At 63.0% G+C, this 182,572-nt stretch carries 170 protein-coding genes, 2 rRNA genes, 1 other RNA gene and 2 pseudogenes (1 of these 175 cut by a window edge); 71 read left to right on the forward strand and 104 right to left on the reverse strand.

Going from position 1 to position 182,572, the window contains the following annotated elements; all coding sequences use genetic code 11:
• Position 1 precedes the first annotated feature (1 nt).
• Both argJ and secA read right to left on the reverse strand, forming a co-directional pair.
• A complete protein-coding gene (gene argJ / locus LOY26_RS21900) occupies positions 2-1,219 on the reverse strand; it encodes a bifunctional glutamate N-acetyltransferase/amino-acid acetyltransferase ArgJ (RefSeq protein ID WP_033702824.1) in 1,218 nt (405 codons plus the stop codon).
• A gap of 184 nt (positions 1,220-1,403) precedes the next feature.
• Positions 1,404-4,139, reverse strand: a complete 2,736-nt coding sequence (secA, locus tag LOY26_RS21905) for a preprotein translocase subunit SecA (protein ID WP_186659692.1) — start codon at positions 4,137-4,139, stop codon at positions 1,404-1,406.
• 313 nt (positions 4,140-4,452) lie between these two features.
• On the opposite strand from secA, the gene LOY26_RS21910 reads away from it, so the two are divergent.
• From LOY26_RS21910 to LOY26_RS21920, 3 genes are all read left to right on the forward strand, one after another.
• Positions 4,453-4,920 (forward strand): DUF721 domain-containing protein, encoded by a 468-nt coding sequence (locus LOY26_RS21910; protein ID WP_186659695.1) that lies wholly within the window; start codon positions 4,453-4,455, stop codon positions 4,918-4,920.
• A gap of 70 nt (positions 4,921-4,990) precedes the next feature.
• The gene (locus LOY26_RS21915; protein WP_258714083.1) at positions 4,991-5,485 is read left to right on the forward strand and encodes a hypothetical protein; all 495 of its coding nucleotides are present in this window, start codon (positions 4,991-4,993) and stop codon (positions 5,483-5,485) included.
• 17 nt (positions 5,486-5,502) lie between these two features.
• Positions 5,503-5,892 carry a hypothetical protein gene (locus LOY26_RS21920; protein ID WP_258714084.1) on the forward strand — a complete coding sequence of 130 codons (390 nt, stop codon included), beginning with the start codon at positions 5,503-5,505 and terminating at the stop codon, positions 5,890-5,892.
• Between the two features lie 58 nt (positions 5,893-5,950).
• On the opposite strand, the gene lpxC is transcribed toward LOY26_RS21920, so the two are convergent.
• The 18 genes from lpxC to rsmI form a co-directional block, all read right to left on the reverse strand.
• Positions 5,951-6,862 (reverse strand): UDP-3-O-acyl-N-acetylglucosamine deacetylase, encoded by a 912-nt coding sequence (lpxC, locus tag LOY26_RS21925; protein WP_033702829.1) that lies wholly within the window; start codon positions 6,860-6,862, stop codon positions 5,951-5,953.
• A gap of 112 nt (positions 6,863-6,974) precedes the next feature.
• Positions 6,975-8,171 carry a cell division protein FtsZ gene (ftsZ, locus tag LOY26_RS21930; protein ID WP_016488958.1) on the reverse strand — a complete coding sequence of 399 codons (1,197 nt, stop codon included), beginning with the start codon at positions 8,169-8,171 and terminating at the stop codon, positions 6,975-6,977.
• A gap of 55 nt (positions 8,172-8,226) precedes the next feature.
• On the reverse strand, positions 8,227-9,489 hold the full coding sequence (gene ftsA / locus LOY26_RS21935; RefSeq protein ID WP_033702830.1) for a cell division protein FtsA: 1,263 nt from the start codon (positions 9,487-9,489) through the stop codon (positions 8,227-8,229).
• 14 nt (positions 9,490-9,503) lie between these two features.
• Positions 9,504-10,373, reverse strand: coding sequence for a cell division protein FtsQ/DivIB (locus tag LOY26_RS21940; RefSeq protein ID WP_033702831.1), 870 nt, complete (start codon positions 10,371-10,373; stop codon positions 9,504-9,506).
• A 5-nt stretch (positions 10,374-10,378) separates the two neighbouring features.
• Entirely contained in the window at positions 10,379-11,335 is a 957-nt protein-coding gene (locus LOY26_RS21945) for a D-alanine--D-alanine ligase (protein ID WP_047582683.1), read from the reverse strand.
• The gene (gene murC, locus LOY26_RS21950) at positions 11,332-12,780 is read right to left on the reverse strand and encodes a UDP-N-acetylmuramate--L-alanine ligase (protein ID WP_033702833.1); all 1,449 of its coding nucleotides are present in this window, start codon (positions 12,778-12,780) and stop codon (positions 11,332-11,334) included. Before murC ends, LOY26_RS21945 begins: the two co-directional genes overlap by 4 nt.
• Entirely contained in the window at positions 12,773-13,852 is a 1,080-nt protein-coding gene (gene murG / locus LOY26_RS21955; protein ID WP_258714085.1) for an undecaprenyldiphospho-muramoylpentapeptide beta-N-acetylglucosaminyltransferase, read from the reverse strand. The genes murC and murG overlap by 8 nt, the downstream gene beginning before the upstream one ends.
• Positions 13,842-15,056, reverse strand: coding sequence for a putative lipid II flippase FtsW (ftsW, locus tag LOY26_RS21960; protein ID WP_033702835.1), 1,215 nt, complete (start codon positions 15,054-15,056; stop codon positions 13,842-13,844). Before ftsW ends, murG begins: the two co-directional genes overlap by 11 nt.
• Positions 15,053-16,399: a UDP-N-acetylmuramoyl-L-alanine--D-glutamate ligase gene (gene murD, locus LOY26_RS21965; RefSeq protein ID WP_186659701.1), complete on the reverse strand. Its 1,347-nt coding sequence runs from the start codon at positions 16,397-16,399 to the stop codon at positions 15,053-15,055. The genes ftsW and murD overlap by 4 nt, the downstream gene beginning before the upstream one ends.
• A 6-nt stretch (positions 16,400-16,405) precedes the next feature.
• On the reverse strand, positions 16,406-17,488 hold the full coding sequence (mraY, locus tag LOY26_RS21970) for a phospho-N-acetylmuramoyl-pentapeptide-transferase (RefSeq protein ID WP_033702836.1): 1,083 nt from the start codon (positions 17,486-17,488) through the stop codon (positions 16,406-16,408).
• Positions 17,488-18,855 carry a UDP-N-acetylmuramoyl-tripeptide--D-alanyl-D-alanine ligase gene (murF, locus tag LOY26_RS21975; RefSeq protein ID WP_258714086.1) on the reverse strand — a complete coding sequence of 456 codons (1,368 nt, stop codon included), beginning with the start codon at positions 18,853-18,855 and terminating at the stop codon, positions 17,488-17,490. The genes mraY and murF overlap by 1 nt, the downstream gene beginning before the upstream one ends.
• On the reverse strand, positions 18,848-20,338 hold the full coding sequence (locus LOY26_RS21980) for a UDP-N-acetylmuramoyl-L-alanyl-D-glutamate--2,6-diaminopimelate ligase (protein WP_258714087.1): 1,491 nt from the start codon (positions 20,336-20,338) through the stop codon (positions 18,848-18,850). The genes murF and LOY26_RS21980 overlap by 8 nt, the downstream gene beginning before the upstream one ends.
• Complete coding sequence (locus LOY26_RS21985) at positions 20,335-22,071, reverse strand: penicillin-binding protein 2 (protein ID WP_162181164.1); 1,737 nt, start codon at positions 22,069-22,071, stop codon at positions 20,335-20,337. Before LOY26_RS21985 ends, LOY26_RS21980 begins: the two co-directional genes overlap by 4 nt.
• The gene (gene ftsL, locus LOY26_RS21990) at positions 22,071-22,364 is read right to left on the reverse strand and encodes a cell division protein FtsL (protein WP_033702839.1); all 294 of its coding nucleotides are present in this window, start codon (positions 22,362-22,364) and stop codon (positions 22,071-22,073) included. Before ftsL ends, LOY26_RS21985 begins: the two co-directional genes overlap by 1 nt.
• Positions 22,361-23,308, reverse strand: a complete 948-nt coding sequence (gene rsmH / locus LOY26_RS21995; RefSeq protein ID WP_408980747.1) for a 16S rRNA (cytosine(1402)-N(4))-methyltransferase RsmH — start codon at positions 23,306-23,308, stop codon at positions 22,361-22,363. Before rsmH ends, ftsL begins: the two co-directional genes overlap by 4 nt.
• Positions 23,305-23,760, reverse strand: a complete 456-nt coding sequence (mraZ, locus tag LOY26_RS22000; RefSeq protein ID WP_019439042.1) for a division/cell wall cluster transcriptional repressor MraZ — start codon at positions 23,758-23,760, stop codon at positions 23,305-23,307. The genes rsmH and mraZ overlap by 4 nt, the downstream gene beginning before the upstream one ends.
• Before the next feature lie 308 nt (positions 23,761-24,068).
• Positions 24,069-24,442, reverse strand: an RNA gene (gene rnpB, locus LOY26_RS22005) — RNase P RNA component class A.
• A gap of 67 nt (positions 24,443-24,509) precedes the next feature.
• Positions 24,510-25,385 carry a 16S rRNA (cytidine(1402)-2'-O)-methyltransferase gene (gene rsmI / locus LOY26_RS22010; protein WP_186663371.1) on the reverse strand — a complete coding sequence of 292 codons (876 nt, stop codon included), beginning with the start codon at positions 25,383-25,385 and terminating at the stop codon, positions 24,510-24,512.
• Between the two features lie 187 nt (positions 25,386-25,572).
• On the opposite strand from rsmI, the gene LOY26_RS22015 reads away from it, so the two are divergent.
• The 5 genes from LOY26_RS22015 (at position 25,573) to LOY26_RS22035 (ending at position 29,336) form a co-directional block, all read left to right on the forward strand.
• Positions 25,573-27,390: a penicillin-binding protein activator gene (locus LOY26_RS22015; RefSeq protein WP_186659708.1), complete on the forward strand. Its 1,818-nt coding sequence runs from the start codon at positions 25,573-25,575 to the stop codon at positions 27,388-27,390.
• Positions 27,390-27,761, forward strand: a complete 372-nt coding sequence (locus LOY26_RS22020) for a YraN family protein (protein WP_033702843.1) — start codon at positions 27,390-27,392, stop codon at positions 27,759-27,761. Before LOY26_RS22015 ends, LOY26_RS22020 begins: the two co-directional genes overlap by 1 nt.
• An 86-nt stretch (positions 27,762-27,847) precedes the next feature.
• A complete protein-coding gene (locus LOY26_RS22025; RefSeq protein WP_012274070.1) occupies positions 27,848-28,441 on the forward strand; it encodes a phosphoheptose isomerase in 594 nt (197 codons plus the stop codon).
• Positions 28,438-29,016 (forward strand): BON domain-containing protein, encoded by a 579-nt coding sequence (locus LOY26_RS22030; protein WP_186659710.1) that lies wholly within the window; start codon positions 28,438-28,440, stop codon positions 29,014-29,016. The genes LOY26_RS22025 and LOY26_RS22030 overlap by 4 nt, the downstream gene beginning before the upstream one ends.
• A gap of 101 nt (positions 29,017-29,117) precedes the next feature.
• Positions 29,118-29,336 carry a YgdI/YgdR family lipoprotein gene (locus tag LOY26_RS22035; RefSeq protein ID WP_047582670.1) on the forward strand — a complete coding sequence of 73 codons (219 nt, stop codon included), beginning with the start codon at positions 29,118-29,120 and terminating at the stop codon, positions 29,334-29,336.
• A gap of 51 nt (positions 29,337-29,387) precedes the next feature.
• Here the strand turns inward: LOY26_RS22035 and LOY26_RS22040 are convergent, their stop codons facing one another.
• The 7 genes from LOY26_RS22040 to rplM all read right to left on the reverse strand — a co-directional run bounded on the left by LOY26_RS22040 (position 29,388) and on the right by rplM (position 34,252).
• A complete protein-coding gene (locus tag LOY26_RS22040) occupies positions 29,388-29,819 on the reverse strand; it encodes a ClpXP protease specificity-enhancing factor (RefSeq protein ID WP_033702846.1) in 432 nt (143 codons plus the stop codon).
• Positions 29,820-29,829: 10 nt separating this feature from the next.
• Positions 29,830-30,453, reverse strand: a complete 624-nt coding sequence (locus LOY26_RS22045) for a glutathione S-transferase N-terminal domain-containing protein (protein ID WP_047582668.1) — start codon at positions 30,451-30,453, stop codon at positions 29,830-29,832.
• 117 nt (positions 30,454-30,570) lie between these two features.
• Positions 30,571-31,350: a cytochrome c1 gene (locus LOY26_RS22050; protein WP_186663369.1), complete on the reverse strand. Its 780-nt coding sequence runs from the start codon at positions 31,348-31,350 to the stop codon at positions 30,571-30,573.
• Positions 31,350-32,561, reverse strand: a complete 1,212-nt coding sequence (locus tag LOY26_RS22055; protein ID WP_033702849.1) for a cytochrome bc complex cytochrome b subunit — start codon at positions 32,559-32,561, stop codon at positions 31,350-31,352. Before LOY26_RS22055 ends, LOY26_RS22050 begins: the two co-directional genes overlap by 1 nt.
• On the reverse strand, positions 32,561-33,154 hold the full coding sequence (gene petA / locus LOY26_RS22060; RefSeq protein ID WP_027593998.1) for a ubiquinol-cytochrome c reductase iron-sulfur subunit: 594 nt from the start codon (positions 33,152-33,154) through the stop codon (positions 32,561-32,563). Before petA ends, LOY26_RS22055 begins: the two co-directional genes overlap by 1 nt.
• Positions 33,155-33,416: 262 nt before the next feature.
• A complete protein-coding gene (rpsI, locus tag LOY26_RS22065) occupies positions 33,417-33,809 on the reverse strand; it encodes a 30S ribosomal protein S9 (RefSeq protein ID WP_033702850.1) in 393 nt (130 codons plus the stop codon).
• Positions 33,810-33,823: 14 nt separating this feature from the next.
• Positions 33,824-34,252 carry a 50S ribosomal protein L13 gene (gene rplM / locus LOY26_RS22070; RefSeq protein WP_008097538.1) on the reverse strand — a complete coding sequence of 143 codons (429 nt, stop codon included), beginning with the start codon at positions 34,250-34,252 and terminating at the stop codon, positions 33,824-33,826.
• A 257-nt stretch (positions 34,253-34,509) separates the two neighbouring features.
• Here rplM and LOY26_RS22075 point away from each other — a divergent pair, with 257 nt between their 5' ends.
• Both LOY26_RS22075 and LOY26_RS22080 read left to right on the forward strand, forming a co-directional pair.
• The gene (locus LOY26_RS22075; RefSeq protein ID WP_186661751.1) at positions 34,510-35,550 is read left to right on the forward strand and encodes an NADP(H)-dependent aldo-keto reductase; all 1,041 of its coding nucleotides are present in this window, start codon (positions 34,510-34,512) and stop codon (positions 35,548-35,550) included.
• Between the two features lie 235 nt (positions 35,551-35,785).
• A complete protein-coding gene (locus LOY26_RS22080; RefSeq protein ID WP_077068765.1) occupies positions 35,786-36,706 on the forward strand; it encodes a GlxA family transcriptional regulator in 921 nt (306 codons plus the stop codon).
• A gap of 113 nt (positions 36,707-36,819) precedes the next feature.
• Here LOY26_RS22080 and zapE read toward each other — a convergent pair whose 3' ends face one another.
• The 3 genes from zapE to LOY26_RS22095 form a co-directional block, all read right to left on the reverse strand.
• Positions 36,820-37,914 carry a cell division protein ZapE gene (gene zapE / locus LOY26_RS22085; protein WP_033702852.1) on the reverse strand — a complete coding sequence of 365 codons (1,095 nt, stop codon included), beginning with the start codon at positions 37,912-37,914 and terminating at the stop codon, positions 36,820-36,822.
• A gap of 124 nt (positions 37,915-38,038) precedes the next feature.
• Entirely contained in the window at positions 38,039-39,388 is a 1,350-nt protein-coding gene (locus LOY26_RS22090; protein ID WP_033702853.1) for a tryptophan--tRNA ligase, read from the reverse strand.
• A gap of 25 nt (positions 39,389-39,413) precedes the next feature.
• On the reverse strand, positions 39,414-40,049 hold the full coding sequence (locus tag LOY26_RS22095) for an alpha/beta hydrolase (RefSeq protein ID WP_186661741.1): 636 nt from the start codon (positions 40,047-40,049) through the stop codon (positions 39,414-39,416).
• A gap of 135 nt (positions 40,050-40,184) precedes the next feature.
• On the opposite strand from LOY26_RS22095, the gene LOY26_RS22100 reads away from it, so the two are divergent.
• A complete protein-coding gene (locus LOY26_RS22100; RefSeq protein WP_027593992.1) occupies positions 40,185-40,622 on the forward strand; it encodes a YhcB family protein in 438 nt (145 codons plus the stop codon).
• A gap of 288 nt (positions 40,623-40,910) precedes the next feature.
• Here the strand turns inward: LOY26_RS22100 and LOY26_RS22105 are convergent, their stop codons facing one another.
• A complete protein-coding gene (locus LOY26_RS22105) occupies positions 40,911-42,116 on the reverse strand; it encodes a methionine gamma-lyase (protein ID WP_033702855.1) in 1,206 nt (401 codons plus the stop codon).
• Positions 42,117-42,243: 127 nt separating this feature from the next.
• On the opposite strand from LOY26_RS22105, the gene LOY26_RS22110 reads away from it, so the two are divergent.
• On the forward strand, positions 42,244-42,723 hold the full coding sequence (locus LOY26_RS22110) for an Lrp/AsnC family transcriptional regulator (RefSeq protein WP_027595326.1): 480 nt from the start codon (positions 42,244-42,246) through the stop codon (positions 42,721-42,723).
• Positions 42,724-44,654: 1,931 nt separating this feature from the next.
• Here LOY26_RS22110 and LOY26_RS22115 read toward each other — a convergent pair.
• The 5 genes from LOY26_RS22115 to LOY26_RS22135 form a co-directional block, all read right to left on the reverse strand.
• The gene (locus LOY26_RS22115; RefSeq protein ID WP_258714088.1) at positions 44,655-45,287 is read right to left on the reverse strand and encodes a hypothetical protein; all 633 of its coding nucleotides are present in this window, start codon (positions 45,285-45,287) and stop codon (positions 44,655-44,657) included.
• Positions 45,288-45,463: 176 nt separating this feature from the next.
• A complete protein-coding gene (cysN, locus tag LOY26_RS22120; RefSeq protein WP_033702857.1) occupies positions 45,464-47,365 on the reverse strand; it encodes a sulfate adenylyltransferase subunit CysN in 1,902 nt (633 codons plus the stop codon).
• A gap of 53 nt (positions 47,366-47,418) precedes the next feature.
• Positions 47,419-47,760, reverse strand: coding sequence for a four helix bundle protein (locus tag LOY26_RS22125; RefSeq protein WP_258714089.1), 342 nt, complete (start codon positions 47,758-47,760; stop codon positions 47,419-47,421).
• 103 nt (positions 47,761-47,863) lie between these two features.
• On the reverse strand, positions 47,864-48,781 hold the full coding sequence (cysD, locus tag LOY26_RS22130) for a sulfate adenylyltransferase subunit CysD (RefSeq protein ID WP_095064192.1): 918 nt from the start codon (positions 48,779-48,781) through the stop codon (positions 47,864-47,866).
• Positions 48,782-48,955: 174 nt separating this feature from the next.
• Positions 48,956-49,714, reverse strand: a complete 759-nt coding sequence (locus LOY26_RS22135) for a Nif3-like dinuclear metal center hexameric protein (RefSeq protein ID WP_047582657.1) — start codon at positions 49,712-49,714, stop codon at positions 48,956-48,958.
• A gap of 214 nt (positions 49,715-49,928) precedes the next feature.
• Between LOY26_RS22135 and algW the strand changes: the two genes are divergently transcribed.
• Complete coding sequence (gene algW, locus LOY26_RS22140) at positions 49,929-51,089, forward strand: Do family serine endopeptidase AlgW (RefSeq protein WP_033702860.1); 1,161 nt, start codon at positions 49,929-49,931, stop codon at positions 51,087-51,089.
• Between the two features lie 41 nt (positions 51,090-51,130).
• Here algW and LOY26_RS22145 read toward each other — a convergent pair whose 3' ends face one another.
• From LOY26_RS22145 to LOY26_RS22160, 4 genes are all read right to left on the reverse strand, one after another.
• Positions 51,131-51,895, reverse strand: coding sequence for an amino acid ABC transporter ATP-binding protein (locus LOY26_RS22145; RefSeq protein ID WP_033702861.1), 765 nt, complete (start codon positions 51,893-51,895; stop codon positions 51,131-51,133).
• A 10-nt stretch (positions 51,896-51,905) separates the two neighbouring features.
• On the reverse strand, positions 51,906-53,003 hold the full coding sequence (locus LOY26_RS22150) for an amino acid ABC transporter permease (protein ID WP_033702862.1): 1,098 nt from the start codon (positions 53,001-53,003) through the stop codon (positions 51,906-51,908).
• 10 nt (positions 53,004-53,013) lie between these two features.
• Positions 53,014-54,192 (reverse strand): amino acid ABC transporter permease, encoded by a 1,179-nt coding sequence (locus tag LOY26_RS22155; RefSeq protein WP_186663363.1) that lies wholly within the window; start codon positions 54,190-54,192, stop codon positions 53,014-53,016.
• Between the two features lie 67 nt (positions 54,193-54,259).
• The gene (locus tag LOY26_RS22160) at positions 54,260-55,288 is read right to left on the reverse strand and encodes an amino acid ABC transporter substrate-binding protein (RefSeq protein WP_186658768.1); all 1,029 of its coding nucleotides are present in this window, start codon (positions 55,286-55,288) and stop codon (positions 54,260-54,262) included.
• Positions 55,289-55,620: 332 nt separating this feature from the next.
• On the opposite strand from LOY26_RS22160, the gene LOY26_RS22165 reads away from it, so the two are divergent.
• Together LOY26_RS22165 and rhlB are read left to right on the forward strand one after the other, a co-directional pair.
• A complete protein-coding gene (locus LOY26_RS22165) occupies positions 55,621-56,277 on the forward strand; it encodes an alpha/beta hydrolase (protein ID WP_186658771.1) in 657 nt (218 codons plus the stop codon).
• Between the two features lie 100 nt (positions 56,278-56,377).
• Entirely contained in the window at positions 56,378-57,847 is a 1,470-nt protein-coding gene (gene rhlB, locus LOY26_RS22170; protein ID WP_186658774.1) for an ATP-dependent RNA helicase RhlB, read from the forward strand.
• Positions 57,848-58,008: 161 nt separating this feature from the next.
• Here rhlB and moaE read toward each other — a convergent pair whose 3' ends face one another.
• The 5 genes from moaE to LOY26_RS22195 all read right to left on the reverse strand — a co-directional run bounded on the left by moaE (position 58,009) and on the right by LOY26_RS22195 (position 62,152).
• Positions 58,009-58,455: a molybdopterin synthase catalytic subunit MoaE gene (moaE, locus tag LOY26_RS22175; protein WP_033702867.1), complete on the reverse strand. Its 447-nt coding sequence runs from the start codon at positions 58,453-58,455 to the stop codon at positions 58,009-58,011.
• A 2-nt stretch (positions 58,456-58,457) separates the two neighbouring features.
• A complete protein-coding gene (gene moaD, locus LOY26_RS22180; protein WP_033703011.1) occupies positions 58,458-58,703 on the reverse strand; it encodes a molybdopterin converting factor subunit 1 in 246 nt (81 codons plus the stop codon).
• A complete protein-coding gene (moaC, locus tag LOY26_RS22185; RefSeq protein ID WP_033702868.1) occupies positions 58,703-59,173 on the reverse strand; it encodes a cyclic pyranopterin monophosphate synthase MoaC in 471 nt (156 codons plus the stop codon). Before moaC ends, moaD begins: the two co-directional genes overlap by 1 nt.
• A 181-nt stretch (positions 59,174-59,354) precedes the next feature.
• Positions 59,355-60,749, reverse strand: coding sequence for a PhoH family protein (locus LOY26_RS22190; protein WP_033702869.1), 1,395 nt, complete (start codon positions 60,747-60,749; stop codon positions 59,355-59,357).
• Between the two features lie 266 nt (positions 60,750-61,015).
• Complete coding sequence (locus LOY26_RS22195; protein ID WP_258714090.1) at positions 61,016-62,152, reverse strand: polysaccharide deacetylase family protein; 1,137 nt, start codon at positions 62,150-62,152, stop codon at positions 61,016-61,018.
• Positions 62,153-62,287: 135 nt separating this feature from the next.
• Here LOY26_RS22195 and yaaA point away from each other — a divergent pair, with 135 nt between their 5' ends.
• From yaaA to LOY26_RS22270, 15 genes are all read left to right on the forward strand, one after another.
• On the forward strand, positions 62,288-63,067 hold the full coding sequence (yaaA, locus tag LOY26_RS22200) for a peroxide stress protein YaaA (RefSeq protein WP_033702871.1): 780 nt from the start codon (positions 62,288-62,290) through the stop codon (positions 63,065-63,067).
• Between the two features lie 800 nt (positions 63,068-63,867).
• Complete coding sequence (locus LOY26_RS22205; protein WP_095064190.1) at positions 63,868-65,184, forward strand: nucleotide sugar dehydrogenase; 1,317 nt, start codon at positions 63,868-63,870, stop codon at positions 65,182-65,184.
• 81 nt (positions 65,185-65,265) lie between these two features.
• Positions 65,266-66,747 (forward strand): glycosyltransferase family 2 protein, encoded by a 1,482-nt coding sequence (locus tag LOY26_RS22210; protein ID WP_177326484.1) that lies wholly within the window; start codon positions 65,266-65,268, stop codon positions 66,745-66,747.
• Positions 66,748-66,783: 36 nt separating this feature from the next.
• Positions 66,784-67,950 carry an alginate biosynthesis protein Alg44 gene (locus LOY26_RS22215; RefSeq protein ID WP_033702874.1) on the forward strand — a complete coding sequence of 389 codons (1,167 nt, stop codon included), beginning with the start codon at positions 66,784-66,786 and terminating at the stop codon, positions 67,948-67,950.
• 12 nt (positions 67,951-67,962) lie between these two features.
• Positions 67,963-69,390, forward strand: a complete 1,428-nt coding sequence (algK, locus tag LOY26_RS22220) for an alginate biosynthesis TPR repeat lipoprotein AlgK (protein ID WP_258714091.1) — start codon at positions 67,963-67,965, stop codon at positions 69,388-69,390.
• Positions 69,387-70,865, forward strand: a complete 1,479-nt coding sequence (locus tag LOY26_RS22225) for an alginate export family protein (RefSeq protein WP_186663357.1) — start codon at positions 69,387-69,389, stop codon at positions 70,863-70,865. Before algK ends, LOY26_RS22225 begins: the two co-directional genes overlap by 4 nt.
• A gap of 22 nt (positions 70,866-70,887) precedes the next feature.
• The gene (algG, locus tag LOY26_RS22230; protein ID WP_033702877.1) at positions 70,888-72,447 is read left to right on the forward strand and encodes a mannuronan 5-epimerase AlgG; all 1,560 of its coding nucleotides are present in this window, start codon (positions 70,888-70,890) and stop codon (positions 72,445-72,447) included.
• 13 nt (positions 72,448-72,460) lie between these two features.
• Positions 72,461-73,900 carry an alginate O-acetyltransferase gene (locus LOY26_RS22235; RefSeq protein ID WP_258714092.1) on the forward strand — a complete coding sequence of 480 codons (1,440 nt, stop codon included), beginning with the start codon at positions 72,461-72,463 and terminating at the stop codon, positions 73,898-73,900.
• A 7-nt stretch (positions 73,901-73,907) separates the two neighbouring features.
• On the forward strand, positions 73,908-75,011 hold the full coding sequence (locus tag LOY26_RS22240; protein WP_186663355.1) for a mannuronate-specific alginate lyase: 1,104 nt from the start codon (positions 73,908-73,910) through the stop codon (positions 75,009-75,011).
• Between the two features lie 196 nt (positions 75,012-75,207).
• Positions 75,208-76,665: an MBOAT family protein gene (locus tag LOY26_RS22245; protein ID WP_258714093.1), complete on the forward strand. Its 1,458-nt coding sequence runs from the start codon at positions 75,208-75,210 to the stop codon at positions 76,663-76,665.
• 11 nt (positions 76,666-76,676) lie between these two features.
• A complete protein-coding gene (locus LOY26_RS22250) occupies positions 76,677-77,834 on the forward strand; it encodes an alginate O-acetyltransferase (protein WP_186658789.1) in 1,158 nt (385 codons plus the stop codon).
• Between the two features lie 21 nt (positions 77,835-77,855).
• Positions 77,856-78,503 (forward strand): alginate O-acetyltransferase AlgF, encoded by a 648-nt coding sequence (locus LOY26_RS22255; RefSeq protein ID WP_033702883.1) that lies wholly within the window; start codon positions 77,856-77,858, stop codon positions 78,501-78,503.
• A gap of 37 nt (positions 78,504-78,540) precedes the next feature.
• Positions 78,541-79,995, forward strand: a complete 1,455-nt coding sequence (locus LOY26_RS22260) for a mannose-1-phosphate guanylyltransferase/mannose-6-phosphate isomerase (protein ID WP_033702884.1) — start codon at positions 78,541-78,543, stop codon at positions 79,993-79,995.
• 152 nt (positions 79,996-80,147) lie between these two features.
• Positions 80,148-80,612 carry a hypothetical protein gene (locus LOY26_RS22265; protein ID WP_033702885.1) on the forward strand — a complete coding sequence of 155 codons (465 nt, stop codon included), beginning with the start codon at positions 80,148-80,150 and terminating at the stop codon, positions 80,610-80,612.
• A 67-nt stretch (positions 80,613-80,679) separates the two neighbouring features.
• A complete protein-coding gene (locus tag LOY26_RS22270; RefSeq protein ID WP_258714094.1) occupies positions 80,680-81,504 on the forward strand; it encodes an SDR family oxidoreductase in 825 nt (274 codons plus the stop codon).
• Between the two features lie 28 nt (positions 81,505-81,532).
• On the opposite strand, the gene LOY26_RS22275 is transcribed toward LOY26_RS22270, so the two are convergent.
• The 4 genes from LOY26_RS22275 to LOY26_RS22290 form a co-directional block, all read right to left on the reverse strand.
• A complete protein-coding gene (locus LOY26_RS22275) occupies positions 81,533-82,984 on the reverse strand; it encodes an efflux transporter outer membrane subunit (protein ID WP_186663352.1) in 1,452 nt (483 codons plus the stop codon).
• Positions 82,981-84,042 (reverse strand): HlyD family secretion protein, encoded by a 1,062-nt coding sequence (locus LOY26_RS22280; RefSeq protein ID WP_186658795.1) that lies wholly within the window; start codon positions 84,040-84,042, stop codon positions 82,981-82,983. Before LOY26_RS22280 ends, LOY26_RS22275 begins: the two co-directional genes overlap by 4 nt.
• A gap of 27 nt (positions 84,043-84,069) precedes the next feature.
• The gene (locus tag LOY26_RS22285; protein ID WP_258714095.1) at positions 84,070-85,611 is read right to left on the reverse strand and encodes an MFS transporter; all 1,542 of its coding nucleotides are present in this window, start codon (positions 85,609-85,611) and stop codon (positions 84,070-84,072) included.
• Between the two features lie 115 nt (positions 85,612-85,726).
• Entirely contained in the window at positions 85,727-86,632 is a 906-nt protein-coding gene (locus tag LOY26_RS22290; RefSeq protein WP_033702890.1) for a LysR family transcriptional regulator, read from the reverse strand.
• 169 nt (positions 86,633-86,801) lie between these two features.
• On the opposite strand from LOY26_RS22290, the gene LOY26_RS22295 reads away from it, so the two are divergent.
• A complete protein-coding gene (locus LOY26_RS22295; RefSeq protein ID WP_033702891.1) occupies positions 86,802-87,251 on the forward strand; it encodes a universal stress protein in 450 nt (149 codons plus the stop codon).
• A 126-nt stretch (positions 87,252-87,377) separates the two neighbouring features.
• Here the strand turns inward: LOY26_RS22295 and LOY26_RS22300 are convergent, their stop codons facing one another.
• The 4 genes from LOY26_RS22300 to LOY26_RS22315 are packed head-to-tail and all read right to left on the reverse strand — an operon-like array spanning position 87,378 to position 92,142.
• Positions 87,378-88,238, reverse strand: coding sequence for an HlyD family secretion protein (locus LOY26_RS22300; RefSeq protein ID WP_258714096.1), 861 nt, complete (start codon positions 88,236-88,238; stop codon positions 87,378-87,380).
• Positions 88,239-88,248: 10 nt separating this feature from the next.
• Complete coding sequence (locus LOY26_RS22305) at positions 88,249-88,449, reverse strand: DUF1656 domain-containing protein (protein ID WP_027595286.1); 201 nt, start codon at positions 88,447-88,449, stop codon at positions 88,249-88,251.
• Positions 88,439-90,616 carry an FUSC family protein gene (locus LOY26_RS22310; RefSeq protein ID WP_186663346.1) on the reverse strand — a complete coding sequence of 726 codons (2,178 nt, stop codon included), beginning with the start codon at positions 90,614-90,616 and terminating at the stop codon, positions 88,439-88,441. The genes LOY26_RS22305 and LOY26_RS22310 overlap by 11 nt, the downstream gene beginning before the upstream one ends.
• Positions 90,613-92,142 carry an efflux transporter outer membrane subunit gene (locus LOY26_RS22315; protein WP_258714097.1) on the reverse strand — a complete coding sequence of 510 codons (1,530 nt, stop codon included), beginning with the start codon at positions 92,140-92,142 and terminating at the stop codon, positions 90,613-90,615. Before LOY26_RS22315 ends, LOY26_RS22310 begins: the two co-directional genes overlap by 4 nt.
• Positions 92,143-92,333: 191 nt before the next feature.
• On the opposite strand from LOY26_RS22315, the gene LOY26_RS22320 reads away from it, so the two are divergent.
• Positions 92,334-93,281, forward strand: a complete 948-nt coding sequence (locus LOY26_RS22320; protein WP_258714098.1) for a LysR family transcriptional regulator — start codon at positions 92,334-92,336, stop codon at positions 93,279-93,281.
• 115 nt (positions 93,282-93,396) lie between these two features.
• Positions 93,397-94,371, forward strand: coding sequence for a D-glycerate dehydrogenase (locus LOY26_RS22325; protein WP_033702896.1), 975 nt, complete (start codon positions 93,397-93,399; stop codon positions 94,369-94,371).
• 9 nt (positions 94,372-94,380) lie between these two features.
• On the opposite strand, the gene LOY26_RS22330 is transcribed toward LOY26_RS22325, so the two are convergent.
• Positions 94,381-95,277 (reverse strand): DMT family transporter, encoded by an 897-nt coding sequence (locus LOY26_RS22330; RefSeq protein ID WP_095064184.1) that lies wholly within the window; start codon positions 95,275-95,277, stop codon positions 94,381-94,383.
• Between the two features lie 181 nt (positions 95,278-95,458).
• On the opposite strand from LOY26_RS22330, the gene LOY26_RS22335 reads away from it, so the two are divergent.
• Entirely contained in the window at positions 95,459-96,334 is an 876-nt protein-coding gene (locus tag LOY26_RS22335) for a helix-turn-helix domain-containing protein (protein WP_186658807.1), read from the forward strand.
• A 36-nt stretch (positions 96,335-96,370) separates the two neighbouring features.
• Here the strand turns inward: LOY26_RS22335 and LOY26_RS22340 are convergent, their stop codons facing one another.
• The 6 genes from LOY26_RS22340 to LOY26_RS22365 form a co-directional block, all read right to left on the reverse strand.
• A complete protein-coding gene (locus tag LOY26_RS22340) occupies positions 96,371-98,761 on the reverse strand; it encodes a TonB-dependent receptor (RefSeq protein WP_186658810.1) in 2,391 nt (796 codons plus the stop codon).
• A gap of 116 nt (positions 98,762-98,877) precedes the next feature.
• Positions 98,878-99,861, reverse strand: coding sequence for a FecR domain-containing protein (locus tag LOY26_RS22345; protein WP_186663340.1), 984 nt, complete (start codon positions 99,859-99,861; stop codon positions 98,878-98,880).
• Entirely contained in the window at positions 99,858-100,415 is a 558-nt protein-coding gene (locus LOY26_RS22350) for an RNA polymerase sigma factor (protein WP_371856414.1), read from the reverse strand. The genes LOY26_RS22345 and LOY26_RS22350 overlap by 4 nt, the downstream gene beginning before the upstream one ends.
• A gap of 22 nt (positions 100,416-100,437) precedes the next feature.
• Positions 100,438-100,764, reverse strand: a complete 327-nt coding sequence (locus tag LOY26_RS22355) for a DUF3325 domain-containing protein (protein WP_186658816.1) — start codon at positions 100,762-100,764, stop codon at positions 100,438-100,440.
• The gene (locus LOY26_RS22360; RefSeq protein ID WP_258714099.1) at positions 100,764-102,341 is read right to left on the reverse strand and encodes a PepSY domain-containing protein; all 1,578 of its coding nucleotides are present in this window, start codon (positions 102,339-102,341) and stop codon (positions 100,764-100,766) included. The genes LOY26_RS22355 and LOY26_RS22360 overlap by 1 nt, the downstream gene beginning before the upstream one ends.
• Positions 102,338-102,643, reverse strand: a complete 306-nt coding sequence (locus tag LOY26_RS22365) for a DUF3649 domain-containing protein (RefSeq protein WP_186658822.1) — start codon at positions 102,641-102,643, stop codon at positions 102,338-102,340. The genes LOY26_RS22360 and LOY26_RS22365 overlap by 4 nt, the downstream gene beginning before the upstream one ends.
• A gap of 246 nt (positions 102,644-102,889) precedes the next feature.
• Here LOY26_RS22365 and LOY26_RS22370 point away from each other — a divergent pair, with 246 nt between their 5' ends.
• Both LOY26_RS22370 and LOY26_RS22375 read left to right on the forward strand, forming a co-directional pair.
• The gene (locus LOY26_RS22370; protein ID WP_027595269.1) at positions 102,890-103,237 is read left to right on the forward strand and encodes an HPF/RaiA family ribosome-associated protein; all 348 of its coding nucleotides are present in this window, start codon (positions 102,890-102,892) and stop codon (positions 103,235-103,237) included.
• Between the two features lie 122 nt (positions 103,238-103,359).
• On the forward strand, positions 103,360-103,650 hold the full coding sequence (locus LOY26_RS22375; RefSeq protein WP_033702905.1) for a DUF3509 domain-containing protein: 291 nt from the start codon (positions 103,360-103,362) through the stop codon (positions 103,648-103,650).
• A gap of 16 nt (positions 103,651-103,666) precedes the next feature.
• On the opposite strand, the gene LOY26_RS22380 is transcribed toward LOY26_RS22375, so the two are convergent.
• The gene (locus LOY26_RS22380; RefSeq protein ID WP_012274137.1) at positions 103,667-104,137 is read right to left on the reverse strand and encodes a phosphate-starvation-inducible protein PsiE; all 471 of its coding nucleotides are present in this window, start codon (positions 104,135-104,137) and stop codon (positions 103,667-103,669) included.
• Positions 104,138-104,369: 232 nt separating this feature from the next.
• Here LOY26_RS22380 and LOY26_RS22385 point away from each other — a divergent pair, with 232 nt between their 5' ends.
• A complete protein-coding gene (locus tag LOY26_RS22385) occupies positions 104,370-104,633 on the forward strand; it encodes a YebG family protein (protein ID WP_033702906.1) in 264 nt (87 codons plus the stop codon).
• Between the two features lie 56 nt (positions 104,634-104,689).
• On the opposite strand, the gene LOY26_RS22390 is transcribed toward LOY26_RS22385, so the two are convergent.
• Positions 104,690-105,709, reverse strand: coding sequence for a Glu/Leu/Phe/Val dehydrogenase (locus LOY26_RS22390; protein ID WP_186658825.1), 1,020 nt, complete (start codon positions 105,707-105,709; stop codon positions 104,690-104,692).
• Positions 105,710-105,834: 125 nt separating this feature from the next.
• Between LOY26_RS22390 and LOY26_RS22395 the strand changes: the two genes are divergently transcribed.
• The gene (locus LOY26_RS22395; RefSeq protein ID WP_186658828.1) at positions 105,835-106,641 is read left to right on the forward strand and encodes a SirB1 family protein; all 807 of its coding nucleotides are present in this window, start codon (positions 105,835-105,837) and stop codon (positions 106,639-106,641) included.
• On the opposite strand, the gene maiA is transcribed toward LOY26_RS22395, so the two are convergent.
• Genes maiA through hmgA form a run of 3 tightly spaced genes read right to left on the reverse strand, consistent with a single transcriptional unit; the run spans position 106,635 to position 109,877 of the window.
• Positions 106,635-107,267 carry a maleylacetoacetate isomerase gene (maiA, locus tag LOY26_RS22400; protein WP_186658831.1) on the reverse strand — a complete coding sequence of 211 codons (633 nt, stop codon included), beginning with the start codon at positions 107,265-107,267 and terminating at the stop codon, positions 106,635-106,637. The two genes, LOY26_RS22395 and maiA, sit on opposite strands and share 7 nt — an antisense overlap.
• Before the next feature lie 12 nt (positions 107,268-107,279).
• Complete coding sequence (gene fahA / locus LOY26_RS22405; protein WP_258714100.1) at positions 107,280-108,572, reverse strand: fumarylacetoacetase; 1,293 nt, start codon at positions 108,570-108,572, stop codon at positions 107,280-107,282.
• A 3-nt stretch (positions 108,573-108,575) separates the two neighbouring features.
• Complete coding sequence (gene hmgA / locus LOY26_RS22410) at positions 108,576-109,877, reverse strand: homogentisate 1,2-dioxygenase (RefSeq protein ID WP_186658834.1); 1,302 nt, start codon at positions 109,875-109,877, stop codon at positions 108,576-108,578.
• Positions 109,878-110,074: 197 nt separating this feature from the next.
• On the opposite strand from hmgA, the gene LOY26_RS22415 reads away from it, so the two are divergent.
• Positions 110,075-110,857: an IclR family transcriptional regulator gene (locus tag LOY26_RS22415; protein ID WP_033702912.1), complete on the forward strand. Its 783-nt coding sequence runs from the start codon at positions 110,075-110,077 to the stop codon at positions 110,855-110,857.
• A gap of 250 nt (positions 110,858-111,107) precedes the next feature.
• On the opposite strand, the gene LOY26_RS22420 is transcribed toward LOY26_RS22415, so the two are convergent.
• The 3 genes from LOY26_RS22420 to LOY26_RS22430 form a co-directional block, all read right to left on the reverse strand.
• Positions 111,108-112,013, reverse strand: a complete 906-nt coding sequence (locus LOY26_RS22420; RefSeq protein WP_156311117.1) for an alpha/beta fold hydrolase — start codon at positions 112,011-112,013, stop codon at positions 111,108-111,110.
• Between the two features lie 176 nt (positions 112,014-112,189).
• Entirely contained in the window at positions 112,190-112,876 is a 687-nt protein-coding gene (locus tag LOY26_RS22425) for an LrgB family protein (RefSeq protein ID WP_258714101.1), read from the reverse strand.
• Positions 112,866-113,252, reverse strand: coding sequence for a CidA/LrgA family protein (locus tag LOY26_RS22430; RefSeq protein WP_033702915.1), 387 nt, complete (start codon positions 113,250-113,252; stop codon positions 112,866-112,868). The genes LOY26_RS22425 and LOY26_RS22430 overlap by 11 nt, the downstream gene beginning before the upstream one ends.
• A gap of 96 nt (positions 113,253-113,348) precedes the next feature.
• Between LOY26_RS22430 and LOY26_RS22435 the strand changes: the two genes are divergently transcribed.
• Positions 113,349-114,230: a LysR family transcriptional regulator gene (locus LOY26_RS22435; protein WP_258714102.1), complete on the forward strand. Its 882-nt coding sequence runs from the start codon at positions 113,349-113,351 to the stop codon at positions 114,228-114,230.
• Positions 114,231-114,248: 18 nt separating this feature from the next.
• Here the strand turns inward: LOY26_RS22435 and LOY26_RS22440 are convergent, their stop codons facing one another.
• Positions 114,249-114,704 carry a flavodoxin gene (locus LOY26_RS22440; protein WP_033702917.1) on the reverse strand — a complete coding sequence of 152 codons (456 nt, stop codon included), beginning with the start codon at positions 114,702-114,704 and terminating at the stop codon, positions 114,249-114,251.
• A 112-nt stretch (positions 114,705-114,816) separates the two neighbouring features.
• Here LOY26_RS22440 and LOY26_RS22445 point away from each other — a divergent pair, with 112 nt between their 5' ends.
• Together LOY26_RS22445 and LOY26_RS22450 are read left to right on the forward strand one after the other, a co-directional pair.
• Positions 114,817-115,245 carry a PAS domain S-box protein gene (locus LOY26_RS22445; RefSeq protein WP_258714103.1) on the forward strand — a complete coding sequence of 143 codons (429 nt, stop codon included), beginning with the start codon at positions 114,817-114,819 and terminating at the stop codon, positions 115,243-115,245.
• A gap of 59 nt (positions 115,246-115,304) precedes the next feature.
• Positions 115,305-115,922 (forward strand): hypothetical protein, encoded by a 618-nt coding sequence (locus tag LOY26_RS22450; RefSeq protein WP_033702918.1) that lies wholly within the window; start codon positions 115,305-115,307, stop codon positions 115,920-115,922.
• Here the strand turns inward: LOY26_RS22450 and LOY26_RS22455 are convergent.
• A complete protein-coding gene (locus LOY26_RS22455) occupies positions 115,907-116,857 on the reverse strand; it encodes a MerR family transcriptional regulator (RefSeq protein WP_186658848.1) in 951 nt (316 codons plus the stop codon). The two genes, LOY26_RS22450 and LOY26_RS22455, sit on opposite strands and share 16 nt — an antisense overlap.
• Positions 116,858-117,074: 217 nt before the next feature.
• On the opposite strand from LOY26_RS22455, the gene LOY26_RS22460 reads away from it, so the two are divergent.
• Genes LOY26_RS22460 through LOY26_RS22475 form a run of 4 tightly spaced genes read left to right on the forward strand, consistent with a single transcriptional unit; the run spans position 117,075 to position 119,054 of the window.
• Complete coding sequence (locus LOY26_RS22460) at positions 117,075-117,635, forward strand: antibiotic biosynthesis monooxygenase (protein ID WP_258714104.1); 561 nt, start codon at positions 117,075-117,077, stop codon at positions 117,633-117,635.
• A gap of 32 nt (positions 117,636-117,667) precedes the next feature.
• Positions 117,668-118,414, forward strand: a complete 747-nt coding sequence (folM, locus tag LOY26_RS22465) for a dihydromonapterin reductase (RefSeq protein ID WP_258714105.1) — start codon at positions 117,668-117,670, stop codon at positions 118,412-118,414.
• Positions 118,415-118,423: 9 nt separating this feature from the next.
• Complete coding sequence (locus LOY26_RS22470; RefSeq protein ID WP_033702921.1) at positions 118,424-118,720, forward strand: DUF1244 domain-containing protein; 297 nt, start codon at positions 118,424-118,426, stop codon at positions 118,718-118,720.
• Positions 118,713-119,054, forward strand: a complete 342-nt coding sequence (locus LOY26_RS22475; protein WP_258714106.1) for a HopJ type III effector protein — start codon at positions 118,713-118,715, stop codon at positions 119,052-119,054. Before LOY26_RS22470 ends, LOY26_RS22475 begins: the two co-directional genes overlap by 8 nt.
• 70 nt (positions 119,055-119,124) lie before the next feature.
• Here LOY26_RS22475 and LOY26_RS22480 read toward each other — a convergent pair whose 3' ends face one another.
• The 6 genes from LOY26_RS22480 to LOY26_RS22505 all read right to left on the reverse strand — a co-directional run bounded on the left by LOY26_RS22480 (position 119,125) and on the right by LOY26_RS22505 (position 123,632).
• Positions 119,125-120,033 (reverse strand): alpha/beta fold hydrolase, encoded by a 909-nt coding sequence (locus tag LOY26_RS22480; protein ID WP_258714107.1) that lies wholly within the window; start codon positions 120,031-120,033, stop codon positions 119,125-119,127.
• Positions 120,034-120,213: 180 nt separating this feature from the next.
• Entirely contained in the window at positions 120,214-121,425 is a 1,212-nt protein-coding gene (fabV, locus tag LOY26_RS22485) for an enoyl-ACP reductase FabV (protein WP_047582624.1), read from the reverse strand.
• Positions 121,426-121,701: 276 nt separating this feature from the next.
• Complete coding sequence (locus tag LOY26_RS22490) at positions 121,702-121,986, reverse strand: helix-turn-helix domain-containing protein (protein ID WP_033702926.1); 285 nt, start codon at positions 121,984-121,986, stop codon at positions 121,702-121,704.
• 158 nt (positions 121,987-122,144) lie between these two features.
• Positions 122,145-122,471, reverse strand: coding sequence for a type II toxin-antitoxin system RelE/ParE family toxin (locus LOY26_RS22495; protein ID WP_186658975.1), 327 nt, complete (start codon positions 122,469-122,471; stop codon positions 122,145-122,147).
• Positions 122,472-122,829: 358 nt separating this feature from the next.
• Positions 122,830-123,369, reverse strand: a complete 540-nt coding sequence (locus tag LOY26_RS22500; RefSeq protein WP_186658862.1) for a cytochrome b/b6 domain-containing protein — start codon at positions 123,367-123,369, stop codon at positions 122,830-122,832.
• Positions 123,366-123,632 (reverse strand): PepSY domain-containing protein, encoded by a 267-nt coding sequence (locus LOY26_RS22505; protein ID WP_047582639.1) that lies wholly within the window; start codon positions 123,630-123,632, stop codon positions 123,366-123,368. The genes LOY26_RS22500 and LOY26_RS22505 overlap by 4 nt, the downstream gene beginning before the upstream one ends.
• A gap of 203 nt (positions 123,633-123,835) precedes the next feature.
• Here LOY26_RS22505 and LOY26_RS22510 point away from each other — a divergent pair, with 203 nt between their 5' ends.
• The gene (locus LOY26_RS22510) at positions 123,836-125,014 is read left to right on the forward strand and encodes an acetyl-CoA C-acetyltransferase (RefSeq protein ID WP_258714108.1); all 1,179 of its coding nucleotides are present in this window, start codon (positions 123,836-123,838) and stop codon (positions 125,012-125,014) included.
• 68 nt (positions 125,015-125,082) lie between these two features.
• On the opposite strand, the gene LOY26_RS22515 is transcribed toward LOY26_RS22510, so the two are convergent.
• Both LOY26_RS22515 and LOY26_RS22520 read right to left on the reverse strand, forming a co-directional pair.
• Positions 125,083-125,802 (reverse strand): SDR family oxidoreductase, encoded by a 720-nt coding sequence (locus tag LOY26_RS22515; protein WP_258714109.1) that lies wholly within the window; start codon positions 125,800-125,802, stop codon positions 125,083-125,085.
• A 72-nt stretch (positions 125,803-125,874) separates the two neighbouring features.
• Positions 125,875-127,011, reverse strand: a pseudogene (locus LOY26_RS22520) (5-methyltetrahydropteroyltriglutamate--homocysteine S-methyltransferase); the annotation flags it as partial.
• Positions 127,012-127,225: 214 nt separating this feature from the next.
• On the opposite strand from LOY26_RS22520, the gene LOY26_RS22525 reads away from it, so the two are divergent.
• Positions 127,226-128,713, forward strand: coding sequence for a methylenetetrahydrofolate reductase C-terminal domain-containing protein (locus LOY26_RS22525; protein WP_033702932.1), 1,488 nt, complete (start codon positions 127,226-127,228; stop codon positions 128,711-128,713).
• Here the strand turns inward: LOY26_RS22525 and yjiA are convergent.
• The 3 genes from yjiA to LOY26_RS22540 all read right to left on the reverse strand — a co-directional run bounded on the left by yjiA (position 128,673) and on the right by LOY26_RS22540 (position 132,010).
• Positions 128,673-129,650, reverse strand: coding sequence for a GTPase (yjiA, locus tag LOY26_RS22530; RefSeq protein ID WP_033702933.1), 978 nt, complete (start codon positions 129,648-129,650; stop codon positions 128,673-128,675). The genes LOY26_RS22525 and yjiA overlap by 41 nt on opposite strands.
• Positions 129,651-129,728: 78 nt before the next feature.
• On the reverse strand, positions 129,729-129,926 hold the full coding sequence (locus tag LOY26_RS22535) for a YbdD/YjiX family protein (RefSeq protein WP_027595234.1): 198 nt from the start codon (positions 129,924-129,926) through the stop codon (positions 129,729-129,731).
• A 17-nt stretch (positions 129,927-129,943) separates the two neighbouring features.
• Complete coding sequence (locus LOY26_RS22540; protein WP_033702935.1) at positions 129,944-132,010, reverse strand: carbon starvation CstA family protein; 2,067 nt, start codon at positions 132,008-132,010, stop codon at positions 129,944-129,946.
• A 309-nt stretch (positions 132,011-132,319) separates the two neighbouring features.
• On the opposite strand from LOY26_RS22540, the gene LOY26_RS22545 reads away from it, so the two are divergent.
• The 3 genes from LOY26_RS22545 to LOY26_RS22555 all read left to right on the forward strand — a co-directional run bounded on the left by LOY26_RS22545 (position 132,320) and on the right by LOY26_RS22555 (position 135,210).
• Positions 132,320-132,958: a lytic polysaccharide monooxygenase auxiliary activity family 9 protein gene (locus tag LOY26_RS22545; protein ID WP_258714110.1), complete on the forward strand. Its 639-nt coding sequence runs from the start codon at positions 132,320-132,322 to the stop codon at positions 132,956-132,958.
• A gap of 103 nt (positions 132,959-133,061) precedes the next feature.
• On the forward strand, positions 133,062-133,427 hold the full coding sequence (locus LOY26_RS22550) for a PilZ domain-containing protein (RefSeq protein ID WP_033702937.1): 366 nt from the start codon (positions 133,062-133,064) through the stop codon (positions 133,425-133,427).
• A gap of 265 nt (positions 133,428-133,692) precedes the next feature.
• On the forward strand, positions 133,693-135,210 hold the full coding sequence (locus LOY26_RS22555) for a nucleobase:cation symporter-2 family protein (RefSeq protein ID WP_033702938.1): 1,518 nt from the start codon (positions 133,693-133,695) through the stop codon (positions 135,208-135,210).
• A 79-nt stretch (positions 135,211-135,289) separates the two neighbouring features.
• Here the strand turns inward: LOY26_RS22555 and radA are convergent, their stop codons facing one another.
• A complete protein-coding gene (radA, locus tag LOY26_RS22560) occupies positions 135,290-136,660 on the reverse strand; it encodes a DNA repair protein RadA (RefSeq protein WP_033702939.1) in 1,371 nt (456 codons plus the stop codon).
• A 177-nt stretch (positions 136,661-136,837) separates the two neighbouring features.
• On the opposite strand from radA, the gene mscL reads away from it, so the two are divergent.
• The gene (mscL, locus tag LOY26_RS22565) at positions 136,838-137,257 is read left to right on the forward strand and encodes a large-conductance mechanosensitive channel protein MscL (RefSeq protein ID WP_033702940.1); all 420 of its coding nucleotides are present in this window, start codon (positions 136,838-136,840) and stop codon (positions 137,255-137,257) included.
• A gap of 30 nt (positions 137,258-137,287) precedes the next feature.
• On the opposite strand, the gene LOY26_RS22570 is transcribed toward mscL, so the two are convergent.
• Entirely contained in the window at positions 137,288-138,064 is a 777-nt protein-coding gene (locus LOY26_RS22570) for a ferredoxin--NADP reductase (protein ID WP_033703015.1), read from the reverse strand.
• Between the two features lie 217 nt (positions 138,065-138,281).
• On the opposite strand from LOY26_RS22570, the gene LOY26_RS22575 reads away from it, so the two are divergent.
• Together LOY26_RS22575 and LOY26_RS22580 are read left to right on the forward strand one after the other, a co-directional pair.
• On the forward strand, positions 138,282-138,989 hold the full coding sequence (locus tag LOY26_RS22575) for an autoinducer binding domain-containing protein (protein WP_033702941.1): 708 nt from the start codon (positions 138,282-138,284) through the stop codon (positions 138,987-138,989).
• A 96-nt stretch (positions 138,990-139,085) separates the two neighbouring features.
• Positions 139,086-140,210 carry a methyltransferase gene (locus LOY26_RS22580; RefSeq protein ID WP_047582611.1) on the forward strand — a complete coding sequence of 375 codons (1,125 nt, stop codon included), beginning with the start codon at positions 139,086-139,088 and terminating at the stop codon, positions 140,208-140,210.
• Between the two features lie 32 nt (positions 140,211-140,242).
• Here LOY26_RS22580 and LOY26_RS22585 read toward each other — a convergent pair whose 3' ends face one another.
• Genes LOY26_RS22585 through LOY26_RS22595 form a run of 3 tightly spaced genes read right to left on the reverse strand, consistent with a single transcriptional unit; the run spans position 140,243 to position 142,855 of the window.
• Complete coding sequence (locus LOY26_RS22585) at positions 140,243-140,398, reverse strand: DUF2474 domain-containing protein (protein WP_033702943.1); 156 nt, start codon at positions 140,396-140,398, stop codon at positions 140,243-140,245.
• A gap of 9 nt (positions 140,399-140,407) precedes the next feature.
• Positions 140,408-141,415: a cytochrome d ubiquinol oxidase subunit II gene (cydB, locus tag LOY26_RS22590; RefSeq protein ID WP_033702944.1), complete on the reverse strand. Its 1,008-nt coding sequence runs from the start codon at positions 141,413-141,415 to the stop codon at positions 140,408-140,410.
• A gap of 3 nt (positions 141,416-141,418) precedes the next feature.
• Complete coding sequence (locus LOY26_RS22595; RefSeq protein ID WP_258714111.1) at positions 141,419-142,855, reverse strand: cytochrome ubiquinol oxidase subunit I; 1,437 nt, start codon at positions 142,853-142,855, stop codon at positions 141,419-141,421.
• 354 nt (positions 142,856-143,209) lie between these two features.
• Between LOY26_RS22595 and LOY26_RS22600 the strand changes: the two genes are divergently transcribed.
• The 5 genes from LOY26_RS22600 (at position 143,210) to LOY26_RS22620 (ending at position 148,523) form a co-directional block, all read left to right on the forward strand.
• A complete protein-coding gene (locus LOY26_RS22600) occupies positions 143,210-144,430 on the forward strand; it encodes an MFS transporter (RefSeq protein WP_033702946.1) in 1,221 nt (406 codons plus the stop codon).
• 213 nt (positions 144,431-144,643) lie between these two features.
• Positions 144,644-145,939: an NCS2 family permease gene (locus tag LOY26_RS22605; RefSeq protein ID WP_033702948.1), complete on the forward strand. Its 1,296-nt coding sequence runs from the start codon at positions 144,644-144,646 to the stop codon at positions 145,937-145,939.
• A complete protein-coding gene (gene trmA / locus LOY26_RS22610; RefSeq protein ID WP_033702949.1) occupies positions 145,936-147,021 on the forward strand; it encodes a tRNA (uridine(54)-C5)-methyltransferase TrmA in 1,086 nt (361 codons plus the stop codon). Before LOY26_RS22605 ends, trmA begins: the two co-directional genes overlap by 4 nt.
• Before the next feature lie 58 nt (positions 147,022-147,079).
• Positions 147,080-147,985: a LysR family transcriptional regulator gene (locus LOY26_RS22615; RefSeq protein ID WP_258714112.1), complete on the forward strand. Its 906-nt coding sequence runs from the start codon at positions 147,080-147,082 to the stop codon at positions 147,983-147,985.
• Between the two features lie 103 nt (positions 147,986-148,088).
• The gene (locus LOY26_RS22620) at positions 148,089-148,523 is read left to right on the forward strand and encodes a cupin domain-containing protein (protein WP_258714113.1); all 435 of its coding nucleotides are present in this window, start codon (positions 148,089-148,091) and stop codon (positions 148,521-148,523) included.
• Between the two features lie 34 nt (positions 148,524-148,557).
• Here LOY26_RS22620 and pcaG read toward each other — a convergent pair whose 3' ends face one another.
• Both pcaG and pcaH read right to left on the reverse strand, forming a co-directional pair.
• Positions 148,558-149,163 (reverse strand): protocatechuate 3,4-dioxygenase subunit alpha, encoded by a 606-nt coding sequence (gene pcaG, locus LOY26_RS22625; protein WP_033702952.1) that lies wholly within the window; start codon positions 149,161-149,163, stop codon positions 148,558-148,560.
• Positions 149,164-149,173: 10 nt separating this feature from the next.
• Positions 149,174-149,893 (reverse strand): protocatechuate 3,4-dioxygenase subunit beta, encoded by a 720-nt coding sequence (gene pcaH / locus LOY26_RS22630; RefSeq protein WP_033702953.1) that lies wholly within the window; start codon positions 149,891-149,893, stop codon positions 149,174-149,176.
• A 200-nt stretch (positions 149,894-150,093) separates the two neighbouring features.
• On the opposite strand from pcaH, the gene LOY26_RS22635 reads away from it, so the two are divergent.
• Positions 150,094-150,981 (forward strand): neutral zinc metallopeptidase, encoded by an 888-nt coding sequence (locus LOY26_RS22635; RefSeq protein ID WP_095064169.1) that lies wholly within the window; start codon positions 150,094-150,096, stop codon positions 150,979-150,981.
• A 183-nt stretch (positions 150,982-151,164) separates the two neighbouring features.
• Complete coding sequence (locus LOY26_RS22640) at positions 151,165-153,084, forward strand: methyl-accepting chemotaxis protein (RefSeq protein ID WP_186663323.1); 1,920 nt, start codon at positions 151,165-151,167, stop codon at positions 153,082-153,084.
• 99 nt (positions 153,085-153,183) lie between these two features.
• Here the strand turns inward: LOY26_RS22640 and ggt are convergent, their stop codons facing one another.
• The 3 genes from ggt to LOY26_RS22655 form a co-directional block, all read right to left on the reverse strand.
• Entirely contained in the window at positions 153,184-154,851 is a 1,668-nt protein-coding gene (gene ggt / locus LOY26_RS22645; protein WP_186658906.1) for a gamma-glutamyltransferase, read from the reverse strand.
• A 117-nt stretch (positions 154,852-154,968) separates the two neighbouring features.
• The gene (locus LOY26_RS22650; RefSeq protein ID WP_033702958.1) at positions 154,969-155,865 is read right to left on the reverse strand and encodes a LysR family transcriptional regulator; all 897 of its coding nucleotides are present in this window, start codon (positions 155,863-155,865) and stop codon (positions 154,969-154,971) included.
• Positions 155,866-155,956: 91 nt separating this feature from the next.
• A complete protein-coding gene (locus tag LOY26_RS22655; RefSeq protein WP_033702959.1) occupies positions 155,957-156,547 on the reverse strand; it encodes an NAD(P)H-dependent oxidoreductase in 591 nt (196 codons plus the stop codon).
• Positions 156,548-156,742: 195 nt separating this feature from the next.
• Between LOY26_RS22655 and LOY26_RS22660 the strand changes: the two genes are divergently transcribed.
• Positions 156,743-157,057 (forward strand): putative quinol monooxygenase, encoded by a 315-nt coding sequence (locus LOY26_RS22660; RefSeq protein ID WP_156311107.1) that lies wholly within the window; start codon positions 156,743-156,745, stop codon positions 157,055-157,057.
• Here the strand turns inward: LOY26_RS22660 and LOY26_RS22665 are convergent.
• Positions 157,047-157,811, reverse strand: coding sequence for a sulfite exporter TauE/SafE family protein (locus LOY26_RS22665; protein ID WP_258714114.1), 765 nt, complete (start codon positions 157,809-157,811; stop codon positions 157,047-157,049). The two genes, LOY26_RS22660 and LOY26_RS22665, sit on opposite strands and share 11 nt — an antisense overlap.
• Before the next feature lie 77 nt (positions 157,812-157,888).
• Here LOY26_RS22665 and LOY26_RS22670 point away from each other — a divergent pair, with 77 nt between their 5' ends.
• From LOY26_RS22670 to LOY26_RS22705, 8 genes are all read left to right on the forward strand, one after another.
• Positions 157,889-158,788, forward strand: a complete 900-nt coding sequence (locus LOY26_RS22670) for a LysR family transcriptional regulator (RefSeq protein WP_258714115.1) — start codon at positions 157,889-157,891, stop codon at positions 158,786-158,788.
• An 81-nt stretch (positions 158,789-158,869) separates the two neighbouring features.
• On the forward strand, positions 158,870-159,475 hold the full coding sequence (locus LOY26_RS22675) for a CDP-alcohol phosphatidyltransferase family protein (protein WP_095064164.1): 606 nt from the start codon (positions 158,870-158,872) through the stop codon (positions 159,473-159,475).
• Between the two features lie 29 nt (positions 159,476-159,504).
• Entirely contained in the window at positions 159,505-161,262 is a 1,758-nt protein-coding gene (locus LOY26_RS22680) for a bifunctional alpha/beta hydrolase/class I SAM-dependent methyltransferase (RefSeq protein WP_258714116.1), read from the forward strand.
• Positions 161,259-162,587, forward strand: a complete 1,329-nt coding sequence (locus LOY26_RS22685) for a phosphatase PAP2/dual specificity phosphatase family protein (protein ID WP_258714117.1) — start codon at positions 161,259-161,261, stop codon at positions 162,585-162,587. Before LOY26_RS22680 ends, LOY26_RS22685 begins: the two co-directional genes overlap by 4 nt.
• Positions 162,584-163,015 (forward strand): hypothetical protein, encoded by a 432-nt coding sequence (locus LOY26_RS22690; RefSeq protein WP_033702966.1) that lies wholly within the window; start codon positions 162,584-162,586, stop codon positions 163,013-163,015. Before LOY26_RS22685 ends, LOY26_RS22690 begins: the two co-directional genes overlap by 4 nt.
• A gap of 10 nt (positions 163,016-163,025) precedes the next feature.
• On the forward strand, positions 163,026-163,649 hold the full coding sequence (locus tag LOY26_RS22695; protein ID WP_258714118.1) for a lysophospholipid acyltransferase family protein: 624 nt from the start codon (positions 163,026-163,028) through the stop codon (positions 163,647-163,649).
• 1 nt (position 163,650) lies between these two features.
• Positions 163,651-164,583 carry a phosphatidate cytidylyltransferase gene (locus tag LOY26_RS22700; protein ID WP_033702976.1) on the forward strand — a complete coding sequence of 311 codons (933 nt, stop codon included), beginning with the start codon at positions 163,651-163,653 and terminating at the stop codon, positions 164,581-164,583.
• 163 nt (positions 164,584-164,746) lie between these two features.
• Positions 164,747-165,091 carry a cupin domain-containing protein gene (locus LOY26_RS22705; RefSeq protein ID WP_003251579.1) on the forward strand — a complete coding sequence of 115 codons (345 nt, stop codon included), beginning with the start codon at positions 164,747-164,749 and terminating at the stop codon, positions 165,089-165,091.
• Positions 165,092-165,231: 140 nt separating this feature from the next.
• Here LOY26_RS22705 and mmsB read toward each other — a convergent pair whose 3' ends face one another.
• Complete coding sequence (gene mmsB, locus LOY26_RS22710) at positions 165,232-166,119, reverse strand: 3-hydroxyisobutyrate dehydrogenase (RefSeq protein WP_033702977.1); 888 nt, start codon at positions 166,117-166,119, stop codon at positions 165,232-165,234.
• 10 nt (positions 166,120-166,129) lie between these two features.
• The gene (locus LOY26_RS22715) at positions 166,130-167,656 is read right to left on the reverse strand and encodes a CoA-acylating methylmalonate-semialdehyde dehydrogenase (RefSeq protein ID WP_033702978.1); all 1,527 of its coding nucleotides are present in this window, start codon (positions 167,654-167,656) and stop codon (positions 166,130-166,132) included.
• A 132-nt stretch (positions 167,657-167,788) separates the two neighbouring features.
• Here LOY26_RS22715 and LOY26_RS22720 point away from each other — a divergent pair, with 132 nt between their 5' ends.
• Positions 167,789-168,739 carry a LysR family transcriptional regulator gene (locus tag LOY26_RS22720; protein ID WP_033702979.1) on the forward strand — a complete coding sequence of 317 codons (951 nt, stop codon included), beginning with the start codon at positions 167,789-167,791 and terminating at the stop codon, positions 168,737-168,739.
• An 86-nt stretch (positions 168,740-168,825) separates the two neighbouring features.
• Here the strand turns inward: LOY26_RS22720 and LOY26_RS22725 are convergent.
• From LOY26_RS22725 to LOY26_RS22770, 10 genes and pseudogenes are all read right to left on the reverse strand, one after another.
• A pseudogene (locus tag LOY26_RS22725) lies at positions 168,826-169,074 on the reverse strand (DUF3077 domain-containing protein); the annotation flags it as partial.
• The gene (locus tag LOY26_RS22730) at positions 169,071-169,346 is read right to left on the reverse strand and encodes a hypothetical protein (RefSeq protein WP_258714119.1); all 276 of its coding nucleotides are present in this window, start codon (positions 169,344-169,346) and stop codon (positions 169,071-169,073) included. The pseudogene LOY26_RS22725 and the gene LOY26_RS22730, both read right to left, overlap by 4 nt.
• A 399-nt stretch (positions 169,347-169,745) precedes the next feature.
• Positions 169,746-170,237 (reverse strand): OmpA family protein, encoded by a 492-nt coding sequence (locus tag LOY26_RS22735; RefSeq protein WP_186658952.1) that lies wholly within the window; start codon positions 170,235-170,237, stop codon positions 169,746-169,748.
• 4 nt (positions 170,238-170,241) lie between these two features.
• Entirely contained in the window at positions 170,242-171,510 is a 1,269-nt protein-coding gene (locus LOY26_RS22740) for a diguanylate cyclase domain-containing protein (RefSeq protein ID WP_258714120.1), read from the reverse strand.
• A complete protein-coding gene (locus LOY26_RS22745; RefSeq protein WP_258714121.1) occupies positions 171,507-172,073 on the reverse strand; it encodes a YfiR family protein in 567 nt (188 codons plus the stop codon). Before LOY26_RS22745 ends, LOY26_RS22740 begins: the two co-directional genes overlap by 4 nt.
• Before the next feature lie 319 nt (positions 172,074-172,392).
• Positions 172,393-174,468 (reverse strand): exodeoxyribonuclease V subunit alpha, encoded by a 2,076-nt coding sequence (gene recD, locus LOY26_RS22750; RefSeq protein ID WP_033702984.1) that lies wholly within the window; start codon positions 174,466-174,468, stop codon positions 172,393-172,395.
• Entirely contained in the window at positions 174,465-178,142 is a 3,678-nt protein-coding gene (recB, locus tag LOY26_RS22755) for an exodeoxyribonuclease V subunit beta (protein WP_258714122.1), read from the reverse strand. Before recB ends, recD begins: the two co-directional genes overlap by 4 nt.
• Positions 178,139-181,621 (reverse strand): exodeoxyribonuclease V subunit gamma, encoded by a 3,483-nt coding sequence (gene recC, locus LOY26_RS22760; RefSeq protein WP_258714123.1) that lies wholly within the window; start codon positions 181,619-181,621, stop codon positions 178,139-178,141. The genes recB and recC overlap by 4 nt, the downstream gene beginning before the upstream one ends.
• Before the next feature lie 148 nt (positions 181,622-181,769).
• A 5S ribosomal RNA gene (rrf, locus tag LOY26_RS22765) occupies positions 181,770-181,885 on the reverse strand.
• Positions 181,886-182,018: 133 nt separating this feature from the next.
• Positions 182,019-182,572 (reverse strand): 23S ribosomal RNA (locus LOY26_RS22770) (it continues 2,339 nt past the right edge of the window).

Raw genomic sequence — 182,572 nt, forward strand, 5'->3', positions numbered from 1 at the left:
ATCAGGTGCGGTATTCGGCGTTGATCTTCACGTACTCGTGGGACAGGTCGGTGGTCCAGATGGTTTCGCTGCACGCACCGCGGCCCAGCTCGATGCGGATGGTGATCTCTTCCTGGGCCATTACCGCCGAACCCTGTGCCTCGGTATAGCTAGGGCTACGGCCGCCCTGGCTGGCGATGCAGACGTTGTCCAGGTAGACATCGATCAGGCTGACATCCAGCGCCGGCACGCCGGCACGGCCAACGGCCGCCAGGATGCGGCCCCAGTTGGGGTCGGAGGCGAACAGCGCGGTCTTGATCAGCGGCGAGTGAGCCACGGCGTAACCGACGTCCAGGCATTCCTGATGGTTACCCCCGCCGTTGACCTGCACGGTGACGAACTTGGTGGCGCCTTCGCCGTCACGGACGATGGCCTGGGCCACGTCCATGCACACTTCGAATACGGCCTTTTTCAGGGCTTCGAACAGCGCACCGCTGGCTTCGGTGACTTCCGGCAGGTTGGCCTTGCCGGTGGCGATCAGCATGCAGCAGTCGTTGGTCGAGGTGTCGCCATCGATGGTGATGCGGTTGAACGACTTGTTGGCGCCATCGAGCATCAGGTCCTTGAGCACTTGGGGTGCGACCTTGGCGTCGGTGGCGATGTAGCCGAGCATGGTGGCCATGTTCGGGCGGATCATGCCGGCGCCTTTGCTGATGCCGGTAACGGTGACGGTCACGCCATCGTGCTGGAACTGGCGGCTGGCACCCTTGGGCAGGGTGTCGGTGGTCATGATGCCGGTGGCGGCTTCAGCCCAGTTGTTTTCCGACAGGTCGTCCAGGGCGGCCTGCAGGGCGCCTTCGATCTTCTCGACTGGCAGCGGCTCGCCGATCACACCGGTGGAAAATGGCAGTACCGACTCGGCCGGCACGCCGGTCAGCTCGGCGAGCTTGGCGCAGGTGCGCTCGGCAGCGGCCAGGCCAGGTGCACCGGTACCGGCGTTGGCGTTGCCGGTGTTGGTCAGCAGGTAACGCACAGTGCCCTGAACGCGCTGCTTGGAGAGGATAACCGGAGCGGCGCAAAAGGCGTTGAGGGTGAACACGCCAGCGACGCTGGAGCCTTCGGCACAGCGCATGACCACCACATCCTTGCGCCCAGGGCGCTTGATGCCGGCAGAAGCGATGCCGAGTTCAAAACCCGGAACCGGGTGCAGGGTGGGCAAAGGACCAAGACCAACAGCCATTAGAGCGCTCCTAGATAAAACGATTAATGTCGAAAAACGGGGGCGCTTTGCGCCCCATCGCGACACAAGGCCGCTCCTACAGGGGCCGCGCCAATCAGTAGACGAGCGCGGTACCTGTAGGAGCGGCCTTGTGTCGCGAAAGGGCCGCAAAGCGGCCCCAGGCTTTTACAAGAGTCAGATCAGATCACTCGATCTGCCCATGGCAATGCTTGAACTTCTTGCCCGAACCGCACCAGCATGGCTCGTTGCGGCCCAGCTTCTGGTCGTTGCGCACCGGAGCCGTGGCCACGGCCACTTCGGCGCCCTCTTCACTCAGTTGCTCGCTTTCAAGGCCTGGCGCAGGGGCATGCTGGAACTGCATGCGGCTGGCCAGTTCTTCGGCCTCGCGGCGCAGGCGGGCTTCTTCTTCGATCGGGTCTTCGCGGCGCACCTGAACGTGCGACAGCACGCGGATGGTGTCGCGCTTGATCGACTCGAGCAGCTCCTGGAACAGCGTGAACGACTCGCGCTTGTACTCCTGCTTCGGGTTCTTCTGCGCATAACCGCGCAGGTGAATGCCGTGGCGCAGGTGGTCCATGGTCGACAGGTGGTCTTTCCACAGGTCGTCCAGCACACGCAGCAGAATCTGCTTCTCGAAGGTACGCAGGGCGTCGATGCCGGCCTGGTCTTCCTTCTCGGTGTAGGCGCTGGTGATCTCGCTCAGCAGCTTCTCGCGCAGGGTCTCTTCGTAGAGGTGGTCGTCTTCGTCGAGCCATTGCTGGATCGGCAGCTTCATGGCGAAATCGCTCGCCAGCGAGGCTTCCAGGCCGGCCACGTCCCACTGCTCGGGCAGCGATTGCGGCGGGATGTGCTGGCTGATGGTAGCGTCCAGCACTTCCTTGCGGAATTCGGCGATGGTATCGCCAATGTTCTCGGCCGCCAGCAAGCTGTTGCGCATGTGGTAGATCACCTTGCGCTGCTCGTTGGCCACGTCGTCGTATTCGAGCAGTTGTTTGCGGATGTCGAAGTTGCGGCCTTCGACCTTGCGCTGGGCTTTCTCGATGGCGTTGGTGACCATGCGGTGCTCGATCGCCTCGCCGGACTGCATGCCCAGTGCCTTCATGAAGTTCTTCACCCGATCGGAGGCGAAGATACGCATCAGGCTGTCTTCGAGCGACAGGTAGAAGCGGCTGGAACCCGGGTCACCCTGACGGCCGGAACGGCCACGCAGCTGGTTGTCGATACGGCGCGACTCGTGACGCTCGGAGGCAATCACATGCAGGCCACCCGACTCGATCACCTGCTGGTGGCGCTTCTGCCAGTCGGCCTTGATCTGCGCGATCTGTTCGGCGGTCGGGCTGTCCAAGGCAGCCACTTCGGCTTCCCAGTTACCGCCCAGCAGGATGTCGGTACCACGGCCAGCCATGTTGGTGGCGATGGTCAACGCGCCCGGAGCACCCGCCTGGGCGATGATCTCGGCTTCCTTCTCGTGGTACTTGGCGTTCAGTACCTTGTGCTCGATACCTTCCTTTTGCAGCAGGTTCGACATGTGCTCGGAAGTTTCAATGGTCGCGGTACCCACCAGCACCGGGCGACCCAGGGTCATGCTTTCTTTGATGTCGGCGATGATCGCGGCGTATTTCTCGTCGGCGGTCAGGTACACCAGGTCGTTGAAGTCCTTGCGCGCCAGCGGCTTGTTCGGCGGGATCACCATCACGTTGAGGCCGTAGATCGACTGGAACTCGAACGCTTCGGTGTCGGCGGTACCGGTCATGCCGGACAGCTTGGTGTAAAGGCGGAAGTAGTTCTGGAAGGTGGTCGAAGCCAGGGTCTGGCTCTCGGCCTGAATGTTCAGGTTCTCTTTCGCTTCGATGGCCTGGTGCAGGCCTTCGGACAGACGACGACCAGGCATGGTACGGCCGGTGTGCTCGTCGATCAGCAGGACCTGGCCGTCCTGGACGATGTATTCGACGTTGCGGTGGAACAGCTTGTGCGCACGCAGGCCAGCGTAGACGTGGGTCAGCAGGCCCAGGTTGTGTGCCGAGTAGAGGCTCTCGCCCTCGGCCAGCAGGCCGGCCTGGGTGAGCATCTCTTCGATGAACTGGTGACCCGCTTCGTTGAGCTCGACCTGGCGGCTCTTCTCGTCGATGGAGAAGTGGCCTTCCTGGGTGACCTGGCCCTCGACTTCCTCGATGTGCTGGGTCAGACGCGGGATCAGGCGGTTGATCTCGATGTACAGCTTGGAGCTGTCTTCGGCCTGCCCGGAAATGATCAGCGGGGTACGGGCTTCGTCGATGAGGATCGAGTCGACTTCATCGATGACCGAGAAGTTGAGTTCACGCTGGAACTTCTCTTCCTGGCTGAACGCCATGTTGTCGCGCAGGTAGTCGAAACCGAATTCGTTGTTGGTGCCGTAGGTGATGTCGGAGGCGTAGGCAGCGCGCTTTTCTTCCGGCGGCTGGAACGCCGAGACGATGCCCACGGACAGACCGAGGAACTCGTACAAGGGGCGCATCCAGTTGGCGTCACGGCGGGCCAGGTAGTCGTTGACGGTCACCACGTGCACGCCCTTGCCGGACAATGCGTTGAGGTAGACGGCCAAGGTACCGACCAAGGTCTTGCCTTCACCGGTGCGCATTTCTGCGATCATGCCCTCGTGCAGGGTCATGCCGCCGATCAGCTGCACGTCGAAGTGGCGCATGCCCATCACACGCTTGCCGGCCTCACGGGCCACGGCGAAGGCTTCGGGCAGCAGTTGGTCCAGTGTCTCGCCTTTGGCCAAGCGTTCCTTGAACTCTGCGGTCTTGCCCCGCAGTTGCTCATCGGAGAGGGCCACCATCTTCTCTTCGAAGGCATTGACGATAGTCACCGTCTTGAGCATGCGTTTGACTTCACGCTCATTCTTGCTTCCAAAAAGTTTCTTTAACAAAGGCGCAAACATATCGGCAGGATCTTCCACACGTAGGGATGGAGGGCGGCCCCATGAGTCGCCCGTGCAGCCCTAAGGCCGCATGCGAACGAGCATTCTACCCGGAAACGATGGTGAGGAAAGTGGTGGATTCCACGATGCTGGTACAGCGTTTTGGCAGGGGCGTTTCTTAGATAGGGGCATTTTCCCTGAGTTCAAGGCTGAGAAAGATGAAACGTATCGAGAATAGCTCGTATCCAGTGTTTATCGGCGGAGCGGCCAGTGCAGGCAATCGATAACCCCGCATCTGTTAGACTGCCGATCTTGTAACTTCATACGTACCCGCATGGCCTATAAACCCTCCCCCGCCCAGCTTCCTTCGGCACTGCTGCGCCAGGTCCGTCCGCTGCGCCTGCTGTTGAACCAGGCCGAACGCCTGGAACACCTGCAGCGCCTGCTGGAAAGCCAGCTGCAGCCGGCCGCCCGCGAGCATTGCCACGTTGCCTCCTGGCGTGACGGTACCTTGTTGCTGGTGGTGACCGACGGCCATTGGGCCACCCGCCTGCGCTATCAGCAGAAACGCCTGATGCGGGAGTTGCAAGCCATGGAAGCGTTCGGCAACCTGCGGCGCATCCTGTACAAGGTGCAACCGCCGCTGGTGCCCGCCAAGCGTGGCGGGCATGCCACCGAGCTTTCGAGCAATGCCGCCGAAAGCCTTCGCGATACCGCCGAGGGGATTACCGACCCCAAGCTGCGCGCCGCGCTAGAGCGCCTGGCGTCGCATGGACCTAACAAAGCACCTTCGCGCACCTGATATTTTTGCCAGTTTGCCTTCTCCACGGGGTGCAATACGCTCGCCTGATCACCCCCCAGGAGAGACCAGCATGAATGCAGACTATTTTCACCTTGCCACGTTCGAGTCACCCTCAACCGACCCCTGGGGTGACTGGAAAGCGGACTCCAACGGCGCCACCCTCGGTATTTACCAAGAAGAAGATGGCAACCACTTCGTAGCCTTTGCCCCCGCTATTTCTTTTCCACACGGCCCCGTCCTATTCAAAGAACTGCAAGGGCTGGAGCCCGACCGTGAGTATTGCCTCTCCCTGCGCACGCGGCAGCAATGGGCAAACCAGGCTGTGCCTGTGCTCACCTGGAAACTGGGTGATGAGCAGATCGCTGCCCCCATCGAAGTCACTACTTCCGAGTGGATTACGCTGCACTGGCGTTTCAAGGCGTCCCAAGCCGTCGAGACGCTGAAGCTTGAAGTAAGGGAGCGAATTGGCGACCTTCGCATGCCAGGGGCAACCTGGCCATCGATGACATTCGCATCTACCCCTCCCGGTTCGAGGAAGACTTCAACGACCTGCCTCAACAATTGATTCAACCCGGCGGGCAGTTGGCACTCAACACCATGCTCGTCACATTGCTGCCCACCAGTTCAGGGCCGGCGGGCATCCACAGATACGATTCCGACGAGCCTGGCATGCGCGAAAAACAAGCGCTGGGCTTGAGCATCGGGAAAGACATGCGCCAGTACCTAAGCATTGATCTGCCAGGTGAGTTCACCTCAATCCGTTTCGCCTGGACCTGGCTTCAAAAAGACGCAACGGTCCAGTACCTGGACCAGTCGGGCGCCACGCTGGACAGCAGAACAATTCATGCAAGCGCAGGGCGCGATCAATGGGTTGAATACCAAGCGGAGAACGAAAGCCAAGCGGTTTCCCGTATCGAACTAACGTACAGCGATTACTCTTTCCTCGACTTTTTCACGCTGCAGCGCCTGTAAAGCAGGTATAAAAAAGGCCACCCGAAGGTGGCCTTAATGAACTAGAGAGTGTTCGAACTTACACGGCCGCAACAGGGCGCATGTACGAGATCGGTGCCGTGCTGGCATCTTCGAAAGTGACCACTTCCCAGGCATCGGTTTCAGCAATGAGCTTGCGCAGCAGCTGGTTGTTCAGCGCGTGCCCGGACTTGTAGCCCTTGAACTCGCCAATCAGGCTGTTGCCCAGCAGGTAGAGGTCGCCAATGGCGTCGAGAATCTTGTGCTTGACGAATTCGTCTTCATAACGAAGGCCGTCTTCGTTCAGCACGCCAGTCTCATCTACCACGATGGCGTTTTCGACACTGCCGCCCAACGCAAGGTTATGCTTGCGCAGGTACTCGATGTCCCGCATGAAACCGAAGGTGCGGGCACGGCTGACTTCTTTCACGAACGACGTGCTGGAGAAATCCACACTGGCGCTCTGGGTCCGGCCGCTGACGACCGGGTGATCGAAGTCGATCTCGAAGCTCACCTTGAACCCTTCGAAAGGCAGGAAGGTGGCGCGCTTGTCGCCCTCCTCCACTGTCACTTCGCGCAGGATGCGGATGAACTGTTTGGGTGCGTCCTGTTCTTCCAGGCCGGCAGACTGAATCAGGAATACAAAGGGTCCGGCGCTGCCATCCATGATCGGCACTTCCGAGGCGGAGAGCTCGACGTAGGCGTTATCGATGCCCAGGCCCGCCATGGCGGAGAGCAGGTGCTCGACCGTATCGACCTTGACGTCACCGTTGACCAGCGTCGTCGACATGGTTGTCTCGCCGACGTTGGCCGCGCGCGCCGGGATTTCGACCACGGGGTCGAGATCGGCGCGGCGGAAGACGATGCCGGTGTCAACAGGTGCAGGCTTCAGGGTCAGGTATACCTTCTCCCCGGAGTGCAGGCCGACACCTGTGGCACGGATGGTATTCTTCAGGGTGCGTTGTTTAATCATGGCATTGGCCGCTTCAGCGCAAATTGCGAACAGGTATCAACAAAGGCTGAGGATGATAACAGACCCAACCTTTGCTGAATACCAATCACCTTTATACCCCTGATAAATTCCATTAATCAGCCTGACGACGCAGGAAAGCCGGGATATCGAGGTAGTCCAGGTCATCCTGAGGGTTCAGTTTAGCTGCCGCAGCGGCACCCGCATGGGCCTGGTTGCGCATGACAGTCGGGCGCTCCAGGTCACGGTAGTTGACCGCAGGCTGCTCCTGGCGAACCGGTGCCGGGTTGGACGCTTCGTACGCCTGCTGAGCGGTCTGCAGGGTGTTGTCCACCACCTTGACCGGCTTCTCGATGCGCGCGCCCAGGCCAGTGGCGACCACGGTGACGTGCAGCTCATCGCGCATATCCGGGTCGATCACGGTGCCAACCTTGACCATCGCGTGGTCGGAGGCGAAGGCTTCGATGATGCTACCCACGTCGGAGTACTCACCCAGCGACAGGTCAGGGCCGGCGGTGATGTTCACCAGGATGCCACGGGCGCCCTGCAGGTTGACGTCTTCCAGCAACGGGTTGCGGATCGCCGCCTCGGTCGCTTCACGCGCACGGTTCGGGCCGCTGGCGCAGCCAGTACCCATCATGGCCATGCCCATCTCGCCCATCACGGTGCGCACGTCGGCGAAGTCGACGTTGATCATGCCAGGGCGCTTGATGATGTCGGAAATACCGCGCACGGCACCGGCCAGTACGTCGTCAGCCTTGGCGAAGGCGGACAGCAGGCTGGCATCCTTGCCCAGGATGGTCAGCAGCTTCTCGTTGGGGATGGTGATCAGCGAGTCGACGCTCTCGGCCAGCATGCGGATGCCTTCATCGGCGATCTGCATACGTTTGCGGCCTTCGAACGGGAACGGACGGGTCACCACGGCAACGGTGAGGATGCCCATTTCCTTCGCCACTTCGGCGATGATCGGGGCTGCACCGGTACCGGTACCGCCACCCATGCCGGTGGTGATGAACACCATGTTGGTGCCCTGCAGCACCTCGGCAATGCGCTCACGGTCTTCCAGCGCGGCCTGACGGCCGACTTCCGGATTGGCACCCGCACCCAGGCCTTTGGTCACGCCAGTGCCCAATTGCAGGATGGTGCGCGCGCCAATGCTTTTCAGCGCCTGGGCATCGGTGTTGGCGCAGATGAATTCCACGCCTTCGATGCTGCTCTTGACCATGTGGTTGACGGCGTTGCCACCACCACCACCTACGCCGATCACCTTGATGACCGGACTTTGCGGGACGTTGTCTACGAGCTCGAACATTTTCCCTCTCCTTACAGTTCTCTAGTTGTCGCGCCTACCACTACTGCTTTGAAACTTAGAAATTGCCCTGGACCCAGCGCTTGAATCGCTCAAGCACTGGAGCCTTCGGTTCATCGCCATAGCTGTTGCTGCTGCTGTTGCTGTTACCGGTCAGGATCAAGTCCTCGGACTGCTTGAGCAGGCCGTAGGTGAGCAGGCCCACGCCGGTGGAATAGATCGGGTTGCGCACCACGTCGCTCAGCCCCCGAACGCTGTGCGGTACGCCCAGGCGTACCGGCATGTGGAAGATTTCTTCGGCCAGTTCCACGGCGCCTTCCATTTTCGCGGTGCCGCCGGTGAGGACGATGCCGGCCGGCACCAAATCCTCGTAGCCGCTGCGGCGCAGTTCGGCCTGGATCAGGGTGAAGAGCTCGTCGTAACGCGGCTCCACCACCTCGGCCAGGGCCTGGCGCGACAGCTCGCGCGGTGGCCGGTCACCCACGCTCGGCACCTTGATGGTTTCGCCGGCGCCGGCCAGCTTGGCCAGGGCGCAGGCGTAGCGGATCTTGATTTCCTCGGCGTACTGGGTCGGTGTACGCAGGGCCATGGCGATGTCGTTGGTGACCTGGTCGCCGGCAATCGGGATGACTGCGGTGTGACGGATCGCACCTTCGGTGAAGATGGCGATATCGGTGGTGCCACCGCCGATGTCCACCAGGCACACGCCGAGCTCTTTTTCGTCGTCGGTCAGCACCGAGTAGGCCGACGCCAGTTGCTCGAGGATGATGTCGTCGATTTCCAGGCCGCAACGGCGCACACACTTCTCGATGTTCTGCGCCGCGTTGACCGCACAGGTGACCACGTGGACCTTGGCTTCCAGGCGCACGCCGGACATGCCCAGTGGCTCGCGCACGCCTTCCTGGTTGTCGATGACGTAGTCCTGCGGCAGGGTGTGCAGTACGCGCTGGTCAGCTGGAATGGCCACGGCCTGGGCGGCGTCGAGCACGCGCTCGAGGTCGGCAACACTGACCTCACGGTCGCGGATGGCGACAATGCCGTGGGAGTTCAGGCTGCGAATGTGGTTGCCTGCCACGCCGACGAACGCCGAGTGGATACGGCAGCCGGCCATCAGCTGCGCTTCTTCCACCGCGCGCTGGATCGACTGCACGGTCGACTCGATGTTCACCACCACGCCTTTTTTCAGGCCGCGGGACGGATGGGTGCCGATCCCGACAATCTCCAGGGTGCCGTCTTCGCCCACTTCGCCCACCAGCGCCACCACCTTGGAGGTGCCAATGTCCAGCCCGACGATCATTTTGCCGCTATGCGCGTTTGCCATGGTCCTGCCTCTCTCTAATTCTTCGCAACGGCGGGTTGGGCCGTCGTCGGTGCAATCGGTTCCCGCCAACCAACGGCAAGTCCGTTGGCGTATCGCAGATCGATGCGGGCGATGTTGGTGATCTGCTCTTTAAGCGTCTTGTCGTAAATGGCAATGAAACGGCGCATCTTCTCCACCAGATGGTCGCGCCCCAGTAGCAGTTCGATGCCTGGGCCGGTGCTGCCCGCACCGGTAGTCAGGAACCAGCTGCCGCGCTCGCGAAGCTCCAGGCGAGCGATGGAAAAGCCCATGGGGCGCAGCATCTGGCTCAAAACCTGATACTGCTGCATGACTTGCTGCTGAGCACGCTGCGGCCCGAACAGCTGCGGCAGGTGCTCATAGTTGGCCAGCTCGCGCGGGGTGAAGGCCTGGCCCTGGTTGTTGAGCAAGGCCTCGTCACCCCAGCGTGCCACTGGCAGCTGTTCTTCCAGGCGGATCACCACCTCGTCCGGCCACACGCGCCGGACCTCGGCATGGGCGATCCACGGCATCTGCTCGAGCTCCGCACGCATCGCCGGCAGGTCGACGCTGAAGAAGCTCGCCGCCATGAACGGGGCGATCCGCTGCTGCACCGCCTGCTGGCTGATGTAGCTGAGGTCGCCCTGCACGGCGATCCGGGTGATCGGCCGGTCGGCATAAGGCATCAGGCGAATGGCGCCTTCATAGGCGCCGAAGCCTGCCGCGACCAGCAGCACCGGCCAGAGCAGGCGCTTGAGTCCACTGAAGTTGGCCTTGGGCAGGCGCGCCGACATGGGCTCGTTGGCCACCATTCGGCTGGCACCGCGCGGCACCGGCTTGCTACGGCCGGTGGCGGGTTGCTGATGACGTAACATCGCGCCTTGCATGGCTGTTAACCTCGCGTCTCGACGCTGGCAGCCAGGATCGCCAGCACCAGTTGCTGGAAGTCCAGGCCGGCCGCGCGGGCCGCCATGGGCACCAGGCTATGATCAGTCATGCCGGGTGCGGTGTTGACTTCGAGCAGCCAGAACCGGCCCTGCTCGTCCTGCATCACGTCCAACCGCCCCCAGCCTTCGATGCCGATGGCATCGCAGGCGCGCGCGGTCAGGTCGATCAGTTCCTGTTCCTTGACGCTGTCCAGGCCGCACGGAATGCGGTACTGGGTGTCGTTGGCGATGTACTTGGCGTCGTAGTCGTAGAACACGTGCGGCGTACCCAGGGCGATCGGCGGCAGCACCTGGCCACGCAGCACCGCAATGGTGAACTCCGGGCCGTGGATCCACTGCTCGACCAGAACCTGGGAATCGTATTTGGCGGCGTCCTGCCAGGCGGCGATCAATTCCTGCTCGCTGTTCACCTTGGCCATGCCGATGCTAGAGCCTTCATGGGCAGGTTTGACGATAAGCGGGAAGCCCAGTTCCGTACTGGCCACCACACAATCGCTTTCGCTGGCCAAAACCGCGTGGCGCGGGGTCGGAATACCCAGGCTCTGCCACACCTGCTTGGTGCGCAGCTTGTCCATGGCCAGGGCCGAAGCGAGGATACCGCTGCCGGTGTAAGGGATGCCCAGGCACTCGAGCAGGCCCTGCATGCTGCCGTCCTCACCGCCACGGCCGTGGAGGATGATGAACGCGCGGTCGATCTTCTCGCGTTGCAGGCGGTCGAGCAGGTCGTCGCCCACATCGATGGCGACCACGTCGACACCGGCGCTGGTCAAGGCCTCGATCACGGCGGCGCCGGACTTGAGCGAGACTTCACGCTCGGCACTCTTGCCGCCGTAGAGCACGGCGACGCGGCCGAACGCCTTGACGTCCAGGGTCGAGTGCAGTGTGTCGTAGGCGCTGGTCATTTCGACTTCTCCTGCTTGGCGCCAGCGAACAGCGGGCTTTTCATCAATTGCGGGGCAAGGCCACCGACATCACCGGCGCCCTGGCAAAGCAGGATGTCGCCCGCGCGCAGCAGTGGCTGCACCAGCGGGGCGAGCTCGGCGCCACGCTCGATGTAGATCGGGTCCAGCTTGCCGCGCTGACGGATGCTGTGGCACAGCTGACGGCTGTCCGCCCCGGGGATCGGCTCTTCGCCGGCCGGGTAGACTTCCATCAACAGCAACACGTTGGCGTCGCCCAGTACCTGCACGAAGTCGTCGTACAGGTCGCGGGTGCGGCTGTAACGGTGCGGCTGGTAGACGATGACCAGGCGACGGCTCGGCCAGCCACCGCGCACGGCCTTGATGACTGCAGCGACTTCAGTCGGGTGGTGGCCATAGTCGTCGACCAGCATCACGCTGCCACCGTCGACCGGCAGCTCGCCGTAGACCTGGAAGCGTCGGCCGACACCCTGGAAGCCGGACAGCCCCTGGACGATGGCCTCGTCGCTGATGCCTTCGTCCGTGGCGATGGCAATGGTTGCCAGGGCATTGAGCACGTTGTGGTTGCCGGGCATGTTCACCGACACCTCCAGCGGCTCGCAGTCACGGCGCAGCACGGTGAAGTGCGTCTGCATGCCCTGCTGGCGCACGTTGATGGCGCGGATATCCGCCTCTTCGCTGAAGCCGTAGGTGACCGTCGGGCGTTTGACCTGCGGCAGGATCTCGCGCACCACCGGGTCGTCCAGGCACATCACCGCCAAACCGTAGAACGGCAGGTTGTGCAGGAACTCGACGAAGGTTTTCTTCAGTTTGTTGAAGTCACCTTCGTAGGTCGCCATGTGGTCGGCATCGATGTTGGTGACCACGGCGACCATCGGCTGCAGGTGCAGGAAGCTGGCGTCGCTCTCGTCCGCTTCGGCGATCAGGTAGCGGCTGGTGCCGAGCTGGGCATTGGTGCCGGCCGCGGTCAGGCGCCCACCGATGACGAAGGTCGGGTCCAGGCCACCGGCGGCGAACACCGAGGCCAGCAGGCTGGTGGTGGTGGTCTTGCCGTGGGTACCGGCGACCGCAACGCCGTGGCGGTAGCGCATCAGCTCGGCAAGCATCTCGGCACGCGGCACCACCGGAATACGCCGCTCGAGGGCGGTGGCGACTTCCGGGTTGGCCGGGTTGATCGCGCTGGACACTACCAGCACATCGGCGGCGACTGCGTTCTCGGCACGGTGGCCGACGAAGATCTCGGCGCCAAACGACTCCAGGCGCTCGGTGACCGGCGACGCCTTGAGGTCGGAGCCGGACACTTCATAGCCCAGGTTCAGCAGCACTTCGGCGATGCCGCACATACCGACGCCGCCGATACCGACGAAGTGAATACGGCGGATACGGCCCATCTTCGGCTGGGGAATGGCTTTCTGGCTTTCAACCATGGGCCACCTCCAGGCAGATATCGACCACGGTGCTGGTTGCAGCAGGTTTGGCCAGGCGCCGTGCGGTGCCAGCCATGGTATTGAGTTTCTCGGGTTGCATCAGCACCTCGTTCAGGCGTTCAGCGAGCTGCGCTGCGCCAGTTGTCGCTTGTGGCATCAGGAAGGCCGCGCCCTCCCGAGCCAGATATTGGGCGTTGTAGGTCTGGTGGTCGTCGATCGCATGGGGCAACGGCACCAGCATCGAAGGCAGGCCCGCCGCCGCGAGTTCGCTGACGGTCAGGGCACCGGCCCGGCATACCACCATGTCGGCCCAGCCATAGGCTTGGGCCATGTCCGTGATGAAAGGCTCTACCTGAGCCTCGACGCCGACCTCGTGATAACGCTCGGCGGTGATCGGCGCGTGTTGCTTGCCAGCCTGGTGGAACACCTCTGGCCGCAGCGCCGCAGACACTTCGGACAGGGCCTTAGGCAACAATTTGTTCAATGGTTCCGCACCCAGGCTGCCGCCCATTACCAACAGGCGAGCACGGCGCTCGGAAAGGGGCGCACGTTGTGCATCCATGAACAACTCTGTGCGTACCGGATTGCCGGTGGTACGCAGCTTGTCATTGGCCTGGAACGTGCCCGGGAAAGCTTCGCAGACCCGCGCCGAGAGTGGCACCAGCAGCCGATTGGCGGTACCCGCACGGGCGTTCTGCTCGTGGATCACCAGCGGCACACCGCACAGCCGCGCGGCCACACCGCCGGGCCCGGTCACATAGCCGCCGAAGCCCAGCACACACACCGGCTTGAGCTGACGAATGATGCGCCGCGCCTGCAGCACGGCCTTGACCAGGGTGAACGGCGCCTTGAGCAACGACAGCTTGCCCTTGCCGCGCATGCCGCTGACCTGGATCAGGTGCAACGGCAGGCCGGCCTGGGGCACCAGTTCGTTCTCGATGCCTTTCGGCGTGCCCAGCCAGTGCACGCTGTAACCGCGTGCCTGGAACTCGCGAGCGCAGGCCAGGGCCGGGAACACGTGGCCCCCGGTGCCGCCTGCCATGATCAGTACGTTCTTGCCATCAGCGGCCATGACTGGTCTCCTCGGCAAAATCGCTTTCGTTGAATTCGTGTTCCTCACTGCCCAGGTGCGTGCGGCTCTCCCACTCGATACGCAGCAGCAACCCCACGCAGGCACAGCAGATCACCAGCGAGCTGCCCCCGTAGCTGAGGAACGGCAAGGTCAGGCCCTTGGTCGGCAGCAGGCCGACGTTCACCCCGATGTTGATCAGGAACTGGCCGATCCACAGGAAGGCCAGGCCGAACGCCATGTAGGCGGCAAAGAACTGCTTGGCTTTTTCGGCCCACAAGCCGATGTAAAGAGCACGCACGGTGACGAAGACGAACAGCGCGATGGTGACCAGCGAGCCGACCACGCCGAGCTCTTCGGCCAGCACCGAGAACACGAAGTCGGTGTGCGCCTCGGGCAGGTAGAACTGCTTCTGCACGCTGTTGCCCAAGCCAACGCCCAGCCACTCACCGCGACCAAAGGCAATCAGCGCCTGGGTCAGCTGGTAGCCCGAACCGAACTGGTCGGACCAGGGGTCGGTAAAGGTGATCAGGCGCGCCATTCGATACGGCTGCGCCTGCACCAGGACAAACACCGCGACCACCGCCAGCACCACCATCAGGCTGAAGCGGAACAACCCCACACCGCCGAGAAACAGCATGGCCGCCGCAGCGCCCATCATCACCACGGTGGCGCCGAAGTCTGGCTCCATCAGCAGCAGGCCGGCCATTGGCAGCAGCACGATGAACGGTTTGAAGAAACCCATCCAGCTCTCGCGCACCTCGGTCTGCCGGCGCACCAGGTAGCCGGCCAGGTAGATGACCACGAAGACCTTGGCAATTTCCGAAGGCTGGACGTTGAAGAAGCTGAAGCCGATCCAGCGCATGGAACCGTTCACTTCGCGGCCGATGCCGGGCACCAGCACCAGCACCAGCAAGCCGAAGGCGCCCAGCAGCATCATGAAGCCCATGCGCTGCCAGGTGGCGATCGGTACCAGCATGGTGGCGCCGCAGGCGAACAGGCCGATGGCCACGTACACCAGGTGGCGGAACATGTGGTAAAGCGGGTTGCCCGACTGCACCGCAGCCACTTCCGAAGAGGCCGAGGTGATCATCACCAGGCCCAGGCCCAGCAATGCCAGGCAACCGGCGAGCATCGCGAAGTCGAGGTCGATGCCACGGCCGCTGATCAGCGGCGACGGGTACGGCTTGAAGATGCCCAGGATCATGCCAGCCCTCCCGCCGCTTGGGCGAACAGCCGCCCGCGTTCTTCAAAGTTCTTGAACATGTCGAGGCTGGCGCAGGCTGGCGACAACAGCACCGCATCGCCCGGCTGAGCCAAGGCGGCGCACTGCTCGACGGCCTCATCCAGGGTCTTGACCCGGACCTGCTGCACACCCTCACCCAGTGCTTCGGCCAGGCGCTCGGCATCACGGCCCAGCAGCACCACTGCACGGCAGAAGCGCGCCACCGGTGCACGCAGCGCTGCGAAATCGGCACCTTTGCCGTCGCCGCCGGCAATCAGCACCAGCTTGCCGGTGATGTCCGCGCCCAGGCCTTCGATGGCGGCCAGCGCGGCCCCCACGTTGGTGGCCTTGGAATCGTCGTACCAGTTGACGCCATTGCGCTCGCGAACCCACTGGCAACGATGGGCCAGGCCGCCAAATTCACGCAGGGCTTCGATCATCGGCGCAAACGGCAAGCCGGCCGCATGGCCGAGGGCCAGGGCCGCGAGGGCGTTGCTCTGGTTGTGCGCGCCACGCACTTTCAGTTCGCGAACCGGCATCAGGTTCTGGAATTCGAAGGCCAGGTACTTCTCGCCATCGACCTCGCGCAGGCCAAAGGCCTTGAAGTCGGGCGGGTTCAGACCAAAGCTCCAGCACGGCCGGCCTTCCACCGGCAATGGCCGGCTCAGGGCGTCCTGGCGGTTCACCACCACCTGGTGGGCGCCCCGGAAGATCCGATGCTTGGCCAGGTGATAGGCCGGCAGGCCGCTGTAGCGGTCCATGTGGTCTTCGCTGACGTTCAGCACGGTGGCCACTTCGGCATTGAGCTGGTCAGTGGTTTCCAGCTGGAAGCTGGACAACTCCAGCACATACAGCTCCACCTCATCCCCGAGCAAGTCGAGGGCCGGCGTACCGAGGTTGCCGCCCACGGCCACACGCTTGCCCGCCTTGGCAGCCATTTCCCCGACCAGGGTGGTAACGGTGCTTTTGGCGTTGGAGCCGCTGATGGCGATGATCGGCGCCTTGGCATGGCGGGCGAACAGCTCGATGTCACCCGACAGGGCCACACCGCGCGCCGCAGCCTGCTGCAGCGCCGGGGTGGACAATGCCAGGCCCGGGCTCACGTACAGTTCGTTGGCGCGGCAGAGGAAGTCCACGTCCAGCTCGCCACAGCGCACTTCCACCTGCGGGTAATCACGGCGCAGGGTGTCCAGTTCCGGCGGTTGCTCGCGGGTGTCGGCGACCGCAAAGGCAATGCCCCGGCTCGCCAGGAAGCGAACCAGGGACATGCCGCTCTTGCCGAGGCCGACAACGATGCGGAATTGGTCGGAAGCGATCAGTGACACGCTCATCTACCTCAGTTTCAGGGTTGCAAGGCCGACCAGCACCAGAATCACGGTGATGATCCAGAAACGGACGATCACCCGTGGCTCAGGCCAGCCCTTGAGTTCAAAGTGGTGGTGAATCGGCGCCATGCGGAACACGCGCTTGCCGGTCAACTTGAAGGAGGCGACCTGGATCACCACCGACAGGGTTTCCATGACGAATACGCCACCCATGATGAACAGTACGATTTCCTGGCGGACGATCACCGCGATGGTGCCCAGTGCGGCGCCCAGCGCCAGGGCACCGACGTCGCCCATGAAGACCTGGGCCGGGTAAGTGTTGAACCACAGGAAGCCCAGGCCCGCACCGATCAGCGCGCCGCAGAACACGATCAGCTCGCCCGAACCCGGCACATACGGGATCAGCAGGTATTCGGCGAACTTCACGTTGCCCGACAGGTAGCAGAAGATGCCCAAGGCACCGCCCACCATGACCGTTGGCATGATGGCCAGGCCGTCGAGGCCGTCGGTGAGGTTGACCGCGTTGCTCGAACCGACGATCACGAAGTAGGTCAGGACGACGAAGCCGATGCCCAGCGGAATGGTGACATCCTTGATGAACGGCACGATCAGCGTGGTCTCGACGCTGGTCGGGGCGGTCTTGTAAAGGAAGATCGCCGCAGCCAGGCCGAACACCGACTGCCAGAAGTACTTCCAGCGGCTAGGCAAGCCACGGGAGTTCTTCTCGATCACCTTGCGGTAGTCGTCGACCCAACCGATGGCGCCAAACGCCAGGGTGACGATCAGCACGACCCACACGTAGCGGTTGGACAGGTCGGCCCACAGCAGGGTGCTGATCGCGATGGCCGACAGGATCAGCGCGCCGCCCATGGTCGGGGTGCCGGATTTGGACAAGTGCGATTGCGGGCCGTCATTACGGACGGCCTGACCGATCTGGCGAATCTGCAGGGTACGGATCATCCACGGGCCCAGCCACAGCGCCAGCGACAACGCAGTCAGTACACCGAGAATCCCGCGCAGGGACAGGTACTGGAAGACCGCGAAGCCTTTATGGAACTGTTGCAGATACTCAGCCAACAGCAGCAGCATTAATGTTTCTCCCCGCTGGCACCGCACAATGCCGCCACGACGTTTTCCATCGCAGCGCTGCGCGAGCCCTTGATCAAGATAGTGGTGTCACTGGCATTTTCGGCGCGAACCGCGTCGATCAGCTCAGCTTGAGTAGCGAAATGACGGCCATTGGCGCCGAACGCCTTGACCGCGTATGTCATGTTGGAACCCACAGCGTACAGGGCATCGACCTTGCCACGCGCATAGTCACCCACCTGACGGTGGCCTTCCTCCGCCCATTGACCCAATTCGCCGATATCCCCAAGCACCAGGACGGTGCGTCCGGAAAAGCCGGCGAGTATATCAATGGCCGCGCACATCGAGGTGGGATTTGCGTTGTAACTGTCGTCGATTACCCGCACACCGTTCGGCGCGATCTGCGCCACGGTGCGGCCCTTGACCGGTTGCACGGCATTCAGGCCAGCGGCAATGCCGCTCAGGCTCAGACCGACGGCGTGGGCAGCCGCCGCCGCGGCCAATGCGTTGCTGACGTTGTGCTCGCCCAGGACGTTGAGTTGCACCGCAACCGAGTCCCCGGCGCCATGCAGCGTGAAGGACGGACAGCCACGCGCATCGCGGTCGATGCCAGTGGCGTAGAAGTCGGCGCGGCCATCGTTGCGGGCGAAACTGATGACCCTGTGCGCACCGGCACGCGCCTTCCAGATGGCAAAAGCCTTGTCGTCCAGATTGAGGATGGCCGTGCCGCCCTCGCCCAGGCCTTCGAGGATCTCGCCCTTGGCCTCGACGATTTTCTCCGGGCCGCCGAACTCGCCGACATGGGCAGTACCGGCGTTATTGATGACCACCACGTGCGGCTGGGTCAGGCCGACGGTGTAGCGGATCTCGCCAATGCGCGAAGCGCCCAGCTCGATCACCGCAGCGCTGTGCTCCGGGGCGATTTCCAGCAGGGTCAGCGGGGCACCGAGGTCGTTGTTCAGGTTGCCACGGGTGGCATGCACCAGGCCACGGGTACGCAGGATGCTGGCCAGCATCTCCTTGACCGTGGTCTTGCCGCTGGAACCGGTGATGGCCACGACCGGCTTGTCGAACGCGGCGCGATTCAAGGCCCCCAGTTGCCCCAGCGCGACACGGCAGTCCTTGACCAGCAGCTGTGGCAGGTCGACATCGGCCACTTCACGCTCGACCAGCGCCGCTACGGCACCTTTTTCCTTTACATCGGCCAGGTAATCGTGGCCATCGAAACGCGGGCCTGCCAGGGCGACGAACAGTTGCCCGGCACTGACGCTGCGGCTGTCGATGCTGACGCCGCCGAAGCTGGCGTCGGCACCCACCACGCGAGCACTCAGTGCCGCGGTCAGCTGACTGAGTGTCATGGGCTTAAGCATGTGGAGCCTCCCAGGCTGCAAGTGCCTTCTCGGCTTCGACCAGATCGGAGAAATCGTGGCGCTCGCCACGGATCTCCTGGTAATCCTCATGGCCCTTGCCGGCCAGGACGATAACGTCATCGGCGGCGGCAGTGGCGATCAAGTGGGCAATGGCTTCGCCGCGGCCAGCGACGAACTCGACGTGCTCCGGCTTGGCAAAGCCAGGGCGGATATCGTCGAAGATCCGCAGCGGGTCTTCGCTGCGCGGGTTGTCATCGGTGACCAGCACGCGGTCAGCCAGGCGCTCGGCCACTTCGGCCATCAGCGGGCGCTTGCCACGGTCACGGTCGCCACCGCAGCCGAACAGGCACAGCAACTTGCCGTGTGCGTGCGGGCACAGGGCCTCGAGTACTTTTTCCAAGGCATCCGGCGTGTGGGCGTAGTCGACCACCACCAGCGGTTTGTCGCCGCCGCCCAGGCGCTGCATGCGGCCAACCGGCCCTTGCAACTGGGGGGTGACCTTGAGGATTTCGTCCAGCGAATAATCCAGTGCCAGCAGCGTTGCCACTGCCGCGAGCATGTTGCTCAGGTTGAAACGGCCAAGCAGTTGGCTGCGCAAGGTGCGCTCACCCTGGGCGCTCACGAGGATTGCGCGCACGCCATCGTCATCGAACGTGGCTTCACGGCAATACAACGAAGCCTCCGGATTCTCCAGGCTATAACTGAGCAGCCGGGTCTCGATATGATCGGTACTCGGACGACGGGCATAGGCCGCCGCCAGGCGGCGACCAAAGTCGTCATCTAGGTTGACCACCTGGCAACGCAGGCTGCGCCAGGCGAAAAGCTTGGCCTTGGCGGCCTCATAGGCCTCCATGCTGCCGTGGTAATCCAGGTGATCGCGGGACAGGTTGGTCATTACCGCGATATCGAACTCCAGCGCAGCGACACGCCCCTGCTCCAAGGCATGCGAGGACACCTCCATCGCCACGGCCTTGGCGCCGCCCTTTTTCAGGTCGTACAGCGTCGACTGCACCGCGATCGGGTCTGGCGTGGTCAGGCGGCCGCTCTGCAGCTCACCATAGAAACCGGTACCCAACGTGCCGATCAGGCCGCAACGCTGGCCCAGCACATCAAGCGCCTGGGCCACCAGCTGCGTGACACTGGTCTTGCCGTTGGTGCCGGTCACCCCGACCAGGTTCAACTGACGGCTTGGCTCGCCATAAAAGCGACCGGCGATATCCGACAGCTGGGCGATCAGCCCCTTGACCGGAATCAGCGGCATCTCGGTGATCGGCAACACGGTCGCGCCCTGCTCTTCATAGGCTACCGCGGCGGCGCCACGGGCCAGTGCGTCGGCGATATGGTCACGGCCATCGACCTTGGCACCCGGCACAGCCAGGAACAGATCACCCGGGCGCACGGCACGGCTATCCAGGGTCAGCTCGCGGATCAGCGGATCGCGGCTGGCGTGGGCGAAAAGCTTGCTCAGTGGCATTGTCATCATCCACGCCCTCCCTTGGCGTCTGCTGCATTGACTTGTGGTTGTGCGGTTGCTGGCGGCGGCAGGTTGTCTGGCGGCACGTTCATCAAACGCAAGGTGCCCGACATGACCTTGCTGAACACAGGCGCCGATACCAGGCCACCGAAGTAGCCGCCCTTGCTCGGTTCATCGATGACCACGACGATCGCGTAACGCGGGTCGCTCATCGGGCCGAAGCCTGCGAACAGCGAGCGGTAGGCGTTCTCGGTGTAGCCCTTGGAGCCAACGGTCGCCTTACGCGCCGTACCCGACTTGCCACCCACGTGATAGAACGGCACCTGGGCACGGAACACCCCGCGCGGCGCCTCGATCACTTGCTGCAGCATGCCCTGGACGGTTTCGGCAGTTTCTTTCGGAATCGCCTGAACGGCCTCGGGTGCCTTGTCCACCTTGAGGATCGACAGCGGCACCATCTTGCCGTCGTTGGCCAGCGCCGCGTAGGCATGCACCAATTGCAACGCAGTCACCGATACGCCATAGCCGTAGGACAGGGTCGCGGTCTCGGCCTTGCGCCACTCACGGTGGTTAGGCAGGTTGCCCACCCGCTCGCCCGGGAAGCCCAGGCCAGTGTATTGCCCCAGGCCGACCTGGGACATGACCCGGTAGATGGCCTCGCCGCCGATATCGAAGGCGATCTTGCTCATGCCGACGTTACTGGAGTTGATCAGGATGCCGGTCAGGTCGAGGATCGGGCCCTCGCTGCGGGAAACGTCCTTGATCGTGTAGCGACCGATCTGCAGGCTGCCCGGGTAGACCTCGACCTTGTCGGTGATCTTCCAGCGCCCGCTCTGCAGCGCCGCGCTCATGGAAATCGGCTTCACGGTCGAGCCGGGTTCGAACACGTCGATGATCGCCCGGTTGCGCATCGCGGCAGGGAACATGCTGCGGCGGTTGTTCGGGTTGTAGGTCGGCTGGTTGACCATGGCCAGCACTTCGCCAGTCTTGACGTCCATGATCACCAGGCTGCCGGCCTTGGCTTCCTGTTCGGCGATGGCGTTGCGCAGCTCACGGGTGGCCAGGTATTGCAGGCGCAGGTCTATCGACAACGCCAAGGTCTTACCGGCCTTGGCGTTTTTGGTTACCTGAATGTCCTTGATCAGCCGGCCACGCCGGTCCTTGATCACCTGTCGCTTGCCGGGCACGCCGGCCAGCCATTCGTCATAGGCCAGCTCTACCCCTTCACGCCCGTGGTCATCGAGGTCGGTGAAGCCGACCATGTGCGCGGTGACATCACCGGCGGGATAGAAGCGGCGGAACTCTTCCAGGCCATAGACACCCGGCACTTTCAGGTCGAGCACATGCTGGCCCTGCTCCGGGGTCAGGCCGCGGACCAGGTAGATGAATTCTTTGCTGGCCTGCTGGGTCAGGCGCTCGGTCAGTTGCTGGGGGTTCTGCCCAAGGGCGGCTGCCAGTTGCGGCCAGCGTTCTTTGGACGCCTGCATTTCCTTGGGGTTGGCCCACAAGGTGGTAACCGGGGTGCTGACCGCCAGCGGCTCACCGTTGCGGTCAGTGATCAGGCCACGGTGCGCCGGGATGGGAATATGGCGCAGGCTGCGCGCATCGCCCTGCCCCTTGAGGAAGTCACGGTCGACCACCTGCAGGTCGATGATGCGCCAGCAGATGGCACCGACCATCAACGCCAGCAAGCCGATCACCACCCGGAAGCGCCAGGGGTAGAGTGCGCCTTCGAGCTTCATCATGGCGCCACCATCCGCACTTCGTCGGCTGCGGGCACGCGCATTTTCAGCTGCTCGGACGCCAGGCTCTCGATGCGGCTGGACGCCGTCCAGGTGCTCTGTTCAAGGATCAGACGCCCCCACTCGGCCTGCGCCTTGTCGCGCTCGCTCAACTCGCCGTACAGGGTGTTGAGCAACTGACGGTTCCAGTGGGCGCTGTAAGACACGGCGATGGCCGAAACCAGAACACCGACGAACAGCAGAAGCATCAGGAAGCTTCCGCCTGGCAATGGCTTGGCAAACAGCCTGCTCACCGCAGCTTCTCCGCCACCCGCATCACGGCGCTGCGCGACCGCGGGTTGGCCTTGAGCTCGGCCTCGGAAGCGAACTGCGCCTTGCCGATGAGCTTGATCTTGGGTTCGAAGGCCTTGTGCTGTACCGGCAGGTTGCGCGGCAGGTTGTCTGCCTCGCCCTTGACCAGCTTGCGCATGAACAGCTTGACGATGCGGTCTTCGAGCGAGTGGAAGCTGATAACGACCAGGCGGCCGCCAACTTCCAGCGACTCGAGCGCCGCGTCAAGGCCGGTTTCGAGGTCACCCAGTTCGTTGTTGACGTGAATGCGCAGGCCCTGGAAGGCGCGGGTGGCGGGGTTCTTGCCCTTCTCCCAGGCCGGGTTGGCGACCTTGAGCACTTCGGCAAGGTCGGCGGTACGGGTGAACGGCTGCTTTTCGCGACGTTCCACCACGGCACGCGCCATACGCCCGGAAAAACGCTCCTCGCCGTATTCCTTGAACACGCGGGCGATTTCCTCGACCGGCGCGCTGGCGATGAACTCGGCGGCGCTGACCCCGATACTGGGGTTCATGCGCATGTCCAGCGGGCCGTCATTGAGGAAGCTGAAGCCACGCTCTGGGTCATCCAACTGCGGCGAAGATACCCCCAGGTCGAGCAGCACACCGCTGACCTTGCCGGCCATGCCGCGCTCAGCCACTTCCGCGCCGAGCTCGGCAAAGCTGCGCTGCACAATGACAAAGCGGCCGTCTTCGGCCGCCAGCGCTTGCCCTGTGGCAATCGCTTGTGGGTCTTTGTCGAAGCCCAGCAGCCGCCCTTGCGGCCCAAGCTTGCTGAGAATCAGACGGCTGTGTCCGCCCCGGCCGAAGGTACCGTCCAGATAGCAACCGTCGGCGCGCAGGGCCAATGCCTCGACAGCTTCGTCGAGCAGGACGGTAATGTGGTTGAAGCCGCTATCTATGGTCACAGGATCAGGTCACGCAATTCGTCGGGCATGGCGCCCGGTTGTTGAATAGCTGCAAGGTCGGCTGCCGAAACCGTGTTCCAGGCATCTTCATCCCACAGCTGGAATTTGTTCAGTTGCCCCACCAGCATCGCCTTCTTGTCGAGCTTGGCGTACTCACGCAAACGGGGCGGAACCAGGAAGCGCCCACTGCCATCGAGCTCCAGGTCAACCGCATTGCCGATCAGCAAACGCTGCAGGCGGCGGTTTTCCTCACGCAATGACGGCAAGGCACGCAACTTGGCTTCTATCTGTTCCCACTCATCGAGGGGGTAAACACACAAGCAGGGGTCTACAGCGTCGATGGTCACGATCAGCTGGCCATTGCAACGCGAATCGAGCTCGTCGCGGTACCGGCTCGGCATGGCGAGACGGCCTTTGGCATCGAGGCTGACGGCGTTGGCTCCGCGGAACACGGCTGCGATTCCCCACAATGGTAGCTTTTTTGTGCCAGAAAACCCACTTCATCCCACTTTCTGCCACTTGCGCACACTATAGGAATCCGCCCGCCGCACCGTCAAGGCACGTTCATAAGGAAAAGCCTTACAGGACCGAGATTTAGCGCGATAAAGGAATGTGGAAGGACTTCAGGGAGGAAAAAAACACGAGAAAAATCAAACCCACGCAAGCGAATGGAGTTCGAAGTTAAAGTGATTTATTAAGAGTAAGATTTTTTCGGTATTACCAGAGTGCGCCTGCTATCGATTCAAGCAGGGAGGGAGAGGTGGAGAGTCGATCTGTAAGCCGGGTTTTGTCGAGGACAGTCATTCCTCTACGACGGCCATCACTGGACGCCTCTAGCAACCTACCCGGTTCCGACGCGGGCCACGCCTAATGGAACCCTATTTGGTCTTGCTCCGAGTGGGGTTTACCTAGCCACGAACTGTTGCCAGCCGTGCGGTGCGCTCTTACCGCACCTTTTCACCCTTACCGGCACCGAAGTGCTTAGGCGGTTATTTTCTGTGGCACTTTCCGTAGGCTCGCGCCTCCCAGGCGTTACCTGGCACTCTGCCCTATGGAGCCCGGACTTTCCTCCCCCTGCTGTTTCGCAACAAAAGCTGCGGAACAAAAACAGGCAGCGACTGTCCGATCGACTCTCCGCCGACAAGATTAACGGTACACGCGGTCAAGAACAAGCGATACCGCAAACTATATCAAATGGCCACTACTCTGCTTTCTGTTTTTCCAGGGCAAGTTGATACAACAGGTTCTTGCGTACACCGGTAATTTCCGCCGCAAGTGCCGCCGCCCGTTTGAGCGGCAACTCCGCCAACAGCAAGTCCAGCACCCGCTGCGCTTCGGTACTGATCGCCTGCTCGCCCTCGGGCGCGCTCCAGCCACCGACCAGCACCACGCATTCCCCGCGCTGCTGATTGCTGTCGCCCGCGACAAACGCCCGCAGCTCGGCCAACGGCAAGCCCTTGAGGGTCTCGAAGGTTTTGGTCAGCTCGCGCGCCAGCAGCGCCGGGCGCTCGCCACCGAACACCGCCTCCATGTCCTCCAGGCACTCGAGGATACGGTGAGGGGCCTCGTAGAAGATCAGCGTGCGTGGCTCTTCCTTGACCTGCTCCAGCCGCGCACGGCGCCCCGCCATCTTGGCTGGCAAAAAGCCTTCGAAGATGAAACGGTCAGAGGGCAGGCCCGCCGCCGACAGCGCGGCAATCAGCGCGCATGCACCCGGTACCGGCACCACACTCACCCCCGCCGCCCGCGCCTGACGCACCAGGTGGTAGCCAGGGTCGGAAATCAACGGTGTGCCGGCGTCGGAAACCAGCGCGACATTGTCGCCGGCCAACAACCGGGTCAGGAACCGACCGCCCTCGTCGCGCTCGTTGTGCTCATGGCACGCCGCCAGCGGCGTGTCGATACCGAAATGCTGCAGCAGACGGATCGAGTGGCGCGTGTCCTCGGCCGCGATCAGGGCGACATCCGCCAGCACCTTCAGCGCCCTGGCGCTCATGTCGTCGAGGTTGCCGATGGGCGTTGCGACCACATACAGCGTACCCACGGTGGATTTCGAAGCCCCTGCCACATCAGTCACTGCGCACACCTGTCTTTCGGATCAAAGGCGCCATTGTAGCCCGACCGCCCGTAACAGGGCGCAAAGAACTTCGCAGGCGTTCATCGGCCAGCGACCTATAGTGAAGGATCAGCATCAGCAAGATCGCGCCCCGGCCAGTGCTTGGGTACAATTGCCGGCCAACTTGATCGAGTAACAGGACCTTTACATGATCGCTTGCCTGCGGCTGCTCTCAGCCCTCTGCCTCGCTACCCTGCTGGCAGCCTGCGCCAGCTCGCCCTCATCCAGCCTGGGCGAGCTGCCACGCACCCCGGACGCCAGCATCGAGCAACTGCTCGAAAAGGCCGCCTCCAGCAAGTCTGCGGAAGATGCCGCCCTGCTGCGCCTGAGCGCCGCAGACCTGGCGTACAAGCAGAAGGACTACCCGCGCGCCGCACGCATTCTCGAGCAGGTCCCGATGGACACGCTCAAGCCCGCACAGCAAGTGTTCGCCAGCACCCTTGGCGCCGAGCTGGCCATGAGCCGCAACCAGCCCAAGGCGGCCCTCACCGCCCTGTCGCACCCTAGCCTGCAGCGTGTCGCCGAGCTGCCGGCAGAACAGCAGGTACGCACCTACAGCGTCCACGCCGCCGCCCTCGAAGCCGACGGCCAGGCCCTGGCCGCAGCCCAGCAGCGCGTGCTGCTTGCCCCGCTGCTCAGCGGCCAGGCCGCCAGCGCCAACAACGACTCGATCTGGGCGCTGGTCGCCGCGCTGCCGTCAGAACAGCTGCAGCAGCCAGCCAACGACCCGGTACTCGCCGGCTGGACCAGCCTGGCCCTGGCCGTGAAAACCGCCGGCACCCTGGAGCAACAGCAAGCCGCCATCGACACCTGGCGCCAGCAGCACCCGGACCACCCTGCCGCCCAGCAACTGCCGGTGGCGCTGGCCAAGCTCAAGGAGCTGGCCAGCCAGCCATTGACCAAGATTGCCCTGCTGCTGCCCCAGGAAGGCCCATTGGCAGGCGTCGCACGCGCACTGCGTGATGGCTTCATGGCCGCCCACTTCCAGGCTCAGCAGTCTGGCCAGCCGGCCCCCGCCGTGCAGGTATACGACAGCTCCCGCATCACCTCGGTTGACGACTTCTACCGCCAGGCCCAGGCCGATGGCGTGCAACTGGTAGTCGGCCCACTGGAAAAACCCCTGGTGAAAAAGCTCGCTGCCAATGCGCAACTGCCAATCACCACGCTTGCCCTGAACTACGCAGACGCCGGCCAGACAGCCCCGCCGCAGCTCTTCCAGTTCGGCCTCGCTGCCGAGGATGAAGCCCGCGAAGTCTCACGTCGCGCCCGCGCCGACGGCATGGTCCGCGCCGTCGCGCTGGTACCGAGCGGCGAGTGGGGTGACCGTGTGCTCGCCGCCTTCCGCAAAGACTGGGAAAGCAACGGCGGCACCCTGCTCGCCGCCGAACGCATCGCGCAGCCCGTCGCCCTGGCCCAGCAGATTGCCGACCTGTTCCAGCTGCGCCAGAGCGAAGGCCGCGCCAAGAGCCTGCAGAGCACCGTGGGCGGCAACATCGCCGCGCAGCCATCGCGCCGTCAGGACATCGACTTCATCTTCCTCGCCTCGACGCCGCAACAGGCCCAGCAGATCAAGCCGACCCTGAACTTCCAGTACGCCGGCGACGTACCGGTCTATGCCACCTCGAACCTGTACAGCGCCAGCGGTGACGTCAACCAGTACAACGACATGAACGGCATCCGCTTCTGCGAAACACCGTGGCTGCTCGACACCAGCAACAGCCTGCGCCAGCAGGTGGTGCAGCAATGGCCGCAAGCCGCCGGCAGCCTCGGCCGCCTGTACGCCATGGGCGTGGATGCCTACAGCCTGGCACCGCGCCTGGGCCAACTGAAAGCCCTGCCGGACAACCGCGTACAAGGGCTTTCGGGCAGCCTCAGCATGAACGCCAACCAGCGTATCGAGCGCCAGCTGCCTTGGGCCGAGTTCTCTGGCGGCCAGGTCAAGCGCCTGCCAGACACCGCCCGTTGATGCCAGACGCATCGCCCTCCCAGGCCGGTCAGGCAGCCGAAAACCAAGCCCTTGAGTTCCTTCAAGGGCAAGGCCTCAGGCTGCTGACGCGCAATTGGCGATGCAAAGGCGGTGAGCTTGATCTGGTCATGCTCGACGCCGATACAGTAGTATTCGTCGAAGTCCGCTACCGGTTGCACGCGAGCTTCGGTGGCGCCCTCGGCAGCATCGACGGGCGCAAGCAGAAACGGCTGGTGCTGGCTGCCAGCCTTTTCCTGCAAAAGGAGCCGCGCTGGGCCGCACAACCCTGCCGCTTCGACGTTGTCGCCCTGCAGGGCAGCCACCATGCAGGCAGACCGCTTCAATGGCTGAAAAACGCCTTCGAATGCTGAACCCACTTCGTATTTTTTGCTCTATGTTTCGCGGGCTGGTCTTTGTTGCGCGCCGCGCCGGCCACCGCCCCACTTAAGGTCACCAGATGGACATGCAATCCCGAATTCGCCGGCTGTTCCAGGCCAGCATCGATACCAAGCAACAGGCAATGGACATCCTGGCACCGCACATCGAGCAGGCCAGCCTGGTCATGGTCAATGCGCTTCTCAACGAGGGCAAGATGCTCGCTTGCGGCAACGGCGGCTCGGCCGGCGATGCCCAGCACTTCTCGTCGGAGCTGCTCAACCGCTTCGAGCGCGAGCGCCCGAGCCTGCCGGCCATAGCACTGACCACCGACAGCTCGACGCTGACCTCGATCGCCAATGACTACAGCTACAACGAAGTCTTTTCCAAGCAGATCCGCGCCCTGGGCCAGCCCGGCGATGTGCTGCTGGCGATTTCCACCAGCGGCAACTCGGCCAACGTGATTCAAGCGATCCAGGCCGCACATGATCGCGAAATGATTGTCGTAGCATTGACCGGGCGTGACGGCGGCGGCATGGCTTCGCTGCTGCTGCCCGAGGACGTGGAAATCCGCGTGCCTTCGACGGTCACCGCACGTATCCAGGAAGTCCACCTGCTGGCGATCCACTGCCTGTGCGATCTGATCGACAGCCAATTGTTCGGGAGTGAAGAATGACCCCTATGCGCCTCGGCCTGATGGCCCTGACCCTGTGCCTGAGCGTCACCGGCTGCAGCTCGGTGCTGACCTCGACCCGTAACTCGCCGATCGAGGACGATCGCGGCACGCGCACCATCGGCAGCAAGATCGATGACTCGCTGATCGAAACCAAGGCTGCGGTCAATATTTCCAAAGCCAGCCCAGACCTCGACAAGGGCTCGCACATCGTTGTCAGCAGCTACAACGGCATCGTCCTGCTTGCCGGCCAGACCCCTCGCGCCGAGCTCAAGAGCCTGGCCGAGCAAACGGCTGGCCAGGTGCAGCGCGTGAAGAAGGTGCACAACGAACTGCAGGTGATGCAGCCCTCCTCCATCCTGGCGCGCAACAACGACGCCTGGCTGACCACCAAGATCAAGACGCAGATGCTGACTGACAACGCCGTGCCAAGCTCGCGCATCAAGGTGATTACCGAGAACGGTATCGTCTACCTGCTCGGCCTGGTGACCCAACAGGAGGCCAATGCTGCCACCGGCGTGGTACAGGGCGTGTCGGGCGTGCAGAAGATCGTCAAACTGTTCGAGTACATCGACTGATTGACGGGCTGCCTGAACCGACCTCTTCGCGGTTGACCCGCGAAGAGCCGGCACAGGCAGCAACGTTGCTCCAATCCTTCCAGATACCCAGGAAACACCGCATGAAAAAGCTTTTGCTGCCTGCCCTGCTGTTTGGCACCTTCGCCACCCTGGCTGGCTGCTCCACCCCAAGCCTGATCACCCTCAACGACGGCCGTGAAATGCAGGCTGTCGACGCTCCGAAGTTCGAAAAGGACTCCGGTTTCTACGAGTTCCAGCAACTCGACGGCAAACGCACCCGCATCAACAAAGACCAGGTACGCACCATCAGCGACCTGTAATCGCAGGCGCGCTGCAAATAAAAAGGCGATCCGGTTGGATCGCCTTTTTTGTTACTTGACCACTTTCAGGCTTGGCCGCCCCGTCGGGCGCGGCGGCTGGCCACCGCCTTCTGGCGGGCCATCATCATCCGGCTCGACATCGTCGTCTTCAAGCTCCTCGCCTTCCATCAGCGACGGCTCCAGCTCGAAGACCATGCCCTGGCCGTTCTCACGGGCGTAGATACCGAGGATCGCGCCAATCGGCACGTACAGCGTGTGGGCAACACCACCGAAGCGGCCTTCGAAGCTCACTGCCTCGTTATCCATGTGCAGGCTGCGCACGGCACTGGGCGAGATATTCAGGACAATCTGACCATCACTGGCAAAACCTTGAGGCACCTGGACTGCCGGATACTCGGCATTGACCAGCATATGGGGCGTGCAATCGTTGTCGACGATCCACTCATACAGTGCTCGAACCAGATAGGGGCGACTGGAGTTCATCAACAGCTCCTTAAAGCTTGCGCATTTCACGTTCAACGGAGGACAGGCTCGCCAGGAAAGGCTCGCGGGCGAACTGTCGCTCCATGTAATCCAGCAGCGGCTTGGCTTGCCGCGGCAATTCGATACCCATTACCGGCAAACGCCAGAGTATGGGCAATAGACAACAGTCGACCAGGCTTTGCTCATCACTCATGAAGCAGGCGAACTCACCGAACAGCGGCGAGACCCCCGTCAGACTCTCACGCAACGCCTTGCGCGCTTCGGCGCGGGCAGCATCGCTGTTGCGCACGTCGAGCACCGTATCGGCCAGGGCACACCAGTCACGCTGGATGCGATGCATGAGCAGGCGGCTGTTGCCACGCGCCACAGGGTACACCGGCATCAAGGGCGGATGCGGATAACGCTCTTCGAGGTACTCCATCACCACGGTCGACTCATACAACGCCAGGTCGCGGTCGACCAGGGTCGGCACGCTCGCATAGGGGTTAACCTCGACCAGCTTGGGCGGCAGGCGGCCAGGGTCGACGTCGATGATCTGCACACTGATGCCTTTCTCGGCAAGCACGAGGCGTACCCGATGAGAATAGTGATCAGTGGGGTCGGAATAGCAGGCTAACCTGTTGGTTGCGCCCATGTAGCGCCTCCTCGTACGGGATGCTCGTAACACTCAAAATGAAAACGCGCCCGGGGCACCCTGGCAAACCTGCCAGAGCCCCCCGGGCGCGTTCAACTACCAGAAATTACTGCGTGATCAGTGCACGTCCTTCCAGTATTCACGCTTGAGCAAATAGGCGAATACGAAGAAGAAAGCCAGGTACAGCAACACGTAGGTACCGATGCGCTGGCTTTCCAGTTTGACCGGGTTGGCCGAATAGGCCAGGAAGGTCACCAGGTTCTTGACCTTCTCGTCGAACTGCTCGGTCGTCAGGGTACCGGAATTCGGCGTGATGGTCAGCTGGTCACACGCTTCATGGGTCAGCGGGCTGCCCGTCAGCGGGTCAAACTGCTTCTTGCCATCGACTACGCTCTGTACCTGCTTGCAGCCAACCACCTGGTTGCCCTGTAGGCCAACCAGCACGTTGGGCATGCCAACGTTAGGGAACACCTTGTTGTTCACCCCATAAGGGCGCGACGGGTCCTCATAGAAGCTGCGCAGGTAAGTGTACAGCCAGTCTGTGCCACGCACCCGGGCAACCAGGGTCAGGTCGGGCGGCGCAGCGCCGAACCAGGTCTTGGCGTCGTTGGGGCGCATGCCGATCTGCATGTGGTCGCCGATCTTGGCACCGGTGAAGACCAGATTCTCGAGCATCAGCTCGTGCGGGATACCCAGGTCGTCGGCCACCCGCTCGTAGCGCTGGAACTTGGCACTGTGGCAACCCATGCAATAGTTGGCAAAGGTACGCGCGCCATCCTGCATGGCTGCCTTGTCGGTCAGGTCGATGTCGACCTTGTCCAGCTCCAGGCCTTGTTCTGCGGCGAAGGAAAAGGCAGGCATCACGGCCAGCAAAAATACTGCAATCAACTTTTTCATCAGCCAGTCACCCTTTCCGGAACCGGTTTGGTCTTCTCGAGCCTTGTGTAGAACGGCATCAGCAGGAAGTAGGCGAAGTACAACACCGTGCACACCTGCGACAGCAAGGTGCGGCCAGGCGTCGGCGCCAGCACGCCCAACACACCGAGGATGACGAAGGACACGCAGAACACCAGCAGGAAGAGCTTGCTGATCCAGCCCTTGTAGCGCATGGAGCGCACCGGGCTGCGGTCGAGCCAAGGCAGCACGAACAACACGGCGATCGCGGCCCCCATGGCGATTACGCCCATCAGTTTGTCAGGCACCGCACGCAAGATCGCGTAGAACGGCGTGAAGTACCACACCGGTGCGATGTGCTCCGGCGTCTTGAACGCGTTCGCCTGCTCGAAGTTCGGTTTTTCCAGGAAGTAACCGCCCATTTCCGGGAAGAAGAACACCACGGCACAGAACACGAAGAGGAACACCACCACGCCGACAATGTCCTTGACGGTGTAGTACGGGTGGAACGGGATACCGTCCAGCGGAATACCGTTTTCGTCCTTTTTCTTCTTGATGTCGACGCCATCGGGGTTGTTCGAACCCACTTCGTGCAAGGCCAGGATGTGCAGCACCACCAGGCCAAGGATGACGATAGGCAGGGCAACCACATGCAGGGCGAAGAAGCGGTTCAGGGTGATGCCGGAGATCAGGTAGTCACCGCGAATCCACTGGGTGAGGTCATCGCCGATCACCGGGATGGCGCCGAACAGCGAGATGATCACCTGGGCACCCCAGTACGACATCTGCCCCCACGGCAGCAGATAACCCATGAAGGCCTCTGCCATCAGCGCCAGGTAGATCAGCATGCCGAACAGCCAGACCAGCTCACGCGGCTTCTGATAGGAGCCATAGAGCAGGCCGCGGAACATGTGCAGGTAGACCACGATGAAGAACGCCGAAGCACCGGTGGAGTGCAGGTAGCGCAGGATCCAGCCATATTCGACGTCACGCATGATGTACTCGACCGAGGCGAAGGCCTCTTCCGCCGAGGGCGTGAAGCTCATGGTCAGCCACACACCGGTCACGATCTGATTGACCAGCACCAGCAACGCCAGGGAGCCGAAGAAATACAGGAAGTTGAAGTTCTTGGGCGCGTAATACTTGCTCAGGTGGTCTTCCCACATCTTGGTGGCGGGGAAGCGCGCATCAATCCAGTCCATGAACTTGCTCATCATGCGTTCTCCTGATCGACGCCGATGACAATGATGTCGTCCGACTCATAAGAGTGCGGGGGCACTGGCAGGTTGAGAGGCGCCGGCTGCGACTTGTAGACACGGCCAGCCAGGTCGTAGTGTGAACCGTGGCAAGGGCAGAAATAGCCACCCACCCATTTCGGACCGAGGTCGGCGGGCGCCACTTCCGGACGGAACGTCGGCGAGCAACCCAGGTGGGTACACAGGCCGACGAGAATGAGTATTTCCGGTTTGATCGAGCGAACCTGCGGGTCGACGTAGGTCGGCTGCACCGAGGCCTTCGACTCGGGGTCGGACAGGTCTGCGGTGATTTTCTTGAGGTTCCCGAGAATTTCTTCCGTTCGCCGTACGATGAACACAGGCTGGCCACGCCACTCGGCCACCATCTGCTGCCCGGCCTCGACCTTGGCAATATTGACCTTCACCGGTGCACCTGCGGCTTTCGCCTTGGCACTGGGAAACCATGACCCCACGAACGGTACCGCAGCCCCCACTGCCCCCGCTGCCCCGACCACAGAGGTCGCGGCTACGAGGAAGCGGCGCCGGCCTGCGTTGACGCCGTCATTACTCATTCAGTCCTCTCCCATCAGCTTGCTTGGCCTGTTGAATCAGGCCTGTACTTAGGTAATGTCTGTGGCACTAAAAATTGGCCGCCATGGTAAGAAACAAATCCACACACTGACAAGGTGATTACCCGCTTACGGGCTACAACCCTCGCTTTGCTTGATCTGCGTCTATGCGGTAAGCCGTCACGGACATGCTGACAGGTTAGTTCAAGACATAAAAAAAGCCCGGTTCCAAAGGAACCGGGCTTTTTCGACTGCCGAAGCGGTATTAACGCTTGGAGTACTGAGGACGCTTACGCGCTTTACGCAGACCCACTTTCTTACGCTCAACTTCACGAGCGTCGCGGGTGACGTAGCCAGCACGACGCAGAGCGGCACGCAGGGTTTCGTCGTATTGCATCAGAGCGCGGGTGATACCGTGACGGATCGCACCGGCTTGACCACTGACACCACCACCAGCAACGGTGACGTAGATGTCGAACTTCTCAACAGTCTCGGTCAGTTCCAGCGGCTGGCGAACAACCATGCGAGCGGTTTCGCGGCCGAAGAACACGTCCAGAGAACGGTTGTTGATGGAGATGTTACCAGTACCCGGACGCAGGAAAACGCGAGCGGTTGCGGTCTTGCGACGGCCAGTGCCGTAATTTTGAGTCGCCGACATAATGAACTATCCCGTTAGATCTTCAGTTCTTGAGGCTGCTGAGCAGTGTGTGGGTGAGCAGCACCCGCGTACACTTTCAGCTTACGGTACATGTCGCGACCCAGCGGGTTCTTCGGCAGCATGCCTTTGACCGCGGTTTCGATAACACGCTCAGGGGCCTTGGCGATCAACTTCTCGAAGTTGATTTCCTTGATACCGCCTGGGAAGCCGGAGTGGGAGTAGTACATTTTGTCGGAAGACTTGGCGCCAGTCACACGGATTTGCTCGGCGTTGATGACGACGATGTAGTCGCCGGTGTCAACGTGAGGGGTGTATTCTGGTTTGTGTTTGCCACGCAGACGGCTAGCGATTTCGGTAGCCAGACGACCCAGGGTCTGGCCAGCGGCGTCGACTACGAACCACTCGCGCTTTACTGTTTCCGGTTTAGCAGTAAAAGTTTTCATTCTCTAAAGCCTCAGAGGCCGCCCAGCGAAAAATAGACGGCGAATCTTACTGGATAGTGCACAGCTTGCCAAGGGCAAGCGCGCAGCCGAACACAGACGCTTTTGGGGGCTCGGGTCGGGCACGCCCATGTTCGACGGGGTTCTTCCTGCGTGGTGGTGCATCACTCCCTCCACACGGAGAGGGTCCGAATTATCCAGATTGCGCGAAAAATTTCAACCTGCTTTTATGGGCTTCTTTGCCAAGGAGAGACTTCCCGATGGAATACCGCCAGCTCGGTCGTACCGATCTCAACGTCAGCGCCCTGTGCCTGGGCACCATGACCTGGGGTGAGCAGAACGTTCAGGACCAGGCCTTTGAACAGATCGCCATGGCCAAGGCCGCCGGGGTCAACTTCATCGACACCGCCGAGATGTACCCGGTGCCGCCCCGCCCCGAGACCTACGCCGCCACCGAGCGCATCATCGGCAACTGGTTCCGCCAGCATGGCGATCGCGACGACTGGATCCTGGCCAGTAAGGTCGCCGGGCCCGGCAACGGCATCAGCCACATCCGCGATGGCCAACTCAAGCACAACCGCCAGCACATCGTTGCGGCACTGGACGAGAGTCTCAAGCGCCTGCAGACCGATCGCATCGACCTGTACCAGTTGCACTGGCCCGAGCGCAGCACCAACTTCTTCGGCAAGCTGGGCTACCAGCACCTGAGCACAGACCTGTTCACCCCACTGGAAGAAACCCTCGAAGTGCTCGACGAGCAGGTGCGCGCGGGCAAGATCCGCCACATCGGGCTGTCCAACGAAACGCCGTGGGGCACCATGAAGTTTCTGCACCTGGCAGAAACCCGCGGCTGGCCGCGCGCGGTGTCGATCCAGAACCCGTACAACCTGCTCAACCGCAGCTTCGAGGTCGGCCTTGCGGAAATCGCGATCCGCGAGCAGTGCGGGCTGCTGGCCTACTCGCCGCTGGCATTCGGCATGCTCTCGGGCAAGTACGAGAACGGCGCCAGGCCAGAGAACGGCCGCCTGACCCTGTTCAGCCGCTTCGCCCGCTACTCCAACCCACAGACCGTGGCGGCCTGCAGCCGCTATGTGCAACTGGCCCAGGCGCATGGCCTGGACCCGGCGCAGATGGCCTTGGCCTTCGTCACACGGCAACCCTTCGTGACCAGCAATATCATCGGCGCGACCGACCTGGCGCAGTTGCAGAGCAACCTCAAGAGCCTGGAACTGAACCTGGGCGATGAACTGCTGGCGGCGATCGAAGCGATTCATCAGGACCAGCCCAACCCGGCGCCTTGATCAAAGCGACAAGCAGCGAGCTTCAAGCTGCAAGACAGAGTGGGTGTGTACTGGCCTGTTTTTCTTGGAGCTTGTCGCTTGAAGCTTGCAGCTGGACAAAAAACATAAGACGATTCAGCCGGTGATTGACCACTCTACCCTATAAGAACAATGACAAATGATGTTTACCCAACCCACCGCTTCACTGCGGCGCGTCAGCATCCTGGCCATTGACAAGGTGTTCGCTTCGACCTTGATGCAAGCCAAGGACTTCTTCCACCTCGCCAGCCTGCGTTACAGCAAGCAGCTGGGCCTGGGCTTGCAGCCCATGTTCGAAATTGGCCTGGTGAGCCCGGACGGCCAGCCCGTGGACAGCTTCAGCAATGTCCAACTGCCGGTCGACGGCGGCCTGAACGATGCCGATATCATCATCCTCCCGGCGTTCTGGGACGATTTCGACAACCTCATGCAGCGTTATCCACAGGTACTGCCGTGGTTGCGCGAACAACATGCCCGCGGCGCCGTGCTGTGCGCCGAAGCCAGCGGTGTGTTCTGGTTGGCCGAGTCCGGCCTGCTCGATGGCAAGGAAGCGACAACCTACTGGCGCTTTTTCGCCAACTTCGCCGAGCGCTTTCCGAACATACGGCTTAACCAGGACAAGCACCTGACGGATGCCGACAACATCTACTGCGCCGGCGGTGCCACCTCGGCCTGCGACCTGTATATCTATCTGATCGAGCGCTTCTGCGGGGCCAACGTGGCCCGTGCCGTGGCCCGCGATATCCTCTACGAAGTGCAGCGCAACTACACCCCGGGGCGCATGGGCTTTGGTGGGCAGAAGCTGCACCAGGACCTGATCATCCTGCAGATCCAGCATTGGCTGGAAGAGCACTTCGCCGACAAGTTCCGCTTCGAAGACGTTGCCCGCAACCATGGCATGAGCATTCGCAACTTCATGCGCCGCTTCCAGGGTGCGACGGGCGACAAGCCGCTGCACTACCTGCAACGGTTACGGATCGAGACGGCCAAGGGGTTGTTGTCGAGCACGCGCAAGAGCATCAAGACCATCAGCTACGAGGTCGGCTACGACGATGCCAGCTTCTTTGCCCGCTTGTTCCGCCAGCATACCGAACTGTCGCCGAACCAGTACCGGCAGCAGTTCATGCAGGAAGCCTGAAAGGCTTCCTGAGCGGCAAGCTACAAGCTTCAAGCGGCAAGAAAAAGCCAGAGCAACATGCGGTTTGCCCTGGCTTTTTCTTGCCGCTTGAACCTCGAAGCTTGCCGCTGCCTTTAGGGCTTATGCGCGCGCGACAGGAACTCGTGTGACTGCATTTCCAGCAACCGGCTCAAGGTACGCTGGAACTCGAAGCTCAGCCGGCCACCGGTGTACAGGTCCTTCAGCTCCACCTCGGCCGAGATGATCAGCTTGACGTTACGGTCGTAGAATTCGTCGACCATGTTGATGAACCGACGGGCGATGTCATCGGTGGCAACGCCCATCTGCTCGACATTGCTCAGCAGAACGGCATGGAAGATCTTGCCCAGCTCGATGTAGTCGTTCTGGCTGCGCGGCCCGTCGCACAGGGCACGGAAGTCGAACCAGGCGACGTCGTCGCAGGTGCGCAGGGCATTGATCGGGCGGTTCTCGATCATCAGCACGTCGTTCTCGACGGCCTGGGTGCACTCCGGCGTCAACGCCTTGAAGCTTGCACGCATGCTCTGGTGCGCGGCGTCATCGAGCGGGAAGTGGAACAGTTCGGCCTGCTCCAGGTGACGCAGGCGGTAGTCGACGCCGCTGTCGACGTTCACCACGTCGGTGTACTGCTTGATCATGGCGATGGCCGGCAGGAAGCGCGCACGCTGCAGGCCGTCCTTGTACAGGCCGTCCGGCACGATGTTGGAGGTCGCCACCAAGGACACGCCGTTCTTGAACAGCTCTTCCATCAGAGTGCCGAGGATCATCGCATCGGTAATGTCGGAGACGAAGAATTCGTCGAAGCAGATCACCCTGGCTTCGTCGCTGAAGCGCTTGGCAATGAGGGTCAGCGGGTTCTTCTCGCCCTTGAGGGTTTTCATCTCCTCGTGCACACGCTTCATGAAGCGGTGGAAGTGCGTGCGCATCTTCTGCTTGAACGGCAGCGCCTCGTAGAAGGTGTCGACCAGGTAGGTCTTGCCACGGCCCACGCCGCCCCAGAAGTACAGGCCCTTGACCGGCGTCTGCTCCTTCTTGCCGAACAACTTGCCGAACATGCCCGGCTTGTTGTTCTGCGCCTGGACCAGGTCGTCGTAGAGGCGCTGCAGGTGACGCACCGCAGTCTCCTGCGCCGCATCATGGAAGAAGTCGGGACGTTTCAGATCTGCTTGATATCGTTCTAGGGGCGTCATGATTTCGTTAGCGAGGCAACAAAAAACGGGCCGTCACTGTAGCGACAGACCCGCTTGATGGCAATCATACATACAGCCATTGTCTCTCAGGCCGCACGCTCAACCGCTCCTTCAGTCGAATGCTTCAGTCCTGCTGCGGCGCCAGCGCCTCGTGCAGGCTTTGAACGGCAGCATCACGGGCTTCGGCGCTTGCGAACTGCGGCCCGTCGGCAACCTGCTCGCCGTTCAGCCACAGGCTGAAGCCCAGGCCTTCGACACGCACATCGGCCTCGCCGCCTTGCTGCAATTGCTTGCTCACAGCGCCCGCACTCTTGCCGTCGGCGAAGCTGCGCGACAGCAGCAGTTGCTCGCCATCGGCGGCCAGCAGGCGGAAACGGAAGCTGCCGTCCTCATCGCGGAAGCTGACGAAACGCGCGCTCTTGGCTGCCTTTTTCTTGACTTCGGTGCCGGCCTGCACGCTGCTGCGGAACGAGCGCAGGCCAACGGCCTCGCGCAGTTGCTCGAGGAACGGCGTGGCGGTCTTGCGGGCCTTGGCGGCGCCGGCCAGGAGGATGTCTTCCAGGTCCGAGGGGCGCGAAATCAGTTGGTGGTAGTGATCACGCTTCTCGGCCAGTTGCCCGTCCAGCAGCTGGAACAGGCGCTGCTTGGCTTCACCCCAACCCAGGCCCTGCAGCAGCGCTTCGCGGAACTCGGCGCATTGTGCCGGCGTCGAGAACGCCTGGAACAAGGTGAACAGGTGGGCGTTGTCCGGGTCTTTCGCTTCGCCAGGTGCACGCGAGTCGGTGACGATGCGCGAGATGGCGTCTTTCATGTCCTTGGCGCTGGTGAACAACGGGATGGTGTTGTCGTAGCTCTTGGACATCTTGCGACCATCCAGGCCCGGCAGGGTCGCCACGCTCTCCTCGATCACCGCCTCAGGCAGGGCGAAGAAGTCTTTGCCCTGGCCGAACAGGTGGTTGAAGCGCTGGCCGATGTCACGCGCCATTTCCACGTGCTGTATCTGGTCACGGCCAACCGGCACCTTGTGGGCGTTGAACATCAGGATGTCGGCGGCCATCAGCACCGGGTAGCTGTACAGGCCCATGGTCACGCCGGCATCCGGGTCTTCGCCGGTTTCCAGATTCTTGTCCACCGAGGCCTTGTAGGCATGCGCCCGGTTGAGCAGGCCCTTGGCCGCGACGCAGGTCAGCAGCCAGGTCAACTCAGGGATTTCGGGGATATCGGACTGGCGGTAGAAGGTCACCTTGTCCGGATCGAGGCCACCGGCCAGCCAGGTCGCGGCGATTTCCAGGCGCGAGCGCTGGATGCGCTGCGGGTCGTCGCACTTGATGAGGGCGTGGTAGTCGGCCAGGAAGTAGAACGAATCGGCACCGGGTTGCTGGCTGGCGCGGATCGCCGGGCGGATGGCGCCGGCGTAATTGCCCAGATGCGGGGTGCCGGTGGTGGTGATACCGGTAAGGATGCGCGTGGTCATGGGTGTTCGCTTATTCAGGCTTGGCTCAATTCGAAAGGCGCGGCAGCAGCAGATCCTTCAGATCGGTCAGCTTGCCATGGAAGAAGTGCCCGCATTCTGCCACTTTCAGCAGCTCGTGGGGGCGCGACAGGGCGTCAGACCATTCGTAAACCAACTGCGGATCGACGACTTCGTCGCTGTCAGGCTGTACCAGCGTGATCGGGCAGCGCTGCGGCAGCGGGAATTCACTCGTCAGGCGCATCACCGCCGGGGCGATCATGAACAAATGCTGCAGCACAACGCCTGCGCTTTCCAGGCGCCCTGCCAGGCTGGTGGCGACAAAGCCACCGAACGAGAAGCCCATCAGCACCACGGGCAGCCCTGGGTGCTTGGCCTGCAGCCAAGCCGCGGCGGCCTCGGCGTCGGCCACCTCGCCAGCGCCCATGTCGTGGCTGCCGGCACTCTGACCCACGCCACGGTAGTTGAAGCGCAGGGTCACGTAACCGGCGTCACGCGCCGTGCGTTGCAGGGTCGAAACCACCTTGTTGAGCATGGTGCCGCCCTGGACCGGGTTGGGGTGGCAGATCAGCACCGCGCCGCGGGCGTCGGCCACATCCAGGTACAAGGCTTCCAACTGGCCGCAAGGGCCGTCGATGAACAAAGGGGTTTCGCGGACAAGCAAGGCACTACTCCGTGACCTCGGGAAGGGTCGATTCGTCTAGGTGAGGAATTCTGTTCTGATTTGCGATCGCTCGCGGTATACAGCGCAGGTCTGAGCCGTTAACGTAAAGCAAAGCCGTTTATAGAGGAAGGACTCGTGGAACTCTCGCTCCTTGTTTGGTTGTTGCCGACCCTGGCCCTGGTCATCGGCGTGGTGGTTGGTTTCGTCGTGGCCCGCCTGCTGCCCAATGCCGCGCCTAGCAGCACGCAACGTCAGCTGGACGATATCCAGCAGCGTTTCGACAGCTACCAGAACGAAGTGGTCACCCACTTCAACAGCACCGCCGTACTGGTCAAGAAACTGACCCAAAGCTACCAGGATGTCCAGGATCACCTGGCCGATGGCGCCAACACCCTGGCCCTCGACGACGTGACCCGCCAACGCCTGCTGGCCGCCCTGCACTCCGAAGCGGCCCAGGGCCCTCGTGACCGGCTTACCCCGCCGAAGGACACGGCCGAAGTGCCACGCGACTACGCGCCAAAAACGCCGAACTCGCCGGGCATGCTCGATGAGAGCTACGGGCTCAAGCGTTGATGCGCTGAAATGAAACAAGGCCTCGCGAGAGGCCTTTTTCTTGCGTCCAATCTTTGACTGACAACGACGAAAAACCCTGCCGAGGCAGGTTTTTTCATTTCAGCTCAAGGCTTGCGCCACGGCTGACCGTCCTCATCGTCGTCACCACCGCCACGGCGAATGTCCAGCCTGTAGTTCACTGTTGTCTTCATGGAGATACTCCTTCAAAGATGCGCTGGCCAGATGACCAACGCAGTGAGGATGCTCTTGAGCTGAAGACCAAGGCACAGGGCACAGCTTCCGCCGCCCTCATGCCGCCTGGGTACAGACACGAAGCGCCTGCTCGACATCAGCGATCAGGTCTTCTATATCCTCCAACCCTACCGACAACCGCACCAACCCTTCCGAAATGCCATGGTGCGCACGCTCCTTCGGCGTATAGCTGGAATGGGTCATGCTCGCCGGGTGCTGTGCCAACGACTCGGCATCGCCCAGGCTCACCGCCCGCGCGAACAGCTGCAAGGCATTCATGAACCGCCGCCCCGCTTCGATCCCGCCCTTGAGCTCGAACGCAATCATGCCGCCCGGCAGGCGCATCTGGCGCTGGGCCAGCGCGTGCTGGGCAAACGATGGCAGCCCTGGGTAGTGAATAAGCTCGACCTGCGGCTGGCTCGCGATAAACTCCGCCACTTGCTGGGCGTTGGCGCAATGGCGGTCCATGCGCAGGGCCAGGGTCTTGATCCCGCGCATCAACAGCGACGCATCGTGCGGCGACAGCACTGCACCGGTCATGTCTTTCAGCCCTTCCAGGCGTATCCGGTCGATCAGTGCCTTGCGCCCGACCACCAGGCCGGCCGTGATATCCCCATGGCCGCTGAGGTACTTGGTCGCCGAATGCACCACCAGGTCGGCGCCCATTTCCAGCGGCCGCTGCAAATAAGGGGTGCAGTAAGTGTTGTCGACCACGATATGCAAGTCATGCCCGCGCGCAGCATCGGCCACCGCTGCGATATCGACCAGTTGCATGTTGGGGTTGGCCGGGGTTTCGAAGTAGATCATCCGTGTTTTGCTGGTAATTGCCGCCTTGAGTGCCTTGATATCGTTGAGGTCGACGTGATGGATCTTCACCCCGAACTCGCCGATGCCATGGTGCAGGAAGGCGAACGTACAGCCATACAGCGTACGCCCGACGATCAGCTCATCGCCCGGCCGTAGCAGGGTCCATATCGTCGAAGTGATGGCCCCCATGCCCGACGCCAACGCCAGCCCCGCCTCGCCCCCCTCCAGTGATGCCATGCGCTGTTCCAGCAAAGCCAGCGTCGGGTTGGAGATGCGGCTGTAGAAGTGCCCCGCCTCTTCCCCGGCAAAGCAGGCAGCGCCGTATTCGACGGTGGGGAAGGCATAGGTGGCGGTCTGGTACACCGGCGGCACCAATGCGCCACCGTGTGACTGCGGGTCATAGCCATGGTGGATGGCCCGCGTGGAAAAACCGGTGTTGTTATGGGAGTCGCGCATGGCAACAGCCTCTTGTGGTTTGTTATAAGCTTATGCCACCGAGCTGCCTGAATTTTTCCAAAATAGCCCACGCAAACGCGCACTTTTTGGAACAAAAACAACAATTATCCGATCAGGAGGGCAAAACATGCCTTCGAGCCTCGACCGCACCGACCGCGCCCTGCTTGCCGCCCTGCAGGACAACGCCCGCCTAACCGTTTCCGAACTTGCCGACCAGGTGGCGCTGACCACCTCGCCCTGTTGGCGGCGGGTCAAGCTGCTGGAAGATAACGGTTACATCACCGGGTATCAGGCCATTCTTTCCCCCAAGTCGCTGGGGTTTGGGGTGACCGCCTTTGTCAGCATCATGATGGATTCGCATACCAAGGACATGGCGCTGGCGTTTGAAAAACGGTTGATGGAGATACCGGAGATTGTGGCGTGCCATAACATTTCGGGACGGTATGACTTCCTGCTGGAAATACTGGCGCGGGACCTTGAGTCGTTTGGGGAATTTACCCGGGAAGTGCTGCAGCGGTTGCCGGGGGTGAAGGAGATTTATTCGAGTTTTTCTTATAAAGCGGTGAAGGAAAGGCGGGTAATTCCAGTCTCAGAAAAACACATATAAGTTGGACTAGCCCGTTGCTCATCCAAATAACAAGGATTGCGTATTGCTCGTAAGAAGATCGGGCGAAGGCGACAAAGTCCCTGCCTTCGGTTTTTAGGTAGCGCCTGCTTTACCGAACAACAAGCATCTTAGCCAGTGAACTTCCGTATCACCCCATTAAAAAATCGAGCTTATTTACCTCACCTCCAACCGCTGCGGTCGATTTGCAGACACACTCTATACCCTAAGATAAAAACGGCCACATCGTTCTCAGCACCACAAAATTATACCTCCAAGCTTATTGAGCTTGGAGGCCTAAATCCCTCGAAGCGCGACTATATATCATGGATAGTCATGTGGAATCTTGATGAGAGGTGAAGGGATGGGAGGATAAACCTCTGGGTATATTTTGACCCTTCGAGGCAGCCGTCCCGGTACATACCCATGGCGCGCCCATCTCACCTCCCCATTGCGGCCATCAAAAATCAAAATATTTCCCGTATCAGTCAACGCGAGATAGTTATTTTCCCAGTAGGATTTATCCAGTGTCTCTGTGGACTGAGCGGACCATATCCGCTCTCGGACAGGATCATATAAAAAACCGGAATTACTGACAACGAACTGGAGTGGCTCGCGCGCTCGCTGCCGGAATGTGGAGCTATACGGCTGACTCTCGTCTGCGATCCAGATTACGGTCCCCCCATCTTCCAAGACCAGATTTCCGTCACTTCTGAGACGAAGAATAAACCGTCCGTTCTCTGACTTTATAAACTGTCCCGCCTGCATGGCTTGATTAGGAGGGAGCAATACCCCACCCGAACCAAGGAACGGCTGATAGCTTATTTTTCGATACTTACCTCTTCCCATTACACACCTCAGGTCTATTGACACACATGGCCCGCTTATTAAGCGATCCACGACCATGATGGCTATATAACGAGCACAATAACACGTAGAACTGCTCCCCCACTAAAGCTGGAAAAAATCCCTACAAACTAAAGCGAAATCCCCTTCACCTATTAGCCCAGATTAATCTTGAAAAACCAGCCATAATTCAAGCTCAGAAAGACATCCACGAGGACCCAAAAAGACCAGCCCCTACTGAAACACTTAATTCCCTCACCAAAATAACAACTTTCGCGCACGCAAATATACGCCATGAAAAAGCTAGCCATCATGATTCTAATTGTTCTTAACGGATGCACCCACGAGATGCCTATATTATTCCCTGACAAACAAGACATCCATTTCAAATGCGATATGGACCCGTACAAGCAGGGTTGCGAGCGCCAGATGGATTACCAAGAGCACTTTCGATGGATGAATAACATAAAAAAGAAAAACAGTCAGGATGATGACTTGGAGCACGCACCATAAAAGAGTGGCGCGCAGCCAACGATAAACCAGGATTTAAAGCAGCGTGAATATAACACCCCACTCCTGCGGGATGTTACTTCTTATAACCCATTATAGACGAAGCTCAGCAGGTGGCCACGCACTGCCTATGTCGCCGACCAACAAGCATTCAGCCAGATTAACTTTGGCCTTCATCCTCTTGCCCCCCAAACGGCATATGAAGCGTATAAATGACCCCCAACATTTACGATTACAGAAATCTCCTACAGCTCAACAGAAAAGCGGCTAAAACACTCGCAGATCCCCAATGGAAAAAGTTGCGCTAGGATAAAAACCGAAAAAACAGCCAGGCATGCATGTACCAAAGCGGGGTTGATGGGCTGCTTTATCAGTCAGCGGTCTATATCGTCACCGGCTCCATGCAGGGGTGCAATCTCGTCTTGAACACAGGTCGCTCAACCCAGGTGGAAGCACTGAGCTATCAACCTCTCATGCAGGCGCTGCTGTCTAACGGTGAAACGGCCGTTGAATTCCTGGACAGCCTAGGTGTAGTGCTGGAGTAAACGTACAAGAAGCCTTGTAGACAGCCCCGGCTTTCACTGCCCCGCCGTCAAGGCATTCACATAGTCACGCGTGATGATCCTCAGGGCCACACTGTCATCCAACAATTCGAACCGTGGCACTTCATTGCTTGGCTCCCCTGGGTCTGAGTAATCCATTTTGCCGACCAGGTGCTGAACCAGAAAATTCATGGCTTCAAGGTCGGCAGGGTCTACCTCTAGCGCTTTGATCAGCCTTGCGACAACTGCCCGTGGCTTGTTATTGGCAAACTGAAACGATGGGTAGAATTTTCTGCGGTTACCGGAATTTGTGTACGCAAGCAGGTTTCCAGCTTTTGTCTTCTGGCTCAGTGCCTGCTTTGTAATGCCCAGTATTTCGCAGGCCGCCTTGGCGTCCAGTAACTCGCAACGACCGTCGACCCGCTCGAACGCACGCGCTTTCATCCTGGACACGGCTTCCTGGTTGCGCGTTACGATACTGCGTTTAGTCTCAACCTCTACCTTGGCAAGCGCCGCGAATGCTTTTTCGTCCGCAAGGGCCACAGCTTTCAGCACCACCGCTTCCGAAGCACGAGCAAGGTGCTCCTCAAAGCGCTCACGCAATGCGGCCTTCGCAGTTTCGATACGACCGATTTCCGGATGGAGTACTTCATGTGTGGTTGTAATCATAGGGCCTACTCAGGGCCTTAATCGCCCCTGTGCCAACAGACTAGACCGGCCCTTGAAGAGCTATCAACTTGTCAACTTGTCTATCCGTCAAGTCGCTAACTGATCGCCGTGCGTGTGCTTTAATCACAGCCATAAAAAAACCCGCCGAAGCGGGTTTTTTCATGCAGCTTCAGCGCTTAGATCGCGCCGCGCTGACGCAGCACATCCAGCACCTGCTTCACGCCTTCATCGACGCTGGTAGCCTGGGTATCAATCACCAGGTCTGCATCCAGCGGCACATCGAACGGGAAGCTCTCGCCCGGGATGTTGTCGCCACCGGCCGCATACAGGCCCTGCGGGTCGCGCTCGCGGCAGGCGATAGGCGAGGCCTGGACGTAAACGGTCACCAGGCGCTCCTTGCCGATCAGCGCCTTGGCCTGTTCGCGGCCTTCGGCATCCGGGGCAACGAACGCAGCCAGGGTCAGCATGCCGGCTTCGTTGAACTGGCGCGCCACATGGGCGGCACGGCGCCAGTTTTCGGTACGGCCGGCGCGGTCCTGTGGCAGGCCCTTGTTCAGGTCGTGGCGCAGGTTCTGGCCATCGAGCACGTAAACAGCACGGCCCATGTCGAACAGCTTGCGCTCCACGGCATAAGCCAAGGTGCTCTTGCCAGCGCCGGACAAGCCGCTGAACAGCACGGTGGCCGGCTGCTGGCCGAAGCGCAGGGCGCGCTCTTCGGTGGAAACGTGGGCCTGCTTGCCGTGCTGGCCGGTGCTGCCGTGTGGCAGTACTGGCGGCGCGATGATCATGCCGGCGCCGACGGTGCCATTGGTCAGGCGGTCGATGACGATGAACGCACCGGTGGTGCGGTTGCTGTCATAGCCGTCCAGCGCGATGGCGCTGTCCAGGGACACCTTGACCCGACCGATCTCGTTCAGTTGCAGCGCACTGGCAGCGTCTTTTTCGAGGGTATTTACATCGACCTTGTGGGTGATGCTGGCGATCGAGCCCGGCACATAGCTGGTGGCGCGCTTGATGTCGTATTTCTTGCCCGGGAGCATCGGCTCTTCAGCCATCCACACCAGCATCGCGTCAAACTGGTCGGTTACCGGCGGCACGTTGTCGGCATGCACCAGCAGGTCGCCACGGGAGATATCGATCTCGTCTTCCATGGTCAGGGTCACGGCCTGGCCTGGGCCGGCGTTTTCAAGCTCACCTTCGTAGGTGACGATGGACTTGACCCGGCTGCTCTTGCCCGACGGCAGCACGACGATTTCGTCACCCTTGTGCACCACGCCGCTGGCAAGGGTGCCGGCGAAGCCGCGGAAGTTCAGGTTAGGGCGGTTGACGTACTGCACCGGGAAGCGCAAGTCGGTGAAGTTGCGGTCGGCCGCGACTTCCACGGTCTCGAGGATTTCCATCAGCGCAGGGCCGGTGTACCACGGCGAACGCTCGCTGCGGTTGACCACGTTGTCGCCCTTGAGCGCCGACATCGGCACGAAGTGCAGGCTGCTCGGCGTCAGGTTGATGGCATCGGCAAACTTCAGGTAGTCGGCCTTGATTTCTTCGAAGACGCCCTCGTCGAAACCTTTGAGGTCCATCTTGTTGACCGCGACGACGATGTGCTTGATGCCCAGCAACGAGGCGATGTAGCTGTGGCGACGGGTCTGGGTCTGCACGCCATAGCGGGCATCGACCAGGATGATCGCCAGGTCACAGGTGGACGCACCGGTGGCCATGTTACGGGTGTACTGCTCGTGGCCCGGGGTGTCGGCAATGATGAACTTGCGCTTGGCGGTGGAGAAGTAGCGGTAGGCGACATCGATGGTGATGCCCTGCTCGCGCTCGGCCTGCAGGCCGTCGACCAGCAGCGCCAGGTCGACTTCTTCGCCGGTGGTGCCGGACTTCTTCGAATCACGGGTGATGGCTTCGAGGTGGTCCTCGTAGATCATCTTCGAGTCGTGCAGCAGGCGCCCGATCAGGGTGCTCTTGCCGTCGTCGACGTTGCCGCAGGTCAGGAAACGCAGCAGTTCCTTGCGCTCGTGCTGGGCCAGGTAGGCGAGGATGTCCTCGCTGATCAGATCAGATTGGTGACTCATTGCATTCAAGCTCCAAGCTGTAAGCTTCAAGCAGCAAGCTTGTCGGCGTACAGCTAGTTAGAAATTTTGTTGATCAACCCTGCAAGCATTCTGGAGAGCTCACGGGTTTCAGTAATCCAGTCGTTGGCCAATTCAGAAGGCAAGTAACCCATTTCACCGGCAATTATCAGTTGAGCCCGCAACTCTGCGCAGGACGCCTTCGCCACGCTTAGGAACCACGTCTTCTCCCGCGACCCTCTGCGCTCCATCCCTTCGGCAATGTTGGAAGGGACTGAAACCGCTGCACGGGTGATGTGAGATCTGAATCCAAAATCCCGGCAGTCGGCAAATGCCTGATACATCACAACGGCTAAGTTTTTACTTCTCTGCCAAACCAGCAACTTCTCAAAATCCACTGCAGACACTCCCTGTGCGCCCGCAGTGCAGGCGGCAGTCCACAAAAATCAGAAGCTACTCGTTCTGCTTCTGTCTTGCAGCTTGCCGCTTGTAACTTGAAGCTTAGAAATAGCCTTGGCGTTTCTTGTCTTCCATGGAGCCGGCGCCATCGTGGTCGATGACACGGCCCTGGCGCTCGGACGTACGGGTCAGGAGCATTTCCTGAATGATGTCCGTCAGGGTCTCGGCTTCCGACTCGACAGCGCCCGTCAACGGGTAGCAACCGAGGGTACGGAAACGCACCTTCTTCTTGACGATGCGGGCTTTCTCTTCCTCGGAGAGGTGCTCGAGAATGCGCGCGTCGTCGATCATGATCAGGGTGCCATTCTTCTCGATCACTTCACGCTCGGCGGCGAAGTACAGCGGCACGATCGGGATGCCTTCGAGGTAGATGTACTGCCAGATGTCCAGCTCGGTCCAGTTCGACAGCGGGAAGACGCGGATCGACTCGCCCTTGTTGACCTTGCCGTTGTACACGTTCCACAGCTCGGGGCGCTGGTTTTTCGGGTCCCAGCGGTGCTTGCTGTCACGGAACGAGTAGACGCGCTCCTTGGCCCGGGACTTTTCTTCGTCACGGCGGGCACCACCGAAGGCGGCGTCGAAACCATGCTTGTCCAGCGCCTGCTTGAGGCCCTGGGTTTTCATGATGTCGGTGTGCTTGGAGCTGCCATGGGTGAAGGGGTTGATGCCCTGCGCCACACCCTCGGGGTTGACGTGGGTGATCAGTTCCAGGCCCATTTCCTCGACCATCTTGTCGCGGAAGCTGTACATCTCCTGGAATTTCCACTGGGTGTCGACGTGCATCACCGGGAACGGCAGCTTGCCCGGGAAGAAGGCCTTGCGCGCCAGGTGCAGCATCACGGCGGAATCCTTGCCGATCGAGTACAGCATCACCGGGTTGTCGAACTCGGCGGCCACCTCGCGGATGATGTGGATGCTCTCCGCCTCCAGCTGTTTCAAGTGCGTCAGTTTGTCGACCATGGCTACTCACGAAAAACGATCTTATGGACGGCCTGCGGGCCGTGTTCGAGCGAGCCACTTTATCACAGCGGCTGCTTCTATTTAGGAGGCGGGCTAGATCGAAACAATCTAACGATATGACTGGGGGTTTGGGGGAAATGGGGCCGCTTTGCGGCCCTTCGCGGGCAAGACCGCTTAGATAGGGTTGGGGCAATCGATGAACAGGTGTTCTACGGCAAACCGCCGTGCCAGGTAATCGCCGAGTGCCTGTACGCCATAGCGCTCGGTGGCATGGTGCCCGGCGGCAATGAAGCTGATGCCGTTTTCGCGGGCACTGTGGTAGGTCTGCTCCGACGCTTCGCCACTGATGAACAGGTCGACACCGGCGGCAATCGCGGTATCGATATAGCCCTGCCCGCCCCCCGTGCACCAACCGACCCGGCGAATCATCTGCTCGCCTTCGACCAGCAACGGCTCGCGCCCCATCACCTCTTGCACCCGTCGGGCAAAATCGCGCGCCGTGATCGGTTCGGCCAGCGAACCGACCAACCCGACCACTTTTGGGTTTTCAGGGTCCAGTGGCCCCTCCACGGTAATGTCCAGCTGGCGCGCCAACTGCACGTTGTTGCCCACCTCCGGGTGCACGTCCAGCGGCAGGTGAAACGCCAGCAGGCTGATGTCGTGCTTGAGCAGGGTCTTCAGGCGCCGCTGCTTGATACCCGTGATGCAAGGGTTCTCGCCCTTCCAGAAGTAACCATGGTGAACCAGCACCAAGTCAGCCTCGGCCTCGACGGCGGCATCCAGCAACGCCTGGCTGGCTGTGACGCCGCTGACGATGCGGCTGACCTGCGGGCGGCCCTCGACCTGCAGCCCGTTGGGGCAATAATCCTGGATCTTCGCGCTGCCCAGGTAGCGCTCGGCTTCCTCGACCAGGGTGTTCAGAGCGACGGCCATGAAAATCTCCTCGAAATCTGCGTTTTTGCCGGGTTCAACACCCGTATACTGGCCGCCATTATGAGCCGTCGCCGGCCTTGGGGAAACCGGCGGCAGCCGCATGAGGGCAGGCCAGACAAGCCATCGCCGATCAGCGGTTTCAGGTGTATGATCGCGCGCGCTCGCGCCCCGTGGCGCGGCTACTTGGCTCCCGCCCTACTCCCAGGATTCGTTCATGTTCAAGGCTCTGCGTTACTTTGGCTGGCCCCTGCTCACCGGTGTGCTGATCGCCATGCTGATCATCCAGCGCTTCCCGCAATGGGTCGGCCTGCCAAGCCAGGACGTCAACCTGCAGCAGGCACCGCAGACCTCGCGGATCATGCAGGGCCCGGTGTCGTACGCCGACGCCGTGACCCTGGCCGCGCCGGCGGTGGTCAACCTGTACACCACCAAGGTAGTGAACAAGAGCGCCCACCCGCTGTTCGAAGACCCGCAGTTCCGCCGTTTCTTCGGCGACAACCTGCCCAAGCAGAAGCGCTGGGAATCGAGCCTGGGTTCGGCGGTGATCATGAGCCCCGAGGGCTACCTGCTGACCAACAACCACGTCACCAGTGGCGCCGACCAGATCGTGGTGGCGCTCAAGGATGGCCGCGAGACCTTGGCTCGGGTGATCGGCAGCGACCCGGAAACCGACCTTGCGGTACTGAAGATCGACCTCAAAAGCCTGCCGGCCATCACTATCGGCCGCTCCGACAACATCCACATCGGCGACGTGTCGCTGGCCATCGGCAACCCCTTCGGCGTCGGCCAGACCGTGACCATGGGCATCATCAGCGCCACCGGCCGCAACCAGCTGGGCCTGAACAACTACGAAGACTTCATCCAGACCGACGCGGCGATCAACCCCGGCAACTCCGGTGGCGCACTGGTCGATGCCAACGGGAACCTGATCGGCATCAACACGGCCATTTTCTCCAAGTCCGGTGGCTCCCAGGGCATCGGCTTCGCCATCCCGGTGAAACTGGCATTGGAGGTGATGAAGTCGATCGTCGAGCACGGCCAGGTGATTCGTGGCTGGCTGGGCATCGAAGTGCAGCCGCTGAGCCAGGAGCTGGCCGAATCGTTCGGCATGCAGGACCGCCCGGGCATCGTTGTGGCGGGGATCTTCCGCGAAGGGCCGGCGCAAAAAGCCGGGTTGCAGTTGGGTGACGTGATCATGAGCATCAACGGCGAGCCGGCCGGTGACGGGCGCAAGTCGATGAACCAGGTGGCGCGGATCAAGCCCAATGAGAAGATCACCATCGAGGTGATGCGCAACGGGCAGCAACTGAAGCTGATTGCCGAGGTGGGGCTGCGGCCGCCGCCTGCGCCGGCTGCCAATCCGGAAGAGAAGTAAAGCTGCATGGGGCCGCCCCGATGGGGCGGCCCCTGGTTACATCAATGCAGGATCTGGCTCAGGAACAACTTGGTCCGGTCACTGCGCGGCCGGTCGAAGAACTCATCCGGGGCCGCCTGCTCCACGATCTCCCCCTTGTCCATGAAGATCACCCGGTTCGCCACGGTGCGGGCAAAGCCCATCTCGTGGGTCACGCACAGCATGGTCATGCCATCCTCGGCCAGGCCCACCATGGTATCGAGCACCTCCTTGACCATCTCCGGGTCCAGCGCCGAAGTCGGCTCGTCGAACAGCATGATCTTCGGCTTCATGCACAGCGCCCGGGCAATCGCCACGCGCTGCTGCTGCCCGCCAGACAACTGCCCCGGGTACTTGTGCGCCTGCTCCGGAATACGCACCCGCTCCAGATAATGCATGGCGATTTCCTCGGCCTTGCGCCGTGGCATCTTGCGCACCCACATCGGCGCCAGCGTGCAGTTCTCCAGGATGCTCAGGTGCGGGAACAGGTTGAAGTGCTGGAACACCATGCCCACCTCACGGCGGATCGCCTCGATCTGCTTGAGGTCGTTGGTCAGCTCGACGCCATCGACGACGATGCGCCCCTGCTGATGTTCCTCCAGGCGGTTGAGGCAACGAATGGTCGTCGACTTGCCCGACCCGGACGGCCCGCACAGAACGATGCGCTCGCCTTGGCGCACATTCAGGTTGATGTCCTTGAGCACGTGGAACTGGCCGTACCATTTGTTCACACCCTGCATCTGGATGATGCCTTCGGGGCCAGCAGGCTGCTTGATCGCTTCACTCATTTCGAAACTCCTAACGCTTGTGGCCAGTGTCCAGCTTGCGCTCCAGATGCATGGAGTAGCGGGACATACCGAAACAGAAAATCCAGAACACCAGGGCGGCAAACACATAACCCTCGGTCGCCATGCCCAGCCAGGCCGGGTCGGCCGCGGCCTGCTTGACGCTGTTGAGCAGGTCGAACAGGCCGATGATGATCACCAGGCTGGTGTCCTTGAACAGGGCGATGAAGGTGTTGACGATGCCGGGGATCACCAGCTTCAGTGCCTGGGGCAAAATCACCAGCCCCATCGCACGCCAGTAGCCCAGGCCCATGGCCGCAGCCGCTTCGTATTGCCCCTTGGGGATGGCCTGCAGGCCGCCACGTACCACCTCGGCGATGTACGCCGACTGGAACAGGATCACGCCGATCATCGCCCGCAGCAGCTTGTCGAAGCTCATGCCCTCAGGCAGGAACAGCGGCAGCATCACCGACGACATGAACAGCACGGTGATCAACGGTACGCCGCGCCAGAACTCGATGAAGGTCACGCACACCACCTTCACCGCCGGCATCCTGGAGCGCCGCCCCAATGCCAGCAAAATGCCCAGCGGCAACGCACCGACGATACCCACCGTGGCGATCACCAGGGTCAGCATCAGCCCGCCCCACTGGCTGGTCGGCACGCTTTCCAGGCCCAGGTAGCCGCCATGCAGCAGCGTGTAGGCAAGGACCGGGTACAGCACCAGGAAGCCCAGGCCATACACGGCCTTGCGCGGGAAGCGCTTGATGAACAGCGGCGCGGCGCCAAGTACCGCCAGCCACACGGTCAGGTCTACGCGCCAGCGCAGTTCCGCCGGGTAGTAGCCGTACATGAACTGGCCGAAGCGCTGCTGGATGAACACCCAGCAGGCGCCCTCCTTGGTGCAATCGGCGCGGGTCGTGCCGACCCAGTTGGCGTCGATCAACGCCCACTGCACCAGCGGCGGCACAATCAGCCACACCAGGTAGACGGCGAACAAGGTCAGCAGGGTGTTGAGCCAGCTGGAGAACAGGTTGGCCCGCATCCATGCGAGCACGCCGACGGTTTTTACCGGTGGCGGCATGTCAGGTTTGAAAACATGAGCATTCACGGGCGTATCCTCACCGCTCGATCAGCGCAATGCGCTTGTTGTACCAGTTCATCAGCAGCGAAATGCTGATGCTGATGGCGAGATAGACACTCATGGTGATGGCAATCACCTCGATGGCCTGGCCGGTCTGATTAAGCACGGTACCGGCGAACAGCGAGACCATCTCCGGGTAGCCGATACCGGCCGCCAGCGACGAGTTCTTCGCCAGGTTCAGGTACTGGCTGGTCAGTGGCGGAATGATCACCCGCAGTGCCTGGGGGATGATCACCTTGCGCAGGGTCGGGCCCTCGCGCAGGCCAAGCGAACGCGCAGCTTCGGTCTGGCCATGGCTGACCGAACGGATGCCCGAGCGCACGATTTCGGCGATGAACGCCGCGGTATAGATGGTCAGCGCCAGGGTCAGGGCCAGCAGTTCGGGAATCAGCACCCAGCCGCCAACGAAGTTGAAACCCTTGAGCTGCGGCACTTCCCAGTGCACCGGGCTGCCAAACAGCAATACGCACAGACCGGGGATGACGACCAGCAGCGCCAGCCCTGCCCAGAACTTGTGGAACGGCTTGCCGGTCTCGTTGAAGCGTTTGTTGGCATAGCGCACCATCGCCACCGTGGCCACGATCGCCAGCCCCAGGGCAACGGCAAACGGCCAGAAGCCCTCGGCCATCGAGGCACCGGGCATGTTCAGCCCGCGGTTGCTGATGAAGAACATGTCGTCGAAGTTGATGCTGCCCCGCGGTCCTGGCAGGGTCAGAAACACCGCGAAGTACCAGAACAGGATCTGCAACAACGGCGGGATGTTGCGGAAGGTCTCCACATACACGGTCGCCAGCTTGTTGATCATCCAGTTGGGTGACAGCCGCGCCACGCCGATGATGAACCCCAGGATCGTCGCCAGGATGACGCCGATGAAGGTGACCAGCAGGGTGTTGAGCAGGCCGATGACGAACACCCGCGCGTAGCTGTCGGATTCCACATAAGGGATCAGGTGCTGGGCGATGCCGAAGCCGGCACTGCGGTCGAGGAAGTCAAAGCCGGAGGTAATGCCCCGGTGCTGCAGGTTGGTTTGCGTGTTGTGAAACAGGTACCAGCCCAGGCCCACCACGAACAGGATCGTGAGTACCTGGAACAGCCACGCGCGCACACGTGGATCACTCAGGGATAGCCCCTTTTGTGCGCCGATTCGATTTTGCATGAAGTGCCCCGGAAAGTAGGGATTCGAACAGCCTGCGACGGCGGAATGCCGCCGCAGGGTGCAACCATCAGCGCACAGGTGGCGCGTACTGGATGCCGCCGTTGTTCCACAGGGCGTTCATGCCACGGTCGATCTTCAGGTCGGTGCTCTGGCCCAGGTTCTTCTCGAACACTTCGCCATAGTTGCCGACTTGCTTGACGATCTGGACTACCCAGTCTTTGGGCAGCTTGAGGTCTTTGCCGTACTCGCCGTCAGCGCCGAGCAGGCGGGCGTTGTCCGGGTTCTTGGTGGACTTGGCCTCGGCTTCGACGGTTTTCGAAGTGATACCAGCCTCTTCGGCATTGATCATGGCGAACAGGGTCCACTTGACGATGCTGAACCACTCTTCGTCGCCCTTGCGCACCACCGGGCCCAGCGGTTCCTTGGAGATGGTTTCTGGCAGCACCACGTAGTCGGTCGGCGCGGCCAGCTTGGAGCGCTGGGCGAACAGCTGCGACTTGTCCGAGGTCAGCACGTCGCAACGGCCCGATTCCAGCGACTTGGCGCTTTCGTCGGAGGTGTCGAAGGTGATCGGGATGTACTTGAGGTTATTGGCGCGGAAGTAGTCGGACACGTTCAGTTCGGTGGTGGTACCGGCCTGGATGCAGATGGTCGCGCCGTCGAGCTCCTTGGCGCTGGATACACCCAGCTTCTTGTTGACCAGGAAACCGACGCCGTCATAGTAGGTGACACCGGCAAACACCAGGCCCATGCCGGCATCGCGCGAGCTGGTCCAGGTAGTGTTGCGCGACAGCACGTCGACTTCGCCGGACTGCAGTGCGGTGAAGCGTTCCTTGGCGTTGAGCTGGCTGAACTTGACCTTGGTCGCATCGCCGAACACAGCGGCGGCCACGGCGCGGCAGACATCGGCGTCGATACCGACGATCTTGCCTTGCGCATCAGGTACCGAGAAGCCTGGAAGACCGTCGCTCACGCCACACTGGACGAAGCCCTTCTTCTTTACCGCATCAAGCGTGGCGCCGGCCTGGGCGGTAGTCACGGCGCCCAGCGCAGCGGCAGCGGTCAGGACTGCCAGGGTGGTTTTCAACATCTTCATTCACAACCTCCAAATCGCTCTTGTTGTACCGAGCCGGAATTGCACCGCACCCTTTTGAGGCGTATCCGACCCGTGTTGGCTTGTTATTGGGTCAATTGGCGCAATGGGCTGTTCTATGACAGCCTTCGCTTGCAAAGGGTGTTACCGTCACGGCCTGACCCTTGCATCGTATGTTTCGTAGCAAAGGGCGTACCACAGTTGGCGGCTAAAGCGTTTAAGCGCACGTCAAGTAGGCAAAGTTGTATCGTTGCGACATTATTTTTCCGACAATCATTTGCAGCGCCTTCTTTTTAAGCACGCCATAACAAGACCCGCACATTTTCGGAGCAGTCATGACCAACCCGCTGATTCTCGAACCGCAGAAAACCGCCGACGCCTGTGTGATCTGGTTGCACGGCCTGGGCGCCGACCGTTACGACTTCCTACCGGTTGCCGAATTCATGCAGGAACGACTGCTCAGCACCCGCTTCATCATGCCCCAGGCCCCCACCCGCCCCGTGACCATCAACGGCGGCTATGCCATGCCCAGCTGGTACGACATCAAGGCCATGACCCCGGCACGTGCCATCGACGAGGCGCAGCTGGAGGAATCGGCCGAGCAGGTCATCGCCCTGATCAAGGCAGAACAGGCCAAGGGCATCAACCTGACGCGGATTTTCCTGGCCGGCTTCTCCCAAGGCGGCGCGGTGGTACTGCACACGGCTTATATAAAGTGGCAAGAAGCCCTGGGCGGCGTGATCGCCCTGTCCACCTATGCCCCGACCTTCTCCGACGCCCATGAACTGAGCGCCTGCCAGCAACGCACCCCGGCCCTGTGCCTGCATGGTGTGCATGACCCAGTGGTGATCCCCTCGATGGGCCGCACCGCGTTCGAGTACCTCAATACCTGGGGTGTCGCCGCCCGCTGGCACGAGTACCCGATGGAACACGAAGTGGTGGTCGAAGAGCTGGGCGACATCCATGACTGGTTGAGCAAGCAGCTGCAATAAGCCTGATCGCCTGTAGTTGTGGGTGTATTCCGCTACGCCGCGTCGGGATCTTGCTTTACACTGCCCGGCGTACATTCCTTAACCAGTTGATGAGACGATCGTGCTCAAGGCACTCAAAAAAATATTCGGCAAAGGAGACGCCGCGCCCCAGGCCGTCGATCCCGCTGCCAGCGTGAAAACGCCCGAGCCTGCGCCCGCTGCTGTGGCTCAGCCCCAGCCTCAGCCAGCGCCCCAGCCGGCCCCACAACGCGCCGACGCCAGCCAACAGGCCCAAGCGCCTGCCGCTGCCGACAACCCGGCCAAGGACAAACCGCGTCGCGAACGCAAGCCCAAGCCAAAGCCACAGGCCAGCCTGTGGAAGCTGGAAGACTTCGTGGTCGAGCCGCAGGAAGGTAAAACCCGCTTCCACGACTTCAAGCTGTCCAACGAAGTGATGCACGCGATCCACGACCTGGGCTTCCCCTACTGCACGCCGATCCAGGCGCAGGTATTGGGTTACACCCTGCGTGGCCAGGACGCGATCGGCCGCGCTCAGACCGGCACCGGCAAGACCGCAGCGTTTTTGATCTCGATCATTTCCCAGCTGCAGCAGACGCCGCCGCCCAAGGAGCGCTACATGGGCGAACCGCGCGCGCTGATCATCGCGCCGACCCGCGAACTGGTGGTGCAGATTGCCAAGGACGCCGCCGCCCTGACCAAATACACCGGCCTGAACGTCATGAGTTTTGTCGGCGGCATGGACTTCGACAAGCAGCTCAAGGCCCTGGAAGCACGCCATTGCGACATTCTGGTTGCCACCCCGGGCCGCCTGCTGGACTTCAATCAGCGCGGTGAAGTGCACCTGGACATGGTCGAGGTGATGGTGCTGGACGAAGCCGACCGCATGCTCGACATGGGCTTTATCCCCCAGGTGCGCCAGATCATTCGCCAGACCCCGCCGAAAAGCGAACGCCAGACCCTGCTGTTCTCCGCCACCTTCACCGAAGACGTGATGAACCTGGCCAAACAGTGGACCACCGACCCGGCCATCGTCGAGATCGAACCGGAAAACGTGGCCAGCGAAACCGTCGAGCAGCACGTGTACGCGGTGGCTGGCAGCGACAAGTACAAGCTGCTGTACAACCTGGTGACCCAGAACAAGTGGGAACGGGTGATGGTGTTTGCCAACCGCAAGGACGAGGTGCGGCGCATCGAAGAAAAGCTGGTGCGCGATGGCATCAACGCTGCGCAACTGTCGGGCGATGTGCCACAGCACAAGCGCATTCGCACCCTGGAAAGCTTCCGCGAAGGCCGGATTACCGTGCTGGTGGCCACTGACGTGGCGGGCCGTGGTATTCACATCGATGGCATCAGCCACGTGATCAACTTCACCCTGCCTGAAGATGCCGATGACTACGTGCACCGCATCGGCCGTACTGGCCGTGCCGGGACCAGTGGTGTGTCGATCAGCTTTGCCGGTGAGGACGATTCCTACCAGTTGCCGGCGATCGAAGAACTGCTGGGGCGCAAGATCAAGTGCGAGATGCCGCCAGATGAGCTGTTGACGCCGGTACCACGCAAGCACCACTGATTGCCCGAATGCTGACGCCGCCCTTGTAGGAGCGGCCTTGTGTCGCGATAGGGCAGCGCAGCGGCCCCAGCAATCTCTGCACCAAAGCTGAAATTTTGGGGCCGCTGCGCGGCCCTATCGCGACACAAGGCCGCTCCTACAGGGAATCGGCGCAACCTTGCCTACCAGCGCCCCGCCGCTTCCTGGTCACTCTGCTTGCCTTCCACCCAGCGCGGCCCTTCCTGGGTGTTTTCCTTCTTCCAGAACGGCGCCCGGGTCTTCAAGTAGTCCATGATGAAGTTGCAGGCATCGAACGCCGCCTGCCGATGGGCACTGGCCACGCCGACAAAAACGATCGGCTCACCGGGCTCGAGCGCACCAATGCGGTGCAACACGTCGACCTTGAGCAACGGCCAGCGCTGCTCGGCCTCGACCACGATCTTGGCCAAGGCCTTCTCGGTCATCCCCGGATAGTGTTCCAGGAACATCCCCGCTACGTCCCGACCATCGTTGAAGTCCCGCACATAGCCGACGAACCCCACCACCGCGCCCACGCCGACATTCGCGGCGTGCATGGCATTGACCTCGAAACCTGGGTCAAACGCTTCTGGCTGCACTCGCACCGTCATGTTCAGCCTCCGGTCACCGGCGGGAAGAACGCCACTTCATCGCCCTCCGCCAGCGGCTCATCAAGTTTGCACAGCTCTTCGTTGCGCGCGCACATCAGGTTCTGCTCAGCCAGCAACGCATACTGCTCGCCTTTGGCCACCAGCGCCTTGCGCACATCGTCGACTACCGCGAAGTCGCCTTCCAGGCGCTCGGCGTCGAGCCCGAGCAACTCCCGGTAACGGGCGAAATACATCACCTTGACCTTGATCATGCGCCCACCTTGTAGTGGCCGCTCTTGCCGCCGAGTTTTTCCAGCAGGCGCACCTGCTCGATCACCATGCCTTTGTCCACGGCCTTGCACATGTCGTAGATCGTCAGCGCGGCAACGCTGGCAGCGGTCAGTGCTTCCATCTCGACACCGGTCTGCCCGGCCAGCTTGCAGCGGGCTACGATACGCACCGCGTCCTGGCCTTCGGCGCTGAGCTCGACCTTGACGCTGGTCAGCATCAGCGGATGGCACAGCGGAATCAGGTCGCTGGTCTTCTTCGCCGCCTGGATGCCGGCGATGCGCGCCACGGCGAACACATCGCCCTTGGGGTGCTCGCCATCGACGATCATCTGCAAGGTCTGCGGCAACATGCGCACCCGCGCCTCGGCAATGGCCTCGCGCTCGGTCACGGCCTTTTCAGTGACGTCGACCATGTTGGCCCGCCCCTGGGAATCAAGATGTGTCAGCACTGCTCTGCTCCTGTGAAGGGAACAAAGAGTGTAAACCCGTGGGTCAGGTTTGAGCAGCGGAATGTACTGTCAGTGGTGGCCTCTTCGCGGGGCAAGCCCGCTTCCACGGGTTCACCACTCGATTCCAGATCAGTGAAGGCCCCGCTAAGAGGCCGGGCGGCACGCCGCCCGGCTCGAAGGGTTACAGATGCGACTCGGCGTACTCGGCCAGCACCGACCGCGGCACACCCTGCAGGGTGATGTGCACGCCATGGGGGAAGTCCTTGAAGCGCTCGGTCAGGTAGGTCAGGCCCGAGCTAGTCGCGGACAGGTAGGGGGTGTCGATCTGCGCCAGGTTGCCAAGGCAGACCACCTTGGAACCGGAGCCGGCACGGGTGATGATGGTTTTCATCTGGTGCGGCGTGAGGTTCTGGCATTCATCGATCAGGATCAGGCTCTGCTGGAAGCTGCGACCGCGAATGTAGTTCAGCGACTTGAACTGCAGTGGCACCCGTTCAAGGATGTACTCGACGCTGCCGTGGGTGCTCTCGTCATCCATGTGCAAGGCTTCGAGGTTGTCGGTGATGGCGCCCAGCCAAGGCTCCATCTTCTCCGCTTCGGTGCCCGGCAAGAAGCCGATCTCCTGGTCCAGCCCCTGCACGCTGCGGGTGGCGATGATGCGCCGGTAGCGCTTGCTGACCATGGTCTGTTCAATGGCCGCCGCCAGGGCCAGGATGGTTTTGCCGGAGCCGGCGGCGCCGGTCAGGTTGACCAGGTGGATATCCGGGTCGAGCAGGGCGAACAGCGCCAGGCTCTGATGGATGTCTCGCGGTTTCAGGCCCCAGGCTTCCTGGTGCAACAGGGGTTCCTGATGCAGGTCGAGCAGCAGCAGTTCATCGCTGCGAATGCCCTTGATCCAGCCGACGAAACCTTGCTCATCGATGATGAATTCGTTGACGTGCACGGCCGGCAGGTTGTCGATCAGCTGTACCCGATGCCAGGTGCGGCCCCGCTCCTGACGGGTGTCGACCTTGCTGACCCGGTCCCAGAACGAGCCGGTGACCGAGTGATAGCCCTTGGACAACAGCGACACGTCATCGACCAGCTGGTCGGTGCTGTAGTCCTCGGCCGCGATGCCACAGGCGCGCGCCTTCAGGCGCATGTTGATGTCTTTGGTGACCAGCACCACGTCAAGGTCGGTGCGCTTGGCCCGCAGTTCCAGCAACTGGTTGATGATGATGTTGTCGTTGAGGTTTTCCGGCAGCAGCCGGTTCGGTTCGTTGCGCGGGCTCATCAGGATCGACAAGAAGCCTTTGGGCCCACTCTTGCCACGCTGGATCGGTACCCCCTGTTCGACATCGCTGGGCGAGGCGTCACCCAGGGTCTGGTCGATCAGGCGGATGGCCTGGCGACATTCGGCGGCGATGGTCTGCTTGCCGGTCTTGAGCTTGTCGAGTTCCTCCAGCACCGTCATCGGCAGGGCGACGTGGTGCTCCTCGAAGTTGAGCAATGCGTTGGGGTCGTGAATCAGGACGTTGGTATCGAGCACATACAGGATTGGCTTGCTGGAGGAAGGGTTGCGTCCTTGGTCATCCATACTCGGTCACCTTATATCGAAGCCACACGGCGCGGTCTGCTGCGCCGCAGAGTGACTGCCGGTCTTCCCGTATCCGCGTTGCTACGGGCGGGAAGCGAACCTGACACGGTGGATGACGCCACCTGTGCTGCAGGGATCGGCTGTCTGGTTTCTTCATACCGCATAAACCATGACTAGAAAAAGTTTTTTTACGTGTCGGTGAAGTTTATTTTTCCGAATGGCAATCAGGGGTTGGCGAGGGGGCAAGGCGGGTCTACAGTCAAATATTAGTCCCCCTGTCGAGCCTGGCCGTAGGCGTGGCAATCCTCCCAACCGATGCCGCTCTGCGCGGTATTTTGCAGCAACCATTGCACCGCCGGCTGGGCCTTGGGCAGGCTGTCATGGAACTGGATCACGCCCTTGCGCCACAGCAGCATCAAGGTCAGCACCCGTTGCGCCGAGGCCTCCGCGCTCAGCGCGCCATCATCCTGGGCATCGATATCCCATAACGACACGCGCAACTGCTGGCTGGCCATGAAGGCTTCGCCATCGGCCCGACGCTGGCCATAAGGCGGGCGGAACAGCGGCACGTACTGCTCGGGCAGGTCAGCCTGCACCCGTGCCTGGCTGCGCCGCAGCGAGTCCTGCCAAGCCGTCCACTGCGCATGGGAGCGATATTCCCAGCCCTGGATACCTACGCATTGCCCACGATAGAGCTGGCGCAGTGCATTCGCCGCACCGGCATCGCGGCGCTGCTGCAGGCGGTTGCCAAGCACAAAGAACGTGCCCTCGAGCTTCTGCCTGCGCAGGTAGGCGGCGAGCGTGTCGGTATTACCCCCATCAGGGCCGGGGCCGCCGACGAAGGTCAGCAAGAACATGCGATCGTTGAGCTCATCGCCATTGCGTTCACGGCTGGACAGGCGCTCGACCTCGCTGCTGGTTTGCCCCAGCAGCGCTGCCTTGCGCAGCTGCTCGTCCAGGTAACGGACATGGAACTGGTGGCTAGGCTCGACCCAACCGGTGTAGAACGTGCCGACATCAGCGGCAAACGTGGCCGCCTGGGTGCGCAATTCTGCCATCGAAGTAACCGGGTAGCAGAACGAGGCATCTTGCGCGCAGCTGCGCTGGGCCTGTTGATAACCCTGCCACAAGCGCTGCCACATGCGCGCCCGCACCAGGCGCACCTTCTGCAGGTTGACCTGCCGCAGGCCCAACCGCGCCGCCAGTGCGCCATCATCGAGCAGCTCGCTCTCGTGCAGCACCTGGGCGAACGACAGGATCTCCGCGCGCGACGCGACATCGAACAGCGCCGGGCTGTCCAGCTGCTCGGGCCACAGGCTGCGGTCCAGGCTCACCTGGGGCGAAGGGGCGGCCTGCGCGGCCAGGCTCAACAGCGCGGCCAGCAGGGCCGATGCAATGCGCACGGTGGGAAGCTCCGCAACAGCAAAACGCGCACTATAGCGCCTGGCATGCCGATGGTCTTTGACTATCGTCGGCATAGTTTGGACTTGCCTGCCCCAGCCCGTAGAATCGCGCCAACGATTCCAGGAGCCGACCCGATGCTGACGGTGATTTCCCCCGCCAAGACCCTCGATTACGACACCCCGCCGGTGACCGAACGTTTCACCCTGCCCCAGTACCTGGACGACTCCCAGGAACTGATCGTGCAACTGCGCGAGCTGTCGCCCGCCCAGATCAGCGAACTGATGCACCTGTCCGACAAGCTCGCCGGCCTCAATGCCGCCCGCTTCGGCAGTTGGACCCCTGACTTCACCCCGGCCAACGCCAAGCAGGCGCTGCTGGCGTTCAAAGGCGATGTGTACACCGGCCTCGATGCGCAAAGCCTTGGCGAAGATGACTTCAGCTATGCCCAGGGCCACCTGCGCATGCTCTCTGGCCTGTATGGCCTGCTACGCCCGCTCGACCTGATGCAGCCTTATCGGCTGGAAATGGGCACCAAGCTGGCCAACGCCCGCGGCAAGGACCTGTATGCCTTCTGGGGCACGCGCATCAGCGAATGGCTGAACCAGGCCCTGGCCGACCAGGGTGACGACGTGTTGCTGAACCTGGCCAGCAACGAGTACTTCAGTGCGGTGAAACGCAGCGCTTTGAAGGCGCGGGTGATCAACGTCGACTTCAAGGACTTCAAGAACGGCCAGTACAAGATCATCAGTTTCTATGCCAAGAAAGCCCGGGGCATGATGAGCCGCTTCGTGATCGAGCAGCGCATCAACGACCCGGAGCAGCTCAAAGCGTTTGATGTGCAGGGCTACTACTACAGTGCCGAGCAGTCCAAGCCTGATCACCTGGTGTTCCTGCGCGACCACCCTGCCGAGTGATTTGATGAGGGCCTCTTCGCGGGCTTGTTCGCGATGAGGCCACCTGCAACACCCCTCCCCAGCCCTGCAACAGGGCAGGCTTCATATCGCCACCAAGCCATGTTTATGACGCCAAAAAACCAACGAACCCACCTTTATCGCCAAACGCCATAAGACCGTTCGTACCTTTTCTGACGAATTTTGAAAAATATTTCTCGATACTGGCATAAAAACATCCCCCCTCAGTCTCGCCCTTTATATACCGGGACGAAACTGCCCGGTGCTATCAGAATGAAACTATTTGCCACTGAAGAATTATTTAGAAATCTTTCATTGGTGCAGAATCCACCCAGGAACTTCTGCTACGCCCAATCGCTCATAGTGCCGTAACGATTTTCCTGCCTACGGGCTGTGAGAAATGACTTACAGATGACAACGGCAGGTATCCACTACCGGCCCCGGCAACTTCGACAGGAATAACGGGCTCCCCCCGACAGCCCTGTCCAAGCAGGAGAGACGCGCCCTTACAATTCGTCCTAGTGGTTGATTTCAAAGGATTTATCCACTTGAAAGAACAAGCACAGCAGTGCGCCAAGTAGCGCATTGCAATAAAGACGGCTGAAGACCAAGGCACGTTTTTTAATAATGGCTTTTGACTGCCAAGTTTGAGCGCATAACTTTTCGCGCTCCGGATTAATTTTGCCTGCGCTCGGCGAAGTGTGCATTCGCCATGGACCCGTGCGCCCGGAAACTGATGTTGATCAACCTGGCCCGGCTCTTCCTGAAGAGCTGGCGTGATAAACACACATGAGGTGATAGCGATGCGTATCAGCATCTTTGGTTTGGGTTATGTAGGTGCGGTCTGTGCAGGCTGCCTGACGGCGCGAGGCCATGAAGTGATTGGCGTGGACGTGTCCAGCACCAAGATCGACCTGATCAACCAGGGCAAGTCGCCCATCGTCGAACCTGGCCTGGAAGCACTGCTGCAACAAGGCATCGCCAATGGCCGCCTGCGCGGCACCACCGACTTCGCCGAGGCCATCCGCGCCAGCGATGTGTCGATGATCTGCGTCGGTACGCCGAGCAAGAAGAACGGCGACCTGGGCCTTGAGTACATCGAATCGGTGTGCCGCGAAATCGGCTACGTACTGCGCGACACAACCCGCCGCCACACCATCGTGGTACGCAGCACCGTGCTGCCAGGTACCGTCAAGAACGTGGTGATCCCGATTCTGGAAGATTGCTCGGGCAAAAAAGCCGGGGTCGACTTCGGCGTTGCGGTAAACCCTGAGTTCCTCCGCGAGAGCACCGCGATCAAAGACTACGACCAGCCACCGATGACCGTCATCGGCGAACTGGACAGCGCCAGCGGCGACGTACTGCAAAGCCTGTACGAAGAGCTCGACGCACCGATCATCCGCAAGCCGATCGAAGTGGCCGAGATGATCAAGTACACCTGCAACGTGTGGCACGCCACCAAGGTCACCTTCGCCAACGAAATCGGCAACATCGCCAAGGCCGTAGGTGTCGATGGCCGCGACGTGATGGACGTGGTCTGCCAGGACAAGGTGCTGAACCTGTCCCAGTACTACATGCGCCCAGGCTTTGCCTTCGGCGGCTCGTGCCTGCCCAAGGACGTACGCGCCCTCACCTACCGCGCCGCCAGCCTCGACGTGCGAGCGCCACTGCTCGATTCGCTGATGCTCAGCAACGAGTCGCAAGTGCAAAACGCCTTCGAGCTGATCGAAGCCCACGACAAGCGCAAGGTCGCCCTGCTCGGCCTGAGCTTCAAGGCCGGCACCGACGACCTGCGCGAAAGCCCGCTGGTGGAGCTGGCCGAGCGCCTGATCGGCAAGGGCTACCAGTTGGACATCTACGACGAGAACGTCCAGTACGCCCGTGTCCACGGCGCCAACAAAGACTACATCGAGTCGAAGATCCCCCACGTATCAAAGCTGCTCAACGCCGACTTCCAGCAGGTCATCGACAACGCCGACATCATCGTCCTGGGCAACCGTGACGAGCAGTTCCGCGCCCTGGCCCAGCAGGCACCCGCTGGCAAGCAGGTGATTGACCTGGTCGGCTTCATGAACAACGCCACCTGCAGCACCAGCCGTACCGAAGGCATCTGCTGGTAACACCCCTGGCCGGGCAGCGCGGGTACTCCTTACCCACCAAGCGCTGCCCTTCCTTCCCTGATTTCGCGACGGATGCTGAACATGCAAAGGCTCCAGACAGTGCTGTTGCAGTGCGCCGGATGGCTGCTCTACATGAGCCTGCTCATGCTGATCGCCCTGGCCCTGCCCGCCGATATCTTCGACTCGCAGTCGAAGCACTTCATCTTCCTGGTCGGCGCAGTCGGCATCTGGCGCTACTCCATGGGCGCCACCCATTTCATCCGCGGCATGATCTTCCTCTACGCCGTCTACCCGTACCTGCGCCGCAAGGTGCAGAAACTGGGCAAGGCCGCAGACCCGTCCCATGTGTACCTGATGGTCACCAGTTTTCGTATCGATGCGCTGACCACCGCACAGGTGTACAGCTCGGTGATCCGCGAAGCCATCAACTGCGGCTTCCCCACCACCGTGGTCTGCTCGCTGGTGGAGATGTCGGACGAACTGCTGGTGAAAAGCCTATGGGCCAAATACAACCCGCCAGAGCACGTCAAGCTGGACATCGTGCGCATCGCCGGCACCGGCAAGCGTGACGGCCTGGCCTATGGTTTTCGCGCCATCTCGCGGATGCTCCCGGACGAAAACGCCGTGGTGGCCGTGATCGATGGCGACACCGTGCTGGCCGATGGCGTGGTGTGCAAGACCGTGCCCTGGTTCAAGCTCTACCCCAATGTCGGTGGCCTGACCACCAACGAATTCTGCGAAGTGCGCGGCGGCTACATCATGAGCGAGTGGCACAAGCTGCGCTTCGCCCAGCGCCACATCAACATGTGCTCGATGGCCCTGTCCAAGCGCGTGCTGACCATGACCGGGCGCATGTCGATGTTCCGCGCAAGCGTGGTGACCAACCCCGAGTTCATCGCCGACGTCGAAAGCGACTCGCTGATGCACTGGCGCCTGGGCCGCTTCAAGTTCCTCACCGGTGATGACAAGTCCAGCTGGTTCAGCCTGATGCGCCTTGGCTACGACACCTTCTACGTACCGGATGCCGCGATCAACACGGTCGAGCACCCGCCGGAAAAAAGCTTCCTCAAGGCCAGCCGCAAGCTGATGTACCGCTGGTACGGCAACAACCTGCGGCAGAACTCGCGCGCGCTGGGCCTGGGCCTGCAGCGCCTGGGGCTGTTCACCAGCATCGTCCTGTTCGACCAGCGCGTGTCGATGTGGACCAGCCTCCTGGGCCTGACCGTGGCGGTGATCGCCAGCCTCAAGTTCGGCCTCGGCTTCTTGCTGGTGTACCTGCTGTGGATCGGCATCACCCGCCTGATCCTGACCGTGATGCTGCTGTGCTCGGGGCACAAGGTCGGGCCGGCCTATCCGCTGATTCTTTATTACAACCAGATCGTCGGCGCGATGATGAAGATCTACGTGTTCTTCCGCCTCGACAAGCAGTCCTGGACCCGCCAGCCCACTGCCCTCAAGCGTGACCTCGCCAGCTTTCAACAATGGTTCAACACCTGGTCCTCGCGGACCATGACCTTCTCGGCGGCCAGCATCTTCGTTGCTGTGCTGTTCATGGTCGTGTGAGCCCAACCGGATCGGATCTAACAGGAACAAACCACCATGAATACCGCCGTGAACGTCAACGTCGTGCATGAGTCCGAAGCCCAGCGCCAACACGCCCGGGTGCGCATTCCAGCCAAGCTGCGCTTCCTGGATACCCAGCGCCAAACCCACGAAGTGAAGGTCGATGACCTGTCCGCCGGTGGCCTGAGCTTCCACAGCAAACAGCCACTGTCGGTGGGCGATGTGCTGCGCGGGCGTCTGCAGTTCGTGGTCGACAACCTGGGCCTGTCGATCGACATCGAGTTCCAGGTGCGCTCCTTCAACCCGAGCAATGGCCGTACCGGCGCGCAGTTCCAGAACCTCGAACCGCGCGACATCGCCACCCTGCGCCACATCATCACCAGCCATCTGTCGGGCGAACTGATCAGCATCGGCGATGTGCTCAGCACGCTGCAGCGCGACAACTTCACCAAGGCGCGCAAACAGAAGGATGGCGGCAGCGGCCTGACCGCTTTCGGCCGCCTCAAGGCGGTCGGTGTGACCCTGGGTGTGTTCGTGGTCGGTGTGGCCGCCTTCGGCTTCGTGGCCAAGTCGCTGTACGGCATGTACTTCGTCAGCCACGCCGAAGCCGGCGTGGTCGCGGTGCCCACCACCAGCGTCACCATGCCCCGCGACGGCACCGTGAACAGCCTGGTCGAAAGCGGTGGCCTGGTGGTCAAGGGCGCGCCGCTGGCAAGCTTCAGCACCAGCATGCTGGACATGCTCAAGGGCCACCTGGACGACTCGCAACTGGAGCCGGCCAAGGTCGAGGAGCTGTTCGGCAAGCAACTCTCCGGCACCCTCACCAGCCCCTGCGATTGCGTGGTTGCCCGGCAACTGGTGGACGACGGCCAGTACGCCGCCAAGGGCCAGCCGATCTTCCAGTTGATCCCTCGCACCAGCAACCCGATGGTCGAGGCCCGCTTCAGCTACCGCCAGTTCGACGAGGTCAAGCCAGGTACCCGGGTCAACTTCCAGGTGGCCGGCGAAGACGAAGTGCGCACTGGCCAGATCGTCAGCAGCGCCAGCCTCGACAACGAGAACCTGGCCGCCGACATCCGCGTGCAAATCAAGCCTGACAGCGGCCTGCCGGCCGAACTGGCCGGGCGCCCGGCCTCGGTCAGCAGCGACCGTGGCCCGTCGCTCAACTGGCTGATCGACAAAGCCGCGGCCCGTGGGCTGTAAGAGGATCCAGCGATGATTCCCCATAAGAAAAGCGCAAGCCTGGGCCTCTGTGCCCTGGCCACGGCCATCGCCCTGGCCGGCTGTGCCGGCCTGCCCGACCAGCGTCTGGCCAACGAAGCCCTCAAGCGCGGCGACACCGCCCTGGCTGAACGCAACTACAAGGCCCTGGCCGACCTGGGCTACAGCGACGCGCAAGTGGGCCTGGCCGACATCAAGGTGGCCACCCGTGACCCGGCGCAAATCCAGCAAGCCGAGGCCACCTACCGCGCTGCGGCCGCCACCTCGCCACGGGCCCAGGCGCGCCTTGGCCGCCTGCTGGTGGCCAAGCCCGACAGCACCCAGGCAGAACGCGAAGAGGCCGAAAGCCTGCTCAAGCACGCCGCCCAACAGGGTGAAAGCAACACCCTGATCCCGCTGGCGATGCTTTACCTGCAATACCCGCAGAGCTTCCCCAACGTCAACGCGCAGCAGCAGATCGACCAGTGGCGCGCGGCCGGCAACCCCGAGGCGGGCCTGGCCCAGGTGCTGCTGTATCGCACCCAGGGCACCTACGACCAGCACCTGGGCGAGGTCGAGCGGATCTGCAAGGCCGCCCTGAACACCACCGACATCTGCTACGTCGAACTGGCCACCGTGTACCAGAAGCGCGGCCAGGCCGACCAGCAAGCCGCACTGCTGGGCCAGCTGAAGTCCGCCTATGCCCGTGGCGCCGTCCCGGCCACCCGGGTCGACAGCGTCGCCCGCGTGCTGGCCGACCGCAGCCTCGGCCAGACCGACGAAAAGACCGCCAAGGACCTGCTCGAACATGTGGCCCCGGCCAACCCGGCCTCGTGGGTCAGCCTGGCGCAACTGGTCTACGACTTCCCCGAACTGGGCGATACCGACCAGCTCATGGCCTACATCGACAAAGGCCGCGAAGCCGAACAGCCGCGCGCCGAACTGTTGCTGGGCCGCCTCTACTACGAAGGCAAGACACTGCCGGCCGATGCTGCAAAGGCCGAACAGCACCTGCAGGCCGCCGCCGACGCTGGCGAAATCAGCGCCCATTACTACCTGGGCCAGCTGTACCGCCGCGGCTACCTGGGCAATGTCGAGCCGCAGAAAGCCGTCGACCACCTGCTGACCGCCGCCCGTGGCGGCCAGAACAGCGCCGACTATGCCTTGGCCCAGCTGTTCAGCGAAGGCCATGGCATCCGCAGCGAGCCGACCAACGCCTGGGTATTCGCCCAGCTGTCGCAGCTAAACCCGACGCCACAGTCCAGCGAGCTGCTGCAGCAACTCGACCAGCAACTCTCGCCTGACCAGCGCAGCCAGGCCCAACGCCTGCTGGCGCAGGAGAAGCAGGCACGCGGCAGCATGAGCCAAGGCGCCAACAGCACCCTGGCCCTCGAAGCCTTGCAAGACGACGAAAAAGAAGTAGACGGTGAGGACTCGCTATGACGCTCAATCCCTTCGTGAAAGCCGGCATTGGCCTGAGCTTCGCCCTGCTGTGGTCCTGCCCGACCCTGGCCGACATGACCGCCGAGAAAAACTTCGGCCTGGACGTGAAAATCACCGGTCAATCGGAAGATGACCGCGACCTGGGCACCCGCCCTGGCGGCGACGTCAACGGCCTGGGCCTCGACCTGCGCCCATGGGTGTACGGCGAGCGTGGCAACTGGAGCGCCTATGCCATGGGCCAGGCGGTTGCCGCCACCGACACCATCGAAACCGACACCCTGCGCCAGAACGATGACGGCACCACCACCGACACCGGCGACGACAGCCGCAAGCCAGACAAAAACTACCTGGCCATGCGCGAGTTCTGGGTCGGCTACAGCGGCCTCACCGCCTACCCGGGCGAGCAGCTGCGCTTCGGCCGCCAGCGCCTGCGCAGCGACGACGGCATGTGGCGCGACACCAACATCGAAGCGCTGAACTGGTCCTTCGACACCACCTTGCTCAAGGCTGACCTGGGCGTGGCCCAGCGCTTCAGCGAGTACCGCACCGACCTCACCGAGCTGGCCCCGGAAGACAAGGACCGCACGCACATCTATGGCAACGTCGCCACGCAGTGGACGCCTGGCCATTGGGTTGGCGTACGCGCCCACCACACCCACGACAGCGGCAGCCTGAAAGACCCCGGCGAGACGGTCGATGCGCTGGACAAGACCCGCACCGGCGACCTCACCTGGCTGGGCCTGGAGGCCAACAGCGACGCCTACAACTGGCGCAACGATCACACCGTCAACTACTGGGGCAGCCTGACCTGGCTGACCGGTGATCGCGACACCCTGAGCAGCCAGGCCGTAGGCGACGAGCAGGTGGCTACCGGCAAGCAGAGCGGCGACGTCAACGCCTGGGCCACCGACCTCGGCATCCGCCTGCGCCTGGACCCCAACTGGCAAGTCGGCGCGGCCTATGCCCGTGGCAGCGGCGGCGGTGGCGACGACGGTTCGAACAACTTCGAGCAGACCGGCCTTGAGAGCAACCGCTCCAACTTCACCGGTACCCGCTCGCGCGTGCACCGCTTCGGCGAAGCCTTCCGCGGCGAGCTGGGCAACCTGCAGGCAGCCACTTTGTTTGCCTCCTGGCAGCTGCGCGATGACTACGACGCCAGCTTCATCTACCACAAGTTCTGGCGCGTAGATGGCCAGCAGAACATTGGCTCCAGCGGCATCAATGCTGCGGTCAACGACAACGGCGTCAGCCGCCCGCTGGTCAACGGCGAGAAAGACCTCGGCCAGGAAATGGACGTGGTCGTGACCAAGTACTTCAAGCAGGGCCTGCTGCCCGCTTCGATGAGCCAGGCCATCGACGAACCGTCCGCCCTGGTGCGCTTGCGTGCCGGTGTATTCAAGCCGGGCGATGCCTATGGCAAGGAAGCGGACTCGTACATGCACCGTGCCTTCGTCGACGTGATCTGGCGCTTCTGAGGCCGGTAGAGGATTTGTTGCCATGACCCTTCACCCGCACCTACGTCACAGCCTGTTGGCCAGCGCCTTGCTGCTGGCCTCAGGCCTTGCCGTCGCCGCAGAACCCACGGCAGTCGCCAAGGAACTGCAGCAGGCCAAGACCTACACCATCTCTGCCGCACCGGTCGAACCGCTGCACATGGACCCGCCCAAGCTGCCCGACCTCACCGGCTTCACCGCCGAGGCCGTGCAGAAAAAGATCGACCGCAGCCACAAAGGCAAGGTCAGCGTGCGCCGCATGCTGCAAGAAGTGTCGCTCAAGGAATTCATCGGCGGTGACAACAAGGCCGCCGAGTGGGTGCAGCGTCAGCATGGCATCCCGCAGGCGATTTTCGTCGACGACGGCCATGTCGACCTGGTCGAGTTGAGCAAGCAGGTACCCAAGCAGTACCTGCGCGAAGTCGAGCCGGGCGTGTACCTGTCGCGCCTGCCGATCGTGGTGGGGCACAAGGGCATCCTAGAGATCGACGGCAAGGTCAAGCAACTGCGCCTTTCCCAGGAAGGCGGCGCGTTCCTGGTCAACGACGGCAAGCTGTTCGTCACCGACACCCAGGTCACCGGCTGGCGCGAGAAGGACAACGGCCCGGCCACTTTCCGCTCGCCCAAGGAGTTCCGCCCGTTCCTGTTGTCGTGGGGCGGTACCGAGACCTACATCGTCAATACCAAAATGGCCAGCTTCGGCTACGCCAAGTCCAAGTCCTACGGTGTGAGCATCTCGCAGTACACGCCGAACATGTCCAAGCAGATGGGTCGCGCCGAACCTACCGGCTGGATCATCGGCTCGGAGTTCAGCGACATGTGGTACGGCTTCTACTGCTACGAGACCCAGGACTTCGTGGTCAAGGACAACACCTACCGCGACAACATCGTCTACGGCATCGACCCGCACGACCGTTCGCACCGCCTGATCATCGCCGGCAACACCGTGTACGGCACCAAGAAGAAGCACGGCATCATCGTCTCGCGTGAGGTCAACGACAGCTGGATCATCAACAACAAGAGCTACGACAACAAGCTCTCGGGCGTGGTGATCGACCGTAACAGCGTCAACAACCTGATCGCCTACAACGAGATCTACCGCAACCACACCGACGGCATCACCTTGTACGAAAGCGGCGACAACCTGATCTGGGGCAACAAGCTGATCAACAACCGCCGCCACGGCATCCGCGTGCGCAACAGCGTGAACATCCGCCTGTACGAAAACGTTGCCATGGCCAACGGCCTGGTCGGTGTCTACGGGCACATCAAGGACCTCTCCGACACCGACCGCGACATCGCCCTCGACCCGTTCGACACCAAGGTGTCGCTGATCGTGGTCGGCGGTGAGCTGGCGGCCAACGGCTCCGGGCCGCTGTCGATCGACTCGCCGCTGTCGGTCGAGCTGTACAAGGTTTCCATGCTCGCGCCGCGCAAGGCCAACGGCATCAGCCTCAACGGCATCCTCGGCGAGCGCCAGGACGAAATCCTCGACCTGCTGGTGCGCCAGCAAAAGGCTGTGCTGATCGACCCGGTCGAACGCCAGACCGAAATGATCGATTAAGGAAGCCCAGACCATGACTCCACACCTGATGAAACTGCTGGGCCTGTCCGCCGCCCTCCTGGCGATCAGCCAGGGCGTGCGCGCCGACGAGGTGAAAGCCCCGACGTTCAGCGCCGAACCCTGCTGCCAGCTGTGCCCCGAGGCGCACGACGCCAGCCGCTACACCACCCGCTACCAGCAGAACTTCACCACGCTGGTGCAGGCCCAGGGCGACTGGCTGTTCCGTACCCGCGAAGACCTGCGCACCGAGTTCACCACCACGCCCGCCGGCTACAAACGCCTGCAGCAGGTGCACGACGCGTTCAAGAAACGTGGCGTGGAACTGGTCGTGGTCTACCAGCCGACCCGTGGCCTGGTGAACCGCAACATGCTCAAGCCCGAAGAAAAGGCCGCCTTCGACTACCAGAAGGCCCTGAGCAACTACCAAGCCATGCTCAGGCGCTTCGCCGGCATGGGCTACAACGTCCCCGACCTGTCGCCGCTGACCAACGAGCAACTGGCCGCCGCCGACCAGGGCAAGGACTTCTACTTCCGCGGCGACCAGCACTGGACGCCATATGGCGCCGAGCGCGCCGCCAAGATCGTGGCCGATACCGTGCACCACATGCCGGCTTTCGAAGGCATCCCGCGCAAGGAATTCGAAACCCACAAATCTGGGCGCATGGGCAAGACCGGCACCCTGCACAACGTCGCCGGCCAGCTCTGCGGCACCAGCTACGCCGTGCAGTACATGGACCAGTTCGCCACCGAGCCGAAAGGCGCCAGCGGCGGCGACGACCTGTTCGGCGACGGCGGCAATGCGCAGATCACCCTGGTCGGTACCAGCCACAGCGGCAAGAACTACAACTTCTCGGGCTTCCTCGAGCAGTACATCGGCGCCGACGTGCTCAACGTCGCCTTCCCTGGCGGTGGCCTGGAAGGTTCGATGATCCAGTACCTGGGCAGCGAGGAATTCCAGAACAACCCACCGAAGATCCTCATCTGGGAATTCTCGCCGCTGTATCGCCTGGACCAGGAAACCATCTGGCGGCAGATCCTCGGCCTGCTCGACGACGGTTGCGACGCGCGCCCGGCCCTGATGAGCGCCAGCAGCACACTCAAGCCTGGCAAGAACGAGCTGATGGTCAACGGCAAGGGCGGCGTGATCAAAGACCTGATCAACCGCAACCTGCAGATGGACGTCAAGTTCGAAGACCCTTCGGTCAAGGTGCTGCAAGCGACCCTCTGGTACCTCAATGGCCGCCACGAGGACATCAAGCTGGAGAAGCCGGAAACCTCCGACACCGACGGCCGCTTCGTCTTCCAGATGCGCGAGGACGAGGACTGGGCCAACCAGAACCTGCTGGCCTTCGAGGTCCAGGGGCCGGAAAACGGCACCCAGAAGGTCGAGGCCAAACTCTGCAAACGCAACAACTTCGCCGTGCCTGCGCACACCGCGCAAGCCGGCCAGTGAGGCGACCATGACCACGTTCAAGCACATCTTCAGCCCCGCCCTGCTCGCCCTGGCCCTGGTCGGCGGCGCCGCGCATGCCGCGCTGGTGCCCCCTCAGGGCTACTACGAGGGGATCGAAAAGCTCAAGACCAGCGACGGTAAGTTCCGCTGTGAAGCGGCGCCCAAGCCTTACACCGGCGCGCTGCAGTTTCGCAGCAAGTACGAAGGCTCGGACAAGGCACGGGCGACCCTGAACCTGGACTCGGAACAGGCCTTCCGCGATTCCACCAAAGACATCACCACGCTTGAGCGTGGCGTCGCCAAGATGGTCAACCAGTACATGCGTGATGGCCGGCCGGCGCAGCTCGACTGCACCCTGACCTGGCTGGGGGCCTGGGCACGCGCCGATGCGCTGCTGTCCACCGACTACAACCACACCGGCAAGTCGATGCGCAAATGGGCGCTGGGCAGCATGAGCGGCTCATGGCTGCGCCTGAAGTTCTCCAATTCGCAGCCCCTGGCCGCGCACCAGGCCGAAGCCGAGCAGATCGAGCGCTGGTTCGCCCGCCTGGCCGAACAGACCGTGCGTGACTGGAGCGACCTGCCGCTGGAGAAGATCAACAACCACAGCTACTGGGCCGCCTGGTCGGTGATGGCCACCGCCGTGGCCACCGACCGCCGCGACCTGTTCGACTGGGCCGTGAAGGAATACAAGGTCGGCGCCAACCAGATCGACGACCAGGGCTTCTTGCCCAACGAAGTCAAGCGCAAGCAGCGCGCCCTGGCCTACCACAACTACGCCCTGCCGCCGCTGGCGATGATCGCAAGCTTCGCCAAGGCCAACGGTGTGGACCTGCGCAGCGAGAACAACTTCGCCCTGCAGCGCCTGGGCGAAGGCGTGCTGGCCGGCGCCCGCGACCCGCGCCATTTCGCAGAGCGCGCAGGTGAAAAACAGGACATGAAAGACCTCAAGGTCGACAGCAAGTACGCCTGGCTCGAGCCCTGGTGCGCGCTGTACCAGTGCGTGGGCGACACGCTTGAGCGCAAGCACGGCATGCAGCCATTCGACAGCTTCAGGCTGGGCGGCAACCTGACCCGGGTCTATGACCCGAGCGCGGCTTCGAAGAAGTAACACCCCTGTCGGGGGTGATCTGTGTGGGAGCGGGCTTGCCCCGCGAAGGCGTCAGCAGCGACAACGCCTTTGCCCTTTCGGGCCTCTTCGCGGGGCAAGCCCGCTCCCACAGGAAATGAGTTGCTCTCCAGTCATGAACTGGGGGGTTTGGGGGGCGCTTTGCCCTGGATGCTGTGAACAAATTAGGAGAACCGGGATGGTCTTCTCGTCCAACGTGTTCCTGTTCCTGTTCTTGCCGATCTTCCTCGGCCTGTACTACTTGAGCGGGCAACGCTATCGCAACCTGCTGTTGCTGGTCGCCAGCTACATCTTCTATGCCTGGTGGCGCGTGGACTTCCTCGCCCTGTTCGCCGGCGTGACCCTGTGGAACTACTGGATCGGCCTTAAAGTCGGCGCAGCAGGCGTACGCACCAAGCCGGCGCAGCGCTGGCTGCTGCTGGGCGTGGGCGTCGACCTGGCGATCCTCGGCTATTTCAAGTACGCCAACTTCGGCGTCGACAGCCTCAACGCGATCGTCAGCTCGTTTGGCCTGGAGCCGTTCATCCTCACCCACGTGCTGCTGCCGATCGGTATCTCGTTCTACATCTTCGAGTCGATCAGCTACATCATCGACGTGTACCGCGGCGACACCCCGGCCACCCGCAACCTGATCGACTTCGCAGCGTTCGTGGCGATCTTCCCGCACCTGATCGCCGGCCCCGTGCTGCGCTTCAAGGACCTGGTCGACCAATTCAACAACCGTACCCACACCCTGGACAAGTTCTCCGAAGGCTGCACCCGCTTCATGCAGGGCTTCATCAAGAAAGTGTTCATCGCCGACACCCTGGCAGTGGTCGCCGACCATTGCTTCGCCCTGCAGAACCCGACCACCGGCGACGCCTGGCTGGGCGCCCTGGCCTATACCGCGCAGCTGTACTTCGACTTCTCCGGCTACAGCGACATGGCCATCGGCCTGGGCCTGATGATGGGCTTCCGCTTCATGGAGAACTTCAAGCAGCCGTACATCAGCCAGTCGATCACCGAGTTCTGGCGCCGCTGGCACATCAGCCTGTCGACCTGGCTGCGCGACTACCTGTACATCACCCTGGGCGGCAACCGCAAAGGCACCTTCAATACCTACCGCAACCTGTTCCTGACCATGCTGCTGGGCGGGCTGTGGCACGGCGCCAACTTCACCTACATCATCTGGGGCGCCTGGCACGGCATGTGGCTGGCCATCGAGCGGGCGCTGGGCCTCGACACCAACCCGCAGCGCTTCAACCCGGTCAAGTGGGCGTTCACCTTCCTCCTGGTGGTGGTTGGCTGGGTGATCTTCCGGGCCGAGAACCTGCACGTGGCCGGCCGCATGTACGGCGCCATGTTCAGCTTTGGTGAATGGCAGCTGTCGGAGCTCAACCGCGCCCAGCTCACCGGGTTGCAAGTAGCCACCCTGATCATCGCCTACCTCACCTTGGCGTACTTCGGCCTGCGCGACTTCTACCGCAATGCCAAACCGACGCCGCAGGCGACCCCGGTGCATATCAACGCCGACGGCTCGATTGGCCTGGACTGGACCCGGGTGATGACCCGCGTCCTGATCCTGCTGCTGTTCGTGGCCTCGATCCTCAAGCTTTCGGCGCAGAGCTACTCGCCGTTCCTTTACTTCCAGTTCTGAGGTTGATGACCATGACCCGGACATTACGCATTACCTATTCGCTGTCGTTCCTCGGCCTGCTGGTCGGCATGGGCGCCTGGTCCACTGGCGGCCTGGACAGCTTCCAGCGCACCGCGCAGATGACCTTGCTCAACGGCAAGCTGGCCAAGGCCGCCGAGACCCACTACGACGAGCAGTTCCCGATCAAGCGCCTGGGCACCAACCTCTGGGCGGCACTGGACTTCAAGCTGTTCAACGAAGGGCGCCCAGGCGTGGTGCTGGGCCGCGACCAATGGCTGTTCAGCGATGAAGAGTTCAAACCCACCGCCGGTGCCGAGCAACTGATGCAGGAAAACCTGGCGCTGATCCGTGGCGTGCGCGACACCCTGCAGCAGCATGGCAGCCAGCTGGTGCTGGCGATCGTGCCGGCCAAGGCGCGGGTCTACTCGGAGTATGTGGGCAAGGAGCTGCCAGCCAGCCTGCATGACGACCTGTACAACCAGTTTCATGCCCAGGCCCGCCAGGCCAACGTGTTCGCCCCGGACCTGATGGCGCCCCTGGAGCAGGCCAAGGCCCGTGGCCAGGTATTCCTGCGCACCGACACCCACTGGACGCCGATGGGCGCCGAAGTCGCCGCACAGGCGCTGGCCGAAGCGGTCAGCCGCCAGAGCTTGCTCAATGGTGACCCCCAGGCCTTCATCACCGAAGCCGGCAATACCGCGCCGTACAAGGGCGACCTGACCAACTTCCTGCCACTCGACCCGCTGTTCAGCAACCTGTTACCGGCGCCGGACAACCTGCAGCAACGCACAACACGCCCAGCCGAAACCGAAGGCGAGGCAGGCGATGCGCTGTTCGCCGACAGCCAGATTCCGGTCGCACTGGTAGGCACCAGCTACAGCGCCAACCCGCACTGGAACTTCCTCGGTGCCCTGCAGCAAGCCCTGCACAGCGACGTCGCCAACTACGCCGAAGACGGCCATGGCCCGCTGCTGCCGATGCTCAAGTACCTGCAAAGCGATGCTTTCAAAAATGCCGCGCCACAAGTGGTGGTGTGGGAATTCCCCGAACGTTATCTGCCCATGAAAAACGACCTCAGCAGCTTTGATCCGCAGTGGATCGCGCAGCTGAAGAACACCCGTAAATCCGAAGAAAACCTGGCCCTGTCGTCCACCCGGACGAACCACTGATCGATAGAGAGGAACACGCACATGACTACCAAAACTTCCATTGCCAAAGCCCTCACCCTCGCGGCCGGCCTTTCCCTTGCTTCGATGCAGGCCTTCGCCGGCGCTGATGCCGCGCTGTATGGCCCGACCGCGCCGAAAGGCTCGACCTTCGTGCGCCTGTACAACGCTGCCAGCGCCCCGGCCGCCGCCTCGGTCGGCAACACCCAGATCAAACAAGTCGGCGCCCAGGCCAGCAGCGACTTCAGCTTCCTGCCCGGTGGCGACTACACCGCCCAGGTCGGCGGCAAGAGCGTCCCGGTCAAGCTGGCCTCGGACAAGTACTACACCCTGGTCAACAGCGGCAGCGGCAACCCGCAATTGATCGAAGAGCCACCGTTCAAGAACAAGCAGAAAGCCCTGGTACGCGTACAGAACCTCAGCGACCAGTCGCTGACCCTGAAGACCGCCGATGGCAAGACCGAAGTGGTCACCCCGGTAGCAGCCAAAGGCCGTGGCGAGCGTGAGATCAACCCGGTCAAGGTCAACCTCGCCCTGTATGCAGGTGACAAGAAAGTCAGCGACGTCAAACCCGTCGCCCTGGAACGCGGCGAAGCTGCCGTGCTGTACGTCACCGGCTCGGGCAGCAGCCTGTCGCCGGTCTGGGTCACCCGCCCAGTGTCCACCCACTGATCCCCTGCCTCGTTAACGACCTTATTGGAGAAACATCATGATCCCGGTAATTCTTTCTGGTGGTAGCGGTTCGCGTCTGTGGCCTCTGTCGCGCAAGCAGTTCCCCAAGCAGTTCCTGGCCCTGACCGGTGAACACACGCTGTTCCAGCAAACCATCCAGCGCCTGGTGTTCGAAGGCATGGATGCGCCGATCGTGGTCTGCAACAAGGACCACAAGTTCATCGTCCAGGAGCAGCTCGGCGCCCTGAAACTTGAAACCCAGGCCATCCTGATGGAGCCGTTCGGCCGCAACACGGCGCCCGCCGTGGCGATGACCGCGATGAAGCTGGTCAGCGAAGGCCGCGACGACTTGATGCTGGTGTTGCCTGCCGACCACGTGATCGACGATCAAAAAGCCCTGCAGCGCGCCCTGGCCCTGGCCACCGTGGCCGCCGAGCGTGGCGAGATGGTGCTGTTCGGCGTGCCGGCGACCAAGCCTGAGACCGGCTATGGCTACATCCGCTCCAGCCAGGACGCACTGCTGCCAGAAGGCGTGGCGCGGGTTGCGCAGTTCGTCGAAAAACCCGATGAAAAACGCGCCGCCGAGTTCGTCAAGGCCGGTGGCTACTTCTGGAACAGCGGCATGTTCCTGTTCCGCGCCAGCCGTTTCCTCGAAGAGCTGAAAAAGCACGACGCCGACATCTACGACACCTGTGTGCTGGCCTTGGAACGCAGCCAGGAAGAAGACGATGTGTTGAGCATCGACGAAGCCACCTTCGCCTGCTGCCCGGACAACTCCATCGACTATGCGGTGATGGAGAAGACCCAGCGTGCCTGCGTGGTGCCGATGTCGGCCGGCTGGAGCGACGTGGGCTGCTGGTCGTCGCTGTGGGAAGTGCACGACAAGGACGACAACGGCAACGTCACCAAAGGCGATGTGGTGGTGCAGGACAGCCGCAACTGCATGATCCATGGCAATGGCAAGCTGGTGTCGGTGATCGGCCTCGAGAACATCGTCGTGGTCGAGACCAAGGACGCCATGATGATTGCCCACAAGGACAAGGTCCAAGGCGTCAAGCAGATGGTCAAGACCCTGGACGAGCAGGGCCGCAGCGAGACCCAGAACCACCTGGAAGTGTACCGCCCGTGGGGCTCGTACGACTCGGTGGACATGGGCGGCCGCTTCCAGGTCAAGCACATCACCGTCAAGCCGGGCGCCAGCCTGTCGCTGCAGATGCACCACCACCGCGCCGAGCACTGGATCGTGGTGTCCGGCACTGCCGAAGTGACGTGCGACGAGAACGTGTTCCTGCTGACCGAGAACCAGTCGACCTACATCCCGATCGCCTCGATCCACCGCCTGCGCAACCCAGGCAAGATCCCACTGGAGATCATCGAAGTGCAGTCTGGCAGCTACCTGGGCGAGGATGATATCGAGCGCTTCGAGGACGTCTACGGGCGCACCTCGACGCCGGTCGAGCGTGGTGTTTCGGTGAAAACCATCGCGCAGTAAGTGAACCCCCGGGGCCGCACCTGCAAAGGTCACACGATCCGGCAGGAGCGGCCTTGTGTCGCGAAAGGAGGGCAAAGCCCTCCCGCTTTTGAGCCCTCCCCCATTTCAAGCTACGATGGTCAGACCCCGCGCAACCAAGGTCTGCAAGCCCCATGATCATCGGTGCCTTCCTCATCCTCACCTGGCTGGTGCTGCTGCTGCGCTACCCGGCCAAAGCCCTGCCGATATCCCTGGCCGCTGTCTGTGGCCTGGGCCTGGTCGCCCTGTTCGTCGCCTGGCAAGACACCCGCGAAGCCACGCAACTGGCACGCCTGGACCTGCGCCTGAGCTACGCCCCTGACAAGTGCCCCGCCGACCGCGCGCTGCACGTACACATGAAAAACGGCAACAAAGTCCCGCTCACCGAGCTGCGATGGCGCGTGGGCGCGTATGCGCCGGGTGATACCGTCAACCTTGCCGAAAACACCTACAGCGCGCCGCGTTACCGCGGGCCGGGTGAGCTGCAACCGGGTGCCGAATGGAACGATTGCCTGCCGGTACCGCCTCTGCGTTCCGGCTACCGGGCACAGACGCTGGAGTTTCGTGCCGAGCGGCTGCAAGGTACATTTGCCAATTGACGCATTGCCTGCCTCGCGAAGAGGCCGGTGCAGGCCACACACAATTCCCAGACCCAAGGCCCTCCCCATGCCCACCGTCCTGATCACCGGTTGTTCCAGCGGCATCGGCCGCGCCCTGGCCAACGCCTTCCGCGATGCCGGCCACGAGGTCTGGGCCACCGCCCGCAAGCCTGAGGACGTCGAGCAGTTGTCCGCTGCCGGCTTCACCGCCCGGCAACTGGACGTCAATGACAGCGATGCCCTGACGCAACTGGCCGATGAGCTGCAAGCGCGCCACGCCGGCCTCGACGTCCTGATCAACAACGCCGGCTACGGCGCCATGGGCCCGCTGCTCGACGGCGGCGTAGACGCTATGCGCCAGCAATTCGAAACCAACGTATTCGCCGTGGTCGGCGTGACCCGCGCGCTGTTCCCGCTGCTGTGTCGCGCACGCGGGCTGGTGGTGAACATCGGCAGCGTTTCCGGGGTGCTGGTCACGCCATTCGCCGGTGCCTATTGCGCTTCCAAGGCCGCGGTCAACGCCCTGAGCGATGCCCTGCGCCTGGAGCTGGCGCCGTTTGGCATTCGGGTGATGGAAGTGCAACCGGGGGCGATCGCCTCGCAGTTCGCCAGCAATGCCCAGCGCCAGGCCGAGCAGGTACTGGCGGCGGATTCTCCGTGGTGGCCGCTGCGCGAGTACGTCCAGGCACGCGCCCGGGCGTCGCAGGACCGGCCGACGCCGGCAGCCGTGTTTGCCCAAGGGGTGCTGGCGGCCACGCGCAAAACGGCGGTGCCTGCGGTGGTGAGGTTGGGCAATGGCAGCACAGCGTTGCCGCTGATCGCCAGGCTGTTGCCGCGGCGGCTGCTGGGCTGGGTGTTGCGCAAGCGGTTCGGCTTGCTGCGTCCGCTTTGATGTTTGGCCAGCACAGCGAGCGAAACCGTCACACCTTTTTCGACGGCTGAGTATCAAACGCCTGCCAGCCCCCGCCCAGCGCCTTGTACAACCCCACCAAGGCCTGGGAAACCGCTGCCGAGCTGTCAATCCACTGCTCTTCGCTGGCCAGCAACGCACCCTGAACCGTCAGCACATTGAGAAAGTCCACCGCCCCTTCCACATACTGGCGCTGGGCAGTCTCCAGGGCGATGCGGTTCTGCCGCACCGCCTCGGCCAGGTGGTCGCGGCGCAACTGGCTGGCGTTGTACAGGCGCAGCACATCGTCGATCTCATGCCAGGCGCCGAGCACCACCTTGCGGTAGTTGAGCGCCGCTTCCTGCTGCTGCGCCTCGCGCAACTCCAGCGTGCCTTTAAGCCGCCCCCCTTCGAAGATCGGCAACGACAGTTGCGGGCCGAAGGCGAAGCGGCGCGAGTCCCAGCCGCCGAAGTCGGACAGCTGCATGGCCTGGAACCCCATGCTGCCCGACAGCCGAATGCTCGGGTAGAAGTCGGCCTTGGCCACGCCGATGCTGGCGGTTGCCGCGTGCAACCGCGCCTCGGCCTGGCGAATGTCCGGGCGGCGCTCAGCCAACTCGGACGGCAAGCCGATGGCGAACTGTTGTTGCGGCGCGGGCAGTTCACCGCCTTCGAGCAGCTGCGCCTGCAGGCTGCGTGGCGGTTCGGCCGCGAGCAGGCTGAGGGCGTTGATCAGGTCGTCGCGGCGGGCCTCCAGGCTGGGCAGGCGGGCTTCGATCGAAGCGACCTGGGCACTGGCCTGGGCCACGTCGAGGCGGGTGGCGACACCTTCGGCCTGGCGGTTTTCAGACAGCTTCAAGCTGTGCTGCGCCACCTTCAGGTTGTCACGGGTGACATCGAGCGTGTGCTGTACCGCACGCAATTGAATGTAGTTGCCGGCGGTTTCCGACAGCAGCACCAGCAGCACGCCACGGCGGTCGTTCTCGGCCACTTCGACCGTCGCATCGGCAGCCTCGACCTGGCGCCGCACGCGGCCCCAGAGGTCCAGCTCCCAACCCGCGACCAGGTCACCCTGCCACAGGTTGAAGGCAGACTTACCGGCATGGCCAGAGGGGTCGCTCAGGCCTTCGGCGCTGTTGCGAGCACGGCTGTAGCCCGCGTTCACATCCACCGAAGGCACTTCGTCCGCCGCCACCGTACTGCGCAGGGCGCGGCTTTGCAGCAGGCGTGCACTGGCCATCTGCAGGTCCAGGTTGCGTTCGGTGACCTGCTGGATCAGCGCGCTGAGGCGGGCATCGTGAAAGGTTTCCCACCAGCGCAGCTCCAGCGGCTCGGCTTGCGGCTGGCTTGCTGCGGCCTCGCCTTGCAGCGCCGCCCACTGTTGCGGGGCCTGGCTGGCGGGGCGCTGGAAGTCCGGCCCCAGGGTGCAGCCGGCCATGAGCACAGCCAGCAACAACGGGCTCAAGCGTAATGCTGGCTTCATCGCGCGCTCACCTCTTTGCCCTCGAGCTTGTCGCCACGGGTATCGATGGTGGCTTCCACCGACATGCCCACGCGCAGCCGTGCAAGCAGCGCCTGGCCGTCATCGAAGACGATCTTCACCGGAATGCGCTGCACCACCTTGGTGAAGTTGCCGGTGGCATTGTCGGGTTTGACGGCGGCAAAGGTGACCCCGGTGGCCGGCGCAATACTCTCGACATGGCCCTTGAGTTGCTCGCCAGAGAAGGTGTCGACCGTGATGCTCACCGGTTGGCCAGGCTGCACGTGGGTCAGCTGGGTTTCCTGGAAGTTGCCGACCACATAGGCCTGCTGCAACGGCACCACCGACAACAGGCGAGCACCCGGGTTGACATAGGCGCCCACGCGCAAGGCACGCTCACCGACCATGCCGTCCACCGGTGCGGTGATGCGCGTGTAGGACAGGTCCAGCAGGGCCTTTTCCAGCCCGGCTTCAGCACGCTTGAGCTGGCCATCGGCACTGGCCACCTGGGCGGTGAGGATATCCACCTGTTTGCGTGTCGCCAGCAAGGCCGCCTGGGTATTGGCCAGGCGCGCACGGGCCTGGTCGACCCCACTGCGCGCTTGCTGCGCGTTCTGCACGGTGCCGGCGCCCTGCTCGGCCAGGCGGCTGTAGCGGTTGACTTCATGATCGGCGAAGGCGGTTTCGGCCTGGGCCGCTTTCACCGCGGCCTCGGCCTGGGCGATCAGTGCCGCCTGGCGCTCCAGCGTGGCGCGGGCGTCGGCGCTCTGCGCCTTGGCCACCAGCAATTGCGCCTGGGCAGCGTCGAGCGCGGCCTGGTAGTCGCGGGCATCGATGGTCGCCAGCAACTGGCCGGCCTTGACCTGCTGGTTGTCCTCGACCAGCACCTCCTTGATAAAGCCTGCGACTTTGGGCGCGACCACGGTGTAGTCGGCGATCACGTAGGCGTCGTTGGTGCGCTGGCGGTGGTCACTGCCAAACATCCAGGGGCCGACGATGCCGGCCAGCACGGCCACGGCGAGCACCGAGCCGATGATGATTGTCTTGCGGTTGTTGGTCATCTCAAGTTCTCGAATTCATTCACGGGCTCAAGCCACCGCACGCGGCGGGAAGATCCGGGTAGGCACGAAGGGGATCAGGCAGATCAAAGCGACGGCGATGCAGGCCATCACCAGGTACTGGTCGGCCGAGGTCAGTACCTGGGCCTGTTCATGAATGCGTCGGGCAAGGCCGGTGGCGCTGCCATCGATCAACGGCGCGTTGCCCAGGCTGTCGACCAGGTGGTTGGAATGAAAATGCCGGCGCACGGTGCCCAGGGCATCCAGCAGGCCACCGGCAATCACCGCCGACAGCCCTTTGACCGTGTTGAACCAGGCCGAGGCGAACGGGCCCTCCTGCGGGGTCATGCCATTGGTGGAAAGCATCAGCAACGGCAACACCGCCATCGGCTGGCCAAACACCTGCAGCAGGTAGAAGGGGTAGAAATCGCCGCGAATCCATTCGGAGGTCAACAGGCTGCAGCCCACGCACGACACCGCCAGCATGCCAAGCCCGATCGCCAGCACCCAGCGGCAATCCACCACGCGCAGGTTGCACAGCGCGGCCGTGAGCGGCAGGGCGATGAGTTGCGGCATGGCCACCAGCATCATCAGCGGGCTGGTCTGCGCCGGGCGGTAGCCCTGGATCTGCGCCAGGTAGGCTGACGGGATGGTGCCCACGCCAGACAACACGACCAACACGCCGGCCAGGGTCAACAAGGCAAAACTCAGGTTGCGCCGCGTCAGCATGCGCAGCTGGAAGAACGGCAGCGGCTCGGACCATTCGTTGTACATGAACAGCACCAGCAACAGCAGGCCGCCCCCCAGCAGCCAGCAGATCAGCGGCGAGTCGAACCAGCCCCAGCGGTCACCCAGCGACAAGCCGAGGACGATGCAACTGATGGCCGGCAGGCCAAGCAGCACGCCACGCCAGTCGAGCTGCTTGAAGCGTTCGAGGCGCAGTGGGTCTTGCGGCAGGCCCCAGCCGACACAAGCCATGGCCAGCAGCGACGGCAGGATGATCTGCCAGAACGCCCACTGCCAGCCGACATACTCGGTCCACAGGCCTGCCAGCGGCGTGCCGAGGTTCGGCCCGAAGGTGGCGGTCAGGGCATAGCAGGCCAGGCCATAGACCTTGATGCCCGGTGGCAGAAAGCGCAGTGCGACGCTCATCAGCATCGGCGGCAAGGCGCCAGAGGCGAAACCCTGCAGCACCCGCAGCAGCATCAGGCTGTGCAGGTTGGGGGCGAAGGGTTGCAGCAGGCCCAGCACGGCGAACAGGCCGACGGCAGACAGGGTGAAGCGACGCAGCGAAAAGGTCGTGGCGAGCCAGGGTGCGAAGGCCATCGCCGACACCGACGCCGCGCTGTACACGGCCAACAGCCAGGCGCCCTCGTCGGCACCGATGCCCATGGCGCCACGGATGTCGTTGAGGGAAATCTTGGTCACCGCCTCGTTGAGGCCGGCGCATAACACCGCCAGCAACACGCCGAACAGCCCCACCACCACCTGCAGGCCGAACGCCGACTGCGCAGGGGCGGCCGGCGCAGGGGCGGCGGCCAACGCAGCAGAAGGCGCGGTCAGGGAACTCATGGGATACATCTCCAGCAACAATTTTAGGGCTGGAGCAAGTCTAAGAAGATCGAATGCTGACGAAAACTGACTTGTTGGCAGCTTTATATTGCGTCAGACGCAATTGATGGTGCGCTCACGGGTCCAACCGGCCACACGCCCTCAAGGTCTGGCGCAGCCACCGATGCGCTGGGTCGTTGTCGAACCGCGGGTGCCAGGCCTGCATTACATTGACTTTTGCCAGCGGCACCGGGATCTCGAACGAGCGCAAGGGCAGCTTCAAGCGCTGCACGCTGTTGAGGATATTGGCCGGTATCGGCAGGATCAGGTCCGAATCCGGCAACGAGAACATCGCCGAGTGGAAGCTGGTGGTGATCAACGCCACGCGCCGCTCCACCTTGTGCTGGGCCAACGCCTCATCGATCGGCCCATTGGCCCGGCCGCGGCGCGACACACTGATCTGCGGGTAGGCGGCAAAACGCTCAGGAGTGATCGGGGCGTCGAAGATCGGGTGCCCCACACGCGCCAGGCCCACGAAGTAGGTGTTGAACAGGCTCTGCACCTTGATTTCCGGGCCCAGCTCAATGGCCGAGCTGATGATCAGGTCGATATGCCCGTTGCGCAGCACCGCATCATCGTCGCCACTGCCCTCCGGCACGAAACGCAGCACCGTGCGCGGCGCCTGGGCCAGCATCATGCGCAGCAACTGGGCACCGTACAGGGCAATGAACAGGTCGTTGGTGCGGATGTTGAAGGCACGGTCCAGGTTCACCAGGTCGACATCGTCGCGGCTGCGAAACACCTGCCCAGCCTGCTCCACCAGGCCATGCACCTGCTCGCGCAAGGCCAGCGCACGGGGGGTGGGCACCAGGCCACGGCCGGCGCGTACCAGAATCGGGTCACCCAGCGCATCGCGAATGCGCCCCAAGGTGCGGCTCATGGCCGCCGGGCTCAGGTTCATGCGCTGCGCCGCGCCCACCACGCTGCCCTCGTCGAGCAAGGCATCGAGGGCGACGAGCAGGTTCATGTCCGGGAGTTGCATGGCCGTTTTCCGTTACAGCTGTGGGAAAGGCGATGGTAGCAGGTTGGTTGATTGCGTCTGACGCAATAAGGTCGTGCGTGAGGGAGCATTTATTCGGGATGCGGGATGGGCCATAAGTGACGCAGTGGCTGTACAGCCAACCGACTAGCCAGCTTCGACAAGGATTCACATGCCCAGCACCGTCTTGATTGCCATCGATGCCTCCCCTGCTGCTGCCGCCCTGCTCACCCTCGCCCGCCGCTACTGCCGCCCTGACGAACATGAACTGCACGTGCTGCTGGCCATCGACACCACCTTTACCGTGCACGACCAACCGGCGCCCTATACCGCCGAGGAACTGGAGGAATACCCGGCTGCCTGCGAGGAGCAGCACTTGGGCGAAAGCGCCGTGGCGGATGCCGTGCGTGTGTTGCAAAAGGCGGGTTTTGCCAGCCAAGGGGCCATGGTGGCCGGGCAGCCGGTGGAGGTTATCGTTGGCCAGGCGCAGGAGCTGGGGTGCGAGTTGATCATCATGGGGCACCGGCATTTGTCGCGATTGGGGCGGTTGCTGGATCCGTCGATCAGCGCGAAGGTGATTGACCGGGTCGAGGTGCCGGTGTTGGTGGGGGTTGCGGGGTAGAGATTGGGGGTGCGCCTGCGAGGGTTCGCCTTGAGTTTTGCAGCGCCCATGAGATCGAGCGCCGCGCGGGCGGCGCTCGATCTCATGGGCGCCAGAAGGGTTGCGGCGAACACTGGGGCAAACACCTCACTCCTCACCCGGCTTCACCACCACCGTACAGGTCGTCCCCGCCGCCAGCAAAAACCCTTCTGGCACTTCATCAATGTGAATCCGCACAGGCACCCGCTGCGCCAGCCGCACCCAGTTGAAGGTGGGGTTCACGTCAGCAATCAGCTCGCGGCTCTGCGGGTTGTCGCGATCATAAATACCGCGGGCGATGCTCTCCACATGGCCGGTGATGCGCTCGCCGCTCATCATCTGCAACTCGGCCCGATCACCTACCTTTACATGCGGCAGCTTGGTCTCTTCGAAAAAGCCGTAGACCCAGAATGAGTGCTCATCGACCACCGCCATCACCGCCTCACCGGTGCGCGCATAGTCGCCCTTGTGAATGTTCAGGTTGGTCACGTAGCCATCCACCGTGGCCACGATATGCGTGCGCTTGAGGTTCAGCTCGGCCGCCGACAGCTCGGCCAGGGCCTGTTGATAATCCGCCTGGGCCGAGTTGGCGATGTTGCTGGCGTCGTCGCGGTTTTCCTTGGAGATCACCAAGTTGTCCATGTCGGCCCGGCGCTTGGCGTTGACCTTGCGCATCTCCCAGGTGGCCTTGCGCGAGGCGACCAGGGCCTTGGCCTGGTCGACGGCCAGCTGATAGTGCTCAGGGTCGATCTGGATCAGCAGGTCGCCCTTCTTCACCCGCTGGTTGTCCTTGACCGGCACACCCACCACATAGCCCGGCACGTCGGCGGCGACGTTGATGATGTCGGCACGCACACGGCCGTCGCGGGTCCACGGCGTGGTCATGTAGTGCAGCCACAACTGGCGGCCGATCGCCACGGCAGCCACCAGCACCAGCAGGGTGGCGATCAGGCTGAAGAACTTTTTCATCGAGGGTTTCTCACCAGTAGACAGACAGCGCCAGGGCGCCGAAAAGGCAGACGAACAGGCTCAGGCGCAGCAGCGCCGGGTGCCAGAAGAAGCGGTAGCCGTCATGGCTGGCGATGAAGCGGTCCAGGCCCCAGGCCAGGCCCAGGGCGAACAGGAACATCAGGGTCATGGTGGGCATGTACACGCCATGGAAGGCGATCTCACGGGGCATTGTGCAATCCTTTCGCCGGTGCCAGCGGCGACTGAGGGTCCAGCAGGGAAGAACGGATGAAGTGCAGGTAGCTTTGCGCGCGGCGCAGCACCGAGGTGTCGAAGTGCCGGGCGAACGGCTCATCGGTGGCCTGCACGCGGCTGATGGCGTGGTCCACCGCCACCAGGGCGCGCTCGTGGTTGCTGGCGCTGGGCTGCAGGAACAAGCGCGCCAGCGCCCGGCCCATGACGCGAATGGCCTGACGCCACGGCTGGGATTCGGCATACGCCGGATGGATCGGCGCGCGGGCCTGCTCCTTACGCAGTTCGATGATGGCGTGGCCGACCTCCAGCACGGTGAACATCCAGCCCATCAGCTCGCTCTGCACCTGCGGTTTGCCGGCCGCCAGGCCATAGGCCTGGTGCAGCAGGTCGCGGGTGCGGCTCTCGAAGGCCGAGCCCAGGCCTCGCAAGCGGCCGCTGATGGCGAACAGCACCTGCTCGCGCAGCTCCTGCTCCAGCCGGCTCCACAGCCAGCGGCTGTTGGGCGGCAGGATGATCGCCCCGGCTGCGGCGCAGACGAACATGCCGATGACCATGCCGATGTAATCGTTGATGAAGGTGTAGGGGTCGTAGACGGTCAGGTTGTTCGGCACCGAACCGATGGCGAAAAACACCAGCAAACCGATGCCATAACCGGCATAGGCAGGCCGCGACGAGAGGAACGCCCCAAGCACGAAGACCGGCGCCAGGACCATGCACAGCAGCGGGAAGCCGTCGATCCAGGGGAATACGAAGAACGTCTCGAAGAAGCCGACAAAGGCCCCGATCGCCGTGCCGCAGGCCATCTGGAACGACATGCGCTTGGGGTTCGGCGAAGCCGCCGACAGGCCCACGGTGACCGTGGCGATCAGCGTCATCATGCCGCCGCTGGGCCAGTCGCTGAGCAACCAGTAGCTGCCCAACAGCAACAGCACCGCCGAAGCGCGCACACCGGCCGCCAGTGACACCAGCCAGCTGGTCTGCGCCACATAGGGCTCGTCCCACTGCTCGCGCTGATGCGTGTGCGCGGCCAGCGAGGCATGGGTCTCGGCATAGCTGTACATCTCGTCGACGAAGCGGTAGAGCAGCTCGAAAGCGGTATGGAAGTCGAGCAGGTCGGACTCGCTGGGTGCGGTCTGCTGGTACTCGGTGCGCAGCCCACGCACCTGGGCTTGCAGGCCCTCTTTATAGGCGGCCAGCTCCAACGTCAGGCGCAGCGCGTCCGAGTCGGTCAAGGCGCGGCCCACGTAGGGTTCAAGCAACGCGACCAAGGTGTTCAGGCCGGGCTCGATGGCGCTGACGATCTGCAATGGGCCACGTGCGCGCAGGCGTTCGAGCAACCGGTGCAGGGCGTTGAAGCGCGTGGTGATGGCCATGAATTCGCTGTTCATGCGCACCAGCCGGCCAGAGCGCCTGCGCATGTGCGGGTCTTCGAAGGCGGTGACGTTACGCAGGCTCTCCAGGCCCACGGCCTCGGCAACGAAGCGCACGTTGCTGGTTTCGAAACGGTCACGCTGGCTGTCGCCACGCAAGGCTTCGACCACCACCCCGGCAAACACGCCGAAGCGCTGGTACAGGGCGTTGCGCATGGCCGCACTGGCCGACTGCGGCAAAATCGCGGCGCTGACAAAGGTTGAAACGAGAATTCCCAGGGCGATCTCCAGCACCCGCCACACAGCAGCCATGAAGGCCTGGTCGGGGTGTTGCAGCACCGGCAAGCCGATCATCGCTGCGGTGTAGCCGGCCAGCACGAAACCATAGGCACGGAAGGTGCGGTAGCGCATGGCGCCCGCCGAGCACAGGCCGACCCACAGGGCCAGGCTGGGCAGGAACAGCTCGGTGTTCTGCGGGAAGATGGCGATCAGCGCAACCATCATCGCCGAACCTGCCAGGGTGCCGAGCACCCGGTAGAAGCTCTTGGCGAACACGTGCCCGCTTTGCGGCTGCATGACGATGAACACGGTGATCATCGCCGTGCGCGGCTGCGGCAGTTCCAGGCGCATGGCCAGCCACAGGGTGATGAAGGCGGCAGCCAGCACCTTGAAGATGTAGACCCAGGTCACACCATCGGTGCGCGCCCAGGCAAAGAAGCCCCGGCGCCACTCCAGGCTCTGCAGCCAGCGCACGGGCAGACTGGAAGTGCTCATTCGGCGTTATCCGGCTGCTTGTCGAAAACGGCCAGGGTGGCCGGGGTTTTCGGCGCAGCCTGGCGCCCTGGCTGCGGCACGTCCTGGCCCGCTTGCAGGCCGCCACCCAGGGCTGTGACCAGCTCGGCATGGGCGATCAGGCGGGCGGCTTGCACCTGCTGCTGCACCTGCTGCTGACGGAACAGCAAGGTTTGCGCGTTGAGCACATTGAGGTAGTCGGTCAGGCCACGCTGGAAGGCGACCATGGCGATGTCGTAGGTCTTCTGCGCGGCGGCGACCGATTCGGCGGCGAAGTGCGACTGTTCTTTCATCGACTCACGGCGGATCAACTGGTCGGAAATGTTTTTCAGCGCTCCGATCACGGTCTGGTTGTAACGCGCCACGGCCATGTCATAGCCCGCCGAAGCGACGCCCAGCTGCGAGCGCAGGCGGCCACCGTCGAAGATCGGCAGGCTGATGGCCGGGCCGACGTTGTAGTTGAACTTGCGCCCGGTGAGAAACTCCAGCGGGCCGCCGCCGGTGGCCATGAAGCCCAGGCTGCCGACCAGGTCGACATTGGGGAAGAAGCCGGCATGCGCCACGTCGATGCCGCGGGCTTGCGCGGCCACCTGCCAACGGCTGGCCACCACATCCGGGCGCTGGCCCATCAGTTCGGCGGGCAGTGCCGAGGGCAGCTTCAGCGGGTCGCCGAGGGTCAGGCTCGGGCGCTCGATCTGCGCGCCGTCGCCCGGCCCTTTGCCGGCCAAGGCGGCCAGCTGGTTGCGGGTCAGGGCGATGTCTTCGTTGAGGCTGTCGAGCTGGCGATGGGTTTCCGGCAGCGGCGCTTGCGCCTGGCTGACTTCGAAATGGGTACCGATGCCCGCGTCCAGCCGGCGCTTGGCCAGGGCCAGAATCTGCTCTTGCTGCTCGAGCTCGGCCTTGACGATATCGCGCTGGGCAAAATGCAGGCTCAGTTGAATGTAGGCACGCACCACGTTGCTCTGCAGCTCGAGCTGCGCCTGACGGGCCTCGGCCACGCTCATGTGCGCCTGGTCCACGGCCTGTTCACTGGCATTGCGTTCGCGGCCCCAGAGGTCGAGGGCATAGCTGAAACCGAGGGCGGCATTGTTGTCCCAGGTATTGGCGCCCGACAGCGCGCCAGGGCCGTAGAACGGGTCCTCAGGCCAATTGTGGCGCTTGAGTGACGCCTGGCCGTTGGCCTGCAGTTTTTCCGCCGACTCGACCACACCGGCCATGGCCTTGGCCTCGCGCACCCGCGCCATGGCCATGGCCAGGTTCGGGCTGCCTTCGACGGCCAGTGCAACCCAGCGGTTCAGCTGCGGGTCGCGGTAGGCCTGCCACCACTGCTGGTCGGGCCAGTGCGCGTCAGTGGCGGCTTCGCGTATCGCCGCGTCGGTCGTCAGGGTGTTGGCGTGCAACGTCTTGCTTTGCGGGGCGATGCCCCAGGTTCCGATACAGCCGCTCAAGGTGAGGCTAAGGGCACAGGCACTGAACACTTGAAGCGTTCTGATGATGCGACGCGGCACAGCTGCGATTTCCCGAGGAAGAGGTGGAGGGGCCGAGCAATTCTAGGGGGCCGCAGGACTGGCGATAAGCGCATATTCCTGCGAATCTTTGTTACCAAACGCGCGATAATCAGCCTTTGGTCGAAGGTAACTTTTAATAACTTCGTCGTTACTTCGTGACACAATTTTGTCCTCTACCTTGAGAGCGACCCATGGACACCCTGCAAAATATGCGTGCTTTCAGTTGCGTAGCCCAACTTGGCAGCTTCACGGCTGCGGCGGCGCAGCTGGATACGACCACCGCGAACGTGTCGCGGGCGGTCTCCAATCTGGAAGCCCATCTGCAAACACGGCTGCTCAACCGCACCACCCGCCGCATCGCGTTGACCGAGGCTGGCAAGCGCTACCTGATGCGCTGCGAACAGATTCTTACCTACGTTGAAGAAGCCGAAGCCGAGGCCAGCGACGCCCATGCTCGCCCGGCCGGGCAGTTGAAGGTTCACTCGATGACCGGGGTCGGCCAGCACTTCGTGGTCGATGCCATCGCCCGCTATCGCGAATCGCACCCGGACGTGACCTTCGACCTGACCATGGCCAACCGCGTGCCGGACCTGCTCGACGAAGGCTACGACGTGTCCATCGTGCTGGCCACCGAGCTGCCGGACTCGGGCTTCGTGTCGCAGCGCCTGGGCATCACCTACAGCATCGTCTGTGCCTCGCCCACCTACATCGCGCGCAACGGCATCGCGCACAAGCCTGCCGACCTGCTCAAGCACGCCTGCCTGCGCATGGTCAGCCCGGTGATTCCGCTGGAAAAGTGGCTGTTCGACGGCCCGGAAGGCCAGGAAATGGTCAACATCAGCACCTCGCCGTTCCAGGTGAACACGGCAGACGCCATGAAAACCGCAATCCGCAGCGGCATGGGGGTGGGCGTGCTGCCGATCTATTCGGCCATCGAGGGCCTGCGTGATGGCAGCCTGGTGCGGGTGCTGCCCGAGTACCGGTTGCAGGAGCTGAACCTGTACGCCATCTACCCGTCGCGCCAGTACCTGGATGCCAAGATCAAGACCTGGGTCGAGTACCTGCGCAACTCGCTGCCGGAAATTCTTGCAGCCCATGAGGCAGACCTGAAAACCCATCAGGTGCTGATCGCCAACTGAAAACAGCTGCAAGCCATAAGCTTCAAGCCGCAAGAAAAAGCAGATCGTCGCAAGCGCGGCTTTTTCTTGTGGCTTGAAGCTTGTAGCTTGTAGCTTTTCTTGTGGAAGTTGCCCGATGAAAAAGACCGTCCTGGCCTTCAGCCGTATCACCCCGGCCATGGCCGAGCGCCTGCAGCAAGACTTCAACGTAATCCTGCCGAACCCCAAGCTCGGCGACATCAGCGCCCAGTTCAACGAAGCCCTGCCCGAGGCCCACGGGCTGATCGGCGTCGGCCGCAAGCTTGGCCGTGCGCAGCTTGAGGGCGCGGCCAAGCTTGAGGTGGTGTCCAGCGTCTCGGTCGGCTACGACAACTATGACGTCGACTACTTCAACGAACGCGGCATCGCCCTGACCAACACCCCCGACGTGCTGACCGAAAGCACCGCGGACCTCGGCTTCTCGCTGATCATGGGCTGCGCCCGGCGCACGGCCGAGCTCGATGCCTGGACCAAGGCCGGCCAGTGGCAGGCCACCGTCGGCCCAGCCCACTTCGGAAGCGATGTGCACGGCAAAACCCTGGGTATCGTCGGCATGGGCAACATCGGCGCCGCCATTGCCCGTCGCGGGCGGTTCGGTTTCAACATGCCGGTGATCTATGCCGGCAACAGCCGCAAGACCGCGCTGGAGCAAGAGCTGGGCGCGCAGTTGCGCAGCCTGGAACAACTGCTGGCCGAAGCCGATTTCGTCTGCATCGTGGTGCCGTTGTCCGAGGCAACCCGCAAGCTGATCGGGGCCCGTGAGCTGAAGCTGATGAAGCCAAGTGCCTTCCTGATCAACATTGCCCGCGGCCCGGTGGTCGATGAAGCGGCGCTGGTCGAGGCACTACAGAACGGCACTATTCGCGGCGCCGGCCTGGATGTGTACGAAAAAGAGCCGCTGAGCGAGTCGCCGCTGTTCAAGCTGCCCAATGCCCTGACCCTGCCGCACATCGGATCGGCCACCGCCGAAACCCGTGAGGCCATGGCCAACCGGGCAATGGACAACCTGCGTGCGGCGCTGCTGGGCGAGCGGCCGCGCGACCTGGTTAACCCGCAGGTGTGGAAGGGCTGAGGTTTCCACCTAGCGTGCCAACACGGCAGCCGGCTTGAGCGAAGGCTTGCGAAACACCAGCACGTTACCCGCCATGACCGCGACGAGCCCCAGCAACGCTGGGGCCGTCCATTGGTACCCTTCGGCAAACGCCGACACGTTCAACGCCACCAACGGGAACAGCACCGTGCAATAGGCTGCCCGCTCCGGCCCCATGCGCCCGACCAAGGTCAGGTAGGCGGTGAAGCCGATCACCGAACCCGGGATCACCAGGTACATCAACGAGCCGATGTAGCGGGTGTTCCATTCCATGGCGAAAGGGATGCCGTTGAACAGGCAATACACGGTCAGCATCGCCGCGCCATAGACCATGCCCCAGGCATTGGTGGTCATGGGTTTGAGCCCGGCCTTCTGCTGCATGCTCGACAGCATGTTGCCAGCCGAGAAGCACAGCGTGCCGAGCAGCGCCAGGCCGAGGCCGTACAAGGTTTCACGACTGGCCGCATGGTGGCCGAGTTCGGGCCAGAACAGCAGGCCCAGGCCCAGCAGCCCCAAAGCGCCGCCGCCCAGCACATTGGCGGCGATCTTCTGGCCGAAGAACACCCGCGCATTGAGTGCGTTCCACAACGTCGCGGTGGAGAACACCACGGCGATCAGGCCGCTGGCGATCCACTGGCTGGCGGTGAGAAAGCACATGAAGTTGACGCAGAACAGGCACAAGCCCTGCGCCAGGCAGATGAGGTGACCGCGGCGATTCATCGGTTGCAGGCGGCGGGTAAGCAGCAAAATGGCGAACAGGATCAGCCCGGCCAAGGCGAAGCGATAGACGATCGATACCGGGATGGCGACCACGCCCAGTTGCAGTTTCAGGGCGATCCAGGTGGTGCCCCAGATCAGGACGGTGAGCAAGTACAGGGACAGGTTCATGGCGGTGGTTCCTTGGGCCTTTCAAGATCGATGCCCCGCGAATCGAGGGCGCAGCCCTCGCCGAGGCCCTCAGTGTTCGCCCTGCTGGCCCCTTCGCGCTTGCACAAACTTGCGCTTTTGTATTGCAGCTAGCTGCCTGCACGGCGAACTCGCAGTACGATGGCGCTCAGAGGAATCGCCCATGACCCCACTGTCCCAGTTGCAAGTGTTCAACGCCATGCACGCCTCGCCCCATGCCCGCCTGGAGCTGAGCGCGCACCTGGGCGACGGCCTGGCTGCGGCACTGTGGCGAAACCGCGACGATGCCCGCGACTACCAGGCGCCAAGCCATCACACGCTGTCGTGCTACATCGCCGATGGCACCGGCACGTTTCGCCGCCAGCGCCCGGCCGACAAGGGCGCGCCGAACAAGCTGTGCGTCATGCCGGCCGGCCACGAGTCGAACTGGGTGGTCAATGGCGAGATCCGCCTGGCCCACCTGTACATCAGCGAGGCGCAGTTCGCCCTCGGCTGTGTGCGCCTGCTGGACCGCGAACCGCGCGAGCTGCAGTTGCAGGAGGCGACGTTTCTCGACGACCCGCAGCAGGCGCTGCGCTTTCACCAATTGATCAGCCTGGCCTGGGATGAACCCGGCGAGCGCTTGCTGGCCAGCAGCCTGGCGCACGAGATCGTCGACCACGCGGTGCTCAGCCAGGTTGGGCTACGTGAGGGCTTGCGGTTGAAAGGTGGGCTGGCGCCGAACCTGCGTCGACAGTTGGTCGAATACATCGAGGCGCACCTGGACCAGCCCATCACCCTCGGCGAGCTGGCGGTGCGCTGCAATTTGTCCGAGCACCACTTTGCGCGCATGTTCCGCAGCAGTTTCGGCTTGCCGCCGCACCAGTACCTGCTGGCTCGGCGGCTGCATCGGGCTTGCCAGTTGCTGCGCCTGGGCCAGTTGCCACTGGGCGAGGTTGCGTTGCTGTGCGGGTTTGCCAGTGCCAGCCATTTCAGCAACCGGTTTCGTCAGGCACTCGGGGCCACGCCCGGCGCCTATCGTGCAGCCTTCACCCTTTGATGGGGCCGCTTTGCGTCCCTTCGAGGGGCAAGCCATTCAGAATTCCAAGGTGCTGGAAAGGCTCACCTGCCGCGCATCCCCCACCGCCACGAAGTACTGGTTCACCGCCGAGCTGTAGTACACCTTGTCGAACAGGTTCTTCACATTCAGTTGCAGGCGCACGTTGTGTTCGTCGAGCTTGGTCTCATACGTGGCAAAGGCATCGGCCACGGTATAGCTCGGCAGGTCGAAGGTGTTGGTCGCATTCCCCGCACGCTCGCCCACATAACGGGCCCCGGCACCCAAGCGCAGGCGGTCAGCGCCGAACAGGCTGCCAAAGTCATACACCGCCGACAACGAGCCGCTGTGCCTGGCCACGTTCTGCAGGCGGTTGCCCTCAAGGTCAGGGTCTTTGGTCACCTTGGCATCGGTAAAGGCATAGCTGCCGATCAGGCTCCAGCGTTCGCTGAGCTGCCCGGTCAGGTCCAGCTCGACACCGCGTGAATTGACCTCACCGGCATTGCTGTAGACCGTCTCGCCGGTGCCGCTGTCGAAATTGGCCACCAGCACGTTGCGCTTGGTGATGTCGAACAGCGCCAGGGTACCGGTCAGGCTGCCCGGCATGTCGAGCTTGGCGCCCAGCTCCCACGACTTGCCCTCCTCCGGTGCCACCGAGGCGTCCAGCACCACGCCGCCGGTCAGCGGCGCAATGCTGGAGTTAGGCTTGAACGACTCGCTGTAACTGCCATAGAACGACAGCTGGTCATCGACCTTGTAGACGATACCGGCATGCGGCACCCAGGCCTGGCCGCTGGTGTCGGTATTGGCCTTGAACGGGCGGCCGCGCCCGGCGTACTGGTCGAACTGCTGGAAGCGCGCGCCGGCCACCACAATCCAGTGGTCGTCCAGGTGCACCGCGTCCTGCATGAACAGGGCATCGGTGCGCAGTTTGTCGGTCTGGTCGCTGTCGCTGGCGCGCACGCTGCTGCCCTCCACTTCCTGGCCATACACCGGGTTCACATAGCTGAAGCTGGACTGCGCGGTCTGGCGAATAAGGTCGCCACGAAACACCTTGCGGTCTTCGTGATCGATACCCAACAGCAGGTCATGCTGCAGGCCGCCCAGCTCGACGTTGCCCGCCAGGCTGACGGTGGCGAACTGGTCGCGGCTCATGGCGTTGTGGGTGCCATCGATGCTGCGCGTCAGCGTGCCCTTGGCCTCGTTGACCCCGGTCACACGGACCTGGCTGGCATCGTAGGTTTCGCGGTTGAAGCTGTAGCCGAAGTGCAGCTTCCAGTCATCGGCCAGTTGATGGTCGACCTCCAGGCGGTACAGGTCGGAGCGCCCTTGCATGTCGTTGAACGGCTCGTCCAGGCGACGCGTGGCCGGTATGTCCAACGGGTGGCCGTTGCTGCCGAATGCCGTGCCGCGGTCGAACGGGTAGCGAAACTCGCGGTGCTCGTAGGCCAGCACCACCTGGGTGTCCTCGCCCAGCCAGGCCAGCGACGGCGCCACCAGCGATTCACGGTGCACGCCGAAGTTGCGCCAGTAATCCTCATCCTCATGATCGACGATCAGCCGGTAGGCGAACGGGCTGTCGCCCAGTGCCCCGGTGCTGTCGAAGCCGCCGCCGCTGCCGTTCTTGCCGCTGCCATAGGTCGAGCCGCGCACGGTCAGGGCGTTGTACTGCTGCAGTTGCGGGCGCTTGCTGACCACGTTGATGACACCGCCCGGGTCCTGGATGCCATACAGCAACGAGGCCGGCCCCTTGAGCACCTCGACCCGCTCGGTACTGGCGTTGAGGCTGCGGCCCTGCACGATAGGCATGCCGTCACGCATGATCGAACCATCGCGGTTGTCACCGAAGCCGCGCTTCATCACGGTGTCGGAGGTGCCGCCGAAGTTATTGCCCTGGGTAATGCCGCTGACATGGGTCAAGGCGTCATCGAGGTTACGTGGGGCCTGGTCACGGATGACCTGGGCCGGGACTACGTTGATCGCCTGGGGGATGTCCTGGTTCGGGCCTTGGCCACGCATGATCGAGGCACTGGCCGGGGGCTGGTAGCTGTAAGCGTCCATTTGCGAGGTCACAGTGGTGGCCTGCAGGTTCAGTGCCCCATCGGTGCCCACGGCTTCGAGGGTCAGGGTGCGCGCATCGACGCGGCGCCAGGCCAGGCCGGAGGTGCCCAGCAATTGCTGCAGCGCCTGCTCGGCGCTGAACGTACCGTTGAGGGCGGGTGCTTGCACGCCTGGAAGCTCGAGGGTGTAGACCACGCTCTGGCCGGTGGCACGGCTGAAGGCATTGAGCGCCTGGGCCAAGGGCTGGCTCGGTTGGGCGAAGGTGTACGCCTGCATCTGCTCGGCGGCCCTGGCCAGCGGTGCGATGGCGATGACCGGGAACACTGCAAGACCGAGCCAGAGGGGGACGCAACGCGGGGTGAACTTCATGGACGCTGACCTGTAAGTGGGTATTGACTGCGAATGAATCGCACTTCCACTCATTACACGGATGCCACGTCCTGTTACCTCATCCGTTATCTGAAAAATTTTTGCGCGACCGGTGCCTAGCGGATAAGGGTCAAACGCCCCAATACGGTCTGCCGCGAAAAGCCCATCACCTTGCCGAGCGAGTCGAGCGCCGCCAAAGGCTCCTGCACCGGGAAACTGCCACTGACCTTGCGCTGCCCCAACGCTCCATCAAGCAACAGGATGCGCCCCGGGTAATAGCGCCCAAGGTCTTCGACCACCTGCGCCAGCGGCACCTGGTAGTAATTCAGCCAGCCCTGGCGCCAAGCCAGGCGGCTCTCGCTGTCCACGCTCAGGGTGCTGCCCGCTCGGCCGCCAACGTAGGCCAGTTGCTGATTGGCCGTCAGTTCACGGGCAACCTCGCCTTGCACCGGCGTCACCGCCACACGCCCACTGCGCACCGTGACTTGCGCGCCATCACCCTGCTCACGCACCTCGAACTGGGTACCCAGCACCCGCACCTCGCCGCCCGCGGCGGCTACCAGAAACGGCTCACCCGTGTGGGTGACCTGGAAGAACGCCGCCCCGCGCAGCAGCCGTACTCGCCGCTCGCCGTGCGCGAAGTCGACCGCAATGGCGCTGCCCGCGTCCAGTGTCACTTGCGATTTGTCGGCCAGGGTCAGCTGGCGGACGTGCCCTGTGCTGCTGTGGTCGGCCTGCAGGTCCTGCAACCAGAAGCCGGGGTGCCAACCACCCACAACGCCGACCGCCAGCACCAGGCAGGCTGCCGCCGCCAAGGCGGTGACACGTTGCCGCCAACGGCCTTGGGCAGGTGGCCGGGCGATGGCATCCAGATACTGCTGCAGGCCTTCGCGCTCTTCATCGGCCAACCGCGCCGCCGGCACCGCGCTCATCTGCCACAATGCCTTGGCCTGGGCATAGGCTTCGCGATGCCCCGGGTCGGCCAGTAACCAACGCTTGAACGCCGCGCCCTGGGCTTGCTCAGGCTGCTCGTTGATGCGGATCAGCCACTGCAGGGCGGCTTGTGACTGCGCGGCAGTGATCGAATTCGGACGGCTCATCGACGGGCGCTCCCTGGCCTGCGCATGGTGGACGCGGGCTCGGCGATACTCGCCTTGCACGCTTCGAGGGCGCGCATCATATGCTTTTCCACAGCGCTCTGGGACAGTTGCATGGCCGTGGCAATCTCGCTGTACGTGCAGCCGTGGATGCGGTTGAGCAGAAAGATCTGCCGCGTACGCGCGGGCAAGGCACGCAATGCGGCTTCGATGCGTTGCAGGTCGTGATCGACCTCCAAGGCTTGCTCAGGCTCCGCAGCGCTGGCTTGCTCATCCACGGCGTGGGTGGCTTCTGCCACGCGCTCGCGGCTGCTTTCACTGCGCAAGTGGTCGATGGCGAGGTTGCCGGCACAGCGCAGCAGGTAGGTGTCCAGTGCCTCGACCTTGACCTCGGGGCGGCGCCAGAAACGCAGGAACAACTCCTGCACCAGGTCCGATGCCGTGGCCCGGCAGCCGACGCGGCGGTTGACCAACGCTTCCATGCGCGCCCGCTGCGCCAGGAACACCTGGACGAAACGCGCGCGCCCGCTGGCGCTGTCGGCGTCAGGTTCGCGCATGTCTTGCGGCTGGCTCAAGCGCTCACCCCGCCAGCACAGCCAGCAGCGGGCCCAGCACCAGGCTCGCGGCGGCCAGGCCCAGCAACAGACGTGGCTGGTACGGCAGGACGAACACCCAGAGGGTCACCCCCGCCATCAACACCGCGCTCCACTCCACCAGGCCATGGCCCCAGCCCCGCAGGTGCACGCTGAGTACCAGCGACAGCATCAGCAGCAGCCAGCCAGCGACCCGCAGCAAGCGCACCTGTTGCGGGCGCGGCTTGCACCCAAGCAGGTCGCTGAAGTGTTTTTCCATGGCCAGGCACAGGGCAGCGAAGCCTGCGAAGCCGATCAGCGCAATACCTAGCATCAGCCCACCTCGACCACGTCAGCAGCCGGTTTTTTTGCCACGCGCGAGGCGCGCTTGGCCACGGGTTTGGGGGCGCGCAGCATCTTGCTGGCCGCCCAGGCCAGGAACAGGCCGACGGCCAATGCCGTGAGATCGAACCCGGCCATGGCCCAGTCGCCAACCTGCAGCGAATGATCAAGGCCCTGGCCGGTGGTCAGGCCATTGACCAGCGGCAGCAAGGCGAACGCCAGCGCGCCCAGCGCCAGTTGCTCACCCCAGGCGCGACGCCCGGGACGCAACATGGCATGCACCAGCGACAGCAGCCAGGCCAGGAAGAAAGCGTTGACCTCCCAGTCGGCGCGGCCTTCCAACGCCACAGGAACCAGCCGGTTGGCCCAGAAGAACCCCGCCACCGCCAGCAGCAGGCCGCTCATGCTGGCAATGTTGAGCACCTCGACCAGGCGCAACTCGCCTGGCATGTACGCGCTCTTGGCATGCTTGAGCTGACGCTTGCCCAGCCACATCACCAGGCCTGTGCCGATCACCGCCGTGCCGGCCACACCGAACACGAAGTACAGCCAGCGCAGCCAGGGGCCCGCGAAATTGCCCATGTGCAGGCCGGCGAAGCTGAAGGCCGTCGCCATCGCGCCGCTCTCCGGCGCACCTTGGCTCAGCAGCGCGCCGTTGGTGCCGTCGAAGGTCCACTTGGCGCTGCGCTTGTAGGCGATGTTGTCGGCGGAGGCCTGGGTGAAGGTGACCTGGGCATTGCTGTCGCCGGGGTTGTGCAGCTGGATGTAGCCGATGCGCGCACCTGGCACTTGTTCCTGAACCTTGGCGTACAGCGTCGGCAACGGCACCAGCGGCGTCGCGACGTTGGCCGCCTTGGGTGGATCGTCACGGCCGAACAGCTCGTTGAAGTAATCGCCGGTGTTGCCGCCGTAGCTGGCCAGGATCCCGGCAGGCATCACCATGTACATGAACAGCACCAGGCTGCTGTAGCTGATCATCAGGTGGAACGGCAGCACCAGCACACCGATTGCGTTGTGCCCGTCCAGCCACGAGCGCTGGCCCTTGCCAGGGCGGAAGGTGAAGAACTCCTTGAAGATTTTCTTGTGGGTGATGATCCCGGTGACCAGGCCTACCAGCATGATGAAGGCACAGAAGGTCGACAGCCAACGGCCAAACGGATACGGCATCTCGAGCTGGAAGTGGAAACGGTAGAAGAACTCGCCGCCGCGGCTGTCGCGGGCCTCGACCGGCTGGCCGGTCTGCGCGTCGAGGCTTTTGCTGACAAAGCCACGCCGCCCGGCCTCGGGGTCACGCCAGCTCACGCTCAGCGCAGCCTCGCGGGCATTGGGCAAACGGATCATCCAACTGCCGGCGTGCGCGGCGTTGGCCTCCAGGTAGCGCTGGGCCAGGCCTAGGCTGTTGACCGGGTCGAGCGCATGGCGGCGCACTTCGGGCTGGGACCAGTGGTTGATCTCTTCCTTGAAGTACGACAGCGTGCCGGTGAGGAAGATGGCAAACAGCAGCCAGCCGAAGATCAGGCCGGTCCAGGTGTGCAGCCAGGCCATGGCCTGGCGGAAGCCTTCTTTCATGGGGTTTTCATCCAGTAGGCAATCCCGCTGGCCATGGCCATCAGCAGGCTGGGCAACAGCACGCCCAGCCAGGCACGCCAGGCGCTGCGGCAAGCGAAGCACCAGATGAAGGCCAGCAGGTAGAAGACGAACGACAGCAGCAAGCCGATGAGCGTCGCGTCTACCCGTGACAGGGGCGCCAGCAACGCGATGCAGGCACTGGCCATGGACGCCAGCAGATAACCGCCCAACACCGCGGCCAGGCAACGTGAAGCCACGGCCAGGCGGTAGCTGAGTGGGAGGCCGGCGGCTTTGCTCTTCATGGCGGAGGTCCGGGCATTTTCGGGGCTGCAATAGTAATGATTTCAATTCTCATAAGCAAAGCATTGCCTGTAGCGCAGGAGGTTGCGCGGCCCTCAACGTGCATTTGCAACAAGAAATTTATTTTCAAGAAGGGCTTGAAATCATGCCTCGGTTGCCTGACCTTAGAGTCAAGAGGCGCAGAAATTCCAAAGGTCTCAAGGGCCTAGGCACGCCTCCATGCGAGCAAGCTGAATAAGGATTGAATCATGCAAATCCAGGTCAACAGCAGCAACCATATCGAAGGTAACGCCCGGCTCGACGAGTGGGTCCGCAGTACGCTGGAAAGCTCACTCGAACGTTACGAGGACGACCTCACCCGCATCGAGGTCCACCTGCGCGACGAGAACGGCGCCAAGCCCGGACCGCATGACAAACGTTGCCAAATGGAGGCTCGCCCGAAAGGCCACCAGCCGATTTCCGTGACCCACACCGCCACCTCGCTGGACCAGGCGGTCGATGGTGCCGCCACCAAGCTCAACCATGCGCTGGAACACTTCTACGGCAAGCTGCGCAGCAAGCGCGGTGTACTGGAACTGAGTGACCCAGACGCCTGATGGTTACAACAAAACGCCCGGCCTAGAGCCGGGCGTTTTCGTTTCTGCCGATCAACGGCGCTGAACCAACGAGGTTTTTGTCGGGTCAACCTGTGCAATCCATTTGCTGCAGAAGCATGACCATGAACAACCCATTCGAACTCATCAGCGCCGCCTTCGCCCCCGAGTACCGGGTCAACCTGAGCATCGCCAACCTCGATGGCAGCATCATGCTGACCCTGTCCGACGACGCCGGCGTGGTCGCCAAGCGCCTGATCAGCCAGGCCCAGCGCAACGACCCGGTGCGCCTGCAGCGGGTCATCGACAGCATCCGCCTGGGCCTGGCCATAGAACTCGGCCAGAACCCCATGCAGGTGCTTGCCGCGCTGACCCGTGATGCGCAACACGCGCCGCGTCACTTCGTGGCCAACTAGGGTTTGGCCTGGGGTTTTACTTGCCCTCCTCCACTTCCTTGCCGTTGGCATCCAGCACCTTGGTCGAGGGATAGCGGTACGAGGCGTAGCGCACCACCAGGATCGAGAACGCCAGCAGCAGGATGCCACCGCACAGATACAGCAGGCCCTCATCCGGCGCCTTGTGATGCGAGACATCGCCGATCAGCAGGCGCGTCAGCGCAGTGATCGCCACGTACAGCAGGAAGCGGATGGGCATGTGGTTGGTCTTGAAGTAGATCCCCACCATGGCCCCCAGCTCCAGGTAGATGAACAGCAGCAGGATGTCATCGACACTGACCCCGCCCTTGCCGAGCATGTCCAGAAACGTCACCACCGCCGCGTAGGCAGTGATGGCGCCAATGCCGAACAGCGCCAGATAATGGAATGCCTCGACGCACAGGTTGCCCAGTGAGTCGGCCGAGCCGTGCAGGCCCTTGCGCAGCTTTTCAGCCCATTTGATGTTCACGATTGTCCCATTCCCCGATACGCCATGAAGGATGATGCGCCACCTCTGTGACGCTTGTGCCTTGCAGTTAAAGGGCCAAGCCCCCCGCTTTGGAAGGCGACCGATTGCCGCAAGGCACCTGTGGGCTACGCTTTTGCGCAAGATTCTGGTTGCGCAACGATGCCCGATGCCATTACTGTATATAGATACAGTAAAACGCAACCCAACCAGCAAAAAGGCATAGAGGTGATGAATGGCCGTCGAAGTGGTGTACCGCAGCAGCCGCGACCCGGAGCGCTTGTTCATGGATAAGGCCGAAGCAGATCGTCACGACAAGATGCTCGAACTGGCCGAGCGCCTGGCCGAAGTGCTGCACAAGGCGGTGCCATCGCTGACCGAGCAGCAGGTCGAAGAAGCCGGTATCTACATGGCCAAGAACCGCGATGTGTTCGCCCGGGCGTTCAAGAGCCAGCCAGACGCCTTGGCCGAGCTGCTCGATGGCCAAGCAGCCGAATAGTATCGCGCGCATTTGGGGAGCAGGTTTAACCGCTCCCACAGGCAACAACGCCGCACTCAACCGTAGAGCAACCGCTCCGCCAGCATCTGCGCCACCCGCGCCGGCGAACGTTTCTCCGCCTGGGCATGGCCAAACACTTCGGTCAGCCGCGTGGGAATACGCGCCAGGTGCGCTGTGATGGTGCTCAGGTCCTCACCCCGATGGGTCAATGCCACATAGATCAGCCCACCGGCATTGATGACATAGTCAGGCGCATACAAGATGCCGCGCGACTCCAGTTGGTCGGCCACCTGCAGGGTGGTCAGCTGATTGTTCGCCGCCCCCGCCACCGCCGCGCAACGCAGTTGCATCACGCTCTGCCCGTTGAGCACCGGCCCCACGCCACAAGGGGCGAAGATATCGCAGGGGGTGCTGATCAAGGCATCGTTGGTCACCGGGTGCGCATTGAACTGCTCGACCGCCAGTCGCACACGCCCAGGGTCCAGGTCACTCACCAGCAGCTCCGCGCCCGCCGCGTGCAACTGCTCGGCCAAGGCATAGCCAACGTTGCCCAAGCCTTGCACCGCAACGCGCAAGCCTTCCAGGTTGTAGCTGCCCAGGCGGGCATAGGACGTGGCGCGAATACCCGCGAACACCCCCATGGCGGCATGCGGTGAAGGGTCACCCGAGGCTGTGGTGCTGGTCACATGCGGGGTACTCTGGGCGATGCAGTCCATGTCCACGGTCGAGGTACCGCTGTCTACGGCGGTAATGAAACGCCCCTGCAGGGTGTCGACGAAACGGCCGAACGCCTCGAACAGCGCAGCGCGGTTTTCGACATGGGGGTTGCGCATGATCACCGCCTTGCCACCCCCCAGCGGCAACCCCGCCAGCGCGGCCTTGTAGCTCATGCCTTGGGCCAGGCGGATCGCGTCGGTCATGGCGCTCTCGTCATCGGCGTAAGGCAGGTAGCGACAACCGCCCATGGCGGGGCCCAGTTGCTCGCTGTGGATAACCACCACGGCCTTGAGCCCCGTGGGCGGGTCGATGAACAAGTGCAACGAGTGGGTACGGGTACTTTGCATGAGTGCGAACATCGGCGGGCTCCCCAACGAGGTGCTCCTAGCAGTATAGGCACGCCCGCGAGGGTAGAGCCTTGGTCAGACCACTGGACGAAACAGCGCGCCACGGCTAATAGTTAAACGTGTGTGGAGATACCCCCATGAAGCCACGTCAAGCCTGCTTGGCCTGCCTGGAACGCGAGCCTGTCGCCCTGCTGGAAGCCGCATTGTGGATTGCCGCCGAGCACGACGCTGCTGTCGAGCCCGCGCACAGCCTTGCCCTGCTGCACGACCTGCACCGCGAGATCAACGCCCACCTGCCGATGCTGCCCCTGTGCGAACTGGCCCAGCCGCTGCTGCGCCAACTCAATGCACTGGGTTTTCAGCAAGACGAATATCACCCATTGCGGCCCCAGGCGGCGTTGCTGAACCACGTCCTGCAACGCCGCCGTGGCCAACCGTTGACCCTGGCCATTCTGGCGCTGGAGCTGGCGGGGCGCCTGTCCATCCCGCTGGAAGGCGTGGGCTTCCCCGGCCACTTCCTGCTGCGCGTGCCCGGGGCCGACCACCTGCTTGACCCCTGCGGTGGCAGGCGCCTGTACCCAAGCGATTGCCGTGACCTGCTTGCCCGCCAGTTCGGCCCGCACGTGCCGCTGAACGCAGAGCACATGCGCACGGCCAGCCCACGGCAGATGCTGCAACGCCTGTCACGCAACCTGCGCCAGTTGCACATCAGCAACGACAACCACCTGGCCGCGCTGATCGATGCCGAGCGGGTCATGCAGCTGGGCCCGGTGCAAGTCAGCGACTACACCACCCGCGCTTCGCTGTACCAGTCCCTGGATTGCCCGCAGGCCGAGCGCTTCGACCTGGAGCATGCCCTGCTACTGACGGACGACCCGGCGCAACGCCTGAAGCTGTCCGAACGTATCGGCAAACTCCCGGCGCCGACCCATTCCATTCACTGAACCGGGGTATCGGGCTGCTGCGAGGGGTGCGCCTTGGCGAACGCCGGGTGCTGGGCAGCCAGTGCCGCAACGCGACGCAGCCGCGGGTAGCCGCTGAGGTCAATGTTGAAGCGCTCGGCAGCGTACAGCTGCGGCAGCAGGTAGACATCCGCCAACCCCGGCTCATCGCCAAAGCAGAAGCCGTGCTCGCCGATCAGTTGCTCCACCGCCGACAGCCCTTGGCTGATCCAGTGCGCGATCCACTGATTGACCTGAGCCTCGTCCTGGCCGGCCTGGCGCAGCAGGTTGAGCACGCTGACGTTGTGCAGCGGGTGAATGTCGCAACCGATTATCGCCGCCACGGCGCGCACCTTGGCCCGCGCTTCGGCCGTGTCCGGCAGCAGCGCAGGCTGTGGATAAACCTCTTCCAGGTATTCGATGATCGCCGGTGACTGCACCAACAGCGCACCGCTGTCGGTGCGCAGGGCCGGCACTCGGCCCTGCGGGTTCACCGCGACATAGCCCGCATCGCGCTGCTCGCCCTTGAGCAGGTTGACCGGCAGTGACTGGTAACCCAGCCCCTTGAGCGCCAGCGCGATGCGTACCCGATAGGACGAGGTGGAACGGTAGTAGGTGTACAGCTCCATACCCCTGCCCCCTCAGTTGGCCGCGATGACGGTGCCGCGGCATTCGCCGAAGCCAATGCTGGCCACGCCATCACGCGTGCACCGGGCGCGCAGGATGATCTCGTCGCCGTCTTCGAGGAACTTGCGCACCTCGCCGCTGGCCAGTTCCACCGGCAGCTTGCCGCCCTCGGTGATCTCCAGCAGGCTGCCAAAGGAGCCCGGCGTTGCGCCCGACAGCGTGCCCGACCCGAACAGGTCGCCCGGTTGCAGCTGGCAACCGTTGACGCTGTGGTGGGCCACCATCTGCGCCACAGTCCAGTACATGCTGCGGGTGTTGCTCAGGGTCAGGCGGTGAGCGGCAAGGCCTTGCTCGCGCATGCGCTCGGTGAGCAACAGCACTTCAAGCTCGATATCAAATGCGCCATTAGCCTGGTCACGCGCGTCCATCAGGTAGGACAACGGCTGCGGATCGCCTTGCGGGCGCGCCGGTTGTGCCGTGCGGAACGGCTCCAGGGCTTCGGCGGTCACCACCCAGGGCGAAACGCTGGTAATGAAACTCTTGGACAGGAACGGCCCCAGTGGCTGGTATTCCCAGGCCTGGATATCACGCGCCGACCAGTCGTTGAGCAGGCAGAAGCCGGCCACATGCTCGGCGGCATCACCCACCGGGATCGACTGGCCCATGTCGTTGCCCTGGCCGACCCAGATACCCAGCTCCAGCTCGTAGTCCAGGCGTGCGCAGGGGCCGAAGCTCGGCTCGCTGTGCCCGGCCGGCAAGGTCTGGCCCTTGGGGCGGCGCACATCGGTACCGGACGGGCGAATGGTCGACGCACGGCCGTGATAACCGATTGGCACGTGCTTGTAGTTGGGCAGCAGCGGGTTGTCCGGGCGGAACAGCTTGCCGACGTTTTTGGCGTGTTCGATGCCGACATAGAAATCGGTGTAGTCGCCGATGCGGGCCGGTACATGCAGTTGGCAATCAGCGGCCGGGTACAGCGCGGCGTTAAGCGCCGACTGGTGTTCGCTGTGTTCGCCGAGCAGTACCAGCAAGCGCTCGCGCAGGGCCACACGGGCGCCACGGCCGAGGGCAAAGAAGGCGTTCAGCGCACCGCCGCGGGTGGCTTCTGCCGCCGCCTTGGCTTCACCTTCGAACAGCCCCGCGGCAAGTACTGCCTCCAGGTCAAGAATGGCATCGCCGATGGCCACGCCGCAGCGCAGCGCTTCACCCGGCCGGCTGAAGATGCCCAACGGCAGGTTCTGCAGCGGGAAATCGCTGTGCCCGTTGGCATGCTCGACCCAGCTACGGGTAATGGCGGTCTGGTTCATGGGTTATCTCCGGTTCGGGTTGAAGGTGCTCGGCAAGGTGGCCCAGCAACTATCGTAGTCGGCCTGCAATTGCGGGCATTCGAGTGCATGGCGGCTCGGACGCAGCACTTGGCTGGTCTCGAACATGAAGGCCATGGTGTTGTCGATCTTGTGCGGCGCAAGGTCGGCGGCGATGGCCTTGTCGCAGGTATCGGCGTCCGGGCCGTGGGCGCTCATGACCCCGTGCAGCGAGGCGCCGCCAGGCAGGAAGCCCTCGGCCTTGGCATCGTAGGCACCCTGGATCAGGCCCATGAACTCGTTCATCAGGTTGCGGTGGAACCAGGGTGGACGGAAGGTGTTCTCGGCCACCATCCAGCGCGGCGGGAAGATCACGAAGTCCATGTTGGCCAGGCCATGCACGCTGGTGGGCGATGTCAGCACCGTGAAGATGGACGGGTCGGGGTGGTCGAAGCTGACCGTGCCAATGGTGTTGAAGCGGCGCAGGTCGTATTTGTAGGGCACGTTGCTGCCGTGCCAGGCGACCACGTCCAGCGGCGAATGCTGCAGCTCGCAGGCCCAGTGTTCGCCAAGAAACTTCTGCACCAGTTGCACGGGGCCTTGGGCCTCTTCGTAGTGCGCCACCGGGGTGAGGAAGTCACGCGGGTTGGCCAGGCCATTGCTGCCGATCGGCCCGAGGTCCGGTATACGCAGCGGCGCGCCATGGTTTTCGGCAAGGTAGCCACGAGCCTGGCCATCGAGCAGTTCGATGCGAAACTTCATACCCCGCGGGATCACCGCGATTTCCAATGGCTCGACGTCCATCACCCCAAGCTCGGTGGCGATCCGCAGGCGGCCCTGTTCCGGCACCAGCAGCAGTTCGCCGTCGGCATTGAAGAACACACGCTCCATGGAGCGGTTGGCGCTGTAGATGTAAATGCTCACACCCGCCGGCTTGTCCGCTGGCGCATTGGCCACCATCGGCACCCAGCCTTCGATGAAGTCGGTGGGTTCGGCCGGGATCGGTTGCGGGTTCCAGCGCAGGCGGTTGGGCGTGACCGCACCCAGCGGCCCAGCCAGTGGCTGGCGCGCCAGGCGTTCGAAACGGGGGTGCAATGCAGACGGGCGGATGCGATACAGCCAGGTGCGACGCAACTCACTGCGGCTCATGGTGAAGGCCGTGCCCGAAAGCAGTTCGGCATACAACCCATAGGGGGCTTTTTGCGGCGAGTTCTGCCCGACCGGCAAGGCGCCAGGCAGTGCTTCGCTGGCAAACTCGTTGCCGAAGCCGCTCAGGTAGTGAAGGTCGGGGGACGTGTCGCGGTTCATCGATGCCTCCGGGCTCTGGCAGAGCCGTTGCTGGCAGCTGGCTGCTGACCTGGCCCGGCGGTTTCCGGGGTCAGGCACTGGGGTGGCAGCACGTCTGCATTGTTTTTATCGTAATCAGATTACGAATAACGTAATTTGCTACGGACAAGGCGTCAAGCTATAAAGGCGCCACTCGACGAATCCGGAAGCCCATGCCCATGGCCAAAGCCAGCTCACCCACTGATAACGGCAAGCAGAAGGTCCGCTCGGCGGAAGTCGGCACCGATATTCTCAAGGCACTCGCCGAACTCGCCCCCTCCACGTCGCTGTCACGCCTGGCAGAGCATGTGCAGATGCCGGCGAGCAAGGTGCACCGCTACCTGCAGGCGCTCATCGCCAGCGGCTTCGCCGAACAGGATGCGGCCACCAACCACTATGGCCTGGGGCGTGAAGCGTTGCGCGTGGGGTTGGCGGCGTTGGCCAGCATCGATGTGCTGAAGATCGCGGCGCTGCCGCTGTCGCAGTTGCGCGATGAGCTCAACGAAAGCTGCTTTATTGCCGTATGGGGCAACCAGGGCGCGACGGTGGTCAGCATTGAACCGGCGGTGCGCGCGATCACCGTGGTGACCCAGATTGGCTCTGTGCTGCCGCTGCTCAGCTCGTCCACCGGGCTGGTGTTCGCCGCCTACCTGCCAGAACGCGAAACCATCGACTTGCGCGACCGGGAACTGACTGCGCTGCAGCACCAAGCCTGCGACTACGCAGCCTTGTTGGAAGGCATTCGCGCGCGTGGCCTGCACCATGTGCATGGCCTGCTGATGCCGGGTGTGGATGCGCTGTCGGCACCGGTATTCAATGCCATGGGGCAGATCGCTGCGGTGATGACCGTGGTGGGGCCGACGTCGATATTCCATGCTGACGAACATGGCCCTGCGGCGCAGCGATTGTTGGCGGCTGCGCGGGATACCAGTTGGCGGATGGGGTATGCGCCTGCGGGTTGAGCGAAGTGGGCACTATTGCCCGAAACGTAAAGGTGAATGTCATAGGCGGCTATTTTTCCCACGGGATCAAGCGCTTATTCTTGACTCACTGGCCGGCATGAAGGGCACTACCCCCCCGCCTTTCAGGCCTGCGAGGTTCACCGACGTAGATTTTGAAGCTCCTTGATCTAACGTCTCGATTGGCCGCTGCGATTGCAGCGGCCTTTTTTTTTGGGTGATCGCCTGAGGGCTGGGAGGGGCAAGCCCCCCCTCAAGACCACGCCACCTTCTGCTGCAAGAAACTCAGCGGTTGCTCACGAAAGGCCAGGTAATGGCGCAGCACCTGCACCGGCGCTTCGGTATGCGGGTAATGCCCGATGCCCTGCAGCAGCACGGTATCCGGCTGCGGCACCAGTTGCCGGTAGCGCTCGACCATGCGCCCGCCAGACACCGGGTCGACCACACCGTTGATGAAACGCAGTGGCACCCCCTCGCGTTGCAACGCACCCACCCAACGCTCGCGATGCACGGTGCGCTCCGGCAAGTAGCCGACCAGCTTGTGCAAGATACGCGTGCCCCGGTTGGCGGCGATCAGGCTCCAGCAATCATCCAGCGCGCTTTCACTCGGGTGGGTGCAGGGGCCATAGACCTGCGACACATTGCGCACCAGGTCGTCCCGCCCGAACGAGCGCCCCACCAGCCAGCCCAGGCGGCTGAGCAACAGCTTCTGGATCAGCAGCATCCGGTAGCTCTCGGGGAACAGCCCGCTGTTGAGAAACACGCAACTGGCGATGTTCGCTCGCTGCTCGTGGTGCCGCGCCAGCAGCTCCTGGGCCACGCTGCCGCCATAGTCATGGGCCAGCAGGTGCACAGGCTGGTTGACCTTGAGATGGGCAAGCAACGCTTGTTGCAGGTCTGCCTGTTCCATCAGGCTGTAGGCATGGTTGACCGGCTTGGCCGAATCGCCAAAGCCGAGCATGTCGCAGGCAATCAGCCGAAAACGCTGCGCCAAAGGCGTCCATAGGTAGTGCCAGTCCCAGCTGGCGGTGGGGAAGCCATGTAACAGAAGCAGGGGCTCTCCTTGCCCTGCGGTCCAGTAGCGGATGCTCTGGCCCCGGAAGATGAAACTCTGTCCCCGGGTACGCCAGACGCACAATGGAATTTCGGCCAAAGGCATCAGATCGGTCCCGGTGGAGTTGTGTTGACGGAATAGGGCAAGGCTGCGGTCATTGCATGTTACCTCGGCACTTACATGTGCTCTCTATGTCGAGGCTGAGTCTAGCCAGCAGCCCATGGGCTGAAACTTGCGTTTCCAGCCAGCTTGATGACCTTGCGAGTCAGTGGCACGAACGGTCAGAGCAGCATGGCCAGCAGCGGTGCGGCGAACAGGTTCAGCAACCCGGTCAGGACCATGACCAGGCCGGCCACGGATCCTTCTTCGCGGCCCATTTCCTGCGCCCTGCTGACTCCGGCACCATGCGCGCCCACCCCGAACAACGCGCCCCGCGCCAGCGCGGTACGCAACGGCAACCAGCGCAGCAGCACACCGCCGAACAGGGCGCCCAGTACCCCAGTGAACATCACGAACACCGCAGTCAGTTCCGGCACGCCGCCCAAGTCGTGGGCCAGCGGCATGGCAAACGGCGTGGTGATCGAGCGCGGCACCAGCGACAGGCTGGTTGCATTGTCCAGCGCCAGCAGGTGGGCCAACCCCCACGAGCTGGCGATCGAGGCCGTGCTGCCAGCCAGCATGCCCATCATCAGCGCCGGCCAGTGACGCGCCAGCAGCGCCCGCTGTTGCCATATGGGCACGGCGAACGCCACGGTCACCGGGCCGAGCACGGCCATCAGCCAATGGGTGTTGCGGGCGTATTCGGCATAGGCGGTATGCAGCGGTACGGCCACCGCCAGCAGCAATGCGGGCACCAGGATCAGCGGAGACAGCATATAGCGCCCGCTGCGCCGGTACAGCCAGCGGCTGCCCAGGTACGCCAGCAAGGTCAGCGCCAGCCAGAACAACGGCATGGGTTCAAGGCTCATGGCGCAAGCTCCAGCGGCACACCAGTTCGACGGTGAGTGCGGTCACTACCATGACCATCAACGTGCTCACGGCAATCACCAACAGAATGCGCCAACCTTCTTCGCGCACCAGGGTGCCGTAATCGAGCAGGCTCATCAGCGCCGGAATGAAGAACAACAACATCTCGGCCATCAGCCAGCCGGCGCCCAGTTGCAGCGTGGCCGGCTTGACCACGCCGCTGGCGAACAGCAGCAGAAGCAATGCCAGCCCCATGACCCCGGCGGGGATCGGCCAGCCCAGCCAGGCAGCCAGCTGGCCGCCGAACAGGAACAAGGCATAGAGGGTCGCCAACTCGACAAGCAGGCGCAGGGCTTTTTTCACTAACGCGGGTTTCATGGGGGCTTCCTCGACAGGCCCTCATTTTAAGATTTGCCTGCCTAGGCCAGAAGCGAATTGTTAGACTGGCCTGCATTCCAGAATGGAATTGGAAACATGGAATTCAAACAACTGCGCAGCTTCATCGAAGTGGTCCACCGCGGGGGCTTTACCCAGGCGGCGCAGACCCTGCACATCAGCCAGTCGGCGGTGAGCAAGCAAGTGGCTCAGCTGGAGCAGGACGTGGGCCAGCCGCTGCTTGAACGGCAAGCCTCGCAACTGCACCTGACTGCGGCCGGGCGTATCGTGCTGGAGCGCGGCGAAGCACTGCTGCGCCAGCGCCAGGCATTGCTCAGCGAACTCGATGACCTCGGCCAGATGGCTCGCGGCGAACTGCGCCTGGGCTTGCCGATGCTGGGCAGCGATGCCCTGTTCGCCGGCCTGTTCGCCGAATACCGGCAACGCTACCCGAACATCACCATCCAGTTGCTTGAAGGCGGCAGCCGTAGCGTCGAGCAAGCGGTACGCAGCGGCGAGCTGGAACTCGGTGGTAGCCTCACGCCCAGTGACAGCGCCTTCGAGCACCAGCCTTTCTGCAACGAACCACTCGATGCCCTGCTGCCCGCCGGGCATGCGCTGGCGGGCGCGGATGGCGTGCATCTGCGGCAACTGGCCGAGACGCCGTTTCTGCTGTATCAACGCAGCTTCGTGCTCAATGACCGGTTGCTAAAGGCCTGCCAGCAACAGGGTTTCACCCCGAAAGAAGGCGGGCGCAGTGGCCAGGCGGATTTTCTGGTGGCGTTGGTGGCAGCGGGCCAGGGCGTGGTGTTGCTGCCCCGGGTGGTGGCCAAGGCCCTGGAACGCCCCGGGGTGGTGCGCTTGCCGCTGCAGGCGCCGCTGGACCTGCGCTGGGACATCGCGTTCATCTGGCGGCGGGGGGCGTACTTGTCACGGGCAGCGCAGGCGTGGTTGGCGTTGTTGCGTGAGCGCGCCCGTTGAATCGCAGGTTGGAGCGGGTCAGCCGTTGAGGGCCTGCGCAAACGAGGCCAACCACGGTTCGGCATCGGTTTCCGGGGTCACCGTCTCACTGGCATCCAGGCGCAACATGGGCTGCACTTCATGCACCCCCAGCTCAGCGAACAGCTCACGCATCTGCTCGCCACCGCCGCAGTACGTATCACCATAACTGGAGTCGCCCAATGCGATCACCGCCCCCGGCAGACCACGCCAGGCGGCGGGCAAAGTGTCGCGAATCATGCTGTACAGCGGCATGAGGTTGTCCGGCAGCTCGCCCATGCCGGTGGTCGAAGTCACCGCCAGCAATGCCTCGGGGGCAAAACCTTCTACGTCCTGCAGGGTGGCACGCGCGGCATGCCAAGCCTCATGGCCCGCAGCCTTGAGCAACGATTCTGCATGGCGGGCGACTTCTTCGGCGGTGCCGTACACCGACCCGGAAATAATGGCGACTTTCATCGGGAAGAGGATTCCGAAACTGAGTGAAAACGTAGGATACTAGCATTCAACGCTGGCAAAAGGCCGCCTCGCCCCAACTACCAGCCCCCTTTTCTCGCCCAATGGCCCGGACATGATCAACGCGCAACTGCTGCAATCGATGGTCGCTGCGTCCAACGACGGCATCGTGGTCGCCGAAAAGGAAGGTCAAGACACCATCCTGATCTACGTGAACGCCGCCTTCGAACGCCTCACCGGCTACTCCCGTGACGAGATCCTCTACCAGGATTGCCGCTTCCTGCAGGCCGACGACCGCACCCAGCTAGGCCGCGCGCGTATCCGCAAGGCCCTGGCCGAAGGCCGCCCGTGCCGCGAAGTGCTGCGCAATTACCGCAAGGATGGCAGCGCCTTCTGGAACGAACTGTCGATCACCCCGGTGAGACACGACGCCGAGCAGCGCACCTACTTCATCGGTATCCAGAAGGACGTCAGCCGCCAGGTCGAACTGGAGCGCGAACTGGCAGAAATGTACGCTCGTCAGAAATCTGACCTACGCTCCTGAACCAAGCGCGCCTCGCACGGTCAATCCCGTTGAAGAAATCGCCACCGCCGAGTTCGATCATGCAAGCAGATGCGCTCCTGACCCAGGACGAGCTGGATTTCATACAGAACATGCAGCACTCGCCCCAGTTCAACCTGGCTGACACGATGTCCAGCCTGCTGGTCAATGGCGACCGCCGGATTCAGACCTTGCTCACCCGCCTGGTGGCCAACGAGCAGGTGACCTTGCAGGCGCAGTTCAACAACCAGCAGATCAGCTTTCCGCTGCAACTGGTGGAAGACGAGTTCCATGCCCTGCACCTGCAGCTGGGCTCCCCGGAAATCTACGAAGACGGCCCGATGCGGCGCCCATGGCGCTTGTCCATGGACCAGCCAAGCGCACTGCTCGATGCACATGATCAGCAAAGCGGCCTGTGGGTTCGCGAAATCTCGTTCAAGGGCGCTTTGCTGGAGATCCGCGACCTGGCACAAGCCCCTGCGCGCTTCGAATTGTGCTTTGCACCTGCCGGCATTGCGCCTATCGAGCTGCACGGCGTGCTGCGTCGGCGCATTGGCCCCGACCTTGCGGCCTACGATTTGAGCTGCAGCCCCGCCGAAGAGATCGAGCGCCTGCGCGAATACATCCTGCAAGCCCATCGCCAGGCTCACCCGGAGCTGCACAGTCAGGTATCGAGCTGACCACCCAGAAACTGCCGCAGCCGTTGGCGCATCACGCTGCCTTGTGCCCCCAGGCACGCTACCGGGCTGCCTGCCAGGCTGTCCTGGGCGAGCTCGGCCACTTTACCGGCCAGCAGCAACGGGCACTCAAGGCCCACCACCAGCCGCCCAAGGCGCTTGCTCAACTCGGCGGTCGGCGCCTGATTGGAAAACAGCACCAAGGCATCAGGCCTGAGCCGCTCGCAAATCAGCGTCAGCTCTTGCAAAGGCTGCCCTGGCGCCAACACGCTTACCTCCACCTCGTCGCACCCCAGCAACAAGGCCGTCACCAGCAATTCCAACTCGTGACAAGGCCCCGCCAATGGCGCCAGCAAGACGCTGCGGCTGCGCGGCATGCGCGATAGCTGCAAGCGCACGAATACGCGGCTGCGCATGAACTGATCGAAGAACAGCCATTCACTGGCCTGGCCGAAGGCCCGCTGGCCGTAGCCGCTCTGGCCTGCCGCCAGATCGTGCCACACCGGCATGAAGATTTCGCCGAATACCTGATCCAGCGAATGGCTCGCGAACGCCTTGTCGAACAGACGGTGCAGGCGCGTGCCATCAAAGCGCAGAACCGCCTCGTGTATCTGCTGCCGCCATCTCAGCCGGGCACTTTGCTCATCGCCGTTATCCTCCACCAGCGCCTGGCTGCGGACAAGGATGCTAGCCACCTTGCTCACTGCAACGCCGCGCTCCAGCCAGCCGAGGATGTTGCGGATATCATCGATATCGGCTTGGGAGTACAGGCGATGGCCACTGTCGGTACGGGTGGGCTGAATAAGCCCATAACGGCGCTCCCAGGCGCGCAGGGTCACCGGGTTTACGCCCGTCAGGCGGGAAACTTCACGAATCGGGAACAATTCCTGGTGTTGCAGTCCCTCGTCGATCGGCGAGGTACGTCCCTGTTTGCTCATCTGCACTGAGTACCCGTGTGCGGAAGTTGAACGCGCATGTTACTACGAACAGCCTAGTGCGCATGTTAACAACTGTTCGCCCCTTGCTCTTGCGGTACGACGCCATATCGCGATAATTCGCGCCCGATTCTTGCATGCATGCCTGTGTCGCCCACCACCCCGGGCGACGCCGCCAAGGGGCCAGCTACCCGCCAGCCCCGTCGCCAGGAGATACACGATGTCTACCCCACCCGTCACCCTGCTGGTGTCGCGCCGCGCCGCCCATGGCCGTTACCAGGCCCTGCTGGCTTGGCTCCACGAAGGCGAGCAACTGGCCACCGACTTCCCCGGCTACCTCGGTTCGGGCATCTTCGCACCGCCTCGCGATAGCGATGAATTCCAGATCATCTTTCGCTTCAGTGACGAACCGACACTGCACGCCTGGGAGCATTCCGCCTCGCGCCGGGCCTGGCTGCAACGTGGCAACGGGCTGTTCGAACGCCCCAAAGAAGCGCGCGTGAGCGGTCTCGATGACTGGTTTGGCACCAATAGAGTGCAAAAACCGCCACGCTGGAAGCAGGCAGTCGCTATCTGGCTAGCCTTTTTCCCGGTCTCGTTGCTGTTCAACCTGTTGTTCGGGCATTGGCTGGCAGGCATGGACCTGGTGCCGCGTGTGATGCTCAGTACCCTGGCCCTGACGCCTGTGATGGTGTACCTGTTCATCCCCCTCTCCACACGCCTGCTGGCGGGCTGGCTGCATGCCACCCCAGCTACTGCTGCAGCCCTGCGCAGCCGCTGAGGGCTGGTCTACAAGAGGGAAACAGTTCGGGTATGCTGGGCGGCAACGAAAGGACAGACAAGTTGACCGCCCCGAACATGAACAGCCCAATTCTCGTTACCGGAGCCAGCCAGCGCGTCGGGTTGGCCCTGGCCCTCGAACTGGCGCAAGCCGGCCATACGGTGGTCAGTGCCAGCCGCAGCCTGCAGCCGCAGTCCGCACACCCCAACATCGTGCAGTTCCAGGCCGACCTGTGCCAGGCTGCCGACCGCCAGGCGCTGATCGACTACCTGCAAGGCCACTACGACGGCTTGCGCGCGATCATCCACAACGCGTCCCTGTGGCTCGACGATGGCCTGGCCAACCTCGACACTATGTTCCGCCTGCACGTCGAAGCGCCGTACCACCTCAACCTGGCCCTCGGCGACATGCTGGGCAAGGCAGGCCGCGTGGGCAAGGCCGACATTATCCACATTTGCGACGAAACCTCTTCGCGGGGCAGCAAGAGCCACATTGGCTACGCCGCCACCAAGGCCGCGCTGCAGAACATGGTGCTGTCGTTCGCCGAAAAGTACGCGCCCAAGGTGCACGTCAACGGTATCCTGCCCGGGCTGCTGATCCTCAAGGAAGGGGGTGACGAAGCCTACCGCCAGCAGACCCTGAAAAAGGCCCTGCTGGAATTCGAGCCCGGCGCCGGCCCGCTGATCGAGACAGTCAAATACCTGCTCGAAAGCCAGTACAGTACCGGTAGCCAGGTGGTCATCAACGGTGGCCGCCACCTGAAGAATCGCATGACCTGAGAGAAGCCCATGACCCCGCAACAACAGCTCGAACTCGAAGCCGCCGCGTTCCGGCGCCTGGTCGACCACCTGCAAAAACGCACCGACGTGCAGAACATCGACCTGATGAACCTGTCCGGCTTCTGCCGCAACTGCCTGTCCAAGTGGTACAAGGCCGCGGCCGACGAGCGCCAGGTCGATGTCAGCCTGGATGACGCCCGCGAAGCGGTGTACGGCATGCCCTACGCCGAGTGGAAAGCCCAATACCAGAAAGAAGCCAGCGCCGAACAACACGCGGCGTTCGAAAAAGGAAAACCTCGTGACTGATCTGAACACCCTGCGCGCCAGCCTGAAAAGCGGCGAACACGTCTTTGCCGCTACCTTGGCGTTCATCGCCGCCCACTACAGCTATCAGCCACAGGCCTTCAACAACGGCGGCGTGGAAAATGCCGCCGGGCAGAACGAAGGCTCGTGCAAGACCCTGGGGCTGGCGCTGCTGGAGGGCTTGAGCGATGAAGAGGCCCTGTTGGCCTTTGGTGAGCATTATCGCGATGTGGTGGCCACGCCTGAGGGCAGCGACCATGGCAATATCCGTGCGCTGATCGCGCATGGCCTGGCTGGGGTGAAGTTCACCGGGCAGCCACTTTCGCGTAAGGCTTGAGCGTGCTGGGGCCGCTTTGCGGCCCTCTTCGCGACGCGAGGCCGCGCCTACAAACGTTACCCGATCCCTGTTATTTGATGACCGTCCCCGGCACCTCTTCGGGCAAGCCGCCCTGCTGCAACCACGCCAAGGCAATCGGCCACAGGCTGCCCCGAAAGCGGTCATGGAAAAACGCAAAATGGCCAATTTCCTCGACCGAGATATCCACAGGTGCAATACGCAGGTGCTGACGCTCAGCCCCCTGCAGGTACCCTAGCAATCGCTCTGTAGCCGCCACGGTGCCAAACGGGTCATCGGTCAGGCTGATTGCCAGCGTCGCCCCCCGCACCTGTGCAAACGGCACCCCCTGCAACCGGCGCCCGCTTGGCCGGTGCTCATAGCGTGGCGTACGGGTCGTCCAGTCGTGCACCACCCCGGCCGGCGTGTCTTCCATCCAGCCCAGGCGCTTGCCGGGGAAGTAGCCGAACGCACGGGTCAGCAAAGGCATCACCAGATGCCATTTACCGAACAGCCGCCAACGCTGATCAGCCGCGTAGTCGCGCCAGTAGGCGAATTGCGCACCCACCATCACCACCCGCCTGACTTGCCCGGCAGACGGTGCCAACCCCACCGCGCAACCGCCGAAGCTATGCCCCACCACGTCCACCGGTTGCCCGGGAAACGCCTGCGCGGCGCGGGCCAGCATGGCTTCGAAGTCCAGCCGGCCCCAGTCGCTCCAGGACGCCTGGAAGCCACGCAGTGACGGCGGCCGTGATTCGCCGATGCCTCGGTAATCGTAGGTCAGCACATCGCAGCCATGGGCGAACAGGTAGTCGGCAAAGCGGGCGTAATAGCGGCAACGCACAGAGGTGGCGGCGTTGATGATCACCAGCGGGCGCAGGGGGTTGGCCTGGGCGTGGCGCCAGCAGAAGCCGCCGAGGCTGTAGCCGTCGGCTGCGGTGTGGCGAAAGGCGGTGGCCGGTTGGGTGAGGCTGCTCATGGCGCGCGTCCTGTTGTTGTGCGCCAACGCTAGCAAAAAAATCGGGGGCTGTACCGGCCTCTTCGCGGGCCAAGCCCGCTCCCACAGGATCCCCATTGAGCCAAAGCCTTGTGGAGCACCGGTGGGAGCGGGCTTGCCCCGCGAAGAGGGCGGTACAGCCCCCTCATGTTTCAGCCGTGTTTACAGCTCGATGCAGTCGAACTTCACATCGGTGGCCACGTCTTCGTCGTAGTTGACGTCAGCGCGCTCGAAGCCGAACAGGTTGAGGAACTGCTTCTTGTAACCGGCATAGTCGGTCAGCTCGAACAGGTTCTCGGTGGTGACTTGCGGCCACATGGCCTTGCAGGCGTCCTGCACGTCATCACGCAGCTCCCAGTCGTCCAGGCGCAGGCGGCTCTTCTCGTCGACTGCGGCCGGGGCACCGTCTGCACGGTACAGGCGATCACGGAACATGCGGTCCAACTGGTCCTGGGTACCCTCGTGAACACCCTTCTCCTGCATGATCTTGAAGACCATCGACAGGTACAACGGCATCACCGGAATGGCCGAGCTGGCCTGGGTGACCACCGACTTCAGCACGGCCACATTGGCGCCGCCCTTGATTTCGCCGGCCAGTTTCTGGTCAAGGCGCAGCGCGGTTTCGTCCAGGTCCTGCTTGGCCTTGCCCAGGGCACCGTGCCAGTAGATCGGCCAGGTGATCTCGGTACCGATGTAGCTGAAGGCCACGGTGCGGGCGCCTTCGGACAGCACGTCGGCACCGGCCAGGGCATCGATCCACAGCTGCCAGTCCTGGCCCCCCATGACGGTGACGGTGTCAGCGATTTCCTGCTCGGAAGCCGGCTCGATGCTGGCCTCGATGATGGTGTCCTTGTTGGTGTCGATGGCGGTCGACTTGTACGGCTGGCCGATAGGCTTGAGCGCCGAGCGAATCACTTCACCGGTTTGCGGCAGCTTGCGCACGGGGGAGGCCAGGGAGTAGATGACCAGGTCGACCTTGCCACCCATTTCGTTCTTGATCAGCTCGATGACCTTGGCACGGGCCTCGTCGGAGAACGCATCACCGTTGATCGACTTGCTGTACAGGCCTTCGGCCTTGGCAAACTTGTCGAAGGCGGCGGAGTTGTACCAGCCCGCAGTACCGGCCTTGGTCTCGGTACCTGCTTTTTCGAAGAACACGCCCAGGGTGTCGGCCTTGAAGCCGAACGCTGCGGTGATGCGGGCCGCCAGGCCGTAGCCGCTGGAAGCACCAATCACCAGGACCTTCTTCGGGCCATCCTCGCGCACGCCCAGCTTGCGGGTGGCTTCGATCTGGTCACGGACGTTGAGCTCGCAGCCCTTCGGATGGGTCGTGGTGCAGATGAAACCGCGGACCTTAGGATGAATGATGGCCAATGTCTGTACCTCGTCAGGTTTATGCCAGGGAAGCGCCACCACGGGCGATTCCGATTGATCAGAGGGTGAGACTACCCCCGCCGGTTATCCGACACATATTACGGGGTGATTGGGGGTATACAAAACCCAGGTTGCCGCCGAGTACCGCTTTCAGCCACTGCAGAAACGGCTGCGCCAGTGGATCGTCCTGTTGCACTAACACGCAACGCGCCATGCCTGGCGCACAACTAAAAAGGGCCAGCCAAATGGCCAGCCCTATTGCTTTCAACCGCCTGGTCAGGCCGCCTTGTGCTTCACAGTGATATCAATTTCCAGATTTGCGCTGGCCAGCATGTTCACCAGAGCATCCAGGGAAAATTTGTCGATTTTCCCATTCAGCAGCTCGCTCAAACGCGGCTGTGTTACGTGCAGCTGACGTGCTGCATCTTTCTGTGGGAGGTCCCAAGACTTAACTGTCTTGGTAAGGATACGCATTAGCTTTGCGCGTACCCGAAGGTTCTCGGCGTCTTCTGGCGAGTCAACCAACGCGTCCCACACGGAGGTAGTGCGTTCGTTTGCCATTTTATATGTCCCTCTGTTACGGATTAGGTTGTTTCTTGCACAAAGCAATTCGTAAGTTAATCGAGTGGGCCCTAGGTCTAGAACTTTACCCCTTGCCGTGAGGGAAGGGGTACCCAAGTCCTTTACCCCCAGCATTGGCAGGGGATAGCAGCAGTCCATCAGTCCAGCGACTTGTACCGAGCCTTACCCAGGTCGATATCGCGCTTTTCCGTCTTTTCAGTGGTCTTGCGAAACGCATGCAGGACGTATACCGCTTCCGGCCGGTTTACCACATAAAACACGCGAAAAGCCCCGTCTTTGCATTTGATACGGATTTCCCGCACCCCCTGCCCTACGCTTTCCATTGGTTTCCAGTCGTTAGGTTCATCACCGTACTGGATCAGCTCCAGCTGGTAACCAGCCCGCTGTTTCGCACCCTCCGGGAAATCCCGCAGGTCTTCCCTACTGCTGCCAACCCATTCGAGGGGCTTTTGCTCGTCTTGTATGGGACAAACTCCTCAATCGTTCGTGACAAAAATGTTGAGTGCTCATCATGAGATCCATCCTGGTATTGGTAAGGGAGGCTGAGTACCCGGCGTGCCTATCGTGGGGCTCAAATGCGCGGGGTTAGCGACATCAGCAAGGCGCTGATTATATCGGTTTCGAGATAACATCAAGCTCCCGTCACGATTTTTATATCGATATCGACATACGACAAAGACACCACCGCCCAGCCTACAGGCTCTACCGTGTGGGATTTTGAAGAGCGTCGGGGCATGGAGCGCCATTGCGGCAGGGGGTGACGGCATCTATTGCGCGACCCATCAGTGCTCGGCGGTGTAGGTGGCCGCGAGCGTAAAACGCTCACTGATCTTCCGGTAATCGTCTCCGGCCGGTGATCATCGACAAGGGCAGGTTCTCGCCCAGGCGCAGGCTTTCGACGATGGCTGCCAATACATGCACGCAGACCAACGCCAGCACCGCGTCGGCCAGAAAGCTGTGCAGGCTCATCGGCCAGTCGGCGCCCCACAGGGCGTCGACCTCTTGCGACGCCCAACCGGTCAGGCCCAGGCCCGCGATGCCGGTGAGCATCAGCAGCATCACCAGGGCGCCGATCGGCGAATGCCCCAGGCGATGGTAGGGCTGCCCGCTTATCAGCGCGCGGGCGTGGGCGGCCAGGCGCGCCGGGGTCGGCCAGAAGTCGGCCCAGCGCGCGCTTTGCGGCCCGACGAAGCCCCAGACCAGGCGCAACATCACGCACGCCAGCCCGTAATAGCCCAGCCACTGGTGCCAGTCGTCGCCCTCTTCATTGAAAAAATAATCCGCGAAGAACACCGTGGCCAACGACAGGTGGCACAGCCGCAGGAGCGGGTCCCACAGCTGTACCGTGGGGCGGGCCTTCAATCGTGGTACTCGGTCTTGACCGCCTTGCCGCTGACCGGGTCATGGTAGATCTCGATCTTGCGGCCATCCTTGTCGAAACCATAGATTTCGTAGCAGTTGCCTTTAGTGACCTTGAACTTGCTGATCTTGTAGCCCTGATCCTTGAGCTGGGCCTGGAACTTGCCCGGGTCTTGCCAGGTGCTTTTGTCTGCAGTGGTGCACTGGGTGGCGGCGAATGCTGTGCTGCTGCCGATCAGGAGGGTAAGAGCGATCAAGATGCGCATGGCCATGAGCTCCGTTGCGTTGAGTGAAACAGCACGACATCCAGCTTAGACCCAGGGTCAGCGCCTTGCCTGCAGGGCCGGCATCATTCATTTGCTTTCCAGAACAATCGCAAAGAAAAACAAACTTAACAAATGAACCAAACCCGCCGATGCTGACAACATCCTGCCCTCGCGGCGCCCACCCTTGCACGGAGAACAACAACATGAACGACGTGGTCATCGTCGCCGCCACCCGTACCGCCATCGGCAGCTTCCAGGGCGCCTTGGCCACAGTGCCCGCCGTCGACCTCGGCGCAGCCGTGATCAAGCGCCTGCTGGAACAGACCCAACTGGACCCTGCCCTGGTCGACGAAGTGATCCTCGGCCAGGTACTCACCGCCGGCGCCGGCCAGAACCCGGCCCGCCAGGCCGCGATCAAGGCCGGCCTGCCCTACAGCGTGCCCGCGCTGACGCTCAACAAGGTCTGCGGCTCGGGCCTCAAGGCCCTGCACCTGGCAGCCCAGGCTATTCGTTGCGGTGACGCCGAGGTGGTGATTGCCGGCGGCCAGGAAAACATGAGCCTGGCCCCCTACGTCATGCCTTCGGCCCGCACCGGCCAGCGCATGGGCCACGGTCAACTGGTCGACAGCATGATCACCGACGGCCTGTGGGACGCCTTCAACGACTACCACATGGGCATTACCGCCGAGAACCTGGTGGACAAGTACGGCCTCAGCCGTGAACAACAGGACGCCTTCGCCGCCGAGTCCCAGCGCAAAGCCGTGGCCGCGATCGAGGTCGGCCGATTCAAGGACGAGATCACGTCGATCGTGATGCCGCAGAAAAAGGGCGAGCCCACGGTCTTCGAGCGCGACGAACAACCCCGCCCAGGTACCACTGCCGAGTCCCTGGGCAAGTTGCGCGCAGCCTTCAAGAAAGAGGGCAGCGTGACGGCCGGCAATGCTTCCAGCCTCAATGATGGCGCCGCTGCCGTATTGCTGATGAGTGCAGCCAAGGCCAAGGCCCTGGGCTTGCCGGTGCTGGCGAAGATCGCGGCCTATGCAAGTGCGGGCGTGGACCCGGCGATCATGGGTATTGGCCCGGTTTCGGCTACCCAACGCTGCCTGGACAAGGCGGGCTGGCAGCTGGCGGACCTGGACCTGATCGAAGCCAACGAGGCCTTTGCCGCACAGGCGTTGGCGGTGGGCAAGGCCCTGGAATGGGATGCGGCGCGGGTCAATGTGAATGGCGGGGCGATTGCCCTGGGCCACCCCATCGGTGCGTCGGGGTGCCGGGTGCTGGTGACCCTGTTGCACGAGATGATCAAGCGAGATGCCAAGAAAGGGCTCGCCACGTTGTGCATTGGTGGTGGCCAGGGGGTAGCGCTGGCGATCGAGCGTTGATCCGTCATTGATGCCTGCAGGCCCGGCCTCTTCGCGAACAAACCCGCGAAGAGGCCGGGCCTGGTTACTCAGAAGCGCTCATCGGCAATCGCTGGCAGTGTCAGCTCACGCACATAACTGGCCGCCGACAGTTCCAGCATCGTGCGCACCATCAGCACCACATCGTGCAGCGGAATCAGCCCCCCTTCCCCGCGCGCCGCGGCTTCTGCCACTGGCACATCCAAGCCATCCTCGGTGTTCAGGTAGCCCAGGTTCAGGCACGTCACACCAAGCCCCTGCTCGCGATACCCTTCACGCAAGGCTTCAGCAATACCGCGCAGGGCAAACTTGGACGCGGCAAAGGTCACTTCAGGGCGCCCGCTTTGCGGCAGACCCGAGGTGGAACCGGTAAGCAGGATCCGTGGCTTTTCGCATTCGAGCAGCATCGGCAGCAAGCGCTTGATCAGCAGGATGGTGGCCGTGATGTTGCAGTCGACCATGCCTTGCAGTTCGGCATCGCGGTCGGCAAGAAAGCTGTAGTGCTCGGCAAACGCCTCGGCTTCCCACAGCCCGAGGTTGTAGATGAGGGTATCCACGCCACCGCCCGCCAGCGCCTGGGCAATGGCCTCGACGGCGGCGGCCGGCTGAGCGAGGTCGGCCGCGATCCACTGCACCTCGACATCCTTGCTGGCCACCACCCGCTCGGGGCGCGAGCGGGACACGCCGATCAGCGTATCGCCCGGTTTGCCCAGCCCTTCCATGAAGGCCTTGCCCAGCCCCTTGCTGGCGCCAACTACCAGAACTCTCATCGCATCATTCCCTGTCGATTACCTTTCGAGCCGGCATTATAAGCACCCGTAGCGGCCCGATGATCAAGCCGTGGCGCGCAACGCGCGGACAGCCTCTGGCGCGTTGACCGCTTTGCTCAGCGCGGCCACTTCCTGGCACTTCTGCACGGCGAAGGCCAACCCGCCTTTGCGCTCGGCGTCGAGCTGGTCTTCACAGGCCAGCCCCAATGGGTTGTGCAACAGCGAGCAGGACGGCGCGACCCACAGGCGGTCACCCAGGCGTTCGGCCGCGTGCTGCAACACCGCCAGGGCTTTTTCCAGGTCGCAGGCCGAGACACTACAGCCGTCGACCAGGCCCAACGACAGGATCTTGTAAGCCGGCAGGCGGTCGAGCAGGGTCGGGTACTGGTCTGGCGCACGCACCAGGTCGATGTGCAGGCCATCGACGGGCAGGTTCGCCGCCAGGCCCAGGTTTTCTTCCAGGCCACCAAAGTAGGTGGCGATCAGTTTTTTCAGCGGCGCACGTTGCAGGATGTTGTAAACGCGCTCGTAGGCATTTTTCCAGTCTTGCGGCAAATCCAGCACCAGGATCGGCTCGTCGATCTGCACCCATTCAACGCCCTGTGCGGCCAGGCGGTTGAAGATTTCGTCGTACAGCGGCAACAACCGGTCGACCAGCTCCAACTTGTCGACGTCGGCGCCTTGGGCCTTGCCCAGCCACAGATAGGTCAGCGGGCCGATCAGCACGGGTTTGACCGCATGGCCCAGGGCCTTGGCTTCTTCGACCTCTTCGAACAGTTGCTCCCAGCTCAGGGCAAACTGTTGGTCGGCGGTGAATTCCGGTACCCGGTAGTGATAGTTGCTGTCGAACCAGCGGGTCATTTCCTGGGCGTGGGCACCGCTGCTGTCGCTGCGCTCGGTCGTGCCTCGCGCCATGGCAACCACGGTTTGCAAAGTGGGCTTGGCACCGTCGTGGCTGCGAAAGCGCTGCGGGACGACACCGAAGGTCAGCGAATGGGTCAGCACCTGGTCGTGCCAGGCGAAATCGCCCACCGGCAGCAGCTCGATGCCGGCGTCCTTCTGCACCTGCCAATGGCTGGCACGCAGCGCGCGGCCCACAGCGCGCAGGCCGGCTTCGTCGAGTTCACCTTGCAAGAAGGCTTCCTGGGCTTTTTTCAGTTCGCGATCATGGCCGATGCGTTGAAAGCCCAGGGAATGTGCCAGTGCCATGTCTCGTGCCTCAGAATGTCTAAATGAATGTGGGCATTTTCGGGACCAACGAGCGCTGAGACAAACTCATTTAATTTGATATGAAATCAAGATTTACTCATGTTGATGTGTCCACCTGCATGTCTCGTTCAGAGCAGCACCCTACGCATCCGGACATGACCCCATCGGCCCTTTGCCGCACAATGCCACCCTGCCCCAACCCGGTGCCCGATCCATGAGCCTGCTGAAAACGGCGCTGCACGAAAAAACCTTCGTCTGCGTCATGGAGTTCGTCCCCAAGCCCTCGGCGGAACGTTTCGCCGCTATGGAAGCGATCATGGCCCGTGCGCACCTGTGTGGCTGGCCGATGACCCTGGCCATCGGTGATCGCGTCGGCAGCCCACTGGACCTGTCGCCCCTGGACGCCCTCGCCAGCTTCAGCTCACCCGTGCCTGCCCTGCCGCACTTTTCTGGCAAGGACCGCGAACGGCACCACTTGCTGGCGCAACTGCAACGCATGGATGCCGACGGGCTTGACCAACTGCTGCTGCTCACTGGCGACCGCCTGCCTGGGCATCAACCCGCAGAGCGTCCGGTGCGCTACCTGGAATCGGTGGCCGCCCTGCAGCTCGCGCGCCAGGCTTGCCCACACTGGTTGCTCGGTGCCGCGCTCAACCCATTCAAGTACTGCGAGGAAGAAGGCGGCGCGCAGTACTTCAAGGCCGAGAAAAAACTGGCTGCGGGCGCCGACTTCCTGACCCTGCAACTGGGCTTCGATGCCAGCAAGCACCAGGAAGCCCAAACCTGGATGAACCGCCAGCCGCACCCGAAACCCTTGCTGGCCTGCCTGATGAGCCTTACCCATGGCCGCGCCGCAATGCTTGATCACGTGGCTGGCGTGACGGTCACGCCGTCCATGCGCGACATGCTCGAAGCGGAAGCAGCCGTGTCCAAGGCCCACGCCCAGGCGCGCAGCGTCGACCGGCTGGCGCTGCAGGTGATTGGTGTAAAACTGATGGGCTACGCCGGGGTGCACGTGTCGGGCATTCACGAACTCAAGCAGCTGTTGGCCCTGGAACAACGCATCGAACACTGGCAAGCGCAGATCCACTCACTGGAACAGTGGGCGCCAGCCTGGGCGGCCAGTTGGCAGGTGCCCGGCCTGCCTGCCGTGGTCTTTCATCCACCGTCAGCGAGCTGGCGCCAGGGCGAGTCGAAGGTCAGCGCGTCGAACAAAGAGAAGGCGCGGTACCACCTGCTGCACGCGTCCCATGCCTTGCTGTTCAGCCGCAGCAACTGGCTGAGCCAGGCATTCGGCTGGGCCGTTCGCCAACCGTTGTGGGCAACAGCCCGCGGTGCGCGCGTGCTGCACGGGGTGGAGCGTGCGCTGAAGCGACCGCTGGTGGGCTGCGATACCTGCGGCCGCTGCCGCCTCGAAGACACCCTCTACATCTGCCCGGAAACCTGCCCCAAGGGCCTGGCCAACGGCCCCTGCGGCGGTACCTCGCTGAACCGCTGCGAATTCGGCGACCGCGAATGCATCCACAGCGTCAAGTACCGCACCGCCAAGGCCGTGCGGCAGACGGCTGTGCTCACCGAGCGGCTGATCCCGTGCATCGAAGTGCAAACCCGCCACCGCAGTTCATGGCCGGCCTGGTTCGCGGCCCAGGCACCTCACCGGCTCAAGCCCTGCTCAAAGCCTCGAACCCAGCCCGAATCGTAGCCTCGGGCAGGTCATCGGCAATGAACACCAGCACGCTTTCGCGGGCCTCGCCTGCTGCCCATTCGGCATCCCAGTCAAAGCCGTAGAGCTTGAGCACGCCCTGAAACACCAGGCGACGATCGTCCCCGGCAATGTTCAGCACGCCCTTGTAACGCAGCAATTGCTTGCCGTGGGTTTCCAGCAGCGCGTTCATGAAGTCGCTGAGGCGGTCGATATCCAGCGGGGTGTCGGTGCGCAACACCAAGGTCGAGATACGGTCCGGGGTGGCCGGCTTGAGCACTGGGCGCAGGGCCGGCTTGAGGCTGGCGCCCAGGTCGCTATTGAGGTTGAAACCGCGCACATCGAGTAGTTCGGCCAGGTCGATGCGCCCCTGTTCGACCACACGAATGGCGGCACGGCCGTTGATGCGCGACAGGCGCTCGCGCAGGGCATCCACCGCCGCAGGTTCGACCAGGTCGGTCTTGCTCAGCAGCAGGCGGTCGGCAAAACCGACCTGGGCCTGGGCAATGGCCTGGGTCAGGTGCAGCTCGGCATGGGCGGCGTCGACCAGGGTGATGATGCCGTCGAGGATGTAGCGATCACGCAGGTCCTCGTCGATGAAAAAGGTCTGCGCAACCGGTGCAGGGTCGGCAAGCCCGGTGCATTCGATCACCAGGCGGTCGAAGGCGATCTCGCCGGCGTCCAGGCGCTCCAGCAGCAGGTACAGGGCGCGGGTGAGGTCACCATGGATGCTGCAGCACACGCAGCCGTTGGCCAGGGTCATGACCTGTACCGGCTCGTCGCCCAGCAGCTGGCTGTCGATACCGGCCTCGCTGAACTCGTTCTCGATCACGGCGATCTTCAGGCCGTGCTCGGCCTTGAGCATGTGCTTGAGCAAGGTGGTCTTGCCGGCACCCAGAAAGCCGGTCAGTACGGTGACGGGAATAGGCGATTGCACGCAAAAAGCTCCTGAAGCTGAAAATGAATGTGGGAGCCCGGCTGCCCGGGCTCCCACAGGTTCACAGGTGTTGCAGGCTCAACAGCACTTGGGCCCGGACTTGCCACCGTAACGCGCTTCCTGGCGTTCACGGAAGAACGCCTCGTAGCTCATCACCGGTTTGTCCGGGTGCTTGTTCTGCATGTGTTCGACATAGTTGTCGTAGTCGGGCATGCCGACCATCAGGCGGGCTGCCTGCCCCAGGTACTTACCCAGTCGACCCAGGTCGTTGAACATAGCTGCAGTCCTCTCGTTTACGCGTCAGGCAGCGCCTGGAACGGGGTTTCCTTGTCGGTGCGTTCCTTGCGGCCCCAGGCGGCGTAGCCGACCTTGATGGCGAAGAACAGGATGCTGAACACCACCAGCAGGAACAGAATCGTCAGGCCCGCGTTGGTGTAGGCGTTGTAGATCACGTGCTGCATCTGCCCGATGTCCTTGGCCGGGGCCAGTACCTGGCCGGCGTCCAGCGCAGTGCTGTACTTCTTGGCCAGGGCCAGGAAGCCAACGGCCGGGTTCGGGTCGAACAGCTTGATCAGGCCTGCAGCAGTGGTACAGATCAGCAGCCACACGGCCGGCACCAGGGTGACCCAGATGTAGCGCTGACGCTTCATCTTGATCAGCACCACAGTACCGAGCATCAAGGCGATACCGGCCAGCATCTGGTTGGAGATGCCAAACAGCGGCCACAAGGTGTTGATGCCACCCAGCGGGTCGATCACGCCCTGGTACAGCAGATAACCCCACATTGCCACGCAGCCAGCGGTGGCGAGCAGGTTGGCACCCCACGATTCGGTGCGTTTGAGCGCCGGCACGAAGCTGCCCAGCAGGTCCTGCAGCATGAAGCGCCCGGCACGGGTACCGGCGTCCACGGCGGTGAGGATGAACAGGGCTTCGAACAGGATCGCGAAGTGATACCAGAAGGCCATGGTGTTCTCACCCGGCAGCACCTGGTGAAGGATCTGCGCGATACCCACCGCCAACGTTGGCGCACCACCGGCACGGGCCAGCACGGTGTGCTCGCCAATGTCGCGGGCAACCGCTTCGAGCTGCTCAGGGGTGATCAGGAAGCCCCAACTGCTGACCGTCTGCGCCACCGTAGCAACGTCGGCGCCAACCACCGCAGCCGGGCTGTTCATGGCGAAGTACACGCCAGGCTCGATCACCGAGGCGGCGACCATGGCCATGATGGCGACGAACGACTCCATCAGCATGCCGCCGTAGCCGATGTAACGGGCGTTGGTTTCGTTATCCAGCAGCTTGGGCGTGGTGCCCGAGGAGATCAGCGCGTGGAAGCCCGATACCGCACCGCAGGCGATGGTGATGAACAGGAACGGGAACAATGTGCCCTTCCAGACCGGCCCAGTACCGTCGGTGAACTGGGTCAGGGCCGGCATTTTCAGCTCTGGCGCGATGATCAGGATACCGATGGCCAGGCCAACGATGGTGCCGATCTTGAGGAAGGTCGACAGGTAGTCACGCGGTGCCAGCACCAGCCATACCGGCAGTACGGCAGCGACGAAGCCATAACCCACCAGCATCCAGGTGATCTGCACGCCGGTGAAGGTGAACGCCGGGCCCCAGACCGGGTCCGCAGCGATCACGCCGCCCAGCCAGATCGACGCCAGCAGCAGCACCACGCCGACCACCGAAATCTCGCCGATGCGGCCCGGGCGGATATAGCGCATGTAAATGCCCATGAACATCGCGATCGGGATGGTCGCCATCACCGTAAACATGCCCCATGGGCTCTCGGCCAGGGCCTTGACCACGATCAGCGCCAGCACCGCGAGGATGATGATCATGATCAGGAAGCAACCGAACAGGGCGATGGTGCCCGGGATCCGGCCCATTTCCTCGCGCACCATGTCGCCCAGCGAGCGACCGTTGCGGCGGGTAGACATGAACAGGACCATGAAGTCCTGCACTGCACCGGCCAGCACAACGCCGGCGATCAGCCAGAGCGTGCCGGGCAGGTAGCCCATCTGCGCGGCGAGTACCGGGCCCACCAGTGGGCCGGCGCCGGCAATAGCGGCGAAGTGGTGGCCGAACAGGATGTGCTTGTTGGTCGGGACGTAGTCCAGGCCATCGTTGTTGAGCACCGCCGGGGTGGCTCGGCGCGGGTCGAGTTGCATCACCTTGGTGGCGATGAACAGGCTGTAGTAGCGGTAGGCGACCAGGTAGATGGCCACTGCCGCGACCACGATCCACAAGGCGTTGATCGCCTCGCCGCGACGCAGGGCGACAACACCCAGCGCGCAGGCTCCTATGACCGCCAACGCCAGCCACGGGATGTGGCGTAGCAGGCTGTTATTGTTGTTCATGGCATGCTTCCAGCTAAGTGGTTGGAATAGACAGCCCCTTGAGTCTAGGGCCTGCTTGACGGCTTTACCATCCCGATTTGGCGCTCAGCCACTGACCAGCACGCGCTCTAGCACGCTGCTACCCGAACTACCCGCAGTCCGTGGCGACAACGTTACTTCGGCTGACCTGTCATTTCTGCCAGTTGCGCAGGGAGGCCCCCGCGCATTCAATGATCAGGCAAACCCGTTGTCACGACATGACGCACGGGTTCAAGTGCGCAAACGCTCGAACCGTGCGTCGAACATTTGATAACCAGCAAGCAGGGACCGATGATGACTCAGGATAAGAGCAGCTCCACGTGTGACTCAGACTCAATCGAACTCAAACATGGCTCGATCTCGACGCCCAAGTCCCGAGCGACTTTCGCTGAAGAGAGACGCCTCATTGAGGGAAATCTTCACAACGGCATCGAAAGCGGCAAATTCTTCCCTCAGACCACGGGCGGGCTGGCCGATCCCTACGCCAAGGACGACGTGAGAAGTATGGCGCCACCGGTCGATGGCAAGATTGCCAGCGGCGAGAGGCCGGGCGCTGCCTACCTGGACCGCACAGATGTCGACTGGGACAAGCATGACGTTACCAGCGACACACCGCTGGAGTTCGTCTGGAGCTTCAGCGCGCGCCACAAGTACCGCCGTTTCAACTACTTCATCACCAAAGCCGGATGGAACCCGACTCAGCCGCTTTCGCGTGCACAGTTCGAATCTGAACCCTTCGCCACTTTCCTCAATGAACGCCAACCCTATTGGAGTTACTCAGACGAAGAAATGTGGCCGGAGCAGCCGACCAGACACACCCTGACGTTGCCTGAGCGCGACGGTTATCAAGTTCTGCTTGGGGTATGGGAAATTGCCGAGACCGATAAAGCCTTCTATCAGGTGGTTGACCTGAATTTCGTCTCCAAGTAAGGGTGGCACCGGGCGACGCCCGCAGACGGTACCTTGTCGCTCGCCCTCAGGCAGAAAAGGCCATGGCTGGTCTATAGTCAGAACATCTGACGAGGGGCCCGCCATGACCACTTCTTCCAACAATCGCCGACGCTTCCAGCGCATAGACTTCGACGCCCCCACCGAACTGCGCCAGGGTGACCGCCGCTGGCCGGTCAAACTGCTTGACCTGTCGCTCAAGGGCCTGCTGGTCGAGCGCCCCCAGCCGTGGAATGCCGACCTCTCACAGGACTTCGATGCGGTCATCCACCTTGACCCGCATACCCACGTGCGGATGCAGGTGGAGCTTCGTCATGAAGAAGCACAGCGCCTGGGCTTCGTCTGCCTCTACATCGACCTCGATTCGATGAGCCATTTGCACCGTCTTGTAGAACTGAACGTGGCCGACAGCACCGAAATGATGCGTGAGCTGCGAGAACTCATCGAATAATGGGATCTCTTAGCTAGCTAACATCCTTCCCACCTAGCGTTTCCTGTCTACCCAGACAGCTTTAAGCCTGGGTAGCAGCTCTTTGTACACACCCCTCTAATACAGCCTTTCATGACTTGGTACGCGTTCTGCATTGGGTTTCAGGCCACCCTGAAGCCGGGCTTGTTCGCTCTCCGATCAAAATATTGTATACAATTTTTGTAGCAATCAAAGGTAGGAAGTGTCTACAGTAGCGGCACAACAATAAACGCAGAGAGCCTGCTCCATGACTACGTCCCCTAGCACGTCTCCCGCCAAGCGCCCCGAGGATGAAAACCTCGGCCTTGGGGCCAACCTGGCCTATGGTCTGCAGCATGTGTTGACCATGTATGGAGGGATCGTTGCGGTACCCCTGATCCTGGGGCAGGCCGCGGGCCTGAATGGTGCCGAAATCGGCATGCTGATCGCCGCGTCATTGTTTGCCGGTGGCCTGGCCACCTTGCTGCAGACGCTTGGCCTGCCATTCTTCGGTTGCCAGTTGCCGCTGGTGCAGGGCGTATCGTTCGCCGGCGTGGCAACCATGGGCGCCATTCTCAGCAGCGAAGGCGGTGGTGGCCTGCCGGGTGTGCTGGGTGCGGTCATGGCGGCCTCGTTCATCGGCTTCCTGATCACGCCGGTGTTCTCGCGCATCACCAAGTATTTCCCACCGCTGGTAACCGGCATCGTCATCACCACCATCGGTTTGACCCTAATGCCGGTGGCCGCACGCTGGGTGATGGGCGGCAACAGTGCTTCGCCGGAGTTCGGCAGCGTGGCCAACATCGGCCTGGCGGCACTGACCTTCGCCATCGTGCTGCTGCTGAGCAAACTGGGCAGCGCGACCATCTCGCGCCTGTCGATTCTCCTGGCCATGGTGTTTGGCACCCTGATCGCCTGGGCGCTGGGCATGACCGACTTCAGCAAGGTCACCCAAGGCCCGATGTTCGCGTTCCCCACGCCGTTCCATTTCGGCATGCCGGAATTCCACATCGCCGCGATCCTGTCGATGTGCATCGTGATCATGGTGACCCTGGTGGAAACCTCGGCCGACATTCTCGCGGTGGGCGACATCATTGAAACCAAGGTCGACTCCAAGCGCCTGGGCAATGGCCTGCGTGCCGACATGGCGTCGAGCATCCTGGCACCGATCTTCGGCTCGTTCACCCAGAGCGCCTTCGCCCAGAACGTCGGCCTGGTGGCCGTGACCGGGGTCAAGAGCCGCTACGTGGTGGCCACCGGTGGCGTCATTCTGGTGGTGCTCGGCTTGCTGCCGGTCATGGGCCGGGTAATTGCCGCCGTGCCTACCCCGGTATTGGGCGGCGCGGGCATCGTGCTGTTCGGCACCGTGGCAGCCAGCGGCATCCGTACCCTGTCCAAGGTCAGCTACAAGAACAACGTCAACCTGATCATCGTCGCCGCTTCGCTGGGCTTCGGCATGATCCCGATTGCCGCACCAACCTTCTACCACCACTTCCCGAACTGGTTCGAGACCATCTTCCACTCGGGCATCAGCTCGGCGGCGATCATGGCGATTCTGCTGAACCTGATCTTCAACCACTTCACCACTGGCAACTCGGACCAGCAGTCGGTATTTGCCGCAGCCTACGAACGCACCATCCAGTATTCGGACATTTCTGCACTGCGCGATGGCGATTACTTCAAGGATGGCAAGCTGTTCGATGCCGAGGGTATTGAAGTGCCGATGCTGGAGCTGGACGAGCATGGCAACGAGGCGCCCAGGCGCAGCCCGGTTGCCGAGCATTGACCGCTGATTGAGCGGTTAAGCAAGGGGAGCCGATGCGCATCGTCGGCTCCCCTTTTTGTTTGCCTTTACAGGCAATACATCACTCGAACAGGGCATCCAAAGCCTGTTCCAGCCGGGTCACGGCGATCACCTGCAACCCTGCCGGCGGCTCCTTGGGCGCATTGCCCTTGGGCACGATGGCCCGCTTGAAGCCATGCTTGGCCGCCTCTTTCAGCCGCTCTTGGCCACTGGGCACCGGCCGCACCTCGCCCGACAAGCCAATCTCGCCAAACACCAGCAACCCATGGGCCAACGGCCGGTTGCGCAGGCTGGACATCACCGCCGCCAACAAAGCCAGGTCAGAAGCCGTCTCCAGCACCTTCACGCCGCCCACCACGTTGAGGAACACATCCTGGTCATGGGTAGGAATGCCGCCATGCCGGTGCAGTACCGCCAACAACATGGCCAGGCGGTTCTGGTCCAGGCCCAGGGTCACCCGCCGCGGGTTGGCCAGGTGGCTGTCATCGACCAGCGCCTGCACCTCGACCAGCATCGGCCGAGTGCCCTCCCAGGTGGCCATCACCACACTGCCCGGCACCTCTTCCTGGGTGCGATTGAGGAAGATCGCCGAAGGGTTCGAAACCTCCTTGAGGCCGCGGTCGGTCATGCCGAACACGCCCAGTTCGTTGACCGCACCAAAGCGGTTTTTCACCGCCCGCAGCAGGCGCAGGCGGCCATCGGACTCGCCCTCGAAATACAGCACGGTGTCGACCATGTGCTCCAGCACCCGCGGCCCGGCCAGCGAGCCTTCCTTGGTGACGTGGCCCACCAGGAAGATGGCCGTGCCGCTCTGCTTGGCGTAACGCACCAGCAACGCCGTGCTCTCGCGCACCTGGGCCACGCCACCGGGCGCTGATTGCAGCTGTTCGGTGAAAATGGTCTGGATCGAGTCGATGACCATGACTCGGGGCTTTTCCTGGCGAGCCGTGGCGATGATGGTCTCGATACAGGTTTCGGTCATCACCTTGAGCTGGTCCTGGGGCAGGCCCAGGCGGCGCGAGCGCATCGCCACCTGCTGCTGCGACTCTTCGCCGGTGACATACAGCGCAGGCATGTGCACGGCAATGTTGCACAGGGTCTGCAACAGAATGGTCGACTTGCCGATACCCGGGTCACCGCCGATCAGCACCACCGAGCCATCGACCAAACCGCCACCCAGCACGCGGTCCAGTTCGCTGCTGCTGGTGGTGAAGCGCGGGATCTCTTCCACGCTGACTTCGGCCAGGGTCTTGATCTGCGCCTGTTGCCCGGTCCAGCCGGCCCGGCCACTGCTGGGCGCCGCCGCCCCGCCGCTCTCGATCATGGTTTCGACCAGGGTGTTCCAGGCCCCGCATTCGCCGCACTGGCCGGCCCATTTGGGGAAGGTCGCGCCGCATTCGGTGCAGCCATACAAGCGCTTGGCCTTGGCCATGGGCGGTTTCTCCTGGAAAAAACCGCCATGATAGCCGAGCGAGACGTGTCTCGAACGCTTCGGCGTGCGACAAAACTATTCGTTCTAACCGCAGTCACTACCCCTGAACACAACGCATGAAGCGTTTTAGTGGCTTACACTGCGTTAACCTCACCATTTGTTACAAAGGAATCGAACATGGGCATGATCAGTGAGTTCAAGGCCTTCGCGGTCAAAGGCAACGTCGTCGACATGGCGGTCGGTATCATCATCGGCGCGGCCTTCGGCAAGATCGTCTCGTCCTTCGTGGGTGACGTAGTCATGCCACCACTGGGCCTGTTGATCGGTGGCGTGGACTTCAGCGACCTGGCCATTACCTTGAAGGCTGCAGAAGGCGACGTTCCGGCAGTAATGCTGGCCTACGGCAAGTTCATCCAGACCGTGATCGACTTCTTGATCGTTGCGTTCGCCATCTTCATGGGCGTGAAGGCGATCAACCGCCTGAAGCGCGAAGAGGCCGTGGCACCGAGCGCGCCACCCGTGCCAAGTGCCGAAGAGACGTTGCTGACCGAAATCCGCGACCTGCTCAAGACGCAGAACCAGAACCGCCTGCCTTGAAGGTGCCGGGGCCGCGTTGCGGCCCCCGTGTCACCAGTAGTTTTCTACCGCCACCTGCCCTGGCCGCTTGCTCAGGCTCAACTGCAGATCACGCGCCTTGAGCACCTTGCGCGTTTCATCGATCATCTCCGGGTTGCCGCAGAGCATCACGCGTGAATGCTCGGGCGACAGCGCAAGCCCCGCCGCCTTCTCCAGCTCACCGTTCTCGATCAACGTGGTAATGCGTGCATTCAACGCGCCCGGATGCTGCTCACGGGTCACTATCGGGATGAACTGCAATTTGCCGGCGTGCTCTGCCAGGTAGTCGCGCTGCTCCAACTCGGCGATTTCCTTCACGTAGGCCAGCTCCTTCGCTTCGCGCACCGAGTACACCAGCTTGATGCTGTCGAAACGCTCCCAGGCCTCGAAGTCCTGCAGGATGGACATGAACGGTGCAATGCCGGTGCCGGTGGCCAGCAACCACAGGTCGCGGCCGCCAATGAAGCGATCGAGTGTCAAAAAGCCAAAGGCCTGCCGGTCGATCAGCAGGCTGTCACCCTCGCCCAGCCGGCTCAGCTCGCTGGTGAACTCCCCGCCGGGCACCACGATCGAGAAGAAGTCGAGGTACTCGTCATGGGGCGCGCTGACCATGGAATAGGCGCGCCACACCACACTGCCATCGGCCTTGGTCACCCCGAGACGAGCAAACTGGCCGGCCCGGAAGCGAAAGCCCGAATCGCGTGTTACCCGCAGGCTGAAGAGGTTCGGCGTCAGTGGCTGAACATCGAGCAGGGTCTGGCGGGTGAACTTTTCGGCGCTGGCAGTCATATCGGGCTCCAAGGTTGACGTGCGCACAGTGTCGCGCAAAGCGGCCTGGATAAAAACCACCCGTTTGTAAGGCCTCACCACCTCGATGCTGCCGATGTCGCAGACAAACATGATCGCTATAACAAAAAATTCCCAACGCTTTAGTAGGTTTTTCCTACAATGATGCGGGTATGCAAACGGATTGGATCCTGTTGCCCCATCCATAGGAGCGTTACGGATGCCTCACTGGAAACCCGAGCATCTCCATCAATTTGTCAGCGAGCGGTGCCCGCGCAAGTTGTTCAACATCGCTGTGCATCTGGTGCAAGACTTGGGTATGGAACACTTGGGGCTGAACATTCGCATCCAGATTGCCACGCAGACACCCCGGCTTTACCTCTACAGCAATTATCCAAGCGAATGGATCGAGCGCTATCAGCGCGATGATTTCTACAAGCAAGACCCGGCCGCACGCTTGAGCCATGGCCAGACCACACCTGTATTGTGGACCGACGAACTGTATTGCGAGGCCCCGCAATTTCGCGAGGCTGCCTGCCAGCACGGGCTGCGTCATGGTTGGACACAGTCGCTGCACGACCTGCAGCACAATGAAAGCCAAGTCAGCGTCGCCAGGCCAGCAGGCCAGATTGCAATCAACGAACTCTACGAAAAAGCCGCCAGCGTGCAGTGGCTGTGCCACACCCTGCACTCGGTACTGTGCGAGCACCACCTGGACGCGCTCTGCCCGCCTCAGCCGAAAATGAGCGAGCGGGAGCTGGAAGTGCTGAGGTGGTCAGCTGCAGGCAAGACCGCCGCCGACGTTGCCTCCATCCTGTCGCTGTCACAAAGTACGGTCAACTTCCATATCCGCAGCGTGATCACCAAAACCAACGCCTCCAACAAGGCAGGCGCCATCGCCATAGCCGCCCTGCGTGGGTGGATCTGACAGCCACCCCTGCGACTACCGGCAAAGCCCTGTAGAATGGCACGGCAAAGCCCGTGGCGATCCGCAACGGGCAGATTCGTACCCGAGCCAGACGCCATGCCCTTGTTGACCACCCCCTACGCCGAACTCGACCTGATCCGCCAGCCGGACCAGGCCAACGAACCTCTGCAGGCATTCGACGCCGCTGACGAGTACCTGCTCGCGCACTTGCATGAGCAGGCGCCTGACGCCAGCTGCCGGGTATTGGTGCTCAATGACAGCTTCGGTGCCCTGGCCGCCAGCCTGGCCGGGCAGCTTGCAGTGACCAGCAGTGGCGATTCGCACCTGGCGCACCTGGCCTTGGAAAAAAACCTCGCGCGCAACGGCAAGCCGTTCGACAGCGTGCCGTTCGTACCGGCCAGCGAACCGTGGCAGGGTCCGTTCGACCGGGTGCTGGTACGCGTGCCCAAGACCCTGGCCTTGCTCGAGGAGCAACTTATTCGTCTGCAGGGCCACCTGGCGCCCGGCGCGCAGGTGATTGCCGGGGCGATGATCAAGCACCTGCCCCGTGCCGCCGGTGAGCTGATGGAAAAGTACATCGGCCCGGTTCAGGCCTCGCTGGCGCAAAAGAAGGCCCGACTGCTGACGGCCACCGTTGCCGACCGCCCGGCCGCGCGCTCGCCCTACCCTAGCCGCTATCAGCTCGAAACGCCGGCCCTTGAGCTGCTCAACCACGCCAACGTGTTCTGCCGCGATGGCCTGGATATCGGCACCCGTGCCTTTCTCCCGCACCTGCCGCGCAACCTGGGCCAGGCCCGTGTCGCCGACCTTGGCTGCGGCAACGGCGTCCTGGCGATCGCCAGCGCACTGGCCAACCCCGAGGCGCATTACACGCTGGTCGACGAGTCGTACATGGCGGTGCAATCGGCGCGGGAAAACTGGCAGGCGGCACTGGGCGAGCGCCCGGCATTGATGCTGGCGGCCGATGGTTTGGCGGGGGTAGAAAAGCAGTCGCTGGACGTGGTGCTGTGCAATCCGCCGTTCCACCAGCAACAGGTGGTGGGCGACTTCCTCGCCTGGCGCATGTTCCAGCAGGCCCGGGAGGCACTGGTGGTAGGCGGTGCGTTGTATATCGTCGGTAACCGTCACCTGGGTTACCACAGCAAGCTGGCGCGGCTGTTCCGAGGGGTGGAACAGGTGGCGGCAACGCCGAAGTTCGTGATTCTCAAGGCCCGCAAGTAAGTGGCTGGGGCCGCTTGGCGGCCCCAGCCCCTTTAATGGGTAGTCAGCCCGGCTGCCCCCATGAACAGCCGCATTACCCAGGCCGCCACCCCCAGGGCCGCCACGCTCATCGCCCAGATCAGCACCAGCCAACCCAGCCGCTGCCACAAGGGCTTTTTCTCTTCTACACCATGCTTGCCGGTCATCATGCGGCCCTCCTAGTGATAGCCGTCTTCGTGAGTCACCTTGCCGCGGAACACGTAGTAGCTCCAGAAGGTATAGCCAAGGATGAACGGCAGGATGAACAACGTCCCCACCAGCATGAACCCTTGGCTCTGCGGCGGCGCCGCTGCATCCCAGATCGAGATCGACGGCGGGATGATGTTCGGCCACACACTGATACCCAGGCCGCTATAGCCGAGGAACACCAGCACCAGGGTCAGCAGGAACGGCGTGTAGTTGGCATTGCGCGCGACTGCCTTGAGCAACCCGTAGAAGGTCACCAGCACCAGGATCGGCACCGGCATGAACCAGATCAGGTTGGGCATGCTGAACCAGCGATCGGCAATCTGCGGGTAGGCGAGCGGCGTCCACAGGCTGACGATGCCGATTACCACCAGCAGCACCAGCGCCAGCGGCCTTGCCAGGTCATGCATCTGCAGTTGCAGCGGCCCCTCGGTCTTCATGATCAGCCAGGTGCAGCCCAGCAGGGTGTAGGCGACGATCAGGCCCAGGCCGCTGAACAGGCTGAACGGGGTCAGCCAGTCGAGCGTGCCACCGGCATAGTGGCGGTCGACCACCTTGAAGCCCTCGATGAACGCGCCCAGGGCAACCCCCTGGAAGAAGGTGGCGATCAGCGAACCCCAGATGAACGCCTTGTCCCAGATGTGGCGCTTGTCGTCCTTGGCCTTGAAGCGGAACTCGAAGGCCACGCCACGGAAGATCAGCCCGATCAGCATGAGTATTAGCGGCAGGTACAAGGCTTCGAGCACCACCGAATAGGCCATCGGGAAGGCCCCGAACAGCCCGGCGCCGCCCAGCACCAGCCAGGTCTCGTTGCCGTCCCATACCGGGGCGACGGTGTTCATCATCACATCACGGTCACGCTCGCCCTTGACGAAGGGGAAGAGCATGCCGATGCCCAAGTCGAAACCATCCATCACCACGTACATCATGACGCCGAAGATGATGATCACGGCCCAGATCAGCGGAAGGTCGATACCCATGGCTCAGTTCCCCTTGCTCAGGCTGGCAGTGTCGGCCTCATGGCCATAATCGGCGGCGGACAACGGCCGCGCCGGCGTGCGTTTCTGGCCTGGGCCACCCGGGTTGGGTTCATCACCCTCGCCCGTCTGCGGCCCTTTGCGCACCAGGCGCATCATGTAGCCAAGGCCGGTGCCGAACAGCGCGAAGTACACCACCACGAACGCCACCAGGGTAAAGCCGAGCTGCGCATAACTGTGGTTGGACACCCCTTCGGAGGTGCGCATCAGGCCATACACCACCCACGGCTGGCGGCCGATTTCGGTGGTGAACCAACCCGCAAGGATGGCGACAAGGCCAGAGGGGCCCATCCACAAGGTCAGGTACAGGAACGGCCTGGAGCTGTAGAGCGTGCCGCGCTTGCGCAGCCACAGGCTCCACAGGCCAACGAAGATCATCAGCAAGCCCAGCCCGACCATGACCCGGAACGACCAGAACACGATGGTCGAGTTAGGCCGGTCCGCCGCCGGGAATTCCTTCATCGCCGGCACTTGCTTGTCCAGGCTGTGAGTCAGGATCAGGCTGCCAAGCGCTGGGATCTCGACCTTGAAGCGCGTGGTCTCGGCTTTCATGTCGGGGATGCCGAACAGGATCAGCGGGGTCGGCTCGCCCGGCACGTTCTCCCAATGGCCTTCGATGGCCGCGATCTTCACGGGCTGGTGCTTGAGCGTGTTGAGGCCGTGGAAGTCACCGATCACCGCCTGGACCGGCGCGACGATCAGCGCCATCCACATGGCCATCGACAGCATCTTGCGCACGGCCGGGTTGTCACGCCCGCGCAGCAGGTGCCAGGCCGCCGATGCACCGACGAAGAAGGCGGTGGCGACGAACGCGGCGGTGGCCATGTGCATCAACCGGTAGGGGAACGAGGGGTTGAAGATCACTGCCAGCCAGTCCACCGGCACCACCCGGCCATCGATGATTTCGTGGCCTTGCGGGGTCTGCATCCAGCTGTTGGACGCCAGAATCCAGAAGGTCGAGACCAGCGTGCCAAGCGCCACCATGACCGTGGCGAAGAAGTGCAGGCCACGGCCCACACGGTTCCAACCGAACAGCATGACGCCCAGGAAGCCTGCCTCGAGGAAGAACGCCGTCAGCACCTCGTAGGTCAGCAAGGGGCCGGTGACGGCGCCGGCAAAATCGGAGAAGCGGCTCCAGTTGGTGCCGAACTGATAGGCCATGACCAGGCCAGAGACCACGCCCATGCCGAAGTTGACGGCGAAGATCTTCGACCAGAAGTGGTAAAGGTCACGGTAGACCTGGTGGTGGGTCCGCAGCCAAAGGCCTTCAAGGACCGCCAGATAGCTCGCCAGACCAATGGTGATGGCCGGGAACAAGATGTGAAAGGACACGGTAAACGCAAACTGGATTCGGGCGAGATCTAGGGCCTCTAAACCGAACATAGTGCTTCCTCTTCAGATAATCCGGCGTTCGGGCTCGTGGCCTTTGCGCCTACTGCCCCCACGGTATCGAGTGCGGCGAGTTTGAATTGTTCTGTGCAATCGCAGGGATTCCGGCCCAAGGGCCACATCGTTGCCGGTTCGTTGCAAATACAACGATTGATCCAGATCAACGACTGACTGCAAGCATAGTCCTGAATAGCCAGCCGGGCCGTGTGGTTGATTGCCGCGTGACCTGTTGCCCCACCCTCTTTCAGAACCTGTGAAAAAGTGCCGATCACGGCAAACAGTAACTGCTTGTTACAAACAGATGATAATCTGCCGGCCCCTCTACTGCGCCGAGGCCACAGGTTTCCGATGCCCGATTCCGCACCGCAGTTGTTGCGCCATCATCGCCCCTTCCTCGCCTTCTGGCTGGCCCGTGTGTTCACCGCCAGCGGCTTCCAGATGCTCACCGTGGCCATTGGCTGGCACCTCTACCAGCTCACCGGCAATGTGCTCGACCTGGGCCTGGTCGGCCTGGTCGAATTCGCCCCACGGGTGCTGTTCATGCTGCACACCGGGCATGTCGCCGACCGCTATGACCGGCGCAAGGTCGCTGCCCTGTGCCAAAGCCTGCAGGGGCTGATTGCCCTGGCGCTGGTAGTGGGCAGCGCCACCGACAACGTCAGCCGCGAGCTGATCTTCGCCCTGGCCTTCCTGCTGGGCGCCACGCGCTCGTTCGAGATGCCGGCCACCCAGGCCCTGCTGCCCAATGTGGTGCCGCCGGGGTTGTTCCCACGGGCGGTGGCGGCCTCGGCCTCGGCGACCCAGGCAGCCACCATCGTCGCCCCGGCGGTGGGCGGGTTGCTGTATGCCTTCGGCAGTATCTGGGTGTACGGCCCGACCGTGGCGCTGTACGCCATTGCCTGTGCGCTGACATTGAGCCTGGACGCACGCCAGCAAGTGGCCCAGCGTGGCCGTGCCAGCCTGGAGTCGCTGCTGGCCGGCATCCGCTTCATCCGCAGCCGGCCAGACATCCTCGGCGCCATCTCGCTGGACCTGTTCGCCGTGCTGCTGGGCGGTGCCACCGCGTTGTTGCCGGTGTTCGCCAAAGACATCCTGCTGACCGGCCCCTGGGGCCTGGGCCTGCTGCGCTCGGCACCGGCGGTGGGGGCGTTGCTGATGTCGCTGTGGTTGGCGCGCTTCCCGTTCGAGCGCAAGGTAGGCCGCACCATGTTCACCGCCGTGGGCGTGTTTGGCGTGGCGACCATCGCATTTGGCCTGTCGACGTCGTTCTGGTTCTCGCTGGCGGTGCTGGTGGTACTGGGCGCGGCGGACATGATCAGCATGGTCATTCGCAGTTCGTTCGTGCAACTGGAGACGCCAGATGAGATGCGCGGGCGGGTGAGCGCTGTGAACGGGCTGTTCATCGGTGCCTCGAACCAGCTCGGTGAATTCGAATCGGGCGTCACCGCGCACTGGTTTGGCACAGTGCCGGCGGTGGTGCTGGGGGGCGTGGGCACGCTGGTGGTGACCGGGGTGTGGATAAAATTGTTCCCGACCCTGGCCAAGCGCGACCGCTTGCACAGCGGTTGATGGCTCGGCGGTACTGGCCTCTTCACCGCTAAACCCCACTGCCACAGGCGATGGAAAAGCCATTCCCCGAAGGCCATAGGCCCCTGCCGAGCATGCTGGTATGATGCGCGGCTTTTTTCCGCCCCAGATAAAACCACGGCAACCGGTACGGTCTGTGCTTTGCTGATGGGGTCGATACATATCACGGCGCCGGGGGCGCCTTGGGGAGCGGGCATGCTGGAAAGGCTGTTTCAACTAAAAGCACACGACACCAATGTGCGCACCGAGATTCTTGCGGGCGTCACCACCTTCCTGGCCATGGCCTACATCCTGTTCGTCAACCCCAGCATCCTGGGCGAGACCGGCATGGACAAAGGTGCGATCTTCGTCGCCACCTGCCTGGCCGCGGCCATCGGTTCGGCGACCATGGGCCTGATCGCCAACTACCCGATCGCGCTGGCGCCGGGCATGGGCCTGAACGCCTTCTTCACCTATACCGTGGTTCTGCACATGGGCCATACCTGGCAGGTTGCGCTGGGTGCGGTGTTCCTGTCGGCGGTGATGTTCTTCCTGTTGTCGATCTTCCGCATCCGCGAATGGATCGTGAACAGCATCCCGCTGCCGCTGCGCTCGGCCATTGCCGCAGGCATCGGTTTGTTCCTGGCATTGATTGCCCTGCATAACGCGGGCATCGTCGTCGATAACCCGGCCACCCTGGTGGGCATGGGCGACCTCAAGCAGCCCTCGGTGATCCTCGCCACGCTGGGCTTCTTCCTGATCGTCGGCCTTGAGTCGCTGAAGGTGCGCGGCGCGGTGCTGATCGGCATCCTGGCCGTCACTGTCGCGTCGATCGCGATGGGCGTCACGCCGTTCGGCGGCATCGTGTCGATGCCCCCTTCGCTGGCACCGACCTTCCTGCAACTGGACATCGCCGGTGCCCTCGATGTGGGCCTGATCAGCGTGATCTTCGCCTTCCTGTTCGTCGACCTGTTCGACAACTCCGGCACCCTGATCGCCGTGGCCAAGCGCGCCGGCCTGATGGGCAAGGACGGCCACATGCCGAAGATGGGCCGCGCCCTGATCGCCGACAGCACCGCGGCCATGGCCGGTTCGCTGCTGGGCACCTCGACCACCACCAGCTACATCGAATCGGCTGCCGGCGTGAGCGCGGGCGGGCGTACCGGCCTGACCGCCATCGTGGTGGCCGTGCTGTTCCTGCTGGCGCTGTTCTTCGCACCGCTGGCCGGTAGCGTACCGGCCTTCGCCACGGCCCCGGCGCTGCTGTTCGTCGCCGTACTGATGGCTTCGGGCCTGGCGGAAATAAACTGGGACGACGTCACCGAAGCCGCGCCCGTGGTGGTGACGGCCCTGGCCATGCCACTGACCTACTCGATCGCCAACGGCATCGCCTTCGGCTTCATTTCCTGGACTGCCATCAAGCTGATTTCCGGCCGCCACCGCGACCTGAACCCGGCCCTGGTGATCCTTTCCATCCTGTTCGTCATCAAGCTGGGCTGGTTCAACGCATGAGTGCTGCTTTCGACCCCTCCTCCTACGCCACCCAGCTGGACGCCAAGGTTGCCCGGCTGCGCGAGCTGCTGGCGCCGTTTGGCGCGCCGGAACCGGCTGTTTTCGATTCGCCGCGCGAGCACTACCGCCTGCGCGCCGAGTTCCGCCTGTGGCGCGAGGACGGTCAGCGCCACTACGCGATGTTCGCCCCAGGCGAGAAGCACAAGGCGATCCTGATCGACGACTTCCCCATCGCCAGCGAGCGCATCAACCTGCTGATGCCGCGCCTCAAGGCGGCCTGGCAGGCCAGCGAGGCACTGAGCAACCGGCTGTTCCAGGTGGAGTTCCTTACCACCCTGGCGGGCGATGCGATGGTCACGATGTGCTACCACCGCCCGCTGGACGAGGCCTGGGAAGTGGCCGCACGGCAGCTGGCCGAAGACCTGGGGGTGAGCCTGATCGGCCGCTCCAAGGGCAAGCGCCTGGTGATCGGCCGTGATTATGCGGTGGAGCAACTGGACGTGGCGGGCCGCGTATTCAGCTATCGCCAGCCAGAAGGCGCGTTCACCCAGCCCAACGGCGCGGTGAACCAGAAGATGCTGAGCTGGGCCTACGACGCCATTGGCGAGCGCGACGATGACCTGCTGGAGCTGTACTGCGGCAATGGCAACTTCACCTTGCCGCTGGCCACCCGCGTGCGCCAAGTGCTGGCCACCGAGATCAGCAAGACGTCGGTCAATGCAGCGCTGAGCAACCTCGATGAGAACGGTGTGGATAACGTGCGGCTGGTGCGGCTGTCGGCTGAAGAGCTGACCCAGGCACTGAACGAGGTGCGGCCGTTCCGCCGGCTGGAAGGCATCGACCTGAAAAGCTATACGTTCGGCACCGTGTTCGTCGACCCGCCGCGTGCCGGCATGGACCCGGACACCTGCGAGCTGACCCGGCGTTTCGAGCGCATTCTGTACATCTCGTGCAACCCGGAAACGCTGGCGGCGAACATCGCCCAGCTGCAAGATACCCACCGTATCGAACGCTGCGCGCTGTTCGACCAGTTCCCGTATACCCATCACATGGAAAGCGGGGTGCTGCTGGTTCGGCGCTGATCCGTGTCGCGTTGGGGCCTGGCCGGCCCCAACGCACACTGCCAGGAGAGTTGCGCCGATGGACCAGTTCAGTGCCATGCACACCTTCCGCCGGGTCGTAGACCTCGGCAGCTTCAGCGCCGCCGCCAAGCAGGCCGGCGTCTCGCATACCGTGCTGTCACGCCAGGTGAAGCACCTCGAACGCCACCTCGGCACGCAGTTGCTCACCCGTACCACCCGCCGCCTGCACCTGACCGAAGCCGGTGCGCTGTTCTATCGCCATTGCGTGCAGATCCTCGAACAGATGCAGGCCATGACCCTTGAACTGTCCGAGCATCAGCAACAACCTGCCGGCACCTTGCGCCTGGGCGTTGCCACCGCCTTTGGCGAGCTGGAACTGGGGCGTTGGTTGCCAGATTTTGTCGAGCGCCATCCACAGCTACAGATTGAGCTGCACTGCAGCGATCGCTTCGTTGACCTGCTGGAGGAGGAGATCGATGTGTGCCTGCGGGTCACCGACCACCTGCCTGACTCCAGCCTGGTGGCACGCCGTCTGGCCACCAGTGAAGTCCTGCTGGTGGCCGCACCGCGCTACCTGCAACGCCACGGTACGCCCGCCTCACCCGACGACCTGGCCGGCCACCCGTTGCTCGGCTACAGCCAGTTGCTGCACCCGCAACGCTTGCAGGTGGCCAACGACACGGGCGAGCAGCGTGAAATCCTGATGCCCCGGCGCTTGAGCGCCAACTCCCCCATGGCCCTGCGCACCGCCGCCATCGGCGCCCTGGGCATCGCCAGTTTCGACCGTTTCATCGTCGATGATGCGCTGCGCGACGGGCGCCTGGTGCAGGTGCTGAGCCATTGGCGGCAGCCGGCGCGCAGCCTGTTCGCGGTTTATCCACAGAGCCGTTACCTGGCGCCCAAGGTGCGTGCGCTGCTGGATTACGTGCAGCACTACTACGCAACGCCCAGGTGGCAGGGCTGATTTGTGCTTTATCTGCACAAGTCTTGCGGAGTTGAGGCCGTATTTGTGCTCTTGATGATTCATTAACCTTCGCTGCACGTTACTTCAGCGAAGAGGACTCATCATGAAATCATTGCAGGCAGTCATCACCGGCATCGCGCTCAGCGCTGTGGCAATCCTCGCCCATGCAGCAGAACAAACCGTTTCGGTCCCTGACAACGCGGGCTTGAAGTGGCAGGACGTGCCCAACACCCGCGGCGCCGTCAGCTACGCCAACGTCGAAGGCGATATCTTTGGCAAGGGGCCGTATTCGGCTTATGTGAAATTCAGAAAAGGCACCGACAACGGCCTGCACCAGCACAGCCAGACCTTGCCGACAGTGGTATTGAGCGGGACGTTCTACGCAGTGATCGATGGCAAGCGCACCGAGTACCCGGCCGGAGCCTACTACAAACTGCCAGCCGACCTGGTGCATGAAAGTGGCTGCACGGCGGCTGCCGATTGCCTGTTATTCCAGTATCAGGCCGATGCCTTTGACCTGAAACCGGTCAAAGGTTGAGAGGCCGGGGCCGCCTTGCGGCCCCAAGCTTCACTCAGAAGTCGAAGAACACCGTCTCCCCTTCCCCCTGAATACGGATATCGAAACGATAGGCCGTCTTCCCATCCACTTCGCAACGCTTGGCAACCAACGTCTCACGGCGCTGCGGCTGCTCGATCAGGTTGAGCACCGGGCACTTGGCGTTGGCTTCGGCTTCATCGTCGAAATACAGGCGCGTGTGCAGGTGGATGTTGATGCCACGGGCAAACAGGCTGATGTTGATGTGCGGCGCCATCGGCACGCCAGCAGCATTGTTCACCACACCCGGCTTCACCGTTTGCACGGTCCATTCACCGGCATCGAAGGTGGTGGCAGTGCGGCCAAAGCTGTTGAAGGCGTTTTCCAGGTTGTATTGATCCTGGTACTGGCCGGCGGCATCGGCCTGCCACAGCTCCAGGAACGAATCGCGCACCAGGTGCCCGTTACCGTCATAGACCTGGCCGATCAACAGGATGTGTTCACCCGGTGCTTCTGGCTTGGCCAGGCGGTTCCAGATTTCCTGGTCGCGGGTCGGGTTGCCGGCCGCTTCCAGGGCCAGGCCGATGTGCACGTAGGGGCCGGCAGTCTGCGAAGGGGTTTCCGGCAGCAGTTCGATTGGCATGGCGGAGTCCTCAGCAGTTTTCGAAGTGGGTCTTGCGCTGGCCGCGCAGCACGATGTCGAAGCGGTACGCCAGGCAGTCCATCGGGTTGGCGTTGCTCATGTCGAGCTTGGCGATCAACTGCTGCACAGCCTCGGGGTTGGCGATCGACTTGACGATCGGGCACTTCGGGATCAGCGGGTCGCCCTCGAAGTACAGCTGGGTGATCAGCTTGGTGGCGATCGACGGGCCGCTGATGCCGAAGTGAATGTGCGCAGGGCGCCAGTCATTCGGGCCGTTGCGCCATGGGTACGGGCCGGGCTTGATGGTGCGGAAGCTGTAGTAGCCGTCGCGGTCGGTCAGGCAACGGCCAACGCCACCGAAGTTCGGGTCCAGCGGGGCCAGGTAGCGGTCGTTCTTGTGCCGGTAGCGGCCGCCGGCATTGGCCTGCCACATTTCTACCAAGGTGTTGGGCACCGGTTTGCCGTACTGGTCGACAACCCGGCCGGCAACAATGATGCGCTCACCGACTGGCAGGCCACCGTTGTTGAAGTTCAGCAGCAGGTCATGGTCGTGGGCACCGAAACCCAGGTGGGTGAAATCCGGGCCGGTGGTTTCGCTGATCGACTGCGGGATGCTGACCAGTGCCTGGCGCGGGGAGCGGGCAATGGACGTCTTGTAGTCGGGGGTCAGGGCTTTGGGGTGCCAGTTGCGATCACGGATCACGAAGCGGCTGGTGTCCTGGGCGGGCATGCCGTTTTCCTCTCTTGGTATTATCAAAACGCCTGTACGTGGCAGGCGGACTTGCAGTTTCGGATAACTCGCGTGGGATGAATACTGAAATCAGCCCCTCAATACATAACCATATGGTTATGGCTCAACACCTTTGGCTGACACCTTTCGCTGAGGTGAACTAGTCTTTGTCTTCTTGTTTCACGCTCCGGAGAGCATTCATGGAATGGCGAAAAGGCCGACGCAGCGACAACGTGGTCGATGCCCGAGGCGAAGGTGGCGGTGGTGGCGGCATGCGCTTTGGCGGCGGCAAGGGCCTGGGGCTGGGGGCGATCCTGCTGATCGTGGGCATTGGCTGGCTCACCGGGCAAGACCCGCTGCAGATCCTTGGCCAGCTCACCGGGCAAATGCAACAGCAACAGCAGGCCCCCAGTAGCGTGGGCACCAAGGCGCCGCCGGCCAATGACCAGCAGGCCGAATTCGTCGCCTCGGTGCTGGGTGACACCGAAGACACCTGGAAGGCGCTGTTCTCCCAGGCCGGCAAGCAGTACCGCGACCCCAAGCTGGTGCTATTCAACGGCCAGGTCAACTCTGCCTGCGGCTTCGCTTCGGCGGCGGTGGGCCCGTTCTACTGCCCGGCCGACCAGCGGGTGTACCTGGACATGTCGTTCTTCCGCGAGATGGAAACCCGCTTCGCCGCAGCGGGCGACTTCGCCCAGGCCTATGTCATCGCCCACGAAATCGGCCACCACGTGCAGACCCTGCTCGGCGTGTCGGCCAAGGTTGATGCGGCCCGCCGCAATGGGCAGCGCATGGAGGGCGACAACGGCTTGCTGGTACGCCAGGAACTGCAGGCCGATTGCCTGGCCGGGGTGTGGGCGTATCAGGCACAAAAGCGCCTGAACTGGCTGGAGCCAGGGGACGTCGAGGAAGCACTGAATGCGGCCAACGCCATTGGTGACGACCGCCTGCAGCAGAAAGGCCAGGGGCGCGTGGTGCCCGACTCTTTCACCCACGGCACCTCGGCGCAGCGCGTGCGCTGGTTCAAGGCTGGCTTTGCCGAGGGCGAAGTGAACAGCTGCGATACCTTCAGTGCACGTAACCTGTGACACCCTGCGGGGCTGCCTGGCAGCCCCCGTTTCAACCGGACGACCGGTTACAAATCTGCTGAAAAAGCGTTTCAGCTTCCAGCTTCATTGCCGATAACCCCTGCACGAATCAGCGGGCACCCAGAACAACAACGCCTTGCGATCGACGATCAAGAGAGCGAAAACAACTTCTGGAGTGCGCGCATGAACAGCTGGTTTGCCAACATCAGCGTCAACCTCAAACTCGGCCTGGGCTTCGGCCTGGTGCTGATCCTCACCGGCCTGCTGGCCCTGACTGGCTGGACCAGCCTCGGCAGCCTGATCGACCGCAGCAACTGGATGAGCGATATCAGCCAGCTCAACAAGGACCTGACTGACCTGCGCATTGCCCGCCTGCAGTACATGATTGCCAACGGCGACGATGCGGCGGCTGCCAACACCCTGGCCAAGCTGGATACCTTCAGCAACCAGCAGCAACGCCTGGTCGGCTCGTTCAAGAGCCCGGAGAACGTCAAACTGCTGCACGACCTTGGGCAGACCATCAGCCAGTACAAGGTGTCGCTGGGCACCATGCGCGCAGGCTACAACGCCACCCGCGCCGCCCGCGATGCCATGAATGTTTCTTCAGCCAAGGCCGACCAGGCCATGGATGCCCTCAGCCAGGACGTCATGGCACGCCTCGAAAGTGACAGCGTGCGCTTGGCCCAGTACCAGCTGATCAGCAAGGCCCGCCAGCAACTGCTGCAGGTGCGCATCGACGTGCGCGGCTACATTGCCGATAACAGCGCGGCCAACGAGCAGGCTGCGCTGCGCCAGCTCGAAGCGGCGCTGGCCGAGGTCGACAACCTCAAGCGCCAGCTGCCCACTGCTGATGCCCGCCTGCAACAGTTCGAACAGTCGGTGCTGGCCTACCGTGACGCCGTGCGTCAGTTCCGCGATGCCCTCGCCGATATCACCAGCGCACGCGCAGAAATGACCGTCCAGGGCGCCGACATCGTCAAGACCAGCGACGCGCTGTACAAGATCCAGCTGGAGCGCCGCGACATCGAGAGTGCACAGGCCCGCAGCCTGCAGGCCATCGCGACCCTGCTGGCGTTGCTGGTAGGCATACTGGCAGCGGTGCTCATCACCCGGCAGATCACCCGCCCGCTGCAGGAAACCTTGCAAGCGGTGGAACGCATCGCGGGCGGCGACCTGACACACGACCTGCGTGTCACCCGCCGTGATGAGCTGGGCGTGCTGCAACAGGGCATCGCCCGCATGGGCACCACCCTGCGCGAACTGATCAGCGGCATCCGCGACGGCGTCACCCAGATCGCCAGCGCCGCCGAAGAGCTGTCGGCCGTTACCGAACAGACCAGCGCAGGTGCCAACAGCCAGAAGGTCGAAACCGACCAAGTGGCCACCGCGATGCATGAAATGGCGGCAACCGTTCAGGAAGTCGCCCGCAACGCTGAGCAGGCCTCGCATGCCGCCACCGGTGCCGATGACGAAGCCCGTGCCGGCGACCGTGTGGTCGGTGAGGCAATCAGCCAGATCGAACGCCTGGCCGCAGAAGTGCACCGCTCCACTGAAGCCATGAGCCTGCTGCAGCAGGAAAGCCAGAAGATCGGCAGCGTCATGGACGTGATCAAGTCGGTGGCCGAACAGACCAACCTGCTGGCGCTGAACGCCGCGATCGAAGCCGCCCGTGCCGGCGAGGCGGGCCGCGGCTTTGCCGTGGTCGCCGACGAAGTGCGCGGCCTGGCGCAGCGTACGCAGAAGTCCACCGAAGAGATCGAAGAGCTGATCGCCAGCTTGCAGCACGGCACCCAGCAAGTGGCCACGGCCATGCAGGGTAGCCGGACCCTGACCGACAGCAGCGTCGAACTGGCACGCAAGGCCGGTGCCTCGCTGGAAAGCATCACCGGCACGGTGTCGAACATTCAGTCGATGAACCAGCAGATTGCGGCGGCGGCGGAAGAGCAGAGCGCGGTGGCGGAAGAAATCAGCCGGAGCATTCTGAATGTGCGGGATGTGTCTGAGCAGACCGCGGCGGCCAGTGACGAGACGGCGGCGTCCAGTGTTGAGCTGGCGCGGTTGGGGGGGCAGTTGCAGATGCTGGTGAGCCAGTTCCGTGTCTGATCTCTGAAGCGCATTCGCGGGGCAAGCCCGCTCCCACAACCTGAAAGTTTGTGGGAGCGGGCTTGCCCCGCGAAAGGACTCCCCGCCCGCTGGAAGCTATTACTTGACGACCATCCCCACCCCGCGCCCACGCGGGTCCGACGCCGTCTCAAGCTTCGCCCCGTTCACCCGAATGGCCTGGATATCGCCCATCTCCCAGCCTTGGTCTTCGAGCACGTAACCCATTTTCTTCAGGTCGTCCGCTACCGGCCCGGTCAGCGGCGCATAGCTGTCGAAATAAAGGGTGTCCTTGGGCAGCAACTGATGGTGCACGCGCTGTGCGGCCACCGCCTTCTCAAGTGGCATGCCGTAGTCGTACAGGTTGTTCATCACCTGGAAGATCGACGTGAAGATCCGCGAACCGCCCGGCGTGCCGATCACCAGCTCGACCTTGCCATCGCGGGTCATCAGGCTTGGGCTCATGGATGACAGCATGCGCTTGCCGGGCTCGATGGCGTTGGCATCACCGCCGACCACGCCAAAGGCATTGGCCGCCCCCGGTTTGGCGCTGAAGTCGTCCATCTCGTCATTGAGCAGGAAGCCGGCGCCCTTGACCACCACACCACTGCCGTAGTCGAGGTTGAGGGTGTAGGTGTTGCTGACCGCATTGCCCTGCTTGTCGACGATCGAGAAGTGCGTGGTCTGGTGCGGCTCCAGGCCCGGCTTGACGTCGTCGGTTGCCGAAATGGCCTTGGGGTTGACCTGCGCGGCGCGCTTGGCCAGGTAATCCTTGGCAATCAATTGATCCACCGGCACCTTGGTGAACGCCGGGTCACCCAGGTAGTCGGCGCGGTCGGCGAACACGCGCTTCTCGATCTCGGCCAGCAAGTGGATGTACTGCGCAGAGTTGTGCGCGACGCCTTTGAAGTCCGCCGCACGGTCTTCCTTGATACCCAGCAGCTGGGCCAGGGCCACACCGCCAGAGCTTGGCGGCGGCGCGGTGTAGACCACGTTGCCACGCCAGCTCAGGGCCATCGGCTCACGCCAGACGGCCTTGTAGTCCTTGAGGTCTTGCTTGGTGATCAGGCCTTTGTCCGCCTGCATCTGCGCCACCAGCAGGTCGGCGGTCTTGCCCTGGTAGAACTCGCTCACGCCCTTGTCGGCAATGCGTTCGAGGGTCTGGGCCATCTCGGGCTGCTTGAACAGCTCGCCCACCTTCATGGTGCCGAAATAGTCGTTGAAATTGGTCGCGGTCTTGAACAGGCCTTGGGCATCGTTGCGGTACTGGTACTGCTTTTCGGCGATCTTGAAGCCGTTTTTCGCATAACCGATGGCCGGGGTCAGCAACTCGCTCCAGGGCAGCTTGCCGAACTTCTGGTGCGCCTCCCACAACCCCATCACCGTGCCGGGCACGCCGGCGGCGCGCACGCCAACCAGGCTCAGGTTCTCGATCACTTCGCCCTTGTCGTCCAGGTACATGTTGCGGCTGGCGGCCTTGGGCGCCACTTCGCGGTAGTCGAGGAAGTAGGGTTTGCCGTCGACGAACAGGGTCATGAAGCCACCGCCGCCGATGTTACCGGCTTCAGGGTAGGTCACCGCCAGGGTGAACGCCGTTGCCACGGCGGCGTCCACGGCGTTGCCGCCTTTTTTCAGAATATCGGCGGCCACCTGTGCGCCATATTGATCAGGCGCGGCCACTGCGCCACCCTCAAGGGTGGCCGCAAAGGCCGAGGAACAGCTCAGGATAGCGGCTCCGAGGGCCATGGACTGGAACAGGACAATACGCATGACACTTCCTTGGTGTTGTTTTTGTTGATCAGTCAGTAAGGCCGAAGCGCGTCGACTGCGCAATCCAACGTAGGAAGTTTCGCCGCCTTTGGGCAGGATTTGTCGCGTTCAGGCAACTCAGCAGGCGTACATCGCCAGCTTGCGCTGGATGAAGTCGAGGAAGCACTGGATGCGCAGCGCCAGCTGGGTGTTGCGGTAATACACCGCATGGATCGGCTGACGGTACCCGTTGTTGGCATCGCCCAGCAGCACCTGCAGGCGGCCGCTGCGGATGTCTTCGTGGGTCATGAAGTGCGACAGGCTGACGATGCCCTCCCCGGCCAGGGCCAACTGGCGCAGGGTCTCGCCGCTGGAGGCGATCAGCGCAGGGCGGATCGCCCAGCGGTCGCCCTGGGCATGGCGCAACGGCCAGTGGTTGAGCGACTCAGGCTGGCTGAACCCCAGCAGGCAGTGGTTGGCCAGGTCTTCGACGTGCTGCGGCGTGCCATGGCGTTCCAGGTAGGTAGGGCTGGCCAGCACCTGCACCGGGCTGCAGCCCAGGTTGCGGGCGTGCAGGCTGGAATCGGCCAGCTCACCGATGCGGATCGCCACATCGGTGCTTTGCTCCAGCAGGTCGATGATCAGGTCGTCGGTGTTGAGTTCCAGCTCGATGCCGGGGTACTGGCGGCGGAATTCGCCGATCCAGGGCAGGATGGCATGCAGCATGAACGGCGCAGCGGCGTTGATGCGCAGGCGCCCAGTGGCGGTCTGGCGGTTCATCGACAGGCGCTCTTCCATCTCGTCCATCTGTTCCAGAATCACCCGCGAGCGCGCCAGGAAGAAACGGCCTTCTTCGGTCAGGTCCATGCGCCGGGTGGTGCGGTTGACCAAGGTGGTGCCGAGTTTGGCCTCCAGGCGCGACAGGGTGCGGCTGACGGCGGACGGGGTCTGGCCCATCTGCTCGGCAGCGGCGGAGATCGAACCGCAGTCGATCACGGCGACGAATACCTGGAGTTCTTCGGATCGGGTTTTCACGCGCTTGGCCTTGGCTGGAGTGTGCGGTGATAGATAGCGGGTCAGTGGGCTCTGTGCAAGGGGGCTGCTGTGCAGCCCCTGTCACAGGCGCTTACGCAGCCTTGCCAAACACCTTGCCCAGGTGCGCTTCATAAGCGGCCAACGCCGCTGGTACATCCGGGCGCTTCATTACATCCACCGCCAGGAAGGTCGGCAACCCGGTCATGCCGAGGAACTGGTTGGCCTTGTGGAACGGGAAGTACACGGCGTCCACACCCTTGCCCTCGAAGAAATCGCCAGGGTTGTCGAACGCTTGCTGCGGGGCATTCCAGGTCAGCGACAGCATGTACTGCTTGCCCTGGATCAGGCCACCGCTGCCGTACTTCTGCGAAGCATCCGAGCGGGTCCGGCCGTCGCTGGCGTACAGGCTGCCGTGCCCTTCGGTGAAGACATCATCGATGTACTTCTTCACCGTCCACGGTGCGCCCATCCACCAACCGGGCATCTGGTAGATCACCACATCCGCCCAGAGGAACTTCTCGACCTCCTCCTGCACGTCGTAGCCACCGTCGATGAAGGTCTGGCGCACGTCGAAACCGGCACGGTCCAGATGAGCGAGCGCCGCTTCGTGCAGGGTCGCGTTGAGGCGGCCATCGGAGTGAGCGAACTGTTTACCGCCGTTGAGCAAAAGGATCTTTTTCATGCTGGCCTCGATGTGTCGATGTCGATCCGAGGCCTGATTGCCTTGATCGAGTCAAATGGGATGACCGGCAGATTAGGGAGTCGCTGGCCTGGGAAAAAGCAGGCATGAGGCAAAATACAATTGACTTGAAATCACGAATTACCAAGCCATTATTGCCTTAGAATCGTTTCATCATTCACCAGCGAGTAGCGATCCATGAGCGAGCAGTACGCTTTTATCCTTAAAGCCAAGACCCGCCCGGAAATGGCCGAAGCCTTCGAAACCCTGTTCCGCGCCTATGTCGAACCAAGCCGCCAGGAGCCGGGCTGTATCGAGTACCACATGCTGCGCGACAAGGCCGACCCCAGCCTGTTCGTGTTCTACGAGGTGTGGGCAGACAAGGCGGCACTGGATGTGCACTCGGCCCTGCCGCACATGGTCGCGTTCTTCGAAAAGCGCATGGACTACCTGGAGCGCGAATTCGATGTCCAGTTGATCGACATGCTCAGCGCCGCCTCTGCTAACCGTTGATCAGCAAATGGCCGCCGAGCACGGCCAGGCCGATGAAGAAGCAGCGTTTGAACAGCGCCGCGCTGATGCGCTGGCGCAACCACTGGCCCGCCAGCATGCCCACCAGCGCTGGCGCCAGCATCAGCAATGATGCACCCAGCGCCTGGCCGCCCAAGGCATCTTGCACGGCCAGGCCCAGGGCCAATGCCACGGTCGAGACCGTGAACGCCAGGCCCAGCGCCTGGATCATCTCGTCACGGTTCAAACCCAGGCTTTGCAGGTACGGCACTGCCGGCATCACGAACACCCCGGTAGCGGCCGTTACCACGCCCGTCACCAGCCCGCAGATCGGCCCCAGCCACCACTCCCGCCTGTGCGCCACGCTCAGCCCCGGGCCAATCAGCCCATACACGGCATAGGCTACCAGCGCTGCGCCAAGCGCATGCACCGCCCAGGGGCCGCTGTTGATGCCCAACCAGGCGCTGCCGGCCAGGGTGCCGACGAAGATCATCGCCAGCATTGGCCCCAGCCGCCGCAGCAGCGCCAGCAGATGGCCGCCGGCCGCCAGTTGCCAGAGGTTGGTGAGGGTCGAAGGTACGATCAACAAGGCGGCAGCCTGCGCGGGCGGCATAGCCAGCCCCAGCAGCCCCATGGCGATGGTCGGCAGCCCGAGGCCGATGACACCTTTGACCGTGCCTGCCAGCAGGAAGGTAATCACCACCAGCAAAGTCAATGCCGGGCCGAGGGTCTGATAGAACGCGATCAAGGTATTCATGCCGCCATGATGGCGTGCGGCTGGCTGGCTGAAAATCTGCCATATACTCAGCCAGACTATCGCCAGGACAGAGGCACATGCACTTCGACCTGATTGACCTCGCGCTTTTCCGGCACACCTTGGAGTGCGGCAACATCACTGCCGGCGCGCGCCGCAGCCACCTGTCGCTGCCCGCTGCCAGCGCCCGTATTCGCGCCATGGAAGCCTCCCTGGGTACACCGCTGCTCGCGCGTAATCGCCGTGGCGTACAGCCGACCCCAGCCGGCCAAGCGTTGCTGCAACATGCCCGGCTGATCGGGCAGCAGGTCGAGCGCCTGCAGTTCGACCTGGCTCACTTTTCCCAGGGCCTGCAAGGCCAGGTACGGCTGCTGTGCAACACGGCGGCGCTGACCGAATACCTGCCCGAGTTGCTGGCCTGCTACCTTGCCGACCACCCCGCCGTCAGTGTCGATGTCCAGGAGCTGCCGAGCTTGCACATCGTGCAATCGATCACTCAGGGCATGGCGGACCTGGGGATCATCTCGAGCGCAGCGCCCAGTGAGCATCTGCAGACCCTGCCGTTTCGCGATGACCCACTGGTGCTGGTGACACCCCTTGAGCACCCCTTGGCGGCGCACCCTGCCCCGAGCTTCATCGACAGCCTCGCCCATGGCCATGTCGGGCTGGGGGCGGACAGCGCCTTGGCGTTGTACCTGGAGGAACAGGCACTGCGTGAGGGCAGGCGTATGCGCGTACGGGTGCGGGCCGATGGCTTCGATGGGGTGCTGCGCATGGTCGCGGGCGGCGCGGGGGTGGGGGTGGTGCCACTGGCTTCGGTGAAGCGCTGGCAAGGGCTGTTGCCGCTGCACTGGGTGGCGCTGCACGAGGGCTGGGCCAATCGCCAGCTGCTGGTGTGTGCACGGGACTTCGCCGCATTGCCGGGGTATGCCGCGGGTTTGGTCAGGCGCTTGACCAGCCGGCCAAGCGCGGTTGTGTAGGCGCGCAAATCTGGCGACCGCGCTTGCCGCCAGGCGGGCTCTTTGCCCACAATCAGGCTGCACCAAGAAAAGGAGTTTCCAGTGCCATCGATCTACCAGCTCAAGCCCCGCTTCCAGGCCCTGCTCCGCCCCGGCGTGAAGCGCCTCCACGAGCGCGGCGTCACCGCCAATCAGGTCACCGTCGCCGCCGGCCTGGTGTCGGTCCTGCTGGGCCTGCTGCTGGCAGGCCTCAGCCACATCACTTGGCTGTTCATCCTGATCCCGGTGTGGATGCTGCTGCGCATGGCCCTCAATGCCGTCGACGGCATGCTTGCGCGCGAATTCGGCCAGCAATCCAGGCTCGGCGCCTACCTCAACGAACTGTGCGACGTGATCGCCGACGCCGCGCTGTACCTGCCCTTCGCCCTGTTGGCCGGCGTCTGGCCGAGCCTGGTGGTGCTGGTGGTACTGAGCGCCACGGTGAGTGAATACGCCGGGGTAATGGGCCCGCTGGCAGGCGCATCCAGGCGCTACGACGGGCCGATGGGCAAGAGCGACCGGGCATTTGCCTTCGGCGTGCTGGGCACCGCCGTAGCCTTCGGCCTGCTCGACGCCAACTGGCTGAACGGCCTCTTGCTGGTCATCTTCGCGCTCTCGCTCTATACCCTCTACAACCGGGTTCGCCGAGGGCTGGCCGAAGCCCGCTGAGCCCATCGCCCCGGACAAGGATTCTCGCCATGCGCCAAGCGCAATCGCTGCATTTCTCCACCCATGACGGTGTCGAGCTGCACTACCGTCATTGGCCCGCTACCCGCAACGAACACCAGCCACGCCGTGCCGTGGTGATGTTCCACCGTGGCCACGAACACGGCGGGCGCATGGCCCACCTGGCCGACGAACTGGACATGCCGGGCTACGACTTTTTCGCCTGGGACGCCCGCGGCCACGGCCAGTCGCCAGGTGCCCGCGGCGACAGCCCGGGGTTCGCCACCAGCGTGCGCGACGTGCAGACCTTCATCGAGCATCTGCAGACCGTGCATGGCATCGCCGAGCAGGACATGGTGGTGCTGGCGCAAAGCGTCGGTGCCGTACTGATCGCCACCTGGGCGCACGACTACGCGCCCAAGGTGCGCTGCCTGGTGCTGGCCTCGCCGGCGTTCAAGGTCAAGCTGTACGTGCCCTTCGCACGCCCTGGCCTGAAACTGCTCAAGGCCGTGCGCGGCAACTTCTTCGTCAACAGCTACGTCAAGCCGCGCCTGCTCACCCACGACCCCGAGCGGGTCATGTCGTATGTGGCCGACCCGCTGATCAGCCGGCCGATTTCGGTGACAATGCTGTTGGGCCTGTACGACGCGGCCGACCGCGTAGTGGCGGACGCCCAGGCGATCCAGGTGCCGACTCAGCTGCTGGTCTCGGGTGCCGACCTGGTGGTCGAGCGCAAACCGCAGGTGCGCTTCTTCGAGCGCCTGGGCAGCGCGCGCAAGGAAATGCACACCCTCCCAGGTTTTTTCCACGACACCCTCGGTGAGCGCGACCGCGCCCATGCACTCAGGCGTATCGAGCGTTTCGTCGGGCATTGCTTCGACAGCCCTGTGCAGGCCCCTTCGCTGCTCGATGCCGACAAGGTCGGCGCCAGCTGCGCAGAGGCCGAGAGCCTGGCCGCGCCCTTGCCGCGCAACTCGCCGCGCGACCTCTACTGGCGTGCCACCCGCGCCGGCCTGCGCCTGGGCCAAGGGCTGGCCGAAGGCGTGAAGCTGGGGTTCGACACCGGCTTCGACTCCGGCAGCACCCTCGACTACGTCTACCGCAACCAGGCCACAGGCAAAGGCAAGCTGGGCCGCATGATCGACCGCAACTACCTCGACGCCATTGGCTGGCGCGGCATACGCCAGCGCAAAGTGCACGTCGAAGCGCTGCTGCGCGAGGCCATCACCCGCCTGCGCGCGCAGCAACGGCCGGTGCATATCGTCGACATCGCTGCCGGCCATGGTCGCTACATCCTCGAAGCCCTGCAGGACCTCGAACAACTGCCAGACTCGATCCTGCTGCGCGACTACAGCGAGCTGAACGTGCAACAGGGCAGCGCATTGATCGCCGAAAAAGGCCTGGCCGAGGTTGCCCGCTTCGTCCAGGGCGATGCCTTCGACCGCGCCAGCCTCGCGGCGCTGCAGCCAGGCCCTACGCTGGCGGTGGTATCCGGCCTGTACGAACTGTTCCCCAGCAACACCCAGGTAGGCAACTCTCTCGCCGGCCTGGCCGATGCCGTCGAAGAGGGCGGTTACCTGGTCTACACCGGCCAGCCCTGGCACCCGCAACTGGAAATGATCGCCCGCGCCCTGACCAGCCACCGCGGCGGCGAAGCGTGGGTAATGCGCCGGCGCAGCCAGGCAGAGATGGACCAACTGGTCGAGGCGGCGGGCTTTCGCAAGCTGGCCCAGCGCATCGACGAATGGGGCATCTTCAGCGTCAGCCTGGCGCAACGGGTGCGTGAATGAACCCAGCGCGTGAGCCCGGGCTGATTCGCCGTGGCCTGCTCTGGCTCCTGCTGCTGGGGCCGTTCTTCTTCCTCAGCTATGGGCTGGTGAACACCCACACCGCCGGGCGCAGTGATGTCGGCAGCCTGGTGTTCGGCTGGGAACAGCACATGCCGCTGTGGCCGTGGACGATCATCCCGTACTGGTCGATCGACCTGCTGTATGGCTTGTCGTTCCTGCTGCCGCGCACCCGGCGGGAGATGGACCGGCATGCCCTGGCGTTGCTCACGGCACAGGTGGTCAGCGTGAGCTGCTTCTTGCTCTGGCCGCTGCGCTTCACCTTCGAACGGCCCGAGATAGGTGGGCTGTATGGCGGGTTGTTCGATGTGCTGATGGGCTTCGACAAGCCTTACAACCAGGCGCCATCGCTGCATATCGCCTTGCTGGTGATCATCTGGGCGATGTTCGCCCGGCACGTGCACCGCCAGCCCTGGCGCTGGGCCATGCACAGCTGGATGGCGCTGATCGGCGTGTCGGTGCTGACCACCTGGCAGCATCATTTCATCGACGTGCCCACCGGCGCGTTGGCGGGGTTTGTCTGCCTGTGGCTATGGCCGCGCCAAGGGCTGTTGCCGTGGCAGCAGGCGCGGCTGGCGCGCGATCGCACACGCTGGCGGCTGGCGCTCTACTACGGTTTGGGGGCGTTGCTGTGCGCGCTGGCGGTGTTCACGGCAGGTGGCGCATGGCTGTGGTTGGCATGGCCTGGCGTGGCGCTGCTGCTGGTGGCGCTGAACTACAGCGTGTTCGGTGCCGGCGGTTTTCAGAAAGACACGCAGGGGCGCTTGTCGGCTGCTGCCTCCTGGCTGATGGCGCCCTACCTGATCGGGGCGTGGATCAACTCGCGGCTATGGACCTGGCGCCGTCCGCAGCCAGACGCGGTATGTGACGGTGTATTCCTGGGGCGGCTACCTGGGCGTGGCGAAGGTGGGCAGTTCGCTGCCATCGTCGACCTTTGCGCAGAGCTGCCGCGCCGTTCGGCCGGCACTGGCCCCTTCGCGCAGCAGGGCTATCGAGCGCTCGCCACCCTGGACCTGATCGCCCCCGACAGCACCCTGCTGCACGACGCCGCCGCCGCCATCGAGCAACTGCGCCCTCAAGGCCCCTTGCTGGTCTGCTGCGCCTTGGGTTACTCGCGCAGCGCCAGCGCCGTGGCGGCGTGGCTACTGCTCACTGGCCGCTGCCCCGACGCAGAGCAAGCCGAGCAGCGGGTTCGCCAGGCCCGCCCTGGCGTGGTCTTGCACCCCGCCCATCGGCAGGTGCTGCAACGGCTAGGCGCACAGCGATGAGCCTGCACCTGATCGCCAGCCTGCTGGCCCGTGGCCGTCAGCTGGAGCACCTGTCGGACGGCATCACCCTGTTGGCCCTGGGCTATGGCCTGGCCCCCTTGCTGGGCGCACAACTGCCTGCCCTGGCCAGCCTGTTGTGCGCCGTGTTGCTGGTGCTGGGTGTGCTGCACAAGTACTGGGCCATCCGCGTCGCGCTGGACGCCGAGCTGTTCGCCCGCCTCGCCAGCAGCCCTGACCTGCCCGCCGACACCCAGGCCCTGGACCGCGCCCTGTTCGACCTCAACCTCAAACCGCATGCCACCGACAGCCGCGACTGGCCCGCCCGCAGCCACGCCGCGCTGGCCCTGCTGCGCCGTCAGGCCGCGTGCCTGGGCCTGCAACTGTCGCTGACCTTGGCTACCCTGCTGACACTGCCTTTTACCGGATGACTACCGCCCCATGCTTGCGACCCTGACCGCCTTCGTCATCACCTCCGCCGCCCGGCTGATCACCGGTGCCCGTGCCCTGTGGCTCGGCTGCACGCCGTTGCCGGTGCAACGCCTGTATTTCGCCAACCACAGCAGCCACGGCGACTTCGTGCTGCTGTGGGCGTCGCTGCCAGAACCCCTGCGCAAGCGCACCCGCCCAGTGGCCGGAGCCGACTACTGGGCAAAGCCCGGCATCCGCGATTTTCTCATCCGCAAAGTCTTCAACGGCATATTGATCGAGCGACAGCGCACAGAAGGCCAAGGCAGCCCCCTGCAGCCAATACTCGAAGCGGTGGCCCAAGGCGACTCGTTGATCTTCTTCCCGGAGGGCACCCGCAACCTTGGCGACGAACCGCTCATGCCGTTCAGAAGCGGGCTGTTCCGCCTGGCCGCAGCCAACCCCGAGGTCGAGCTGGTGCCCGTGTGGATCGCCAACCTCAACCGGGTCATGCCCAAGGGCCGCGCCCTGCCATTGCCGCTGCTGTGCACATTGAGCTTCGGCGAACCCCTGAACCTGCACGCTGATGAAAGCAAGCAGGCCTTTCTGCAGCGGGCCAGCCAGGCCCTGCTGAACCTGGCGCCGAAGGATGCCTGACATGGATGACAACACGCTTTCCCTGTTCGCCGGCATCGGCGCCCTGCTGCTACTCGCCAGCGTGATCGGCCGCCTGCTCAAGTGGCGTGCCGGCCCGGCGCCGCATGCGGTGATCGACAACCTCAATGCCCGCATCAACGCCTGGTGGGTGATGGTGCTGGTGATCGGCATCGCCTTCGTATTTGGCAAGTACGGCGTGATCGTGCTGTTCTATGGCGTGTCGTTCTACGCCCTGCGCGAGTTCATGACGCTGACCCCGACCCGGCGCAGCGACTACCCGGCGCTGGTCGCCGCGTTCTATGTGGCGCTGCCGGTGCAGTACCTGCTGATTGCCATGGACTGGTACGGCCTGTTCAGCATCTTCATCCCGGTGTACCTGTTCCTGCTGCTGCCGATCCTGGCCAGCTTCGGTGGCGATACCACACGCTTTCTGGAGCGCGCATCGAAGGTGCAGTGGGGGCTGATGATCGCGGTGTACTGCGTTTCCTCCGTGCCCGCGCTGATGACGCTTGATATCCCGGGTTTCGAGGGCCGCAACCTGCTGCTGATCGCCTGGCTAATCCTGGTGGTGCAGATCAGCGACGTGTTGCAGTACGTGTGCGGCAAGCTGTTCGGCAAACGCAAGGTGGCGCCCAACCTGTCCCCCTCGAAAACCCTCGAAGGCCTGGTCGGTGGCGTGGCACTGGCCACTTTGATCGGCGCCCTGCTGTGCTGGATCACCCCGTTCAACTTCTGGCAGGCGGCCCTGATGGCCCTGACCGTCAACGCCATGGGCTTCTTTGGCGGGTTGGTGATGTCGGCGATCAAGCGTGACCGTGGGGTGAAGGACTGGGGGCACATGATCGAAGGCCACGGCGGCATGCTCGACCGGATGGACTCGGTGTGCTTTGCGGCGCCGGTGTTCTTTCACTTCGTGCGGTACTGGTGGGCTTGAGTAATGAGCGGCTCTGACACGCCAGCGCCTACAAGTGCCGCGTATACCCTCGGAAGACCAGATATAGCGCGGTCAGGCACCTGGACGTCGAGCCCAGGCAACTGCGGCTCGGCCGATAGCCCTATGGTGACGGGTCATTCATCCAGTCACCAGGAGTTGTGCCATGTCCGATTTCATCACCGTCCTGCGCGAGACCTGCCCGACGCCGGTCGTGGACGCCACCAAGTGGAAGCGCATCGGCGGCGATCCGCACACCGTCAACCTCAATGCCTACCTGTCGGCCGACGGCAGCAAGATCATGGGCACCTGGATCTGCACCCCGGGCAAGTTCGAGGTCAACTACGACAAGTGGGAGTTCTGCCACTTCCTCGATGGCTACTGCATCATCACCCCGGAAGGCGAAGAGCCGAAGCACCTGAAGGCAGGTGATGTGTTCGTGATCGAACCCGGGATGAAAGGCACCTGGGAAGTGGTCGAGACCGTGCGCAAGTACTTCGTTTTCGCCTGATAGCCAAGCCCTGCTTGCGCAGGGCACCTTCAGCATCCGTAAACCCTGGGCAAAAAAAATCGCGGAGCAGGTGCCCTTCCCTCTGGTGCGCAGTTACAGAGGGAAAGCCGCCTGGCCCGCGATGAAGTCCACCTCGCTCGTCAATCCTTTTTGCGGTACCCCTCGACGATGGCCGAGAAGTCCTTGCCACCCTCCCCGCGCAGGCTCATCGCCTGATACAACTGCTGGGCCACGGCCCCGAGAATCACCGGCTGGTGCGCCTGACGGGCAGCCTCGGTAGCCAGCCCCAGGTCTTTGAGCATCAACTCGGCGCCAAAGCCGCCGGTGTAGCCGCGTGAAGCAGGCGCGGTCTCGATCACGCCGGGCCATGGGTTGTACGTGTCGGAGCTCCAGCAACGGCCGGTCGAGCTGTTGATGATGCCGGCCAGCACCTGGGTGTCGATGCCCAGTGCATTACCCAAGGCCATGGCCTCGGACACGCCGATCATCGAAATGCCCAGCAGCAGGTTGTTGCAGATCTTGGCAATTTGCCCGGTACCCACCTCACCGCAATGCACGATGTTGCGGCCCATCTGCTCCAGCACCGGCTTGAGCGTGGCGAACAGCTCGGCGCTGGCACCGACCATGAAGGTCAGGGTGCCGGCCGCCGCGCCGCCGGTGCCACCGGAGACCGGTGCATCGCCCATGTCGACGCCCTTGGCCGCTGCGGCCTTGGACACCTCGCGGGCGGTCTGCGGGTCGATGGTGCTGCAGTCCACGGTCGGTGTGCCGGGGCGTACGCCCGCCAGCACGCCGTCATCGTTCAGGTAGACGCTGCGCACATGGGCTGCGGCCGGCAGCATGGTGATCACCAGCTCGCTGTTGGCCGCTGCTTCCTTGGGTGAAGGGCTGACCTGCCCGCCCAGTTCGGCGAGCTCGGCCAGCACGGTCTTGTTCAGGTCGAACAGGTTCAGCTGATGCCCGGCCTTGATCAGGTTGCGGGCCATGGGCGCGCCCATGTTGCCCAGGCCGATGAATGCGATACGCATGGCGAACTCCTTAGCGCAGGCTGATGGTGGTGTTCACACCGTCATTGACGCTGTCGTCATCGAACCAGCGGGCGGTGACGGTCTTGGTCTGAGTGTAGAACTGCACCACTTGCTTGCCGTACGGGCCGAGGTCGCCGAGCTTGGAGCCGCGCGAGCCGGTGAAGCTGAAGTACGGCACCGGCACCGGGATCGGGATGTTGATGCCGACCTGGCCGATGTCGATTTCGCTCTGGAACTTGCGCGCCGCTGCGCCGCTCTGGGTGAACAGGCCAGTGCCGTTGCCGAACGGGTTGCTGTTGACCAGGGCGATGGCCTCATCGAGGGTATCGACCTCCAGGGTCACCAGCACCGGGCCGAAGATTTCCTGGGTGTAGACCTGCATGTCGGTTTTAACCCCGGAGAACAGGGTCGGGCCGACGAAGTTACCTTGCTCATAGCCCGGCACCTTGACGTCGCGGCCATCGAGTTCGAGCTTGGCGCCTTCCTTGATGCCGCTTTCGATCAAGCCCAGCACCCGCTCCTTGGCACGCTTGGAGACCACCGGCCCGACGTCGGTACCCGGCTCGGACCCTGCATTGACCTTGAGCTTGCTCGCGGCCTCCTTGATGTCCGGCAGCCACTCGCGGGCCTTGCCCACCAGCACCGCCACCGAGGTGGCCATGCAACGCTGGCCGGCAGCACCAAAGGCCGCGCCGACCAGGGCGTTGACGGTCTGGGTGCGATTGGCGTCAGGCAGTACCACGGCGTGGTTCTTCGCGCCCATCATCGACTGCACGCGCTTGCCGTGCTGGCTGCCCAGGTTGTAGACGTGGGTGCCGACTTCGGTGGAACCGACGAACGAGATCGCCTTGATGTCCTGATGGGTGCAAATCGCATCCACCACCTGCTTGCCACCGTGCACCACGTTGAGCACACCGGCCGGCACGCCGGCTTCGAGCGCCAGCTCGACCAGCATCATGGTCGACAGCGGGTCCTGTTCGGAAGGCTTGAGCACGAAGGTGTTGCCGCAGACGATGGCCATGGGGAACATCCACAGCGGGATCATGGCCGGGAAGTTGAACGGGGTGATGCCCGCGCACACGCCGATGGGCTGGCGCAGGGTGTAGGTGTCGACGCCGCCAGCTACGTTCTCGGCGAATTCGCCCATCTGCAAGGTACCGATGGACGCCGCATGCTCGACCACTTCCAGGCCGCGGAAGATATCGCCTTCGGCATCGGCAATGGTCTTGCCCTGTTCGGCGCTGAGGGTCTGGGCGATGCGTTTGGAATGTTCGCGGATCAGCGCCTGCAGCTTGAGCATGATGCGCATGCGCGCGCCGATCGGGGTGTCACGCCAGGTCTTGAAGGCGCGATGGGCAGCCGCCACGGCAGCGTCGACTTCTTCGACGGTGGCGAACGGCACCCGCGCCAGCACTTGCTGGGTGGCCGGGTTGACGATATCGCGCCACTCGTCGGTCTTGGATTCGACCCACTGGCCATCGATCAGCAGCTTGACCTGCTCGACCTTGGTCTGGTCGGGGGATTGAGGTGCGTTCATCTGGGTTCTCCTTGGAATTATTGTCGGGTCGAGATCGCCAGCGCCGTGCAAACGCGAGGTGGCGTCCTGGGGCTTGTTTCGAGTATAGATGTGCAAACATCCAACAAGAACGCACAAAAAAACCGGATCATCATGCAAAAAGACCTCACATCCCTCAGCTCGCTCAACTGGGACGACCTGAAGTTTTTCCTCGAAGTGGCACGCACCCGCAAAGCCAGCAGCGCCGCCAAGCGCCTGAGCGTCGACTACACCACGGTGTCACGGCGCATCACGTCGCTGGAGGGGGCGCTGGGCACGCTGTTGTTCGAGAAGTCCCGGACCAACGGCTTCGTGCTTACCGCCGAAGGCCAGCGTTTGCTGGGCTATGCCGAGTCGATCGAGAGCACGCTGCACATGGCGTGCGAGCAGGTGTCAGGCTCGGGGGTGGCGTTGTCGGGGCATGTGCGCATGGGCTGCACCGAAGGTTTCGGCAGCTTCTTCGTCACGCCGCAACTGAGCCACTTCGTCGATGCGTATCCGGCCATTTCGGTGGATATCCTGCCGCTGCCGCACTTCATCAGCCTGTCCAAGCGCGAGGCGGACATCGTCATTGCCCTGGAACGGCCCGAGCACGGCCCTTATGTGTGCTGCAAGCTGTGCGACTACCGGTTGCGGCTGTATGCGACCCAGGCGTACCTGGATAACCACGCGCCGATCCGCCAGGTGGGGGATTTGGCCAAGCACCCCTTCATCAGCTACGTGGATGACCTGGCGTTCAGCTCCGAGCTGCTGTACCTGGCCAACCTGATCCCCAATGCCAACGCGCATTTGCGCAGTACCAGCGTGATTGCGCAGTACACCGCAGCATTGCAGGGGCGTGGGCTGGCGATTCTGCCGTGTTTTCTGGCGGCGCAGGACCCGCGATTGGTCACGGTGCTACCAGAGCAGATCGAGGTGACGCGGCAATTCTGGATGTATTGCCGGGAGGATTTGCGCAAGTTGAAGCGCATTACCCTGTTGTGGGATTACATCCGTGGGGTGACCGAGGCGAATGCGCCGTTGTTGATGGGGGAAACCCGCGAGATGCGCTTTGCTCAGGAATGATGCAGCCCTCAGCAACGGCGCCGTACAGGTAGAAGCTGGCTTGGCCTGCGATGGGCCGCAACGCGGCCCCAGGTTGTTGCGGGCAATTGAAGATTCTTGCCCATGCCCCGCTCCATATCATCGATCAGCGCCTTCGCCAGTTCGCTCAGGATTCTCGCTGCACTTCCTGCCACACGGTCATCCTCCATTTCAGCTTCAGTGGTCAGGTGACGAATGCAGCCGAGCAGCACTGACAGCTGAGAGAAAGCATGCTTGAAAGGTACGTTTGGTTGCAGGCGAAACAGATCGAAGGTTTCTACACCCGCTGTCGAAGAGTCTCTTGGATTGTGGGTCATCTAGACACTCCCTGAGCCGTGGCGCGAGAACTTTTGTGATCGGTAAGGGCGTTGATCACTCGGCACAGCAGACGGATATTCATGCCCATGGCGTCGCGCATGAGGCTTGGACCGCTCTCGATCAGAACGGTGGTGGTCTGTTCCACTGTCAGAGTCAAAGCTCGGATCAGCAGGTCGCATTCCTCGATGCCAGGAGGATCTTGGAGTGATAGGTGGGGAGGATCTAACAGAAGAAGGGTTGATGCAGGAGGATCGGGGACGAGCTTTTTCATGATGGAGCTCCCTTAAGCAAACCAGGAACTGCCTCCCTCTTCGTCTCAAGGATTTGGGTGGCAGTCGTGCACGGTTTGAGACCCGGGACACATGAATACCGGCCAGGCCGAAGCCTGCCCGCGCACGACCGCCATGAAGCGGTGCCAACACATGTAGTCCGGGGGTCTCAAGCCCGATCGCCTTGAACGGCGACTCAGGGACGTTATCCCAGGGGCTCTTTCCCGCCTACGTGGCAACTTCTGACAGCGGCGTAGGATAGTTCGCTATATGCCGAAACCCGAAGCAATTGGTTTCAAACTCGGAAATGTCTTACGGCTAGACGGCCAAGTCGAGGGCTGCGCCCTCGATCGCAGCCAAGCCAGCGCCTGCAGGGACCGAGTCGGTCTGCAAGAGATCGCTCAGTACGACGCGACAACAATCGACACCCGTCGATTCTCGGTGCGCCCGGCACTGCTGCGGTTGTCGGCCACCGGTTGGGTACTGCCCAGGCCGCGGGTCTGGATGTTCTGCGCAGGCATGCCGATACCGATCAGCGTTCTGGCCACACTCTGCGCCCGGCGCTCGGACAATTGCTGGTTGTAGGCCGCCCTGCCCGAGGCATCCGCGTGCCCATCCACCCGCACACCCTGGATACCAACCCCCAGCAGTGCCTTGCCGATACGCTCGACAATCGCCTGGCTCTGGCTATTCAGGCCGTCCAGGTCACTGCCGAACAGTACCTTGCCCGACAGATCGAAGGCCCAGCCTTCATCAGTCGGGGCAAAGCCTTCGCGCTTGAGCACGGCGATCTGCTCGGCAGTCAGGCCCTTGGGCGGTGTGCTCTGGCAGCCGGTCAGCGCGAGCAAGGCGAGCAGCAAAGCCCAAAGGGGGAAACGCAAACGATGAATCACGGGTTCAACTCCTGTTTTTGATTTCGGCGGCGGACCGTTCCGTCTGCGCCACTTGCCACTGGCCACGGCGTTTTCGCTTGGCCTGGTACATTGCCGCATCGGCGGCGTCGAGCAGGCTGGCAGGGTCAGTGCCATCCACCGGGTAATAGGCGATGCCGACACTCAGCGAGGTGGCAATGCTGCTGCCACTGTCCAACTGCACCGGCAGCTTCATGCTGGCGACGATCTTCTCGGCAATGAGCTCGGCGTCTTCACGCGAATGCAGCGGCGTCAGCAACACCGCAAACTCGTCACCGCCCAGGCGCGCCACCAGGTCGTGCTCACGCAGTTGGGCGCGGATGCGGTCGGCAACGCTGATCAGCACCTCGTCGCCTACGGCATGGCCCAAGCTGTCATTGATCTGCTTGAAGTGGTCACTGTCGAGGAACAGCACCGCCAGGTGATCCTGCTGGCGCGCAGCATTGCGCAGGCAACGGCTGAGGCGCCCTTCGAAGAAGGCGCGGTTGGGCAGGCCGGTCAGGCTGTCATGGCTGGCCTGATGGGCCAGGGTCTGGTTTTCGCTCTGCAGGTGGCTGTGCCACACCTCCAGTTCATCGAGCAAGGCGTTGAAGTCGTTACCCAGCTCGTTGAGTTCGGCGATCGGCGCCTCCGGCACGCGACGGTCGAAGCGCCGTTCGCGCCGCGCGGCATGAGCAACGCTGGCCAAACCGCGCAATGGCCGGACGATGTCGCCGAGCAGGCGCCGCGACAAGTACAAGGCGATGACTGCGCTGAGCACCATGCACAACAGGATCCCGCCCAACCCGCCGAGCAGGAACAGCAACAGGCTGCGGCCCTGGCCAATCAGCTCGATGTGCCCGACCTTTTGCTGCTGATGAATGATCGGCAGGTTGACCGGCTCGTCCAGCAGCATGGTGGCGACCAGGGTTTCCAGGTGGGCGAGCATGCCGCTGTCGTTGCGTTGCCAGTGGGCCAGTTGCTCACCGTCATTGTTGAAGACCTTGGCGTCGGCCACCTCTTCGGTACTGGCGATCAGCGCCAGCGCCTCATTGGCCGCGACGCGGTCGTCGAACACCACAGCGGCTTCCGCGGTGTAGGTGATCGAGCGGGCGATCAGGTGCAGGTTGTGGTTGGCATAGACCTGCAGGGCAAGCACGCCCAGCACGGTCAGCGAAATACCGACCAGGCCCACGGCGAGCAGGGCAACATTGAGGTGCCCACGGCCGAGCACCGAACGTAGGGTCGGGCGCATGCGCTTGTTGGCAGCTTTCATGGCTGCGCACCTCGGCGCCGCGACAATTGCAGCACGCTGGGGTGGATGCGTACGCCCGAACGGGCCACGGAGTCGAGGTTCACTTCAAAGGCGACCTGCTGGTCGCTGACCCGCAGGCAGAACAAGCTGCCGACGGTACAGGGGTCGTCGGCCTCGCTGATGCTCAATACCGGGTGACCGCTGACGCGCTGGAACAACCGATCGCGTTGGCCTTGATCGAGCTTGCCGATGTAAATGGCATCGCAGGCCTGGGCGACTTGTGCATCGTCAGCCAGCAGGCGACGCACCTGCAAAGGCCGCCCGGATTCCTGCACATGCCCTTTGATCAGGTCGTCGGCGTACTCGGTAGGGCCGACCAGGCACAGGCGCAACGGCGCAGGTTCGGCTGGCCAGCGTGCGTAGCTGAAGATTCCCAGCACCACCTGGGTGACGGCCTTGGCGCGTTGCTGTGCTTGCACAGCGGTGGCTGCGGATTCCGCCCAGGCAGGGGCTGCCAGTAGCGACAGGGCGGCCAGCAACAGCGAAAGCATACAGCTCGTCAATCGCCTCCCGGCCACGGTCATGTGGGAAATCTCTCGAAGTCCTTTCAGATATTGGCGCAACGATAGCACATGGCCGCCAACCCTGACTTGCGTGGCTTTTGTAGGAGCGGCCTTGCGTCGCGAAAGGGCTGCGCAGCAGCCCCGGCGATCTTGTTGCAACCACAGAACCTTGTTGCAACCACAGAACCTTGTTGCAACACAGAACCTTGTTGCAACACAGAACCTTGTTGCAACACAGAACCTTGTTGCAACACAGAACCTGGGGCTGCTGCGCAGCCCTTTCGCGACGCAAGGCCGCTCCTACAAGGGCCGCGCCGCAATGATGGCAGCAGTGGGCGATTCAGACTTGTTCGAGCATCAGGCCGGAGATCCGCCGTACCTTGCGTGACACCGCCTCTTCGAATATGCCCTGGCGTGGCTCGATCAGGCTGAAGCAATGCTTGGCCCGGGTGATGCCGGTGTACACCAGCTCCTTGGTCAACACCGGGTTGAGGGCATCCGGCAGCACCAGCGCGGTATGGCTGAACTCCGAGCCCTGGGACTTGTGCACGGTCATGGCGAACACGGTTTCCACCTCGTTGAGCCGGCTTGGCAAGACAAAACGTACTCCGCCGTTGCCATCGTTACGCGGGAAGGCCACCCGTAGCAGCGGCTCGCCCCGCTCATCCGGCAGGCGCAAGGCGATGCCGATGTCACCGTTCATCAGGCCCAGGCCATAATCGTTGCGCGTCACCAGCACGGGCCGGCCCTCGTACCAGGGCTGCTGGGCGTCTATCAGCCCGGCATTGTGCAGCACCCGAGCCACCCGCTCATTGAGGCCCTCCACCCCCCAAGCGCCCCGGCGTACCGCACAGAGCAGCTGGAAGTCCTCGAAACCGTGCAGTACCTTGCTCGCCCATTGCTCCCACAGTGGGTCGTCATAAGCAGTGCCAGGTGCCGGCCGATAACGCCCCAGGGTCCGCAGGTAGCTGCGATAGCCTTGCGGGCCCTCGGCGCCGCGGTTGAGGCCGTCGAGCAGCAAACGGTCGAAGGCCCGGTCCTGTTCGTTCTTCAGCGACAGGCCATTCACATCAGGCGGTGGCAGGGCGAGCAGATTGCGCGCCGCATGCGATTCCTGACGGTTGACCAGCCGAGCCAATTGGCCAATACCGCTGCCCTCGCCGAAGCGCCGGGAAAAACGCAGCATCACCACTTGCTGCGCCAGCGGATTGCGCTGCGCATCACCGGCCACCAGGCCACTGCCCTGCAGCGACTGGCCGCCGATCTGCTCCAGCCACGCCTGGGTCGCGGCCGAGTAGCAACCGTCCTCGGCATCCCGGCACAGGTCACCCAGTACCGCACCCGCCTCGACCGAGGCCAACTGGTCTTTATCACCCAGCAGGATCAGCCGCGCGCGAGGTGGCAGCGCATCGAGCAGGTTGGCCATCATCTCCAGGTCGATCATCGAGGCCTCGTCCACCACCAGCACGTCCAGTGGCAACGGATTACCCGCATGGTGGCGGAAGTGCCGCGACCCTGGGCGGCTGCCCAACAGCCGGTGCACGGTGCTGACCTCGGTGGGGATCTGCCCGCGCACGGCAGTACTGACCTGCAGCCGCTCGACCTGCTGGCCGATGGACTCGGTCAGGCGCGCCGCCGCCTTGCCGGTCGGCGCGGCCAGGCGAATGCGCAAAGGCCTGCCCTGCTCCACCGCCGGCGCCTGCAGCAAGGCCAGCAACCGCACCACCGTGGTGGTCTTGCCGGTGCCGGGGCCGCCAGTGATGATGCTGAAGCCGGCCCGGGTCGCCAGGGCGCAGGCAAGCTTTTGCCAATCGACCTGGCCAGCCAGGGCGCCTTCGTCGAACAACTGGCCCAGGCGAGCCGGCAAGTCGCTGGGCGCTGCCTCGTGCTGGCTCAGGCGCTGGCGCAGGTTGTGGTCGATGCGCCGCTCGTAGCTCCAGTAGCGGCGCAGGTACAGACGCTCGCCACTGATTACCAGCGGCCGCGCCTGCTGGCCGGGTGTGTCACCACTGGCCACCAGTGGGCTGGCCGCGATGCGCTGGCGCCAGGCCTGAAGGTCCAGGCCGGCAAGCAGTTGCGAAGGCAACAGCAAGGGGCCGATCAGGGCGTCACCCTCCGGCGGCAGCGACAGCGCGAAGTCTGGCTCGGCCAGGGTCTGCTGCAGGTCCAGGCAGACATGCCCATGGCCCAGCTGATGGCTTGCCAAGGCTGCCGCCAGCAACAGCAACGGATCGCTGCCGGGCGCACGTTCTTCGAGAAACGACACGAAGGCACGGTCGAGGGCACGCAGCCAGCCACGCTCGACCCAACGGTCCAGCAGTAGCAGCAGGTCGCCGCTGTCGCGCTGCGGCGCGAGGGCCAGCAGGTGCTCGGCATGCAAGGGGGTGGGCAACAGGTCGGTGAGGCTTCGGCTCATGGCGCGGCTCCGGCAAACAGGTCCTGCTGCTCGGGCACAGACTCACCACGGAACAGTGCATCGAGTGCTTCGATCAGCACACGCGGCGGCTTGGCGAAGTACACGCCATGGCCGCTGCTGCTGGCACCACGCAGGAAGATGAACAGGGCGCCGCCGACATGGCGGTCGTAATCGTAATCAGGCAGCCGGGCGCGCAACTGACGGTGCAGGGCCAGCAGATACAGGACGTACTGCAAGTCGTAGCGATGCTCGAGGATGGCTTTTTCCATGGCCAAGCTGTCGTAAGCCGGGATGTCCGGGCCCAGCCAGTTGGATTTGTAATCGGCCACGTAGTAGCGCCCGTCCAGTTCGAAGGCCAAGTCGATGAAGCCCTTGAACATGCCGTTGAGCAACGTCGGTTGCGCCGCCGGGCGCGCATGGCCTGGGTGGGTGTGGCGCGCCACCAGCTGATCGAGCTGTTCGGCGTCGACCTGATGGCTGGCGAACCAGAACTCCATTTCGATCTGGTAATGACGCAACTGCGCAAGGGTCAGGCTTACTTCCTGGCCCAGGACAGGCAATGGTTCGTTCAGCAACATGTGCAACCAGGGCGTCAGCGTCGCGATCCAGCCGGTCCAGTCACGCCGATTGCAGCGCTGCCCGACGGTGCGCTCGATCAGTTCAAGGTTGCCGCTGACCTCGGCGAAACCTTCACGGCCGGCCCATTCCAGCAGGCCGTGCAGGAAGGTACCGGGGTTCGGCCCCCGCGGGAAGCGGTGGATATCGCCGCCTTCTGCCGGCACCTCGCGCAGTACCTGGGCGTCGACCACTTCGTCATCCAACAGTTGCTGGGCCTGCGAGCTGTCGGCGCCGAGAGTCTGCTCGCCGACGCGCAGGGCACTGTAGGACGCGATCCACCAGTTCTCGGCGGCCGCCCGCCGGGGTTTGCGCGCAGGCAGCAGCTCACGTTCGGCTTGCGGCATGCGATACCCCTGATCGTCGGCCAGCGGCAGCGGCGGGCAGGCAATGTACGGGCAGGCCGATGCCAACGCCTGCAGCCAGCCCGCCAGTTGCCCGGAACTCGGCAGGGCAAGGCCACCGCCCAGCAGATAACCGAGCGCCGAACGGTGCAGTTGCGAGTGCTTCTGGTTGCCGCGTTTCAGGTCGGCGACCCCAAGCCAGCAGGCATGCTGGGCGCGGGTCAGGGCCACATAGAGCAGGCGCAGGTCTTCGGCCAGGCGCTCGTCATCGGCCCGGGCGATCTGCTCTTGATCAGGCGTAAGGGTCAGGTGGGCGTTGCCTTGGCTGTCATGCCAGGCCAACGGCAGGCGCGTACCGTCTACCGGCTTGCTGGTGCAGATGAACGGCAGGTAGACCAAGGGGTATTCCAGGCCCTTGGACTTGTGGATAGTCACCACCTTGACCAGTTGCTCATCGCTCTCCAGCCGCAGGATCTGCTCTTCGCCGGCCTGGCCGGAGCTGGACAGGTGCTCGGCCAGGTGACGGATCAATGCCTGCTCGCCATCCAGCTCACCTGCCGCCTGTTGCAGCAATTCGGCCAGGTGCAGCAGGTTGGTCAGCACGCGCTCGCCGTCACTGCGGGCGATGAGCGTGCGCGGCAGCTGGAAGTCGTGCAGCAGGTGCCGCAGCATCGGCAGCACACCCTGGCGCTGCCAGGTCTCGCGGTAGCGACGAAAACGCATGACCCAGTCTTCCCACACGCGCTCGTCCTGGTTCAGCTTGTCCAGCGCGGCCAATGACAGGTCGAGGGTGAGGCTGGCCAGGGCGGCCTTGAGCAGGCGCTCCGAGTCCGGTTCGGCGCAGGCCTTCAGCCACGCCAGCAGGTCATGGGCCTCCTGGGCGGCGAACACCGAGTCCTTGTCGGACAGGTACACGCTGCGCACATCCCGAGCAGCCAGCTCGCCACGGATCATCTGGGCTTCGTGGCCGTCGCGCACGAGGATGGCGATATCCGATGGCAGGCAAGGGCGCAGTTCGCCTTCGCCGTTACGGAAACCCGCCGTGCCCTGCTGGCCACCGTTGAGCAGGGCGACGATATGGCTGGCGCAGCTGGCCGCCAACTGCTGACGGTACAGGGTGCCCGAGACCGGTTCTTCGCTCTGCAGTTGCCAGCATTGCAAGGCTGCACACACCTCGCCATCCACCAGCAGCTGTTCGCCACGGCCTTTGGCACGCACCTCGATGAACGGCAACGGGTTGTCTTCGGCTTCACGGAACAGGAACGCCCCTCGCCCCTGGCTTCGCGTCTCGGCCTGGAGGAACACCTGGTTAACCGCCGCGACCATCGCCTGGCTCGAGCGGTAGTTGGTGTCCAGGCTGTGCAGGCGCCCGGTGGTGGCACGACGGGCGGCAAGGTAGGTATAGATGTCGGCGCCGCGGAAGGCATAAATCGCCTGCTTGGGGTCGCCGATCATGAACAGCCCGGTTTCGGTGCGGTTTTCGGTGATCTGGTAGATCCGCTCGAAGATGCCGTACTGGACCGGGTCGGTGTCCTGGAATTCGTCGATCAGTGCCACCGGGAACTGCTCACGAATCAACCCGGCCAGGCGCTCGCCGGCCTCGCTGGCCAGGGCATGTTGCAGGCGCAACAGCATGTCGTCGAAGCCCATTTCGGCGCGCCGACGCTTCTCCACTTCAAAACGCGCCGAGACCCAGCTGGCAGCATGTTCGAGCAGCCGCGCATCCGGGCTGGCCAGCGCCTGCAATTGCTGCTGCAGCGTCTGCATGGCACGCAGCCCCGGGTGATCGGGTGGCTCGCCTGACTTCCAGGCCTCGGCCATGCCGGCCGGGGTCAGGCGGGTGAAGCCGGTACCCAGGTCGAGTTCGACGATGTGTTCGTCGGCGGCCCATGCGCTCAGCTTGTCGAACCAAGGTTCGAAGTAGCGTGCCTGCATCTTGCGGCCGTCGGCCAGCTTGGCGGCCACGGCATCGCGGCAGATCTGCCGCAGCTCATCGGCCCACTGTGCCCAGGGCGCCTTGAGCTGGGCCAACTGCTCGGTACGTTGCGCAAGCGCGTCTTCAATCAACGCCTCGGGTTCTTGCTCGTGCTGCTGGGCCCGTACCCGACCGAACAGCGGGCGAATGCGCGGCAACAGCGCGTCGGGGCTGCCCCAGTGGCCACGCACCCAGGCCAGCGCCTCACCCTGCATGCCATAGCAGAACCGCCGCCAGTAATCGCGCATGACCTGGCCAAGCAGGTCGGTGTGATCGGTCTCCAGCGTCTGGGTGAACAGGCTGCCGCTGTCGAACGCGTGCTCGCGAAGCATGCGTTGGCACCAACCGTGGATGGTCGACACCGCCGCTTCATCCATCCATTGCACGGCGATTTCCAGGCGGCTGGCGCAACGCGGCCAAGCTTCTTGCGGGTAATCGTCGCGCAACTGATGCAGCAGTGGGTCGGCCGCTTCAAGCTCGCCACGGAAGAACCGCGCCGCTTCGGCCAGGCGGGCCCGTATGCGTTCGCGCAGCTCTTTGGTGGCGGCGTCGGTAAAGGTCACCACGAGGATCTGCGGGGGCAACAGTTCACGGCCGAAAGCCTGTTCGCCGCCGTGGCCGAGGATCAGCCGCAGGTACAGCGCCGAGATGGTGAATGTCTTGCCGGTACCGGCGCTTGCTTCGATCAGCTGGCTACCATGCAGGGGAAAACTCAGTGCCAGGGGACGGTCCAGCGTCATGCGCCACTCTCCGGGTTGCCCAGGGCCTGCCAGGGTGCGTTGAACAATGGGCGGTACAAGGTTTCGCACCAGCCTTCAAAGGTTTCGTCGGCGCTGAGCGCGGCGAAATCACGGAACTGCCGGGCCAGGGCAATACTTTCGCTGCGCTCGCCGAAGCTGTTGCGCTCGTCACCTTCATAGGCACGGGCCGCTGCGGCCAGCGCCTTGTCGGCATCGTCCTGGCCCAGCCAGGCAAAGGCGGTCTTGGCTGCCACCGACAGTGGCGCGTTCATTGCCGCCTGGCGCGCTACCAGCAGGTCGCCGAGCAGCTGCGCCGCCTCACCTTGCGGCAAGGGTGCAAGCAGCAGGGTCAGGTCACTGGCCACCAGCGCACTGTTAAGCGGGTAACCCGCAGCACAGGCGGCCAGGTGCATGACCCAGGGCGCGATCAGCCGGTGCCACTTGTAGTTGTTGCGCCCGGCGCTGATGGTGTTCGGGACCGTGGTGATACTGAGCAGGCTTTGATCTTCTGCCTGGTAAACCCGGCCCAGCCAGCCTTCGAGGCGATGCCTGCCCTGTTCGAAATGAACAGGCAATGCGCCTTCGACCAGGTGAGGCCAGCGTTGCAACAACTGGCGATGGCGTTGTAGCAGATCGGGCAGCGGCTGGATCAGCTCGGCCTGCAAGAGCTGCCCGAAACCGGCAAGGGGTAACAGGCCACAGGCTTGCAGGCGGCGGGCCTGCGTCTGCAAGGCAGGCTCGGCATGGTCCGGGTCAGCCAATGCGGCATTCAACAGGCTTTCGGCGGCACCATAGCGTTGCAAGGTATCGAGCACGAACGGCTCTTCATCCGGGGTCGGCGCCTCCAGGGCCTCGAAGAACACCTTCAAACGCTGGCTGAAGAAGTGCCGCACCGGGTGGCGAAGAAAGTCGTGCAGTTGCGTCAGGCTCAGCGCTTCATCATCGACGTAGGGCGGCAGATCGGGATCAGGCTGCGCGAGCGCCTGCCCGGGCAGATGCAGCACCTGCCACTCATGGGCGAAGCTGAACAAAGGGCTGCCCTTCTGGAAGTAACGCGGGCTGAACGGCTGTAGCGGGTGCTCCTGCGTCAAGGCATGCAGCAACCGCTCGTCCGGCCCAAGCCCTGGGCCCGCGTCGGTGCCGGCCAAACGCCAACCTGCAGCCACATGGTCGCGTAACTGGCCGATAAGCACTGAGGCCGGGCGCTCACTGTTGTCGCGGATACTGCGCCCGACCCAGCTGACATACAGCTGATCGCGTGCCGACAGCAGGGCTTCGAGCAGCAAGTAACGGTCATCCTCACGGCGCGAGCGATCACCGGGGCGGTAGTCGCTGGCCATCAGGTCGAAGTCCAGCGGCTGCTGGGCGCGGGGGTAGTCACCATCGTTCATGCCCAGCAGGCAGACCACCCGGAAGGGGATGGCGCGCATGGGCATGAGGGTGCAGAAGTTTACCGAGCCGGCGAGGAAGCGCTGGGACAGCTTGCCCTGATCCAGGCCAGACAACCATGCTTCGCGGACCACGGTAAGCGGTAGCGAGTCCTGCAGGCCGACGGTTTCGCACACTTGCAGCCAGGCATCGCGCAAGTCCTGCAGTTGCATCAACAGAAACTCGTCGTGCTCACCTTCAGCCAGGAAGAACACCTGCAACAAGGCATTCAGGCGTTCGCCCCACTGGGTGACGGTCGCGGGCTGGGCCAGTGCCTGGCACGCCACATCCAGGGCATCCAGCAGGGCCACCAGCGGGCCGATCAGTGCAGCATCCAGGCCGCCGATTTCGTCATAGGGTTCAATGCCGTCACAGCCCTCACCTACGCCAACAGCATACCCCAGCAGCATACGCCGCAGGCCAAACCGCCAGCTGTTCTGCTCCAAGCCTTCCGGCAAGCCCAGGCTGGCGCGCTGCTCGGCATTCAGGCCCCAACGGATACCGGCGCCTTCGATCCAGCGATGCAGGGTGGGCAGGTCACTTTCACGGATGGCGAAACGGGCGCGTACCGCCGGCACGTCGAGCAGGTCGAGCACTTCGCTGACGGCGAAACGGCTATCCGGCAACTTGAGCAGGTGCTCCAGGGCAATCAGCAATGGCTCCCGACCGCGTTGGCCTTGATCGGTGAGGGTGAACGGAATGTAGCGTGGGTCATGACGCTGCAACTGCCCGAATACGGCGCGGATATGGGGCGCGTAGGTGTCGATTGCCGGCAGCATCACGATCACGTCGCGCGGGCGCAGGGTAGGGTCGGCGCTGAAGCGTGCCAGGAGCTGGTCGTGGAGAATCTCCACCTCGCGTTGCGGGCTGTGCGCGACGTGAAAGCGCATCGAACGGTCCTGCCCGAGGTCGACTTGCGGCCAGCGCTCACGGGTTTCGGCGAGCGGGCGCAGTTCAAGGATGTCATCTTGCAGCTGGTTGAGCAGCGTGGTCGGCGAACCCTCGCTGAACAGGTCGATGCGCCCCTCGCTGAACACACCGCGGTAGCTGCCCGGGTCGTCATAGCTGTCGAGCAGGTTGATGTAGTCACGGCCCTGCTTGCCCCAGGCGGCCAGCAGCGGATGCGCGTGCTGGTGCAGGGATTGGTCATCCAGCAGCAGCGGCATGCCCTGCTTGCGCTGTTGGCGCTTGTACTGATGGCGCAGCAGGTCTTTGTCGGCGACGATATCGGCCCAGTGATGGCGGCAAGGGTTGTGAACGCAAAGCAGTACTTGGCTGAACCGGGCCAGCCCAGCCAACGCCTCCAGTGCCTGAGCCGGCAGGGAAGAGATACCGAACACGATCACCCGCGATGGCAGGCCCGCAGGGGCTTGTTCCAGGCTGTTGATGCGCTCGATGAAACGCTGATGCACGCCCGCGCGACTCTGCGCCATGCCTTGTTCGCCGACATCTTCCAGCAGGGCGCGCCACAGCTCGGCCTGCCAGCGATTGCCAGGGGGCAGCGCTTTACGCTCGCCCCGAGCGGTATTGAGGACGTGATCACCGCCCGCCCAGTCCTTGAGCCAGTCGGCTCGGTAGACCTGGTATTGGTCGAACAAGTCGGCGAGGCGCTCGGCAAGCTGATAACGCTTGCGCAGGTCGCTATCGTCGGTAAGAAAACGCCGCAAGGGCTCGAAGTGCTCGCGCTCGATCAACGACGGCAGCAAGCGCATCAGGCGCCAGGTCAGCGGCGCCTTGTCGAGCAAGGACACCTCAGGGATTTCATCGCGGCCCAGCACTCGACGGTAAAGCTGCCACATGAAACTGCCAGGCAGTTGCACATCGATCGCGGCCGCGATGCCACAGCCGCCCAGGTCACCCTCTTCAGGGTCTTCAGCCAGCGCCAGTTTCAGCCACTGGGCAATGCCGTTGCTTTGCACCAGGGCAATTTCGTTTTCCAACGGCGCTAACGGGTACCGACGCATCCAGCTCACCACCAAGCTGCGCAAGTCGTCGAGGCGGTTGCCATGCACGATCATGAAGCCGGGCTGAAGGGTGGTGGTGTTGACCATTGAGCATTCCCTGGAAGGCAGTGGGTTCTGATGCGGAACCATATCACGGGGCATGCCCGGGCTTATGGCGAGCATGGCGACAATTCTTTTCCAGCCGCAAAGACAAAACCCCTACCTGCTTGCGCAGATAGGGGTTTTGCGAAATGAATCTTGACGATGACCTACTCTCACATGGGGAGACCCCACACTACCATCGGCGATGCATCGTTTCACTACTGAGTTCGGGATGGGATCAGGTGGTTCCAATGCTCTATGGTCGTCAAGAAATTCTGTTGCCAGAACGTCCAGATGGACAGCCTAGCGAATTCGGATATGTGATGTTGTGATGTACATTCGAACTTTCGGTTCGTGTGTCTTCACCACCGCAATCTGCATGAGCAAATTGCTTGGGTGTTATATGGTCAAGCCTCACGGGCAATTAGTATTGGTTAGCTCAACGCCTCACAGCGCTTACACACCCAACCTATCAACGTCGTAGTCTTCGACGGCCCTTTAGGGGATTCTAGATCCCAGTGAGATCTCATCTTGAGGCAAGTTTCCCGCTTAGATGCTTTCAGCGGTTATCTCTTCCGAACATAGCTACCCGGCAATGCCACTGGCGTGACAACCGGAACACCAGAGGTTCGTCCACTCCGGTCCTCTCGTACTAGGAGCAGCCCCTCTCAAATCTCAAACGTCCACGGCAGATAGGGACCGAACTGTCTCACGACGTTCTAAACCCAGCTCGCGTACCACTTTAAATGGCGAACAGCCATACCCTTGGGACCGGCTTCAGCCCCAGGATGTGATGAGCCGACATCGAGGTGCCAAACACCGCCGTCGATATGAACTCTTGGGCGGTATCAGCCTGTTATCCCCGGAGTACCTTTTATCCGTTGAGCGATGGCCCTTCCATACAGAACCACCGGATCACTAAGACCTACTTTCGTACCTGCTCGACGTGTTTGTCTC

The organism is Pseudomonas sp. B21-047 (assembly GCF_024748775.1).
GTDB classification, from domain to species: Bacteria; Pseudomonadota; Gammaproteobacteria; order Pseudomonadales; family Pseudomonadaceae; genus Aquipseudomonas; species Aquipseudomonas capeferrum.

Excerpts from the sequence above, each read along its gene's own strand:
- LOY26_RS22190 (WP_033702869.1), bottom strand. The coding sequence starts at position 60,749 with ATGGATGACCAAGGACGCAACCCTTCCTCCAGCAAGCCAATCCTGTAT.
- rpsI (WP_033702850.1), bottom strand. The coding sequence starts at position 33,809 with ATGTCGGCGACTCAAAATTACGGCACTGGCCGTCGCAAGACCGCAACC.
- LOY26_RS22640 (WP_186663323.1), top strand. The coding sequence starts at position 151,165 with ATGAACAGCTGGTTTGCCAACATCAGCGTCAACCTCAAACTCGGCCTG.
- cydB (WP_033702944.1), bottom strand. The coding sequence starts at position 141,415 with ATGGGTATCGACCTTCCGCTGATCTGGGCCGTGATCATCATCTTCGGC.
- mmsB (WP_033702977.1), bottom strand. The coding sequence starts at position 166,119 with ATGCGTATCGCATTCATCGGCCTGGGCAACATGGGCGCGCCCATGGCC.
- LOY26_RS22575 (WP_033702941.1), top strand. The coding sequence starts at position 138,282 with ATGCCTCACTGGAAACCCGAGCATCTCCATCAATTTGTCAGCGAGCGG.
- folM (WP_258714105.1), top strand. The coding sequence starts at position 117,668 with ATGCTGGGCGGCAACGAAAGGACAGACAAGTTGACCGCCCCGAACATG.
- LOY26_RS22435 (WP_258714102.1), top strand. The coding sequence starts at position 113,349 with ATGGAATTCAAACAACTGCGCAGCTTCATCGAAGTGGTCCACCGCGGG.
- LOY26_RS22670 (WP_258714115.1), top strand. The coding sequence starts at position 157,889 with ATGCACTTCGACCTGATTGACCTCGCGCTTTTCCGGCACACCTTGGAG.
- LOY26_RS22350 (WP_371856414.1), bottom strand. The coding sequence starts at position 100,415 with ATGCGCGAACCTGACGCCGACAGCGCCAGCGGGCGCGCGCGTTTCGTC.
- pcaH (WP_033702953.1), bottom strand. The coding sequence starts at position 149,893 with ATGCCCGCCCAGGACACCAGCCGCTTCGTGATCCGTGATCGCAACTGG.
- LOY26_RS22240 (WP_186663355.1), top strand. The coding sequence starts at position 73,908 with ATGACCACGTTCAAGCACATCTTCAGCCCCGCCCTGCTCGCCCTGGCC.
- LOY26_RS22420 (WP_156311117.1), bottom strand. The coding sequence starts at position 112,013 with ATGCCTTTGGCCGAAATTCCATTGTGCGTCTGGCGTACCCGGGGACAG.
- LOY26_RS22295 (WP_033702891.1), top strand. The coding sequence starts at position 86,802 with ATGCCCAGCACCGTCTTGATTGCCATCGATGCCTCCCCTGCTGCTGCC.
- LOY26_RS21910 (WP_186659695.1), top strand. The coding sequence starts at position 4,453 with ATGGCCTATAAACCCTCCCCCGCCCAGCTTCCTTCGGCACTGCTGCGC.
- LOY26_RS22690 (WP_033702966.1), top strand. The coding sequence starts at position 162,584 with ATGAGCCTGCACCTGATCGCCAGCCTGCTGGCCCGTGGCCGTCAGCTG.
- LOY26_RS22570 (WP_033703015.1), bottom strand. The coding sequence starts at position 138,064 with ATGACTGCCAGCGCCGAAAAGTTCACCCGCCAGACCCTGCTCGATGTT.
- recB (WP_258714122.1), bottom strand. The coding sequence starts at position 178,142 with ATGACGCTGGACCGTCCCCTGGCACTGAGTTTTCCCCTGCATGGTAGC.
- LOY26_RS22335 (WP_186658807.1), top strand. The coding sequence starts at position 95,459 with ATGACCCCACTGTCCCAGTTGCAAGTGTTCAACGCCATGCACGCCTCG.
- LOY26_RS22385 (WP_033702906.1), top strand. The coding sequence starts at position 104,370 with ATGGCCGTCGAAGTGGTGTACCGCAGCAGCCGCGACCCGGAGCGCTTG.
- secA (WP_186659692.1), bottom strand. The coding sequence starts at position 4,139 with ATGTTTGCGCCTTTGTTAAAGAAACTTTTTGGAAGCAAGAATGAGCGT.
- lpxC (WP_033702829.1), bottom strand. The coding sequence starts at position 6,862 with ATGATTAAACAACGCACCCTGAAGAATACCATCCGTGCCACAGGTGTC.
- LOY26_RS22325 (WP_033702896.1), top strand. The coding sequence starts at position 93,397 with ATGAAAAAGACCGTCCTGGCCTTCAGCCGTATCACCCCGGCCATGGCC.
- petA (WP_027593998.1), bottom strand. The coding sequence starts at position 33,154 with ATGAGTAATGACGGCGTCAACGCAGGCCGGCGCCGCTTCCTCGTAGCC.
- LOY26_RS22210 (WP_177326484.1), top strand. The coding sequence starts at position 65,266 with ATGCAAAGGCTCCAGACAGTGCTGTTGCAGTGCGCCGGATGGCTGCTC.
- LOY26_RS22460 (WP_258714104.1), top strand. The coding sequence starts at position 117,075 with ATGTCTACCCCACCCGTCACCCTGCTGGTGTCGCGCCGCGCCGCCCAT.
- LOY26_RS22600 (WP_033702946.1), top strand. The coding sequence starts at position 143,210 with ATGCCCGATTCCGCACCGCAGTTGTTGCGCCATCATCGCCCCTTCCTC.
- LOY26_RS22280 (WP_186658795.1), bottom strand. The coding sequence starts at position 84,042 with ATGACCAACAACCGCAAGACAATCATCATCGGCTCGGTGCTCGCCGTG.
- LOY26_RS22535 (WP_027595234.1), bottom strand. The coding sequence starts at position 129,926 with ATGTTCAACGACCTGGGTCGACTGGGTAAGTACCTGGGGCAGGCAGCC.
- LOY26_RS22395 (WP_186658828.1), top strand. The coding sequence starts at position 105,835 with ATGAAGCCACGTCAAGCCTGCTTGGCCTGCCTGGAACGCGAGCCTGTC.
- LOY26_RS22440 (WP_033702917.1), bottom strand. The coding sequence starts at position 114,704 with ATGAAAGTCGCCATTATTTCCGGGTCGGTGTACGGCACCGCCGAAGAA.
- LOY26_RS22250 (WP_186658789.1), top strand. The coding sequence starts at position 76,677 with ATGACCCGGACATTACGCATTACCTATTCGCTGTCGTTCCTCGGCCTG.
- LOY26_RS22365 (WP_186658822.1), bottom strand. The coding sequence starts at position 102,643 with ATGAAGAGCAAAGCCGCCGGCCTCCCACTCAGCTACCGCCTGGCCGTG.
- LOY26_RS22450 (WP_033702918.1), top strand. The coding sequence starts at position 115,305 with ATGCAAGCAGATGCGCTCCTGACCCAGGACGAGCTGGATTTCATACAG.
- recC (WP_258714123.1), bottom strand. The coding sequence starts at position 181,621 with ATGGTCAACACCACCACCCTTCAGCCCGGCTTCATGATCGTGCATGGC.
- LOY26_RS22490 (WP_033702926.1), bottom strand. The coding sequence starts at position 121,986 with ATGGCAAACGAACGCACTACCTCCGTGTGGGACGCGTTGGTTGACTCG.
- LOY26_RS22375 (WP_033702905.1), top strand. The coding sequence starts at position 103,360 with ATGAACAACCCATTCGAACTCATCAGCGCCGCCTTCGCCCCCGAGTAC.
- LOY26_RS21940 (WP_033702831.1), bottom strand. The coding sequence starts at position 10,373 with ATGCAAGGCGCGATGTTACGTCATCAGCAACCCGCCACCGGCCGTAGC.
- LOY26_RS22390 (WP_186658825.1), bottom strand. The coding sequence starts at position 105,709 with ATGTTCGCACTCATGCAAAGTACCCGTACCCACTCGTTGCACTTGTTC.
- LOY26_RS22700 (WP_033702976.1), top strand. The coding sequence starts at position 163,651 with ATGGATGACAACACGCTTTCCCTGTTCGCCGGCATCGGCGCCCTGCTG.
- argJ (WP_033702824.1), bottom strand. The coding sequence starts at position 1,219 with ATGGCTGTTGGTCTTGGTCCTTTGCCCACCCTGCACCCGGTTCCGGGT.
- LOY26_RS22215 (WP_033702874.1), top strand. The coding sequence starts at position 66,784 with ATGAATACCGCCGTGAACGTCAACGTCGTGCATGAGTCCGAAGCCCAG.
- LOY26_RS22090 (WP_033702853.1), bottom strand. The coding sequence starts at position 39,388 with ATGACCACGCGCATCCTTACCGGTATCACCACCACCGGCACCCCGCAT.
- murG (WP_258714085.1), bottom strand. The coding sequence starts at position 13,852 with ATGGCCGCTGATGGCAAGAACGTACTGATCATGGCAGGCGGCACCGGG.
- LOY26_RS22245 (WP_258714093.1), top strand. The coding sequence starts at position 75,208 with ATGGTCTTCTCGTCCAACGTGTTCCTGTTCCTGTTCTTGCCGATCTTC.
- LOY26_RS22525 (WP_033702932.1), top strand. The coding sequence starts at position 127,226 with ATGAGCCTGCTGAAAACGGCGCTGCACGAAAAAACCTTCGTCTGCGTC.
- LOY26_RS22055 (WP_033702849.1), bottom strand. The coding sequence starts at position 32,561 with ATGAGCAAGTTCATGGACTGGATTGATGCGCGCTTCCCCGCCACCAAG.
- LOY26_RS22290 (WP_033702890.1), bottom strand. The coding sequence starts at position 86,632 with ATGCAACTCCCGGACATGAACCTGCTCGTCGCCCTCGATGCCTTGCTC.
- LOY26_RS22015 (WP_186659708.1), top strand. The coding sequence starts at position 25,573 with ATGATCGCTTGCCTGCGGCTGCTCTCAGCCCTCTGCCTCGCTACCCTG.
- LOY26_RS22540 (WP_033702935.1), bottom strand. The coding sequence starts at position 132,010 with ATGAACAACAATAACAGCCTGCTACGCCACATCCCGTGGCTGGCGTTG.
- LOY26_RS22620 (WP_258714113.1), top strand. The coding sequence starts at position 148,089 with ATGAAATCATTGCAGGCAGTCATCACCGGCATCGCGCTCAGCGCTGTG.
- LOY26_RS22225 (WP_186663357.1), top strand. The coding sequence starts at position 69,387 with ATGACGCTCAATCCCTTCGTGAAAGCCGGCATTGGCCTGAGCTTCGCC.
- ggt (WP_186658906.1), bottom strand. The coding sequence starts at position 154,851 with ATGCGTATTGTCCTGTTCCAGTCCATGGCCCTCGGAGCCGCTATCCTG.
- LOY26_RS22510 (WP_258714108.1), top strand. The coding sequence starts at position 123,836 with ATGAACGACGTGGTCATCGTCGCCGCCACCCGTACCGCCATCGGCAGC.
- LOY26_RS22020 (WP_033702843.1), top strand. The coding sequence starts at position 27,390 with ATGCCAGACGCATCGCCCTCCCAGGCCGGTCAGGCAGCCGAAAACCAA.
- LOY26_RS22235 (WP_258714092.1), top strand. The coding sequence starts at position 72,461 with ATGACTCCACACCTGATGAAACTGCTGGGCCTGTCCGCCGCCCTCCTG.
- LOY26_RS22505 (WP_047582639.1), bottom strand. The coding sequence starts at position 123,632 with ATGCGCATCTTGATCGCTCTTACCCTCCTGATCGGCAGCAGCACAGCA.
- LOY26_RS22470 (WP_033702921.1), top strand. The coding sequence starts at position 118,424 with ATGACCCCGCAACAACAGCTCGAACTCGAAGCCGCCGCGTTCCGGCGC.
- LOY26_RS22205 (WP_095064190.1), top strand. The coding sequence starts at position 63,868 with ATGCGTATCAGCATCTTTGGTTTGGGTTATGTAGGTGCGGTCTGTGCA.
- LOY26_RS22370 (WP_027595269.1), top strand. The coding sequence starts at position 102,890 with ATGCAAATCCAGGTCAACAGCAGCAACCATATCGAAGGTAACGCCCGG.
- LOY26_RS22035 (WP_047582670.1), top strand. The coding sequence starts at position 29,118 with ATGAAAAAGCTTTTGCTGCCTGCCCTGCTGTTTGGCACCTTCGCCACC.
- moaE (WP_033702867.1), bottom strand. The coding sequence starts at position 58,455 with ATGACGGTGCGAGTGCAGCCAGAAGCGTTTGACCCAGGTTTCGAGGTC.
- LOY26_RS22355 (WP_186658816.1), bottom strand. The coding sequence starts at position 100,764 with ATGCTAGGTATTGCGCTGATCGGCTTCGCAGGCTTCGCTGCCCTGTGC.
- rplM (WP_008097538.1), bottom strand. The coding sequence starts at position 34,252 with ATGAAAACTTTTACTGCTAAACCGGAAACAGTAAAGCGCGAGTGGTTC.
- LOY26_RS21945 (WP_047582683.1), bottom strand. The coding sequence starts at position 11,335 with ATGACCAGCGCCTACGACACACTGCACTCGACCCTGGACGTCAAGGCG.
- LOY26_RS22320 (WP_258714098.1), top strand. The coding sequence starts at position 92,334 with ATGGACACCCTGCAAAATATGCGTGCTTTCAGTTGCGTAGCCCAACTT.
- LOY26_RS22330 (WP_095064184.1), bottom strand. The coding sequence starts at position 95,277 with ATGAACCTGTCCCTGTACTTGCTCACCGTCCTGATCTGGGGCACCACC.
- LOY26_RS22165 (WP_186658771.1), top strand. The coding sequence starts at position 55,621 with ATGACCAACCCGCTGATTCTCGAACCGCAGAAAACCGCCGACGCCTGT.
- fahA (WP_258714100.1), bottom strand. The coding sequence starts at position 108,572 with ATGAACCAGACCGCCATTACCCGTAGCTGGGTCGAGCATGCCAACGGG.
- LOY26_RS22345 (WP_186663340.1), bottom strand. The coding sequence starts at position 99,861 with ATGAGCCGTCCGAATTCGATCACTGCCGCGCAGTCACAAGCCGCCCTG.
- hmgA (WP_186658834.1), bottom strand. The coding sequence starts at position 109,877 with ATGAACCGCGACACGTCCCCCGACCTTCACTACCTGAGCGGCTTCGGC.
- LOY26_RS21915 (WP_258714083.1), top strand. The coding sequence starts at position 4,991 with ATGAATGCAGACTATTTTCACCTTGCCACGTTCGAGTCACCCTCAACC.
- LOY26_RS22685 (WP_258714117.1), top strand. The coding sequence starts at position 161,259 with ATGAACCCAGCGCGTGAGCCCGGGCTGATTCGCCGTGGCCTGCTCTGG.
- LOY26_RS22415 (WP_033702912.1), top strand. The coding sequence starts at position 110,075 with ATGGCCAAAGCCAGCTCACCCACTGATAACGGCAAGCAGAAGGTCCGC.
- LOY26_RS21985 (WP_162181164.1), bottom strand. The coding sequence starts at position 22,071 with ATGAAGCTCGAAGGCGCACTCTACCCCTGGCGCTTCCGGGTGGTGATC.
- LOY26_RS22305 (WP_027595286.1), bottom strand. The coding sequence starts at position 88,449 with ATGCCCCGTGAGATCGCCTTCCATGGCGTGTACATGCCCACCATGACC.
- LOY26_RS22155 (WP_186663363.1), bottom strand. The coding sequence starts at position 54,192 with ATGCAAAATCGAATCGGCGCACAAAAGGGGCTATCCCTGAGTGATCCA.
- LOY26_RS22720 (WP_033702979.1), top strand. The coding sequence starts at position 167,789 with ATGCAAAAAGACCTCACATCCCTCAGCTCGCTCAACTGGGACGACCTG.
- murF (WP_258714086.1), bottom strand. The coding sequence starts at position 18,855 with ATGCTTAAGCCCATGACACTCAGTCAGCTGACCGCGGCACTGAGTGCT.
- LOY26_RS22265 (WP_033702885.1), top strand. The coding sequence starts at position 80,148 with ATGATCATCGGTGCCTTCCTCATCCTCACCTGGCTGGTGCTGCTGCTG.
- LOY26_RS22585 (WP_033702943.1), bottom strand. The coding sequence starts at position 140,398 with ATGATGACCGGCAAGCATGGTGTAGAAGAGAAAAAGCCCTTGTGGCAG.
- LOY26_RS22270 (WP_258714094.1), top strand. The coding sequence starts at position 80,680 with ATGCCCACCGTCCTGATCACCGGTTGTTCCAGCGGCATCGGCCGCGCC.
- LOY26_RS22115 (WP_258714088.1), bottom strand. The coding sequence starts at position 45,287 with ATGATTACAACCACACATGAAGTACTCCATCCGGAAATCGGTCGTATC.
- ftsA (WP_033702830.1), bottom strand. The coding sequence starts at position 9,489 with ATGGCAAACGCGCATAGCGGCAAAATGATCGTCGGGCTGGACATTGGC.
- LOY26_RS22715 (WP_033702978.1), bottom strand. The coding sequence starts at position 167,656 with ATGAACGCACCTCAATCCCCCGACCAGACCAAGGTCGAGCAGGTCAAG.
- LOY26_RS22285 (WP_258714095.1), bottom strand. The coding sequence starts at position 85,611 with ATGAGTTCCCTGACCGCGCCTTCTGCTGCGTTGGCCGCCGCCCCTGCG.
- LOY26_RS22445 (WP_258714103.1), top strand. The coding sequence starts at position 114,817 with ATGATCAACGCGCAACTGCTGCAATCGATGGTCGCTGCGTCCAACGAC.
- LOY26_RS22030 (WP_186659710.1), top strand. The coding sequence starts at position 28,438 with ATGACCCCTATGCGCCTCGGCCTGATGGCCCTGACCCTGTGCCTGAGC.
- LOY26_RS22145 (WP_033702861.1), bottom strand. The coding sequence starts at position 51,895 with ATGAGTGAAGCGATCAAGCAGCCTGCTGGCCCCGAAGGCATCATCCAG.
- LOY26_RS22275 (WP_186663352.1), bottom strand. The coding sequence starts at position 82,984 with ATGAAGCCAGCATTACGCTTGAGCCCGTTGTTGCTGGCTGTGCTCATG.
- ftsZ (WP_016488958.1), bottom strand. The coding sequence starts at position 8,171 with ATGTTCGAGCTCGTAGACAACGTCCCGCAAAGTCCGGTCATCAAGGTG.
- LOY26_RS22740 (WP_258714120.1), bottom strand. The coding sequence starts at position 171,510 with ATGAAAGCTGCCAACAAGCGCATGCGCCCGACCCTACGTTCGGTGCTC.
- LOY26_RS22425 (WP_258714101.1), bottom strand. The coding sequence starts at position 112,876 with ATGAGCCTTGAACCCATGCCGTTGTTCTGGCTGGCGCTGACCTTGCTG.
- LOY26_RS22455 (WP_186658848.1), bottom strand. The coding sequence starts at position 116,857 with ATGAGCAAACAGGGACGTACCTCGCCGATCGACGAGGGACTGCAACAC.
- LOY26_RS22695 (WP_258714118.1), top strand. The coding sequence starts at position 163,026 with ATGCTTGCGACCCTGACCGCCTTCGTCATCACCTCCGCCGCCCGGCTG.
- LOY26_RS22730 (WP_258714119.1), bottom strand. The coding sequence starts at position 169,346 with ATGAAAAAGCTCGTCCCCGATCCTCCTGCATCAACCCTTCTTCTGTTA.
- zapE (WP_033702852.1), bottom strand. The coding sequence starts at position 37,914 with ATGACGCCCCTAGAACGATATCAAGCAGATCTGAAACGTCCCGACTTC.
- LOY26_RS22040 (WP_033702846.1), bottom strand. The coding sequence starts at position 29,819 with ATGAACTCCAGTCGCCCCTATCTGGTTCGAGCACTGTATGAGTGGATC.
- LOY26_RS22660 (WP_156311107.1), top strand. The coding sequence starts at position 156,743 with ATGAGCGAGCAGTACGCTTTTATCCTTAAAGCCAAGACCCGCCCGGAA.
- LOY26_RS22260 (WP_033702884.1), top strand. The coding sequence starts at position 78,541 with ATGATCCCGGTAATTCTTTCTGGTGGTAGCGGTTCGCGTCTGTGGCCT.
- LOY26_RS22580 (WP_047582611.1), top strand. The coding sequence starts at position 139,086 with ATGCCCTTGTTGACCACCCCCTACGCCGAACTCGACCTGATCCGCCAG.
- cysD (WP_095064192.1), bottom strand. The coding sequence starts at position 48,781 with ATGGTCGACAAACTGACGCACTTGAAACAGCTGGAGGCGGAGAGCATC.
- LOY26_RS22595 (WP_258714111.1), bottom strand. The coding sequence starts at position 142,855 with ATGTTCGGTTTAGAGGCCCTAGATCTCGCCCGAATCCAGTTTGCGTTT.
- LOY26_RS22430 (WP_033702915.1), bottom strand. The coding sequence starts at position 113,252 with ATGAAACCCGCGTTAGTGAAAAAAGCCCTGCGCCTGCTTGTCGAGTTG.
- pcaG (WP_033702952.1), bottom strand. The coding sequence starts at position 149,163 with ATGCCAATCGAACTGCTGCCGGAAACCCCTTCGCAGACTGCCGGCCCC.
- LOY26_RS22135 (WP_047582657.1), bottom strand. The coding sequence starts at position 49,714 with ATGGCCGTCGCTCTGAACACCCTGGTCGAGGAAGCCGAGCGCTACCTG.
- LOY26_RS22075 (WP_186661751.1), top strand. The coding sequence starts at position 34,510 with ATGGAATACCGCCAGCTCGGTCGTACCGATCTCAACGTCAGCGCCCTG.
- LOY26_RS22480 (WP_258714107.1), bottom strand. The coding sequence starts at position 120,033 with ATGAGCAGCCTCACCCAACCGGCCACCGCCTTTCGCCACACCGCAGCC.
- LOY26_RS22615 (WP_258714112.1), top strand. The coding sequence starts at position 147,080 with ATGGACCAGTTCAGTGCCATGCACACCTTCCGCCGGGTCGTAGACCTC.
- LOY26_RS22665 (WP_258714114.1), bottom strand. The coding sequence starts at position 157,811 with ATGAATACCTTGATCGCGTTCTATCAGACCCTCGGCCCGGCATTGACT.
- trmA (WP_033702949.1), top strand. The coding sequence starts at position 145,936 with ATGAGTGCTGCTTTCGACCCCTCCTCCTACGCCACCCAGCTGGACGCC.
- LOY26_RS22300 (WP_258714096.1), bottom strand. The coding sequence starts at position 88,238 with ATGAAAAAGTTCTTCAGCCTGATCGCCACCCTGCTGGTGCTGGTGGCT.
- LOY26_RS22255 (WP_033702883.1), top strand. The coding sequence starts at position 77,856 with ATGACTACCAAAACTTCCATTGCCAAAGCCCTCACCCTCGCGGCCGGC.
- algK (WP_258714091.1), top strand. The coding sequence starts at position 67,963 with ATGATTCCCCATAAGAAAAGCGCAAGCCTGGGCCTCTGTGCCCTGGCC.
- LOY26_RS22515 (WP_258714109.1), bottom strand. The coding sequence starts at position 125,802 with ATGAGAGTTCTGGTAGTTGGCGCCAGCAAGGGGCTGGGCAAGGCCTTC.
- recD (WP_033702984.1), bottom strand. The coding sequence starts at position 174,468 with ATGAGCCGAAGCCTCACCGACCTGTTGCCCACCCCCTTGCATGCCGAG.
- LOY26_RS22360 (WP_258714099.1), bottom strand. The coding sequence starts at position 102,341 with ATGAAAGAAGGCTTCCGCCAGGCCATGGCCTGGCTGCACACCTGGACC.
- LOY26_RS22545 (WP_258714110.1), top strand. The coding sequence starts at position 132,320 with ATGATGACTCAGGATAAGAGCAGCTCCACGTGTGACTCAGACTCAATC.
- LOY26_RS22105 (WP_033702855.1), bottom strand. The coding sequence starts at position 42,116 with ATGCGCGACTCCCATAACAACACCGGTTTTTCCACGCGGGCCATCCAC.
- LOY26_RS22045 (WP_047582668.1), bottom strand. The coding sequence starts at position 30,453 with ATGGGCGCAACCAACAGGTTAGCCTGCTATTCCGACCCCACTGATCAC.
- LOY26_RS22605 (WP_033702948.1), top strand. The coding sequence starts at position 144,644 with ATGCTGGAAAGGCTGTTTCAACTAAAAGCACACGACACCAATGTGCGC.
- murC (WP_033702833.1), bottom strand. The coding sequence starts at position 12,780 with ATGGTTGAAAGCCAGAAAGCCATTCCCCAGCCGAAGATGGGCCGTATC.
- LOY26_RS22680 (WP_258714116.1), top strand. The coding sequence starts at position 159,505 with ATGCGCCAAGCGCAATCGCTGCATTTCTCCACCCATGACGGTGTCGAG.
- LOY26_RS22655 (WP_033702959.1), bottom strand. The coding sequence starts at position 156,547 with ATGAAAAAGATCCTTTTGCTCAACGGCGGTAAACAGTTCGCTCACTCC.
- mscL (WP_033702940.1), top strand. The coding sequence starts at position 136,838 with ATGGGCATGATCAGTGAGTTCAAGGCCTTCGCGGTCAAAGGCAACGTC.
- LOY26_RS22050 (WP_186663369.1), bottom strand. The coding sequence starts at position 31,350 with ATGAAAAAGTTGATTGCAGTATTTTTGCTGGCCGTGATGCCTGCCTTT.
- algG (WP_033702877.1), top strand. The coding sequence starts at position 70,888 with ATGACCCTTCACCCGCACCTACGTCACAGCCTGTTGGCCAGCGCCTTG.
- cysN (WP_033702857.1), bottom strand. The coding sequence starts at position 47,365 with ATGAGTCACCAATCTGATCTGATCAGCGAGGACATCCTCGCCTACCTG.
- yaaA (WP_033702871.1), top strand. The coding sequence starts at position 62,288 with ATGCTGACGGTGATTTCCCCCGCCAAGACCCTCGATTACGACACCCCG.
- mraY (WP_033702836.1), bottom strand. The coding sequence starts at position 17,488 with ATGCTGCTGCTGTTGGCTGAGTATCTGCAACAGTTCCATAAAGGCTTC.
- LOY26_RS22025 (WP_012274070.1), top strand. The coding sequence starts at position 27,848 with ATGGACATGCAATCCCGAATTCGCCGGCTGTTCCAGGCCAGCATCGAT.
- LOY26_RS22080 (WP_077068765.1), top strand. The coding sequence starts at position 35,786 with ATGCAAGCCAAGGACTTCTTCCACCTCGCCAGCCTGCGTTACAGCAAG.
- LOY26_RS22110 (WP_027595326.1), top strand. The coding sequence starts at position 42,244 with ATGCCTTCGAGCCTCGACCGCACCGACCGCGCCCTGCTTGCCGCCCTG.
- maiA (WP_186658831.1), bottom strand. The coding sequence starts at position 107,267 with ATGGAGCTGTACACCTACTACCGTTCCACCTCGTCCTATCGGGTACGC.
- LOY26_RS22745 (WP_258714121.1), bottom strand. The coding sequence starts at position 172,073 with ATGACCGTGGCCGGGAGGCGATTGACGAGCTGTATGCTTTCGCTGTTG.
- LOY26_RS22550 (WP_033702937.1), top strand. The coding sequence starts at position 133,062 with ATGACCACTTCTTCCAACAATCGCCGACGCTTCCAGCGCATAGACTTC.
- LOY26_RS21980 (WP_258714087.1), bottom strand. The coding sequence starts at position 20,338 with ATGATGACAATGCCACTGAGCAAGCTTTTCGCCCACGCCAGCCGCGAT.
- ftsW (WP_033702835.1), bottom strand. The coding sequence starts at position 15,056 with ATGATCCTGGGCATCTTCAAGCCGTACCCGTCGCCGCTGATCAGCGGC.
- LOY26_RS22555 (WP_033702938.1), top strand. The coding sequence starts at position 133,693 with ATGACTACGTCCCCTAGCACGTCTCCCGCCAAGCGCCCCGAGGATGAA.
- algW (WP_033702860.1), top strand. The coding sequence starts at position 49,929 with ATGTTCAAGGCTCTGCGTTACTTTGGCTGGCCCCTGCTCACCGGTGTG.
- LOY26_RS22160 (WP_186658768.1), bottom strand. The coding sequence starts at position 55,288 with ATGAAGATGTTGAAAACCACCCTGGCAGTCCTGACCGCTGCCGCTGCG.
- LOY26_RS22705 (WP_003251579.1), top strand. The coding sequence starts at position 164,747 with ATGTCCGATTTCATCACCGTCCTGCGCGAGACCTGCCCGACGCCGGTC.
- LOY26_RS22340 (WP_186658810.1), bottom strand. The coding sequence starts at position 98,761 with ATGAAGTTCACCCCGCGTTGCGTCCCCCTCTGGCTCGGTCTTGCAGTG.
- LOY26_RS22310 (WP_186663346.1), bottom strand. The coding sequence starts at position 90,616 with ATGAGCACTTCCAGTCTGCCCGTGCGCTGGCTGCAGAGCCTGGAGTGG.
- LOY26_RS22635 (WP_095064169.1), top strand. The coding sequence starts at position 150,094 with ATGGAATGGCGAAAAGGCCGACGCAGCGACAACGTGGTCGATGCCCGA.
- radA (WP_033702939.1), bottom strand. The coding sequence starts at position 136,660 with ATGGCCAAGGCCAAGCGCTTGTATGGCTGCACCGAATGCGGCGCGACC.